Origin of the sequence: Actinokineospora fastidiosa (assembly GCF_014648415.1) — a bacterium.
GTDB lineage: Bacteria > Actinomycetota > Actinomycetes > Mycobacteriales > Pseudonocardiaceae > Actinokineospora > Actinokineospora fastidiosa.
The window spans coordinates 1,470,021-1,696,939 of record NZ_BMRB01000001.1; the positions used below are offsets into that span (position 1 = coordinate 1,470,021).

Here is a 226,919-nt window from a genome sequence, read left to right on the forward strand (position 1 = left end):
TACACCTCCGTCGAGGTGCGGACGGTGCTGGCTCCCGCGTGGACCACCGACTGGATCAGCGACGACGGCCTGCGCAAGCTGGCCGAGCACGGCATCGCGCCGCCGTCGCGGATCGGGCGGCGCGGGCCGGTGCCGCTGAACCTGGAGCCGCCCGCGGCGCGCGTGGCGTGCCCCCGGTGCGGGTCCCTCCGCACGCGCGAGCTGTCGCGGTTCGGCTCGACGGCGTGCAAGGCGCTGCGGGCCTGCGGGGACTGCAAGGAGCCGTTCGAGCACGTCAAGGAGATCTGAAGTGCGGCGCACGTTCCACGAGCTCCCGGTCGCCAGGGTCGACCGGCTCTGCGCCGACGCGGTGGCGGTCACCTTCGCCGTGCCGGAGGCGCTGCGGTCGGAGTTCGCGTTCCGGGCCGGGCAGTACCTGACGCTGCGGCAGGTGGTGGAGGGCCGCGAGGAGCGGCGCTCGTACTCCATCTGCGCGCCGGTCGGCGCGGCCCCGCGCATCGGCGTGCGGCGGGTCGACGGCGGGCTGTTCTCCGCGCACCTGGTGGACTCGCTGCGCCCCGGCGACGTGCTGGAGGTGCTGCCCCCGCTGGGGAACTTCAGCCCCGACCCGGCCTGTCCCGGGCACCACGCGCTGATCGCCGCGGGCTCGGGCATCACGCCGGTCCTGTCGATCGCGGCGACCCTGCTCGCCGAGCCTGACAACCGCGTGACGATCCTCTACGGGAACCGGCGCACGGACACGGTGATGTTCGCCGAGGAGCTGGCCGACCTGAAGGACCGCCACCCGGCGCGGCTGCAGCTGGTGCACGTCCTGTCCCGCGAGGCGGGCGACGTCGAGCTGTTCTCCGGGCGGCTCGACGCGGAGCGCCTGTCCGCGCTGCTGGACGCCGTGGTGCCGTCGGAGGACGTGGACCACTGGTGGCTGTGCGGCCCGTTCGGACTGGTGACGGACGCCACGGACGTGCTCGCCGCGCGCGGGGTGCCCGCCGACCGGATCCACCGTGAACTGTTCTATGTGGACGAACCGCCACCGGAGCCGAAGCGGGCAGACGAGACCCGCCCTGACGGTCCGACCGCGGCGGTGACCGTGCTGCTCGACGGGCGGGAGACGACGCTGTCGCTGCCCTTCGACGAGCCGATCCTCGACGCCGCCCAGCGCGTCCGCGCCGACCTGCCGTTCGCCTGCAAGGGCGGGGTGTGCGGGACGTGCCGGGCGAAGGTCGTCACCGGCGAGGTGAGCATGCGCCGCAACTACGCCCTCGAACAGCACGAGATCGACGCCGGGTTCGTGCTGACCTGCCAGGCGCTGCCCACCACCGACGCGGTCACCGTCGACTTCGACGCCTGAGCCCGAAACACCGCGGCCCCCTCGGGCGATGCCTGATCCGACAGGCCTGCGGGGGAGGGGGCGCCGTGACCGACGTGCCGACGCCGCCCATGGGCGTGGTCGCGCTGCCGACCGAGCGGGCGACCGGTCGCCCTAACCGGGGCGCGCGGATCGTGGCGTCGGGGTCGATCCTGCTCACCACGGCCGTCGCCGGGCTGGTGGCCTGGCAGTCGTGGGCGTCCTACCGGCTGGTCCGCGACGTCTACTCGGCCGCGCCCACCGTGACCGTCGAGCAGATCACCGCCGCCGAGCAGCGCTCGGTGTGGCTGTCGTGGGCGTGGGTGGTCGGCCTGGCGGTCTCCTGGCTCGCGTTCGCCGCGTGGCTGTGGCGGGCCCGGGTCACCGCGGCGCGGACCTGCGACGGCGCGCACCGCCACCGCGTGCGGTGGGCCGTGCTGTCCTGGCTGGTCCCGGTGGCCAACCTGTGGTGGCCGCAGATGGTCGTGGGCGACGTGCACCGCGCCAGCAGGCCGACCACCCCCGCCCGGAACGCCGACCTGGCGCGGCTCAAACCGAGCCTCCTGGTGACCGTGTGGTGGTCGGCGTTCCTGACCGCCCACGCCGTCGACCTGGTGACCGTGTTCCTGCTGGCCGACGACCAGACCGAGCGTGCGTTCCGCGACATCGCCGTCGCCACCACGCTCAGCGCGGGCCTGACCGGCGCCGCGGCGCTCGCCGCGATCGTCCTCATGGGACGGATCGACCGCTGGCAGGCCGCCCGGCCGCTCATCCGCTGACCGGCTACACCGCCTCGGTGGTGTCCGCGAAAGGCGCCTGCCGGGGCAGGGGCGCGTCGGAGCGCTGGGTGGCGCGCCACCAGGCCAGCACCGTGTCGGCGACGCCGGGGGCGGCGACCAGCAGGCCGTCGGCGGGCAGCGCGGCGTCGGCGCCCGTGCGGTCCAGGACGACAGCGCCCGCCTCCAGCGCGAACGCCAGCGAGCCCGCCACGTCCCACGCGTGGTAGCTGTGCAGGACCGCCGCGGCCGCGTGGCCCAGGGCCACCTGCGCGATCGTCAGCGCCGCCGAGCCCAGCACGCGCACCCCGGCGTGCGCGGCGGCGGCCTGCTCGATGAACGCGCCCATGCCCGGCCACGCCCCGGTGGCCGACAGTTCCGTGCACACGATCGCGCCCGCGACGTCCGAGCGGTCGGCCAGCGTGACCCGCTGGCCGTTGGCGCGGGCGCCCCGGCCGCGGGCGGCGGCGTAGATCTGGGCGCGGTACGGGTCGGCGACCACGCCGACGACCGGGCCCTCGTCGTCCACCAGCGCCAGGCTGTAGGCGCACCACGGCATGCCCGCCACGTAGTTGGCAGTCCCGTCCACCGGGTCGACGACCCAGTGGAACTCCGCGCCCCCGGCGTCGCCGCCGAACTCCTCGCCGATCACCGGGATGCCCGGGAACTCGGCGGTCAGCACGCGGCGGGTATGGCGCTCCAGCGTCCGGTCGGTGTCGGTCACCCAGTCGAACGGGTTGTCCTTGACGCCCGGCCGCGCGCCCCGCCCGGCGGTCGCGGTGATCACGTCGGTGGCGTCGTTGGCCAGTCTGCCCGCCACCTCCAGGGCACGGGAGAGCAGGCCCGGCTCGACCGGCCGGGAGGACAAGAGCGTCATGCCAACCTAGATTGACCACGGTCGGTGTCCACAGCCCAACCGGAAGGTGACCTCCCGTCCATCATCTGGCCAAGGTTGGCCACCGCTCCGCATGTTCGGGAGGCGTTCGCCGCACGGTCACGCTCCCGCCCACCCCAGGGTCAGCGCCGGGTGCGACGTTCCCCCCGTGCGCGTCGCCATCGTCACCGAGAGCTTCCTGCCGCAGGTGAACGGCGTGACCAACTCCGTGCTGCGGGTGCTGGAGCACCTCCACGCCCGCGGCCACCAGGCCATGGTCATCGCCCCGGGCACCACCGGGCCCGACGAGTACCTGCACGCGCGGGTGCACCGGGTCAAGGCCGTCGACCTGCCGGTCATCACCTCCCTGCCCATCGGGCTGCCCAGCCCCCGCATCCACACCGAGCTGGCCGGGTTCGCCCCCGACGTGGTGCACCTGGCGTCGCCGTTCGTGCTCGGCGCGGCCGGGCTGCGCGCGGCCAAGCGGCTCGGCGTGCCGACCGTCGCCGTCTACCAGACCGACGTGGCCGGGTTCGCCGCCGCGTACGGGCTCAGCCGGGGCGCGCGCGCCGCATGGCGCTGGATCAGGCGCCTGCACTGCGGCGCGGACCGCACCCTGGCGCCGTCCACCGCGTCGGTCGCCGATCTCGCCGCGCACGGCATCCCGCGCGTGCACCGGTGGGCGCGCGGCGTCGACGTCCGCCGCTTCCACCCCGACCACGTCGACCGGGAGCTGCGCCGCGAGCTCGCGCCCCACGGCGAGCTGCTGGTCGGCTACGTCGGCAGGCTCGCGCCGGAGAAGCAGGTCCGGCGGCTGGCCGCGCTGAACGACCGCCCGGGCGTGCGGGTCGTCGTCGTGGGCGACGGGCCGGACTCCGACGCGCTGCGCAGGGCCATGCCGGGCGCGGCGTTCCTCGGCTTCCGCGACGGGGCCGCGCTCGCCTCGGCGTACGCCAGCCTCGACGTGTTCGTCCACACCGGACCGCACGAGACGTTCTGCCAGGCCGTGCAGGAGGCGATGGCCTCCGGGCTGCCGGTGATCGCGCCGAACGCAGGCGGGCCGCGCGACCTCGTCGACCACGGCCGCACCGGCTACCTGCTCGACCCCGACGGCTTCGACGCCGAGCTGCCGCTGGCCGTCGACCGCCTCGCCGACGCGCTGCTGCGCAGGCGCATGGGCGCCGCGGCCAGGGCGCGGGTGCAGGGCCGCACGTGGAGCGCGGTGTGCGACGAGCTGGTCGACCACTACGGCGCGGTGACCGTGGGCCGGGTGCGGAAGGCCGCCTGATGCGGATCGCGCAGCTGGCCAACTTCTACGGCCCGCGCTCCGGCGGCCTGCGGACCGCGCTGCACCACCTCGGCGCGGGCTACACCGCGGCCGGGCACGAGGTCGTGCTGGTCGTCCCCGGCCCGCGCCGCCGCGACGACGTGCTGCCCGGCGGCGTGCGGCGCATCACCCTGCCCGCGCCCGGGATCCCGGGGACCGGCGGCTACCGCGCGGTGGACCCGCTGCGCGTGCAGGCGCTGCTGTCCGGGTTGCGGCCGGACCGGCTGGAGGTGTCCGACCGGCTGACCCTGCGCGGCATGGGCCGCTGGGCCCGGCAGCGCGGCGTCCCGTCCGTGGTGATCTCGCACGAGCGGCTGGACCGGCTGCTGGAGCAGTTCCTGCTGCCCGCGCCGCTGGCCCGCCGCGGCGCGGACTTCGCCAACCGGCGGATGGCCGACGCCTACGACACGGTGGTGTGCACCACCGAGTTCGCCCGCGCGGAGTTCGACCGCATCGGCGCGCGCAACGTCGCCCAGGTGCCGCTCGGCGTCGACCTGGCCACCTTCACCCCGGCCCGCCGCGACCGCGGCCTGCGCGCGGACCTGGCCATGGGCGCGGACGCGCTGCTGGTGCACTGCGGGCGGCTGTCGCCGGAGAAGCACGTCGAGCGCAGCGTCGACACCCTGGCCGCCCTGCACGACGCGGGCGTGCGGGCGCGGCTGGTCGTGGCGGGCGACGGGCCGAGGCGGGCCGCGCTGGAGCGGCGGGCGGCCGGGCTCCCGGTGACGTTCCTCGGGTTCGTCAGCGACCGCATGGCCGTGGCCGACCTGCTGGCCACCGCCGACGTCTCGCTCGCCCCCGGTCCGCACGAGACCTTCGGCCTGGCCGCGCTGGAGGCGCTGGCCTCGGGCACCCCGGTCGTGGTGTCGCGCTCGTCGGCGCTCGGCGAGCTGGTGCGCCCGGACTGCGGGGCGGCGGTGGCCGACGCCGCGCCCGCCTTCGCCGAGGCCGTGACCGGCCTGCTGGACGTCCCCGAACCGCACCGCAGGGCGGCGGCGCGGGCCCGCGCGGAGCAGTTCGACTGGCCGAGCTCGGTGCGCGGGATGCTGACCGCGCTGCGCCTCGACTGAGGTCGTACAGTTCGGCCCATGGGCCGCGCCGGGCTGGACAAGAACCCCGCCGACATCGCATCGATGTTCGACGGGGTGGCGAAGCGCTACGACCGCACCAACACGGTCATGACCATGGGGTTCGACCGGCGGTGGCGGGAGCTGACCCGCCGCGCGCTGGACGCCTCCCCCGGGGAGAGGGTGCTGGACCTGGCCGCCGGGACGGCGGTCTCCACTGTCGAGTACGCCCGCTCCGGAGCCTGGTGCGTTGCCGCGGACTTCTCCCTGGAGATGCTGCGCCACGGCGCGCACCGCGGCATGCCGAGGGTCGCGGCCGACGCCTTCCACCTGCCGTTCGCCGACGACGCGTTCGACGCGGTGACGGTGTCCTTCGGCCTGCGGAACATGGAGCCCGCGGTCGGCGCGCTGCGGGAGATGGCCCGCGTCACCCGCCCCGGCGGCAGGCTGGTGGTCTGCGAGGTCTCCCAGCCGCCGTGGCGGCCCATCCGCTGGCTCTACCGGAACGTGGTGCTGCGCGGCCTGCCGCTGCTCACCCGCCCGGTCTCGTCCAACCCCGATGCCTACCGGTACCTGGCCGAGTCCATGCGCGACTGGCCCGACCAGCGCGCGGTCGCCGAGCTGATCGCCGACGCGGGCTGGGGCGAGGTCGAGTGGCTGAACCTCACCTTCGGCGTCGTCGCCCTGCACCGGGCCGTCAAGCCCTAGGCCCACTCCCAGGCGATCCCGACCACGCCCGGCCGCACCTCCCGCTCCGCGACGTGCACCATGCGCCCCGCGGTCATGCCCAGCTCCTCGTCGCTGACCTGCGCGGTGTCCTCGCCGTGCTGCACGAAGCCCGAGCAGCGCACGGGCAGCCTGCCCGCGTGGAAGCGGACGCTGAGGACGTAGCTGTCGGCCGGGTAGCGGAACGCGCGCCGGTAGTCGGTGGCGGGCCGCCCGCCGGTGATGGCGACGTCGTACTCGAACAGGTGCGTCTGCCCGCTGCGCAGCGTCCGGTCGAACAGCAGCTCGGCGGCCACGACCGGGGCGCTCCGATGCCTGCGCACCCGGCCCAGCCTGCAGTTCTCCACCGCGGTGAACGCGATCCCGGCCGGGTCCTCGCCCGGCTCGCCGCAGTAGACCGCCAGGTGGCGGTCCGGGCCGTCGGCCACCGCGCGGGCCACCTGCCGGGCCCGCACCCGCCGCAGCGCGCCGCCTCGGCCCACCACGACCGCCTCGTCGAGCCACCACGGGCGCAGCTTGCCGTCGGAGGGCCCGGCCAGCGCCTCGACCGTCTCGGCGAGGGACTGGGCGGGCTCCAGCAGCGACCCGTAGCGCCTGCCCTGCGACTCCCGGCCCACCCAGCGCCCGCGCGGCCGGGGCGGGCCGAGCAGCGCCTCCAGGGAGTGCCGGGGCAGACCCAGGATGGCCTCGATGGCGACCACGGCGCGCAGCGAGTCCGGGCGCTCGGGGCGGCTGCGGCCCAGCCGCCAGTAGCTGAGGCTGGCCAGGCTCACGTGGATGCCGCGCCGGGCGAGCCGCTCGCGCAGCCGGTCCAGCGTCAGCCCGCTGCGGTCGATGGCCGCGCGCAGCGCCTCGTGGAACGGGCCGGTGCGCAGCAGCGCGTCGACGTCGTTCCCGGTGGTCGCCACGGGCCGCTCCTGTCCCGACTGTGGAATATCAGAGAGTAGGAGCGCGGCCGGTCAGCGAAAAGCCCTGACGGGGTGGGTATCGCTTCACAGTATTGCCGTTCCGCATCACAGACGACCGCGCGCGCCCCGGCGTGGTCTTGACCACCCCACGCGAGCGCCGCTGTCATCTGCGCGACGGCGTCCCCTGCACGCGCCGTCGACCCTGCGATATGTGGAGGGCACATGTCCCGAACATCGATCAAGGCCGTGCTCGCGGCCGTCGCCGTCGGCGGCGCGGTGGTCGTCGCGACCCCGGCCGCGACCGCGGCGCCCGACCTGCCCACGGTGGTCCGCGCGGCCATGATGGACCGGAGCGGGCCCGGCGCCCAGTCGGTCCGCGAACCGCTGTTCGAGCCGACCCGGACGTCCGGGAACTGGGTGTTCGGCAGCACGACGATCCCGCTGACGGCCACCGCAGAGCACCAGTCGCCGCAGACGGCGCTGTTCATCGCCCGCCGCGACCGCGGCCGCTGGCAGGTCGAGCTCGACGGCACCGAGGGCTTCGTGCGGCTGGCCGCCCAGGCGCCGGTGCTCAGCGAGGGCGAGAAGCGCACCTTCGCTGCCAACTACACCGCCTCCCAGGCCGCCGCGGCCACCGACACCGGCCTCGGCCTGCCCTGGGCCCAGGGCGTCGCCTGGTACATGGGCGGCGGCCCGCACGGCGACAGCGGCACCAGCAGGCCGTTCAACTCGATCGACTTCAGCGGCGGCGACGGCCGCGTGCTCTCCGCCGGACCCGGCCGCGTCTACAAGAGCTGCATCCGCAACGGCAGCGCGCTGGTGAAAGTCGTCCACGACAACGGGTGGACGACGACGTACTACCACATGTACAACCTGACGAACCTGAGCGACGGCAGCGCCGTGAACACCGGCACGTACCTGGGCCACATCGGCAACGAGCTGCCGTGCGGCGGGAGCAGCACGGGCGCCCACGTCCACTTCTCGCTGCTGCGCGGCACCACCCAGACCAGCGTCAACGGCAAGGTCTTCGGCGGCTGGACGTTCTACGAGGGCAGCTCAGCCTACGGCGGCTACGCCGAGCGCAACGGCACCCGCGTGTACCCGGGCAACGGCCGCGTGACCAACTACGGCCCCAGCGACGGCGACACCCCCGGCGACTACCCGACCGGCACGGTGGACGCGGGCTCGAACACCTACGTCAACCTGCGTTCGGGCCCCGGCCTCAACTACACGATCACCGGCCGCGCCAACGACGGCGAGGTGGTGTCGATCGTCTGCACCACCCGCGGCGGCTCCGTCCAAGGCCTCTGGGGCACAACCGACCTCTGGAACCGCCTCCCCAACGGCTCCTTCATCAGCGACGGCTTCGTCAACACCGGCTCGAACGAACCGGTCGCACCCGCCTGCTGAAACGACGAGGGTGCGCCCCGCGTGGCGGGGCGCACCCTCGGCACGTCAGCCGCCGACCCGGAAGGTGGTCACCTTCTGGTCGACCTTCTTGACCTGCTTCACCTCAGGGGCCCCCGCCGCCATCGCCGCGCTCGGCTGCGCGGGGTAGGGCTGCGCGAAGACCAAGTAGGCGTTGCCGACGTCGTCCTGGAAGAAGTAGCGGTTCTCCGCCCCGGCCAGGGCGATCACTGGGTCGGTGACGGCCGGGCGGTCGCTGCCCTCCCAGATCCGCCACGACGCCGAGCCCGGAGCGGTCTGCCCGGTGCGGTAGGCGTCTCCGTCCGTGGCCCGCGCCACCACCTCGATGATCCCGTACTGGTTGAGGACCGCGTGCGGGGACCCGGCGATGGTGAGCCCGCCGATGGCCAGCCAGCCCGGGAAGCCGGCCGCGCCTTCCCGCTGGGTGTAGACCAGGTTGTCCGCCGCACCGCGCGCGATGATCTGCAGCTTGCCGTCCGCGAACAGGACCGCGCTCGGGATGTCGCCGGTGACCAGACCGGTCGCGACCCGGGGCGCTTGCAGGGCGCCGCCCTGGAACCTGGCGGCCGCGACCGCCCCGTCCGCGCGCCGGTACACGACCTCGAACGCGTCGCCGTTGCGCACCACCGAGAAGTCCGTGGTCAGCGACTGGGCCTCGCCCGCAGCCTTCCGCCACGGTGACAGCCCACCCGAGGTGGTCAGTTGGCTCGCGTACCAGAGCGATCCGGCCTCGTCGACGGCGAACGCGGTGAGCAGGTTCCCCGCGCCGCTCGCCAGCACCGGGCTGGAGAGCATCGCGCCCTTCAGGTTGAGCGGGTTGGAGAAGCCCGACCCGCCGATCTGGTCCTGTGTGTGCGCTCGGATCTGCCCGTCCTGCCCGAGGCCGAGCAGCATGAGCCGCCCGTCGTCGCGGAAGCCCAGGGTCGCGTTCCCGGTGTAGGAGAAGTACTCGGCCATCCCCTTCGGGTCGACCGTCTCCACACCCTGGGTGCGCTGCACGGCCCGCATCAGCACGCCCTGGTCGGTGACGAACGCGATCTCCAGCACGTCGGTGCGCGGGTTGAGCATCATGTGCGCCCGCTCGTTGTCCGGCGGCCCCGGCTGCGGCGGCGTCACCGTCACCGGGTTGGTCAATTCACAGGTGTCGATGGCTGGCGCGATCTCCTGCACCGAGCTGAGCGTGGTGATGTTCTCCCGGACGTTGCCGCGCGCGCCGGGCACGAAGGTCCCCGCCTCGTGGTCGTAGTGGTACCAGGCCACCTGTCCGGTCGAGGTCAGGGCGTACACGATGCCGCCGCCGGGGGAGGCCAGCTGCTTGAAGCCCGCCCAGCCGGAGCCGATGCGCTTGCCGTGCTCGACCCAGCGGCGGTTCTGCCAGTCGTAGTGGAACCGGTAGAGCCCGCCGTCGAACACGCTCGGGTCGCGAGCGAAGAGCACGCCGTCACCGGCGGCGAAGACGTGGTTGAACCGGCCCCAGCCGGTGTCGATGACCTCGGTGGCCCAGGTACCCGCGGTCTCGTTGTAGACGCGGTGCTCGAGGCTTCCGTCACCGCGGACGGCGTAGAAATGGTTGTTCGAGTCGACGGTGATCCGGAACCTCGTCTCGGGAGAGGAGTAGCCGGTCCAGTCGCGGGCCAAGTACTCGCCGACGCCGTTGTTGGCCCACCCGGTGCCGGTCCACCGCTGGCGCGTCATCACGCCGTCGGCCCGCAACAGGTATCGATAGCCGTCGGGACCGGACATGACGCGGCCGTCCCACTTCGGCGCGGCGCTGCGGGTCCCGTCGGAGTTGCCGAGTCCGGTTTCGGGCTCATTGTGGTAGTAAATCCGGAATTCGTCCGTGGTCGTGGTGTAGAAGACCTCGGCGCGCGGTTGGCACTGCACCGACGCCCCGATGTCATCGAGGCGGCACCCGTCGGACGCGGGGGCGATCTCGTCCACATTGGACCAGGAAGTGATCGCGGCCTTCCACTGGCCCGCGTCGTTGTGCGCCCAGGTCTGCTCCGCGGGCAGGTACCGGTACCAGGTGATGTTCCCGGTGCTGTTCAGCGCGTAGATCACGTCGCCGCCGGGCGAGGAGAGCTGCTTGAAGCCCAGCCAGCCGGTGGCGATGTGGTGCTCGCGCTGCAGCCACGTCCGGGTCTGCGGGTCGTAGTGGAAGCGGTACAGGGTGCCGTCGCCGACGCTGGGGTTCCGGGCGTACAGCACGCCTGAACCGGAGGCGAAGACCTGGTCGAACCGGTCCCAGCCGGTGTCGATGACCTCACGCGTCCAGGTCTTGGAGGGGATGTCGTAGACGCGGCGCTGCAGGTCGCCGTTCGGCATGACAGCGTAGAAGTGGTTGTTGGCGTCCACTGTCAGCCGGTAGCGGTTCGCGGCGGTGTTCCAGTTCTGCCAGCCGGTGTCGATCGCCTCGGCGAGGGTGCCGTTGATGCTTTCCCAGCCTTGTCCCTCGACGTACTTGTAGCGGTGCAGGACGCCACTGCTGTTGATGTGGTAAACCGCGCCCTGCGGACCGGCGAGAAAACGTCCCGTCCATCCGTTGCCGATAGCCGAATCGCCGGTCCAGTTGTTGCGCCCTGTTCCGGGCTCATTGTGATTGCGGAATCGGAGACCGTTGTCGGTCAATCCGACGAACACATTCACCGACGAATCGCATCGGGTCGATTCGACCGCGGCCGCCGGATGGACGGCGCTGGTGAGAATGGGCAGCCCCACCACACCCACCAGTGCCGCTGTCGCGAAAGTGGCCGCACGTCTCGCCCGGCCGCGCCAAGATCGTCTCACGATACCCCAGCTTCCTGGATCGTTGCGCCGCCGGTGCCGCGGCGGCGCGGCGCACCACCTGCGATGCCCCTCCCGGTTTGTAACAGATATGCCTTGCGCCTTCCATCACGTCTTCAACCAGGTCTTCGGTCCCTCAGACGGCGTATTGACGACCCGTCGCGTTACGTGCTAAATCCGGCAAAGTGTGATTCATATCATGCTCCATTCGGTGGTGCTTCCGGTCGCCCTAGACTCCCGGCAGGGTCGAACTGGGGAGACTAATCCCGCTCGTTTTCCGAGCGGTCTGGGGAAGGAAACGCCATGGCCTCGGTCCGTCGTTTCGCGCGCTCGAAAAAGGCGGGCAAAGCCACGTCATCCATCGTTCTCCTTTTCGTCGCCACCCTGCTGGCCGGGACGATCAGCCCGGCGGGTTCGCCGTTCCGCGACCCGGAGCGGGTGCTGGCCGAGGCGCTGGCGCAGGCGCGCGGGCAAGCGCCCAAGCAGGAGTGGGGAAGCGCGGAGGGCAACCCGCACGAGGCGGGCCCGTTGCCCGAGGGGCAGCGCGCTGCCCGCTCCGAGCGGTCGCGCTACCCCCAGCCGGACTTCCCCGAGCCGGTCCCGCGCGCCAACAACGCCACCGTCGGCACCGCAACGACCGAGGTCACCGGGTATGACCCCGAGCGCAGCACGGAGCGCGACGAGCTGCGGGGCGAGTACAAGCGGACCTACGACAACCCCGACGGCACCCAGACCTCCGAATACAGCTCCCGGCCGCTGAACTACCGCGCGCCGGACGGCAGCTGGCAGCCCATCGATCCGGCCCTGGTGCGCGCCGGGACGGGCTGGTCCAACACCGCTGACCAGGTCGACGTGGGCATCGCCGGATCAGCGGGCGCGCGGCGGCTGGCGACGGTGCGGCTGCCGTCCGGGCAGGAGATCGCCTACGGCGTGCGCGGCGCGCGGGACGTCGCGGGGCGCGCGGACGGCTCGACCGTCACCTATCCCGGCATCGCCGACGGGGTCGACCTGACCCTCCGGTCGCAGCCCGGTGGTGTGAAGGAAGTCCTGGTTCTGCGCACCCCCGAGGCGCAGCGCCGCTGGGTGTTCCCGCTGCACCTGTCCGGCCTGACCGCGCGGACGGTCGACGGGCGCGTCGCGCTGCACGACGGCGCGGGCGCCGAGGTCGCGCAGATCCCGCCCGGGCACATGACCGACGCCGCCGGGCAGACCTCGGTCGGCGTCGCCTACCGGCTCATCGAGGGCGGGCGCGCCCTGGAGGTCACCCTCGACCAGGCGTGGCTGGACGCCCCCGAGCGCGCCTACCCCGTGTCGGTCGACCCCACCGTCAACGGCTACCCGTCCCGGCAGAGCATGTTCGTGCACGGCTCGACCCCGGTCAGCGGCACCGGCGAGCTGTGGATCGGCGCCATCGGTGGCGGCGACGCGACCGCCTACATCGGGTTCCCGAACCTGGAGAACGACCTCCGCAACCACCGGATCTTCAGCGCCAAGCTGCAACTGGTCAACTACGACTCGGTGTCGTGCAGGCCCGCGATGGTGCACGTCCACCCGGTCAAGGAGAGCTGGACCAGCGCCACCAGGCCCGCGCTCGACGCCGCCCTCGCGGGCAGCGCGTTCGCGCACGGCTACATCCGGCTCGGCCAGACCCACTCCGCCTGCCCGGCCGCGCCGGTCGGGATCGACCTCGGCGTGCCCGGCCAGCAACTCGTGCAGGCGTGGGTCAAGCACCAGCGGCCCAACCACGGCCTCGCCCTGCGCGCGCCGACGGGGGCGTGGAAGAAGTTCACCGCGAGCGGCACCGCCAACCCGCCCACGCTGTTCCTCACGCACACGCCCTACGACGCCCGGTACAAGATCGTCAACCCGGTGCCGGAGCCGCCGGTCACCACCGCGCAGAGCGGCCGGGTGAAGATCAGCGTCACCAACCTCGGGAAGGACCCGTGGCCGGTCGGCGCCTACACCCTCGGCTATCGCGCCTACCGCGACGGGGCGCTCAAGGTCACCAAGACCGCCGCCGGGGCCCTCCCGCAGGAGGTCTCCGTCGGCGAGACGGTCACGGTCGACGCCACGATCGCCGCCTTCAGCGAGACCGGCCGCTACACCCTCGACTTCTCGATGGTCCACGGCCAGCGGTTCTTCACCGACGAGCAGATCGCGCCCGCGCGGATCGTCGTCGACGTCTACGACCTGCCGCCCGCCATCGCCGAGCAGTACCCGCGCAGCGGGCAGAGCGTGGAGACGCTCACACCGCAGCTGTGGGCCAAGGGCGTCGACCACGAGAACGACACGCTGAGGTACCGCTTCGAGGTCTGCGAGAAGGACGGCGCGGGCAACCCGTACAACTGCTTCGGCTCCAGCACGCCGGAGCAGAAGTACCTGAGCAAGCCCTACTGGACCGTCCCGGCGGGCAAGCTGCGGTGGGGGCCGGTCTACTCCTGGCGGTCATTCGCCTTCGACGGCACCAGCGAGAGCAAGGCCGTGGAGTTCTCCGCGCTGCTGACCTCGGTGCCCCAGCCGCAGATCACCTCGCGCCTGGGCGCGGCGCCCTACACCGGCGGCGACTTCGAGTTCGACCCGTTGCTGGGCAACTACTCCACCGCGGCTATCGACGCCGCGGTCGCCACCGCGGGTCCCCGGCTGGCGGTCGCCCGCACGTACAACAGCCTCGACCCGCGTCGCGACCTCGCCTTCGGCAGCGGCTGGACCACCCAGTACGACGCCAGGATCTCCCCGGACGCCGACGGCTCGGGCAACCTCATCGTCACCTACCCGGACGGCCAGCAGGTCCGCTTCGGCCGCAACCCCGACGGCAGCTACACCGCGCCGCCGGGCCGCTTCGCCACCCTGACCGCCCGCCCGCCCGCGCAGAACGACGGCTGGACGCTCACCGACAAGGACCGCACGGTCTACACCTTCCTGTTCGACGGCAAACTCGCCTCGATCAAGGACAGCGCGGGCCGGGTCGTCGACCTCGTCTACAACATCCACGGCCACCTCTCCCAGGCCATCAGCCGCACCAGCGGCCGATCGCTGTGGTTCACCTGGACCACCGCGCCGGACTGGCCACGAGCGCACGTCACCGAGGTCCGCACCGACCCGGTGGACGGCGTCCCGTTGGCCTGGACCTACGGCTACAGCGGCGACCAGCTGCAGCGGGTGTGCGACCCCGACCAGAAGTGCACTCACTACCGGTACGCCGCGGGCTCGCACTACCGCTCCGCGGTCATGGACTCGCGGCCGGAGTCGTACTGGCGGCTGAACGAGACCGCGGGCCTGCCGCACGCGGCGAGCCAGGTGGCGGCGAAGGCGGGCAAGGACAACGCCGACTACGTCAACGTCAACAACGGATACGTCCCCGACGCCCTGGAGGGCGCGGACGACACCGCCGTGCAACTGCCCGGCAACGGCCACATCGACCTGCCCGACCGGTCCCTGTACCTGCACCGCGACGTCAGCGTCGAGCTGTGGTTCAAGACCACCAGCGCGGGTCCGCTGGTCGGCTACCAGAACAAGCCGATCACCGAGACCGCGACCTCGGGCGTCCCGCTGCTCTACGTCGGCTCCGACGGCAAGCTGCGCGGGCAGTTCTGGACGGGCACGGCCAACCCGATCACCACCGCGGCCGCGGTCAACGACGGCCAGTGGCACCACGTCGTGCTGTCCGGGTCGCTGGCCACGCAGGCGCTGTACCTCGACGGCGTGAAGGTCGGGACCCGCGAGGGCGTGATCGACCACAACGCCTTCGTCCACGCCCAGATCGGCGCGGCGTACACCACCGCGCCCGCGTCCTGGCCGGGCTACCCGGGGTCGACTCCGGGACGACACCACATCGCCGCCGAGATCGACGAGGCCGCCTACTACGCCCGTCCGCTCGGCGATCTGGCGGTCGCCGCCCACTACGCGGCCCGCACGGCAGCGGACCAGCTCACCGAGGTGGAACTGCCGGACCAGCGCTTCGCCGCCCGCGTGGCGTACGACCCAGTCAACGACCGCATGCGCGAGTACACCGACGCCAACGGCGGACGCTGGCAGCTGGCGACGCCGACCGTGGGCGGCACCGAGGACAACCTGGTTCGCACGGTCGGCGTGATCGACCCGTCGGGCAGGCCGCACTTCTACGACTACGACGCGCTCAACGGCCGAGTTCTGCGCCAGTCCGTCCCGGTCGGTACCGGCGTGCGCCCCGAGGACGTGCTCGACGGCGACTGTGTGACCGGCCCGGACGGCGTCATCCGCTGCCAGGACATCGTGCTCGCGTTGGGTGTGCGGCTCTTCGACTACGACGAGAACGGCTTCCCGAGCCGCATCGAGGACGAACTGGGCCACCGGGTCACGCTCGACCACGACGAGCGCGGGAACCTGACGGCCAAGACGACGTGCCGGACGCCGGGCGACTGCCAGACCACGCGGTACACCTACCAGCCGCCGACGTCCGACCCCACCGACCCGCGCACCGACCGATTGATCGAGGTGCGCGACCCGCGCTCCTCCGGCCCGGACGACGACCGGTACCTCACCAGCTCCACCTACACCGAGTTCGGCGACCTGGCCGTGGAGGTCAACCCCGACGGTGGCGACACCACGCACGCCTACACCGACGGGACCTCCGCCGCAGTCGGCGGCGGCGTCGAGCCCGCGCGGCTGCTGAGCGGCACGAAGGACCCGCGCGGCGCGGTGACCCGGTACCGGTACTACGCCAACGGCGACCTCGCGGAGATGACGACGCCCGCCGGGTTGCGCACCGCGTACCAGTACGACGCGCTCGGCAGGCTCATCGCCGAGACCGAGTACCCCGACGGCCACCCGGACGGCGTCACCACCCGCTATGGCTACGACAAGGTCGGCCGGATCACCGAGATCACCGAGCCGGGCACGACCAACGCGGTGACCGGGACCGTCCACATTCGACGGACGGTGACCGCGTACGACGCCAACGGCAACCCGGTCCGGATCGAGGAGCACGACAGCGCCGCCCCCGACGCCACCCGCGTCATCACCCACGAGTACGACGCGTTCAACCGGCTCGTGCGGACAGTAGGACCCGCTGGCGACGAACTGGCCTACGGGTACGACCACTTCGGCAACATGGTCTGGGCCGTCGACGCCCTGGGCGTGAAGACGGAGTACCGCTACACCGCGCGGCACAAGCTCGCCGAGGTCCGCCTCAAGGGGTGGCACGGCGCGCCGATCACCCCCGGCGACGAGACCGTCGAAGGCGACGGCTCTGCGGGCTCGGACCTCGTCCTGGAGTCCTACACCTACGACTACGCGGGCAAACTGCTCCGCCAGGTCGACGCGATGGGCCGCAAGACCGAGTTCACCTACTTCGGAGACGGCCTCACCGCCAGGATCATCGCCGCCGACGTCGCCGACCCGGTGACCGGCGGGACGCGCGACGTGGTGCTGCAGGACAACACCTACGACGCCGCGGGCAACCTCGTCCGCCAGGTCGGCGCGGGCGGCTCGGTCGTCGTGCACGAGCACGACGCCACCGGCCGCCTCACCGCGACCACGCTCGACCCCGACGGCCTGCGCAGGCGCACCGCGTACCGCTACGACCTCGGCGGCAACGTCATCGAGGTCGCCCGCACCGGCGCCCACTCCAACACCGGGCCGTTCGCCGCCGCCTTCGGCGAGATCGTCGAGTTCGGCTACGACATCCACGGCAGGCAGGTCAGCGAGACCATCCGCGGTTCGGCGGGCGTCAGCAAGACGACGATGGCCTACAACAACCGCGATCAGGTCATCCGGACGGTCTCCCCGCTGGGCAACGCCACCGGCGCGGACCCGGCCGCGCACACCACGGATTACCGCTACGACGAGATCGGCAGGCCGGTCGGCGTCACCGCGCCCCCGGTCGACGCCGAACAGGACGGCGGCCCCGCCCAGCGGGTGCGCCCGGAGCAGGTGACCGGCTACAACGCCTTCGGCGAGGCGACCGAGCAGCGCAACGCCCTCGGCGAGGTCGTGCGGATGACCTACGACCAGCGCGGCCACGTCGTGCGCACCGAATCCCCCGGCTACCTCCCGCCGGGGGCGAGCACGCCGAGCACCGCGGTCACGACCGTGCGGTACGACCCGTTCGGCAGGCCGCTGAGCACAACCGATCCGGCGGGCGCGGTGTCCGGCTTCCGCTACGACCAGCGCGGCCGGTTGGTCGAGCGGTACGAGCCGGACCCGGTCGACCCGACCGAGCCGGGCGGGCTCTGGCGTTACGAGTACACCCACAGCGACGAGCTCCTCGCGGTGGTCGACCCCAGCGGCGCGCGCGTCGAGTCGACCTACGACGACTTCGGCAGGCAGATCACCACCACGGTGCTGGAGCGCAAGCCCGCGCCCGCGGCGCTCACCGCGCGGATGTCCTACGACGACGCCGGCCGCCTGCTCACCAGCACCACGCCGACCGGCGCGGTCACCCGCTTCACCTACGACGCCCTGGGCCAGCGGATCAAGGCGACCGATCCGGCGGGCGTGGTGACCGAGTACGGCTACGACGGCTTCGGCAACCAGGTGTGGAGCAAGGACGGCAAGGGCAGGGCCCGCTACGCCAGCCTGGACCAGAGCGGCAACGTCCTCCGCGAGTCCGACTACAACCCGGCCGGGACCCGCATCGCCCGCCGGTCCTACAGCTACGACCTCGAGGGCAACGTCCTCACCGAGACCGACGCGATGGGCCGCGTCACGCGGTTCGCCTACGACCCGTCGGGCAGGCTCGTGTCCCGGGTCGAGCCGGTCAGCGCGGACGAGGCGATCACGACCACGTTCGGCTACGACGCGCTGGGCAGGCAGACCCGGGTCACCGACGGCCGCGGCAACAGCACGCACTACACCTACAACACCCTCGGCCTGCCCGAGTCGGTGATCGAGCCCGCCACCGACGCCCACCCCGCGCCCGCGGACCGCACGTGGACCGCGACCTACGACGCCGCGGGGCGGGCGACGCTGCTGACCGCGCCCGGCGGCGTCACCAGGAGCCGGGTCTACGACGGTCTCGGCAGGCTCACCCGCGAGACCGGCGCGGGCGCCGAGGCCGCGACCCTCGACCGGGTGCTGACCTACGACCAGGTCGGCCGGGTCACCACGCTGAGCGCGCCGGGCGGGACGAACCTCTACGAGTACAACGACCGCGGGATGCTGCTCTCGGCGAGCGGACCCTCCGGCAACGCGTCCTTCGGCTACGACGACGACGGCCGCATGATCTCCCGGACCGACGCCGCGGGCACGATGGGCTTCGGCTACCGCGACGGCCGCCTGGTGTCCATCCAGGACGGTGTGTCCGGCGCGAGCATGTCCGTGGCGTACACGGCCGCAGGCGAGGTCGACACCATCGACTACGGCGGCGGCGTCGCGCGGAAGTTCACCTACGACGACTTCGGCAGGACGACCGCGGACGTCACCCGGGACGCGGCGAACGCCGTCGTCGCGTCGGTGAGCTACAGCTACGACCTGAACCACCGGCTGACCGGGAAGGCCACCACGGGGACGGCCGACCCCGGCGAGCAGACCTACGGCTATGACCAGCTCGGCAGGCTCACCAGCTGGACGGCGGACGGCGTCACCAAGTCCTACGGCTGGGACGCCGCGGGCAACCGCGTGCGCAACGGCGACAAGACCGCGGCCTACGACCAGCGCAACCGCCTGCTCAGTGACGGCGACTACACCTACCAGTACACGGCGCGCGGCACGACAGCCGCACGGACGAGCTCCGGGCATGAGGAGCGGTTCGACTTCGACGCCTTCGACCGGCTCATCAAGGTCGGCGCGACGGAGCTGGCCCACGACGGCCTCGACCGGCCCGTCACGCGGGGCACGGTGGCGTTCAAGTACGCGGGCATGGAGATCGACACCGTCTCCGACGGCACGGCGGTGTACGGCCGAGGGGCGGGCGGCGAGCTGCTGTCGCTGTCCCAGGGCACGGAGAAGCGCCTGCTGCTGTCGGACCGCCACGGCGACGTCATCGGCGGCTTCGCGCCCGGCGCGGGCACCCTGAGCGACTCCACCTCCTACGACCCCTTCGGCGACCCGCGCACCACGACGGGCGCCGCGCGGAACGTGGGCTACCAGGGCGACTGGACCGACCCGGACACCGGCAGGGTCAACATGGGCGCGCGTTGGTACGACCCGGCCGCGGGCCGGTTCATGAGCCGCGACAGCATCGCCCAGGGCGGCCCCGGCTCAGCGGGCCTCAACCGCTACGGCTACAGCGGCGGATCGCCGCTGAACGGCTTCGACGCCAACGGCCACTGGTGGGACTGGATCGAGGAGACCGCCGACTGGGTCGGTGACAACCTCAGCACGGTCGGCCACGCCGCCCTGGACGTGGCGGGCATGATCCCGGTCATCGGCGAGGCCGCCGACGTCGCCAACGGCATCTGGTACGCCGCCGAGGGCAACTACACCGACGCGGCCCTGTCGTTCGCGGGCGCCATCCCGTTCGCGGGCTGGGCGGGCACCGGCACCAAGTGGGGCCGCCGCGTCGACGACATCGGCTCCGGCGGCAGGCACACCCCGGTCCCGTCCAAGTGGCAGCCCACGAAGCGCTACGACAAGGAGATCCCGGGCGGCCGCAAGGTCGGCAAGGGCAAGGGCGACGTGCCGTCGGGCGCGAAGGCCGCGCCCAACCCGCGCAAGGCGGCCGACGCCGCCGCGGCCGCGGCGGCCCGCCGGGCGGCCGCCGCCCGAGCCGCCTACCTGGCGGCGGTGGCACGGACGGCGAAGGCGAAGGCAGCGGTCGCGTACGCGGTGAAGCGCAACCCGATGCCGGTCCTGAAGTCGATGCTCAAGCCGACGATGGCCAACCCGAAGAACCTGGTCTCCGCCGTCGCGAACGCCCCGGCCAGGTACGTCCAGCAGGCCGTGTCGAACGTCCAGGACGTCAATCGTGTGTACGACAAGATCTACGACACGATGCTGGGCGTCGGTCATGAGGTGGTCAAGGAGGCCGCCGAGACCGCGGCCGCGGAGGTCATGGCGGGCAGCGGAATCCCGATGCTCGACGGCGTCGTGGACCTGCTGGACCGCCGGAAGAAGGGCCCATCCGAACAAGGCAAGACGGCCCGAGGAACCGCCACCAACGGCTCCTGCTCCGCGTCGTCCAAGGCCCAGCTGAACTCGAACAGCTTCACCGGTGACACCCCCGTCCTCCTGGCGGATGGGACACGGAAACCGATCAAGGACATGCGAGTCGGCGACGTGGTCCTCGCCACCGACCCCACCACCGGTGAATCCGGCCCCCGCGTGGTGACCGACGTCCGATCACACCAGTCGGAACGACTGCTGTACGAGATCACCGTCGACACCGCCGACGGCTCAGGCAAGATCACGGCCACGGACGAGCACCCGTTCTGGGTGGAGTCGCTGCAGAAGTGGGTCCACGCGGAGGGCCTGAAGCCGGGCTACACCTTCGAAACCGCCGATCACCGCCCGGCAACGGTCGCAGGCGTCAAGCCGCTGAGCGAGCGGCGGGAGGTTTACAACCTCACGGTTGACGACCTGCACACGTATTACGTAGTTGCGGGAAGCGCCGTTGTTCTCGTTCATAACGACGATCCTCGCAAGTATAGCGACGACGAATGTGATCGTAGCGGGTTTCTTTATCGCGGTTTGCCTGCAGATCACTGGAAAGCCGCAGATGCCTTGGAAGGCCGGGCGGTTCCTCTGGGTGGGCACCGAGACCTGAAAAGTCATGCAGGAGGTAACACGCGCAGCGAGTTTACCTCATGGAGTCATGACTACGAGAACGTGGCCTACGATGCGGCCACGGAACGAGGCGGCGAGTACCTTGTCCTAAGGCTGCCCTTCAGTGCGTTCCCTCCGGACACGCTGTTTCGCGTTCATGACACCGAGTACGAGTCCTATCCGGGTGAGCAGGAGCATGCTTTCCTTGGTACGATTGATGGTGCGGAGGTCAGTGTCAACGGTCGGCCATGGCGTCGTCCTGGCAGGAATAAGAAATGATTGACTCTGGGTCTGGCAAGGGAGAAGGAAGCGCTTCGCATGCATAAGGGGCGACTACTCGAACTATTCGCAGGCGAGGATGGTGCTGCCGCGCTCTGTTACGCAGCGCTCCTGCGTGGTGCGAGTCACGAGGTTTGGGAAGGCTCCGTGGGTCAGGCTCAGATAGCTAGTATTTACCGCAGGCGATTTCGTGGCGTGCAACGGGTAGGTCAGGGGTCCGTTGGTTTCGCGGAGGCGGTTCGGCGACTTGAGGAGTATCAGGGCGGAGACATTGTGCTCGGCTACGTCGATGACCGTCCGAGCGGTGGGTACTACTTTCAGTTGTTCCTCAATGTCGACTGCACGAGCGTTGTCGCCTGCTTAGGGGTGGAGCGACCAAGGAAAAGTGAAAAGAACGACAGTCGGAATTGAGGTGTGCGCCTCTGCGGCGGCACCGCACCCACCTCTAGACTCGCCGGGGTAGGCGGGTCTAGGAGGTCCAGTGAGCATGTCGATCAGCCGTCGCAAGGCGGGCGAGGACGCTGAGGTCATCGTCGTCGGGGCGGGACCGGCTGGCTCCACCGCGGCGACCTACCTCGCCCGGGCGGGGTTGGACGTCCTGTTGCTGGAGAAGTCCACCTTCCCGCGCGAGAAGGTCTGCGGCGACGGCCTGACCCCCCGGGGCGTCAAGCAGTTGATCGACCTCGGCATCGACACCCGGGAGCAGGCGGGCTGGCTGCACAACCGCGGTCTGCGCGTGGTCGGCGGCGGCGTCACCCTCGAACTCGACTGGCCCGACCTCGCCTCCTTCCCCCCGTACGGCGTCGTCCGGCCCCGGCAGGACTTCGACGAGATGCTCGCCCGCACCGCCCAGCGTGCGGGGGCCCGGCTGCTGGAGAACACCACCGTCAACTCCGCCATCACCGACGCCACCGGCCGCGTCATCGGGGTGAACGCCAAGGCGGGCCCGGACAAGGTCCCTGTCACCTACAAGGCCCCGCTGATCCTCGCCTGCGACGGCGTCTCCGCCCGGCTCGCGCTGAGCGTCGGACTTGAGAAGATCGACAAGCGGCCCATGGGCGTCGCCGTGCGCCGCTACTACGAGTCGCCGCGCAGCAAGGACGACTACCTGGAGTCGCACCTGGAGCTCTGGGACCGGTCCGACCCCGACAACCCCGTGCTCCTGCCCGGCTACGGGTGGATCTTCGGCATGGGCGACGGCACGATCAACGCGGGCCTGGGCATCCTGTCGACCTCCAAGGCCTTCGGCACCACCGACTACCGCAAGCTCATGCGCTCCTGGCTCGACGGCACCCCCGAGGAGTGGGGCCTGCGCGAGCACAACGCCAAGGGCAAGATCGGCGGGGCGGCCCTCCCGATGGGCTTCAACCGCACCCCCCACTACACGCCCGGCCTGCTCCTCGTCGGCGACGCGGGCGGGATGGTCAACCCGTTCAACGGCGAGGGCATCGGCTACGCCATGGAGTCCGCCCGCATCGCCGCGGAGATCGTCGTGCAGGCGATGGCGCGCGCGGAGGGACCGGCCCGCGAGCGCGCGCTGGAGGGGTACCCCGTGGCCATGCGGGAGGCCCTCGGCAGCTACTACCGATTGGGCAACATCTTCTCCAAACTGATCGGAAACCCCACCGTCATGCGCACCGCCACCAAGTACGGCCTGCCGCGCAAGACGCTCATGAAGCTGGTCCTGAAGTTGCTCGCGGGCCTCTACGACCAGCGCGACGGCGATGCCTTCGATCGGGTGATCACCGCGGCGACGCGCATGGCGCCGAGTGTCTGATTGCTCACGCAAGCATCGCGTTAGCGCAGGTGAGCGGCGCTCAGGGGGGCGCGAAAACGGCTGTGAGCCACGTCCTAGACTGGCCCCGGTGCTGTGAACGCTTTCACAAGTGAGCGGTCTCGCTTGTGAAGGTTTTCACAAGCATTGACCCGTCCGGTTAGGTCCGCCTAATGACCATTGGCGCGATCGCGGGCCCCTAGGGTTCGGCCGGAGGACGCCGGGGAAAGGACGCGAGGGTGTCGGTGCAGCTCGCCCAGGACGTGACGAACGACCTGGGCATCTATCTCCCCTTGGTGGTCATGTTCGCGCTGGCGGCGGCCTTCGCCGTCTTCTCGGCGCTGCTCGGGCCGCTGGTCGGGCCGTCCCGGTACAACCGGGCGAAGTTCGAGGCCTACGAGTGCGGGATCGAGCCGTCGCCGCAGCCGATCATCGGCGGCGGGCGCGTGCCGGTCGCCTACTACCTGACCGCCATGCTCTTCATCCTGTTCGACATCGAGATGGTGTTCCTCTACCCGTTCGCGGTGTCGGCGGACGTGCTGGGCCTGTTCGGCCTGGTCGAGATCTTCCTGTTCATCGCCACGGTCGGCTTCGCCTACGCCTACGTGTGGCGCCGCGGCGGCTTGGACTGGAACTGACGGGAGAAACCAATGGGTCTTGAGGAGAAGCTCCCGAACGGCATCTTGCTGGCCAGTCTGGAGAAGCTGGTCAACTGGGGCCGCAAGAACTCGCTGTGGCCCGCCACGTTCGGGCTGGCCTGCTGCGCCATCGAGATGATGACCACCGGCGGCCCGCGCTACGACATCGCCCGCTTCGGCATGGAGGCCTTCCGCGCCTCCCCCCGCCAGGCGGACCTGATGATCGTCGCGGGCCGGGTCACCAACAAGATGGCCCCGGTGCTGCGCCAGATCTACGACCAGATGGCGGAGCCGCGCTGGGTGCTGGCGATGGGCGTGTGCGCGTCCTCCGGCGGCATGTTCAACAACTACGCCGTGGTGCAGGGCGTCGACCACATCGTCCCGGTCGACATGTACCTGCCCGGCTGCCCGCCCCGCCCGGAGATGCTGCTCGACGCGATCCTGAAGCTGCACGCCAAGATCGCCGACGAGCCCATCAACGCCACCCGCGCCGCCATCCGCGCCGAGCAGGGGCTCCGTACCGAGCTGATCCCGTCCTCGGTGAAATTCGCGAAGAAGTGACCCATGGCTGACGAGAACCCCACCACCCCAGAGGCCCAGGCCTCCCCGCCGGTCGGCGCCGAGGGCTCCAGCGCCGCGCGCCCGGACACCGGCGTCGAGGCCGACACCGACCTCGCCCGCCCGGCCGAGCACCGGGAGCCGGTCGCCGCCGAGCCCGTCGTCGCAGGCCGCACCCGCAAGGGCATGTTCCAGGTCTCCGGCTCCGGCGACACCTCCGGCTTCGGCGGCCTGCAGCTGCCCGCCTACGTCCCGGTCCCGGCCGAGCGGCCCTACGGCGGCTGGTTCGACGAGTTCGCCGACGACCTGCACGCGGCCATGGCCACCCGCGACATCCCCGCCGCGGCGATCCAGCAGGTCACCGTCGACCGCGGCGAGATCACCCTCTACGTCGCCCGCGAGCACCTGGTCGCGCTGTGCTGGACGCTGCGCGACGAGCCCGCGCTGCGCTTCGAGCTGTGCAGCTCGGTGTCCGGTGTGGACTACGGCGTGGACATCCCGCAGCGCCTGCACTCGGTCTACCACCTGACCTCCATGACCTACCGGCGGCGCATCCGCCTGGAGGTCTCCGTCGACGTCGACGACCCGCACATCCCGTCGGTGGTCGAGGTCTACCCGACCGCCGACTGGCAGGAGCGGGAGGCGTGGGACATGTTCGGCATCGTCTACGACGGGCACCCCGCGCTCACCCGGATCCTCATGCCGGACGACTGGGACGGCCACCCGCAGCGCAAGGACTACCCGCTGGGCGGCATCCCGGTGGAGTACAAGGGCGCGGAGATCCCTCCGCCCGACCAGCGGAGGTCGTACTCGTGACCACGCACGACTACGCGGAAGCGCGCAACACCACCGAGGGCAAGGTCTACACCGTCACCGGTGGCGACTGGGACGAGGTGCTCGAGGACGCCCAGCACGACGAGCGCATCGTCATCAACATGGGCCCGCAGCACCCGTCCACCCACGGTGTGCTGCGCCTGGTGCTGGAGCTGGAGGGCGAGACCGTCACCCAGGCGCGCAGCGTCATCGGCTACCTGCACACCGGCATCGAGAAGAACTGCGAGTACCGCACCTGGACCCAGGGCGTCACGTTCGTGACGCGCATGGACTACCTCGCGCCGCTGCACAACGAGACCGCCTACTGCCTGGCGGTGGAGAAGCTGCTCGGCATCGAGGCCCCGCCGCGCGCGCAGACGATCCGGGTCATGCTGATGGAGATCAACCGCATCTCCTCGCACCTGGTCGCGCTGGCCACCGGCGGCATGGAGCTGGGCTCGCTGACCGCGATGACCTCCGGCTTCCGCGAGCGCGAGGAAGCGCTGCACCTGCTGGAGCACCTGACCGGCCTGCGCATGAACCACGCGTTCATCCGCCCCGGCGGCGTCGCCCAGGACCTGCCGGACGACTACCACCAGCAGGTCACCGGCTTCATCAAGGTGATGCGCAAGCGGCTGCCCGACTACGACAAGCTGCTCACCGGCCAGCCGATCTGGCGCAACCGCCTCAAGGACGTCGGCTACCTGCCCGTGGACGCCTGCCTCGCGCTGGGCATCACCGGCCCTGTGCTGCGCTCCGCGGGCCTGGCCTGGGACCTGCGCAAGACCGAGCCGTACCTGGGCTACGAGGACTACGACTTCGAGGTCCCGACCTCCACCGACGCCGACGCCTTCGCCCGGTACCTGCTGCGGCTGGAGGAGATCCACCAGTCGCTGCGGATCATCGAGCAGGCGCTGCGCAGGCTGGAGCCCGGCCCGGTGATGGTCGACGACGCCAAGGTCGCCTGGCCCGCCAAGCTGACCATCGGCTCCGACGGGCTCGGCAACTCCCTCGAGCACGTCCGCAAGATCATGGGCCAGTCGATGGAGTCGCTGATCCACCACTTCAAGCTGGTCACCGAGGGCTTCAAGGTCCCGGCGGGCCAGGTGTACGTGCCGGTCGAGTCCCCGCGCGGCGAACTGGGCTACCACCTGGTCTCCGACGGCGGCACCCGCCCGGTCCGCGTGCACGTGCGCGAGCCCAGCTTCGTGAACCTGCAGGCGATGCCCGCGATGAGCGAGGGCGGCATGGTCGCCGACGTGATCGCGGCCATCGCCTCGATCGATCCCGTGATGGGGGGGTGTGACCGGTGAGCGCGGAGTCCCTGAACACCGGCAAGACCTACGGCGGCTCCAGCGTCGGCGGCGGCCCGACCCACCAGGAGACCGTGCCGGACGTCGACGTGGTGAAGATCGCGCCCGTCCCGGCGGAGCACCTGGTCGAGGAGGGCACGCCGGACCTGAGCGTGTTCGACGCCAAGACCGTCGAGCGCGCCGAGGCGATCGTCGCCCGGTACCCGCAGTCGCGCTCGGCGCTGCTGCCGATGCTGCACCTGGTGCAGTCGGTGGAGGGCCGGGTCAGCCAGGCGGGCATCCACTTCTGCGCCGAGCAGCTGGGCCTGACGCCCGCCGAGGTCAGCGCGGTCGCCACGTTCTACACGATGTACAAGCGCAAGACCTGCGGCGAGCACCTGGTGTCGGTCTGCACCAACACCCTGTGCGCGGTGCTGGGCGGTGACGACATCTACCGCAGGCTCGGGGAGCACCTCGGCGCCGACGGGAAGCGCCTGGGCCACAACGAGACGGCGGGGGAGCCGGGCGCGCCCGGCTCGATCACGCTGGAGCACGCCGAGTGCCTGGCCGCCTGCGACCTCGGCCCGGTCATCCAGGTGAACTACGAGTACTTCGACAACCAAACCGTGGACTCCGCGGTCGAGCTGGTCGACAAGCTGCGCAACGGCGAGCGCCCCGCGCCCACCCGCGGCGCGCCGCTGCGCGACTTCCGCACCGCGGAGCTGGAGCTGGCCGGGTTCTTCCCGGAGGACGAGGCCGAGTACCAGGCCGGTGTGGACGGACCGTCCGCCGCGGTGGAGACGCTGCGCGGCGCGAAGCTGGCCCACGAGCGCGGCTGGGTCGCGCCCGCGATGCCCGACGAGGCCCCGCTTCCGGAGGTGCAGAAGAAGTGAGGCATGAGCCGCGTGGCTGCAGGCCGGACCCAAGGGGAACGGGACGCAATCTAGCCACTGACACCCACACGACGGGCGGTTCCAACGCCGACGTGACCACCATGGTCGATTCCGGGGAGGCGGACCGATGAGCACTCCCAACAAGCCCGCACCGGTCACCCCGGTGCTGACCAAGCGCTGGCTGTCGCCGAACTCGTGGTCCATCAGGACCTACGAGCAGCTGGAGGGCTACACCGCCATCCGCAAGGCGCTCAAGGGCACCCCGGAGCAGCTCGTCGAGCTGGTCAAGGCCTCCGGCCTGCGCGGCCGGGGCGGCGCGGGCTTCCCCGCGGGCGTCAAGTGGTCGTTCATGCCGCCCAACGAGGACAAGCCGCACTACCTGGTGATCAACGCCGACGAGGGCGAGCCGGGCACGTGCAAGGACATCCCGCTGATGATGGCCGACCCGCACTCGCTCATCGAGGGCTGCATCATCGCCTCGTACGCGATGCGCGCGCACCACTGCTTCATCTACGTGCGCGGTGAGGCACTGCACTGCATCCGCCGCCTCAACGCCGCCGTGCGCGAGGCCTACGACGCGGGCTACCTGGGCAAGGACATCCTCGGCTCGGGCTACGACCTCGACATCGTCGTGCACGCGGGCGCGGGCGCCTACATCTGCGGCGAGGAGACCGCGCTGCTGGACTCGCTGGAGGGCCGCCGCGGCCAGCCCCGGCTCAAGCCGCCGTTCCCCGCGGCCGCCGGTCTCTACGCCGCGCCGACCACGGTCAACAACGTCGAGACCATCGCCAGCGTGCCGTTCATCGTCAACGGCGGCAGCGACTGGTTCCGCACGATGGGCACCGAGAAGTCGCCCGGCCCGAAGATCTACTCGATCTCCGGGCACGTGACCAACCCCGGCCAGTACGAGGCGCCGCTGGGCACCACGCTGCGCGAGCTGCTGGACATGGCGGGCGGCATGAAGGACGGCGTCCCGCTGAAGTTCTGGACCCCGGGCGGCTCGTCCACGCCGATGTTCACCGCCGAGCACCTCGACGTCCCGCTGGACTTCGAGGGCGCGGCCGAGGCGGGCTCGATGCTGGGCACCACCGCGGTCATGGTCTTCAACGAGACCGTGTCCGTGCCGTGGGCGGTCATGAAGTGGACCCAGTTCTACGAGCACGAGTCCTGCGGCAAGTGCACGCCGTGCCGCGAGGGCACCTACTGGCTGACCGGCATCCTGGAGCGGATGGTCGCCGGTGAGGGCACCGAGTCCGACATCGACACGCTGCTCGACATCTGCGACAACATCCTCGGCCGCAGCTTCTGCGCCCTCGGCGACGGCGCGGTCAGCCCGATCACCAGCGGCATCAAGTACTTCCGCAACGAGTTCCTTGCGCTGTGCGAGAAGAACCGCAAGCGCAATCCGGAACTCGTAGGAGCCCAGCCCGGAGTCCAGTCATGACGATCGCCCCGGAGAACCCCAAGACCGACAGGCCCGTCCCGGAAGGCCACGTGCGGCTGACCATCGACGGGGTCGAGGTCGACGCGCCCAAGGGCGAGCTGGTCATCCGCACCGCGGAGCGGCTGGGGATCATGATCCCGCGGTTCTGCGACCACCCGCTGCTGGACCCGGCAGGCGCCTGCCGCCAGTGCCTGGTCGAGGTCGAGATGGGCGGTCGGCCGATGCCGAAGCCCCAGGCCAGCTGCACGATCACGGTCGCGGGCGGCATGGTCGTCAAGACCCAGCACACCTCGCCGGTCGCCGACAAGGCCCAGCAGGGCGTGATGGAGCTGCTGCTCATCAACCACCCGCTGGACTGCCCGATCTGCGACAAGGGCGGCGAGTGCCCGCTGCAGAACCAGGCGATGTCCAACGGCCGCGCGGACTCGCGCTTCCACGAGACCAAGCGGACCTTCGCCAAGCCGATCCCGATCAGCACCCAGGTGCTGCTCGACCGCGAGCGCTGCGTGCTCTGCCAGCGCTGCACGCGGTTCTCCAGCCAGATCGCGGGCGACCCGTTCATCGAGCTGCTGGAGCGCGGCGCGCAGCAGCAGATCGGCATCGCCGAGGAGAAGCCGTTCCAGAGCTACTTCTCCGGCAACACCATCCAGATCTGCCCGGTCGGCGCGCTCACCAGCGCCGCCTACCGGTTCCGGTCGCGGCCGTTCGACCTGGTCTCGACGCCGAGCGTGTGCGAGCACTGCTCGTCCGGCTGCGCCGAGCGCACGGACTGGCGGCGCGGCAAGGTCATGCGCAAGCTGGCGGGCGAGGACCCCGAGGTCAACGAGGAGTGGATCTGCGACAAGGGCCGCTTCGCCTTCCGCTACACCACCCAGCCCGACCGGATCACCCGGCCGATGGTGCGCGACGCCAAGACCGGTGAGCTCGTCGAGTCGAGCTGGACCGAGGCGCTGCGGGTGGCCGCGGACGGCCTGCTGGCCGCCCGGGACCAGGGCGTCGGCGTGCTGGCGGGCGGCAGGCTGACCGTCGAGGACGCCTACGCCTACGCCAAGTTCGCCCGCATCGCCCTGGGCACCAACGACGTGGACTTCCGCGCCCGGCCGCACTCGGCCGAGGAGCTAGACTTCCTCGCCGCCACCGTGGTGAACACCTCGCCGGACGACGGGGTCACCTTCGCCGGGATCGAGAACGCCCCCGCCGTGCTGTGCGTGGCGTTCGAGCCCGAGGAGGAGGCGCCGATCGTCTTCCTGCGGCTGCGCAAGGCGGCCCGCACGAAGCGCGCCAAGGTGTTCCACGTGGGGCAGTGGAGCAGCCCGAGCGTCACCAAGACCATGGGCACGCTGCTCGCCTGCGCCCCCGGCGCGGAGCCCAGGACGCTGGACGCGCTGGCCCAGCACGCGCCCGACGTCAACGCGGCGCTGGGCGCCGAGGGCGCGGTGATCCTGGTCGGCGAGCGCGCCGCGGCGATCCCCGGCCTGTTCAGCGCGGTCCTGCGGCTGGCGGCGAGCACGGGCGCGAAGGTCGCCTGGATCCCCCGCCGCGCGGGCGAGCGCGGCGCGCTCGACGCCGGCGCCGTCCCGACGCTGCTGCCGGGCGGGCGCCCGGTGGCCGACGCCGGGGCGCGGGCCGCCGTCGAGCAGGTCTGGGGCCTGGCCGAGGGCGCGCTGCCCGCGCTGCCGGGCCGCGACACCGACGCGATCCTGGCCGCCGCGGCGGCCGGACAGCTCGGCGGCCTGGTGGTCGGCGGCGTCGACCCGTACGACCTCGCCGACCCGGAGCTGGCGCTGCGCGCGCTGGCCGAGGTGGGCTTCGTGGTCAGCCTGGAGCTGCGGCACAGCGCGGTCACCGCGCTGGCCGACGTGGTGCTCCCGGTCGCGGCCGCGGTGGAGAAGTCGGGCAGCTTCCTCAACTGGGAGGGCCGCCGCAGGCCGTTCGGCACCACGCTGGAGACCAGCGGCGCGCTGCCGGACTGCCGGGTGCTCGACACGCTCGCCGTGGAGATGGACGCCGACCTGTTCACCCAGACCCCGGAGGCCGCCGCCGCCGACCTGGCCAAGCTGACCGGCGAGAACGCCGTCGCCCGCTCGGTGGGCGCGCCGGACGTCGCCGCCGCCCCGAGGACCGCAGGCGACGGCGAGGCCGTGCTGGCGTCCTGGCGGATGCTGCTGGACAACGGCTCGCTGCAGGACGGCGAGCCGCACCTGGCGGGCACCCGGCGCCCGGTCTACGCCCGCATGTCGCTGGACACCGCGACCCGGCTGGGCGTGGCCGTCACCGGGACCGCCCGGGTGTCGACCGCGCGCGGCACGGTCGACGTCCCGGTGCACGTGGCCGACCTGCCCGACGGCGTGGTCTGGCTGCCCGCGAACTCACCCGGCTCCGCGCTGCGCGCGACGCTGGGCGCTGGCCACGGCGACGTCGTGTCCGTGGCAGGCTCCGAGGGAGGCAACGCATGACCAGGGCTGAACTCCTGGCCGACGACCCGTTCTGGCTGATCCTGATCAAGTGCGTCGCCCTGCTCGCGCTGGGCGCCCTGATGACCATGTTCATGATCATCTGGGAGCGCAAGGTCGTCGCCCGCATGCAGCACCGCCCCGGCCCCAACCGGGTCGGCCCCGGCGGCTGGCTGCAGTCCCTCGCGGACGCGATCAAGCTGCCGTTCAAGGAGCAGATCATCCCGGACACGGCCGACCGGAAGGTCTACTTCCTGGCGCCGATCGTGTCCACGGTGCCCGCGTTCCTGGCCTTCTCGGTGATCCCGTTCGGACCCGAGGTGAGCATCTTCGGCGAGCGCACCGTGCTGCAGCTGGTCGACCTGCCGGTCGGCGTGCTGGTCGTGCTTGCCTGCTCGTCGCTGGGCGTCTACGGCATCGTGCTCGCAGGCTGGTCGTCCGGCTCGCCGTACCCGCTGCTCGGCGGCCTGCGCTCGGCGGCGCAGGTGATCTCCTACGAGATCGCGCTCGGCCTGTCCATCGTGGCGGTGATCCTGCACGCCGGGTCGCTGTCCACAGGGGACATCGTGGACGCGCAGACGGGCATCTGGTTCGCGGTCACCCTGGTGCCCAGCTTCCTGATCTTCTTCGTGTCGATGATCGGCGAGACCAACCGCGCCCCGTTCGACCTCCCCGAGGCCGAGTCGGAGCTGGTCGGCGGCTTCCACACCGAGTACAGTTCGATGAAGTTCGCGCTGTTCTTCCTCGCCGAGTACGTGAACATGGTCATCGTCTCGGCGATGTGCACCACGCTGTTCCTCGGCGGGTACATGGCGCCGTGGCCGATCTCGCTGATCAACGACAACATGTTCAACAGCGGCTGGTGGCCGCTGATCTGGTTCTTCGGCAAGACGCTGCTGCTGCTGTTCGTCTTCATCTGGCTGCGCGGCACGCTGCCCCGGCTGCGCTACGACCAGTTCATGCGGCTGGGCTGGAAGTTCCTGGTCCCGGCGAACCTGGTGTGGATCGTCGGCGTGACCGCCATCCGCGCCTTCCGCGCCGAGGGCGAGATCTCCTCGACCACGATCCTCGTCGCCGGCGGCGTGCTGCTGCTCCTGCTGATCGGGCTGAGCTTCCTGCTGCCGGAGAAGACCGTCCAGCAGGGCCCGAAGCCGGTCGAGCTGACCGGCGGCGGCTACCCGGTCCCGCCGCTGGACCTGCAGGTGCCGGACAAGAACAGCCCCAAGGCCGTGCGGGCCCGCAAGCGCCGCCAGCCCGCCGCGGTCGGCGGACCGGCCGAGAAGGAGACCGAGCAATGAGCATTTTCGATCCGCTCAAGGGCTTCGGGGTGACCTTCGGCACGATGTTCAAGAAGGTCGTGACCGAGGAGTACCCGGAGGACTGGCCGGGCGCCGCGCCCCGCTACCACGGCCGCCACCAGCTCAACCGGCACCCGGACGGGCTGGAGAAGTGCGTCGGCTGCGAGCTGTGCGCGTGGGCCTGCCCGGCCGACGCGATCTTCGTCGAGGGCGGCGACAACACCGACGAGGAGCGCTACTCCCCGGGCGAGCGCTACGGCGCCGACTACCAGATCAACTACCTGCGCTGCATCGGCTGCGGCCTGTGCGTCGAGGCCTGCCCGACCCGCTCGCTGACGATGATCACCGAGTTCGAGCTGGCCGACGACGACCGGCAGCGGCTGATCTACACCAAGGAGCAGCTGCTCGCGCCGCTGCTGCCGGGCATGGAGCAGCCGCCGCACCCGATGCGCCTCGGCGACACCGAGCAGGACTACTACGTCCGCGGCCCGGAGCTGGCGACGAATGGGGAGGGCAAGTGACGGACCTTCTGTCGACCGCGAGTCGCTGCCAACCGCACCTAAGGGGAACGGAACGCGAATCAGCCGCGGGCACCCGCCGAGCAGGCGTGTTCCAGCTCAACGCGACCACCGCGGTTGATTCCGGGGAGGCGGAGTGAGCGCGATGCTTCTGGCCCAGGAGGCCGCGGCGGTCTCCACCGGCGAGGCCGTGGCGTTCTGGATCCTCGGGCCGCTGGCCCTGGCTGGCGGGCTCGGCATGATCTTCGCCCGCAACGCCGTGCACTCGGCGCTGTTCCTGGTCATGACGATGCTCAGCCTGGGCGTGCTCTACATGGTCCAGCAGGCCCCGTTCCTCGGGTTCGTGCAGATCATCGTCTACACCGGCGCGATCATGATGCTGTTCCTGTTCGTGCTGATGCTCGTCGGCCGCGACTCATCGGACTCGGTGGTCGAGGTGCTGCGCGGGCAGCGGCTGTGGGCGACCGTCCTCGGCGTCGGCATGGCCGTGCTGGTCGTCGGCGCGCTGGCCCGCTCGCTCACCGAGGTCACCCCGCTGGGCCTGGACGAGCCCAACGCCAACGGCGGCAACGTCGAGAGCCTCGGCCGGGCGATCTTCACCGACTACCTGTTCCCGTTCGAGCTGACCTCGGCGCTGCTGATCACCGCTGCGGTCGGCGCGATGATCCTGGGTTACATCGACCGGTCGCGCTCGGGCAAGCGCACCCAGCGCGAGCTGGTCGTCGCCCGCTTCCGCGGCGAGCACGACCGCCCGTCGCCGCTGCCTGGCCCCGGCGTGTTCGCCACCGCCAACTCGGTGGCCACCCCGGCGCTGCTGCCCGACGGCTCGGTCGCCCCGGAGTCGCTGTCCCGGCTGATCGACGCCACCGTCGCCGAGACCCTCGACGACGACCGCAAGGCCGTCGCGGGCGAGGGAGCCGAGCCGGACGCGAAGGCGCTCACCGGCAAGGAGGACGGGAAATGACGCCCACCTACTACCTGCTGCTCTCGGCGCTGCTGTTCACGATCGGCGCCGTCGGCGTGCTGGTGCGGCGCAACGCGATCGTGGTGTTCATGTGCATCGAGCTGATGCTCAACGCCGTGAACCTGTCCCTGGTCACCTTCGCCCGGATCAACGGGTCGCTGGACGGCCAGGTGATGGCGTTCTTCGTGATGGTCGTGGCCGCGGCCGAGGTCGTGGTCGGCCTGGCGATCATCATGTCGATCTTCCGCACCCGCCGGACCGCGTCGGTCGACGACGCGAACCTGCTGAAGTACTAAGGGGAACTCGGTGAGCATCAACCTCGCTGCTGAGGTCGCCCCCGCGACCGGGGCCGCGTCGCAGGCCTGGCTCCTGCTGGCGCTCCCCGCGCTCGGCGCGGCCGTGCTGCTGCTGGCCGGGCGCAGGCGGGCGCAGGGCTGGGGGCACCTGCTGGGCAGCGCGACCGTGCTGGGCGCGTTCGTCTACGGCCTGGTGCTGTTCTTCGAGAGCACCGGGCTGAGCCCCGACCAGCGCACGCAGGACCTGCTGCTGTTCGAGTGGATCCCGGTCGGCTCCCTCGACGTCGACATCGCCCTGCGGATCGACCCGCTGTCGCTGACGTTCGTGCTGCTGATCACCGGTGTGGGCGCGCTGATCCACATCTACTCGATCGGCTACATGGGCCACGAGCGGGAGGACCGCAGCCGGTTCTTCGCCTACCTGAACCTGTTCATCGCCGCGATGCTGCTGCTGGTGCTGGGCAACGGGTTCGTGACGCTGTACTTCGGCTGGGAGGGTGTCGGCCTCGCCTCGTACCTGCTGATCGGCTGGTACCAGGGCCGCGGCTACGCGGCCACGGCCGCCAAGAAGGCGTTCCTGATGAACCGGGTCGGCGACGTCGGCCTCGCCCTGGCGATCTTCCTCATGTTCAAGACGATGGGCACCACCTCCTACGCGGGGGTGTTCGAGCAGATCGGCGGGCAGTCGACGGCGGTCGTGGTGGCCATCGGGCTGCTGCTCCTGCTGGGCGCGTGCGGCAAGTCGGGCCAGTTCCCGCTGCAGGCGTGGTTGCCCGACGCGATGGCCGGTCCGACCCCCGTCTCCGCCCTGATCCACGCGGCGACGATGGTGACCGCGGGCGTGTACCTGATCGCCCGGTCCAGCCCGATCTACTCGCTGCCGCAGGCTGCGGACGCGCGGCTGGTCGTGATGATCGTCGGCGCGTTCACGCTGCTGCTGGGCTGCGTCATCGGCTGCGCCTACGACGACTTCAAGAAGGTCCTGGCGTACTCGACGGTCAGCCAGATCGGCTACATGATGCTCGCCGTCGGCCTCGGCCCGGCAGGCTACGCCTTCGGCATCCTGCACCTGCTGACCCACGGCTTCTTCAAGGCCGGGCTGTTCCTCGGCGCGGGCTCGGTCATGCACGGCATGAACGACGAGGGCGACATCCGCCGCATGGGCGGGCTGTGGAAGAAGATGCCGATCACCTTCGCCACCTTCGCCCTCGGCTACCTCGCGCTGATCGGCTTCCCGTTCCTGTCCGGGTACTTCTCCAAGGACGAGATCATCTACGCCGCGTTCGGCGAGGAGGGGTGGCGCGGCTGGGTCTTCGGCGGCGCGGCCCTGCTGGGCGCGCTGCTGACCGCGTTCTACATGACCCGCCTGCTGGTCCTGGTCTTCCTGGGCAAGCCGCGCTGGGAAGGGCTCAAGAGCGAGGACGGCAAGGACTACCACCCGCACGAGTCGCCGTCGACGATGACCATCCCGATGATCATCCTGGCGTTCGGCTCGGTCGCCGCGGGCGGCATCCTGGCCACGATGCTCCCCGAGTGGCTGGAGCCCAGCGTCGGCGCGGTCGCCGAGCGCGAGGGCCTGGTCTCCCACGGCATGGTCGCCGTCATGGCCACCGTGGCGATGGTCATCGGCGCGGGCCTGGCGTACCTGCTGTTCGCCCGGGGTGAGCAGCCGGTCGAGCGGCCGCAGCGGGTGTCCTGGCCGGTCCGGGCCGCGCGCGCGGACCTCTACGGCAACCACCTGAACGAGGCGCTGTTCGCCAAGCCGGGCACGTGGCTGACCCGGGCGCTGGTCTTCGTCGACAACCGCGGCGTCGACGGCCTGGTCAACGGCATCGCGGCGGGCCTGGGCGGCAGCTCGGGCCGCCTGCGCCGCACGCAGACGGGCTTCGTGCGCTCCTACGCGCTGTCCATGCTCGGCGGGTCGATCCTCGTGATCGCCGCACTGCTGATGGTGAGGTTCGCATGACGTCAACGGCCGACTCCTGGGTGCTCTGGGCGCTGCTGGCCGTCCCGCTGGTGGGCGCGGCGGTCACCGTCGCCCTGCGCGGCAACGACAAGACGGCCAAGCTCGCGGCGCTGGCGTTCAGCGTCGTCGAGCTGGTGCTCGCCGGTGTCGCCTGGTCGCTCTACGACCCGGCGGGCGAGCGGCTGCAGCTGGGCACCACGCTGGACTGGATCCCCGCGTTCGGCGTGCACATCGCCTGGGGCGTGGACGGCATCGCGCTGGTGATGATCGCGGTCATCGCGCTGCTGGTGCCGATCGTGATCGGCGCGGGCTGGGCCGACCGGCTGCCGGAGGGCCGCACGAAGGGCGGGTTCTTCGCGCTGATCCTGCTGGAGCAGGCGCTGACCGTCGGCGTGTTCGCCGCGACCGACGTGTTCCTGTTCTACGTGCTGTTCGAGATCATGCTGATCCCGATGTACTTCCTGATCGGGTCATACGGCGGGGCGAACCGGCAGTACGCGGCGGTCAAGTTCTTCCTGTACTCCTTCCTCGGCGGCCTGATCATGCTGGCCTCGGTGATCGCGGCGTACTCGCTGGCCTCCGACACCCTCGGCCAGGGCACGTTCCTGTGGGAGGAACTGGTCCCGGTCGTCTCGGCGGCGCCGCTGACCACCCAGATCTGGATCTTCTTCGGCTTCTTCATCGCCTTCGCGGTGAAGGCGCCGCTGGTCCCGGTGCACACCTGGCTGCCGGACGCCACCGCGGAGGCGCCGATGGGCGTCGCGGTGCTGCTGGTCGGCATCCTGGACAAGGTCGGCACCTTCGGGTTCCTGCGCTTCCTGCTGCCGATGACCCCCGACGCCAGCAAGGAGCTGTCCTGGCTGGTGCTGCTGCTGGCCGCGGTCGGCGTCATCTACGGCTCGCTGCTGGCCGCGGGCCAGAGCGACATGAAGCGCTTCGTCGCCTACGTCTCGATCGCCCACTTCGGCTTCATCGCGCTGGGCATCTTCGCCTTCAGCACGCAGTCGCTGACCGGGTCGGTGACCTACATGGTCAACCACAGCATCGCCACCGGCATGCTGATCCTGGTGCTGGGCATGGTGATCTTCCGGGGCGGCTCGGCGCGGATCGCCGACTACGGCGGCATGGCCAAGCTGACCCCGGTGCTGGCGGGCATGCTGCTCATCGCCGGTCTGTCCAGCATGTCGCTGCCCGGCACCAACTCGTTCATCAGCGAGTTCCTGGTGCTGATCGGCTCGTTCCCGAACGCGCCCGTCCACACGATCATCGCCACGGTGGGCATGGTCCTGGCCGCGCTGTACGTGCTGTGGCTGTACCAGCGGATCATGCAGGGCCCGCTGCGCGGCGACGCCATCGTCGGCGCGGCGGGCGGCCCCGGCGCGGTCGTGGCCCCCGAGGTCGGGGCCAGGAAGGCCATCGCGGACCTGTCCGGGCGGGAGAAGCTCGTGCTCGCCCCGCTGGTCCTGCTGGTCGTCGCGCTCGGGATCTTCCCGAAGCCGGTGCTGGACACGGTGGAGCCGTCCGTGGCCGCCACCATGTGCGAGGCCGGTCTGGTCGACCCGGTCCAGTCCGATGAGGAGCAAGCGCAGTGCTGACGTACCTGGCCCAGGAGCCGCTGCCGGTGCCCGAGACCACCGCGATCGAGCCGCCGCCGGTCGGCGCGGTCTGGCCGATCCTGATCATCCTCGCGGCGGCGTGCGCTGGCGTGCTGGTGGAGGCGTTCCTGCCCAAGCACCAGCGCTGGTCGACGCAGGTCGTGCTGACCCTGCTGGCCATCGTCGGCGCGGGCGCGGCCCTGGCGGGCTACATCGTCGACGCGCCGGAGGCCGGTGAGCTGGCCATGTACGGCACGCTCGCCGTCGACGGCCCGGCGCTGTTCCTGTGGGGCACGCTGCTGGCCCTGTCGGTGGGCGCGGTCCTGTTGATCGCCGACCGCTCGGTGGAGCCCGGCGGCGCCTTCGTGGCGACCGCCGCCATCCGCCCCGGGACGGTGCAGGACCGGGCGCAGGTCCAGTCGACCGGCATGCAGACCGAGGTCTTCCCGCTGACGCTGTTCGCGCTCGGCGGCATGATGATCTTCTGCGCGGCCAACGACCTGCTGACGATGTTCATCGCGCTGGAAGTGCTGTCGCTGCCGCTGTACCTGATGTGCGGCCTCGCCCGGCGCCGCCGCCTGCTCTCCCAGGAGGCGGCGGTCAAGTACTTCCTGCTCGGCGCGTTCGCCTCGGCGTTCTTCCTCTACGGCATCGCGCTGCTGTACGGCTACTCCGGCTCGGTGCGCCTCGCCGACATCGGCGCGGCCGCCGCGGGCACCGACCGCTCGGACACGCTGCTGTTCGCCGGGCTCGGCCTGCTGGTCGTCGGCCTGCTGTTCAAGGCGTCCGTCGGCCCGTTCCACACCTGGACCCCGGACGTCTACCAGGGCGCGCCGACCCCCGTCACCGCGTTCATGGCCGCGTGCACCAAGGTCGCCGCGTTCGGCGGCATCCTGCGGGTCCTGCAGGTGGCCTTCGAGTCGACCAGCTGGGAGTGGCGCGGCGTCCTGTGGGGCATCGCGATCATCTCGATGGTCGTCGGCGCGGTGCTGGGCCTGACCCAGACCGACGTGAAGCGGATGCTGGCCTACTCCTCGGTGGCGCACGCGGGCTTCCTGCTCATCGGGGCCATCGCGCTGACCGAGAAGGGCCTGTCGAGCACGCTGTTCTACCTGCTTACCTACGCCTTCACCACGCTGGCCGCGTTCGGCGTCGTCAGCCTGGTCCGCGGCCCGGACGGCGAGGCGACGCACCTGTCGCAGTGGGCGGGCCTGGCGAAGCGGTCGCCGCTGGTGGCGGGCGTGTTCACCTTCCTGCTGCTGGCCATGGCGGGCGTCCCGCTGACCTCCGGCTTCGTCGGGAAGTTCGTGGTGTTCGAGGCCGCGCTCTCCGACGGGATGGCCCCGCTGGTCGTCATCGCCCTGGTCGCCTCGGCCGTGGCGGCGTTCTTCTACCTGCGGGTGATCGTGCTGATGTACTTCAGCGCCCCGGCGGAGGACGGCCCGACGGTCACCGTGCCCGGCGCCTTCACCACGGCGGCGATCACCCTCGGCGTCATCGTCACCCTGCTGCTGGGCGTCGCCCCGGCGTTCGCCCTGGACTGGGCGGCGGGCGGCGCTTTCGCCATCCGGTAGTTCCTGCGGTCGACGGACGGGCGCGGTCGGACATCGACCGCGCCCGTCCGTCGTGTCCGGCCATGACGCGCGCCACTCCCGTTGGCCTGAACCGGGTCAAGGCGGGCAAGTAGGCTCGCGGCTGTGTCTGCCACCGAGAACGTCCTGCCCGCGTCGTTGGGCTTGGAGAACGCGGACCCCGAGCTGACGGCCACCGTCGTCGACGGGCTCCGTCGGGTCGAGGACCTGCTGCGCAGCGCCGTGCACAGCGACGTCGAGTTCGTCGACGAGGCCGCGCTGCACCTGGTGCGGGCCGGTGGCAAGCGGTTCCGCCCGCTGTTCACGCTGGTGGCCGCGCAGTTCAACGCGGGCACCACCGACGAGGTCATCGCCGCGGCCGCGGCCGTGGAGCTCGTGCACCTGGCCACGCTGTACCACGACGACGTCATGGACGAGGCCACCATGCGCCGCGGGGACGCCAGCGCCAACGCGCGCTGGGACAACTCGGTGGCGATCCTGACCGGCGATTTCCTCTTCGCCCACGCGTCGATGCTGGTCGCCGACCTCGGGCCGCTGGCGACCCGGGTCATCGCCGAGACGATGCGCGAGCTGGTGACCGGGCAGATGCGCGAGACCGTCGGCCCGCGCGACGAGGACCCGATCGCGCACTACCTGTCGGTGATCGGGCAGAAGACCGGTTCGCTGATCGCGACCGCTGGCCGCTACGGCGCGATGTTCTCCGGCGCGGACGCCGCGCAGGTCGAGACCCTGCACCGGGTCGGCGAGATCATCGGCGCGGCGTTCCAGATCTCCGACGACGTCATCGACATCGCCTCGCCCGCCGCCGAGTCCGGCAAGACGCCGGGCACCGACCTGCGCGAGGGCGTCCGGACGCTGCCGATGCTGTACGCGCTGGCCGAGGACCCCGACCCGAGGCTGGCGAAGCTGCTCGCGGGCCCGATCACCGACGACGCCGCCGTCGAGGAGGCGCTGGGGCTGCTGCGCGTCTCGCCCGGCCTGGTCCGCGCCCGGCAGACCCTCGACGACTACACCGCGCGCGCCGACGCCGAACTGGCGACGCTGCCGGACTCCCCGGCCCGGGAAGCGCTGCACCTATTGACACGCTACGTGGTCGCACGAACGCACTGAGCGCTATAACGACGCTATCTCGGCGCGGTATCGGAATCCGTTCGCCGAAATGCGTGGCTCGCGCACGCCGGGAAAGGCGGCGCAGTAGCCTCTCCTAGTCGCTGAGCGGGCGGGCGCGCGGCTCGACCGGGAAGGAGAAGTGGCACGATGCCGTTCTTCGGGCAGGTGTGGCTGTGGAGCCTCGCCGGTTTCCTGGTCGGCGCGCTCCTGTGCTGGGCGCTGGTGGCCCGACCCGCCCGACGGCGCGTCATCGAGCTGGAGGACAGCCTCGCCGACGCGCGCAGCCGCCGTTCCGAGCCGGTGTCCACCGCCTACCAGGCCGAGCGGCCCTACGACGAGTTCGACCCGGACGACTACCCGGCGACCAAGACCGCCGCGCCCGCGCTGCTGCCCGGTTTCGACCGGGGCGAGGACTCCCCGGCCGAGCGGCACGACGACCTCGACCGCGACGAGCCCGATCTGCTCGCCCCCGCCGAGGCCGCCGACGAGCCGGACGAGCCGCCCGCCGTCGCCGCCGTCGAGTCGACCCAGCTGATCGACACCCCGCCGGTCGCCCCGCACCCGCCGGTCGAGGCGCCCGCCGAGGTCGAGCCGGAGTGGATCCCGGTCGCCGAGCGCTTCGACGTCTCCCGCCTCGACGCGGACAGCCCCGACGACGAGCACCTCGTCGACGACCTCCCCGAGCCCGGCACGGGCACGATCTTCACCCAGCACACCACCCCGATCTCCGGCAGCCTGATCCGCGACCTCGACCAGGACTCCTCCCTGGTCGACGACCTCGACGACGACATCGACCCCCACCGCGGCGCGCTCACCCCCGAGGACGAGCAGGAGTGGGCCGACCCCTCGACCCGCTATTTCCCCTCCGTGGGCGGCGAGGACGACCCCGACGACCACCGCGCTTCCCGGGACTCGCGACACCGGGCCGAGGACACCGAAGCCCAGCACCGCGCCCCGGACACAGAGCACCGAGCACCCGAGACCGAGGCGTTCCCCAAGCGCACTCCCGGCGATGCGCTCCCGAAGCGGACCACGGCCGACCCCCTCCCCAAGCGCGGCGCCGACGTCCACCCCACGCGCAGCACCCACGACGCCCTCCCGAAGCGCGCCGCTGCCGAGGCCGACTCCCTGCCCAAGCGCGCCGCTGCCGAGGCAGACGCCCTGCCCAAGCGCACCCCGGGCGATGCCGACGCGCTTCCCAAGCGCACCCCCGGCGACGCCGACGCCCTCCCGAAGCGGACCCCGGCAGGCGAGTCGACGACGTTCGCCCAGCGCCCGCCGATGTTCACCCCGGCCACCGAGCCCGAGCGGGCAGGCTTCCCCGAGGGCGCGACCGAGCAGACGATCTACAGCCCTCCCGTCCGCCCGGACACCGACCGCGAGCAGTTCCCCGCCCGCCCCGGCGCCGAGTCGGAACAGACCCAGTACAGCCCGGCCGCCCGCCCCGACAGCGAGCCGTTCAGCCCCCCGGCCCGCCCAGGCGCCGAGGCCGAGCAGACCCAGTACAGCCCGGCCGCCCGCCCCGACACCGACCACGACCCGTTCGGCCAGGCCCGCCCCGGCTCCGACCAGTCGCCCCACAGCCCCGCTGCCGAGCGTGACCGGTTCGGTCAGGCGCGTTCGGGTTCCGACCAGTCGTCCCACAGCGCCGCCGCGGAGCGCGACCCGTTCGGGCAAGCGCGTTCGGGTTCCGAGCAGGCGTCCCACAGCCTTGCCGCCGACCGTGACCCGTTCGGGCAGGCGCGCGCCGGGGCCGAGCAGGCCACCGCCGCCGAGCGGGAGGCGGGCGGACAGGGCCGTGCAGGCTCCGAGCCCACCGTCTACAGCCCCGCCGCCCGCCCCGACGGCGCGGCCGCGCACAGCCCGGAGGCGACCCGGCACAGCCCCGCCGCGCGCGTGGACGCCGAGCCGGAGCCCACCATGTTCGCCCCCGTCGTGCGGCCGGACGCCGAGGCGGACCCGAGGGCGGGCAGGCACCAGATGGAGCCCGAGCCCGCCGCCCAGCCCGCCGCGCCGCAGGCGGGCGCGCTGCCCAAGCGCGTGCCCAAGAAGCCCGGCGACCGGTTCCCGTTCGGCGTGCGCACCTCCACCCCGGAGCCCAAGCCCGCCCCGACGTCCGCGGCCACCGCCACCCGGGAGCCCGCCGCCGAGTCGGAGCCCGACCGCGTCCGCTCGCTGTTCGAGCCGGTCCGTCCGGCCGACGAGAGCGGGGCGGCCAAGGCGCCGGTGCCGCCGCCGAGCCGGGCGCGCCGCGGCCGGGCGTCGCAGGTGCTGCCCGGCGGCGTGGACACGTTCGTCCCGCCGGGCCCGTTCGGCCCCGGCTCGGCGATGCCGCTGCCCGGCGGCAACTCCCCGTCGAGCGAGTACCGGGTCAAGGCGAGCGTCACGGCGCTGCGGTACTGCTCCCCGGAATCGCCGAAATTCGACCGCACGGTCGCCGAGGTCTGGTTCCGCACGGTCGCCGACGCCGAGCGCGTCGGGTTCCGCCCGCTGGCTTGACCGGTCCGGCGCGTTCCCTCGGCTCGCGGTGATCGTTCCAGAGTGATAGAACGAGGACCGGGCTAGGAGGAATGTGGTGCGTCGACCCCTCGTGCTGTGTCTGCTGTCGTTCCTGCTCGGCGGCGTCGCCGTCTGGCTGTACCGGCGGCGCGGCTCCGCGGCCGACGCGCGCACCGTCGACGACCCGCCGACCGGCCGCATCCCCAGGGCGACCACCGAGGGCAGGCTCACCGGCACCCTCGACGACCTGCTGAACGACGACGTCCTGATCGACCACAACGCCTACGACGAGCGCTGGGCCGCCGTCGAGATCGCCCCCGGCCCGCACCCCGGCTCCGCCTTCCCGCTCCCCGACGGCGGCGCCCCCTCCGACGAGTACACCGTCAAGGGCGTGGCGGACCGCTTCCACACCACCGAGTCCCCGCACTACCCCCGCGTCCGGGCCCAGCTGTGGTTCCGCAACCCCGCCGACGCCGAACGCGCGGGCCTGAGCCGCTGGGACGCCTGAGCCGCCAGGCCACCCCCGAGAACGGAACCGGCCCCCATCCTCCACGAGGACGGGGGCCGGACGTTTCCCGTGGTCAGCCGACGACGGTCCAGGTGTCCTTGCCGCGCAGCAGGGACTGCAGGTCGGTCGGCTTGGCCTCGCGGGCCTCGGCGACCTGCGCGCGGGCCAGGTCGTCGTAGGTCTCGCGCCGCACCGAGCGGAAGACGCCGGTGACGGTGTGGCTGAGGTCCTGGGTGGACAGCCGCGACAGGGCGAAGGCGTAGGACGGGTCGGTGGCGTGCGCGTCGTGCACGACGAGCGCGTCCTCGCCGACCTCCTCGACCTTGGCGACCTCCAGCGCGCCGAAGCCGGAGCGGACGACGCCGTACTCGCCCTCGGCGCCGAAGCGGATCGGCTTGCCGTGCTCCAGCGGGATGAGCCGCTGCTCGGCCTGGCCGGGCTCCTTGAGCACGTCGAACGCGCCGTCGTTGAAGATCGGGCAGTTCTGGTAGATCTCCACCAGCGCCGACCCCCGGTGCTCGGCGGCCTGCCGCAGCACCTCGGTGAGGCCCTTGCGGTCGGAGTCGAGCGCGCGGCCGACGAAGGTGGCCTCCGCGCCGAGCGCCAGCGACACCGGGTTGAACGGGTAGTCCAGCGAGCCCATCGGGGTCGACTTGGTGACCTTGCCGGTCTCCGACGTCGGCGAGTACTGGCCCTTGGTGAGCCCGTAGATCCGGTTGTTGAACAGCAGGATCTTCAGGTTCACGTTGCGGCGCAGCGTGTGGATCAGGTGGTTGCCGCCGATGGAGAGCGCGTCGCCGTCACCGGTGACGACCCACACCGACAGGTCCGGCCGCGCGGTGGCCAGGCCGGTGGCGATGGCCGGGGCGCGCCCGTGGATCGAATGGATCCCGTAGGTGTTCATGTAGTACGGGAACCGCGACGAGCAGCCGATGCCGGAGACGAAGACGATGTTCTCCCGCTTGAGCCCGAGCGACGGGAGGAACGACTGCACGGCGTTGAGCACGACGTAGTCACCGCAGCCGGGGCACCAGCGCACTTCCTGGTCGGACTTGTAGTCCTTGGCCTTCTGCGGTTCGTCGGCTGCGGGCACGCCCGCAAGACCGGGCAGACCCAGGTCGATCGTGGTCACGCGGCATCGGCCCCTTTCGCGATGTCCAGCAGCACGCCCTGCAGTTCCTCCGCCTTGAACGGCAGCCCTGCCACCTTGGTGTAACTGATGGCGTCCACCAGGTATTTCGCCCGCAGCAGCAGCGCCAGCTGGCCGAGGTTCATCTCCGGCACCACGACCTTGTCGTAGCGGGAGAGGACCTCGCCCAGGTTGCGCGGGAACGGGTTCAGGTAGCGCAGGTGGGCCTGGGCGACGTCGTGCCCGAGCTTGCGCACCCGCCTGCACGCCGCGCCGATGGGCCCGTAGGAGGAGCCCCAGCCCAGCACCAGCGTCTTGGCCTTGCCGGACGGGTCGTCGACGGTCAGGTCGGGGACGGTGATGCCGTCGATCTTGGCCTGGCGCAGCCGGACCATGCGGTCGTGGTTGTCCGGGTCGTAGGAGATGTTGCCGGTGCCGTCGGCCTTCTCCAGGCCGCCGATGCGGTGCTGCAGGCCCGCGGTGCCCGGGACGGCCCACGCGCGGGCCAGGGTCTCGGGGTCGCGCAGGTACGGCAGGAACGCGCCGTCGGCGCCGTTGGGCTCGGTGGCGAACTCCACCGACAGGTCCGGCAGGTCCTCCACGTCGGGGATCAGCCACGGCTCGGAGCCGTTGGCGATCGCGCCGTCGGAGAGCAGGAACACCGGGGTGCGGTAGGTCAGCGCGATCCGCGCGGCCTCCAGCGCCATGGCGAAGCAGTCGGCGGGGGACTGCGGCGCGAGCACCGCGACCGGCGACTCGCCGTTGCGGCCGTAGAGCGCCTGCAGCAGGTCGGCCTGCTCGGTCTTGGTCGGCAGGCCCGTCGACGGGCCGCCGCGCTGCACGTCGATGATCACCAGCGGCAGCTCGGTCATCACCGCGAGGCCGATCGTCTCCGACTTCAGCGCCACGCCCGGGCCGGAGGTGCTCGTCACGCCGAGCGCGCCGCCGTAGGAGGCGCCCAGCGCCGCGCCGATGCCCGCGATCTCGTCCTCGGCCTGGAAGGTGGTGATGTTGTAGTGCTTGAGCTTGCTCAGCTCGTGCAGGATGTCCGAGGCCGGGGTGATCGGGTAGGTGCCCAGGAACACCGGCAGCCGCGACTGCTCGGCCGCGGCGACGACGCCGTAGGCGAGCGCGGTGTTGCCCGTGATCTGCCGGTAGGTGCCCGGGTTCAGCTTCGCGGGGGCGACCTCGTAGGTGACGGCGAACGCCTCGGTGGTCTCGCCGTAGTTCCAGCCCGCGCGGAAGGCCAGCACGTTGGCCTCGGCGATCTCGGGCTTGCGGGCGAACTTCTCGCGCAGGAACCGCTCGGTGCCCTCGGTGGGCCGGTGGTACATCCAGGAGAGCAGGCCGAGGGCGAACATGTTCTTGCAGCGCTCGGCGTCCTTCTTGCCCAGGCCGGTCTCGGCGAGCGCGCCCTGGGTCAGGGTGGCCATCGCCACCTCGTACACCTGGTACTGCGACAGCGACTCGTCTTCCAGCGGGCTGACGTCGTAGCCGACCTTGGAGAGGTTGCGCTTGACGAACTCGTCGGTGTTGACGATGAGGATGCCGCCCGCGGGCAGGTCGGCGATGTTGGCCTTGAGCGCGGCCGGGTTCATCGCCACCAGCACGTCCGGCCGGTCGCCCGGGGTGAGGATGTCGTAGTCGGCGAAGTGCACCTGGAAGCTGGAGACGCCCGGGATCGTGCCCTGCGGGGCGCGGATCTCGGCCGGGAAGTTGGGCATCGTGGACAGGTCGTTGCCGAAGGCCGCGGCCTCGGAGGTGAACCGGTCGCCGGTCAGCTGCATGCCGTCGCCGGAGTCGCCCGCGAAGCGGATCACCACCCGGTCCAGCTTGGTCACCCGGGTCGGCCTGGGCGTCGACCCGGCCGCCCCTTCGTCGAGACTCGTGCTCATCGATTCCTCTCCTGCCCGACGCTCCTGGCCTCCCGCCGCGCGCCCGAGGGTAGTCCTGCCCGCTGGACGGCCGGTCAAGCGTGGCCAGCGCCGCCCACTATCCCGGTCCCACCTGATATGTACCTGATTTTACTGTAACCCCGGGTTACAGTATCTCGGATGCCGGACGGTCCCATGTGTGGATTGTCTCAGCCCCGCTTGGTGATCCGCTCCTTCATGGCTGCCAGGAGTCGGGCGAATTCGGGGGTGTCCATGGACGCCACCTGCGCGATCAGCTCCGCGGCGATCGCGTCGTCGTGCGCGGACATCGCCGCGGTCGCGCGCAGCGTCCGCTTGGTGGACAGCACGAGATCGCGGGGCGCAGCGGCCGCCGCCTCCGCCGCGCCGACCGCGGCGGCCACCGGGTCGTCGGCGACCTCGTGCGCCAGGCCGATCCGCTTGGCCTCCTCGGCGTCGGGGATGTGCCTGAGCAGCGTCATCGCCGTCGCGGCCTGCGGTCCGACCAGGCGCTGCAGCATCCAGGTCATGCCGCCGCCGGGGTGGATGCCCAGCTGCAGGAAGCGGGCGTCGAAGCGGGCCATCGGCCCGGCGATGCGCACGTCGGCGGCCAGCGCCAGGTTCAGCCCGGCTCCCACGGCGGCCCCGTTGACCGCGGCGATGGTCGGCAGCGGCGACCGGGCGACGGCCAGGAAGCCCGCGTAGATGCGCTTGAGCCCCTCTTCCCTGGACTCGCCGAGCACGGTCAGGTCGGCGCCCGCGCAGAAGGCGGGCGGCGCGCCGGTGACCACGATTGCGTTGACAGCCGGGTCCTCGGCGCATCCGTCGACCAGGTCCGCCAGCTCCGCGGACATCGCCAGCGTCAGCGCGTTGCGCCGGTCGGGGTCGTCCAGGGTGATGACGGCCACGCCGTCGCGGCGCTCCATCCGTACGGTCTTTCCCGCTGATTCCGCCATGTCCGGTGAACCTACTGAGGTTCCGGCGCGGGCAGGCGTTCGAGGAGTGTGGAAAGCACCACGGTGGAGATGGTCCTGGACACCATGTCCACCGCGCGCAGCCGCTCCAGCGCGTCCTCGAGGTGGTGGATGTTCGCCGCGCGCAGGTGCACTATCGCGTCGGCCGCGCCGGAGACGGTGTAGGCGGCGACGACCTCGGGCAGCGGCTCCAGCCGCTGGCGGATGCGGTCGGGGGAGACGTTGCTGTCGCAGAACACCTCGACGAACGCCTCGGTGCCCCAGCCCAGCGCCTCCGGGTTGACCACCGCGGTGAACCCCTTCAGCACCCCGGCCTCCAGCAACCGGTCCACCCGCCGCTTCACGGCGGGCGCGGAGAGCGAGACCGCCTTGCCGATCTCGGCGTAGCTGGACCGCGCGTCCTTCACGAGCTGCGCAACGATCCGCTGATCAATGGCATCCATACGCAACATTATGTAGCTCTATCCGCAACGCAGCGACGTTGTTCGCGGGTATACCTCGCCCATACATTTCGATCCATGACCACTGCGTCCCCCCAGGTCGTCCTCTCGGTGGCCGAGCGCGTGCCCACCACCCGGCGCTACCTCATGTGCGAACCGCGGCACTTCACCGTCGAGTACGTGATCAACCCGTGGATGGACCCCAGCAAGCCGGTGGACACCGATCTGGCCATCGCGCAGTGGACAGCGCTCAAGTCGGTGTACGAGTCCCTCGGCCACACCGTCGAGACGATCGAGCCCGTGCCCGGCCTGCCCGACATGGTCTTCAGCGCCAACTCCGGCACCGTCATCGACGGCCGCGTGCTCGGCGCCCGCTTCCGCGCCGCCCAGCGCTCCGCCGAGGCCGACCACTACCGCCGCTGGTTCCTGGAGGCGGGCTACCGCGACGTGACCATGCCGTCGCGGATCAACGAGGCCGAGGGCGACTTCGCCTGGACCGGCTCGCTCCTGCTGGCGGGCACCGGCTACCGCACCGACCCGGCCGCGCACGCCGAGGCCCAGGAGGTCCTCGGCGTCCCCGTGGTGTCGCTGCAGCTGGTCGACCCCCGCTACTACCACCTCGACGTCGCCCTGGTCGTCCTCTCCGAGGCCACCGCCACCCGACCCGCCCACATCGCGTACTACCCGGAGGCGTTCTCCGCAGGGACCCAGCGCGTCCTCGCCCGCCTCTTCCCCGACGCCATCCGCGCCACCGAGGCCGACGCCGCCTGCCTGGGCCTCAACGCCGTCTCCGACGGCCGCAACGTGGTGATCGCCCAGGAGTCCACCCACCTGATCACCGAGCTCCAGGCCAACGGCTACACCGTCCTCCCCGTGGACATCTCGGAACTGCGCAAGTCCGGCGGCGGCCCCAAGTGCTGCACGATGGAACTGCGCGGCTGATCGACCCCGGACGGGAAAGCGGCTCCCGGTGATCGCCCTGGGAGCCGCTTTCCATCAACCCCCCGGTCACCCCATCGGCTGGACTCGACCCGCTCCGCCGGGCGTCTGCGCTGGTGGGACGGGGTGCGCGGCCAGAATCGGGGCTGTGCATAGGGACTGCGTGGCGACCGCGCTCATCGGGTACGGGCGGTTGAGCATCGGGCTCGTGGAGAAGTTCGCCAGGGACATCGAGAACCTCGTCGCCGCCTGCTTCTGCCCCCGGTGCGGCCGCGGCCCGCAGGGGGAGTGGGCGAGCGCGTCCATGGCCACCAGCGACGGCTGCATCGCGATCTGCGACGCCTGCGCCACCCAGGAGACGATCGTCGAGCTGTCCACCGGGGTGGTCCCGCCCCTGGCCACCTGGCCGACGCTCAACCGCAGGCGCTAGGCGGCCACGAGCAGGCGCAGCGCGTCCGCGACCGTCGTCGGGCCGGACGTCCCCGTGGCCAGGCGGCGCAGCTGCAGACCCGCGATCAGCGCCACCACGGGACCGGCCATTCGGGCCGGGTCCGGCACACCGAGCGCGGAGAGCACCGCGGTCGCCAGGGCGTCGTAGGCGGCGAAGCAGGTCGCGGCGGCCTCGCGCAGCGACGCGTCGCGGCCCGCGTGGATGTAGAGCTCCAGGGGCGCGATCTCCTCGCTGCCGAACGCCGTGCTCTCGACGATCCGCTCCACCAGCGCCGCGGCGTCGTCCACCGAGATCACCGACCGGTGCGCCTCGGCGACCGAGGCCAGCCGCGCGGTCTCCTCGGCGACGAACAGCAGCATCGTCTCCCGCAGCAGCGAGGTCTGCGTGTCGAAGTGGTAGGTGATCGACCCCAGCGACACCCCCGCCTCGCGGGCGATGCGGCGGTTGGTCACCCCGGCGACGCCCTCCGCGCCGATGACCCGGAGCGTCGCGCGGAGGATCTCGGTGCGGGTGTCGCCCATGCCGGTCATCGTATGGGCGGACGTGTCGCCGCCCAGTCCGACGCCGCCTCCAGCTGCGCGGCCAGCGAGATCAGCAGCGGCTCGCTGTCGGCGGGCCCGAGCAGCTGCGCCCCCACCGGCAGTCCCGACGGCGTGAACCCGGCGGGCACGTTCACCCCCGGCCAGCCCAGCACGTTCCACGGCCACGCGAACGGGCACGCCGTCACCACCCGCCGGTCGGTGCGCCAGCCGGGCAGGCCGTCGATGCTGCCGACGGGCAGCGGCGGCGTCGCCGTCGTCGGGGTCAGCACGACGTCGAACTCGGTGAAGACCGCCCCGATCCGGCGCGCGAAGAACCCGAGCGTGGCCCGGGAGGCGCCCAGGCCGTGGCCCAGGAGCCTGCCGACGCGGCCGTTGTGCCGGGTGCGCGCGTCCAGCAGCGCCGCGTCCGGCACCCGCCGCGTCCAGTCGTGGATGCCGCCGAAGGACCGCGGCAGGAAGCTGAGCCCGATCAGCCCGTACGCCGGGTCCGCGACCGACACCGAGTGCCCCAGCGACATCAGCGTCCGCGCCACCGCGTACACCGCCGCCCGCACGTCCGGGTCCACGCGCACGCGGAACGCCGTGAACGCGGGCCGCATGGACAGCGCGATGCGCAACGGCCGCACAGGCGCCGTCACCGCCGCCGAGTAGTCGCCGCCGGTCAGCACGTCCAGCAGCAGCGCGGCGTCGGCCACCGTCCGCGCCAGCGGGCCCGACGTCGTCAGGCCGTGGAACAGCTCCGGTTCCGGCGCGGTCGGCACCAGCCCCCGGGTCGGCTTGATGCCCACCAGGTTCGTCCACGCGGCCGGGATCCGGATGGAGCCCGCGCCGTCGGAGCCCACCGCCGCCGGGACGATCCCCGCCGCGACCGCCGCGGCCGAGCCGCCCGACGACCCGCCGGGGCTGTAGTCGGGGTTCCACGGGTTGCGGGTCGCGCCGAAGCTGCCCTCGGTCACCGGCCACTGGCCGAACTCCGGGGTGTTCGTCTTGCCGATGATCACCGCGCCCGCGGCCTTCACCCGCCGCACCAGCTCGCAGTCGGCCTCCGCGACCGGGAAGTCGCCAGCGCAGCCGAACGCCGTGGGCGCGCCCGCCAGGTCGACGTCGTCCTTGATGGCGATCGGCACGCCGAGCAGCGGCAGCCGCTCACCGGCCGCCAGGCGCTCGTCCGCGGCCTTCGCCTCGACCAGCGCCTCGGACGCGCGCAGCAGCCGGAAGGCGTTCAGGTCGCTGTCCGTCGCGGCCTTGAGGGCCTTGCCGACCAGGTCGGACGACGTCGTCAAGCCGTCGGAGAGCAGTTGCGCGGATTCGGCGAGACCGGCCATGTCCACTCCCTTGTTCGTACGAACGAACAGTACCCGGGTTTGGCCAGCCCGCAAGCCGCGCGCGACCATGAGAACCGATGAGCACAGACCACCCCCGCAGGCGTTCCCGCAGGCCCGAGCCCCGCCTCTGGCGGGTCCCCGTCGCGGCCGTGACCCGCGTCACGCCGAAGATGGCCAGGGTCACCGTCAAGCACGAGTCGCTCAAGGCGCTCGACGACGTCCGGACCGACCAGAACGTCATGCTCTACCTCTACCCCGAGGGCGCCGAGCTGCCCGACACGCTCGCCGACGCCCGCGCCCGCTGGTCCCAGGTCCGCCCGCTGACCAGGACATACACCCTGGCCAGGCACGACGGCGACGAGGTCGACTTCGACTTCGTCCTGCACGGCGACAGCGGCCCGGCGTCGGCGTGGGCAGCGCGCGTCCGGCCGGGCGACGAGATGATCTTCGTCGGCCCCTCGCCCGCCTACCGGCCCGACCCGGACGCCGACTGGTACCTGCTCGCAGGCGACGAGACCGCCCTGCCCGCCATCGCCGCCATCCTGCGCGAGGTGGACAAGCCCGTGCGCGCCTTCGTCGAGGTCGCCGACGCGGCCGAGGAACAGCCCGTCGACGGCGTCACCTGGCTGCACCGCGACGGCGTCCCGGCGGGGGAGAGCACCGTGCTCGTGGACGCCATCCGCGCCGCCGACCTGCCCCCCGGCCTGCCGGAGGTCTGGATGGCGGGCGAGCGCGCGGCGATGCTCGCCGTGCGCTCGCATCTGCTCGACGACCGCGGCTACCCGCGCGCCCGTGTGCGCCCCACCACCTACTGGCGGCGCGGCGAGAGCGGGAACTAGGCGCCGCCGCGATCCGTTGGTACACCGGACCGGGAGGAGGAATCGCATGCGGACCGCCTTGCTGCTCAGCGGGATCAGCGCGCTGCTCCTCCTCGTCGGCGCGCTGTTCGACGCCGTCTGGCTCGCGCTCGCCGCCGCGGCCCTCCTCGTCGCCTACGCGCTCGGCGCGGCCGACCGGATAGCCCTGCGCGCCATGCGGGCGCGGCCGGTGTCGCAGGCCGAGCACCCCCGGCTCTACGCCATCGTCCGCGAGCTGGCGACGACCTCCCGCAAGCCCATGCCCCGGCTCTACGTCAGCGCCACCGCCGCGCCGAACGCCTTCGCCGTCGGCCGCGGCCCCCGCAGCGCCGCCGTGTGCTGCACGACCGGGCTGCTGGAGCTGCTCGACGACCGCGAGCTCCGCGCCGTCCTGGCCCACGAGGTGGCGCACGTGCACCGCCGCGACACGCTGGTCGCCAGCGTCGCCGGGGCGCTCGCGGGCATCATCGCCGTGGTCGGGGGCGCGGCCGCGCTCGTCGGCGGCGACGATGACGACGACGGGCTGTGGGGCGCGCTCGCCGTCGCCGTGCTCGGCCCGGTCGCCGCGCTCGTCGTCCGGCTCGCCATCAGCCGCTCCCGCGAGTTCCGCGCCGACGCCGACGCCGTGAGGCTGACCGGCGACGCCGACGCCCTCGTGGCCGCCCTGCGCAAGCTGGACGCGGGCACCCGCGCCGCGCCGCTGGCGCCCGCTCCCGCGCTGGTCGCCCAGGCCCACCTGATGGTCGTGAACCCGTTCCCCGCCGACTCGGCGCTGGCCCGGCGCTTCGCCACGCACCCGCCGATCGACGAGCGGGTCAGCCGGTTGCGCCCGCGGCCCGCGCCACGCTCATGACGTACTCGCCGTAGCCGGACTTGGCCAGCTCCCGGCCCAGGGCCAGGCACTCGTCCGGGGTGATGAAGCCCTGTTCGAGGGCGATCTCCTCGATGCAGGCCACCCGCACGCCGGTCCGGTGCTCCAGGGTCTGCACGAACTGCCCGGCCTCCAGCAGCGAGTCGTGCGTGCCGGTGTCCAGCCAGGCGAACCCGCGGCCGAGGTCGACCAGCTTGGCCCGGCCCTGCCGCAGGTACTCCAGGTTGACGTCGGTGATCTCCAGCTCGCCCCGCGCCGACGGGGTCAGCCCCCTGGCGATCTTCACGACCTGGTTGTCGTAGAAGTAGAGCCCGGTGATGGCCCGGTTCGACCGGGGCGCTGCGGGCTTCTCCTCGATGGAGACCAGCCTGCCCTCGGCGTCGACCTCGCCCACGCCGTAGCGCTCGGGGTCCTTGACGCGGTAGCCGAACAGCGTGGCGCCGTCGAGGGTCGCCACGCACTCCTGCAGCTGCTCGGTGAAGCGGTGGCCGGAGAAGATGTTGTCCCCCAGCACCAGCGCGACGTCGTCGTCGCCGATGAAGTCCGCCCCGATGATGAACGCCTCGGCCAGCCCGTTCGGCTCGGGCTGCACCGCGTAGGAGAAGCGCATCCCCAGCCGCGCGCCGTCGCCCAGCAGCCGCTTGAAGTTCGGCAGGTCGACGGGCGTGGAGATGATCAGCACGTCCCGGATGCCCGCCAGCATCAGCACCGAGAGCGGGTAGTAGACCATCGGCTTGTCGTAGACGGGCAGGAGCTGCTTGGACACCGCCTGCGTGATCGGGTGCAATCGGGTGCCGCTGCCCCCGGCGAGGACGATGCCCTTCATCCCAACTCCCCTCGTAAGGTCACCAGATCGATTCTGGCTCCCCCGCCGCCTCCAGCCGCTCCCGTTCGGCCCGAAGTGTGAGCAAGTCGGCCCGCACGTCGCAGGCCCGGTGGAACCGGGCCCGGTCGCGCATCGCCAGCGCCAGGTCGATGGCCTGGTTGGCACACGCCAACCGCCGGTCGATCTCGGCCAGACCAAGGTGGCCCGCCCGCGCCACGGTGTCACGCATGGTGTCCTCCTCTCCTAGGAGGTCACCATGCGCCCGCGCCGACTGGGTTATCCGCTCTCAGCGTGCGGTGTTACCGGTAGTTGGTGAATTGCAGCGCGATCCCGAAGTCCGCTGCCTTCAGCAGGGCGATGACGTCCTGCAGGTGGTCCTTCTTCTTGCCCGAGACGCGCAGCTGGTCGCCCTGGATCTGGGCCTGGACGCCCTTGGGGCCCTCGTCGCGGATCTTCTTGGCGATCTCCTTGGCCTTCTCGCTGGAGATGCCCTGCACCAGCGTGCCGGTGACCTTGTGCACCTTGCCGGACAGCGCCGGGTCGCCGATGTCGAACGCCTTCTGCGAGATGCCGCGCTTGATCAGCTTCTCCTTGAAGACCTCGATCGCCGCCTTGCACCGCTCCTCGGTCTCGGCCTGGAACGAGATGGCCTCCTCCCCGGCCCAGGCCACCTCCGCCCCGGTGTTCCGGAAGTCGAACCGCGTCGCCAACTCCTTGGCCGCCTGGTTCAACGCGTTGTCGACCTCCTGCCGATCCACCTTGCTCACCACGTCGAACGACGGGTCCGCCACGTGCCTCGCACCTCCACGCCTGAAACCGAGTGGGTGGCCGATGCTACCGCCGCCCCCAGGGGTCCCCCGCTGGAACCCGCCCAGACCGATTGGGTATGGTTTCCCCCGTCCGGCACGCACCGGACCCCGGCGGGTTGCCCGAGCGGCCAATGGGAGCGGACTGTAAATCCGTCGCGAAAGCTACAGAGGTTCGAATCCTCTACCCGCCACACCAGCGCAGAAGCCCCTGTGACCAGCGGTCACGGGGGCTTCTCATGTCATACGGCTGGCGCCCGGGGGTGGCACGCACTGGGCGACCCTGTGGCCTGCCCTGGGGTGCCTAGCCCCTCTTGGCGCCGTCGGGGCTCTGCTCGTCGTCGGGATGCCGTCTCGTATGGGTGTCACGATGGTCATTACTCGGGCACCTGCGATTATCGAGTCTTCGGGCAGGTCAGACTATCCGTACGTAGAGTGCCGTCACCGATGACCCATTTGGCCGCCAGGGTGGGCTGATTGTGTGGAAATCGATCCAGAAAGTGTCGTGGGGAATTACGACGTGTTAGCCTTCGAAAGTCCTGCTGGGGTTCAACTTCACTGTTGGAGGGACTGTGCGCGCGAAGCGCAGGTTGAGTGGCAGAGCATTGGTCGTCGCGGCCTTGTTGGCGTTTGTGAACCTCCTGTCCATGACCGGCTCGGCTTCGGCTGATCCATATTGGCAGGTGTACTTGTTCACCTTGAAGTTCCATTGCACCGATCGGGACGAGGACTGGCACGACGTGGGTTACAACGCGGTGGGGCGCGCCTGCATCGTAGTCAATGGAAACAGCGTGCAAGCCGTGGCAACCGCGATCAACTACGAGAACGTGCCCCACGAGATCGAAGCGACCGACGTGAAGTTGTACGTGAACGGCCAGCTCATCTACGACCGTCACTGCTACCGGAGCAACCTCGCCGCCGGTGAGGGGGCGAATTGTTATGCCCCTACCAACTCCTACCCCTGCGGGACGTACGTGCAGGCTTTCGTGACGCTGTACCACGGTGTGACACCGAAGGAAATCTGGTCGCCGACGAAAACGGCCTGCGTCACCTGAGGCTGACTGCTCGAGAACACCCCTGCTTATGCCCCGTGACAGCTAGTCGGGAGGCGCGAGGTTGCCAGCAGGGCAAGGACGGCCGATTTCATTCTACATTCTGGGGTTCTGATGAGAATTATCGCATTCGCGGCTGCGCTGCTGTTCGCGAACGTGGTGGCTATGGCGGCGCCAGCGGCCGCTGATCCCTACTGGCAGGAGTTGTATTCTGACAACAAGTTTCACTGCGCCTCCCAATCCTGGCTGAACGACGGGTACAACGCCCGCGGCGAGGCGTGCGTCGTCGTCAACGGGAACAGTGTCCAAGCGGTCGCGCACGCATTCAACAACGAGCCGGTCGCGCACGTCATCGAGGCTCCGCACGTCATGCTTTACAAGGACGGAAGCCTCATCTACGACCGCTTCTGCTACGAAAGCGCGCTCGGCATCTACGACAGCGCGTCGTGTTTCGCGCCGACCCTGAATTACCCGTGCGGGACCTATGTCCAGGCGCGGGTGACCATGCGGCACGGCGGCTTCTCGCGGACCTGGTGGTCGCCCACGCGTCAGGTGTGCTCGACGTGAGGCCGTCGGACGGTAAGACCATCAGCGGGATGACCGTGAGAGATCGCGTGGCGGGTTCTTCGTCCCGGACGATGTGCACCTGATGCCGGTTCTCGTCACGCGGTGAAGTGAGGAGTCCCCGGTGGGCCGAGGCCCGCCGGGGACTTTCGTGTGCGCACGACCGATGCGGCGTCAGCCTTCATCAGCGACGAGATTGCGCAACCGATGGTTGCGCAACCGTGTCTCGATGTGCAACCCTTGGTTGCGTCGAGGGTGGGAGCGGGCGGCGTTCGCCGCGAAGTGGGACCGGCGGTGGCCAAGTGCGTCGTCGGGGTCGGTGAGACAAGCGATGGGGAGAAGAGATGCGCAGGACCGGAACACGTGCGGAATGGCTGGCCGCCCGGCTGGAGTTGCTGGCGGAGGAGAAGGAGTTAACCAGGCGCAGCGACGAGTTGGCGCGGCGCAGGCGGGAGTTGCCCTGGGTCAGGGTGGAGAAGGACTACCGCTTCGACACCGACGAGGGGGAGGCGTCACTGGCCGATCTCTTCCAGGGTCGTTCGCAGCTGTTGGTCTACCACTTCATGTTCGCCCCCGAGTACGCTGCGGGCTGTCCGTCGTGTTCGGCGGTGGCCGACGGGTTCGACGGGTCGGTCGTCCACCTGGCCAACCACGACGTCACGCTGTGCGCGGTGTCGCGGGCGCCGCTGCCCCGGCTGCGGGAGTACAAGAAGCGCATGGGCTGGTCGTTCCCGTGGGCCTCGTCCTTCGCCAGCGACTTCAACTACGACTTCCACGCCGCGCACACCGAGGAGGAGTGGCGGGCGGGTGAGGTCGAGTACAACTTCCGCAAGCGGGACTTCCGCGGGTTGGACCTGGAAATCGCCGCGACCGTCGGCACCGACTGGGAGACCTATCGGCGCGAGGGCCCGGGCGTGAGCGCGTTCGCCCTGGAGGACGGCGTGGTCTACCACACCTACTCCGCCTACGAGCGCGGCATCGATGGCCTGTGGGGCATGTACCAGTGGCTCGACCGGGCCCCGCTCGGCCGCAATGAGACCGGGCTGTGGTTCCGCAGGCACGACGAATACCGATCGGCCTGACCCGTGCGACAGGGGAAGTCCCCGGACCCGGTGGTCCGGGGACTTCCCCGTCCCGGTGGGCGGGACCCGGGCGCGCTCCCTGCAAGCGGCGCCCGGGCCCCTCGGACCCCCGCGCGCGTGAGGGCGGTGGCGGGGGAATTCTGGCTAAGCAACAGTGAAATCGGGATTCTTATTCACCGTATCCGAGCGTGATTCGACTGCTCTTTTCGGCGCTGCCCATTGGGCCGTTCGGCAGGTTCGTCAGGAGACGAAAAGAGCAGGTGGCGGCGTCGTCACCCGAAAGACGGGCGTTGAAATCGAGCGAGCTGGTTAAATTTCCCCAACGTCCGGGAATGATCTTGCGGGAGTCGATGGCCATGAGAGTCAAGCGGCGCTTACTGCCCATTCTGTGCAGCCTTATCGCGGTCATGTCAGTGGCTCCGGCCGCCCATGCCGATCCGCCGAACCGGCCGGGGAAGGAGCCCCCGATCGCGCCTCGGGTGGACGGTGGCCCAATCCCGGGAGCGCCGACATACGAGCTCCGCGAGGGGGAGGTCGTCGCCGCGGACGAGATGACCGTGCAAGGGGTGTACCTGCCCTTCAACTTCGGTTTCAGCTTCGCGTACAGCCTGTCCTCGCGGACGTTCTGGCCGTCCTACAGCGGACGCGCCTGCGTGAACCTGCGCGGGACCGGCAGCTCGGACCCGACCTGGTACGGCCGGGAAATCCGCGTCGAGATGTGGAACGCCTACGGCACCGACACCAAGGTCGGCCCGACCGTGCGCTACTCGGTCAACGGCAACTACTACGGGTACTGCTGGACCGGCCTCTACCCGTACCACGAGCACTACTTCCGGCTCACCAAGGACTGGGGCGGCAGCAACGGGGTCTGGGGCGACGGCTGGGCCTCGCAGTAGGGATGTCGACGGGTGGGTCACGGCAGGCCCACCCGCCATCCCGTGGCGGGCGCCGCTGCCGGGTCGGCCGCGCGGACCAGCCGCCATGCCGCGCCGTCGGGTGCCACGGTGCCGAGCGTGACGGTGACGTCCTCCCGCACGAGCACGACCCGGTTGTCCGGGTAGACGATCCCGTCGGGACGGAACTCGCCGTCGTCGGTCAGCGTGCCGACGACATTGTTGTAGGGGACGACCGCGGTTCCCCACTCGCCCAGCGCGCTCAGATCGGTGTCCAGCACGCCTGACGGGCCGACCACGCCCAGCGCGCCGTCGCGGGTCGCGATGAGGTCGCCCTCGCTCGCGCCGTCGGCGACCAGCCCCTGGTCGGTCCGGCGCAGCCCGACCCGCGACACCGGGTCGGCGGTCCCCGCCGCCGGGTCCACTGCGCCGAGCGCGCCCAGGTCGAGGCGGCTGTTCCAGGCGGCGACCGGCTGCGCCACCTGCGCCCAGAACGCGCCGTCGACGTGGTGGTTGCCGTCGCCGAGGGAGTAGTCCAGCGCCGATGACACCAGGTTGGGGGCCGACAGGGTGGGCGCGGCCAGCCCGAACGCGATGCCCGCCACCTCGTCGCGCGGGTCCGGCCGGGCGGCGATGAACCCGATCGCGGGCGCGCCCGCCTCCACGGGCGCCACCGCCCGCAGCAGCAGTGTCGACATATCGATCTGTCGGCCCGCGGGGGTGGTGACGAAGGCGACCGACCCCTCGGCGGACACCATCGCCACCACCGCGAAGTTCGCGGTCCCCGAGTACGGCGGAGACCCGGCGAACACCGCCCGCACCGCCCCCGACGGCCGGTGCGGGCTCTGCCGCCAGGTCTCCTCCGCCCTGGCGAGCAGGTCGCGGTCGCCCGCGAGGGAGCCGCGCAGCGGCCACTCGGCGATCGGCGCGGCCGCCAGCGGGGTCACCACGTCCTGGCCCCAGTCCCGGTTGACCAGCAACGCGCCTGCCACCGCGATCAGCACGACGCTCAGGGCCGCAAACGCTTGAATGCGGTGTTGCCGCTGCTCGCGGCGGCGCTCGTGCACCCGCCGCAGCACCGTGTCCACCCTGGGCGGGGCGACCACCACCGAACCCGACTCCCGGCGCAGTCGCACCACGGCGGGGTCCTGCTCGTCAACGGTCATGTCCCCCTCCTCCCCGACTCCCGGTCGACGCCCGGCCAACCCCCGACGACGGCCTCGTCCGCCGCCCACAGCTCCTTCATCCGCGCCACGCCCCGGCTGGTCAGCGACTTGACCGTGCCGACGGTGCAGCCCAGCTCGACGGCGGCCTGGGCCTCGGAGAGGTCCAGCACGAACCGGGCGACCACCGCTGCGCGCTGGCGCGGCGGCAGCTTCTGCAGCACCAGCAGCACGTGGTCGCGGCTGGCGACCGACCCGGCGACGTCGGTCAGGTCGAGCTGCTCCGCGATCTCCTCCGGCGCCACCGGGGTGGCCTTCTTGGCCGCGCGCAGGAACTCGTGGTAGATCGCTTTGCGGACGTAGGCGACGGCGTTCTCCGCTGGCACCCGCCGCCACCGCTTCAGGCAGCGCAGCAGGGCCTCCTGGACGACCTCCTCGGCGTCCCACTGCCTGCCGGTGAGCATGACGGCGTAGCGCAGGAGCTGGGGATAGCGCTCCCGCACGAACTCGTCGAACTCCGGCTCAGCGCGCACGCCGTCCCCACCTCCCCTCCGCTCACCCCCTAGACCGAGCGGCCCGGGAAAAGGTTGCCGCCCCCGGCCGCCGTTGCCCAGCCGTTACTGTCGGCGGTATGCGTCCCGCCTTCCACCTCGCCATCCCCGTCGACGACCTGGCCGCGGCGCGCGCGTTCTACGGCGGGCTGCTCGGCTGCCCGCAGGGCCGCGAGAGCGACAGCTGGATCGACTGGGACCTGCGCGGACACCAGCTCGTCACCCACCTCGCGCCCCGCGCGGACGAGGCGAGCAACCCCGTCGACGGCCACGGCGTGCCCGTCCCGCACTTCGGCCTGGTGCTCGACGTCCCCGCCTTCCACGAGCTGGCGGCCCGGCTGCGGGCGGCGGGGACCGCGTTCGTCATCGAGCCCTACGTCCGGTTCGAGGGGCAGCCGGGGGAGCAGTGGACGATGTTCCTGCGCGACCCGGCGGGCAACGCGCTGGAGTTCAAGGCCTTCGCCGATGAGTCCCGGCTGTTCGCCCGCTGAGCGGCGCAGGCACCGCACGGCCGCGCAGGGCCTGGCCGGCGAGCGGCCCGCCGACGCGGTCGCGGCGGTCCGTCGGGTCCTCGCCCTGCAGTCGCAGGACGTCCGCGCCGCCCGCCTCGCCATCCGCGCCCGCACGCACGGCCTGACGAGGCACGACGTCGACAAGGCGCACGCGGACGGCGACCTCGTGCGCACCTGGGCCATGCGCGGGACCCTGCACGTCCTCGCCCGCGAGGACGTCGCCTGGGTCGTGGGCCTGCTCGGCCCCCGCTTCGCCCACGCGGGCCGGGGCAGGCGGAAGGCCCTCGGCCTCACCGACGACCTCTGCGCCCGCGGCGTCGACGTCATCGCCGAGGCCGCAGCCACGCCGGTGACCCGCGCGCGGATCGTCGAGGTCCTGAGCGCAGCGGGCATCGACCTCGACCCCAAGACCCAGGCCCCGATCCACCTGATCGCCTACGCGGCCATGACCGGCGCGATCGTGCGCGGCCCCGATCGCACCGACCGCGAGCCCACCTACGTCCGGTTCCAACCCGACCCCGTCGACGAGGACACCGCGCTCGCCCGCCTCGCCCAGCGCTACCTCGACGGCCACGCGCACGCCACGGCCGAGGACCTCGCCGCGTGGTCCGGCCTGCCGCTGACCAAGGCCCGCGCCGGGTTCGCCCGGGCCACCGCTCCGGAGCCGCGCGATCCCGGCCCGTCGGTCCGCCTGCTCAGCCACTTCGACGACTACCTGCTCGGCCACGCCGACCGCGAGCTGATCGTCCCCCAGCGGCTCGCCGAGCTGATCACGCGAGGCGGCATGGTCATGCCCGTCGTCCTGGTCGACGGCGAGGTCGTCGGCACGTGGAAGCTGCTGAACGAGCACGTGATCGAGGTCGACGCCCCGGGCGACCGGGCGGTCTACCGGGACGAGGCCGCCGACCTCGGGCGGTTCCTCGGCGCCGAGGTCGCCGTCAGGCGATAGCGGGCCGCCGCGACCACATCGTCCACAGCGGACGGTAGCCGTGCCGGTACCAGAACGGCGTCGAGCGCGGGTTCGGCAGCGCGTGGTGCAGCACCGACAGCGGCGCGGCCGCGTCCAGGGCCGCGAGGGCGTGCCCGACCAGGGCGCCGCCGATCCCGGAGCCGCGCACGGCCTCGGCGACCGACATCGTCTCCAGGTACCCGACCGGCGACACCGACGTGCAGCCCTGCACCCACTCGGCGCTCGGCGGGAGCTGGACGGTCGCCAGGCCCACCGCCGCGCCGTCCCGCTCGGCCAGCCACGACAGCGTCGTCGGCGCGCTCAGCCCGTGCCGCAGGCTGTTGGTCAGCGCCTCCCTGGTGTCGGCGCGCGGGGTGATCTTCCCGAACTGCGCGTCGTACTCGACGACCTCCATGTTCAAGGCCACCATCGCGGCCAGGTCGTCGGGCGTGCACGCCCGCACCCCGGGGCCCGGGACGGCGGCCGGTCGGCCCGCCCGCCGCACGGCGGTCACCGAGACCGGCACGAAGCCGCGGCGGATGAGCGCGGGCAGGGCCGCGGTGTCGCGGCTGGGCAGTTCCACCTCGGCGGCGCAGTCCAGGTCGCCCGGCGTCACCGGGGCCAGGCCCGCCAGCCACCGGTCCAGGACCCGGCCGAGGTCGTCCACCGGGTCCGGGCCCGCCACCCGCACGTCCAGCCGGTGCCTGCGCGCCGGGAACCACGTGCGCATGGCGGTGCTCTCCGGCGACTCCTGGTACGACGCCGCGCCCACCGCGCCGCCGTGCGCGATGCGCCCGGACTCCCTGGGCGCGGCCTGCTCAGGCAGCAGCGGATCGAGCGCGGCGACCCGGGCCGCGTGCTCGGCAACGATCGCGTCGACATCCATGGCCCCATGTAACCCCGGGAGGGGATCATGAATAAACAGCCGGGCGAATCACGGCCGTCCACAAGCTGGACGATCACGGAGATGGTGTCCGCGGGTAATCACGACACGTGCCACCGTCGCCTGATCGGGGTACAGTTTCCCCGCCGTCGCCCACCACGCCGCCCGAGGAGGTCGCATGTCGGACCACCCTGGGCAGACCACCGCCGAACCGCAGGCCGAAGCCCAGAACTGGCAGGCCGAGGAAGCCCCGAACCGCTCGTTCCTGGCCTTCTCCGTGCTCGTCCTGGTGTCCGCCCTCGTCACCGCGGGGTTGCTCTCCTGGTGGCTGCCGCAGCCGGAGAACCAGACCGTCTGGGTCGGGTTGCTGCTGGCCCTGGGCTTCCTGCTGGCCGAGCAGCTGGCGATCAACGTCGACGTGCGCAGCGGCGTGTCGTGGTCGATCACGTTCTGTGAGATCCCGCTGGTCATCGGGCTCTTCGTTGCGCCATTCGAGGTAGTGCTCGCCGCGCACCTGCTCGCCGGGGTGGGCACGCTGCTGATCCGGCGCGTGCAGGACCGCATCCTCTACAACGCGGGCGCCATGATCTTCGAGATCTGCGCCGCGTTCGCCGTCGCCACCTGGCTCAACGACATGCTGAGCGGCGTCGCCCCGGCCTGGACCGGCGTCGTCGCGGGCGCGCTGGCCGCGCCGCTGTCGTCCACCGCGCTCGCGCTGGTCTGCGTGCGCATCCTCGGCCGCAGGATGCGCGTCGGCGCCGCGGCCCGGCTGTTCCTGCGCACTACCGTCCTCGGCCTGGTGAACGCCTCCGTCGGCGTCGTCGGCTACCAGGTCGCCGTGCACGCCGAGTGGGGCTGGCCGCTGCTGGTGCTGGCCCTGGCCGGTCTCAGCGCGCTCTACATCGCCTACTCCGGCCTGCTGCGCGAGCAGCGCGACCTGGAGGCGCTCTCCGAGGTCAGCCTCATGGTCGCCCGCTCCGGCCACCAGGCAGCCGCCCGCCCGTCGCTGGGCGTGGCCGACCCGACCGAGGGCGCCGACGTCACCGACGCCGACGAGTGGCAGGTCATCGCCGACCGGGTCAAGGACCAGCTCGGCGCCGCCCGGGTCGTGCTGCGGCTGCGGTTCGAGCCGCAGGCCCCGATGCACGTGATCGTCTCCGGCGACGACCTCCCGGCCGACACCGTCGACCTCGACGCCACCGGCCCGCGCGCCGACGCCCTGCTGCGGCTGCCCGGCTCGCACGTGCGCCACTTCCGCCGCGTCGACTCGGTCCCGGAGATCCGCCAGGGCCTGCTGCGCCGCGGCGTCGACGAGGCGCTGGTCGCCCCGCTGCGCAGCGCCAACCACCTGCTCGGCGTCGTCGAGGCGCACGACAAGCTCTCCCGCTGGCGCGGCTTCGGCCAGGCCGACGTCCGGATGATCGGCACCATGGCCAGCCACCTGGCCACCGCGCTGGACAACCGGCGGCTGCTGGCCACCCTGCGCCACGACGCCTACCACGACCCGCTGACCGGCCTGCTCAACCGGCCCGGCTTCCGCCGCACCGCGGGCGACCTGCTGCGCCGCAAGCCCGACTCCGTCGTCCTGCGCATCGACCTCGACGTGCTGCCCGCCGTCAGCGACGCCCTCGGCTACGCCTGGAGCGACCGGATGATCGTCGCCGCCGGGCGCCGACTGCGCGACGCGCTCGGCCCGGAGGTCCCGCTGGCCCGGCTGGAGGGCGGCGCGTTCGCCATCCTGCTCGCCGACTGCGACCTCGCCGGGGACGCCGAGCGCCTGCAGGAGTCCGCCGAGCGCCTGCGCCGCGACCTCACCGCGCCGTACCCGGTCGACCGGCTCACCGTCGAGGCGGGCTCGGTCGTCGGCTACGCCAGCCCGCACACCGCCGACGCCGAGGGCGCCGAGCTCGACATCGAGGCCCTGCTCCAGCGCGCCGACGTCGCCCTGCGCGCCGCCCGCTCCTCCGGCGAGGCCGTGCGCGAGTACCTGCCCACGATGGGCCAGATCTTCCTGCGCCGCTTCCAGCTGGTCACCCAGTTCCGGCAGGCGCTGGAGACCGGCCAGGTCAAGGTGCACTACCAGCCCAAGGTCGCCCTGCCGAGCCGCCAGGTGCTCGGTGTGGAGGCGCTCGTGCGCTGGCGGCACCCGGAGTTCGGCAAGCTCGACCCGGACGAGTTCGTCCCCGCGGTCGAGGCTGCCGGTCTCGTCGACGCGCTGACCGGGTTCGTCATGGACCAGGCGCTGTGCCGGGTCCGCAAGTGGCTCGACCGCGGCCTGCGGATCTCCGCCGCGGTGAACCTCTCGGTGCGCAGCCTCGACGACGCCACCTTCCCCGACCGCGTGGCCGACGCGCTGGCCCGCCACGACGTGCCGCCGGAGCTGCTGACGCTGGAGCTGACCGAGTCCGGCGTCATGGCCGACCCGCAGCGCGCGTTGCCGGTCCTGCGCGCCCTGCACGCGTTAGGCGTCGTGCTGGCCGTCGACGACTTCGGCACCGGCTACTCGTCGCTGGCGTACCTGCGCCAGCTCCCGGTCGACGAGGTCAAGATCGACAAGAGCTTCGTGCTCGGCATGGGCACCGACCTCGGCGACCACGCCGTGGTCCGCTCGATCGTCGAGCTCGGCCACTCGCTCGGCCTGACGGTCGTCGCCGAGGGCGTCGAGGACGACCTCGCGCGCGACCAGCTGACCGCCATGGGCTGCGACGTCGCGCAGGGCTACCTGATCTCCCGGCCGCTGTCGGAGAGCAGGCTGGAGGCCTGGCTGCAGGCGCGGACGACGCAGGCCAAGGGCATGCGCGACGAGATGGTGCTCACTCTCCTGACCTGAGGCCACCCCCGGTTTTGGAGCTTGAACCGGGTCTGTGTAAAGTACTCCTCGTCGCCAGGGACGGGTCCCGAACGACAACGCCCCTTTAGCTCAGTCGGCAGAGCGTCTCCATGGTAAGGAGAAGGTCTACGGTTCGATTCCGTAAAGGGGCTCGTGGATCAGGCCGCGATACTGGCTAGGCGTATCGTGGCCTAGTTCCGTGCCAGGCGGTGTAGCTCAGTTGGTAGAGCAAGCGGCTCATAATCGCTGTGTCGTCGGTTCAAGTCCGGCCACCGCTACGCGACGGCGGAAGTGCGTCGGCGAAAGCGCCGACAATCGCTTCCGCCACCACCCTGGGGCCCAGCCCCAGACCCCAGCCGGGGGCGAGCCCCCGGACCCGGCGAGAGCCGGGAAACCCGGGACGTTAGAAAGGTTTCGCTGTGGCTGCAACTGACGTGCGACCGAAGATCACGCTGGCGTGCGAGGTCTGCAAGCACCGCAACTACATCACCAAGAAGAACCGGCGCAACGACCCGGACCGCCTGGAGATGAAGAAGTTCTGCCCGAACTGCGGCAAGCACCAGGCGCACAAGGAAACGCGCTAAACACCGCTTCCGCGAAGGCCGTCCCACCACCGGTGGGGCGGCCTTCGCGCGTCCCGTAGCCTTCCGCGCGTGGCTTTGGATCCAGCGTTCGTCGGCCGGGAGTACCCCGCGTGTGCGGTGTACGAGGTGAGCCGGGAGAAGATTAGGGAGTTCGCCGTCGCGATCGGGGAGACCGACCCCGTGCACACCGACCCGGAGGCCGCCAAGGCCGCCGGGCACCCGGACGTGATCGCGCCGCCGACGTTCACCACGATCATCAACCTCGCCGCGATCAACACGATCGTCACCGACCCGGCGCTCGGGCTGGACTACGGCCGGATGGTCCACGGCGACCAGGCCTTCACCTACCACCGCCCGGTCGTGGCTGGCGACGAGCTGACCGCGTCGTCCACCATCGAGGCGATCTCGCGCCGGGCGGGCAACGATTTCATCACCCTGCGCGCGGACATCGCCGACGCGGCGGGCAGGCCGGTCGTCACCGCGCGCGCCCAGCTGGTCGTCCGGGATGCGGAGGAAGCATGAGCGAGACCACGGCTCCGCGCGTCGCCGTCGGCGACGAGCTGCCCGCGATCGAGGTCCGGATCACCCGCGCCGACCTCGTCCGCTACGCGGGCGCGTCGCTGGACTTCAACCCGATCCACCTCAGCGAGCGCTTCGCCAGGTCGGTCGGCCTGCCCGACGTCATCGCCCACGGCATGCTGACCATGGCCATCGCGGGCCGGGTCGTCACCGCGTGGGGCAGGGGCGAGCTGCTCGACTACAGCGCCCGCTTCACCCGCCCCGTGGTCGTCCCGGACGACGACGAGGGCGCCGCGCTGACCGTCGCGGGCAAGGTCGCCGCCATCGACGAGGAGGACGGCGCCCGGATCGCCAGGATCGCCCTGTCGGCGCACTTCGACGGCAAGACCGTGCTGGGCAAGCCGGTCGCCAGGGTGCGCCTGTCCGACTGAGCGGCCCGGGAGCCCCGACCGGGGCTCCCGCGCCCGGCAGTCGTAGATTCGACGCCGTGACGTCCGACCTCATCTCCTTCGCCCGCGGCGCCCCGTCCCTCGACATCGTCGACATCGACGGGCTCAAGGCCGCCGCGGACGCCGCCCTGACCACCGACCCCGGTGGCGCGACCGGATACGGCACCGCCATCGGCTACCCCCCGCTGCGCAAGTTCCTGGCGGAGAAGCACGGCGTCGCCGAGGAGCAGGTGCTGGTCACCAACGGCTCCATGCAGGCGGACGCCTTCCTGTTCGACGAGCTCGTCGAGCCGGGCCGCGCGGTCGTCGTCGAGCGCCCGACCTACGACCGCACGCTGCTCGGCCTGCGCCAGCGCGGCGCGGACGTGCGCGCGGTCACCCTCGACACCGACGGCATCGACACCGAGGAACTGGCCGCCCTGCTGGAGTCCGGGGTGCGCCCGACGTTCGCGCACGTCATCCCGAACTTCCAGAACCCGGCGGGCTACACCCTCAGCGCCGCGAAGCGGGCCCGGCTGGTGGAGCTGGCCGAGGCGCACGACTTCATCGTCTTCGAGGACGACCCGTACGTGCAGATCCGCTTCGCCGGTGAGCCGCTGCCCACCATGCTGGAGCTGGACGGCGGCCGGGGGCGCGTGGTGTACGCCAGCTCGTTCTCCAAGACCGTCGCCCCCGGCGTGCGGGTGGGCTACCTGGTCGGCCCCGCCGACCTCATCGCCCGCATCCGCGTGCGCGCGACCAACACCTACATCTCGCCCAACATGCTCGCCCAGGCGATCGTGTACCGGTTCTGCGTCGACGGCGGCCTGGAGCGCTCGGTGGCCACGGTCAACGCCGCCCTGCGCGAGCGTGCCGACGTGCTGTGCGACGCGCTGGCCAAGCACATCCCGGACGCGCGGTTCACCAAGCCCGACGGCGGCTACTTCATGTGGGTCGAGCTGCCCGATGGCGTGAACGTCGGCGAGCTGCTGACCGCGGCCGAGCAGCGCGGGGTCACCTTCGTCAAGGGCACGGACTTCCTGCTCGACGGCGGCGAGTCGACGCTGCGCATGGCCTACTCCGGCGTGCGGACGGACCAGATCGAGGAGGGCGTCGCGCGCATCGCCGACGCCCTGGGGTCGCTGCGGGTCAGCGCGGGCTGACCCGGCGCCACCGCGTGGCCGGGACCGGTTTCCGGCCACGCGGCGGCGTGCCGTAGAGTGGTCGGAGCGACTCGACGAGCCGCGACTGGCTGTGCCGCCCGCGGTGCGGCTAGGGTGGGGCACGTCGAACCAGGCGCGGTTCGCCAGTCCGCTGGCGGTTCGCGAAGGGGTGTAGCTCAATTGGCAGAGCAGCGGTCTCCAAAACCGCAGGTTGCAGGTTCAAGTCCTGTCGCCCCTGCGTTTGACGTCCGGTGCGGCTGACCGTCGCACCGGATGCGAGGTCAGCACACCGAGCGGAGGAACTGGCGTGGCCGACGAAGTGGAGCGGGAAGAGGGCGCCGAGCGTCCGGCTCGTCCCGCGGGCGCCGCGTCCCGGCGGGAGCGGCGCGGAGCCGCCCGCCCGGCGGGCCGCTCGGACGGCGACAAGGCCGCCGACAAGCCCACCGCGAAGGCGTCCGCCAAGTCGGTGGGCAAGGCCAAGCCCGGGAAGGCCGACGCAGACGCGGCGGACCGCAAGGGCAGGCCCACCCCCGCCCGGGACCGCAAGGACACCCGGGTGGGCTTCCTCGGCCGCATCGGGCGGTTCCTGCGCGAGGTCGTCGCCGAGCTGAAGAAGGTCATCTGGCCGACGCGCAAGCAGATGATCACCTACACCGCCGTGGTGCTGGTGTTCGTGGCGTTCATGATCGCGGTGATCTCCGGCCTGGACCTGGCGCTCGGCAAGGGCGTGCTCTGGCTCTTCGGCTAGACCGCGTGATGGACGAAAGGAAGCGGGACCAACAGTGACCTCCGAGAACGGCGCCGTCGGCGGCGAGCTGACCAGCCCGCCCGACGACGACCAGGTGTACGCCGACGAGCAGGCCGCGGACACCGAGCCGGAGCAGGCGCAGGAGTCCCCGGACGACGCCGCCGACGCGGCGGACGAGCAGGCCGATGACGAGCAGGCCGACGACGAGGTCGACCCGGCCGCCCAGATGCGCGAGGCGCTGCGCCGCGCGCCGGGCGAGTGGTACGTCGTGCACTCCTACGCGGGCTACGAGAACAAGGTCAAGACCAACCTCGAGACCCGGATCCAGACCCTGGACATGGAGGAGTACATCTTCCAGGTCGAGGTGCCGACCGAAGAGGTCACCGAGATCAAGAACGGCCAGCGCAAGCAGGTCCAGCGCAAGGTGCTGCCCGGCTACATCCTGGTCAGGATGGACCTCAACGACGGGTCGTGGTCCGCGGTGCGCAACACCCCGGGCGTGACCGGGTTCGTGGGCGCGACGAACAAGCCGTCGCCGCTGACCATCGACGAGGTGCTCAAGTTCCTGCTCCCGCAGGTCGAGCGCGAGAAGCCCGCCGCGGCGGGCAAGGCGGCCACCGCCACGGCGGCCCGGCCCACCGTCGAGGTCGACTTCGAGATCGGCGAGTCGGTCACCGTCATGGACGGCCCGTTCGCCACGCTGCCCGCGACGATCTCCGAGGTCAACGCCGACCAGCAGAAGCTCAAGGTCCTGGTGTCGATCTTCGGCCGGGAGACCCCGGTCGAGCTGTCGTTCACCCAGGTCTCCAAGATCTGACGCCCCGCCGGGGTGTCTTTCGTGGGAGGGCCAATGCGCGGCCCGCACCACAACTGATCCGCTAGGTAAGGAACAGCAATGGCAAAGCGCAGCAAGGCATACGCCGAGGCGGCCAAGCTCATCGACAAGGCCAAGCTCTACTCCCCGCTCGAGGCGGCGAAGCTGGCCAAGGAGACCTCCAAGGTCAAGCTGGACGCCACCGTCGAGGTCGCGATGCGGCTCGGCGTCGACCCCCGCAAGGCCGACCAGATGGTCCGCGGCACCGTCAACCTGCCGCACGGCACCGGCAAGACGGCCCGCGTGATCGTGTTCGCCGTCGGCGACAAGGCCGCCGAGGCCGAGGCCGCCGGCGCCGACGCGGTGGGCGCGGAGGACCTGATCGAGCGCATCCAGGGCGGCTGGCTGGACTTCGACGCCGCGATCGCCACCCCGGACCAGATGGCCAAGGTCGGCCGGATCGCCCGCATCCTCGGCCCGCGCGGCCTGATGCCGAACCCGAAGACCGGCACCGTGACCCCGGACGTCACCAAGGCCGTCAACGACATCAAGGGCGGCAAGATCAACTTCCGGGTGGACAAGCAGGCCAACCTGCACCTGGTGATCGGCAAGGCGTCGTTCGACCACGCCAAGCTGGTGGAGAACTACGCCGCCGCGCTCGACGAGATCCTGCGCGCCAAGCCCTCGGCGGCCAAGGGCCGCTACGTCAAGAAGGTGACCTTCACCACGACGATGGGCCCCGGCATCCCGGTCGACCCGACCCGGACCCGCAACCTGCTCGAAGAGGACGCCCAGGCCTGATCCTGGTTCTGTCGACGGGCCCCGCCGGTACTCCGGCGGGGCCCGTCGGTCTCTCACGCCCGGGACTTGCGGCTCTCGAGCAGTTCCAAGAGCGCGGCCGCGACCACGATCACGGCGACGGAGACGATCCACCAGTACGGCTCGGGCAGCCGGAGCGGGAGGGCGAGGACCGGATTCCAGTCGAACACCCGCGACACCAGCGGCACCACGCCCTCGTAGATCCCGACGACGAACACGACGGCCTGTAGCGCCTCGATCCCCCTGCGTTCCATGAGTCGAACCTAGCGCTGACCGGTGTCGCCGCGGTTCTTACTGGCGAACTAGGCCGCTTTACCGGCAATCGGCTGCTTCCTTCTGGTGATCGGTGATGATCCACTGGTCACCCTTCGACCTGGGGATGATCCGGAACGTGAACCGTCCCAGCGGCGGACCGCCCTCGATCTCGAGTTCACACGAGCTGATGACCACGTTGCCGTCGGGACCAGGCCTCAGTTTCTCCAACCAGGGCCGGTGGCGGGCGTACGAGGTGGTGTCGGTGACCTCATCCGACAGGCGCTGGACCGCGACCTCACAGCTCGGGGCGTTGAAATGGTCGGCGAACCGCTGCTCCAGCTCCGGCGTCTCGAATCGATGGCAGGCGTGCGTGCGTGTGGTGGGGTCCGTTCCGCCTCCGACCTCCTTGTAGAACAGCCGAAACGCCTCCGCGGCGCTGGAGGCGTGGATCACGCTGCGCGTCTCCTGGTGGCCGCCGGTGATGTGGGCAGGCAGATTCTCGTCGGGATCACCGAAGTAGTGGTTGAGCGCCCAAGAGGCAGCCACAAGCAACGCGAGCAGGAACGCGATCTTGCGGACCAGTTTGCTGAACAGGATCCTCCGCCACAGCGGACGCCGATACGGCGGGGGCAACGGTGGCAGCCTGCCTTCGCGCTGGGCTTCCTCCAACCGCTGGAACTCCTGGAAACGCTGGAATCTCTGCCACTGCTCGGCATCGAACCCCGTGTCCGGCACGGCGGGCGGCTGGCCGTCGGGAACTGCGGGGGGCGGACCCGGACGGTCGTGCGGGGGCTGCTGATCGTCGGCCACCGCCTCATCATGCCGGGGGCGATTTGGAAGGTACAGCCGGCGGCGCGTAGTCTTGTCGAGGTTTCACCGAAGACCGCTGGTTCCTCTTCGATCCCGGAGAGGTGAAATGCCCCGAGTGGGCGGCCCGCGCAGGGGGAACGGGTTGGTCTCTTCTCACGCCCCGTGCCGTCCTGCGCCGGGGCGTTCGTCGTCTCTGGGCTTCCGGCGTCAGCCCAACGAGAGGAGGCGACACCATGGCGAAGCCCGACAAGGTGGCCGCTGTCGACGAGATCGCGGACCGGTTCCGCAGCAGCTCGGCGGCCGTCGTCACCGAGTACAGCGGCCTCACCGTGTCGCAGCTGACCACGCTGCGTCGCGCTCTCGGCACCGGCGCGTCCTACCGCGTCGCGAAGAACACCCTGGTCAAGCGCGCTGCCGAGGAGGCGGGCGTCACCGGCCTGGAGAGCCTGTTCGTCGGTCCCACCGCCATCGCCTTCATCGAGGGCGAGCCGGTGGACGCGGCCAAGGCGCTGCGCGATTTCGCCAAGGACAACAAGGGTCTGGTCATCAAGGGCGGCTACATGGACGGCCGCCCGCTCACCGTCGAAGAGGTCACCCGCATCGCGGACCTCGAGACGCGTGAGGTGCTGCTCGCCAAGCTGGCGGGCGCGATGAAGGGCAACCTGAGCAAGGCCGCTGGCCTGTTCGCCGCCCCGGCGTCCCAGGTCGCCCGCCTGGCCGCCGCCCTGCGCGACAAGAAGGCCGAAGGCGCTCCCGCCGACGAGCCTGCCGAGAGCTGATCCACCACCCGGATAACCCGCGCCCGGAGCACCGGGTGTGCACGTGAAAGGAACGCCACCATGGCGAAGCTGAGCAACGACGACCTGCTCGACGCCTTCAAGGAGATGACCCTCCTGGAGCTGTCGGAGTTCGTGAAGCTGTTCGAGGAGACCTTCGAGGTCACCGCCGCCGCCCCGGTCGCCGTCGCGGCCGCCCCGGCGCAGGGTGGCGCCGCCGCCCCGGCCGAGGAGGAGAAGGACTCCTTCGACGTCATCCTCGAGGGCGCTGGCGACAAGAAGATCCAGGTCATCAAGGTCGTCCGCGAGGTCGTCACCGGCCTGGGCCTGAAGGAGGCCAAGGAGCTGGTCGAGGCCGCCCCGAAGCCCATCCTCGAGGGCGTCAAGAAGGACGTCGCCGACGCGGCCAAGGAGAAGCTGGAGGCCGCGGGCGCCAAGATCAGCCTCAAGTGATCTCGGCGTAGCGCCTCGCTCGAAGGCCCGGTCCCCGGTGGGGCGCCGGGCCTTCGGCTTGTCCGCACCGGCAAGGTGTTGCACCTTTGCGAAGAAGTGCGACACTTGGCCGGTGCCCACGGAGAACCCGCGCCACACGATCACCGAGGACGAGGTGGTCCGCGCCGCGCTGGACGAGGCCGCGCTGCGCTGGCCGGAGCTGCGGGACCGGCCGAGCAAGCTGCTGCGCAGGCTGGTCGCGGAGGGGCACCGCGCCATCCGCGAGTCCGCGGACGGCAGGCGCGCCGCCGTCATCGCCACCTCCGGCATCGCCACCGGCGCCTACGGCCCCGGCCACCTCGGCGAGCTGCGCGACGAGTGGCCGTCGTGATCGTCGTCGACGCGGGCGTGCTCATCGCGCACTTCGACCGCACCGAGGTCCACCACGAGCGGGCCACGCGGCTGCTGCTCGCCACCGGCGACGAGCCGCTGCGCATGGGCGCGCTGACCATGGCCGAGGTGCTGGTCGGCCCGTGCAAGACCGGCACGGAGGACACCGTGCGCCGCGCCATGGACCAGCTCGGCCTGCAGGTCGTGGGCCTGTCGTCGTCGCAGGTGGCGGCCCTGGCCGGACTGCGCGCCACCACCGGCCTCCCGATGCCGGACTGCTGCTCGCTGCTCACCGCGGAGACCTACGGCGCGAAGCTGGCGACCTTCGATGACCGATTGATGCGGATCGCCGCCGTCCGGGCGGTCCACGTCCTCTCCTGAGCCACCGAACGGGTGTGCGCGGTGCTGCGTTCTGCCCGCGACAGCACTCTGTGTGGTGCGCGTCATAGCCCCCTTGAACCAGGCAAGGGCCGAACAGGTACGTTCTGAACTCCGCAGTAACTTCAGCAGTAACCAGTGCCTGTCGCCGTCGTTGCACCTGGGTAGCAACGCCGAGCGGGCGGCGGGCGTTGACGGCGGGAAGTCGGGAGGGTCGCGGATGGGCGCCGAGGTGGTCATCGAGGGGCTGACGAAGTCCTTCGGCAGGCAGGCCATCTGGCGGGACGTCTCCCTGACGCTCCCGCCGGGCGAGGTCTCGGTCATGCTCGGGCCCTCCGGCACCGGCAAGTCCGTCTTCCTGAAGTCGATGATCGGCCTGCTCAAGCCCGACCGCGGCTCCTGCCTCATCAACGGCGTCGACATCGTCACCTGTTCCGAACAGCAGCTCTATGAGACCCGCAAGCTGTTCGGCGTGCTGTTCCAGGACGGCGCGCTGTTCGGCTCGATGAACCTGTTCGACAACGTCGCCTTCCCGCTGCGCGAGCACACCCGCAAGTCCGAGGCCGAGATCAAGCGGATCGTCCTCGAGAAGCTGGAGATGACGGGCCTGCAGGGCGCGGAGAAGAAGCTGCCCGGCGAGATCTCCGGCGGCATGCGCAAGCGCGCCGGGCTGGCCCGCGCGCTGGTGCTGGACCCGCAGATCATCCTCTGCGACGAGCCCGACTCCGGCCTCGACCCGGTCCGCACCGCGTACCTGAGCCAGCTCCTCATCGACCTCAATGCCCAGATCGACGCGACGATCCTCATCGTCACGCACAACATCAACCTCGCCCGCACGGTCCCGGACAACCTGGGCATGCTGTTCCGCAAGGAGCTGGTCATGTTCGGGCCCCGCGAGGTGCTGCTGACCAGCGACGAGCCCGTCGTCGAGCAGTTCCTCAACGGCAGGCGGCTCGGCCCCATCGGCATGTCGGAGGAGAAGGACGCCGCGACGATGGCCGCCGAGCAGGCGCACGCCGCGGCGGGCCACTCCGACGGGTCGCCGGAGGAGGACCTGCGCGGCATCGTCCCGCAGATCGAGCCGACGCCGGGGCTGCCCGAGCGCCAGGCCGTGCGCCGCCGCAAGGACCGCGTCATGCGGATCCTGCACGAGCTGCCGCCCGCCGCGCAGGAGGGCATCATCGCCTCCCTGACCCCCGAGGAGCAGCGCCGCTACGGCGTGCGCGCGGGCGCCCACGCCGCGGGGAGGCCGCGCGTCGCGGTGCCCAGCCCGACGCCGAGGACGGGGTTCAGCGGGTCGCTCGCCGACACGGACGTGGCGAACCTGCCGCGCACCGACTGGGGATCGCGATGACGGCGCGCACCGCGCGCCCGATGCCCGGCGCGGGGGCGCTGCGGGAGACCGGCAGGCTGTTCGCGCTCGGCCTCGACGTCGCGGTCAACATCTTCAAGCGGCCGTTCCAGTTCCGCGAGTTCATCCAGCAGTGCTGGTTCATCGCCAGCGTCACGATCCTGCCGACCGCGCTCGTCGCCATCCCGTTCGGCGCGATCGTCGCGCTGCAGCTGGGCACGCTGATCGTCCAGCTCGGCGCGCAGAGCTTCACCGGGGCGGCCAGCGTGCTGGCGATCATCCAGCAGGCCGCGCCGCTGGTGACCGCGCTGCTGGTGGCGGGCGCGGGCGGCAGCGCGATCTGCGCCGACATCGGCTCGCGCACCATCCGCGAGGAGATCGACGCGATGGAGGTGCTGGGCGTCTCGCCGATCCAGCGCCTGATCGTGCCCAGGGTGCTCGCCGCGATGCTGGTCGCCGTGCTGCTCAACGGCCTGGTCAGCGTGGTCGGCGTGATGGGCGGCTACTTCTTCAACGTCGTGCTGCAGGGCGGGACGCCGGGCGCGTACCTGGCCAGCTTCTCGGCCCTGGCGCAGCTGCCGGACCTGTGGATCAGCGAGCTCAAGGCGCTGATCTTCGGCTTCATCGCGGGCGTGGTCGCCGCCTACCGCGGCCTGAACCCGAAGGGCGGCCCCAAGGGCGTCGGCGACGCGGTGAACCAGTCCGTCGTCATCACGTTCCTGCTGCTGTTCTTCGTCAACTTCGTGCTGACCGCGGTGTACCTGCAGGTCGTCCCGGCGAAGGGGAGCTGAGATGACGCCACTGGACACCGCGCGCAAGGTCGTCGAGAAGCCGCTCGGCGCGCTCGACGACCTCGGCGACCAGCTCTCCTTCTACGTCCGCGCGCTCGCCTGGATCCCGAGGGCGCTGCGCCGGTACATGCGCGAGACGATGCGGCTGCTCGCCGAGGTGAGCTTCGGCTCCGGCGCGCTCGCCGTCATCGGCGGCACCGTCGGCGTCATGGTCGGGCTGACCGTGTTCACCGGCGTCGTGGTCGGCATGCAGGGCTACGCCGCGCTCGACCAGATCGGCACCGCGGCGTTCTCCGGGTTCGCCTCGGCCTACATCAACACCCGCGAGGTCGCGCCGCTGGTCGCCGGGCTCGCGCTGTCGGCGACCGTCGGCGCGGGCTTCACCGCCCAGCTCGGCGCGATGCGCATCTCCGAGGAGATCGACGCGCTGGAGGTCATGGCGGTCCCGAGCCTGCCGTTCCTGGTGACGACCCGGATCATCGCGGGCTTCATCGCGGTGATCCCGCTCTACATCATCGGGCTGCTGACGTCCTATCTGGCGTCGCGGACGATCATCGTGCACTTCTACCAGCAGTCGGCGGGCACCTACGACCACTACTTCAACCTGTTCCTCCCACCCGAGGACGTGTTCTGGTCGTTCGGCAAGGTGCTGATCTTCGCGGTGATCATCATCCTGTCGCACTGCTACTACGGCTACACCGCCAGCGGCGGCCCCGCTGGCGTGGGCGTGGCCGTGGGCCGCGCGGTCCGGATGACGATCGTGACCGTGGCGCTGGTCAACTTCTTCATCGGCTTCGCCATCTGGGGCACCACGACGACGGTGAGGATCGCGGGATGAGCGGCTTCGCGACGACCCTCAAGCGCAGGCTGTGGGGCCTGGCGTTCATCGCGGTGATCGCCGGGCTGGTCAGCCTCAGCATCGCGATGTACAACAAGGCGTTCACGCCGGTCGCCATGGTCACGCTGACCACGGACAAGGTCGGCAACCAGCTCGCCGTGCACTCCGACGTGAAGGTGCGCGGGCTCATCGTCGGCGAGGTCCGCCGGATCACCCCGACGGCGACCGGCGCGGAGCTGGACCTGGCCATCGACCCGGAGAAGATCGACGTCATCCCGGCGAACGTCTCCGCCCGGTTCCTGCCCAAGACCCTCTTCGGCGAGCGCTATGTCGCGCTGCAGATCCCCGACGAGCCGGTGTCCGCCCCGCTCGCCGCGGGCGCGGTCATCCCGCAGGACACCTCGGTGGAGGCCGTCGAGCTGGAGCAGGCGTTCGAGAGCCTGCTGCCGGTGCTGCAGGCCGTGCAGCCGCAGAAGCTCTCCAGCACCCTGACCGCGATCTCCACCGCCCTGGAGGGCCGCGGCGAGCAGCTGGGCGAGACGCTGTCCGAGCTGGGGGAGCTGGTCGGCGAGCTGAACCCGCACCTGCCCCAGCTGCGCGAGGACCTGGCCAAGCTGGCCGAGGTCAGCGACACCTACAGCGACGCGGCGCCGGACCTCATCCAGGCGCTGTCGGACATGACCGTCACCTCGCGGACCGTCGCCGAGCAGCGCGGCAACCTCGACGCGGTGTTCGCCACGGTGACCACGGCGGGCCGCGACCTCGACGCGTTCCTGCGCGCCAACCGGTCGAACCTGATCATGCTCGCGGACACCTCGCGGCCGACGCTGGAGACGCTGGCCCGGTACTCCCCGGAGTACCCGTGCCTGCTCAAGCTGATGGCCGAGAACGTCGACGCGCTCGACGTGGCCTTCGGCAAGGGCACCAACAAACCCGGCCTGCACGCCACCATCGAGGTCACCGTCAACCGCGGCCCGTACAAGCCCGGCGTCGACGAGCCGCGCTACGCCGAGGACCGCGGCCCGCGCTGCTACGACTTCGCGGAGTTCCCGAGCCCGTTCCCGCAGGCCCCGCCGGACGGCCCGCTCAACGACGGCTCGTCGTTCCCGCCGCCCGCCCGGCCCGCTGGCGACGGCCTGATCCCGCCGCAGAACACCGAGAAGACCACGCCCAGCGCCGCGGACGGCGGCGGGCTCGGCCTGCCGAACTCGCCGGAGGAGGTCGCCTTCGTGAACCAGCTGCTGGCGCCCGGCATGGGCGTCGAGGCCCACCAGGTGCCGACGTGGAGCACGCTGCTGCTCGGCCCGGCGCTGCGCGGCTCGGAGGTGAGCTTCGAGTGAGGAGCCTCGCCGCGCCGCTGGTCAAGCTGGCCCTGTTCATGGCGGTCACGGTCACCGCGACGGCCGTGCTGGCCATCAGCATCGCCAACGTCAACCTCAGCGAGACGACCACGTACAAGGCCCGGTTCACCGACGCCACGCTGCTGCTGCCCGGCGACGACGTGCGCATCGCCGGCGTGCGGGTCGGCCAGGTCGAGGAGGTGTCCATCGTGGACCGCAACCTCGCGATGGTCGAGTTCTCCGTGGCCGCCGAGCGCAGGCTGCCCGCGTCGGTCGGCGCGCAGATCAAGTTCCGCAACCTCGTCGGCCAGCGGTACGTCTCGCTGACCCAGGGCGCGGGGCACGACCCCAACGCCGTGCTGGAGCCGGGCGCGGAGATCCCGCTGGAGCGCACCCGGCCCGCGCTGGACCTGACCGAGCTGTTCAACGGGTTCAAGCCGCTGTTCCGGGCGCTCTCGCCCGAGCAGGTCAACCAGCTCAGCTACGAGATCATCCAGGTGCTGCAGGGCGAGGGCGGCACGGTCGAGTCGCTGTTGTCCCACACGGCGTCGCTGACCAGCACCATCGCCGCCAAGGACGAGGTCATCGGCCAGGTCATCGGCAACCTCAACGGCGTGCTCGACACCGTCAACGCCCGGGGCGAGCAGCTGTCGGAGGTGCTGGTGACGGTCCAGCAGCTGGTCAGCGGCCTGGCCGAGGACCGCGAGCCGATCGGCGACGCCATCGAGGCCATCGGCGGGCTCGCCGACACCACCTCGGGCCTGCTCGCCGACGCGCGCGCGCCGCTCAAGCAGGACATCGCCCACCTCGGCACGCTCGTCGACACCCTCAACGAGCACGAGCCGGTGGTCGAGCACTTCATCCGGTTCCTGCCGGAGAAGACCGCCGCGCTGACCCGCACGGCCAGCTACGGCTCCTGGTTCAACTTCTACCTCTGCGAAGCCTCCGGCGACATCGGCGTGCCCGGGCTGATCGAGCAGCCCATCAACCTGCCGCTGCTGCCCGCGAACCAGGCGAGGTGCACGGAATGAGGTCCTTCCGCTCCCGCAATCCCGTCCCCATCGGGATCGTCAGCCTCCTGGTGATCGGCCTGGTGCTGGTCGCCGCGGTCAACTCCGACGACCTGCCGGTCATCGGCGGCGGCACCACCTACAGCGCGGAGTTCCGCGAGGCGGCGGGCATCCAGGCCGACGACGAGGTGCGCATCGCGGGCATCAAGGTCGGCTCGGTCTCCGACGTCGAGCTCGACGGCGACCGCGTCGTGGTGTCGTTCAAGGTCAAGGACGCCTGGGTCGGCGACCGCAGCCGCGCCGACATCAAGATCAAGACGCTGCTGGGCCAGAAGTACCTCTCGCTCGACCCGGACGGCGACGCCGTGCTCGACCCCGGCACGCGCATCCCGCTGGAGCGCACGAGCGCGCCCTACGACGTGCTGGAGGCCTTCCGCGGGCTGGCCGACACCGTCAACGAGGTCGACACCGTCCAGCTCGCCAAGAGCTTCGAGGTCATCGCCGAGACCTTCGCCGACACCCCGGAGGAGGTCGGGGCCGCGCTGTCGGGCCTGCGGTCGCTGTCGGAGACGATCAGCTCCCGCGACCGCGAGCTGGCCAGGCTGCTGGCCAACACCCGCCAGGTCAGCCAGACCCTGGCCGACCGCGACGCCGAGCTGGTCCGGCTGCTGACCGACGGCAACCTGCTGCTCACCGAGATCAACAACCGGCGCAACGCGATCTCGACGCTGCTCAGCGGCACCCGCGCGCTGGCCAAGGAGCTGCAGGGCCTGGTCGCCGACAACTCCGAGCAGCTGGGGCCGGTGCTGGAGAGCCTCGACCAGCTGACCGCGATGCTGCAGCGCAACCAGGAGGCGCTGGGCGAGGGCATCCGGAAGTTCGCCCCGTTCGTGCGGCAGTTCAACAACGCGATCGGGAACGGCCGCTGGTTCGACAACTACATCTGCGGCCTGCTGCCGCCCGCCATCGGCGCGATCAACCAGCCGGGCTGTCTGGGGAGGCCGTCATGAGCAGGTTCGCGACCAAGGCGGGGCACGACCTGGCGCGCGCGGTCGCCATCGCCTGCGTGCTCGGCCTCGTGCTGGCCACCGCGCTCTGGTACTTCCTGCGCGAGGCCAACGAGCGCTCCTACACCGCGATGTTCGCGGGCACCGTCGGCCTCTACGAGGACAACGACGTGCGCGTGCTCGGGGTGAAGGTCGGCAGCATCGACGAGATCATCCCGCGCGGCGACGTCGTCGAGGTGCGGATGAGCGTGGACCGCGCGGTCGACATCCCGGCGAACGCACAGGCGGTCATCGTGGCGCCGTCGCTGGTCTCCGACCGCTACGTCCAGCTGACCCCCGCCTACACCGGCGGCGAGGTGCTGGCCGCGGGCACCGTCATCCCGCGCGAGCGCACCGCCACCCCGCTGGAGGTCGACGACCTCTACGCCAGCCTCTCCCGGGTCAGCGAGACCCTCGGCCCGAACGGCGCCAACAAGGACGGCGCGCTGTCGGACCTGCTGAGCACCATGGCCGCCAACCTGGAGGGCAACGGCAAGGCGCTCAACGACACGATCACCTCGCTCGGGCAGCTGTCCACCACGCTCTCGGGCAACTCCGACGACCTGTTCGCCACGGTGGAGAACCTGCAGAAGCTCACCACCACGCTCGCGGGGAGCGACCAGGCGGTCAACGACTTCAACGTCCAACTCGCCCAGGCGTCGGAGTTCCTGGCCAGCGAGCGCGGCAACCTCGCCGCCGCCGTCGACCAGCTCGGGATCGCCCTGGGCGTGGTGCAGAAGTTCATCGACGACAACCGCGGCGCGCTGAAGTCCAACGTGGACAAGCTGGCCTCGATCACCGGCGTGCTGGTCGAGCAGCGGGCGGCGCTGGCCGAGACCCTGGACATCGCCCCGTTGGCGCTGAGCAACATCGTCAACTCCTACAACGCGTCCTCCGGCACCCTGGACGCCCGGTCCAACATCAACGAGCTGACGAACCCGCCCATCGTCACCCTGTGCAACCTGGTCAAGCAGACCCCGCCGCAGGAGCTGCCGAACCCGCTGGCCGACGCGTGCGCGCAGCTCGCGCCGATCCTGCAGGGCGCGGTGCCGCTGCCCTCGCCCGCCCAGGTCATCGACGGCATGCGCAAGGGCCAGCTGCCCATGCTGCCGCTGCCGATCGCGGGCGACCCGCTGAGCTCGGGAGGCAACTGATGCCCGTGAAGCGCACGCTGATGGCCGTGCTCGGCTCGGCCGCCCTGGTCTCCGGGTGCGGGTTCACCGGCATCTACGACCTGCCGCTGCCCGGCGGCGCCGACCTCGGCGGCGAGCCGTACTCGGTGCGCGTGCAGTTCCGCGACGTGCTCGACCTGGTGCCGCAGTCCGCGGTGAAGGTCAACGAGGTCGCCGTGGGCCGGGTCGACACCGTCTCGCTGGCCCCCGACGGCTGGACGGCCGAGCTGACCCTGCTGGTCAACGGCGACGTCAAGCTGCCTGCCAACGCCCTGGCCAAGATCCGCCAGTCCAGCCTGCTCGGCGAGAAGTACGTCGAGCTGAGCCCGCCGTCGGACCCGCAGGGCTCCTTGGCGGACGGGGCGCTGATCCCGGTGGAGCGGACCAACCGCAACACCGAGGTCGAGGAGGTGCTCGGCGCCCTGTCGATGCTGCTCAACGGCGGCGGCGTCGAGCAGCTGCAGGACATCGCCAAAGAGGTGAACGCCGCCCTGGCAGGCAACGAGGACGACATCAAGGCCCTGCTCGACAACCTCAACACCGCCGTCGCCACGCTCGACGCGGGCAAGGACGACATCACCCGCGCCCTCGACGGCATCAACCGGCTCGCCGCGACGCTGAACGCCCAGCGCGACCAGATCGCGGGCGTCATCGACGACATCGGGCCCGGCCTGGCCGTGCTGCACGAGCAGCGCCGCCAGCTCGTGACCATGCTGCAGAGCCTGGAGTCGCTGGGCGAGGTCGCCGTCGACACGGTCAACCGCAGCCACGCCGACCTCGTGGCCGACCTGAAGGCGCTGGCCCCGACCCTGCAGAAGCTCGGTGAGGCGGGCGCGGACCTGCCCAAGTCGCTTGAGCTGCTGCTGACCTTCCCGTTCACCGACCAGGCGGCCAAGGGCGTCAAGGGCGACTACTTCAACCTCTACGCCAAGCTCGACCTCGACCTGACCAACGTGCTGGACAACCTGGGCCGCAGCAGGCAGAACCCGCTGCGGGACCTGGGCCTGCCCGACCAGCTCGGCGGTCTGGCGGGCGGGCAGGACGGGGTGCCGGAGAACGCGCCCGACCCGCTGCCGCTGCCCTCGGTGACCCCGCAGACGCCCGCCGCCCAGCCGCCGTCGGGCGGGACGCCCGGCGGCAGCATCTTCGACGTCCTGCTGGGAGGCGGCGCCTGATGCTGACCAGGACAGTGCGGCTGCAGCTCGTCGCCTTCTTCGTGATCGCCGTGGTCGCGGTCGTCTACGCGCTGTTCCGGTTCACCGAGATCGGCAGGGCGTTCGGCGCCAACGGCTACCGGGTGACCATGGAGCTGGCCGACTCCGGCGGGATCTTCACCAACGCCGAGGTCACCTACCGCGGGGTCAACGTCGGGCGGGTCGGCGACATCCGGCTCACCCGCGAGGGCATCGAGGTGGACCTGAACATCGAGCCCGAGGCCCCGCCGATCCCGGCCGACCTCGACGCCGTGGTCGCCAACCGCTCCGCCGTGGGCGAGCAGTACGTCGACCTGCGGCCGCGCCACGACGGCGGGGAGCTGCTGGCCGAGGGCGCGCGCATCACCGACGACCGCACCTCCGTCCCGGTCGGCACCGACAAGGTCATCCGCGACCTGGACGGCCTCGCCTCATCCGTGCCGGTCGACGACCTGCGCGTGGTGGTCGACGAGCTGCACCAGGCGTTCACCGGGACCGGCGACGACCTGCAGGCCCTGCTCGACAGCACCGGCGAGTTCACCGCCGCCGCCCGCGCCGCGCTGCCGGAGACGGTGAAGCTGATCGAGGACGGTGCGATCGTGCTCGACACCCAGCTGGCGCAGTCGGGCAACATCAAGAGCTTCGCCGAGGACCTGCGCCTGCTCGGCGAGCAGCTGCGCGGCTCCGACGCCGACATCCGCGAGCTGATCGCGGCCGCGCCGCCCGCCGCGGCGTCGGTCACCGGCCTGCTGCGCGAGAGCGGGCCGGGGCTGGGCGTGCTGGTGGCGAACCTGCTGACCACGTCCAACCTGATGGTGACCCGCCAGGACGGCCTCGAACTCGCGCTGGTCGCCTACCCGGTGGTGGCCGTCGGCCCGAAGACGGTCGTGCCCGGCGACGGCACCGCCCACCTGGGCCTGGCGCTGAACCTGTTCGACCCGCCGCCGTGCACCCGCGGCTACGAGGGCACCAAGCAGCGCGCGGGCAACGAGCTGGAGCCGGTGCCGGAGAACTCCCAGGCGTACTGCGCCGAGCCGGTGGGCAGCCCCATCAGCGTCCGCGGCTCGCAGAACGCGCCCTACGGGGGCAAGCCCGTGCAGCCGACCCCCGACCAGCTCGAGGACAACGCCGACCGGCCGAGCGAGCAGCTCGCCGAGCTGGCGGGCGTGCCGGGCGTGGTCACCCAACCCGGTATCGGCAACCCCATCGGGCTGGCCGGCCTGCTCGGCCTCGGCTGACCTACGTACTCTGGAGCGCCATGACCAACCCCGAGCCCGTCGATCCCGAGCCCGTCGCCGAGGTGCGGACGAGGCCGGTGGGGAGACACCCGCTCGTGCTCGCGGCGACGGCGCTGCTCGTGCTCTGCGCGGCCGCGGCGGTCTGGTTCGGCGTCGCCTGGCTGCGCGCGGGCACCGATGACGCCCTGGACGTCGCCCGCGCCCGCGACGACGCCGTGCGGGCGGGCGAGCAGGCCGTCATCACCTTCCACACGATGGACTACCGCGACGTCGACGCGAACCTGGACCGCTGGGTCGCCGCGTCGACCGGCGACATGCTCGCCCAGTTGGAGCGCGGCCGGGCCAGCGGCAAGTCGGTGATCGAGCAGAGCAAGCGCGTCTCGACGGCCACCGTCTACAGCACCGCGGTGATCGACCTCAACGACACGACCGGCACGGCCACGATCATCAGCGCCGTCCACCAGAAGATCACCGAAGAGGGCGCCGAGGCCCCCGTCGACAAGTACCTGCGTGTCCAAGCCGCCCTGCAGCGCGGGGAGGCGGGCTGGAAGCTGTCCGGCCTGACCTACATCGCGCCGACCCCGGCAGGCTGAGAGGAAAGCCCGTGCCCACGCCCCCGCGCCGCCGCCCGGCCGGACCCCCGACCCGCCGCCCCAAGGTCGCGGGCCTGCGCAAGCCCGCCCGCCCCGACGTCCCCGACGTCCCCGACGAGACCGACGCCGGGACCGAGCCGCCCGCCCGCGACGAGCGGCCCGCGACCGGCGGAGCCCACCCGCAGGCCCGTCCCGACGCCCCCGTCTCGGACACCGCCATCACCGCGCCCGCCCCGGCGCCGCCCGCCGACGAGCCCGAGCCGGACATCGCCGACGAGCCCGTCGACGAGCCCGACACTGATCCCCAAAACGAGCAGGCGCCCGCCGACCCGGATGTCGCCGACAGCGACGAGCCCGTCACCCCGACGGTCACCGACGGCGTCATCACCGCCAGCCCGGCCGAGAAGAGTGACGAAAGTCACACAATTGACTCCGCTGAAGATGATCTCCCCCCGCGGCCGTCCCCGACCGGCAAGCGCCGGGCTGGCGGGCGGGCCGCGCCGAGGGACCTGGCCGTCGCCGAACGGTCGACGGGCGGTCGGACCAGGCCAAAGGCGGTCATCGACCCGGGCAAGCGGGCGCTGAACGGGGCGATCGCGCTGGCCGTCGTCGCCCTGCTCCTGGCCGCGCTCGGGCTCTACTTCAAGGGCCAGGCCGACCGGCTGACCTCCGGGGCGGACAAGGCCAACACCGCATTCACCGACGCGGCCGCCACCGCCGAGGTCAAGACGCAGATCGTCGCGGGCCTGGAGCGCGCGCTGTCCTACGACTACCGCGACCTCGACCGCACCGCCGCTGCGGTCAAGGAGGTGCTCGCGGGCCGGGCCGTCTGCGAGTACGACGCCATGTTCGGCCAGCTCAGGGAGCTCGCGCCCGCCCAGAAGCTGGTCCACACGACGATCGTCCGCGAGCTCGGCGTGCGCCAGCTGAGCGCCGACCGGGCCGAGGCGCTGGTCTTCATCGACCAGACCTCCACGCGGGTCGAGGAGGACCAGACGACCGCCAGCGGGGCCCAGCTCGGGGTCACCGCGGAGCGCGTCGACGGGGCCTGGAAGATCACCGAGTTCGACACGTTCAACCAGCCGCTGCCCAACGGTCAACCACTGCCCCAGTGCTGACACTCCATCCGTGGGATTGCCAGGCCCGGCGGCGCTACCACGCGTGTTTGTGCTGGTCAAGACGTGATCGCCGAGCGGCAGATGACTGCTGCAAAAGTGGTTTCGTTGGCGTGGCATCTTGACTGCCGGGGGTGCTGGGTTCAGGCTGTATCCGAGCAGCGACCTCGATCAGGAGGGCCGATTGAGCGCGGGCCTCGACAGTCGCCCTGTCAGTGGCTAGACTGCCCCTTTGCGCTGCCCATTTTCCGCACGCCCTTTGCCGAGAGCTAGGATGTTGGGCACCACGGCACCCTTGACAGTCGCGTGAGCTGTGCTAATGCGGCTGTCGACCGCTCATAGTCCTGGAAGGACGCATCTTGGCAGTCTCCCGCGCGACCAAGGCCACGCTTGCGACCAACTCCACCCAGTCCGAGATCCCGGGAGCCCCGAAGCGGGTCTCGTTCGCGAAGATCCGTGAGCCCCTGGGTACCCCCGACCTGCTGGACCTGCAGATCCAGTCGTTCGAGTGGTTCACCGGAGCCGAGGCGTGGTTCCAGCGCCGCGTCGACGCAGGCGAGGAGAACCCCGTCGGTGGGCTGGAGGAAGTCCTCAACGAGATCTCCCCGATCGAGGACTTCTCCGGGTCGATGTCCCTCTCCTTCTCCGACCCGCGCTTCGACGAGGTCAAGGCCTCCGTCGAGGAGTGCAAGGACAAGGACATGACCTACGCGGCGCCGCTGTTCGTCACCGCGGAGTTCACCAACAACACCACCGGCGAGATCAAGAGCCAGACGGTGTTCATGGGCGACTTCCCCGTGATGACGGACAAGGGCACCTTCATCATCAACGGCACCGAGCGTGTCGTGGTCTCCCAGCTGGTCCGCTCGCCCGGCGTCTACTTCGACACCTCGATCGACAAGACGACCGACAAGGACGTCTTCAGCGTCAAGATCATCCCCAGCCGCGGCGCGTGGCTGGAGTTCGACGTCGACAAGCGCGACACCGTCGGCGTGCGCATCGACCGCAAGCGCCGCCAGCCGGTCACCGTCCTGCTGAAGGCCCTCGGCTGGACCACCGAGGCCATCCGCGAGCGGTTCCACTTCTCCGAGACGCTGCTGGCGACCCTGGAGAAGGACCACACCGCGGGCACCGACGAGGCGCTGCTGGACATCTACCGCAAGCTGCGCCCGGGCGAGCCGCCGACGAAGGAGAGCGCCCAGACCCTCCTGGAGAACCTGTTCTTCAAGGACAAGCGCTACGACCTGGCCAAGGTCGGCCGCTACAAGGTCAACAAGAAGCTGGGCCTGAGCACCCCGATGTCCACCGGCGTGCTCACCGAGGACGACATCGTCACCACGATCGAGTACCTGGTGCGCCTGCACGCGGGCGAGACCACCATGACCTCCGGCGAGGGCGAGAACGCCATCGAGGTGCCGGTCGAGATCGACGACATCGACCACTTCGGCAACCGGCGCCTGCGCACCGTGGGCGAGCTGATCCAGAACCAGATCCGGGTCGGCCTGTCCCGCATGGAGCGCGTCGTCCGCGAGCGGATGACCACCCAGGACGTCGAGGCGATCACCCCGCAGACCCTGATCAACATCCGGCCCGTCGTGGCCGCGATCAAGGAGTTCTTCGGCACGTCGCAGCTCTCGCAGTTCATGGACCAGACGAACCCCGTCGCCGGGCTGACCCACAAGCGCCGCCTGTCGGCGCTGGGTCCGGGCGGTCTGTCCCGTGAGCGCGCGGGCATGGAGGTCCGCGACGTCCACCACAGCCACTACGGCCGCATGTGCCCGATCGAGACGCCGGAAGGCCCGAACATCGGCCTGATCGGCTCGCTGTCGAGCTACGCGCGGGTCAACCCGTTCGGCTTCATCGAGACCCCGTACCGCAAGGTCGTGGAGGGCCAGGTCACCGACCAGGTCGACTACCTGACCGCGGACGAGGAGGACCGGCACGTCATCGCCCAGGCCAACGCGCCGCTCGACGACCAGGGCCACTTCCTGGAGGAGCGCGTCCTGGTCCGCAAGAAGGGCGGCGAGGTCGAGTTCATCGAGCCGTTCGACGTCGACTACATGGACGTCTCGCCGCGGCAGATGGTCTCCGTGGCCACCGCCATGATCCCGTTCCTCGAGCACGACGCTGCCAACCGCGCGCTCATGGGCGCGAACATGCAGCGCCAGGCGGTCCCGCTGCTGCGCAGCGAGTCCCCGCTGGTCGGCACCGGCATGGAGCTGCGCGCCGCGGTCGACGGCGGCGACCTGGTCACCGCCGAGAAGGCGGGCGTGGTCGAGGAGGTCTCCGCGGACTTCATCACGATCATGGCCGACGACGGCTCCCGCCGGACCTACGGCCTGCACAAGTTCCGCCGGTCCAACCAGGGCACCTGCATCAACCAGAAGCCCATCGTCGACGAGGGCCAGCGGGTCGAGGTCGGCCAGGTCATCGCCGACGGGCCGTGCATCGAAGAGGGCGAGATGGCCCTCGGCAAGAACCTGCTCGTGGCGATCATGCCGTGGGAGGGCCACAACTACGAGGACGCGATCATCCTGTCGCAGCGCCTCGTCCAGGACGACGTCCTGACCTCGATCCACATCGACGAGCACGAGATCGACGCCCGCGACACCAAGCTGGGCGCCGAGGAGATCACCCGGGACATCCCGAACGTCTCCGAGGAGGTGCTCGCCGACCTCGACGAGCGCGGCATCGTGCGGATCGGCGCCGAGGTGAGCGCGGGCGACATCCTGGTCGGCAAGGTCACCCCGAAGGGCGAGACCGAGCTGACCCCGGAGGAGCGCCTGCTGCGCGCGATCTTCGGCGAGAAGGCCCGCGAGGTGCGCGACACCTCGCTGAAGGTCCCGCACGGCGAGTCCGGCAAGGTCATCGGCATCCGGGTGTTCTCCCGCGAGGACGAGGACGAGCTGCCCCCGGGCGTCAACGAGCTGGTCCGGGTCTACGTCGCCCAGAAGCGCAAGATCCAGGACGGCGACAAGCTCGCGGGCCGCCACGGCAACAAGGGCGTCATCGGCAAGATCCTGCCCGTGGAGGACATGCCGTTCCTCCCGGACGGCACGCCGGTCGACATCATCCTCAACACCCACGGCGTGCCGCGCCGAATGAACATCGGCCAGATCCTGGAGCTGCACCTCGGCTGGTGCGCGATGCAGGGCTGGTCGATCGATCCGGACGCGGAGTGGGCCAAGCAGCTGCCCGAGGACCTCTACGAGGTGGAGCCGGACACGAACACCGCGACCCCGGTGTTCGACGGCGCCAAGGAGAACGAGCTGATGGGCCTGCTCGCCTCCACCCGCCCGAACCGCGACGGCGAGCGCATGGTGCAGCCCGACGGCAAGGCGCAGCTGTTCGACGGCCGCAGCGGGGAGCCGTTCCCGCACCCGGTCGCCGTGGGCTACATGTACATCCTGAAGCTGCTGCACCTGGTGGACGACAAGATCCACGCCCGGTCCACCGGCCCGTACTCGATGATCACCCAGCAGCCGCTCGGTGGTAAGGCGCAGTTCGGTGGTCAGCGCTTCGGCGAGATGGAGTGCTGGGCCATGCAGGCCTACGGCGCCGCCTACACGCTGCAGGAGCTGCTCACGATCAAGTCCGACGACGTGCTCGGCCGGGTCAAGGTCTACGAGGCGATCGTCAAGGGCGAGAACATCCCGGAGCCGGGCATCCCGGAGTCCTTCAAGGTGCTCCTCAAGGAGCTGCAGTCGCTCTGCCTGAACGTGGAGGTGCTGTCGAGCGACGGCGCCGCCATCGAGATGCGCGACAGCGACGACGAGGACCTCGAGCGCGCCGCGGCCAACCTGGGCATCAACCTCTCCCGCAACGAGTCGCCCTCGGTGGACGACGTCGTGAACTGACAACCTCGCCGGTCGGGGGCCATCCGGCCCCCGGCCAGGCGCCGATCCCCCTAGCCATGACCCAAGAAGGGGAGAAGGAACCGACGTGCTGGACGTCAACTTCTTCGACGAGCTCCGCATCGGCCTGGCGACCGCAGACGACATCCGTCAGTGGTCCTTCGGCGAGGTGAAGAAGCCCGAGACCATCAACTACCGGACGCTGAAGCCGGAGAAGGATGGTCTGTTCTGCGAGAAGATCTTCGGTCCCACCCGGGACTGGGAGTGCTACTGCGGCAAGTACAAGCGCGTGCGCTTCAAGGGCATCATCTGTGAGCGCTGTGGCGTCGAGGTCACCCGCGCCAAGGTGCGCCGCGAGCGGATGGGCCACATCGAGCTGGCCGCGCCGGTCACCCACATCTGGTACTTCAAGGGCGTGCCGTCCCGGCTGGGCTACCTGCTGGACCTGGCCCCGAAGGACCTCGAGAAGATCATCTACTTCGCGGCCTACGTGATCACCGGCGTGAACACCGAGCTGCGGCACAACGACCTGCCCACGCTGGAGTCCGAGATGGGCGTCGAGCGCAAGCAGGTCGAGAACAAGCGCGACGCCGACATCGAGGCCAGGGCCCAGAAGCTGGAGGGCGACCTGGCCCAGCTGGAGGCCGAGGGCGCCAAGTCCGACGTGCGCCGCAAGGTCAAGGAGGGCGGCGAGCGCGAGATGCGCCAGCTCCGCGACCGGGCCCAGCGCGAGCTGGACCGGCTCGAGGAGATCTGGAGCACCTTCACCAAGCTCGAGCCCAAGCAGCTCATCGCCGACGAACTGCTCTACCGCGAGCTGATCGACCGCTACGGCGACTACTTCACCGGCGCCATGGGCGCCGAGGCCATCCAGACGCTGCTGCGCGACTTCGACGTCGACGCCGAGGCGGACATCCTGCGCGAGGTCATCCGCTCGGGCAAGGGCCAGAAGAAGCTGCGCGCGCTCAAGCGGCTCAAGGTCGTGGCCGCCTTCCAGGCGACCCGCAACTCGCCGATGGGCATGGTGCTGGACTGCGTCCCGGTCATCCCGCCGGACCTGCGCCCGATGGTGCAGCTCGACGGTGGCCGCTTCGCGACCTCCGACCTCAACGACCTGTACCGCCGGGTGATCAACCGCAACAACCGGTTGAAGCGGCTGATCGACCTCGGCGCGCCCGAGATCATCGTCAACAACGAGAAGCGGATGCTGCAGGAGGCCGTCGACGCGCTGTTCGACAACGGCCGCCGCGGCAGGCCGGTGACCGGCCCGGGCAACCGCCCGCTCAAGTCGCTGTCCGACCTGCTCAAGGGCAAGCAGGGCCGGTTCCGCCAGAACCTGCTCGGCAAGCGCGTCGACTACTCCGGCCGTTCGGTCATCATCGTCGGCCCGCAGCTGAAGCTGCACCAGTGCGGCCTGCCCAAGGCGATGGCGCTGGAGCTGTTCAAGCCGTTCGTGATGAAGCGGCTCGTCGACCTCAACCACGCGCAGAACATCAAGTCCGCCAAGCGGATGGTGGAGCGCGCGCGGCCCGCGGTGTGGGACGTGCTGGAAGAGGTCATCAACGAGCACCCGGTGCTGCTCAACCGCGCCCCGACCCTGCACCGCCTGGGCATCCAGGCCTTCGAGCCGCAGCTGGTCGAGGGCAAGGCCATCCAGCTGCACCCGCTGGTGTGCGAGGCGTTCAACGCCGACTTCGACGGCGACCAGATGGCGGTGCACCTGCCGCTGTCGGCCGAGGCGCAGGCCGAGGCCCGCATCCTCATGCTGTCCAGCCACAACATCCTGTCCCCGGGCTCGGGTCGCCCGCTGGCCATGCCGCGTCTGGACATGGTCACCGGCATCTACTACCTGACCCGGCTCAAGGAGGACGGCGTCGGCGCCGGGCAGGCGTTCTCGTCCCCGGCCGAGGCGATCATGGCCTACGACCGGGGCGCGATCAGCCTGCAGTCGCCGGTCAAGATCCGCATCACCGACCGCACGCCCGGCCCGGGCATGGTCGGCGACGACTGGACCCCCGGCACGCCGTGGCTGGCCGAGACGACGCTGGGCCGGGTGCTGTTCAACGACCTGCTCCCGGCGGACTACCCGTTCATCAACGAGCTGCTGCCCAAGAAGCGCCAGGCGGCGATCGTGAACGACCTCGCCGAGCGCTACCCGATGGTGGCCGTGGCGCAGACGCTGGACAAGCTCAAGGACGCGGGCTTCTACTACGCGACCCGCTCCGGCGTCACCATCTCGATCTCGGACGTGCTCGTCCCGGAGGCCAAGCAGGGCATCCTCGACGACTACGAGAGCAAGGCCGACACGGTCGAGAAGCGCTACCAGCGCGGTCAGCTGTCGCTCTCCGAGCGCAACAGCGAGCTGGTGCAGGTCTGGGCGAAGGCCACCGACGAGGTCGCCCGGGTCATGGAGGAGAACTTCCCCGACGACAACCCGATCCCGATGATCGTCAAGTCGGGCGCGGCGGGCAACATGACCCAGATCCGTCAGCTCGCGGGCATGAACGGCCTGGTCACCAACCCGCGCGGTGAGTTCATCCCGCGGCCGATCAAGGCCAACTTCCGCGAGGGCCTGTCGGTGCTGGAGTACTTCATCGCCACGCACGGCGCCCGCAAGGGTCTGGCCGACACCGCGCTGCGCACCGCCGACTCGGGCTACCTGACCCGTCGTCTGGTGGACGTCTCGCAGGACGTCATCGTGCGCGAGGTCGACTGCGGCACGACCCGCGGCATCGTCATGCCGCTGGGCGTGCGCAACGCCGACGGCACGGCGGTGCGCCACCAGCACGTGGAGACCGGCGTGTACGCGCGCTGCGTCGCCGAGGACGTCACCGACGCCGACGGCAACGTGCTGATGAACCGCGCCGACGACCTCGGCGACCCGGCGATCGAGAAGCTGCTGTCCAGCGGCGTGCTCAAGGTGAAGGTCCGCTCGGTCCTGACCTGCGAGGCCGCGGTCGGCGTGTGCGCGACCTGCTACGGCCGCTCGATGGCGACCGGCCAGCTGGTCGACATCGGCGAGGCCGTCGGCATCGTCGCCGCCCAGTCCATCGGTGAGCCGGGCACGCAGCTGACGATGCGCACCTTCCACCAGGGTGGTGTGGCCGGAGACGACATCACCACCGGTCTGCCGCGTGTCCAGGAGCTGTTCGAGGCCCGCCAGCCCAAGGGCAAGGCCCCGATCGCCGACACCGACGGCCGCGTGCGGATCGAGGACGGCGACCGCTACTGGAAGATCACGATCATCCCGGACGACGGTTCCGAGGAGATCGTGATGGACAAGCTGTCCAAGCGCCAGCGCCTCGCGCTGACGCCGGACGGCCCGCTCGCCGACGGCGACCACGTGGCGGTCGGCCAGCAGCTGCTGGAGGGCACCCCGGACCCGCACGAGGTGCTGCGCGTGATGGGCCCGCGCGAGGCCCAGCTGCACCTGGTGGACGAGGTCCAGAAGGTGTACCGGGCGCAGGGCGTGTCGATCCACGACAAGCACATCGAGGTCATCGTCCGCCAGATGCTGCGCCGGGTGACCATCCTGGACAGCGGCGCCACCGAGTTCCTGCCCGGCGCGCTGATCGAGCGCGCCGAGTTCGAGTCGGAGAACCGCCGCGTGGTGGCGGCAGGCGGCGAGCCCGCCTCCGGCCGCCCGGTCCTGATGGGCATCACGAAGGCCTCGCTGGCCACGGACTCCTGGCTGTCGGCCGCCTCCTTCCAGGAGACGACCCGCGTGCTGACCGACGCGGCCATCAACGGCCGCAGCGACAAGCTCGTCGGCCTGAAGGAGAACGTGATCATCGGAAAGCTGATCCCGGCCGGTACCGGCATCAACAAGTACCGGAACATCCAGGTCCAGCCCACCGAGGAGGCCCGCGTGGCCGCCTACGCCATCCCGAGCTACGACGACGGGTACTACACCCCGGACGTCTTCGGCACGGGCACCGGCGCTGCCGTCCCGCTGGACGACTACGACTTCGGCCGCGACTACCGCTGACGGCCGCCAGTCGACGGAAAGGCCCCGCGAGCTTCGGCTCGCGGGGCCTTTCCCGTTTCCGGTCCTGTCTCGCTCAGCTCAGCTGAACGCCAGGTGCGCCCGCTGGTACGGCCACGGCAGCAAGGCGAGCTGTGCGGGCTTCCACAGGCTGTCGTTGACGGTCAGCTCGCCGTTCCGGCGCAGCAGCCACACCTCGTCGTGCTCGAAATGCAGCAGGGCGTCCCCGGGAATCGCGGCCAGCACGGCGACGACCAGGCGGAAGGCGTCGGTCTCCTGCGCCTCGAAATCACCGGTCTTGCTCAGCCCGAAGTAGGCCTCGATCGTCGGGGCGAAGCCGAACTGCTCCTCCACCGGGTCGGGCGGGTCGTACTCGGCGACGTCGACGTCGAACCAGCCGCCGCCGCGCAGCGTTCCCTTCGTGCCCTCGTGCCGGTCGACCGCCCCCGAGCCCGCGGCGACCATGGCGGACACGACGGCCTTCGGGGCGACCGGCGCGCCGAGTTCGAGTTTGTAGGTGATGGACACGGGTCACGTCCTGCCGTCACTGGGGGAAGGCATCGATGATGGTGCCGTTCTTGTCAATGATCTTGACCTCCTGCAGTCCCCTGACGTGCGGGAGGATCGCCTTCATCTCCTCCACCGTCATGGGGCTGCGCTCCATGTTGATGACGATACTGCCGGACTGCTTCTTGACCTTGTCCCGCAGTTCGCTGCGCAGGCTGTTGCGGTTGTCGCTGCTCGGCGCGTAGCAGTCCCACAGCCGACCCTCGATGTTGTAGTCGGGGTCGCTGGTGCCGTTCGCGCCCTTCTCGCCGGTGTTCTGGCTGATCCGGTACCCGGCCCTGGCGAGGATGGTCGCCGTGTCGTTCTCGATCCGGTGGCCCTCGCGCTGCTTCGGGCTGCCGGTGGAGGTGTCGGTCGGCGTCCCGCCGGGCTTGGCGTTCGGGTCGGGCTGCCCGGACGGCCTGGTGTGCGTCGACTGGCTAGGGGTGGTGGGGTTGGTCTGGCCCTGGCCGCTGCCCGGCTCACCGCGGGAGATGGTCGTCTCGGCGCTGGTGAGCGCGCTGTCGACGCCGTTGCCCGCGTTGACGCCGCCGCCGGTCTGCGGAGGCCGGTCGGGGGAGCCGGGGCTGCCGTTGCCGGGCGTCCTTGGTTTGGGTGTCACGGCCGCCCTACCCGTTGAGGAGCTTGGTCAGGTTGGTCAGGCTGGTGATCAGCGCCATCGTGTAGGTCAGGATGCGACCCGCCCACTTCACGACCGCGGCGGCGATCTGCGAGGCGATGACCGGGATGGTCACCACGAAGACCGCCTCCACCACCCAGACGATCACCCGGGCGACCAGGTCGGCGATCAGGTCGCGCACGATCTCCCTGGTCAGCTCCACCAGTCCGCCCGCGCCCTCGGTGGCCGCGGCCATCGCCGCGGAGATCGCGCCGAGCGCGGCCAGCCCGTCGACGTTGTTGACCATCAGGGCGCGGTAGGCGTCGGCGGCCGGGCCGGTCCAGCCGGGCAGGTCGCTGTTGAGGTGGTTGCCCAGTTCCTCGGACATGGCGTGCAGTTCGGTGGCCATGTTGTTCCACGTCGCCGCGTGCGAGGCCACGACGTCGGGCTTGCCGGTGAGCTCGTCGAGCATCTGGCGCAGGGGCTCGAAGTACTCCATCGCCCACCCGATCCCGTTGGCCAGCAGGGCGCTGATCGGGTCCATCACCGTCGCGGCGACCTCGACGCCCAGCTGGGCGCCCGCGAGCAGGTCGTCGACCCACCCGTCGCTCTTGATGGCGTCGACCAGGCCCTCGATGCTGTCGGCCAGGCCCGAGCCGGTCCAGACCTCGCGGCTGGACTCGACCGGCGCGACGAGCGAGTCGTCGGTCATCGCGGGCCGCCCTGGTACACCCCGTCGATCATCAGGGCGTTGGCGTCCTCGGTCGCCTCGTACTCAGCGGCGCTCGCCCGCAGTTCCGCCGCGACCAGCGACAGGTTGTTCTCCAGCCGCGCGATCAGCGCGTCCTGCCGGGCGTGCTTGTCCTCCAGGATCCCGGAGATCCACCCGCACAGCAGGCCGTAGGCGCTGTCGTCCCGCGCGATGTGCGAACTCGCCGCCTTCACCGCCTCGAACCGGGCCTTGACGGCCTCGACGTTGGCCGCGTGCGCCCGCAACTGCTCGATCTCGACGCCGAACCCGCCCGCCATGGCCTACCCCCGTCCGAGTTGGGACCCCAGGTCGAAATCCTCGTCATCGTCCGGACGCGCCGCCCGGGCGCGCGGTTCCCCGAGGGACCGGCCGACGCTGTCGGCGATCGCGCGTCCCGCCGCCGAGTCCGGGCCCATCGTCTCGGCGATGACCTCCCGGGACCGCTCGGCCAGCGTGGCCCTGGCCGCGCCGAGCGCGGTCATCACGGCCTGCGCGACGAGGTTCGGGGCCACCCGCTGGATGCGGTCGGTCAGGCGCAGGTCCACCAGCGCGCCGGTCGAGTCGACCACGACCTCGGCCAGCCCGCCCGGGTCGGCCGCGCTGATCCGCACCGCGCGCAGCCGCTCGCTCATGGCCTGCGTGTCCGCGGCCAGCTTGTCGATCCGGCCCTTCCAGGCCCGCAGGCGCTCGCGGGCGCCGTCCGGATCGAGGATCTCGCCGTCCATACGCGCCCAGACTCCCCTCGTCGGCCTCGGCTCGGAGTCTAGGACCGATCACGGCCGCGGGGGCGGCGGACAGCGCCGATCGGACCCGCAAAGTTGGGCCAAACCGTCGATACGGTCTGTGATTCATTGACGACGCCCGGTCCGTGAGTCACCCTCTTCCCCGGTGTCATCCGTCCCCATATGGGAGGTTTCGCGTGACTCGCCGCATTGCCCGCCTCTTATCCGTGGTCCCGGTGGTCATCGCCACCGTGCTCGCGACCATGGTCCTGACCTCGGCCCCGGCCACCGCCGACGGCTGCTACACCTGGGGCCGCACCCTGTCCCAGGGCATGTCCGGGGAGGACGTCCGCCAGCTGCAGATCCGGGTCTCCGGATACCCCGGCTACGGCGGCGTCCTGGCCCTCGACGGCGACTACGGCCCGGCCACCAAGGCCGCGGTCACCCGCTTCCAGCAGGCCTACGGGCTCGGCGCCGACGGCGTGGCGGGCCCCAACACCTTCAACAAGATCTACGCGCTGCAGGACAGCGACTGCACCCCGGTGAACTTCTCCTACGCGGAGCTGAACAACTGCAACTCCACCTGGTCCGGCGGCGCGGTCTCGGCGTCGACCGCGAAGTTCAACGCGCTGGTGTCGATGTGGAAGCTGCAGGCGATGCGGCACGCGCTCGGTGACGAGCCGATCCGGGTCACCAGCGGCTTCCGCAGCTACGCGTGCAACAGCGCCGTGGGCGGCGCGTCCAACAGCCGCCACCTCTACGGCGACGCCGTGGACCTCGGGTCCGGCCCGCACTCGCTGTGCACGCTGGCCAAGCGCGCCCGGTACCACGGGTTCAACGGGATCCTCGGCCCGGGCTACCCCGGCCACAACGACCACACCCACGTCGACCACCGGTCCAGCCGGTTCTGGGACGCCCCCAGCTGCGGGATCTGAAGCGGCGGCGGCCACCGGGAACCGCCGTCCGGTGGCCGCCGTCTCACCCGCACGGTCGACAGGGTGAAAGGTGGAAGCGGTGGGTCAGTTCAAAGTCGAACCGGACGAGCTGCGGGGCTATAGCGAGCTGATGACGCGCAACGCCCAGCACTTCCTGACGATCAAGCAGCACGCCGTGGCCAAGGGCGGCGACACCGCGGGCTTCACCGGCCTGCTGACCCTGCTGCACCCGGTCGTCACCGGCATCGCCAACCTCTACGGCGAGACCCTTGACTTCGCCAACCGCGTGATGACCAAGGACGCCGACAGCCTCGTGCAGGCCGCGGAGGCCTACCGCAGGACCGACACGAGCAGCGGCGAGCGGCTGAACCTGATCGAGCAGGGCCTGAACACCCTGCCCGGCGTGACCGTGGCGGGCGGTGGCCGATGACCTACGCCGACGTGGAGGACCCCGCCGCCGCGCTCAGCGCGGCCGCCGAGGACCGGCCGGGCAGGCAGTCCACCAAGGAGCTGATCGAGAAGGCGGGCTGGAAGATCCAGGGCGTCAACTGGATCTACGAGCAGGTCACCGGCGAGAACCTCCTCGACGCCCTGATCAAGCCGCTGCTCGGCGACTTCGAGAAGATCGACGCCAACGCCCACGCCTGGAACCAGGTCGGCAAGGCGCTCGACTCCGTGCGCCGCAACCTCGACGGCGGCGCCGACCAGCTCGGCCAGCACTGGGAGGGCGACGCCGCGGCCAGCTTCCGCCGCCGCATGGACACCATGTGGGCGATCGCCATCGAGGCGGACTCGCAGGTGGCGCGCATCATCGGCGACCGGTTCAAGTCGATGGCCAACACCTGCCGCACCGCGTGCGGCCTGGCGCTGACGCTGCTGGACAAGCTCGTCGGCAAGCTGATGGAAGCGATCATGACCGCCGCCATCCCGGTCGTCGGCTGGGGCCGCGCGGTGTGGATGGTTTACGACGCGATCGAGCTCGCCGACGCCATCCGCAAGATCATCATCTCGATCCAGACGCTCATCGAGGGCGTGCAGGGCATGGTCGACGGCATCGTCGCGATGGGCACGGCCCTGATGAAGCTCAAGGACGTCCGCGACGTCAACGACCTCCTGGACGTGGTCGACGGCTACCAGGAGGGCCAGGAGAAGTACAACGACGGCAAGGCGGCCGTCAAGTCCGGCGCCATCGGCGTCGGGATGAGCGCATGGGGGATCAGGGGCAAGTACAACAACGTGGCCAACGGCAGGCCCGCGCCCACCGCGCCCGCGCCGCCGCCCCCGCCCGCCCCCGCGCCGCCGCCCGCCCCGCCCGCGGGCGCGACCACCGGGGCGCGGCCATGACCTTCCCCTACGACAAGGCCAGGCTCGACGCCCTCGTGGCCGATGTGGACGCCCGCATCGCCAACGTCGAGCGCACCGCCGTCGAGGCGGCCGCGGTCGGCAACCGCGCCCCCGGACTGTCCGAGAAGGACATCGCCGAGATCGAGCGGCACGCCCTGGGTCCCAACGCCCCCAAGGAGATGCGCGAGATGGTGCAGCGCATCAAGGCGGGCGAGCTGTCCTGGGACGACGTCCTCTCCGGACGCGCGCTCGACGACGAGGGCGTGCAGAAGGCGATGGCCGCCAACCTCGACGGCCTGCGCCAGGCACACGACGCCATCCGCGAGGGCCAGGACCCGCAGGACGTGATCGACGCCCTCGGCGCGGCCCCCCGCCGCACCGACGACGACCCCGACGGCGGCGGCATCATGCGCGAGGCCTGGTAGGACCTGCGACGGCCCCGGTCGGACGCCCGACCGGGGCGAACGCCACGGCTGCGATCCGCCGCGCCTCGGGCGCGACCGGACGCCCGACGGGCGCGCCTACCGGTCGGCTACGCCTTGTTGCCCATGCCGGACACGACGGTGTACGCCAGTCCCGCCGCGATCGCCAGCAGCCGCGCGGGCCCCTGCGCCTCGGGCCGCGGCCAGAGCGTGTTGCGCCGCACCCGCTGCCCGTCCCGCTTGGCCACCTCGCCGTAGCGGAAGGCGGCGTGGTCGCCGAACGCACCCAGCGGGCGCCCGTCCGGATCGGCGAACTCGATCGACCCGGCCATGCGGCGCACCATGGTCCCGACCTCGCGCCCGTGCGGGTCGGCCACGCCCACCCGCCCCGCGCCGAGCCAGGTGAAACCCTTGCTGATCCGCAGCGCCTCCCGCCCGTCCGGCAGGGTGACGGCGAGGTCGTACGGGGTCGTCCCGGCCTCGCCCAGCATCCTGACCGCGCCGAGCAGCCCCGGGCCCTTGCGGTCGCGCACCCGGGCCAGCAGCCGCCCGCCCTCGTCGTAGGCGTCCACCGCGAACGAGGTGTTGAAGAACGACTTGCGCATGCCGATGTCCTGCTCGATCAGCAGCGCGGGCGCGGAGAAGAGATCCACGCCCGCACGGTACCGCCTCGGCCGCCGCCGATCCGGGGCGTTCGGCCGCAGGCCCGCACGTCCACGATCGTGGCGGGCAGACTGCTGTCACCCGACCCGGCGGAGCGCATGCTCCGCCAGCGGCTCGGGCTGCCTATCGTGGCGACGCGTTCCGATAACCTGACGCCTGACCTGCGTCGACGCCCTTCGTGCCAGTCCGTTTCGCCCGGAACGCCCTCAGCATGGCGTGCTATGTCCTTCGCCACACTCGGGCACGGTCTTCGGCGTGTCCCGCGTTGTACCCGCGGCGAGTAGCCCGGTTGGCGGTACCCCCGTTTTGACCCCGCCCGCGCGGGGACGGTATCTTTGCTACTCGTGCCCGACCTATGTCGGGTCGGTCCGTGTGCCTGTGCCGTGCGGTTCGCCTGCGAAGGCGGCCTCCTGCACCAGTCGCCGGAGGAACCTTCCGAACCCGTGGGGATCCGTTCTCCCTCGGGTGCTTCGGGGAAGGGCGGCGACACGCCCGACCTCGGGGTACGGGCGGACATGCAGGAACCCGCTAGCAAACAGGCGCCCAGCCAGGGCGCGACAGGAAGAAAGCCGGTCTATGCCCACGATCCAGCAGCTGGTCCGCAAGGGCCGCCAGGACAAGGTCGCCAAGCAGAAGACTGCGGCTCTCAAGGGGAGCCCGCAGCGTCGTGGTGTGTGCACGCGCGTCTACACCACTACCCCGAAGAAGCCGAACTCCGCGCTCCGCAAGGTCGCTCGCGTGAAGCTGACCAGCGGTATCGAGGTCACCGCCTACATCCCGGGTGAGGGTCACAACCTCCAGGAGCACTCGATGGTGCTCGTCCGCGGCGGGCGTGTGAAGGACCTCCCCGGCGTTCGCTACAAGATCATCCGTGGCTCGCTGGACACGCAGGGCGTGAAGAACCGCAAGCAGGCGCGCAGCCGCTACGGCGCGAAGAAGGAGAAGAGCTGACATGCCCCGCAAGGGACCGGCCCCGAAGCGGCCGCTCATCTCTGACCCGGTGTACAGCTCGCCGCTGGTCACCCAGTTGATCAACAAGGTCCTGGTCGACGGCAAGCGGTCCGTCGCCGAGCGGATCGTGTACGGCGCCCTCGAGGGCGCCCGCGACAAGACCGGCACCGACCCCGTCGTCACCCTCAAGCGCGCGCTGGACAACGTCCGGCCGACCATCGAGGTGAAGTCCCGCCGCGTCGGCGGCGCCACCTACCAGGTGCCGATCGAGGTCAAGCCCGGCCGCTCCACCACGCTGGCGCTGCGCTGGCTGGTGACGTTCTCCCGGGCCCGTCGCGAGAAGACCATGGTCGAGCGCCTGATGAACGAGCTGCTCGACGCCTCCAACGGGCTCGGCGCCAGCGTCAAGCGCCGCGAGGACACGCACAAGATGGCGGAGTCCAACAAGGCCTTCGCTCATTACCGCTGGTAAGACCAGTAGCTGATTTCAGATAGGACAGGGGAAACACCCGTGGCACTCGACGTGCTGACCGACCTGGCCAAGGTCCGCAACATCGGGATCATGGCCCACATCGATGCGGGCAAGACGACCACGACCGAGCGGATCCTGTTCTACACCGGGATCAGCTACAAGATCGGCGAGGTCCACGACGGCGCCGCGGTCATGGACTGGATGGAGCAGGAGCAGGAGCGGGGGATCACCATCACCTCCGCGGCCACCACCTGCTTCTGGAAAGACCACCAGATCAACATCATCGACACCCCCGGGCACGTCGACTTCACCGTCGAGGTCGAGCGCTCGCTGCGCGTCCTCGACGGCGCGGTCGCCGTGTTCGACGGCAAGGAGGGTGTCGAGCCCCAGTCCGAGCAGGTCTGGCGCCAGGCCACCAAGTACGACGTCCCGCGCATCTGCTTCGTCAACAAGATGGACAAGCTCGGCGCGGACTTCTACTTCACCGTGCGGACCATCTCCGAGCGCCTCGGCGCCAAGCCGCTGCCCATCCAGATCCCGATCGGGTCCGAGTCCGAGTTCATCGGCGTGGTCGACCTGGTCGAGATGCGGGCGCTGACCTGGCGCGGCGAGGTCCAGAAGGGCGAGGACTACACGGTCGAGGAGATCCCGGCCGACCTCGCCGAGAAGGCCGCGGAGTACCGCGAGGCCCTCGTCGAGGCCGTCGCCGAGACCGACGACGACCTGATGGAGCGCTACCTCGGCGGCGAGGAGCTGACGGTCGCCGAGATCAAGGCGGGCATCCGCAAGATCGTGACCGAGGGCTCGGCCTACCCGGTGCTGTGCGGCTCGGCGTTCAAGAACAAGGGCGTGCAGCCCATGCTCGACGCCGTGGTCGACTACCTGCCGTCGCCGCTGGACGTCCCGCCGGTCGAGGGCACGCTGCAGGACGGGGAGACCCCCGCCACCCGCGCCGCCTCCGCCGACGAGCCGTTCTCCGGCCTCGCCTTCAAGATCGCGGTCCACCCGTTCTTCGGCAAGCTGACCTACGTCCGGGTGTACTCGGGCAAGGTCGACTCCGGGTCCCAGGTCATCAACTCGACCAAGGACCGCAAGGAGCGCATCGGGAAGATGTTCCAGATGCACGCCAACAAGGAGAACCCGGTCACCGAGGCGCGCGCTGGCCACATCTACGCGGTCATCGGCCTGAAGGACACGACCACCGGCGACACGCTCTGCGACCCGCAGAACCCGATCGTGCTGGAGTCGATGACCTTCCCGGACCCGGTCATCCAGGTCGCCATCGAGCCCAAGACGAAGGCCGACCAGGAGAAGCTCTCCCTGGCGATCCAGAAGCTGGCCGAGGAGGACCCCACCTTCAAGGTCAACCTCGACGAGGAGACCGGCCAGACGATCATCGCGGGCATGGGCGAGCTCCACCTGGACATCCTGGTGGACCGCATGCGCCGCGAGTTCAAGGTCGAGGCCAACATCGGCCGCCCGCAGGTGGCCTACCGCGAGACGATCCGCCGCCCGGTCGAGAAGTTCGAGTACACCCACAAGAAGCAGACGGGTGGCTCGGGCCAGTTCGCCAAGGTGATCATCGCGCTGGAGCCGCTGAACACCGCGGACGGCGCGCTGTACGAGTTCGACAACAAGGTCACCGGTGGTCGCGTCCCGCGGGAGTACATCCCCTCGGTGGACGCGGGCGCGCAGGACGCCATGCAGTACGGCGTGCTGGCGGGCTACCCGCTGGTCGGCCTGAAGCTGACCCTGCTGGACGGGGCCTACCACGAGGTCGACTCGTCCGAAATGGCCTTCAAGGTCGCGGGTTCGATGGCGCTCAAGGAAGCCGCCCGCAAGGCGGACCCCGCGCTGCTCGAGCCGATGATGGCGGTCGAGGTGACCACGCCCGACGAGTACATGGGCACGGTCACCGGCGACCTGAACTCCCGCCGCGGCCAGATCCAGGCCATGGAGGAGCGCGGCGGCGCCCGCATCGTGAAGGCACTCGTTCCGCTGTCGGAGATGTTCGGCTACGTCGGCGACCTGCGGTCGAAGACCCAGGGCCGGGCGAACTACTCGATGGTGTTCGACTCCTACGCCGAGGTTCCCACGAACGTGGCGAAGGAGATCATCGCAAAGGCTACGGGGGAGTGACCCACCGGAGCTCCGCACAGTAAGTGCGGGCTCTCCGGGGAGCTCCCCGGGGTCCGCACATCGACCCTGATGGACCGCTGGTGGGCGTGGACGGATAGCGTCTGCGCCCACAGCGGACAAGCAACCCAGTCCAGGAGGACAGTCCAGTGGCTAAGGCCAAGTTCGAGCGGACCAAGCCGCACGTCAACATCGGCACCATTGGTCACATCGACCATGGCAAGACCACGCTGACCGCGGCGATCTCCAAGGTCCTGCACGACAAGTACCCGGACCTGAACCCCTTCACGCCGTTCGACGAGATCGACAAGGCGCCGGAGGAGAAGCAGCGCGGCATCACCATCTCGATCGCTCACATCGAGTACCAGACCGAGAAGCGCCACTACGCGCACGTCGACTGCCCGGGTCACGCTGACTACGTCAAGAACATGATCACCGGTGCGGCCCAGATGGACGGCGCGATCCTCGTGGTCGCCGCCACCGACGGCCCGATGCCGCAGACGCGTGAGCACGTGCTGCTCGCCCGTCAGGTCGGTGTGCCCTACATCGTCGTCGCCCTGAACAAGGCCGACATGGTCGACGACGAGGAGATCCTGGAGCTCGTCGAGCTCGAGGTGCGCGAGCTGCTGTCCGCGCAGGACTTCCCGGGCGACGACCTGCCGGTCGTGCGCGTCTCCGCGCTGAAGGCCCTCGAGGGCGACGCCGAGTGGGGCGCCCGCCTGCTGGAGCTCATGGACGCGGTCGACGAGAACATCCCGCAGCCCGAGCGCGAGACCGACAAGCCCTTCCTCATGCCCGTCGAGGACGTCTTCACGATCACCGGCCGCGGCACCGTCGCGACCGGCCGCATCGAGCGCGGCGTCATCAACGTCAACGAGGAGGTGGAGATCGTCGGCATCAAGGACAAGGCGCAGAAGACCACCGTCACCGGTGTCGAGATGTTCCGCAAGCTCCTCGACCAGGGCCAGGCGGGCGACAACGTCGGTCTGCTGCTGCGCGGCATCAAGCGCGAGGACATCGAGCGCGGCCAGGTCATCGTGAAGCCGGGCACCACGACCCCGCACACCGAGTTCGAGGCCCAGGTCGTCATCCTGAGCAAGGACGAGGGCGGCCGTCACACCCCGTTCTTCAACAACTACCGCCCGCAGTTCTACTTCCGCACCACCGACGTGACCGGCGTCGTGACCCTCCCCGAGGGCACCGAGATGGTCATGCCGGGCGACAACACCGCCATGTCGGTCAAGCTGATCCAGCCGATCGCCATGGACGAGGGTCTGCGCTTCGCCATCCGCGAGGGTGGCCGGACCGTCGGCGCGGGCCGCGTCACCAAGATCAACAAGTGACCTGGACCGGGGTGGCCGTTAGTTCGGCCACCCCGGTTTGGTCTGCCATGCGAGCGTGTGGCATCCTTTACGGGTTGCTGATTCTGCGGCCGTCCCGAATGGGGCGGCCGTGGAATGAGAAGCCGGGGCCTTCACGGCCCTTCGGAACCGAAAGCCAGGTCCTGAGGTTCGGCCAAGGGACCGCTCTGTAGAAGCTCCGCGACACGCCCGACCGCGTGGACCGGGACGAGCAGGGCAGACGGCTTCCGACACCATTGACTTGTGAACAGGGAAGCGGCGCGGCACAGGCCCGGGGAACCGGGCTCCCGCCGATGGATCGCAACGAAGAGGAACGGCAAGCCACCATGGCGGGACAAAAGATCCGCATCCGGCTCAAGGCGTACGACCACGAGGCCATTGACGCGTCCGCGCGCAAGATCGTGGAGACCGTGACGCGCACCGGCGCTCGGGTCGTCGGCCCCGTGCCGCTGCCCACCGAGAAGAACGTCTACTGCGTCATCCGCTCGCCGCACAAGTACAAGGACTCGCGCGAGCACTTCGAGATGCGCACGCACAAGCGGCTGATCGACATCCTCGACCCGACGCCCAAGACGGTGGACGCGCTCATGCGCATCGACCTGCCTGCCAGCGTCGACGTCAACATCCAGTAAGCGCGCGCGGCGAGGCGGAGAGTAACGAGAGCCATGTCTGACAGGCAGATGAAGGGAATCCTGGGCACCAAGCTCGGGATGACCCAGGTCTTCGACGAGAACAACCGGATCGTCCCGGTGACCGTCGTGAAGGCCGGACCCAACGTGGTCACCCAGGTCCGCAGCCAGGAGAAGGACGGCTACGCCGCGGTTCAGCTCGCGTTCGGCGCCATCGCGCCGCGCAAGGTGAACAAGCCCGAGCGGGGCCACTTCGACAAGGCCGGGGTCACCCCGCGCCGCTTCCTGGCCGAGCTGCGCACCGCCGACGCGGCCGACTACACCGTCGGCCAGGAGATCACCGCCGAGGTGTTCGAGCCGGGCGCCGTCATCGACGTGACCGGCACCACCAAGGGCAAGGGCACCGCAGGTGTCATGAAGCGCCACGGCTTCAAGGGCCTCGGCGCCTCCCACGGCACCCAGCGCAAGCACCGCTCCCCCGGTTCCATCGGCGGCTGCGCCACCCCCGGCCGCGTGTTCAAGGGCCTGCGCATGGCGGGCCGCATGGGCAACGCCAGGGTGACCACCCAGAACCTGACCGTGCACCAGGTCGACGCCGACTCCGGCCTGATCCTGCTCAAGGGCGCCGTTCCCGGCCCCAAGGGCGGCCTGGTGTTCCTCAAGACCGCTGCGAAGGGCGGTGCCTGAGTTGACCAGCGTCGACATCAAGACCCCCGCCGGTGACACGGACGGCTCGGTCGAGCTGCCCGCCGAGATCTTCGACGTGCAGGCGAACGTCGCCCTGATGCACCAGGTCGTCGTGGCCCAGCAGGCCGCGGCCCGCCAGGGCACGCACGCGACGAAGACCCGCGGCGAGGTGTCCGGCGGCGGCAAGAAGCCCTACCGCCAGAAGGGCACCGGCCGCGCCCGCCAGGGCTCGACCCGTGCGCCGCAGTTCGTCGGCGGCGGCGTCGTGCACGGCCCCCAGCCGCGCGACTACACCCAGCGCACCCCCAAGAAGATGAAGGCCGCCGCGCTGCGCGGCGCCCTCTCCGACCGGGCTCGCGCAGGCCAGCTGCACATCGTGTCGGCACTGGTCGACGGGGACACCCCCTCCACCAAGACCGCGCGCAAGCTGCTGGAGGCGGTGACCTCCGCGCGCCGCGTGCTGGTCGTGCTGACCCGCGACGAGGACGTCGCCTGGGTGTCGGTGCGCAACCTGCCGCACGTGCACGTCATCGCGCCTGACCAGCTGAACACCCTGGACGTCCTGGTGAACGACGACATCGTCTTCTCCAAGACCGCCTATGACGCCTTCCTCGCCGGTCCGGTCAAGGTCGCCAAGGCCAAGGCCACCTCAGCGGAAGCCCAGTCGGAGGAGGACAAGTGATCCCCGACCCCCGCGACATCGTGCTCGCGCCGGTGATCTCCGAGAAGTCGTACGGTCTCCTCGAGGAGAACAAGTACACCTTCCTGGTGAGCCCGGGCGCCAACAAGACCGAGATCAAGATCGCGATCGAGAAGATCTTCGCGGTCAAGGTGCTGAGCGTGAACACGCTCAACCGGAACGGCAAGCGCAAGCGCACCCGGACCGGATACGGCAAGCGCAAGGACACCAAGCGCGCGATCGTCACCCTGTCCCCGGAGAGCAAGCCGATCGAGATCTTCGGCGGCCCGGCCGCGTAAGGACTGAGTAGACAATGGGTATTCGCAAGTACAAGCCGACGACCCCGGGTCGTCGCGGCGCGAGCGTCTCGGACTTCGCCGAGATCACCCGCTCCACCCCGGAGAAGTCGCTGCTCCGCCCGCTGCACGGCCGCGGCGGCCGCAACGCGCACGGCAAGATCACCACCCGGCACAAGGGTGGCGGCCACAAGCGCGCGTACCGGCTGATCGACTTCCGCCGTCACGACAAGGACGGTGTGCCCGCCAAGGTGGCGCACATCGAGTACGACCCGAACCGCACGGCTCGGATCGCGCTGCTGCACTACGCCGACGGCGAGAAGCGCTACATCATCGCGCCGAGCAAGCTGCGCCAGGGCGACCCGATCGAGTCCGGCCCGCGGGCCGACATCAAGCCGGGCAACAACCTGCCGCTGCGCAACATCCCGGTCGGCACCGTGGTGCACGCCATCGAGCTGCGTCCGGGCGGCGGCGCGAAGATCGCCCGCTCGGCCGGTTCCAGCGTGCAGCTCGTCGCCAAGGACGGCCCCTACGCCCAGCTGCGGATGCCCTCGGGCGAGATCCGCAACGTGGACGTGCGCTGCCGCGCCACCGTCGGCGAGGTCGGCAACTCCGAGCACTCCAACATCAACTGGGGCAAGGCAGGCCGGATGCGGTGGAAGGGCAAGCGCCCGACCGTCCGCGGTGTCGCCATGAACCCGGTCGACCACCCGCACGGTGGTGGTGAGGGCAAGACCTCCGGTGGTCGCCACCCGGTGAACCCGGCGGGCAAGCCCGAGGGTCGCACCCGCCGCCGCAAGCCGAGCGACAAGCTGATCGTCCGCCGCCGCCGTACTGGCAAGAAGCGCTGAGCAGGGAGGTAGAAGCATATGCCACGCAGCCTGAAGAAGGGCCCGTTCGTGGACGACCACCTGCTCAAGAAGGTGGACGCGCTGAACGAGACCGGCAAGAAGACCGTGATCAAGACCTGGTCCCGTCGGTCGACGATCATCCCGGACATGCTGGGTCACACCATCGCGGTGCACGACGGCCGCAAGCACGTCCCGGTGTTCATCTCCGAGGCCATGGTGGGTCACAAGCTGGGCGAGTTCGCCCCGACCCGCACGTTCAAGGGCCACATCAAGGACGACCGCAAGTCGCGGCGCCGCTAGGCACGAGTGAAGAGCAAGGGGAACAGCGATGAACGCCCGTAACGACGCCGTGGCGACGGAAGAGCTTCCGCGCGCCGTGGCTCGGGCTCGCTACGTGCGGATGACGCCCATGAAGGTGCGCCGTGTCGTCGAGCTCATCAGGGGTCGCAGCGCCGGTGACGCCTTGGCCGTGCTGAGGTTCGCGCCGCAGGCCGCTTCCGAGCCGGTCGCCAAGGTCCTGGCCAGCGCGGTCGCCAACGCCGAGAACAACCTCGGCCTCGACCCGGACACCCTGTGGGTGTCCACGGTGTACGTGGACGAGGGCCCGACGCTGAAGCGGTTCCGGCCGCGTGCGCAGGGTCGCGCCTACCGCATCCGCAAGCGGACCAGCCACATCACCATCGAGGTCGAATCGCGTCCGGCGGTTGCCAAGCCCGCCAAGGGCGGCAAGAAGGGCGGTGCCCGCTAATGGGGCAGAAGATCAACCCGCATGGCTTCCGGCTCGGGATCACCACCGACTGGCGGTCCCGCTGGTACGCCGACAAGCAGTACGCGGAGTACGTCGCGGAGGACGTGAAGATCCGCCGCCTGCTGTCCAAGGGCATGGAGCGCGCAGGCATCTCCCGCGTGGAGATCGAGCGCACCCGTGACCGGGTCCGCGTCGACATCCACACCGCCCGGCCGGGCATCGTCATCGGCCGCCGCGGCGCCGAGGCCGACCGCATCCGGGGCGAGCTGGAGAAGCTGACCAAGAAGCAGGTCCAGCTCAACATCCTCGAGGTGAAGAACCCCGAGTCGGACGCCCAGCTGGTCGCCCAGGTGACCGCCGAGCAGCTGTCCAACCGCGTGTCCTTCCGGCGCGCGATGCGCAAGGCCATCCAGTCGGCCATGCGCTCGCCGCAGGTCAAGGGCATCCGCGTGCAGTGCTCCGGCCGCCTCGGCGGCGCGGAGATGTCCCGCTCCGAGCACTACCGCGAGGGCCGGGTCCCGCTGCACACGCTGCGCGCCGACATCGACTACGGCTTCTTCGAGGCCCGCACCACCTTCGGCCGCATCGGCGTCAAGGTGTGGATCTACAAGGGCGAGGTCGTCGGCGGCCGCCGCGAGGCGGACGTCCGCCAGGCGCAGGACACCCGGCGCGAGCCGCGCCGCGAGCGGCCCAGCCGCCCGCGCCGTTCCGGCTCCGCGGGCACCACGCCCACCAGCACCGAGGCGGGTCGCGCCGCCGCGTCCGACACCCCCGCGGCTCCGGCCGCCGAGGGCACTGGCAACGGGGAGGGCTGAGCAGTGCTCATCCCACGCAAGGTCAAGCACCGCAAGCAGCACCGTCCGGACCGCTCGGGCGCGTCCAAGGGTGGCAACCGCGTCACCTTCGGCGAGTTCGGCATCCAGGCGCTGGAGCCCGCTTACGTGACGAACCGGCAGATCGAGTCCGCGCGTATCGCCATCAACCGGCACATCCGCCGTGGCGGCAAGGTGTGGATCAACATCTTCCCGGACCGTCCGCTGACGAAGAAGCCCGCCGAGACCCGCATGGGCTCCGGCAAGGGCTCGCCGGAGCACTGGGTGGCCAACGTCAAGCCGGGCCGCGTGCTGTTCGAGATGACTTTCCCCAACGAGACGGTGGCGCGTGAGGCACTGCGCCGCGCGATCCACAAGCTGCCGATGAAGTGCCGCATCGTGACGCGTGAGGGTGGTGACTTCTGATGGCCGCCGGGACCACCGCGACGGATCTGCGCGAGCTGACCGACGACGAGCTGGTGCTGCGCCTGCGGGAGGCGAAGGAGGAGCTGTTCAACCTCCGCTTCCAGATGGCGACCGGCCAGCTCGACAACAACCGGCGCCTGCGCCTGGTCAAGCAGGACATCGCCCGGATCTACACCGTGATGCGCGAGCGCGAGCTCGGGCTGTCGGTGTCCCCCGACGAGGCGACCACCGGTGAGGGTGCCGCATGAGCGAGAACGTTGAGAGCACTGAGAACGTGAACGAGCAGAAGCGCACCAGCACCCGCAAGGTCCGCGAGGGCCTGGTCGTGTCCGACAAGATGGACAAGACCATCGTCGTGGCGCTGGAGGACCGCAAGAAGCACGCCCGCTACGCGAAGGTCATGCGCTCCACCACCAAGGTGAAGGCGCACGACGAGGAGAACACCGCCGGTGTCGGCGACCGTGTTCTGCTCATGGAGACCCGGCCGCTGTCGGCCACCAAGCGGTGGCGGCTGGTCGAGGTCATCGAGCGCGCCAAGTAAGCAGCATGTCTAGGCCGAGCCTGTCAGGTCGGCAATCTGGCAGGCCAGGAATGGTCAAGGAGTTGACGTGATCCAGCAGGAGTCGCGACTGCGCGTCGCCGACAACACCGGGGCGAAGGAGATCCTTTGCATCCGCGTGCTCGGCGGCTCCGGTCGGCGCTACGCGGGCATCGGCGACATCATCGTCGCCACCGTGAAGGACGCCATCCCGGGCGCGGGCGTGAAGAAGGGCGATGTCGTCAAGGCGGTCATCGTGCGCACCGTCAAGGAGCGCCGCCGCCCCGACGGCAGCTACATCCGGTTCGACGAGAACGCCGCCGTTCTGATCAAGAACGAGGGCGAGCCGCGCGGCACCCGCATCTTCGGCCCCGTGGGCCGCGAGCTGCGCGACAAGAAGTTCATGAAGATCATCTCGTTGGCGCCGGAGGTGCTCTGAGCATGAAGATCAAGAAGGGCGACACGGTCGTCGTGATCTCCGGCAAGGACAAGGGCGCGAAGGGCAAGGTCATCCAGGCCTACCCCGCGACCAACAAGGTCCTGGTGGAGGGCGTCAACCGGATCAAGAAGCACACCCGCGTGACGCAGAACCAGCGCGGCGCCCAGTCCGGCGGCATCGTGACGCAGGAAGCGCCGATCCACGTGAGCAACGTGATGCTGGTGGCCGACGGCAAGGCCGTCCGCGTGGGTTACAAGATCGCCGAGGACGGCCGCAAGGTCCGGATCGCCCGCGGCAAGGGCAACGGGAAGGAGATCTGATCATGACTAGCACGGAGAAGATCACTCCCCGCCTTAAGACCCGCTACCGCGGCGAGATCGCCCCGGCGATGCGGCAGGAGTTCGAGTACCCGAACCCCATGCTGATCCCCGGCGTCGTGAAGGTCGTCGTGAACATGGGCGTCGGCGACGCCGCCCGGGACGGCAAGCTGATCGAGGGCGCGGTCCGCGACCTGGCCACCATCACCGGCCAGAAGCCCGAGGTGCGCAAGGCCCGCAAGTCCATCGCGCAGTTCAAGCTGCGCGAGGGCATGCCGATCGGCGCCCGGGTCACGCTGCGCGGCGACCGGATGTGGGAGTTCCTGGACCGGTTGCTGACCATCGCGCTGCCCCGTATCCGCGACTTCCGCGGCCTCTCGGGCAAGCAGTTCGACGGCAACGGCAACTACACCTTCGGTCTCAACGAGCAGTCCATGTTCCACGAGATCGACCCGGACTCCATCGACCGCCAGCGCGGTATGGACATCACCGTGGTCACCACGGCGAGGACCGACGAGGAGGGCCGGGCGCTGCTCAAGCACCTGGGCTTCCCGTTCAAGGAGAACTGAGGGATATGGCGAAGAAGGCGCTGGTTCACAAGGCCGCCAAGAAGCCGAAGTTCAAGGTCCGGGCGTACACCCGCTGCAACCGGTGCGGGCGTCCGCACTCGGTGTTCCGCAAGTTCGGCCTCTGCCGGATCTGCCTGCGGGAGATGGCGCACCGGGGCGAGCTGCCCGGCGTGAGCAAGTCCAGCTGGTAGGACGCGAGTCCCCCCAGACCTCTAGATCGCCGAAGGCCCGGCCCGGGAACCACGGCGAGAAAGGTTGACAGGTCACCATGACGATGACCGACCCGATCGCAGACTTCTTGACCCGTCTGCGCAATGCCAACTCGGCATACCACGACGAGGTCGTGCTGCCGCACTCCAAGCTCAAGGCGAGCATCGCCGAGATCCTCAAGCGCGAGGGCTACATCTCCGGCTACCGCGACCAGGACGGCGAGAAGGGCAAGGACCTCGTCGTCGAGCTGAAGTACGGCCCGAACCGCGAGCGCAGCATCGCCGGTCTGCGCCGGGTGTCCAAGCCCGGTCTGCGGGTGTACGCGAAGTCGACCAACCTTCCCAAGGTGCTGGGCGGCCTGGGCGTGGCGATCATCTCCACGTCCGGCGGCCTGATGACCGACCGGCAGGCGACCAAGCAGGGTGTGGGCGGGGAAGTCCTCGCCTACGTCTGGTAAGGGGACTGACACATGTCTCGCATCGGAAGGCTTCCGATCGCCGTCCCGTCCGGCGTGGACGTGACCATCAACGGCCGCGACATCAGCGTCAAGGGGCCCAAGGGCACCCTGGCCATCACCGTCAGCGAGCCGATCACCGTCGAGCGCGCCGAGGACGGCACGCTGACCGTGACCCGGCCGAACGACGAGCGGCAGAACCGCGCGCTGCACGGCCTGACCCGCTCGCTGGTCAACAACATGGTCGTCGGCGTGACCGAGGGCTACGAGAAGAAGCTCGAGATCCACGGCGTCGGTTACCGCGTGCTGGCCAAGGGCTCCGACCTGGAGTTCGCGCTGGGCTTCAGCCACCCGGTCAAGATCTCGCCGCCGGAGGGCATCACCTTCAAGGTGGAAAGCGCCACCAAGTTCTCCGTCTCGGGCATCGACAAGCAGCGGGTGGGCGAGGTCGCCGCGAACATCCGCAAGCTGCGCAAGCCCGACCCGTACAAGGGCAAGGGCGTCCGGTACGCGGGCGAGAAGATCCGCCGCAAGGTCGGAAAGACGGGTAAGTGATATGGCAACCACGACTGTGACCAAGCGCAAGCCGGTGGGCAAGGACATCTCCACCACCCGGCGCGTCGCCAAGACCCGCAGGCACTTCCGGCTCCGCAAGAAGATCAGCGGCACCGCGGAGCGCCCCCGACTGGTCGTGCACCGGTCCTCCCGGCACATGTTCGCCCAGATCATCGACGACCTGAACGGCCACACGCTGGTCTCGGCGTCGACGATGGAGGCCGACGTGCGCGCTCTCGAGGGCGACAAGAAGGCCCGTTCGGCCAAGGTCGGCGAGCTGCTCGCCGCCCGGGCCAAGGACGCCGGGATCGCCAAGGTCGTCTTCGACCGCGGCGGCAACAAGTACACCGGCCGGATCGCGGCGCTGGCCGACTCGGCCCGCGATGCGGGGCTGGAGTTCTGATGATGATCTGCACTAACAAGGGAAGGAACGCCTGATGCCGGGACGTACGCGGCAGTTCGGCGGCGGCCACGGCGGACAGGGCGGTCAGGGCGGCGAGCGCGGCGAGCGCCGCGACCGTCGGGACCGTCGTGACGGCGGCGGTCGCGGCGGGGCGGCCCAGGAGAAGACCCCGCACCTCGAGCGCGTGGTGGCCATCAACCGCGTCGCCAAGGTCGTGAAGGGCGGTCGGCGCTTCAGCTTCACCGCGCTGGTCGTCGTCGGCGACGGCGACGGCATGGTGGGCGTCGGCTACGGCAAGGCCAAGGAGGTCCCCGCGGCCATCGCCAAGGGCGTCGAGGAGGCGAAGAAGAACTTCTTCCGCGTCCCGCGCATCGGCGGCACCATCCCGCACCCCGTGCAGGGTGAGAAGGCCGCGGGCGTCGTGCTGCTCCGCCCGGCCAGCGCCGGTACCGGTGTCATCGCCGGTGGCCCGGTCCGCGCCGTGCTGGAGTGCGCGGGCGTCCACGACGTGCTGTCGAAGTCGCTCGGCTCCGACAACGCCATCAACATCGTGCACGCCACCGTGCAGGCGCTGAAGAACCTGCAGCGGCCGGAAGAGGTCGCGGCGCGCCGCGGTCTCCCGCTGGAGGACGTGGCTCCCGCGGGCATGCTCCGCGCCCGCGCGGCGGCGGCCACCGCTGGATCGGGGAACTGACATGGCCAAGCTCAAGGTGACCCAGGTGCGCAGCAGCATCGGCACCAAGCGCAACCACCGTGAGTCCCTCCGCACCCTGGGTCTGCGCAAGATCCGCCAGTCCACGGTGCGCGAGGACACGCCAGAGGTGCGCGGCCTCATCCACACCGTCCGCCACCTCGTGACCGTCGAGGAGGTCGACTGATGGCGATCAAGCTGCACCACCTGCGCCCGGCCCCCGGCGCCAAGACCGAGAAGACCCGTGTGGGTCGCGGTGAGGGCTCCAAGGGCAAGACCGCCGGTCGCGGTACCAAGGGCACCAAGGCCCGCAAGAACGTCTCGCCCGCCTTCGAGGGCGGCCAGATGCCGATCCACATGCGGCTGCCGAAGCTCAAGGGCTTCAAGAACCGCTTCCGGGTCGAGTACCAGGTCGTCAACGTCGGCGACATCGCGGTGGCCTTCCCCGACGGCGGCGCCGTCGACAAGGCCGCCCTGGTCGAGGCGGGCCTGGTCCGCAAGAACCAGCTGGTGAAGGTGCTCGGCAACGGTGAGGTCAACGGCGTCAAGCTGGACATCACCGCCGACAAGTTCTCCGGCAGCGCGGTCGAGAAGCTGCAGGCCGCCGGTGGCACCGCCACCACGCTCTGAGCAATGACGCATCGGGCCGGGCACCGTCATCCAGGTGCCCGGCCCGTCGCGTTCGTGTGACGTCGGTCGCAGTCGGCCGGTGTTCGCGCCGGTCGCCTCGCGTTTTCCGCGGGCACTGCGTGCGGGCTTCGTCACTCGTGCTGTTAAAGTCGGGGTCACGCCCCAGGACGGCCGTCTTCGGGGTGGCTGTGGCCTGTCGGCGTTCCCGATAGGTTATGGTTCCCTGTTCCCTGCCGGCCAACCGCGTCGGCTACCGCAGTATCGCCTGCAGCGAAGTGCAGGCGACGCCGAGGAGGTTCCTGCGTGCTCAGCGCCTTCCGCTCGGCTCTTGCGACGCCAGACCTGCGCAAGAAGATCCTCTTCACCCTGGGGATCGTCGCGGTCTATCGTGTCGGAGCCGCCCTCCCGTCGCCTGGCGTCTCGTATCCGAACGTGCAGGAATGCATCGAGCTCAGCAAGGACGACAACCAGGGCGTCTTCCAGCTGCTCAACCTGTTCAGCGGCGGTGCGCTGCTGCAGCTGTCGGTATTCGCGCTGGGCATCATGCCCTACATCACCGCGAGCATCATCGTCCAGCTGCTCACCGTGGTCATCCCGCGCTTCGAGCAGCTGAAGAAGGAAGGCCAGGCGGGGCAGGGCAAGCTCACCCAGTACACCCGCTACCTGACGATCGCCCTCGCGGTGCTGCAGTCCACCGGCATCGTGGCGATGGCCGACCGCGGCGGTCTGCTGGGCAACTGCCCGAACCCGATCATCCCGGAGAGCAACGTCTTCACGTTGTCGGTCATCGTCATCACGATGACCGCGGGCACCGCGCTCATCATGTGGCTCGGCGAGCTGGTCACCGAGCGGGGCATCGGCAACGGCATGTCGCTGCTGATCTTCGTCAACATCGCCGCGCGCATCCCGATCGAGGGCAAGGCGATCTACGACAACCCGACCGGCGGCGGCCCGCTCGTCTTCACGATCGTCTGCGCGTTCGCGCTGCTCATCATCGCCTCCGTGGTGTTCGTCGAGCAGGGCCAGCGCCGCATCCCGGTGCAGTACGCCAAGCGCATGATCGGCCGCCGAATGTACGGCGGGACCTCGACCTACCTGCCGCTGAAGGTCAACCAGGCGGGCGTCATCCCGATCATCTTCGCCTCGTCGCTGCTGTACCTGCCGGACCTCATCGTCAACCTCATCGGCACCGACGACTCCTGGTTCCAGCGGTTCGTGCAGACCCACCTGACCGACCAGTCCAGCTGGGTGCACATCAGCGTGTACTTCGCGCTGATCATCTTCTTCACGTACTTCTACATCACCATCACGTTCAACGTCACCGAGCGTGCCGACGAGATGAAGAAGTACGGCGGGTTCATCCCCGGCATCCGCCCGGGCCGCCCGACGGCCGAGTACCTGAACTTCGTGTTGAGCCGCATCACGTTGCCGGGCTCCATCTACCTTGGCATCGTTGCCGTATTGCCGAACTTCTTCCTGGACCTGACCGGTCAGGGTCAGAACCAGAACTTCCCGTTCGGCGGCACCGCGGTGCTGATCATGGTTGGCGTCGGTCTCGACACCGTGAAGCAGATCGAGAGCCAGCTGATGCAGCGCAACTACGAAGGGTTCCTCAAGTGACGCGTGTTGTTCTCGTCGGTCCGCCCGGAGCGGGCAAGGGCACCCAGGCGGCGGCGCTGAGCGAGCGGCTCGGCGTGCCCCACATCTCCACGGGTGACCTGTTCCGGGCGCACATCGCGAACAACACCGAACTGGGACAGGACGTCAAGCGCTACCTCGACGCCGGGCAGCTGGTGCCGGACGCGGTGACCAACGAGATGGTCCGCGAGCGGCTGGCCCAGCCCGACGCCGAGCACGGCTTCCTGCTCGACGGCTTCCCGCGCAACGTGGGCCAGGCCGAGGTGCTGGGCAAGCTGCTGGCCGACGCCGACACCAGGCTCGACGCGGTGGTCGAGTTCCGCGTCGACGAGGAGGTCGTGGTCACCCGGCTGCTCGCCCGCGGCCGGGCCGACGACACCGAGCAGGTCATCCGCCACCGCCAGCAGGTCTACCGGGACGAGACCGCCCCGCTGCTGGAGTACTACGCGGGCATCCTGATCACCGTCGACGCCGTCGGCGAGGTCAGCGAGATCACCGGCCGCGTGCTGGACGCCCTGCGCTCCCGGACGTGAGCGGTGGAGGGCTGTTCAGCGGCCTGGCGAAGTGGCGCGGCCGGATGATCGAGATCAAGTCCCCGGCCGAGCTGGACGCGATGCGCGCTGCTGGCCTGGTCGTGCACCGGACCCTGTCGGCGCTGGCCGAGGCCGCCAAGGCCGGGGTCAGCACCCAGGACCTGGACGAGCTGGCCGAGCAGACCATCCGCGACGCCGGGGCCATCCCCAGCTTCAAGGGCTACCACGGCTTCCCGGCCAGCATCTGCGCCTCGGTGAACGACCAGATCGTGCACGGCATCCCCAGCCGCGACCAGGTCCTGGCCACCGGCGACCTGATCTCGATCGACTGCGGCGCCATCCTCGACGGCTGGCACGGCGACTCGGCGGTCACGCTGTTCATCGGCGACCCGTCGCCGGAGGACGCCCAGCTGTCGGAGGCGACCAGGGACGCCATGCTGGCGGGCATCGCCGCGGCGGTGCCCGGCGCCCGCCTGACCGACATCTCGCACGCCATCGAGCAATCGGCGATCGCGTCGAGCGCGGCCCACGGCCGCGAGTACGGCATCGTCCGCGAGTACGGCGGCCACGGCATCGGCACCGCCATGCACATGGACCCGTTCCTGCCGAACCACGGCAAGCCGGGCAAGGGCCCCCGCCTGCGCACCGGCATGGCCATCGCCATCGAGCCCATGCTGACCCTCGGCACCGAGGAGACGGTCGAGCTGGAGGACGGCTGGACGGTCGTCACCGCCGACGGCTCCCGGGCCGCCCACTGGGAGCACTCCGTCGCCATCACCGACGACGGCCCGCGCGTGCTCACCGCCCCCGAGGACTGATCCCTCACCCGTTCGCGTGACACGGCCCCCGGGTGTTCCCCGGGGGCCGTTCCCGTCGGCTAGCTGTATCCGGCGATGGCGTGCGGCACGTACGGCTCGGCGAGCCGGGCCAGCTCCTCCGGGGTCAGCTCCACGTCCACCGCGGCGGCCGCGTCCGTCAGGTGGTGGGGCTTGGTGGCGCCGATGATCGGGGCGGTGATGCCCGGCTGCTGGAGCACCCAGGCCAGCGCCACCTGCGCCCTCGGCAGCCCGCGCTCGGCGGCGATGTCGGCCACGACCTGGGCGACCCTGCGGTCGGCCTGTTCGGTGGCCGCGTAGAGCCCGGCCTGGATGGGGTCGCCCTCGGTGCGGGCGGAGGTGTCGTCCCAGTCGCGGGTCAGCTTGCCCCTGGCCAGGGGGCTCCACGGGGTGACGCCGATGCCCTCCTCGCGGCAGTAGGGCAGCATCTCCCGCTCTTCCTCGCGGTTGATGAGGTTGTAGTGGTTCTGCATGCTGATGAACCGGGTCCATCCGTGCAGGTCGGCGGTGTACTGCGCCTTCACGAACTGCCAGGTGTGCATCGACGACGCCCCGAGGTAGCGGACCTTGCCCGCCCGGACGACGTCGTGCAGGGCCTGCATCGTCTCCTCGATGGGCGTCTCGTAGTCCCACCGGTGGATGATGTAGAGGTCGATGTAGTCCGTCCCGAGCCGGGCCAGGGACGCGTCGACCTCGCGCAGGATCGCCTTGCGCGACAGCCCGCCGGTCAGCGGCGCGCCCATCGGGAAGTAGACCTTGGTGGCGATGACCACGTCGTCGCGGACGCCCAGCTTGCGCAGCGCCGAGCCGACGATCTCCTCGCTGGACCCCAGCGAGTACATGTTCGCCGTGTCGAGGAAGTTGATGCCCAGGTCCAGCGCCTGCGTCAGGAACGGGAGCGCCTCGGCCTCCGGCAGCGTCCAGGGGTGCGTGCCGCGCCCCGGGTCGCCGTAACTCATGCACCCGAGCGCGATCCGCGACACCTTCAGCCCGGACGAACCCAGTCGCGCGTACTGCACGTTCCCTCCCAGTCCCGACGAACTCAGGATGCCGACCTTACTGAGCCGCGGAGATCCGATCAGCCGATAATCCGATGAACCGGGTGAGCAGGCGGTTCGCCGCTTGCGGAGGCCGTCGGGTGTCGGGTATTGGACCCGATTTGGGTCACGGTCGGTGAGTGCGTACACTAGGCAGGTGGCGCTGTGCAAGCGCCGTCTCTGTCGTGCGTGTCGTCCAGGACAATGTAGTTGTTGCCCTGGCGCGCGGCGCGGCAGTGTCACCCGACACCGTCACGAAACGCGGAGGACATGGGCAAGAAGGACGGGGCCATCGAGGTCGAAGGCCGCGTGGTCGAGCCACTCCCCAACGCGATGTTCCGCGTCGAGTTGGAGAACGGCCACAAGGTGCTGGCACACATCAGCGGCAAGATGCGGCAGCACTACATCCGCATCCTGCCCGAGGACCGGGTCGTCGTAGAGCTGTCGCCCTACGACCTGTCCCGCGGCCGCATCGTCTACCGCTACAAGTGACCCCCGGTCCGTGCCGGACCGGGCCACTACTGCTGCCCCCGCGCACGCGGGGCTAGGCGGCCGAGCAGGAGAAACAAGGACGTGAAGGTCCAGCCGAGCGTCAAGAAGATCTGCGACAAGTGCAAGGTGATCCGCCGTCACGGGCGGGTCATGGTGATCTGCGAGAACCTGCGCCACAAGCAGCGCCAGGGCTGATCACGCAGCACTGACGAGGACCTCCCTCAACCTGCCGGGTCACACGGACCCGGTTCACGCCCGGACTTCAGGCCGGGTCCCCGACCTCGAGTCGGTCGGGGGTGGTGGGGGAGCAGACCTGGAGATACCGACAGGAGACAGAAGCCGCCATGGCACGACTCGTTGGCGTCGACCTCCCCCGCGAGAAGCGGATGGAGATCGCGCTCACCTACATCTTCGGCATCGGCCGCACGCGCTCGAAGGAGCTGCTTGCCGCCACCGAGATCTCGCCCGACCTGCGCGTCAAGGATCTCTCCGACGAGGAGCTGACCCGGCTGCGCGACTACATCGAGAACAACTTCAAGGTCGAGGGTGACCTCCGCCGCGAGGTGCAGGCCGACATTCGACGCAAGATCGAGATCGGCTGCTACGAGGGCCTGCGCTGGCGTCGTGGTCTGCCGGTCCGCGGTCAGCGGACCAAGACCAACGCCCGCACCCGCAAGGGCCCGAAGAAGACGGTTGCAGGCAAGAAGAAGGCCGGAAAGAAGTGAGCACGGGCCGCCAGACCGTGGTCGTCGCCCCGCAGCGGCGACGCAACCGGGCCTTCGTGGCTCTTGCCGTCGCGCCTCGGGACAGCCGTCCGGCTGCCCTGCGCGAGCTGTACACGGACGCCGGGACAGTCATCCGGCACGCGGCCCCCACCGTCACCACCTCGAAGCGTTCGAAGTAGGAGCACACCCAAGACATGCCCCCCAAGTCGCGCACCGGCGCCGGAGTCAAGAAAGTCCGGCGCAAGGAAAAGAAGAACATCTCGCACGGGCACGCCCACATCAAGAGCACGTTCAACAACACGATCGTCTCCATCACCGACCCGACCGGCGCCGTGATCTCGTGGGCGTCCTCCGGGCACGTCGGCTTCAAGGGCTCGCGCAAGTCGACCCCGTTCGCCGCGCAGATGGCCGCCGAGAACGCCGCCCGCAAGGCCGCGGAGCACGGCATGAAGAAGGTCGACGTGTTCGTGAAGGGCCCCGGCTCCGGCCGGGAGACCGCGATCCGGTCGCTGCAGGCCGCCGGTCTCGAGGTCGGCACGATCCAGGACGTGACCCCGCAGCCTCACAACGGCTGCCGCCCGCCCAAGCGGCGCCGGGTCTGAGGAACGGGGAGGAGTAGAAAACCATGGCACGCTACACCGGCCCCGCGACGCGCATCTCGCGTCGGCTCAAGGTCGACCTCGTCGGCGGCGACCAGGCCTTCGAGCGCCGCCCCTACCCGCCCGGCCAGCACGGCCGCGGCCGGGTCAAGGAGAGCGAGTACCTGCTCCAGCTGCAGGAGAAGCAGAAGGCGCGCTACACCTACGGCGTCCTCGAGCGGCAGTTCCGCCGCTACTACGAGGAGGCCGTGCGCCGCCAGGGCAAGACCGGCGAGGTCCTGCTCCAGCTGCTCGAGTCCCGCCTGGACAACGTGGTCTACCGCGCGGGCCTGGCCCGCACCCGCCGCCAGGCGCGGCAGCTGGTCAGCCACGGGCACTTCCTGGTCAACGGCAAGAAGGTCAACGTCCCCAGCTTCCAGGTGTCGAAGTTCGACATCATCGACGTGAAGCCGAAGTCGCTGCCCACGCTGCCGTTCGTGGCCGCCAAGGAGTCCGTCGGCGACCGCCCGATCCCGGGCTGGCTGCAGCTGGTCCCGTCGAACCTGCGCATCCTCGTGCACCAGCTGCCCGAGCGCGCCCAGATCGACGTCCCGGTGCAGGAGCAGCTGATCGTCGAGTTCTACTCGAAGTAGTCGTTTCCGGCGGCGGCCGGCCCGGCCGCCGCCTTCTTTCGCTGGGCGTCATATAGCGGGCGCCTTCGGAAAGGAACCACCAGAAGTGCTCATCTCACAGCGTCCCACCCTGACCGAGGAGCCGGTCAACGAGACCCGCTCCCGCTTCGTCATCGAGCCGCTCGAGCCCGGCTTCGGCTACACGCTCGGCAACTCGCTGCGCCGCACGCTGCTGTCCTCGATCCCCGGCGCGTCCGTGACTAGCATCCGCATCGACGGCGTGCTGCACGAGTTCACGACCGTTCCGGGTGTCAAGGAGGACGTCACCGACATCATCCTGAACCTCAAGGAGCTGGTGATCTCCTCCGAGGAGGACGAGCCGGTGACGATGTACCTGCGCAAGCAGGGCCCCGGTGAGGTCACCGCGGGCGACATCGTGCCGCCCGCGGGCGTCACGGTGCACAACCCGGATCTGCACATCGCCACGCTGAACGGCAAGGGCAAGCTGGAGATCGAGCTCGTCGTCGAGCGCGGTCGCGGCTACGTCCCGGCGATGCAGAACAAGCAGGCGGGCGCCGAGATCGGCCGGATCCCGGTCGACTCGATCTACTCGCCGGTGCTCAAGGTGACCTACAAGGTCGAGGCCACCCGTGTCGAGCAGCGCACCGACTTCGACAAGCTGGTGCTCGACGTGGAGACCAAGCCGTCGATCACGCCGCGCGACGCCGTCGCGTCGGCGGGCAAGACGCTGGTGGAGCTCTTCGGCCTGGCCCGCGAGCTCAACGTGGACGCCGAGGGCATCGAGATCGGCCCGTCGCCGCAGGAGGCGGACACCATCGCCGCCTACGCGATGCCGATCGAGGACCTCGACCTCACCGTGCGCTCGTACAACTGCCTCAAGCGCGAGGGCATCCACACCGTGGGCGAGCTGGTCTCGCGCAGCGAGGCGGACCTGCTGGACATCCGCAACTTCGGCGCGAAGTCCATCGACGAGGTCAAGATGAAGCTGGTCGGCCTCGGGCTCGCGCTCAAGGACAGCCCGCCCGGATTCGACCCGTCGGCCGCCGCTACCGACTACTCGGCCGACGCGGGCTGGTCCACCGGGGCGGACACGGGCAACGACGACGGCCAGGACTACGCGGAGACCGAGCAGCTCTAGGTCCTCGCGGGCCTCGCTGATCTTAATCAAGGAGCATCCAATGCCCACCCCAACCAAGGGCGCCCGGCTGGGCGCGGGCCCGGCCCACGAGCGGCTGCTGCTGGCCAACCTGGCCACGTCGCTGTTCCAGAACGGCCGCATCACCACCACCGAGGCCAAGGCCAAGCGCCTGCGGCCGTACGCGGAGCGGCTGATCACCAAGGCCAAGCGCGGCGACCTGCACAACCGCCGCGAGATCATGAAGGTCATCCGGGACAAGGACGTCGTCCAGCGCCTGATGACCGAGATCGGCCCGTTCTTCAGCGACCGCAACGGCGGTTACCTGCGGATCGTCAAGACCATGCCGCGCCGGGGCGACAACGCCGCCATGGCCGTCATCGAGCTCATCCAGGAGAAGACGGTGACCGCGGAGGCCGAGGCCGCCCGCAAGACCCGCTTCGCCGCGGACGAGAAGAAGGCCGACGAGAAGAAGGCCGACGAGACGACTGACGAGGCGACGGCGGCCGAGGAGACCACCGACGCCGCCGACGTGGTGGACCAGGACGCCGACGCGCCCGAGTCGGCCACCAAGGACGCCGCGGAGGAGCCCGCCGAGGGCGCCGACGACAAGGACAAGACGTCCTGACCGAGCACGTCCCGGACGAGCCCGTCATCCCGGTTGGGGATGGCGGGCTCGCCCGCTTCCGCATGGACATCGCCTACGACGGCGCGGGTTTCTCCGGCTGGGCCCGCCAGCCGTCGCGGCGCACGGTGTGCGGGGTGCTGGAGGAGGCGCTGGAGCGCGTGCTGCGCCGTCCCGTCCGGCTGACCGTGGCGGGCCGCACGGACGCCGGCGTGCACGCCAGCGGCCAGGTCGCGCACGCCGACCTCCCCGCCGACACAGACCCCGACCACCTGGTGTTCCGCCTCTCCCGGGCGTTGCCCGCCGACGTGCGGGTCACCGCGGCGCGGGTCGTCCCGGCCGCCTTCGACGCCCGCTTCGGCGCGCTCCGCAGGCACTACGCCTACCGCGTCACCGACGCCGCGTGGCGCGCCGACCCGCTGCGCCGCGGCTTCGTGGTGGCCTGGCCCCGCCCCCTGTCCCTCGACGCCCTGACCGCCGCGTCGACACAGCTGCTGGGCGAACACGACTTCGTCGCCTTCTGCAAGCGCCGCGAGGGCGCGACGACCATCCGCGAGCTGCAGCGCCTGGAGTGGGCGCGCGAGGACGACGAGCTGATCGCCTACGTCTCCGCCGACGCGTTCTGCCACTCGATGGTCCGCAGCCTCATGGGCGCCCTGCTCGCCGTCGGCGAGGGCCGCAAACCCGCCGACTGGCCCGCCTCGATGCTGACGGCGACGACCCGCCCGTCGGAGATCACCGTCGCCCCGGCCCACGGCCTCACCCTCATCGGCGTCGACTACCCCGCCGACGCCGACCTCGCCGCCCGCGCCGAGCTCACCCGCAACGTCCGCACCCGCTGAGCGCACGGCGGACGGCCCGCCGAGTCCGGGAACTCGGCGGGCCGTCCTGTGTGGTCACTCAGGCAGCACGACTCACAGGTCGAGCGTCCAGGTGTTGATGTAGCCGGTGTCGGCGCGGTACACGTCGCGAACGGAGAGGCGCCAGGTGCCGTTGGCGGTCTCGCCTGCCAGGTTGACGGTGTAGGTCGCGATGACGTTGTCGGCGCCGTCCGAGCCGCTGGAGTTCTTCAGGCGGTAGGAGGTGCCGTCCGGGGCGATCAGGTCGATGACCAGGTCACCGCGGTAGGTGTGGCGGATGTCCACCGAGACCGTGGAGGACGCGGAGCCGCCGTCGCAGTCGGCGATGGTGATCGAGCTGGTGACGGCCGAACCGGCGTCGGGGATGGTCACGTCGGTGCCGTTGGTCACCGGGTCGCAGCCGGTGGGCGGGGGCTCCTCGCCGCCGCCGTCGCCGGTGAACAGCAGGCGGTTCGGGGAGCCCGTCCCGGGGTTGCTGATCCTGCCGCTGGTGGCCGCGTTGATGATGGCCGAGTTCACCTGCGACGGGGTCGCCGACGGGTTGGCCGCCAGGTACAGCGCCGCGGCGCCCGCGACGTGCGGGGAGGCCATCGACGTGCCGCTGATGGTGTTGGTGGCGGTGCTGCCCGTGTGCCACGCGGACGTGATGCTCACGCCCGGCGCGAAGAGGTCGGTGCAGGTGCCGTAGTTGGAGAAGCTGGCACGCGCGTCGTTGCGGTCGCTGGCGTTGACCGTCAGCGCCTCGGTCACCCGGGCGGGCGAGGAGTTGCACGCGTTGGCGTTGGAGTTGCCCGACGCCAGCGCGTAGGTGACGCCCGCGGAGATCGAGCGGCGGACCGCGTCGTCCAGGGCGGAGGAGGCGCCGCCGCCGAGGCTCATGTTGGCGACCGCGGGCTTGACGTGGTTCTGGGTGACCCAGTCGACGCCCGCGATGACGCCCGCGTTGGTGCCGGAGCCGCTGCAGTTGAGCACCCGGACGCCGTAGAGCTTGACGCCCTTGGCCACGCCGTAGGCGCCGCCGCCGACGGTGCCCGCCACGTGCGTGCCGTGGCCGTTGCAGTCGGTGGCGTTGTTGTCGTTGTCGACGGTGTCGCGGCCGTGGACCGCGCGGCCGCCGAAGTCCTGGTGCGTGGTCAGGATTCCGGTGTCGATGATGTAGGCGTTGACGTTGGTGGCCCGCGTCGCGAACGAGTACTTGTTGTTCAGCGGCAGCGCGGCCTGGTCGATCCGGTCCAGGCCCCACGACGGCGGGTTGAGCTGGTCCTCGGCGATGGACACGACCTGGTCGGCCTCGACGTAGGCGACGGCGGGGTCGGCGGCGAGGCGCTTGGCCTGCCGCTCCGACATGGTCGCCGAGAAGCCCTTGATCGTGGCGCTGAACCGGTGCTTGATCTTGCCGCCGTGGCGGGCGGCGAGCGCGTCGGCGGACGCGCCCTGGGCCTGGGGCCCGTCCTTCATGACGACGATGTAGCTGCCCTCGATGGCGGTCGCACTGCCAGCGCCCAGAATCCGGCCCTCGGCGGCGCTGGCGGGCGTGACCAGGCCGACGCCCGCGGCGGCTGTGGCGGCGGCGGCGATGCCCACCCCGGCGAGTCGACGCAGCGACTCGGCGCGAGACTTACCCATCTGTCGATCTCCTTGATGCAGGGAGCATGCGGAACCGGACCCTTGGTGGTCAGGGCCGCGTGCTGGTGGGGAGATGTTGTGGTGCAGGGTGTCCGCGCGGACGTTTCACACAGTGGTTTAAAACCTTTAACTCTCGCAAGAGCGTTCCGTGTACGAAGCCGTCCACTTATGAACAGATGAGCAGCCCGTGGGAAACGTTTGCCCCCGGGGATGTATTCAATTGAGCCGGACGGCCTAGTCCCCGCGTCGGACCGGGCCCAGGATCTGCTGCTCCTTCTGGGTGGTGACCAGCCGCATGCGCTCCCACATGTTGCGGCCGAGGGCCACGACCTGGTCGTCGGCCAGCGAGCTCAGCTCCTGCACCATCGGCGGGGGCAGCCGCCAGATCCGGGCCGCGAGCTGGGCCTGGCCGACCGGGAGGCGCTGCATCAGCACCAGGTCGGCGGTGTTCGCCGTCGCCCCGGCCTGCGGGTGCATGTACGGCAGCACGTACACCGTGGTCTGCCACGGCGAGCGGGGCGGGAACAGCTCCTGCGGCGTCGGGCCGCCGTCGTGCACGACCAGCAGCGGGCCGTCCTCGGACGGCCGGGGCAGCTCGACCGGGCTGAGCCTGCGGATCTGCACCAGCGGCGCGGGCCGCCCGTCCGGGCCGGTGCCCGCGGCCTTCTGCAGCACCTGCCACGCCGCGGGCCGACCGGTCGCCACGACGACCCACGCGCCGACGGCCATCGCCCGCAGCGCCACCTGGCGGGCCAGGTACAGCCCGCCGACCAGCACGATCCGGGTGGGGGCTGGCCGCAGCGCGGAGACGAGCAGCGGCTCGCCGCGCGCGCTGGACCCCAGCACCATGCCGCCCCGGTCGCCCGACGGGCTGACCGCGCTCAGCATCTCCGGCGACACCAGGAACTCCGGCGCGACGCCCGCGCCGCCCTTGGTGTCCATCAGCCTGCTGCTCACGGCGCCTCCTCGCAGGCTCCGAGACGCCGTGGCATCAATGATTCGCTCGCAAGCTCACTCATACCTGTCCTCCCAGCGGCAGCGACGCGGCCAGGCCCGCGGCCTGCAGCCCGCGCAGCGGGGTGAGGGTGACGCCGATGCGGTCGGCGATGGCGGTCAGCCGCTCGTCGGCGTGCCCGAGCTCGTCGGGGTTGCGGGCGCTGACCCGCACCAGCCCGCGCAGCCCGACCGCGCCCTCGTCCGCGCCGGGCGAGATCGACATGGTCACGGTGGCCGACAGCGCGCGCACGCTGGTGAGCGTGTTGAGGCTCTGCGCGGCCTTGCCCTGCGGCCAGCCGGTGATGGCGTAGCTGGCGTGGCCGATGCCCGCCGCGGTCACGCCCGTCCAGCGCTCGCGCAGCGACACCCGCGCCTGCGACCCGGCGACGCCGGTCAGCTCGGCGGCGGAGATGCCCGCCTTCAGCAGCTCGTCGGGGTCCAGCGGCCGGGTCGGCACGCCCCGCGACTCCAGCGCGTTGCGCACGCGGGACAGCGCGCCGATCAGCGCGCGGTGGGCGCCGACGACGCCGCCGCCGCGCTCGCGCACCGCGGCCGGGCAGCGCCTCGGGTCCAGCCGCACCGCGACCCACGTGCTGCGCCGCGCCGCTGCCGACAGCCCGCCGAGGACCTCGAGGTAGGACGCCAGCGCGGGGGAGTTCGGCGGCAGCGCCGCGCTGCCGGGGTAGCAGTGCCAGATGACCTGGATCGCGTCGAGCACGACGCCGCGGTCCTCCAGACAGGGGGCCAGCGCGGCCAGCGGCAGGTTCGGCGTCGCGCCGACCTTGGTGATCAGCGCGGGCGCGGGGTCGACCAGCAGCACCGCCGTCCAGGTGCCCTCGTGCCACGCCAGGCCGACCGGCTTGCGCTCGTGGTCGACGCCGTGCGCCACCACCAGGTCGGGGACGGCCAGCCGGAGCAGGGCGACGCGCGGGTCGTCGGGGCCGGTGACCTCGGCCTCGCTGCCCGGGGCCATCTGCTCCATGGTCACCACGCCCGTGGGCTTGGTCACCCTGGTGTGGGAGCGGGCCAGATAGCGCGTGGTGACGGTGACCCACTGGGTGAACCAGCGGCCGCGCCAGCGCAGGAACGCCACCACCAGCGCGATGGCCGCGATGCCGATGGCGACGTAGATCAGCTTGAGGTTGATCGCCAGCAGGATCAGCCCGATCGCCAGGCCGACCTCCAGCACGACCAGGTTGGCCACCGGCAGCGGGCCGAGGCTGGCGCCGCGGGCGCGCCTGCGCGCGGAGACCCTGGTCGGCGGCGGCCCGGCCGGGCTCGCGCCCGCCGGTCCGCCCGGTCCCCCCGGCCTGCCCGGCCCACCGGGGCCGCCCGGCCCGCTCGGTCCGCCAGGTCCACCGGGGCCGCCAGGTCCACCCGGGCCGCCGGGCCCACCGGGACCACCCGGGCCGCCGGGACCGTTCGGCCCCCCTGGCCTGCCGGGTCCCCCCGGTCCGCCGGGTCCGCCCGGTCCGCCGGGTCCGCCCGGTCCGCCGGGTCCGCCTGGGCCACCCGGTCTGCCCGGACCCCCAGGTCCGCCCGGCCCGGGACGCGGCGGTTGTCCCGGCGGTGGTGTCCTGCCATGGCGCGGCGGAGTGGTCACGGACATCCGATCGATCATTCCCCTAGTGTCGGTGCCGGTTCTCGGGAACCGGCATACGGCGCACGGCCGTACGACTATCCTGCGGAACCGTACCGCGACGGGGAGAGCTGCAGGCCGAGAATGCCATCAACACCGACGACGAAGTCCCAGGTTCAGGCATACCGCTTCGTGCTGCGCAGAATGCAGTCGGCACTGGTCCGCAAGGACGCGGTGATGCTGCACGATCCGATGCGCACCCACACCAGAGCCACGGTCGTCGGCATCTGCCTGGGCGCGATCGGCCTGATCGGTTTCCTGATCGTCGGGCTGCTGAGCCCGTCGCCGAAGCCGCCGGACAAGGACGGCATCATCATCGCGCAGCCGTCCGGCGCGGTGTACGTGCTGTTGAACGGCACCCCCAAGGGACAGGTGCTGATCCCCACCTTCAACCTGACCTCGGCGCGCCTGCTGCTGCTGTCGCGCAGCTCGCCTGAGGCGCAGGGCGTGGGCAGCCAGGTCGAGGAGGGCGAGACGCCGGTCAGCGCCGTGCCCGCGCCGACCTTCGTCGCCGACGAGAAGCTGGAGGGCATCGCCCGCGAGCGGATGGCGGGCATCCCCGACGCGCCGCAGCTGCTGCCGGAGAAGGACGAGCAGCGCATCTCCGACCACTGGGCCGTGTGCGACGAGTACCAGCTCGACCGCAGCCTGAACGACCCGTCCAGTCAGGACAAGATCGAGACCACGGTGCTCGGCGGCATGCCCGAGCTCGGCCCCGAGCTCGGCGACAAGGCCGCGCTGCTGGTCGAGGCGCCGACCAAGAAGGTCTACCTCGTCTACCGCACGCCCAGCTCGGCCAACCGCCCCAACACCAGCACGGTGCGCGCGGAGGTCGACATGACCAACGACCGCGTGGTCGACGCGCTGAACCTCGACCGCAACAACGTCCGCAAGATCACCGTCGGCCTGCTGAACGCCATCCCGGAGGCCGCTGCCCTGCGCTCGCCGGAGATCCCCGGCCGCGGCGGCGAGAGCAGCGCGGGCATCGCGGGCCTCAAGGTCGGCGACGTGCTGGAGGTCGAGCGCGCGGGCGAGCTCGTCTACTACGTGGTCCTGCGCGACGGCGTGCAGCAGATCAAGAAGACCACCGCCGACCTGATCCGGTTCACCCAGTCCCGCCAGACCGACATCCCGCGCATCGCCCCGGACCAGCTGCCCGGCCAGGTCCTGCGCGACGCGGTCGAGGAGAAGGACTTCCCCGAGGTCGTGCCCGAGGTGCTGACCCCGACCAACTTCCCGGTCGTGTGCCTGGGCTGGGCGGTCGTCGGCGAGGGCCCCAACGCCCAGGGCCAGACCAAGGTGCACGTCGGCCAGACGCTGCCCGTCCCGGTCAACGCCACCGGCGAGCCCGGCGTCGTCGACATCACCTCGCCCAACGCCGACGGCGGGAAGATCGAGCACTTCTACATGCCGCCCGGCAAGGCGGCCGTGGTGCGCGGCTCGGTGTCCCCGGCCGACTTCACCACCGGCCCGATCTACCTGATCTCCGACCGCGGCGTGAAGTACGGCATCCCGGACGCCCGCACGGCCGGGGCGCTCGGACTGTCCAAACAGTCCCCCGCCCCGGACGCGATCGTCCGCCTGCTGCCCAACGGCGCGTCGCTGAACGCCCGCGACGTCCTGCAGACCTTCGACTCCGTCCCGGTGGGCGACGGCGTGTTCACCGAGCAGGCCAAGCCGCAGGAGCAACCCGTCCCCTAGGGGAACCGGGCAGAACGGCCTACCGTCGGACGGGTACCCGCCTGGCTAAGGAGGACCCGCGGATGGCCGTGATCAAGGTCGACCCCGACTGGGTCGGCGGCTACGCGAAGAAGGTCGCGTCCGCCGCCGCCGAACTGTCCGACGGCGCCGCGGTGCTCGACACCGCGCCGCTGGGGCCGGAGGCGTTCGGCTCGCTGGGGCGGACGGTGCGCATCGCCGACGCCTACCAGCGCGCGTCCTCGGCGCTGCGCGCGCAGCTCGACCGCGGCGCGGAGTCGCTGGCGGCCGCGGCCGAGAGCCTGACCGAGGTCGCCGGGAAGTACCGCACGTCCGACGACGACGGCGCGGTGGCGCTGCGCCGCAGCGGGGGTGAGTGACGTGGCCGTCGTCAGCGCGGTGGGCGCGCCCAGGGGCGGGCCGGACGGGTCCGACGTCGAGGCGGGCATCGGCCCGTACCTGGACTTCCTGTCCCGGCTGTGCGCCGAGCTCGGCGTGCCGGACCCGGTCGAGGAGTACTTCGCCCCGGTCGTCGGCCGCTGGAGCGACCTGCACGCCGAGGCCGACCGCTACCGGGCGGTGGGCGCGATAGCCGAGCAGGTCTCCACGGACCTGACGGCCCCGCTGGGCGGCCTGGACGCCGCGTGGCAGGGCGCGGACGCCGACTCGTTCATCGAGTACATGACCAAGATCGGGCTCGCTGGCAACGACATGTCCGACGCGATGACCACGATGGCCGACGTCCTCGACGAGACGGCGGACGGCCTGCGGGAGATCGTGGTCACCCTCGCCGACATGCTCGTGGACACCGCCGAGACCGCGGGCCACGGCCGCGGTCTCGGCGACGACCGCACCCGGTTCTACCTCGACCAGATGCGCAGGCCCGGCCAGGAGCTGTTCGACTCGGTGCGCCAGGTGCTCGAGGCGCTGGTGCGGCTGTGCGAGGGCATCGACGGCTCGGCCGCGTTCAAGGACGTGGCGATGGCCCACACGTTCCCCGAGGCGGACTGGGCGATCTCGGCCCCGACGGTCAAGCCGGTGGAGGCGGAGACGCCGTCGGTCGCGTCCGCGGGCGGCGCCGGGGGCGGCGGGGGTGTCGGCGGCGGGGGCGCGGGCATCGGCGGCGGCGCCGGAGTCGGCGGCGGGAGTTCGGTGTCCCCGCCCGCGCCCGGCGACTGGGTCGCCGCGGGCGAGGCGGGCCAGTCGAAGCAGCCAGCGGCGGGCGCGGCGGCCGCGGCCGCGGCGGGTGGCGCGGGCGCGGGCCGCGGCGGCATGGGCGCCATGGGCATGCCGATGATGGGCGGCATGGGGGCCATGGGCCAGCAGGGCGGGGCGAACGAGCACAAGCCGCGCAACCGCGTGCAGGGCAAGCCCGAGGACATCTTCGGCAAGCCCGCCAAGGCGTCCCCGTCGGTCATCGGCGACGACTGAGGTTCCGCCTGGTTCCCCGGCGCAGCCGGGGAACCAGGCGCTCCATCGGCGGCGGGCTCCGGGACGCGGTCGAGTCGGCGGCGTCGGTAGCCGCAGGGGTCCCGCCCGATCCCCACGGCGCGGGCCCGAGGGGATCAGGCGCTAGGCCTGGCCGCGGGCCTCGGAGCGCAGTTCCGGGCGGTTGCGGCGCACGGTGTGCACCACGAACAGGGTGATCAGCAGGAGCAGCAGCCCACCGCCCGCGCCGATCAGCGCGACGTGCATGGGCGTCCAGTCCTTGACGACCGCGGGCGGCATCTGCATCTGGACGTCGACGCCCTCCTCGGCGGGGATGCCCTGCTCCGCCGGGATCATCGCGGTCAGCGCGCCGATCGGGTTGATCATGCCGTGGCCGACCAGGTTGTCGTGCCCGCCGGGCGCGGCGGGGTGCGACGCGGTGAGCCGGATCCGCTCCATCACCTGGCGCGCGGACAGGTCGTCATAGCGCTCGCGGATCAGCGCGGCCAGCCCGGCCACGTAGGGCGCGGCGAAGCTCGTGCCCTGGATGGTGCTCTTCTCGCCTTCCTTCTTGATGTGCAGGTTGGCGAGGCCGTCACCGGAGGGGTCGAGGGAGATGATGTCGGTGCCCGGCGCGGAGACGCTGACCCACGGGCCCTGGACGGTGAACGGGGCCGGGTCGCCGTCGCGGTTGACCGCCGCCACCGAGAGCACGTCGTCACGGAACCACGGCGGGGTCACGATGTGCGTGGGGTTGTTGGGGTCGTAGCCGTTCTGGGAGTCCGGGCAGTTGTCGTCGTCGGTGTTGCCCGCGGACGTCACCAGCACGACGTCCTTCTGGTCGACGGCGTACCGCATGGCGGCCTGCAGTTCCCGCTCGCCGCTGTCGATCAGGTACTCCGCCGCCAGGCGGCAGCGGTTGACCGACATGTTGATGACGTCGGCGCCGGAGTTGGCGGCCAGCACGACCGCCTGCGCCAGCGTGTGCAGGTTGCCCGCGTTGACCTCGCGGCGCTGGCCGTTCTGCTCGATCTCGGCGGTGTAGTTCGCGCTGGACTGGCGGATGCTGAGGATCGTCGCGTCGGGCGCGATGCCCATGAACCCGATGTCGGAGCCCGCGGGCGGCTTGGCGGCGATGATGCCCGCCACCATCGTGCCGTGCCCGTCGCAGTCCTCCAGGCCGTCGTGCTCCTTCTTGACGTAGTCGCCGATGCCCTGCAGGCGGTCGCCGAGGTAGGGGTGGCGGGACACACCGGTGTCGATCACCGCGACCTTGACGCCCTTGCCGGTCGCGAACTTGTGCAGGGTGTCGAACTGCAGCTTCGACTGGCCCCACGGCTTGTTCTTGATGTCGATGTTGTCCTTGTGCCCGCGGATGCACTGGGTCTTCAGGTTGTACTGCAGGTTCGGGTCAGTCCCGCCGGGGATCGGCGTGCCGGGCGGCAGCGGCGGCGGCAGCGCGCCCGCGGTCGTGGGCTCCTGGGCCACCGCTGGCTGGACGGGCACGGCCAGCGCCAGCCCGGCGGCCAGCGCCAGGGCGGGGATGCGGGTGCGGCGGCGCATCAGATGTTGAAGTCGACGTGGCGCAGGACCGCGTACAGGTTCATGACCGCGAGCGCCAGCGGCAGGACCACGGCGATGCAGATCGCCTCGAACACCTCGACGCTGCGCCGCAGCGGCGGCGAGAACCGCTGGCGGGGGAACACCACGCCGAGCACCAGCGCGCCTGCTGCGACGACCACCAGCGCGCCGAACACCCACAGCAGGCGCTCGAACGGCGGCATCGCCATCATCCAGCCGATGAGGATGCCCGTCGCGCCGAGCATGCCGGTCGCCAGCAGCGCGATCGCCTGGCTGCCGTTGGCGTAGGTGCGCCCGCGCAGCAGCAGCACCAGCGTGGCCACCACGCCCAGGATGACGCCCCACGGCCCGGGCGCGGACGCCGTCACGATCGCGCCGATCGCGGTGACCACGCCGCAGCCGACGATCATGCCGGTCATGTACTCGTGGGCCAGGCCCGCCCGGCGCTCGATGGAGCGGTAGTCCGGGAAGCCGGTGTCCTCCTTGAGGTCCTCGGCGCTGCCCGGCACGTTCGGCAGCGGCAGCCTGGCCAGCTGGATGGTCAGCCGGGGCAGCAGCGACAGCGCGGCCAGCGCCACCGCGACCGCGCCCGCGGCGATGCCCGCGGCCGGGTGCGCGATCAGCGTGGCCACACCGAAGGCGAGCACGCCGAGACCGGCGGCGGTGCCCGCGGCGACGAAGGTGGTCACGCCCGCGCCGATCAGCATGATCGACGCCGATGCCACGATCAGCACCAGCGCGGAGGCCAGCAGCAGCGAGGCCCGCCCGGTCGCGCCCGGCACGATCGCCAGGCCGCTGACGAAGGCCATCGGCAGCGCGCCCGCGGCGGCGATCAGCACGCCGGTCGTCTTCTCCTGGTAGCCGCGGGCGATCACCGCGCCCAGCGCCACGAACACCACGGCGGCCACGCCCGCGGTGATCGCCGGGCCGAGGTTGCCCCCGCCCCACATCGGGCCGCCCATCCAGACCGCGGCCGCGCCGAGGACCAGCGCGAGCGCGCCCGCGATGTGGCCGATGCGCCGGGCGGTGTCCTTGGTCCACGGCCGGTAGCTGTCCGGCGCGGACTCGGCGATGGCGTCGACGACGTCGTCGTAGAGCGGGGGCGGCGGGTTCTCCGCGCGCTTGCGCAGCTGGAGCATGTCGCCGTCGACGATGCCGAGCGAGCCCAGCGTGCGGCTGGGGTCGAGCGGGACGTCGCCCATCTTGGCCAGGCACCAGCCGCCGTGCCGCGCGCCGCCGTCCGGGGTGGCCTCCTTGGCCATCTCCAGCAGCATCGACATCAGGTCGGCCACCGGCACGTCCGCGGGCAGCGCCACGTCGATGCGCGTTCTCGGGGCGAGTACCGTCACCCGGCTGAACACGGTCGTCCCCGTTGCCACCTCAGCTGCCCCCTAACCTGGCCGATCACGTCCCGGCTGCCCCGAGACGGCCCCTAGTATGGCCGCACCGATCCGCGCGGGTGAGCCGGTTGGCGCAGAAACCGGACGCGCGGGGAGCAACAGGGGGATAACGATGGCTGTTTCGCCTGCCCAGCGCGGCGTAGTCCACAAGGTCCTCCCGCTCGTGCTCGTGCTGGGCGCTCTCGGTTTCGGCGTGCTGACGGCGACCGGGACGCGGCCCGTCGCCGTGGTGCCCTCCCTCTGCTTCGCCGCGGCCGTCGTCGCGGCGCTCTCCCCGGCCGGACGCACGCTGCCCGGGCGGATCGCGCTTGGTGTGGTGCTGGTCACGGCCGCGGCGGCGATCACGGCCGTGTTCGTGACCACCCACGACAGCGACCTGACGGCCGTCCTCATCGGTCTGGCCCTCCTCGCCGTGGCGCTGGTGTGGCTGCTCTCCGGCGAGACGGACCGCGCCGCGTGGCCCGTCACCGCGTACGCGCCTGCCGTGGCCGCGGTGTGCGCCGCGCTGCTGATGGTGGTGCGGTTCGTCCAGACGTCCGCCGAGGTGTCGTCCCTGCTGCACGGCGGGCTCTCCCTGCTGATCGCCGTCCTGCTCGCGGTGGCGTCGGGCACGGCTGGCCCGGCCCGGTTCGCGCTCGGCGCGCTGGGCGTCGCCCTGTCGGCGGCACTGGTGTACTTCCTGGCCATCGGCGGTCCCGGCGTCCCCGCGATCGCGCTCGCCGCGGTGGCCGCCGTCGCCGCCGTGGCCGCGATCGGCCCGCTCGACAAGAGCCGTTCGGCCGAATCGTCGGACGCGCGCCTGCCCGTTCGGTAGGTTTCTCGCACAGCGTCAGGTCCCGCCCAGGAGAGAGGTGTCCTCCCGGTGAGCACGCTCCAGTTCAAGCGTTCGCCGCGCATGGCCGCGCCCCGCCAGCCCGGCGGCGAGGTGCACCTGGAGCCACCCCCGGAGGTGCCCAGGGTGATCCCGGGCAGCATCGTGATGAAGCTGCTGCCCGCGGTCATGATCGTCGCGTCCATCGGCATGATGGCGTTCATGTTCGTCGTCGGGAACAGGAACCCGATGTCGCTGATGTTCGGCGCCATGTTCCTGATGTCGACGATCGGCATGATGGCCGGTGGCGGCGGGCGCGGCGGCGGCCAGAAGAAGGCCGAGATGAACGAGGACCGCAAGGACTACCTGCGCTACCTCGGCCAGATGCGCGACCGGGCCCGCGAGGCCGCCCTCGACCAGCGCGCCGCCCTGGAGTGGACCCACCCGGACCCGCAGGCGCTGTGGTCGATCGCCACCAGCCGCCGGATGTGGGAGCGCCGCCAGGCCGACGCCGACTTCTGCCACCTGCGCGCGGGCCGCGGCTCGCAGCGGCTGGCCACCCGGCTCGTGCCGCCGCAGACCGGCCCGGTCGACGAGCTGGAGCCGATCGCCACGCTGGCGCTGCGCCGGTTCGTCCGCGCCCACTCGATCGTGCCGGACCTGCCGATCCAGGTCGCCATCCGCGGGTTCGCCGCCGTCGGCATCGCAGGCGACCGCGACCGCACCCGCGGCCTGGCCCGCGCGCTGCTGGCCCAGCTGGTCACCTTCCACAGCCCGGACGACGTGCTGATCGCCGTGGTGACCTCGGGCAAGGCCAAGCAGGAGTGGGAGTGGGCCAAGTGGCTGCCCCACGTGCAGCACCCGACGATGGTCGACGGCATCGGCCAGCTGCGGATGATGGCCGGGTCGCTGGCCCAGATCGAGCACTGGCTCGACGACGAGCTGCGCGACCGGCAGCGGTTCACCCGCAACGCCCCGCCGCAGCCCGACCAGCCGCACATCGTGATCGTCATCGATGACGGCGAGGTCACCCGCGAGGAGAACATCATCCTGGAGGAGGGCCAGGTCGGCGTCACGCTGCTGGACCTGTCCGACTCCCTCGGCGCGCTGACCGCCCGCCGCGGCCTGCGCCTGGTGGTCGAGGGCGACAAGCTCGGCGCGCGCAGCGCCAGCGGCGTGGAGTGGTTCGCCTCGCCGGACACGCTGACCGTCGCCGAGGCCGAGGCGCTGGCCCGCAAGCTCTCCCCCTACCGGCTCGGGCAGGGCCAGGCGGACTCCGGCGAGGAGGACGCGCTCGCCGCCAATCCGACGCTGCTGGAGCTGCTGGGCATCCCCGGCGACCCGATGACCTTCGACGTGCAGCAGGCGTGGCGGCCCCGGCCGGTCCGCGACCGCTACCGGGTGCCCTTCGGCATCGGCGAGTTCGGCCAGGCCGTCGAGCTGGACATCAAGGAAGCGGCGATGGAGGGCATGGGCCCGCACGGCCTGTGCATCGGCGCGACCGGTTCCGGCAAGTCCGAGTTCCTGCGCACGCTCGTGCTGGGCATGCTGGCCACGCACTCGTCGACGACGCTGAACTTCGTCCTGGTCGACTTCAAGGGCGGCGCGACGTTCCTCGGCCTCGACGGCGCCCCGCACGTCTCCGCGGTCATCACCAACCTGGCGGGCGAGATCACGCTCGTCGACCGCATGAAGGACGCGCTGGCGGGCGAGATGAACCGCCGCCAGGAGGCGCTGAAGAACGGCGGCAACTTCAAGAACGTGTGGGAGTACGAGAAGGCCCGCGAGAACGGCGCCGACCTCGACCCGCTGCCCGCGCTGTTCATCGTCGTCGACGAGTTCTCCGAGCTGCTGTCGGCCAAGCCGGACTTCATCGACCTGTTCGTCATGATCGGCCGTCTGGGCCGCTCGCTGCAGATGCACATGCTGCTCGCCTCGCAGCGACTGGAAGAGGGCAAGCTGCGCGGCCTCGACTCGCACCTGTCCTACCGGATCGGTCTGAAGACGTTCTCCGCGGCCGAGTCCCGCGCCGCGATCGGCGTGCCGGACGCCTTCGAGCTGCCGTCGATCCCGGGTTCGGGCTACCTCAAGTACGACACCAGCACGATGGTGCGGTTCAAGGCCGCCTACGTCTCCGGCCCGTACCGGCCCGCGGGCATGCAGGCCGCCGGACCGGTGGCCGCGGTGAGCGGCGACCGGCGGGCGAAGCTGTTCGTGCCCGACTACGTCGAGATCCCCAAGGAGCCGGAGAAGCCGGTCGTCCCGGTCAAGGAGGAGCCCAAGCCCGAGGGCGGCCACGAGCCCAGCGAGCTCGACGTCATCGTCGGGCGCCTGGTCGGCCAGGGCCCGCCCGCGCACGAGGTGTGGCTGCCGCCGCTGAACGAGCCGAACTCCCTCGACACGCTGTTCCCGCCGCTGCAGCCCACGGAGGACCGGGGCCTGTCCCCGGTCGGCTTCTACGGCAACGGCAGGCTGCAGATCCCGCTCGGCATCATCGACAAGCCCTACGAGCAGCGCCGCGACCTGCTGTGGGCGGACTTCTCCGGCGCCGCAGGCCACGCGGCCGTCGCGGGCGGCCCGCAGACCGGCAAGTCGATGCTGCTGCGCACGATGATCATGTCGATGTCGCTGACGCACACCCCGCAGGAGGTGCAGTTCTACTGCGTCGACCTCGGCGGTGGAACGCTGGCGTCGCTGGAGGGCCTGCCGCACGTCGGCGGCGTCGCCGGTCGTCTCGACCCGGACAAGGTCCGCCGCATGATCGCGGAGGTGAGCGGCCTGGTCACCGACCGCGAGGGCCGCTTCCGCGACATGGGCATCGACTCGATGACCGACTACCGCAACCGCAAGCGCCGCGGCGAGCTGGCCGACGACCCGTTCGGCGACGTGTTCCTGATCATCGACGGCTGGCTCAACTTCCGCCAGGAGTTCGAGAACCTGGAGATGCAGGTCGTCAACCTGGCCGCGCAGGGCCTGTCCTACGGCATCCACGTCGTCGTGGCCGCCAACCGCTGGGCGGAGATCCGCCCCGCGCTCAAGGACCTCATGGGCACCCGGTTCGAGTTGCGCCTCGGCGACCCGTCGGAGTCCGATGTGGACCGCCGGGTCGCGGTGAACGTCCCGGCCGGACGCCCCGGCCGCGGCCTCTCGCGCGACAAGCTGCACTTCCTCGTCGGCCTGCCCAGGGTGGACGGTTCCAGCAACGCCGAGGACGTCGCGAACGGCGTGCAGGACGCCGTGGCCAAGGTGTCCGCGGCGTGGCGCGGGCGGCCTGCGCCCAAGGTGCGCCTGCTGCCGGAGGTCATGCCGTACGAGGACCTGCTCGCGATGGACACCCGCCGCGACACGCACATGGTGCCGATCGGCGTGGACGAGGAAGACCTCGCGCCGGTGTACCTCGACTTCGACAACGAGCCGCACTTCATGGCCTTCGCCGAAGGCGAGTCGGGCAAGACGAACCTGCTGCGCACGATCGTGCGCGGCATCATGGACCGGTACACGCCCAAGGAAGCCGTCATCATCCTGGTCGACTACCGCCGGACGATGCTGGGCTTCATCAACACCGACCACCTGCTGTCCTACGCGGTGTCGTCCAACCAGCTCGGCGACATCGTCAAGGACGTCCGCGGCTCCATGCTCAAGCGGCTGCCCGGCCCGGACGTGACGCAGGAGCAGCTGAAGAACCGGTCCTGGTGGAAGGGCCCCGAGCTGTTCGTCATCGTCGACGACTACGACCTGGTGGCGCCGCAGGGCAACAACCCCCTGCAGCCGCTGGCCGAGTTCCTGCCGCAGGCCAAGGACGTCGGTCTGCACGTCGTGGCGGTCCGCCGCACCGGCGGCGCCGCGCGCGCGATGTTCGACCCGATCCTGGGCAAGCTGCGCGAGATCGCCAGCCCGGGCATCGTGATGTCGGGCAGCAAGGACGAGGGCGCCCTGCTGGGCACGGTGAAGCCGTCGGCCATGCCGCCCGGCCGAGGCACCCTCGTCAGCCGCAAGGCGGGCCAGGCCCTCATGCACGTGGCATGGATCCAGCCGGACTGAGCCCGAGCGCGACGGTTCCACGGCGGGAGGCCCCATCCGGGCCTCCCGCCGTTCGCGTCCGCAGGGCCCGCGCGGCGCCGGAACCGACGGCATGCCTGTTCGGGGAAGAAGGAACCCGATGGCCGGGGCCGCGCAGTAGGGTCGGCCCATGAACTCCGACTTCGCGGAGGCCGTCGCCCGGTTCCGCGCCGAACTCGCCACGGCCGTGACCCGCTCGCGGCGGGCGGCGGCGGAGGCGCGCGCGCACTCGGCAGCGCTGCGGCGGGAGGTCGACGAGGCCGACCGGCCGGAGCCCGCGCCCGCGCCACCGTCCGATCCGGACGACGACGACTTCTCCGAGCAGACCATCCTGTTCCGCCCCTGACCGGTGCGTTTGCACACGCTTCCCGGCGCTGACCTGCGGGTTTCCCGAAACGGCGTTTACGGGAGCAACTACCTGCGACCAACCGCGACCGGCATGGAACCGAACCTGGCAGGGTCGCAGTCGTAAGGGGCATACGGACGGAAACGTCCGAGCCAACCAGACGAATGTAGGGGGTCACTCCCGATGGCCGGATACGGTGTTTCGCAGGAAGAGATGGCCAAGGCGGCTGTTGACGTCGACAACGTCAACCAGCAGAGCCAGGACTCGCTCAACAGCCTGTACAACGCCCTGACGCCGCTCCAGGACAACTGGAAGGGCGCCGCCTCGCAGGCGTTCGCGACGCTGCTGCAGCGCTACCAGGACGACGCCAGGAAGCTGCACGACGCCCTGCAGGGCATCTCGGAGCAGCTGAAGGAGTCCAACGCGGCGTACGCCCAGATGGAGGAGGAGGCGTCCTCCTCGCTCAGCAACATCAGCAACGTCCTCGGCGGCTGATCTCGGCCTCTGACGCCGACAGCACCCACATCAGGCTTCAACTCACAGGGAGAGAACTCGAATGGACCAGATCAGCGTCAACTTCGCCGAGGTGGCCAACGCCTCCCAGGCGATCAACAGCACCTCCGGCACCCTCGACGGTCTGCTGAGCGACCTCAAGAGCAGGCTCGCCCCGATCGGCGCCAGCTACACCGGCGCGGCCTCCGAGGCGTGGCAGCAGAAGCAGGCCGAGTGGGACCGGGCCTACGACGACCTGCGCCAGGTGCTGTCCTCCATCGGTGCGGCCGTCGGCCAGGCAGGCGAGAACTACGAGGCCACCGAGCGGGCGAACGCCAACCGCTGGGGCTGATCCCCACCCATCGTGACGAGCCCCGCGGGTTCCCGTGGGGCTCGACGCGTGTCCGGGGTCACTCGCCGGGGACTTGGGGGGACCCGTTTTGACCCTCGGCGATGCCACCCGGTATCTTCTTTCTTTGTTGTGCGGCGCGGGGCGTGATGCCCGACCGGTTACTGCGGGTCGGGTGGCGTTGCGCGCTCCTGGTCGGTTCGCCGACCAGGGGTGATGCCCGCACAGGTACCCATGACGCAAGTTGACAATGAGGTAGACCCGTGCCCACGTACACCCCGAAGCCCGGCGAGATCGACCGCGCTTGGCACGTTGTCGACGCCGAGGACGTGGTGCTTGGCAGGCTCGCCACGCACGTCGCGAACCTGCTGCGCGGCAAGCACAAGCCCACCTACGCCCCGCACGTCGACACCGGCGATTTCGTCGTGATCGTCAACGCCGAGAAGGTGGCCCTGACCGGGAACAAGCGCGACACCGCGTTCGTCTACCGGCACAGCGGCTACCCCGGCGGTCTGCGGAAGCGCTCCTTCGGCGAGATGCTCGACACCCGGCCGGAGCGGCTGCTGGAGAAGGTCGTCAAGGGCATGCTGCCCAAGAACAAGCTGGGTCGCGCCCAGGCCAAGAAGCTGAAGGTCTACGCGGGTCCGAACCACCCGCACGAGGCGCAGCAGCCCAAGCCGTTCGAGATTGCGAAGGTCGCCAAGTGAGTGAAGACGCCGTGACCCCCGAGGTCGAGGAGACCCCGGAGGCCGTTGAGGCCCCCGTCGCCGACGAGGCTCCCGCCGTCGACGCGGCCCCCGCCGATGAGGCGCAGGTCGCCGACGAGGCGCAGGCCGACTCGTTCGAGGCCATCGAGGCCGACGACGACGAGCCCGCCGCCCCGGCGCTGCCCCGGCTGACCGCCGAGAGCGCGCAGACCGTCGGCCGCCGCAAGGAGGCCGTCGTGCGGGTGCGCATCACCCCCGGCTCGGGCAAGTTCCTGCTCAACGGGCGCACCCTGGAGGAGTACTTCCCGAACAAGGTCCACCAGCAGCTCATCCGCGAGCCCCTGGTGACCGTCGAGAAGAACGAGTCCTTCGACATCCGCGCGAACCTGCGCGGCGGCGGCATCACCGGGCAGGCTGGCGCGCTGCGCCTGGCCATCGCCCGGGCCCTGATCGAGCTCGACAGCGAGGACCGGCCGCCGCTGAAGAAGGCGGGCTTCCTCACCCGGGACGCGCGGGTGAAGGAGCGCAAGAAGTACGGCCTCAAGAAGGCCCGCAAGGCGCCGCAGTACAGCAAGCGCTGACGCGACGACAGCACGCTACCGTTCGGGAGCAGCACGCACCGTGCTGCTCCCGTTCTGGTTTTCACCAACGGAGGTTTCCCAGTCCATGGCCCGCCTGTTCGGCACCGACGGGGTGCGCGGTCTCGCCAACGCCGACCTGACCCCCGAGCTGGCCCTGTCGGTCGCCGCGTCGGCGGCCCGCGTGCTGGCCGCGCACGACCGCTCGCACCGGCCGGTGGCCGTCGTCGGGCGCGACCCCCGGGCCAGCGGCGAGATGCTGCAGGCGGCGGTGTGCGCGGGGCTGGCCGCGGCGGGCGCGGACGTCATGCAGGTCGGGGTGCTGCCGACGCCGGGCGTCGCGCACCTGGTGGGCGAGCTGAACGCGGACCTGGGCGTGATGATCTCCGCGTCGCACAACCCGATGCCCGACAACGGCGTCAAGCTGTTCGCCGCGGGCGGGCACAAGCTGCCCGACGCCATCGAGGACGAGATCGAGGCGGGCATCGGGGTCACCGACGGCCGCCCGACCGGCGCGGGCGTCGGCCGGGTCTACGACATCCCCGACGCCGCCGACCGCTACGTCGAGCACCTGCTCAAGGCGACGCCGAACCGGCTGGACGGCCTGCGCGTCGTGGTCGACTGCGCCAACGGCGCGGCGTGGTCGGTCGCCCCGCGCGCCTACCGCGAGGCGGGCGCCGAGGTGATCGCCCTGCACGCGCTGCCCGACGGCGAGAACATCAACGACGGCTGCGGCTCCACCCACCTCGACGACCTGCGCGCCGCCGTCGTCGCCGAGGGCGCCGACCTGGGCATCGCCCACGACGGCGACGCCGACCGCTGCCTCGCCGTGGACGCCACCGGCGCGGTCGTCGACGGCGACCAGATCATGGCCGTGCTGGCGCTGGCCATGAAGGACGCAGGCGAGCTGGTGGACGACACCCTCGTCATCACCGTGATGAGCAACCTCGGCCTGCACCTGGCGATGCGCGAGGCCGGGGTGGCCGTGCGCACGACCGCCGTCGGCGACCGGTACGTGCTGGAGGAGCTGCGCGGGTCCGGCCTGGCGCTGGGCGGCGAGCAGTCCGGGCACGTGATCATCCCCGGGTTCGCCACCACCGGCGACGGCCTGCTGACCGCCATGCGGCTGATGGCGCGCGTCGCGGCGACCGGGCGGCCGCTGGCCGACCTCGCCAGCGTGATGACGAAGCTGCCGCAGGTGCTGATCAACGTCAAGGTGGCAGACAAGGCCGCGGTGGCGGTCTCGCCCCGGGTCAGCGCGGCCGTCGCCGAGGTGGAGGCCGAGCTGGGCGACACCGGGCGGGTGCTGCTGCGCCCGTCGGGCACCGAGCAGCTCGTCCGGGTCATGGTCGAGGCCTCGACCCAGGAGCTGGCCCAGGCCGCTGCCGACCGGCTCGCGGCCGTGGTCGCCGACGCTCGCTAAAGCCCCGTCCGCCGGGCCGCCCGGGGGTAGATTCTCTTCGCGTACGCGACGGCACCGCGGGGCGTGCCCCGGCGTCAGAGCGTCGAACGGGCAACGGGAACGCGCCGCCGGGGGGTCGCCACAAGCATGTACGGCACGAGAACGCAGGACGGGGTCATCCCCGCACGGGACATCCACGCCCGGTACGAGGACGTCACCGTCCGGCACGGCGCGCGGGTCGACGAGATCGGCGACGAGTTCGCCCAGCGGCTCGCCGCCGCCGACACCGAGGCCGCCGAGCGCGCCCGGCTGGCCGCCGAGGCGCAGGCCCAGGCGAAGCTCGCTGCCGAGCAGGCCGAGCAGGCGCCCGAGGCGAAGCCCACCTGGGAGCGCAGGCAGCGCCCGACGGTCCTGTCGTTCGGCGCCGAGGACGAGACCCCGGCCGCGGCGGCCCCGCAGCCGGTGGTCCCACCGCCGCCGCCCCCCGTCGCGCCGCCACCGGCCCCGGAGCCGCCGCGGCGGCCCGTCCGCAGTCGGGTGCACTCCTTCGGCCCGGTCGATGACGAGGACCTGTCGGCGCAGAGGTGGATGCGGTGATGGCGCGGGGTGAGCTGCGGGTGGACACCGAGGCGGTGTCCGCGACCGTCGCCCGGTTCGCCGAGGTCACCGATGCCCTGGCGGCGATGGTCCGCTACGGCCGCGGTGACGCCTTCGCCCCGGCGCGGCTCGGCCCGCTCGGGGACGCCGCGGGCCGGGCGTACGCCGACCGCGCCGACGCGCTGCTGACGTCGCTGGAGCGCGCGGTCGCCGCGGTCGACGGGATCGGCGAGGCGCTGACCGCAGCCGACCGCGCGGTGATCGACGCGGACGAGGACGCGGCGGCGATGATCACCAGGGCCGGTGAGCGGTGAGCGAGGTGAGCGCCGCCCTGGTCGAGCCCGCGGTGGACCCGTCGGACACCTCGACCGCGCTGGTCGACGACCTTGCCGGGGTCGCGGAGCGGATGCGCGAGGCCGGTGCGTTGTACGCGCGCTGGCGGGCCCACCCGGCCGCGGCGCGGCGGTGGCCGGACGAGCCGTGGGGCACCGACCAGGACGCCCGGGCGCTGGACGACCTGCGGGGCATCGACTTCGGCGTCATGGACGCCACCTTCGCCAGGATGACCGCGCTGGCGACCGCGGCGGAGGCCGTGGGGCCGCTGGTCGCGGCCGCCCGCGCGGGCCTGGAGGAGCGGTGGGACAACCGGGCCGACCAGGCCGCCGCGCTGCGCCTGTCCGACTTCGCCTCGGCGCTGGGCGCCTGGCGCGACAGCGCGGGCCAGCTGGGCGCGGCGATGGAGGGCGCGCGGCGCACGGTCGCGTCGGTGCTGCGGCGCTGGGCCGACGAGGTCCGGGGCGCGGACGCGCGGGTGAGCGATCCGTCCCTGCGGCACGCCCAGATCGACCTGGTCGACGCCGCGCTGGACGCAGGCCACACCCCGCAGTCCCTGCGGACCATGGGCATCCCGCTGGGCGGCGACCCGGTCGTGCCGAGCCACGAGGTGCTGGGCTGGCTGGACGACTTCGCCGCCCGGCACAGCGCGGAGCTGGTCCGGCTGCGCCGCGGCGCGCTGGCCGCCCGCGACGCCGTCGAGCAGGTGTGGGGCGTCCTCGGGCAGGTGCTGGCCGAGGTCCCCGCCGACCCGTTCGCCGTGTTCGCCCCGCCCGAGCCCGCGCCGGACGAGACCAGGGTGACCATCCGCGACGGCGAGCACTCGATGGTGCTGACCGGTCCCGACGAGCACGGCCGCTACGAGCTGGCCCTGCCCGGCGGCACCCGGTCCCTGGACTTCTCGAACGGCCCGGTCCGCTTCACCGACGGCGACACCGCCGTCACCGCGACCCTGGTCGGCGATGGCAAGGTCGCGATCACCCTGGACGACGGCGACGGTCCGCCGGTGACCTACACGGTGGACGCCTCCGGCGACGAACAGCCCGAGCCGGTGCCCGCCGAGACGCCGGTGAAGCCCTCCGGCGACGACGCGGGCGCGGGCGGGCCGGGCGGCGGGGCCGGTGGCCCCGGCGGACCCGGCGGCGGCTCCGCGGCGATCGGCGGGGGCGGCGCGGCGGGCGCGGACGCCGGTGCGCCGACCCCGGTGGCCGAGGGCCCCTCGACCGGGGCCGAGGCGCCCGCTGGCGACCAGCACCGCGCTGCCGCCCCGGCGGCGGCCGCGGCGGGCGGCGCGTCCGGCGGGTCCGGCGGCGGCATGGGCGGCGGCATGCCGATGGGCGGCGGGATGGGCGCGGGCGCAGGCCAGGGCCAGGGCGGCGACAACGAGCGCAAGCAGAGCGCGTGGCGCATCGCGGGCAACATCTTCGACGACAAGGACCCGGCCTCGGGCTTCGACGGGATCATCGGCATCGATCCCGGCCGCAAGCAGGCCTGACCGTCCCTTCGCGTCCGCAACGAGGTGGGAACCGGCGGAATCCCGACGGCATCCCACTCGCTGCAAGCAGGTGTGATCAGCCGTTCGGACCGTCCGGGTCGGAACAGGCGAGTAGTCTGCGCAGCACGGGCCGGGTGACCGGGAGGGGAGAGCGGTGAGCGGTTTCGAGTACGACGCCGACGCGGTGCGGGGGTTCGCCGCGGTGTTCGCCGAGGCGCAGTCGCAGGTGTCGATGATCCAGTCGGACCTGGCGCAGAGCACGGCGAAGGCCGTCGACTTCGGCAAGCCGTGGGCGGGTCTGCAGGGCGCGGAGTTCGAGCAGTACTGGCAGGCCATCGCCAACGACCTGAAGAACCTGGCCACCCACCTCGGGGCGATCAGCGCCAGCCTCAACCAGGGCACCGACCTCGTCGTGGAGTCCGACACCTCCGGCTACAGCAACCTCAAGTCCATTGAGGACCGCATGGGGACCGGCACCGCCGACGGCGACGGCGCCGTCTACGTCTGAGCGCCGGGCGCGTTAGGGGGCAGAAGTGGAATTCGAGAAGCCGGACGCCTATCAGGCGTTGGTGAACAAGTCCGCGGCGGTCGGCACCCGCGGCGAGGCGTGGGACGAGATCGGCGACCCGATGGACTACGGCGTCGACCAGCTCCTCCCCGCCTACGACACCGCCCTTGAGCTCAATCTCAACCCGAAGCCGCCGGAGAAGCGGCAGGAGGTCAACGAGCTGCGCTGGGGGAAGATCAAGAAGGACGCGGTCCGGCTGGAGGGCCTCGCCGCGGCGATGGAGAACATCGCCCAGGTCGTCAAGAGCGGCAAGGACAAGCTCGCCCACGACTGGAAGGGCGAGTCGTTCGAGGCGTTCAAGACCGCCGTCGACCGGGTCGAGAAGACCCTCAACGACTTCGCGGGCGCGTGCAAGACGACCGCGGGCGGGCTCACCTCCGCGATGGACAGCGCCCAGCAGCTCTACTCGACCTACTCGGACAACTGCGTCAGCATCTTCGACTTCAGCTGCTTCACCAAGCCGGAGGACTGGAAGAAGGTCCAGCAGAGCGACCTCGACGCCTTCGCCGAGTCGTGCGGCGAGTGGCACCTGAGCGTCAACTGCGACAAGGACGACGACGACGCGGGCGCGATGCTCGGCAAGTTCGCCACCAAGGGCTGGTTGGAGTGGTTCGACTCCAACGACTGCGACGAGAGCGGCGACAAGGTCCGCGGCATGGCCTCCGACGTGGCGACCAAGTCCGAGGAGGAGCGGCAGTCGATCCGGGAAAAGATCCACGGCTTCTACACCGCGACCGACGACCTCAAGGACCAGGTCACCGAGCTGCACGACGCCGCGCTGGAGAACCTGCGCATCATGGCGGAGCTGAAGGTCTTCGCCCTGATGAAGGTGCCGGGCGCGCCGTCGGGCGACGGCGGCGGCAACGACGGCGGCGGCAATGACGACGGCGGCAATGACGACGGCGGCGGTGGCGGCAACGGCGGCGGCTCCGGGAACGGCGGCGGCTCCGGCAGCGGCGGCGGTTCGGGCAGCGGTGGCGGCGGCCAGGCGCAGATGCCGACCCCGCCCACCCCGCCGCCCCTGCCCGAGCCCGACACGGGCTCGCTGGAGAAGGACGGCAAGCCCGACCCGAACAACCCCCTCGACCCCGACAACCCCGGCGCGACCGACCCGAACGGGCCAGGGGCCGACGGCTCGCCCGGCGGCAGCGGCGCGCCGGAGACGGTGAAGATCGAGGAGGACGGCCGGACCATCGAGGTCACCAGCCCGGACAGCCAGGGCCAGGTCAAGGTGACCGTGGACGACGGCTCCGGCGAGCCCAAGACCTACACGGTCGACTTCGGCGCGGGCGGCCCGCAGCTGCCCGGCGGCGTCACCACCCTGCCCGCGCCCGCCCCGGGCTTCGGCCCGGACGGCTCGGGCGCAGGCGGCGGCGTGCCCGGCGCGGAGGGCGAGATGATCCAGCCGGGCGAGGACGGCAAGGCGGTGATCTCCGACCCGCCGATGACCATCACCGCGGAGCGGCCCGGTGGCGGCGACACCGTCGTGGTCACCGTCGACGACGGCAGCGGCGGCGAGCCGACCACCTACACCCTCGACTACTCCGACCCGGCCCAGTCGGCCACGCCGACCCCGGACGGGCCGGGCGACATCCAGGCCATGCCCGCTCCGTACGGGCCGGGCGACGTGCAGGCCATGCCCGCGCCCGCTCCGAGCGGCTTCACCGAGCCCTCGGGCGCGTGGGCCGAGCCCGCCGTGTGGTCCGAGCCGGGCGCGCCGAGCGAGCCGGTGGGCTCGGCCGTCGGCGGCCCCGGCGAGCCCGTGGGGGCCTCCGCGGGCGGGTCCGCGGGGTCCTCGGGCGAGCCCGCTGGCGTCGTGGCGGGCAGCCACGGGGAGCCGGTCGCGGTCGCCGAGTACCAGGCCACCACGCCCTCCGGCGACGGCGGCGCGTGGGGCGCGGCGGGCAGCGCGTTCGGCGACCCGATGCCGCAGGCCGCGGAGAACGCGATGGCGCAGTCCGTCACCGCCACGAGCGAGGCGGCGCTGGGCGCGGTCAGCGGCAACCCCGGCGGCGGCGACGGCAGCCAGGCAGGCGGTTCCGCGGGCATGGGCGCCATGGGCGGCGGCATGGGGGCCATGGGCGGTGCGGGCGGCGGTGGCCAGGGCGGCGACTCCGAGCGCCAGACCGGCCAGTGGCGCACCAGTGGCAACCTCTTCGACGACGACTTCGCCGATTCCCGCCTCGGCGGCTTCCTCGGCGACTTCCGCTGACCCAGGGGGCGGTCATGTACCTGATGGACCAGATGGACCCGTCGGCCACCCAGCGCCGCATCGACCAGGCCACCGAGGCCGGTCGCCGGGCGATGGACCGGGCCTTGGAGCGCTCGCAGGAGCTCGACAAGGCGGCGGCCGAGGCGAACAAGCGGCGCGAACAGCTCGTCCAGGAGGCCAAGGACGAGCACGAGCGCAAGGAAGCCGCCCGCATCGCCGCGCGCGAGGCGGCGGAGAAGAAGCCCCAGAACGCCTGGGGCGACCGTCCCCAGCGGCAGACCGTGCTGTCCTTCGGCGAGAGCGAGGAGGCGCCTGCCCCACGGCAGACCCCGCCGCCCCCGCCGCCGCGCCCGGTCCCCCCGCCGCAGCACGCGCCCCAGCCGTCCGCGGCGGCCCCCAACCGCTACCTGAGCTTCGGCGCGGAGGAGGAGGCCCAGCCCCCGCCCCCGCCGCAGCCCACCCGCCCCCCGGAGCCGCCGCGCCGCCCCGCCGCACCCCCGCGCAGGCAGGCCGAGGCCACCGACGACGAGGACGACGACTGGTCGGGCCGCAGCTGGATGCGCCGGTAGGCCGGGAGCCTGCTGGTCTCCGTCGAGGGGCGATGACGCCTGGACGGTCCCGGGTCCGCAGGTCCACTGCCTGCGACCCGGGCCCTGAGGCGGATTCACTGACCGCGGTGCAGCGGGCAGTGCCTCGGCGAAGCCAGATCCGGGCCCACGGCGCTCCGGCGTTCTAGGCGGCGGTGGGGAGGGTGCCCTTGATGGGCTCCTCCAGGAGCGCCGCGTAGTCCTTCACGCCCGCCAGGTGGTGCAGGAAGAACGCCGTCAGCAGGCCCCGCGCCAGTTTGCGGGCGGTGGAGTCGCCCTTGCCCTGGACGATGAGGTCGCTCCAGTGCCTGCCCTCGGTGAAGGCCATGTGGCTGGACTTGGGCAGCACGCACAGCCGGGACGGCCCGGCCCAGGTGCGGGCGATCAGCTCGGCGTGGGCGACCGGCGGGGCGACGATGTCGCGCCCGCCCGCCAGGTGCAGGGAGGGCATGGCGCAGGCGCGGGCCGCCTCGGAGGCGAACGGGCGGGTCTGGGACGCCGCCAGGGTGGCCACCGCGCGCACCCTGGGGTCCTCAGCGGCGGCCAGGACCGCGCAGCCCGCGCCGGTCGAGTGGCCCGCGAGGCCGAGCCTGGCCGGGTCGACGCTGATGTCGCCGTCGCCGAGCCGCACGCCGACGCACACGTCCAGCGCGGTGCGCAGGTCGGCGGCCAGCAGGCGGCTCGAGGCGAAGGGACCCGATTGGGTGGCGGGCGCCGCCGTCACGATGCCCCACGACGCCAGGTGCCGGAGCAGGCCGCGGTAGCGCTCGACCGGCTGGAGCCAGCCGTGGCCGAAGGCGATCGCGGGCAGGTTCAGGCCCGTGCGCGGGGTGAACACCGCGCCGGGCAGGCCGACGAGGGCGAGGTCGCCGCGCAGGACCTCGTACGGGCCCGGGCGGGACAGCTCGTCGAGCAGGCGTGCCATGCGGGAAGCCTATCCGGGGCCGCGCGGCGCACGTGGTTACCCTGGTCGCCGTGTGCGGAATCGTGGGTTACGTAGGACACCGGCAGGCGCTGGACGTCGTCCTCAACGGGCTGCGGCGGCTGGAGTACCGCGGGTACGACTCGGCGGGCGTGGCGGTGCTGACCGACGCGGGCCTCACCGTCGAGCGCAAGGCGGGCAGGCTGGCGAACCTGGAGGCGCGGCTGGCCGAGGTCGGCGTCGACAGCTTCGCGGGCACCGCGGGCATGGGCCACACCCGGTGGGCCACGCACGGCGCGCCGATCGACCGCAACTCCCACCCGCACCGCGACGCCACCGGGCGGGTCGCGGTCGTGCACAACGGCATCATCGAGAACTTCGCCGCGCTGCGGGCCGAGCTGGAGGCCGCGGGCGTCGAGCTGGCCAGCGACACCGACAGCGAGACCGCGGCGCATCTGATCGCCCGCGAGTACGGCGCGGCGAAGGAGCGCGGCGGCGGCCTCGCCGAGGCCGTGCGGACCGTGTGCCGCAGGCTGGAGGGCGCGTTCACCCTGGTCGTGTCGCACGCCGACGAGCCGGACCTGATCGTGGCGGCGCGCCGGTCGTCGCCGCTGGTGGTGGGCCTCGGCGACGGCGAGACGTTCGTCGCCTCCGACGTGGCGGCGTTCATCGAGCACACCCGCGAGGCCGTCGAGCTGGGCCAGGACCAGCTCGTGGAGATCACCCGCGACGGCTACCGGGTCACCGACTTCCACGGCGAGGACGCCCCGGTGAAGCCGTTCACCGTCGACTGGGACCTCTCCGCCGCCGAGAAGGGCGGCCACGAGTACTTCATGCTCAAGGAGATCGAGGAGCAGCCCGAGGCGCTGGCCAACACGCTGCGCGGGCACTTCGTCGACGGGCGGGTCGTGCTCGACGAGCAGCGGCTGTCCGACCAGGACCTGCGCGACGTCGACAAGGTCTTCGTCGTCGCCTGCGGCTCGGCCTACCACTCCGGGCTGGTGGCCAAGTACGCCATCGAGCACTGGACCCGGCTGCCCGTCGAGGTCGAGCTGGCCTCGGAGTTCCGCTACCGCGACCCCGTGCTGGACCGCGACACCCTGGTGGTGGCCGTGTCCCAGTCCGGCGAGACCGCGGACACGCTGGAGGCCGTGCGCCACGCGCGCGAGCAGAAGGCCCGCGTGCTGGCGGTGTGCAACACCAACGGCGCGCAGATCCCGCGCGAGTCCGACGCGGTGCTCTACACCCACGCCGGACCCGAGATCGGCGTCGCGTCCACCAAGGCGTTCCTCGCCCAGATCGCGGCGAACTACCTGGTCGGGCTGGCCCTGGCGCAGGCGAGGGGCACCAAGTACGCCGACGAGGTGGCCCGCGAGTTCCGCGAGCTGGAGGCCATGCCCAAGGCCGTGTCCCGGGTGCTGGAGACCGTCGAGCGGGTGCGCGCGCTCGGCCGCGAGCTGGCCGACTCCAAGGCGGTGCTGTTCCTCGGCCGCCACGTCGGATACCCGGTGGCGCTGGAGGGCGCGCTCAAGCTCAAGGAGCTGGCGTACATGCACGCCGAGGGCTTCGCCGCGGGCGAGCTCAAGCACGGCCCGATCGCGCTGATCGAGGAGGGCCTGCCGGTCGTCGTGGTGATGCCGTCGCCCAAGGGCCGCGCGGTGCTGCACGCCAAGCTGGTGTCCAACATCAGCGAGATCCAGGCCCGCGGCGCGCGCACGGTCGTCATCGCCGAGGAGGGCGACGAGACGGTGCGCCCGTTCGCCGACGAGCTGATCGAGGTGCCCGCGGTGCCGACGCTGCTGCAGCCGCTGGTGTCGACGGTGCCGCTGCAGGTGCTGGCCGCCGAGATCGCCCGCGCGCGGGGGTACGACGTGGACAAGCCCCGCAACCTCGCCAAGTCCGTCACGGTCGAGTAGTGCGCGGCGTCTGGGCCACCGGCCGGGTGCGCGAGGCCGAGCGGCTGGTGCTGGCCAGGACGGCCCCGGGCGCGCTCATGCGCCGCGCGGCCTACGGCGTCGCCCAGCACACGCTGCGGCTGCTGCGCCGGACGGGCGGGGTCGCCGGGCGCCACGTCGTGCTGCTGGTCGGCACCGGGGACAACGGCGGCGACGCGCTCTGGGCGGGCGCGTTCCTGCGCCGCCGGTCGGTCGGGGTGACGGCGGTGCTGCTCGACCCGTCCCGCGTGCACGCGGAGGGCCTGGCCGCGCTGCTGCGCGCGGGCGGGCGGATCGGGTCGGCCGTGGAGGCCGCGGATGTGGTCGTCGACGGGATCGTCGGGCTCTCGGCGCGCGGGCCGCTGCGGGCCCCGGCCGCCGAGCTGGTCTCCCGGGTGCGCGCGCCGATCGTGGCCGTGGACCTGCCCAGCGGCGTCGACCCGGACACCGGAGCGGTCGACGGTCCCGCGGTGACCGCCGAGGTGACGGTGACGTTCGGCGCGTACAAGCCCGCGCACTTCCTGGCCGCGGAGCGCTGCGGCGATGTGCGCCTGGTGGACCTCGGGCTCGCACTGTCCGATCCGGACTTCTCCGTGCTCGACCCGGTCGACGTGGCGCGGACCTGGCGCGTGCCGGGCCCGACCGACGACAAGTACACCCAGGGCGTCGTGGGCGTGGCCGCCGGGTCGGCCACCTACCCGGGCGCCGCGGTGCTGGCCGTCGGCGCGGCCGTCGCCGCCACGTCCGGGCTGACCCGGTACGCGGGCTCGGCGGCCGACGAGGTGCGGGCGCGCTGGCCGGAGGTCGTGGCCACCGGGACGGTCGGCGACGCCGGGCGGGTGCAGGCGTGGGTCGTCGGGCCCGGCCTCGGCACCGGGTCGGCCTCGCGGGCGGTGCTGCGCGACGTCCTCGCCGACGGCGTGGCCACCTGCGTGGACGCCGACGGGATCACGCTGCTGGGCGCGCACCCGGACCTGTGGGACGCCCGCGACCCGGACGCCCCGGTCGTGCTGACCCCGCACGACCGCGAGTTCGCCCGGATCGCCGAGCCGCTGGGGATCACGCTCGGAACGGACCGGGTGCAGGCCGCGCAAGCGCTTGCGTCCCGGTTGAACGTCACGGTCCTGCTCAAGGGCCACGCCACGGTGATCGCCGGGCCGGACGGCCGCACCCTGGTCAACCCGGCGCGCTCGCACTGGCTGGCCACCGCGGGGACGGGCGACATCCTGTCCGGCCTGGTCGGCGCGCTGCTGGCGAGCGGGGCCGACCCGGTCGCGGCGGCGGGCGCGGCGGCGTGGCTGCACGTGCGCGCGGCGGAGCTGGCCGCGCGCGGGGCGCCGGTGTCGGCCTCGCCGATCCTGGCCGCGGTGCCGGACGCGGTGCGGGAGGTGGTGTCGGGTGGCTAGCCCCCGGGCCGAGGTGCTCGTGCACCTCGACCACATCGAGGCGAACGTCGCGCTGCTCGCCGAGCGGGCCGGGCCCGCGGCGACGATGGCCGTGGTGAAGGCCGACGGGTACGGCCACGGCGCGGTCCCGGTGGCGCGGGCGGCGCTGCGCGGCGGGGCGAGCTGGCTGGGCACGGTGTCGCTGGCCGAGGCGCTTGCGCTGCGCGACGCGGGCATCGACGCGCCGATCCTGTGCTGGCTGGACCCGGTCGGCACCGACTACCGGCCCGCGGTGGCCGAGGGCATCGACGTCGCGGTGTCCAGTGTGGAGCAACTGCGCGCGGTGTCCGGCGCGCGGGTGCACCTGAAGATCGACACCGGGCTGACCCGGGGCGGGTGCCCGCCCGGGCTGTGGCCGGAACTCGTGCGCGCGGCGGCGGCGTCGGACAGCGAGGTCTACGCGGTCTGGTCGCACCTGGCGTGCGCGGACGACCCCGGCCACCCGTCGATCGACGCGCAGGCGCGGCGGTTCGCCGAGGCCTACGAGGTGGCGCTGGCCGCAGGGCTGCGCCCGCGCAGGCACCTGGCGAACTCCGCGGCGACGCTCACCCGGCCGGACCTGTGCTTCGACATGGTGCGCGTCGGGATCGCGATGTACGGGCTGAACCCCGTGCCTGGCGGCGAGAAGTTGGCGCCCGCCATGACGTTCCGCTCGTCGGTGGTGTCGGTGAAGGACATCGCCGCTGGCGAGTCCGTCTCCTATGGACACCTGTGGACCGCCGAGCGGGACACCCGGCTGGCGCTGGTGCCCGTCGGGTACGCCGACGGCGTTCCCCGGCTGCTGACCGGGCGGATGTCGGTGCTGGTCAACGACGTCCTGTGCCCGGTGCGCGGCCGGATATGCATGGACCAGTTCGTGGTCGAGTGCGACGCGCGCCCGGGCGACGAGGTGGTGCTGTTCGGACCCGGGACCCGGGGCGAGCCGACCGCGACGGACTGGGCGGAGGCGATCGGGACCATCGACTACGAGATCGTCACCGGCATGAACCGCCCGCGCGTGACGCGCACCTACCTGGGGGAGCGGTGAGGGTCGGCCGCGCGGTCGCGGCGGTGGGCGGCGCGGTGGGCCTGGCGGCGGCCGCGGCGGCGCTGACCATGCGGCGCAAGGCCGACGACCCGTACGCCGACGAGCCCTTCGGCGAACTGCCTGCCGACCGGGTGAGCACCATCGCCGCGGACGACGGGGTCGCGCTGTCGGTCGAGGAGATCGACCCGGCCGACGGCGGCGCTCCCGACCTGACCGCGATCCTGGTGCACGGCTTCGCGTTGAGCAGGCTGTGCTGGCACTTCCAGCGGCGGGACCTGGCGCGGCTGACCGGGCCCCGGGTGGCGCAGATCCTCTACGACCACCGCAGCCACGGCCGCTCCCAGCGCACCGACGCGGCGGGGAGCACGATCGAGCAGTTGGCGCGGGACCTGGAGGCCGTCATCCGGGTGGCCGCGCCCGACGGGCCGCTGGTCCTCATCGGACACTCGATGGGCGGCATGGTCGTCATCGCGCTGGCTGAGCTGTTCCCCGAGCTGTTCGCCGCCCGGGTGCGCGGGGTCGCGCTGATCGGGACGTCGGCGGGCGAGGTCGGCAAGCAGGGGCTGCCGCGGCCGCTGCTGTCGAAGTACAACCCGCTGACGCGCCTGCTGGGCCGCTTCGCCGACTGGCAGCCGGGCCTGGTCGAGCTGATCCGCGCCGCGGGCGGCCAGCTGACCCGCGCGGGCGTGCGCACGATCGGGTTCGGCTCGCGCGAGGTCAGCCCCCGGCTGGTCGACTTCATGGTGGCGATGCTCGACGTGACGCCGGTCCGGGTGCTCGCCGACTTCGTCGACACCCTGGGCAGCCACAACCGCTACGCGGCGCTGGCCGGTCTGCGCGAGTGCCGGGTGCTGGTGCTCGGCGGCGACGAGGACTGGATGACCCCGTGGTCGCACGCCGAGCGCATCGCCGAGGAACTGCCCCACTCGACCCTGGTCCGCGTGCGCGGCGCGGGCCACCTCGTCATGCTGGAGCGGCCCGATGTGGTCACCGGCCACCTCGCGGTCCTGCTGCGGGACTGCGCGGGTATCCCGTCATCGGAGTGAACATGGAGAGCGGCGTGGTTGAGCTGCGTACCCCGGAGGACACGCTGGACTTCGGCAGGCGCCTGGGCGCCCTGCTGACGGCGGGCGACCTCGTCCTGCTCGCGGGCCCCCTCGGCGCGGGCAAGACGGTGTTGGCCAAGGGCATCGCCGACGGCCTCGGCGTGCGCGGGCGGGTGAGCAGCCCGACGTTCATCATCGCCCGCGAACACCCCGCGGGCGAGCGCGGCGTCCCCATGGTCCACGTCGACGCCTACCGCCTCGGCGGCGACCTCGCCCAACTCGACGACCTCGACCTCGACACCGAACTCGTCGACGCCGCCGTCATCGTGGAGTGGGGCGAGGGCGCGGCCGAGCGGCTGTCGGCCGACCACCTGCTGATCCGCATCGACCGCAGGCCGGACGACACCCGCGAACTCACCCTGGAGCCGTCGGGCTCGTGGGAGACCCGGCTGACGGCCCTGACCGCCAACCACGCCTAACCGCCCCACCCGACCCGCACGGCGGTTCGCCGACGCTGCCGCTGGCCCACGCCTGCCCGGCCAGCGGTCCCGCTGCTCGCCCGCCCACGCTCGCACGAGTCGACTCCGGCAGACGCCGCCCGCTGTCGGCGGCGATGCGCCGCGGGCAGGTGGTCGCGTTTGTGCCTGTCCATGACCGAACCGTTGGCAGGCGGTGGGCGGCGCTGCGGCGTGGGCCGGTGGTTCCGTTGCCGCTTGCCGGTGGCTGAATTGGGCTGGGGAGGCGGTCGGTGCTGCTGTCGGTCGCGGTGCTGTGGGACGGTGGCCCCGGTTGTCGCGTGCTGGTGACCGACCGGCTGCGCAGGCGGTCGGCGGCGATGCGGCGCGGGCTGGCGGTTCCGTTGCCGTTTCCGTGACCGGATCGGCGTGCCGCGCGGCCCGACCGGCCCACGGGTCGCCTGTCGGTGGTTATCCAGGCTCGGGCGGGTGGTCGGCCCGCTAGCGGGTCGCGATGCCGCGGACGACGCCCAGTTCCAGGAGGTCTGTCGGGCGGAGGCGCAGCTGTTCGGCGGTCTCCCGCACGGCGTCCGGTGATCGTTTGAGGATGGCGGTGCTCAGTTCTGGGGCGATGACCGAGAAGTAGGCGTCCGGGGTGATCCACATGCGGTCGGGGGCCGCCAGGGCCAGTGCGCCGCCGGAGCCGCCCTCGCCGATGACCAGGGTGGTCACCGGGACGCGGGCGGCGGCGATCGTGCTGAACAGGTCGGCGATGGCCGGGCCGACGCCCGCGCGCTCGGCAGCGGCGTCGTTCGCGGCGCCGGGGGTGTCCACCAGGGTCAGCACCGGCAGGCCGAGCCGCTCGGCGATCCGGATCAGCCGGACCGCCGTGCGGAAGCCCGCGGGGGTGGTGGCCGTGCCCGTCTGGGCGGCGTACGCGACCGAGCGCCTGCCGCGCAGGCCGATCCCGCACAGCATCCCGGGGTCGACCCCGCCGCAGCGGTCGCCGGAGATGGCGCGGCGCAGGTCGAAGTAGTCGTCCAGGTACGCGTCCGCGCGCGGGCGGCCGGGGGAACGCGCGCCCAGCACCGTCGACCACCCGTCGGCGGCCGGGACGCCCGCGCCCAGCGCGCGCGGGACGTCCGCGGGCTCCGGGCTGGACGCGCTCAGCAGCGTCAACCACTCCGCCACGACGGACGGCAGGTCCTCCAGCTCGCACACCTCGTCCACGTGCCCGCCCGCGAACTGCCCCTCCGCGGTGTACGCCGGGTCGTCGCGGTCGGCCGAGGGGCGCACGCGCGAGCCCGCGAAGCCCACCTGCGCCCCCGCCACGCCCACGACGATGTCCGCGCCCGCGCCCAGCGACGCCCACAGGCCGCCGGTCGTCGGGTCGCGCAGGACCGACAGCTGGGGGACGCCCGCCTCGTGCAGCAGGGTCGACTGCCGGGCGATGCGCTGGAGCTGGCGCAGCGACAGCATCCCCTCCTGCATGCGGCTGCCGCCGGTGGCGATCAGCGACACCAGCGGTGTCCGCGTCCGCCGCGCGTGGGCGAAGGCGTGCTCGATGCGGTCGCCGGTGCCGGTGCCGACCGAGCCGCCCAGGAAGCGGAAGTCGAAGGCGATGAGCACCGCGCGCGTGCCGCCGACCCGGCCGACCCCGCACACCACGGACTCGGTCTCGCCGCTGCGCTCGGCTGCCGCCCTGCGCTGGGCGTCGTAGCCCGCCCAGGCCAGCGGGCCGTCCGCGCCGCGGTCCACGGCGGGCACGGCGAACTCGTCGAAGTCGGTGGCGACCAGGTCGATGACCCACCGCGCGCCGGGGTCAGCCATGCAGCGCCCGCTTCGTGACCTTGCCCATCTCGTTGCGCGGCAGGGCGTCGAGGTACCGCACGACGCGGGGGCGCTTGTGCGGGGCCAGCAGCGCGGCGACGTGGTCGGCCAGCTCGGCGGCCGACGGCGGCTCCCCGTCGGGCACCACCCACGCCACGATCCGCTCGCCGAGGTCGTCGTCCGGCTCGCCGGTCACCGCGGCCTCGGCGACCCCGGGGTGCTCCAGCAGCGCGTTCTCGATCTCGCCTGCGCCGATCTTGTAGCCGCCGCTCTTGATCAGGTCCGTGGCCCGCCGCCCGACGATCCGGAACGCGCCGTCGGCCTCGCGCACGGCCATGTCGCCGGTGCGGAACCAGCCGTCGACGAACGCCGCGGCCGTCGCGTCGGGGCGGTTGAGGTAGCCGAGGAACAGGTTCGGCCCGCGCACCTCGATCTCGCCCATGCCGTCGACCACGTCGGCCAGCCGGACCTCGACGCCGGGCAGCGCGGGCCCGACGATCCCCGGCCGCCGCTCGCCGTCGGCGCGCACCCCGCAGTTCATCAGCGTCTCGGTCATCCCGTAGCGCTCCACCACCCGCTGGCCGGTGGCCTCGGTGATGCGCGCGTGGTCGGTCGCGGGCAGCGCCGCCGACCCGGACACCAGCAGCCGCGCCCGGCCCACCGCGGCGGCGAGGTCGGCGTCGGTCGCGCAGTCCAGGCCCAGCCGGTGGTACATCGTGGGCACGCCGAACATCACCGTCGCCCCGTCGCGGAACGCCTGGCCGACAGCGGCGCTGGTGAAGCGGCCCAGGTGCCACATCGTCCCGCCGCGGCGCAGCGTGCCCAGCACGCCCACGATCAGCCCGTGCACGTGGAACAGCGGCAGCGCGTGCACCACGACGTCCTCGGGAGTCCACGCCCAGATCTCGGCCAGCGCGTCGAGGTTCGACGCCACCGCCCGCCGGGGCAGCAGCACGCCCTTGGGCGGCCCGGTGGTGCCGGAGGTGTAGACGACGAACGCCACGGACTCCCCGTCCGGCTCCGGCAGCGGCTCCCCGGACACCCGGGCCGCGACGTCCACCGCGTGGCGCGGCAGGTCGATCCCCGGGTCGTCGGCGGGGGCGTGCAGCAGCAGCTCCGGGGCGCTGTCGGCCAGGATGTGGGCCAGCTCCCGGGCGCCGACCTTGGGGTTCAGCGGAACGACCGCCACCCCAGCGGCCAAGCACCCGACCACAGCCAGCACCGTCTCCGGCGACGGGGTCGCCCACACCGCGACCCGCGAGCATCCGCGCACCTTCTCGGCGACGGCCCCGGCGGCCGAGGCCACCTCGCCGTGCGTCAGCGTCAGCCCGGGGAACCGGACGGCGACCCGCTCCGGGGCACTCTGCGGCAGCAGCACGAGGCCAACCTTAGTGGGGAGCACCGGCCGCCGAGGGCTGTGAGCAGGCTCTCTCGTACTCTTGACGACTGTGTTGGTTCTGGCTGTTGACACCGCCACCCCCGCCGTCACCGCAGGCGTCGTCCAGGTGGGTGACACCGTACGCGTGCTCGCCGAGCGGGTCACCGTGGACGCGAAGGCGCACGGCGAGCTGCTGACCCCGCACGTGCGCGACGCGCTCGCCGAGGCGGGCCGCACGCTCGCCGACGTCGACGCGATCGTCTGCGGGGTCGGCCCCGGGCCGTTCACCGGGCTGCGCGCGGGCATGGTCAGCGCGGGCGCGCTCGGCCACGCCCTGGGCAGGCCGGTCCACCCGGTGTGCTCGCTGGACGCGATCGCCGCAGCCGTGCCCGGCGAGCCGCTGCTGGTGGTCACCGACGCCCGCCGCCGCGAGGTGTACTGGGCGACCTACGACGCCATGGGCGTGCGCACCGACGGCCCGCACGTGTCGCCGCCCGCGGAGGTCAACGCGCCGCACGCCACGCGCGTGGCGGGCGCGGACCTGCACGACTTCGGCCTCCCGCTGATCGAGCCCGCGCACCCGACCCCGGCGGGCCTGGTCGCCGCGGCGCGCGCCGCGCTGCTCTCCGGCGCCGAGCCCGGCCCGCTGACCCCGCTGTACCTGCGCCGCCCGGACGCCGTCGTCCCCGGCGCCCGCAAGCGGGTGAGCCGGGCATGAGCGTGCGCACGGCACAGGTCCGCACGGCCCACCTGCGCCGCGAGGACCTGGCCCGGTGCGCGGAGCTGGAGCGCGTGCTGTTCGCAGGCGAGGACCCGTGGAGCGAGGCCGCGTTCGCCTCCGAGCTGGACTGGGGCCACTACTACCTCGGCGCCTACGCCGCCGACCGGCTCGTCGGGTACGCCGGGCTGGCCGTCGTCGGCCCGCCGGGCGACGTGGAGGCCAGCGTGCACACGCTCGGGGTGGACCCCGACTGGCAGCGCCGCGGCATCGGCCGACTCCTGCTGCGCGAGCTCCTCGCCGAGGCGGACCGGGTCGGGGCCACGGTGTTCCTGGAGGTCCGCACCGACAACGAGCCCGCCATCGCGCTGTACGCCGCGCACGGCTTCACCCGTGTCGGCCTGCGCAAGCGCTACTACCAGCCCTCCGGCGCCGACGCCTACACCATGATGCGCCCCGCCCCGGTCGAGGAGACGACGTGACGATCATCCTGGGCATCGAGACCTCCTGCGACGAGACCGGCGTCGGCCTGGTCCGCCTCGACGGCTCCGGCGCGGTCGAGCTGCTGGCCGACGAGGTGGCCTCCAGCGTCGAGCAGCACGCCCGCTTCGGCGGCGTGGTGCCCGAGGTGGCCAGCCGCGCGCACCTGGAGGCCATGGTCCCCACCATGCGCAGGGCGTTCGACGCCGCTGGCCTGAAGATGTCCGATGTGGACGCGATCACGGTGACCTGCGGGCCCGGCCTGGCGGGCGCGCTGCTGGTGGGCGTCTCCGCCGCGAAGGCGTACGCGCTGTCGCTGGGCGTGCCGCTGTACGGGGCCAACCACCTCGCAGGCCACGTCGCCGCGGACACCCTGGAGCACGGCCCGCTCCCGACGCCGTGCCTGGCGCTGCTGGTCTCCGGCGGCCACACCCAGCTGCTCAAGGTCGACGGCCTGGCGACCAGCATCACCGAGATCGGCTCCACCATCGACGACGCGGCGGGCGAGGCCTACGACAAGGTCGCCCGCGTGCTCGACCTGCCCTACCCCGGCGGCCCGCCGATCGACGCCGCCGCCCGCCGGGGGAACCCGAGGGCGATCGCGTTCCCGCGCGGGCTCACCGGCCCGCGCGACGCCCGCAACGACTTCTCCTTCTCCGGCCTCAAGACCGCGGTCGCCCGCTGGGTCGAGGCCCGCGAGCCCGAGCCGATCCCGGTCGACGACGTGGCCGCGTCGTTCCAGGAGGCCGTCGCCGACGTGCTCACCGCCAAGGCCGTGCGGGCCTGCGTGGACGAGGGCATCGGCACGATGGTGATCTCCGGCGGCGTGGCGGCCAACTCCCGGCTCAAGGAGCTGGCCGCCGAGCGCTGCGCTGCCGCGGGCATCACGCTGCGCGTCCCGCGGCCGCGGCTGTGCACCGACAACGGCGCCATGATGGCCGCCCTCGGCGCCCACCTGGTGGCTGCGGGCGTCGAGGCGTCCTCTTTGGACCTCTCGGCGGACCCGGCGCTGCCGGTGTCCACCATCTCGGTCTAGCGGCGCGGGCGGGTCGGCTCCGGCACCACGTAGTCGGTGCGCAGGGACACGTCCGAGGCCTTCACGAAGCCGAAGCGGTGGCCGAACTGGACCTGGATGTACCGCTCGCCGCGGACCACCGTGTGGTGGGCGGGGTCGAACGTGGTGGCCTTGAAGTACTCCGAGGCCACGTCCCCGCCCATGATGTACTTCTGGCCCGCCAGCATGCGGTACGGCAGCGCCTCCACCGGCTCCGGCGTGATGCCCGAGGGGTAGGCCGACGCCTGCGGGTACGCCCGGCCGTACACCGGCACCGCGGTCAGGCCCGGCTTCGGCCAGACCTGCACGCCGCGGCTCGGGACGGTCTGGCTGGTGCGCAGCCAGCCCTTCTGGCCCAGGTACCAGATCGCCGTCCAGTCCCCGGAGCGCTCGGCGACGGCGAACTTCTGCCCGGAGTCGACGCGGCTGCCGATGTCGGAGACGTGCATGGTCGACACCGCGCCGTTCGGGCGCAGGCCGATGTCCTTGAGCAGCGGCGCGTCATCGCGCGGGGCGCTGCGCAGGACGACGGAGGTGGAGCTGCGCGACGGGCACGCCGCGCTGGTCCCGTCGCAGCCGGTGAACCTCGGCTTGTTGGTCGCCCAGTCCGGCCGGATCGTCACGACGTTGGTGTACGGCGTGCCGTCGGCGGTGAAGGGCGCGCCGAGCAGGCCGAAGTAGTGCGTCCAGTTCCAGTACGGGCCCGGGTCCCAGTGCATCGCGGGGATCCGGCTGGCGATCGGGCCGGGCACGTTGTCGTGGCCGACGATGTGGTGGCGGTCCAGCGGCACGTTGTACTTGGCGGCCAGGTACTTCACCAGCTTGGCCGACGTGCGGTACATCGCCTCGGTGTACCAGGTGCCCTGCGCGGCGAAGCCCTCGTGCTCGAGGCCGATCGCCTTGGAGTTGACGTACCAGTTGCCCGCGTGCCAGCCGACGTCCTTGGTGGCCACGTGCTGGGCGATGTGGCCGTCGTTGCTGCGCAGCGTGTAGTGCCAGCTGGCGGGCCTGGTCAGCGTCTGCACCGAGGAGAGCGCGCCCGCGTAGGAGCCCTCGACGTCGTGGATGACGATGTAGTCGACCTTCTGGTTGGTCGGCCGGTTCGACTTGTCGTGGTTGCCATAGGTGGGATTGCCGTTGCTGTCGTTGAACTGCCCGTACGGCGCGCCGACCCACTGGCAGGCCACGTCGGACGGGCACTCGACGGCGGCCGCCGTGGCCGTCTGGGTGAGGCCCATCCGGTTCAGCACGGACTTGTCCGGCTCCACCGAGCGGGCCTTGAGCCGCATCTTCTGGCCGTCGTCGGTGGTGCGGGCGAAGCCCTGGCGCAGCACGCCGTACACCTCGTCGGCGAAGACCTCGGCGGTGCGGGTGTCGGTGGCGCCGCTGTAGCGGGCGACCGCGCCGTACCAGTCCGCGGGGTCGTCGCTCAGCGGGCCGAGTTCGCGCTGGTAGTGGGCCAGCAGCGCGGCGCCGCCGCGGATGTTGGCCGCCGGGTCGCTGCGCAGCGTCTCCGGCGCGATGCCGGTCAGCTCCGCTGCCCTGGGCAGCGTGTGCAGCGCGGGCGCGCTGATGTCGACGTCCTGGTGCGTGGGCTTGAGCTCGGGCCGGGCGGTGTCGCCGCGCGGGTCCTCGCCGTGGTCGTGGTGGGTGCCGCCCGCGGTGGCCGTGGCGGCGTCGGTCAGGTGCATCGGGCCGTAGCCCGCGGAAACGCTCGGCGCGCCCGCGTTGGCGTCCCAGCGGGACTCCAAATAGGACAGCGCCATGAGCAGGTCGGCGGGCACGTCGAACTCGTCGGCTGCCGCGGCGAAGGCGCGCTGCCGCTTCTCTTCTGCGGGCTGGGCGGTCGCGGGCGCGGTGATCGCCAGCGCGGCGAGCGCGACGACCGCGACGGCCAGCGTACGTCGGCGGTGCAAGGGAAAGGCCTTCCGGTCAGGGAACCCCAGTGGTGTGGCTGCCCACTCTGCTCGGAAAGGCCTTTCCCCGTCAATCGCACAAGGTGTGAAGGGCCTACACGCGGTGCAGCTCCGGCTGCCGGTCGGCGACGACGAACGTCGCGGCCGTGGTGGCGGGCGCGTCGGGCGTCCGCACGGCGGCGAGGGTGCGGAAGTCCGCGCGCATCTCGCTCGCGCTGAACCGCGTCCGCACGTAGCCGCGGCGGTTGCTGTAGAACTTCAGGTGCGGGTTCTCCGCCAGCACCGCGGCGTTGTCGGAGTCGTCGCCGTCGCCGCCGGAGGTCACCGAGGTGGCCACCAGCTCCGTCGCCACCCGGCGGGAGTCGGGGCGGTCCCAGGTCTCCAGCACCTCGCCCGCCCAGTGCCGGTGCACGTCGCCGGTCAGCACCACGGCGTTGCGGGTCTGGCCCAGCAGCCCGGCGACGCGGTCGCGGTTGGCCTTGTAGCCGTCCCACCCGTCCATGCTGAAGCCCTCGGCCGGGCCGACGCGCAGGTCGCGCTGGGCGAAGAACACCTGCTGGCCGAGCACGTCCCAGCGGGCGCGCGACCGGCGCAGCCCGTCGGCCAGCCACTGCTCCTGCTCCACGCCGGTGATCGTGCGGGTGGGGTCCAGGCGCTCCTCGCAGCCGACCCGGGTGCCGTCGCCGCAGGCCTGGTCGTCGCGGTACTGGCGGGTGTCGAGCATGTGGAAGTTCGCCAGCGCGCCCCAGCCGATCCGCCGGTACAGCCGCATGTCGATCCCGCGCGGGCGCGCGGTGCGGCGCAGCGGCATGTTCTCGTAGTACGCCTGGAACGCCGCGGCGCGCCGGTCGAGGAAGGCCGGGTCCGGCTGCTCGGGGACCTCGTCGGCCCAGTTGTTCTCGGTCTCGTGGTCGTCCCAGACGACCAGCCAGGGGGCGACCCGGTGGGCGAGCTGCAGGTCGGCGTCGGTCTTGTACTGGGCGTGCCGCAGGCGGTAGTCGGCCAGCGTGCGGGTCTCCGGGCCGACGATCTCGCGCACCTCGTTGGCGCGGGCGGCGTACTCGTACTGGTAGTCGCCCAGGTGCAGCACCAGGCCCGGGTCGTCCTCGGCGAGGCGGCGGTAGGCGGTGAAGTAGCCCGCGCCGAAGTGGGAGCAGGACGCGAAGCACATGGTCAGCGGCGCGCCCATGGTGCCGGGGGCCGGGGCGGTGCGGGTGCGGCCGGTCTCGGTGAGGTGGCCCTGCACGCGGAAGCGGTAGAAGTACTCCGCGTCCGGGCGCAGGCCCGCCACCTCCACGTGCACGCTGTGCGCGGACTCCGGCCGGGCGATCTCGACGCCCGAGCGCACGACGTGGCGGAACCGCTCGTCGGTGGCGACCTGCCAGAGCACCGGGACCGCCCGGTCGGGCATGCCGCCGCGCCCGTCGAGCGCCAGCGGCTCGGTGGCCAGCCGCGTCCACAGCACGAAGCCCTCCGGCGACGGGTCGCCGGAGGCCAGCCCCAGGGTGAACGGGTCGGCGAGCCTGCGGCTCGGCGCGGCCAGCGCGGGCGCGCCCAGCACGGTCAGACCGGCCGCGGCCGCGGCCCCGCCCAGCAGGACGCTGCGGCGGGATGGGTGGTGGGTCATCGGGCCTCCCCTTCGGTTCGGGTGTACCGGGAGGCCACGCTGGTCGGCGATGGTGGCCGTGATCCCACATCCGGGTGAGAGCCGAATGAGCGGTCGTTTACCGTCGCGGGGGTGCACGCAGTCCGCGAGATCCTGCTCGCCCGCCGCTCCGGCGCTGCCGACGACGCCCGTGTGGCCCTGGCCATCGAGGGCGGGGCGAGCCGGGGCGCGTACTCCGGCGGCATGGCGGCCGCCCTGGTCGAACTCGGCTTCGGGCACTGCTTCGACGCCGTCTACGGCGCCTCGGCGGGCGCGCTGAACGGCGCGTGGTTCCTCTCCGGCCAGGCCGTCACCGGCGTCCTGGGCTGGTCGGACCCGCTGATCATGCGCCGGGTGACCAACCCCTGGCGCGCCCTGACCGGCGGGCCGGTGGTCGACACCGAGCACCTGGTCGAGCGGATCTACCCGGCCGTCCCGATGGACTTCGCGGCCATCCTGGCCAACCCGACCACCTTCCACCCCCTGGCCACCGACATCGCCACCGGCGCGGCGGTCGACCTGGCCCCGACCATCACCGACGCCGCGTCCCTGCGCGCCGCCCTGCGCGCGTCCACGGCCCTCCCGATGCTCGCGGGCCGCCCGGTCCGCATCGGCGCCCACTCCTACATCGACGCGGGCATAGCCGAGTCCGTCCCGTTCCGCACCGCCGTCGCCCAGGGCGCCACCCACGTCCTGGTCCTGCGCACCCGTCCCGACGCCCCGCTGCCGGTCCCCTCACGCGTGGAGACCTCCGTGGTGACCCGCTACCTCCGCCGAGCCGCCCCCGGCGCGGTCGAGGCGTGGACGACCCGCCACACCCGGGTGACGGCGGACGAGGCCCACCTGGCGGACCACACCGAGATCCTCCAGATCCGCCCGCCGGAGGACGGCCCCGAGATCAGTCGCCTCACCCGCGACCCCTTCCTCCTCCGCCGCGCCGTCCGCATGGGCCACCACGCCGTCATCACCGCCCTGGGCTGACCGCCCGGCGCATGCAGACCCGCAGCCTCGGGTCCAGGCCGAGGCTGGCCTCCTTGGCGACCTCGTCAACCAGCGCACCCGTCGCGGGCACCTCGACGAACCCCAGTCGGCGGTAATACGGGGCGTTCCACGGGACGTCGCGGAAGGTGGTCAGGGTGAGAGCGGGGAAGTGGTGGCTGGACGCCCAGTGGCCCAGGTGGTCGATCAGCGCCCGCCCGAGCCCTCGGCCGCGGAACTGAGGGTCGGTGCTGACCTGGGCGATGTGGGCGCAGCCGTCCAGGACCTTGGCCAGCAGGTACGCCCCGACGACGTCCTCCTCGCTCACCCACGCCCGACCGCGGTCGGTGAAGTGGGTCAGCGTCTCCAGGGACGGCGGGTCGTGATCGGCGATCTCCGGCATGCCGACCTCGCGGAACGCCTGGCCCGCGGCGACCTCGAGCTGCTGGAGGCGGGGGAAGTCGGCCGGGGTCGCTGGTCGGATCACCGGCCCAGTGTCGTCCATCCGTGGATGATCCCGACAGCGCTTTCCACGGCGCGGAAGCCCTTCCTGGTCGGTTCCAGCGCCTGCCGCATGGGGACGCTCGCCGCCTCGACCGGGCGGAGCATGTCGAGGAACTCGGCGCACAGCTCGCCCATGTCGAGGAGGGGCTGGGCGTCGGAGCCGAGCTTCGCCAGGTCCGCGCTCAGCCGGGCGCGCTCGTCGGGCGTGCCGTGGGTCATCGTCAGGTCGCAGTACGCGCGCAGGTTGCCGTCGAGGTCGACCGACGCGGCCTCCAGCGCCATCCCGTACCGCTCCAGCCGGGCGCCGCCGGGGGCCAGCGCCGCCGCCACCTGGCCGACCCGGTCCCGGCGGCGGGCCGGGTCGGCCATCAGGTCGGCCGCCTTCTCCAGCTCGGGCAGGTACTCCTGCATCGCGCGGGTGAGCTCGACCAGGACGCCGACCATCCGCGTCGCGTCCGCCGACATGCGCTCGCCCAGCACGCGGCGGTCCGGACCGCCCGACGGCGTCAGCCGCTGCTCGGCGCGGGCCACGGCCGCGACCAGCTCGCCCGCCAGCCGGGTCATCGTCCGCCGCCATTCCGGCGTCCTCGACCCCGCGATGGCCGCCTCGCGGAAGTCGAACTGCTGGCGGTCGGCGATGATCCGCACCGCCATGTCCGGGCTGTCGGACGTGATCCGGGCGTGCCCCAGCACCACGACCGGCAGCAGCAGGTCGACGACGCCGCGGGTGTGCGCGGAGCTGTAGAACTGCAGCAGTTCCTCGCGGCACCACGGCCGCTCGAAGTAGGTCAGCGTCACCAGGGGCAGGAACACCAGCGCGCCCTCGATCGCCGTGCTGATGCCGGTGCGCCACTCATCGCCCCAGCCGAGGGACGCGCGGTCGTAGAAGACCTCGATCCGCCTGCCGTGGTCGGCGAAGCAGTAGAACTCCAGGTCCTTGCGGAACGCCTTGACGAACCCCAGGCCCTCGTCGTCGATCTGCGCGTAGCTCAGGAACACGGTGATGGGCGTGGACATGTCGTTCATCACAGGGGACAGCATCGACCACAAACCCGGCGGCGCCGCAAATCGGAAACGCCGAGGGGCTCGTTGCAGCCTTAGCAGTCGCATGGGTAGAGTGCCAAGTGCACGGCACCGGACACCGCCCCGGCACCCGCGACGGCGGGGTGGCAGGGAGCCGTTACCACCTGCCAACGCTTTCAAGACGACCCGTGGAGGTCACAGCGGTGAGCGTCAACATCAAGCCGCTCGAGGACAAGATCGTCGTCCAGGCGAGCGAGGCCGAGGCCACGACGGCTTCCGGCCTGGTGATCCCGGACACCGCCAAGGAGAAGCCCCAGGAGGGCAAGGTCCTGGCGGTCGGCCCGGGCCGCATCGACGACAAGGGCAACCGGGTCCCGGTGGACGTCCAGGTCGGCGACGTCGTCATCTACTCCAAGTACGGCGGCACCGAGGTCAAGTACAACGGCGAGGAGTACCTCATCCTCTCCGCCCGTGACGTGCTGGCCGTCATCAACTAGGACCCAGCCGATCGAGCGCCCCGGGCTCCCCAGTGGTCACACCGGGGACCGGGGCGCTTCGGCTTGTGAAGAGGGAATCCCATGCCCAAGCAGATTTCTTTCGACGAGGACGCTCGTCGGGCCCTCGAACGCGGCGTCAACAAGCTCGCCGACGCCGTCAAGGTCACGCTGGGCCCTCGCGGGCGGCACGTGGTCCTGGCCAAGAAGTTCGGCGGCCCCACCGTCACCAACGACGGTGTGACCATCGCCCGCGAGATCGAGCTGGAGGACCCGTTCGAGAACCTGGGCGCCCAGCTGGCCAAGAACGTGGCCACCAAGACCAACGACGTCGCCGGTGACGGCACCACGACCGCGACCGTGCTGGCCCAGGCGCTCGTGCGCGTCGGCCTGCGCAACGTGGCCGCGGGCGCCAACCCGACGGCGCTCGGCAAGGGCATCCAGGCCGCTGCCGACGCCGTCGTCGAGGCGCTCAAGGCCAAGGCAACCCCGGTCAAGGGCCGCGACAACATCGCCCAGGTCGGCACCGTCGCCTCCCGCGACGCCTCGATCGGCGCGCTGCTCGGCGAGGCCATCGAGAAGGTCGGCGAGGACGGCGTGATCACCGTGGAGGAGTCCTCCACGATGGCCACCGAGCTCGTCGTGACCGAGGGCGTGCAGTTCGACAAGGGCTTCGTCTCGGCGCACTTCGTCACCGACCCGGAGGCCCAGGAGGCCGTGCTGGAGGACGCCTACGTCCTGCTGCACCGGGAGAAGATCTCCGCGCTGGCCGACCTGCTGCCGCTGCTGGAGAAGATCGCGCAGTCCGGCAAGTCCGTGCTGATCGTGGCCGAGGACGTCGAGGGCGAGGCGCTGTCCACCCTGGTGGTCAACGCCCTGCGCAAGACGATCAAGGCCGTCGCGGTCAAGGCGCCGTACTTCGGCGACCGCCGCAAGGCGTTCCTCGACGACCTCGCCGTCGTCACCGGCGGCCAGGTCGTCTCGGCCGAGATCGGCGTGAAGCTGTCCGAGTCCGGCCTCGACGTGCTGGGCAGCGCCCGGCGCATCGTGGTCACCAAGGACGACACGGTGATCGTCGACGGCGGCGGCACCAAGGAGGCCGTCGCCGGTCGGGCCGAGCAGATCCGCAAGGAGATCGAGGCCACCGACTCCGACTGGGACCGGGAGAAGCTGCAGGAGCGCCTCGCCAAGCTCTCCGGCGGCATCGCCGTGGTCAAGGTCGGCGCGGCCACCGAGACCGAGCTGTCGGAGCGCAAGCACCGCATCGAGGACGCGGTCGCGGCCACCAAGGCCGCCGTCGAGGAGGGCATCGTGCCCGGCGGCGGGTCCGCGCTGGTGCACGTGGCCGCCGAGCTGGAGGGCAACCTCGGGCTCACCGGCGACGAGGCCACCGGTGTCGCGATCGTCCGCGAGGCGCTGTCGGCCCCGCTGTCCTGGATCGCCGTCAACGGCGGCCAGGAGGGCGCGGTCGTGGTCAGCAAGGTGCGCGAGCTGCCCTGGGGCCAGGGCTTCAACGCCGCCAAGCTGGAGTACGGCGACCTGCTCGCCGACGGCGTCATCGACCCGGTGAAGGTGACCCGCTCCGCGGTCGCCAACGCCGCGTCCATCGCCCGCATGGTGCTCACCACGGAGAGCGCCGTCGTGGAGAAGAAGGAAGACGAGCCCGCCGCCGGTCACGGCCACGGGCACGGTCACGGCCACGGCCACTGACCCGCGTCGAACGAGCGAGGGCCTGTCCGTTGTGGACAGGCCCTCGGTCTATTTGGCCACCGCCAGCGAGCGCTTCTCTGCCTTGATGATGGCCTCGCGTTCGGATTCCGACAGCCCGCCCCAGATGCCGTAGGGCTCGTGGACGGCCAGCGCGTGCTTGCGGCACAGCGACAGCACCGGACAGGCCTGGCAGATCGCCTTGGCCTTGGCCTCCCTCCGGGCCCGCGCAGGCCCGCGTTCGCCGTCGGGGTGGAAGAAGAACGCGCTGTCCATGCCCCGGCAAGAGCCTTCGAGCTGCCAGTCCCACACGTCAGCGTTGGGGCCGGGAAGCCTGCGAGTGTCCGCCATGGTGGCCGCCTCCACGTAGGTAGGACGTTCGGCTGGAGAGTCAATACTCCATTTGGTGCAGTGGATTACACGCTAGAAGCGCGCCAATGCTTGTTCAAGGGTGATCGACTCTTTCGTTCGCCGATTCAGCCGATCGGCATCACCCAGACGACGCAGCGTCATCAGAAGCCCGGGTTGCCGCCCGGCGCGTGTCACCCGACGATGTTGGCGTGGTGACCAGACCCGAGGCGGCCTGCGACTCCGAGCCCCGGCTCACCGTTGCCGCAGTCGCCCGCAGGCTCGGTATCGCGCCCGCCACGCTGCGCACCTGGGACCGCCGCTACGGCGTCGGGCCCACCGACCACACCACCGGACGGCACCGCCGCTACGCGCCCGCCGACGTCCACCGCCTCGAACTCATGCAGCGCGCGCTGCTGCAGGGCGCGTCTCCCGCCGAGGCGGCCGAGTACGCCCTGCGCGCCGCTACCGCGCCCCAGCCGGTCGCCCCGCCGATCCCCCCGGCGGGCGCGGGCCACGGCGGCGGGCGCCAGCTGCTGATGCCCGGCGCCCCCGGCCCCGCGCGGGGCCTCGGCCGGGCGGCGATGGCCATGGACGAGGTGTCCGTCCAGCGGATGCTGGTCGACGCGATCGACGCCGAGGGGGTCGCCGCGGTCTGGGACGACGTCATCCGGCCCGTGCTGGCCGCCGTCGGGGGCCGCTCCCTGTACGCGGGGGACTGCGTCGAGGTGGAGCACCTGGTCACCGAGTGCGCGATGGCCGCCATGATCCGGGCGACGCCGCTGGTCACGGCCCCGCGCAACCCGCGTCCGGTGCTGCTCGGCTGCACGCCGGACGAACTGCACAGCCTGCCGCTCTACGTGCTCCGCGCCGCCCTGGCCCGGCGCGGCCTGGGCACCCGGATGCTCGGGTCCGCGGTGCCGCTGCCCGCCCTGATCGCCGCCGTCCGCCGCACCGCGCCCGCGGCCGTCGCGCTCTACGCGCAGGTGCGCGCGCACGCGGACGTGACGACCCTGGTCCACCTGCCCAGGACCCGCCAGCGCGTGCGCCTCTTCGCCTGCGGGCCCGGCTGGCACGGGCTCGACCTGCCCGCGCGCGTCGAACGCCTGGACGACCTGGCGTGCGCGGTCGACCGCATCGAGTCCTTCGTCGCCGGTGAGGGTCAGGACCGCTTCGGCTCGTAGTGCAGGACGGTGATCCCGCACTCGAACGGCCGCGCGGCCACCAGCCGGAGGCGCCGCGCGCCCTCGGGGAACACCGGCAGCCCGGCGCCGATCGCGACCGGGTTGACGAACAGGTACAGCTCGTCGATCAGGTCCCGGGCGATCATGTCCCGCACCAGCGTGCTGCCGCCGCAGGTGATGATGTCCCCGCCCGGCTCCCGCCTGAGCCCGGCGATCGTCTCGCTCAGGTCGCCGCCAGCGACCACGGCGTTCTCCCACGGCGACTCGGTGAGCGAGCGGGACACGACGACCTTGGGCGTGGTGTTCATCTGGTCGATCGACTCCTGGGTCTCGCCCTCGGGGCCGGACGCCCACGCCGGGATGAACCCCTCGGCGAGCCTGCGGCCCAGGACGATGGTGCCCACCGGCTTCCAGATGGTGTCGGCGAAGGCGGTGAGGTCGTCCGACCACGGCATCGTCAGCCAGTCCAGCTCCCCGCCCGGCCCGCCCATGAAGCCGTCCACGGTGACCTGGAGCTGCAGCTTGACCTTCCGCATGACCGCTTCCCTCCGTCGGGCGACATCGCGCCCAGTGTGCCCGGGACCAGCGGGTGAGCGGACGTGTGCCCACGGATATAGCGGAGCGCGGGCCCGCGGACCGGCCGTGGTGGCCGCGGAAAAGCCGGGCCACCCGACAGCGGTCGTCGGTCGGTGGGGTCAAACTCCTCCAGATGAGGGATGTTTCTTCCGCCAGCGGTGAAGACCTGTGGTCGGCGGCCTTCGGGGACGCGCCCGATTCGCCCGTTCCTGCTGTGCGGGAGGGGTCGGTGGCGGCGTGGCTCGCGGCGGTCGCGCTGGGCGCGCGCGGGCACTACGCCGCCGCCGCGACGCACCTGGGCCCGCTCGCACGCTCGCCCGACCCGGTCCTCGCCGCCTTGGCGGCCGCCACCCGCGCGTCGCACCTGCGCCAGGTCGGCGGACACGCGGCCGCCCGATCATGGGACGCCCGCGGACTGCACCGCCTGACCGCGGCGGGCGCCGCCGACGCCGGACCGGACGGGGCGCCCGGGCTGGCCGCGGCTGCCCGGGCGGACGCGCGGCTCGACCTGGCCGCGGATGCCCGCGCGGAGGTGCCGCTCGCCCTGGCTGCGGATGCCCCGGCGGACGTGCGGCTCGGGTTGGCCGCCGACGCTCGGCGGAAGGAACCGCTCGGCCTGGCTGCCGACGTCCAGCGGGACGTCCCGCTGGACCCGGCTGCGGATGCGTGGCGGGACGTCCCGCTCGGGCTGACCGTCGGTAGCCGGTCAGATGTCCAGCTCGGGCTGGCCGCCGACGCCCGGTCGGACGTGTTGCTCGGGCTGGCCGCCGACGCCGTCGGGCTCGGGCGGGTCGGGGAGGCGCGCAGGCTGGTCGCGCTGGACACCGGGGACGTCAGCCCGCGCTGCCGCGTGCGGCGCTCGTGGCTGCGGGCGGAGATCGAGCTGGCCGCCGGGAACGCCCCCGCCGCCATCGCGCCCGCCCGGGCCGCGCTCGGGGTCGAGTTCGGCTCGATCCGGCATCGAGTCAAGAGCGCGATCGTGCTGGGCGCCGCGCTGGCGGCGACCGGCGAACGGGACGAAGCGGAGGAACTGCTTGTCGGCAACTTGCGCATCGCGGCCGACCGCGGCCTCCGCCCGCTCGTCTGGCCCGCCGCCCTCGTCCTTGACCAACTCGGGCATACCGAACGTAAGGAACAAGCTGTCGATGCGTTGCGCTGTGTGCTACGACACTCCGACCCGATCGCCCGCTGTCACGCCGAGGCGTCTCCCTGGGTTCCTACCTGGCTGTTCGCGTCTGCTCCGAACAGGTGACGCGGGGGCGGACGCCGATCGGCATCTTTGTTGACAGATTTACCACCGGATCGGGTCAAGGTTCGGCGCGCAGCGTCCGATAGGGGAATTGGAACGTCACTCGGCTGCAGGAAGGAGTCCCCGTGACGACGGTCTTGATCTGCGACGACCGACGCAGCGTCCGGGAGGGCTTGACCCGCGTCATGTCCGCGGTACCAGGGGTCAGTCGCATCGACTGCGTAGCGCACGGTGACGAGTTGCTCGCCCGTTTCTCCCGTCAGCCGGTGGACGTCGTACTGGTTGGGACCCAGCGCGCCGTGCCGACCGGGGTGGAGGCGACGAGGCGGCTCGTCTCGGCCAATCCGCAGGCCAACGTCATCGTGTTCGGCGCGCCGGACGACGCGGGCAGCATCGCGGCCGCGATCGCGGGCGGCGCCCGCGGTTATCTGCGCTGGGACGCGAGCAGGCCCGAACTCGTCGCCGCGCTCGCGCACACGCTGGCCAGCACCTCGGTGCCCGCGCCGCGCCAGCCCAGCGACCCCGGGGTCCAGCTCACCGACCGGGAGCTGCAGGTGCTGCGCGGCATGAGCCAGGGCAAGAGCAACGGGCAGATCGGCCGCGAGCTGTACCTGTCCGAGGACACGGTGAAGACGCACGCGCGCAGGCTGTTCCGCAAGCTGGGCGTGCGCGACCGCGCCCAGGCGGTCGCCCACGGCTTCCGGCGCGGCCTGGTCTCCTAGGCCGACCCGCGTCGGCGGCGAGCCGTGGGTGCCCGGGTGGGAGCGGGCTCCCACGGCTCGTCGTCTTGTCACCGGCAGTTTTGCCAACCCGAAACTTGCGGACGGCAAGCGGAGCGCTAATGTGTGTCGCTAGTCACGCCACACCGAGCGTGTCGCCCCGCCCGCTCCGACATCTTCACTCCGGCATCTCTGGAAAGACCGGTACGGTGGGCGGCGACAGTCGAGCGACACGCACGTGCGGTGTCTTCGAGTTGGCCACCTTCGTAACGCCAGGGCTGCATTCTGCGATGACCACAACGGGGGACGGACTGGACACCTGGGTAGGTGCCGCCGTCGAGGGCGAACCTCGCGCGGTCGAGCACGTGCTCGCCTCGGTCCGCCCCCTGGTCGTGCGCTATTGCCGAGCCCGGGTGGGCAGGCAGGAACGCTCGTTCGCCTCGGCGGACGACGTGGCCCAGGAGGTGTGTCTCGCGGTGTTGACGGCATTGCCGGGGTACCGCGACCAGGGACGCCCGTTTCTCGCCTTCGTCTACGGGATCGCGGCGCACAAGGTCGCCGACGCCCACCGGGCCGCGAAGCGCAACCGGTCGGAGCCGGTCGCCGAGGTGCCCGACGAGGCCGAGACCGACGCCGGGCCCGAGCAGATCGCCATGCAGGTCGAGCTCAGCAAGCGCATGGAAGACCTCCTGCAGATCTTGCCGGAGAAGCAGCGTGAGATCGTTGTGCTACGCGTGGTCGTGGGGCTCTCCGCGGAGGAGACCGCCGAGGCGGTGGGCTCGACGCCCGGAGCCGTCCGGGTCGCCCAGCACCGGGCCCTGGCAAGGTTGCGCAAGACGTTGTCCGCGGAGGAGGTGGTCTGACGGTGGCCGACAGAGGGTGGGACGACGGCCGTGATCCCTTTGACGACCTGCACGTCCTCGACGATCTCGACGCGGACGGCGAACTGATCGACTTCGCCAGGGTGCACGCGGACGACGCCTTCCTCGACGCGCTCGGCGCGTCGCTGCGCGGCGAGGGCGCGCCGGTCGACACCGACGACCTCGCCGACGCCGAGCTGGCCGTGCTGCTGACCTCCTGGCGCGACGAGGTGGACTCCGAGCCCATCGGCGAGCTGGTCGACCCGAGGCTGGCCGTCGACACCGTCGTCGCAGCCCGGGACCGCAAGCAGCGCAGACCCAGGCTGCTCGTGCCGGTCGCGGCCGCCGCCGCCGTGTTCGCCATCGCCATCACCGGCGCCGGGCTCGCCGCCCGCAACGCCCAGCCCGGCGACACCCTCTGGGGCCTGACCCAGGTCCTCTACTCCGAGCACGCCCGCTCCGTCGAGGCCGCCGCCGAGGTGCGCGAGGACCTGACGGGCGCGCAGACCGCCCTGGCCAAGGGCGACCTCACCGAGGCGCGGACCAAGCTGATGGAGGCCGGGGCGAACCTCTCCTCGGTCGCCGTCGAGGAGGGCCGCGACGAACTCGCCGCCCGCCACGCCGACCTGGAGTCGCAGCTGCCCGGCGCCCCCGCCGATGGCGTGCTGCCGCCGCCGTCGGCCAACCCGACCACGGCCGCGCCGTCCACGACGCCGTCGCAGACCTCGGACCCCACGGCGCCCACCACCACCGAGCCGACGACGCAGCCGACCACGACCTCGCCGAGCAGCCCGCCGCCCACGACCACGGAGACCCCGAGCTCCACGACGTCGGTCACCACCGGCGAGCCGAAGGTCGACCCGGGCACGGGAACGGCCGGGACGGGAACGGCGGGCACCGGGTCCGCTCCCGCCACCGGCGACGCGACGACTCCCTAGCGCCTAGCGCGCGTTCTCGCTGGCGGTGACCCCGTCGGCGTACCCGCGGCAGTACTCCCAGCTCACGTAGGACGCCGGGTCCGGGTCGTACGCGGGCTCGTGCGGGCGCATCCGGCCGTCGTGCAGCAGCTGCTCCAGGCTCGCCGCGAGCAGCGCCCAGTCGTGGTAGTGCGGCTCCTGGCAGTCGCCGCAGTCCACGACGATGCCGCGCACGCCGCGCGGCTCCAGCAGCGCCTGGTAGACCGCCAGGTCCGACAGGTCGCCCAGCAACTCGGCCCGCTCGGCGGCGCTCATCGGCTCGTCGTCGGCGACCTCGGGCTCGTCGAGGGCGCGGGCGGGGTCGTCCGGATCGCCCGCGAACGGGTCGGGCGGGAGCGCGCCGCCGTGGCCCCGCCCGGCTGGGCGGTCCCACGGGCCGTCGTCGAACGGGTTCGGGGGAACTGCGTCATGGGCCACGACCACGCACGCTACCGGCTGCCCCTGCCCGGTCCCAGATACGATGGGGCAACCGTGCCACCCGCGTGACCTCGGGTCCCGCCGCCACACCCCCGCAGGAAGGTCGCCCAGCCCCCATGACCAGCGAGCTCACCGCCGACGGTGTCCCGCACAAGTTCGCCCAACTCGGCCTCACCTTCGACGACGTGCTGCTCCAACCGGCCCAGTCGGATGTGATCCCGAGCACCGTCGACACCTCGACCCGGTTCTCGCGCAACGTGACCCTGCGCATCCCGCTCGCGTCGGCGGCCATGGACACCGTCACCGAGGCGCGCATGGCCATCGCCATGGCCCGCCAGGGCGGCATCGGCATCCTCCAGCGCAACCTCTCGATCGAGGAGCAGGCGCGGCAGGCCGAGACGGTCAAGCGCTCCGAGGCGGGCATGGTGACCGACCCGGTCACCTGCTCGCCGGACAACACCCTCGCCGAGGTCGACCGGATGTGCGCGCGCTACCGCATCTCCGGCCTGCCGGTCACCGACGGCGACGGCAAGCTCGTCGGCATCATCACCAACCGCGACATGCGCTTCGAGGTCGACCACGACCGGCCGGTGCGCGAGGTGATGACCAAGGGCCCGCTGATCACCGCCCAGGTGGGCGTGTCGGCCGAGGCCGCGCTGGGGCTGCTGCGCAGGCACAAGGTGGAGAAGCTGCCCATCGTCGACGGCGACGGGCGGCTGCGCGGGCTGATCACGGTCAAGGACTTCGTCAAGACCGAGCAGTTCCCCAACGCGACCAAGGACCCCGACGGCAGGCTGATCTGCGGCGCGGGCATCGGCGTCGGCGACCAGGGCTGGCAGCGCGCGATGACGCTGGTCGACGCCGGGGTGGACGTCGTGGTGGTGGACACCGCCCACGGCCACGCGCGCGACGTGCTCGACATCGTCGCCAAGCTCAAGCGCGAGGTCGGCGACGCCGTCGACGTCGTCGGCGGCAACGTGGGCACCCGGGCGGGCGCGCTGGCCATGGTCGACGCGGGCGCCGACGGCGTGAAGGTCGGCGTCGGGCCGGGCTCGATCTGCACCACCCGCGTGGTCGCGGGCGTGGGCGTGCCGCAGATCACCGCCATCTACGAGGCCGCGCAGGCGTGCCTGGCCGCCAACGTGCCGGTGATCGGCGACGGCGGCATCCAGTACTCCGGCGACATCGCCAAGGCCATCGCCGCGGGCGCCAGCACGGTCATGCTCGGCAGCCTGCTCGCGGGCACCGAGGAGGCGCCCGGCGACGTCGTGCTGGTCAACGGCAAGCAGTTCAAGGGCTACCGGGGCATGGGCTCGCTGGGCGCGATGCGCTCGCGCGGCGAGGCCAAGTCCTACGCGCGCGACCGCTACGCCCAGGACGACGTGCTCGCCGACGACAAGCTGGTCCCCGAGGGCATCGAGGGCAGGGTGCCCTACCGCGGCCCGCTGTCCCAGGTGGTCTTCCAGCTGGTCGGCGGCCTGCGCGCGGGCATGGGCTTCACCGGCTCGCGGACCATCGCCGAGCTCCAGCAGGCGCAGCTGATCCGCATCACGTCGGCGGGGCTCAAGGAGAGCCACCCGCACGACATCACGATGACGGTCGAAGCGCCGAACTACACGACTCGCTGAGCTCTTTCCCGAGAGGAACAACTACCAGTGCGGGATCTCGTCGACATCGGCATGGGCCGCACGGCCCGCCGCGCCTTCGGCCTGGACGACATCGAGATCGTCCCGTCCCGGCGGACGCGCTCGTCGAAGGACGTCTCCACGGCGTGGCAGATCGACGCCTACCGGTTCGACATCCCGCTGATCACCCACCCCAGCGACGCGATCGTCTCGCCGAGGACCGCGGTGGCCGTCGGGGAGCTGGGCGGGCTGGGCGTGCTCAACGCCGAGGGCCTGTGGGCGCGCCACGCCGACCCGGACGAGGTGCTGTTCCGGCTGGCCACGGCCGCCGAGGACGGCGCCGAGCCGATGGAGCTGGTCCGGCTCCTGCAGGAGGCCCACGCCGAGCCGGTCAGGATCGACCTGCTGACCGAGGCGATCAAGCAGGTGCGCGAGTCCGGGGTCACGGTCGCGGTGCGGGTCAGCCCGCAGCACGCCGCCGAGCTGACCCCGGACCTGCTGGCCGCGGGCGTGGAGGTGCTGGTCGTGCAGGGCACGATCATCTCCGCCGAGCACGTGGCCCGCGAGGCCGACGCCGAGCCGCTGAACCTCAAGCAGTTCATCGCCGACCTGGACATCCCGGTGATCGCGGGCGGCGTGCACGACTACCGCACGGCGATGCACCTGATGCGCACGGGCGCGGCGGGCGTGATCGTCGGCTACGGCCACTGCGCTGGCGTGACCACCACCGACTCGTCGCTGGGCATCGGGGTCCCGATGGCCACCGCGATCGTCGACGCGGCCGCGGCCCGCCGCGACTACCTCGACGAGACCGGCGGGCGGTACGTGCACGTGATCGCCGACGGCGGGGTGCACACCAGCGGCGACATCGCCAAGTCGATCGCCTGCGGCGCCGACGCGGTCATGCTCGGCGCCCCGCTGGCCGTCGCCGGGGAAGCGCCCGGTCAGGGCTTGTACTGGACGACCTCGGCCGCGCACCCGTCGCTGCCGCGCAGCCGGGTGCTGCCGGTGGCCGACGACGTCGAGGTGGACCTGCGCACGCTCCTGTTCGGCCCGTCGACCGACCCCGACGGCCTGGTGAACCTCTTCGGCGCGCTGCGTCGGGCGATGGCGAAGACGGGCTACAGCGACGTCAAGGAGTTCCAGAAGGTCGGCCTCACGGTCCGCGCGTAGAACCTGTTACTCAAAGTTCGGGATTTTGCGCCGATGGCCCTAGCTCCCGGCGGGCGCTGCGCTTAACCTCAGGCGCATGGCAACCGAACTCGTCGGTAACAAGGCGGACTACGACGTCGTGGTGGTCGGCTCGGGCTTCGGCGGCAGCGTGGCCGCGCTCCGGCTGACCGAGAAGGGCTACCGGGTCGCGGTCGTGGAGGCGGGCAGGCGCTTCGCCGACGACGAGTTCGCCAAGACGTCGTGGGAGCTGCGGAAGTACCTGTGGGCGCCCGCGCTGGGCTGCTTCGGCATCCAGCGCATCCACATGCTCAAGGACGTCGTCGTGCTCGCGGGCGCGGGCGTCGGCGGCGGGTCGCTGGTGTACGCCAACACGCTGTACCGGCCGCTCAAGGGCTTCTACGCGGACAAGCAGTGGTCGCACATCACCGACTGGGAAGCCGAGCTGGCCCCGCACTACGACCAGGCGTCGCGGATGCTGGGGGTGGTCACCAACCCGACGACGACGCCGTCCGACGAGGTCATGCTGAAGGTCGCGGCGGACATGGGGATCTCCGAGAGCTACCACCCGACGCCGGTCGGGGTGCTGTTCGACAAGCCCGGCCAGCCCGTGGCCGACCCGTACTTCGGCGGCGAGGGGCCCGCCCGGACCGGCTGCACCGAGTGCGGGTCGTGCATGACCGGCTGCCGGGTGGGCGCGAAGAACACGCTGGTCAAGAACTACCTGTACCTGGCGGAGAAGAAGGGCGCCGAGGTCATCCCGCTGACCACCGTGACCGACGTCCGGCCGGTCGGGGGCGGCTACGAGATCCTCGCCCACCGCACGGGCCGCAAGCGGCAGCGGCGGCGGATCACCGCGACGCAGGTCGTGCTGGCGGCGGGGACCTGGGGCACGCAGAACCTGCTGCACCGGATGAAGGACAACGGCGCGCTGCCCGCGCTGTCCCCGCGCCTGGGCGAGCTGACCCGCACGAACTCCGAGTCGATCATCGGAGCCGCGCGCACCAGGGTCGACCCGGAGAACAACTACTCGACCGGCGTGGCGATCACCTCCTCGATCCACCCGGACGAGAACACCCACATCGAGCCGGTGCGCTACGGCAAGGGCAGCAACGCGATGAGCCTGCTGCAGACGATCGCCACCGACGGCGGCTCGAAGGTGCCGCGCATCCTGCAGGCGCTGTGGTTCATGATCCGCCACCCGCTGAAGACGCTGTCGCTGCTGCAGGGCTACCGGTGGAGCGAGCGCACGGTGATCCTGCTGGTCATGCAGTGCCTGGACAACTCCATCACCACCTATCTGAAGCGCGGGCTGTTCGGGCGGCGGAAGTACACCTCCCGGCAGGGGCACGGCGTGCCGAACCCGTCGTACATCCCGGCGGGCCAGACGGCCAACGAGCTGACCGCCAAGCACATCGGCGGGACCGCGGGCGGCACCTGGGGCGAGGTGTTCAACATCCCGATGACCGCCCACTTCCTGGGCGGGTGCCCGATCGGCGCCTCCGAGGCCGACGGCGTCATCGACCCCTACCACCGCGTGTACGGCTACCCGGGCATCTCGGTGGTCGACGGGGCCGCGGTCACCGCGAACCTCGGCGTGAACCCGTCGCTGACGATCACCGCCCAGGCCGAGCGCGCGTTCTCGTTCTGGCCCAACAAGGGCGAGCCGGACACCCGGCCCGCGCAGGGCGAGGGCTACCGGCGGATCAGCCCGGTCGCCCCGGTCGCGCCCGCCGTCCCGGCCTCCGCGCCCGCGGCCCTGCGGCTGCCCGTCGTCGAGGTGAACGGCAAGCCCGCGCGGCGCTGACCTACTCCGCCCGGCAGACGTCGATGACGCGGGCGCGCAGCCAGCGGTGGACCGGGTCGGTGTCGAGGCGGGCGTGCCAGAGCAGGGACACGGTCACCTCCGGGGCGCGGAACGGCAGCTCCAGCGCGGCCATCCCCTGGCGCATGGCTGCGGTGTGGCGCGCGGGGACCGTGGCGACCAGGTCGGCCGCCCGCGCCAGGGCCAGCGCCGCGCCGAAACCGTCCACCGCGGCGACGACATGTCGGTGGTGGCCGGTCGGGCGCAGGGCCTCGTCCACCAGGCCGTCGACGAGGCCGCGGCGGGAGACGTGCACGTGCCGGGCGGCGGCGTAGCGGGCGGTCGTCAGCGGACCCTCGGCCAGCGGGTGCTCGGGGCGCACCACCGCGATGAAGCGGTCGGTGAACAGGGGGGCGTTGAGGACGTCCGGGGGCGGCGCGTCCTCGATGACGCCGGTCTCCAGGTCGACCGAGCCCTCGCGCAGCGGCGCGGTGTCCTTGTCGGCCTTGCGCAGGAACCACAGGCGCACGCCCGGCGCCTGCGCGCCGACGGCGGCCACCAGCGCGGGGCCGAACTGCTCCACGAAGCCGTCGGATGCGCGCAGGGCGAAGGCGCGGTCCACAGTGGCCAGATCGGGCCGGGCCGCGGGCCGCAGCACCTCCCGAGCCTCCTGGACGACGCCGCGCACGCGGTCCCGTAGTTCCAGGGCCCGCGGGGTGGGCACCAGGCCGCGGCCCGCGCGGACCAGCAGCGGGTGGCCGGTTGCCCGCCGCAACCGGGCGAGGGCGCGGCTCATCGCCGACGGGCTGAGCGCGAGCCGCTGGCCCGCGCGGGTGACGCTGCCCTCCTCCAGCAGCACGTCCAGGGTGATCAGCAGGTTCAGGTCGGGCTGGGCCATGCGCAGACGATCCCATGACCTGGCGTTGCATGCACAGGTCCGTTGCCATCTTTGCGTCTTCCGCCCGCTCTGACGCCGACTTACGTTCCGGTCGAACCCCTTTCCTCGCCAGGAGGCACCGGACGTGACCACGACACCCACCCGCAGATCCCCGGCCTGGGCGCTGACCGCGCTGTCGCTGGCGACGCTGCTGCCCTCGCTGAGCATCAGCGTCGCCACCGTCGGCCTGCCGACGATCGCCTCGGCCTTCGGCGCGGGCTTCACCGCGGTCCAGTGGGTCGTGATCGCCTTCCTCCTGGCCACGACGGCCCTGACCGTCGGCATCGGCAGGCTCGGCGACCTCGCCGGACGGCGGCGGCTGCTGACCGGCGGCACGGCGCTGTTCACGGGCGCGACGCTGCTGTGCGGACTGGCCCCGGACCTGCCCCTGCTGATCGCGGCCCGGGCGCTGCAGGGCGTCGGGGCCGCCGCGATGATCGCGCTGACCATCGCGTTCGTCGGCGAGACGGTGCCACCGGACCGGACCGGCAGCGCGATGGGGCTGCTGGGGACCATGTCGGCCGTCGGCACGGCGCTGGGGCCCTCGCTCGGCGGGGTCCTGATCGAGCTCGCCGGGTGGCGCGCGATCTTCCTCGCCGTCGCGCCGCTGGGCCTGCTCGCGCTGGTGCTCATCCGGGCGCTGCCCGCCGCCGCGCCGACCCCGGCGCGCGGGCGGTTCGACAGCGCGGGGACGGCGCTGCTGGCCGCCACCCTCGCCGCCTACGCGCTCGCCGTGACGGTGGACCCGCGACTGCTCGCCGTCGCGGCCGCGGGTCTGGCCGGGTTCGTCGCCGTCGAGCGCCGGGCCCGCGACCCGCTGCTCGCCCCCGCGCTGCTCCGCGACCGCGTCCTCGCCGCGGGCCTGACGACGAACACGCTGGTCTCGGCCGTCATGATGACCACCCTCGTGGTCGGGCCGTTCCACCTGACGCTGGCGCTCGGCCTCGACCCGGCGCTCGTGGGCCTGGCGATGTCGGCCGGTCCGGTCGTCTCCGCCGTCACCGGGGTCCCCGCGGGCCGCGTCACGGACCGCGTCGGTGCGCCTGCGATGGTGCTCGCAGGCCTCGCCGGCATCATCGCGGGCGCCGCGGTCCTGGCCGCGATGCCCGCGTCGGCCGGGGTCGCCGGGTACATCGGGCCGCTGGTCGTGATCACCGCGCTACGCGACCTTCCAGGCGGCCAACAACACCGCGGTCATGCGGGACGTCCCGGCACGCAGGCGCGGCGTGCTGTCCGGGGCGCTCACCCTGTCCCGGAACCTGGGGCTCATGACGGGCGCGTCGGTCATGGGGGCGGTGTTCGCCGCCGCGGCGGGGACCGGCGACCTGGCCGCCGCCCCCGCAGCGGACGTGGCCGCGGCGACCCGGTGGTGCTTCGCCGCGGCGGCGGTCCTGGTGGCCGTCGGCCTGGTCGTCGGGCGCCTGGTGCCGAGGACCTCCTTCCGGGGGCCGACAACCGGCGTCCGGGGTGGCAGGTTGGAGGGGTGAGCACCGACTTCGCGTCCAGCGGCGACCTCGGCCGCAAGGAGGAGACCTTCGTCGACCTCGGCGGCGGCGTGTACGCGCTGACCGCGGAGGGCGATCCGAACGTGGGGGCCGTGGAGGGCGAGGACTTCCTGGTCTGCATCGAGGCCAGGGCGACGCCGGTCGCGGCCCGCCGGTGGCTGGCGGCTCTGCGGGAGCGCACGGACAAGCCGGTCCGCCACCTCGTGTTGACCCACTACCACGCGGTGCGCGTGCTGGGCGCGAGCGCGTTCGACGCGGCCGAGGTGGTCACCCACACCGCGACGCGGGCGCTGATCGAGGAGCGCGGCGAGGCGGACTGGGCCAGCGAGCTGGGCCGGATGCCGCGGCTGTTCGAGGAGCCGTCGTCGATCCCGGGACTGACCAGGCCGACACTGACGTTCACCGACCGCATGGTGATCCCGCTGGGCGGCGACCGCGGCGACCTGGTGCTGGCCTACTGCGGGCGCGGGCACACCGCGGGCGACATCGTGGCCTGGCTGCCGTCGCGCGGCATCCTGTTCGCGGGCGACCTGGTCGAGTCGGCGGCCGCGCTCTACACCGGCGACGCCTTCCACGACGAGTGGGCGACGACCACTTTGGACACGGTGGCCTCCTTCGGCGCGACCACGCTGATCGGCGGCCGCGGTCCGGTGGCGACCGGCGCGGCCGCGGTGGGCGATGCCATCGCGCAGAGCCGCCACTTCCTCGACGAACTCCGCCGCACGGTCGGGGAGGCCCACCGCGCGGGCGGCTCGGTGGCCGACGCGTTCCGCGCGGCCCACGCGGCCCTGGCGCCGAGGTACGGCCGGTGGCCGATCTTCGAGCACTGCCTGCCCTTCGACGTCCAGCGCTACTGGGACGAGCTGTCCGGCGTCCAGTGGCCCCTGGTCTGGACGCCCGAGCGCGACCGCGAGGTGTGGGCGCAGCTGCGGGGCGGGTCGTGACCGAGCCCGTCCTCGTGGTCGGGGCCGGGCCGGTCGGCATGACCGCCGCGCTGCACCTGGCCCGCCACGGCGTGCCGTCGGTGCTGCTGGAGGCGGCCGCGACCCGCTCGGCGGTGGGGAGCCGCTCGATCTGCGTGCAGGGGGACGTCCTCGACATCCTGGACCGGGTCGGCGCGGGGTGGCCCGTCGTGGCGGCGGGGGTCACCTGGTACTCCGGGCGGATCCACTACCGCGAGCACGAGGTCGTGCGCCTGGCCCTGCCGGAGACCCCGCCGGGGCGGTTCCCGGCGTTCGTCAACACGCCGCAGACTGTGGTGGAGCGCATCCTCGCCGACCTCGTGGCGGCCTCGCCCCTGATCGACCTGCGCGTCGGGCGCCGCGTCACGGGGCTCACCCAGGACGAGGCGGGCGTGACCGCCACGACCGAGAACGGGATGACGGCGCGGGGCACGCACTGCATCGCCGCCGACGGCGCCCACTCGACGGTGCGCGGGCTGCTCGGCCTGCCGTTCGACGGCACGTCCTACGACGACAAGTTCCTGATCACCGACATCCGCGCCGAACTCGACCGCGCGCCCGAGCGCCGCTTCTACTTCGATCCGGAGTGGAACCCCGGCAGGCAGGTCCTCCTGCACCCGCAGCCGGACTCGGTGTGGCGCATCGACTGGCAGGTGCCGGAGGACTTCGACCTCGCCGCCGAACGCGCGGGCGGCGGCCTCGACCGGCGGGTCCGCCACGTAGTCGGCGAGGTCGACTACGAGGTCGTCTGGGCCTCCGTCTACCGGTTCCACCAGCGCAGGGTCCCCCGGATGACCGTGGGCCGCGTCCTGCTGGCAGGCGACGCCGCGCACGTCATGAGCCCGTTCGGCGCCCGAGGCATGAACTCCGGCATCGCCGACGCGGAGAACGCCGCCTGGAAGATCGCCGCGATCCGCACCGGCTGGGGCGCCCCGACGCTGCTGTCCACCTACGACACCGAACGCGGGGCGGCCGCCGCGGAGAACCTGCGGGTGACCGGGAAGACCATGCGCTTCCTCGTGCCCGCCACCCCCGAGGACCACGCCCGCCGCGTCGACGTCCTCACCCGCAGCGTCCACGACCCTCAAGCCCGCGCCCAGATCGACTCCGGCCGCCTCGCCGAGCCGTTCTGGTACCTCGACTCCCCGCTGACCACCCCCGCCCCGGCCGAGGCGCTGGCGAGGTTCCCCACGGCGCCGGGCGCGCCCCGCCCACCCGTGCCGGGCGTGCTCTGCCCCGACCTCCCGCTGGCCGACGGCCGCAGGCTCCGCCCCGCCCTCGGCCCCCGCCTCACCCTCCTCACCGCAGCCACGACCCCGCACGACTGGCCCCACGTCGAACCGGCCCCCTCCGCCCTGACCACCCTGGGCATGGGCCCGGAGGGCGTGGCCGTGCTCCGCCCCGACGGCTACCTCGCCGCGATCCTCCCGGACGGGAAGGGAGTCGCCGAGGCGATCGCCCGCACGACCGGCCACCACTAGCCCGACACGGCGACGCCGTGCTCCAGGTACCGGGTCTCCCCGGCGCGCGAGGCGACTAGGGCGGCGTGGACGCGGCGGACCAGCCGGGGCTCGCAGCGGGTGGCGACCTCTCGGCCACCTCCCACCTGCGCGCCTCCACCGGTGTCCGCATGACGATCACCATAAATCGGTTGTGGGCGTCGATAGCCTCGGGAACGTGGGTATGTACTTCATTCGCATCCGCCGCGCCTAAGCGGGCGCAGGCGAGGCCTGTGCGCCGCTTTCCGGCCCGTGCCGGTGCGGCCTGCGAGTGCTGCCCGGCTCCACCTGATGTCCACAGTGGAGCTTCCTCATGTTCGGCCCCCACGAACTCGGCCAGAACTTCCTCATCGACCGCGCGACCATCGACGCCGTGTTGCGGTGCGTCGCGGAGACCGACGGGCCCATCGTCGAGCTCGGGCCGGGCGACGGCGCGCTGACCGTCCCGCTCGGGCGCACCGGGCGGCCCGTTACCGCCGTCGAGCTCGACCCCCGGTGCGCCGCCGAGCTGCGACGGCGCACCGGGGCCACCGTCATCCACGGCGACTACCTGCGGTTCCGCTTCCCCCGGCACCCGCACACCGTCGTCGGCAACATCCCGTTCCACATCACCACCGCCACCCTGCGCCGCCTGCTGGCCGCGCCCGGGTGGGAGGCCGCCGTGCTGATCGTCCAGTGGGAGGTGGCGCGCAGGCGGGCCGGGATCGGCGGGGCGACGCTGCTCACCGCCAGCTGGTGGCCGTGGTTCGACTTCCGGGTCCGCGCCCGCGTCCCGGCCCGCGCCTTCCGGCCGGTGCCCGGGGTCGACGGCGCGATCCTCACCGCGACGCGCCGCCCGGACCCGCTGGTCGACGATCGGGCGGGCTACCAGCGGTTCGTCAAGCGGGTGTTCACCGGCCGGGGGCGCGGCCTGCGGGCGATCCTGGCCAAGGCGGGGTACCGGGAGGCCGCCGCGTGGGCGCCGCGGGACGCGCTGCCCCGCGACCTGAGCGCCGAGCAGTGGGCGCGGCTGTGGCGGTTGTCGTCGTAGTTCTGGCAACAGCGGTGGGTGGCCGCGCGGCCGCCCCGGTGGTGGAATCGCGGGCGTGGGACTCACCAGGCGGGCGTTTCTGCACGTGACCGGGGCCGCGGGGCTTGCGGCGGCCGTCCCGGCGTGTTCGGGTGACACGGTGCCGAAGCCCAGCCCCACCCCGGCGCCGCCGACCACCACCGCGACCACCACCGTCCGCCCGGACCTCGACGGCCTGCGCCGCGCCCTGGGCGGGGCGCTCGTGCGGCCGGGGGACCCCGACTACGACACGGCCCGCCGCTCGTACAACCCGCTGCTGGACGACCGCGCCCCGATCGCGGTGGCCACCGCGTCCACGCCCGACCACGTGCGCGCCTGCGTCGACGTGGCCCGCGCCTCCGGGCTGCCCATCGCCGCGCGCAGCGGCGGGCACAGCTACGCGGGGTACTCCGTGCCCGACGACGGGCTCGTGGTCGACCTCGGCGGGATGACCAGGGTCGACGTGCGCGACGACGGCACCGCGGTCGTCGGCGCGGGCGCGCGGCTGATCGACGTCTACGCCGCGCTCGCCGAGGCGGGCCGCTCGTTGCCCGCTGGCTCCTGCCCCACCGTCGGCATCGCCGGGCTCACCCTGGGCGGCGGGCTCGGCGTCCTGGCCCGCAAGTACGGCCTGACCTGCGACAAGCTGATCGCCGCCGAGCTGGTCACCGCCGACTCGCGGCTCCTGCGCGCCGACGCGGAGACCGAGCCGGACCTGTTCTGGGCGCTGCGCGGCGGCGGGGGCGGCAACTTCGGCATCGTCACCGACCTCACCTTCGCCACCGACCCCGCCCCCGACCTCACCGTCGTCCGCATGGACTTCGCCGAGGGCTCGATGCCCGACGTGGTCGGCGCGTGGCAGGAGTGGACGGCCGGGCTGCCGCCCGAGCTGTGGACCAACCTGATCGTCGAGGGCGGCTCGCCCCCGCGCGGCCGGTTGAACGGCTGCTACGTCGGGCCCCGCCACGAGGCCGTCGCGCTGCTGGCCGATCTGGACGTCCGCCCGGTCAACCGCATGGTCCGCGAGATGGGCTACCTCGAGGCCATGCTCCACTTCGCGGGCTGCGCCAGCGTCGCTGCCTGCGCCCCCGGCCGCTTCCCCCGCGAGGCGTTCGCGGCCAGCTCCCGCATCCTGTCCGAGCCGCTGGCCGACCCCGTGGCCCTGGTCGACCTGCTCGACGGCCGCGACGGCCTGAGCCTGCTGCTGGACGCCCTGGGCGGCGCGGTCGCCGAGGTCGCCCCGGACGACACCGCCTTCCCGCACCGCGAGGCCCTGGCCACCGTGCAGATCTACCAGGAGGCGAACCCGGCGGTCGGCGACAACCTGAGCAGGCCGGTCGCCGAGGTCCGCAACTCCCTGATCGGCCTGGGCGTGCGCGGCGGCTACGTCAACTACATCGAGGCGGCCATGCCGGACTGGGACGTCATGTACTACGGCCAGAACTTCAACCGCCTGCGCGACACCGCGCGCCGGTACGACCCGGACGGGGTGTTCGCGTTCCCGCAGGGCGTCACCCCGACCTAGAGCGTCAGGCCGGACAGCACGACCGTCTGGTCCTCGGTGAAGTCGTCCATCGCCGAGCGCACGCCCTCGCGGCCCGTCCCGGAGCCCTTCACCCCGCCGTACGGCATCTGGTCGGCCCGGTAGCTGGGCACGTCGCCCACCACGACGCCGCCCACCTCCAGCTCAGCCGCCGCGCGGAAGGCCAGCCGCACGTCCCGGGTGAACACGCCTGCCTGCAGCCCGTAGTCGGTGTCGTTGGCCTGGGCGAAGGCATCGTCCACGCTGTCCACGACGGACACCACCAGCACGGGCCCGAACACCTCCTCGCGGCACACCGACGCCGTCGACGGCACGTCGGCGAGCACGCACGGGGTGATCGAGTTCCCGGACCGCTGCCCGCCGGTCAGCACCCGCGCGCCCGCGGCGACCGCCTCGGCGATCCAGGACGCGACCCGCTCGGCGTTGTCCGCATCGATCAGCGGCCCGACGTCGACCGCCGGGTCGTGCGGGTCGCCGACGGTCAACGCCTCCACCGCGGACACCAGCTCCGGCACGAACGCGTCGGCGACGTCCCGGTGCACGATCACCCGCTGGACCGCGATGCACGACTGCCCGGCCTGGTAGTTGCCGAAGGTGGCGATCCGCTTGGCCGCGAACCCGAAGTCCGTCCAATCAGGACAGACGATGGCCGCGCTGTTGCTGCCCAGCTCCATCACCACATGCTTGCGCGGCGCGGCGTCCATCAGCCCCCAGCCGACCGAGGTGGAGCCGGTGAAGGAGATGACCGGCAGCCGCGGGTCCTCGACCAGCGCGGACATGTCCCGCCCGCGCACCGGCAGCACCGAGAACGCGCCCGGGGGCAGGTCGGTCTCGGCCAGGATCTCGCCCAGCAGCAGCGCCGACAGCGGCGTCGACGACGCGGGCTTGACGATCACCGGGGCGCCCACCGCCAGCGCGGGCGCGACCTTGTGGGCCACCAGGTTCAGCGGGAAGTTGAACGGGGCCACCGCCAGCACCGGCCCGCGCGGGCGGCGCAGGATCACGCCGAGCCGCCCGTCGCCGTTGGGATCGGTGTCCAGCCGCTGCAACTCGCCGACGAACCGCCGGGCCTCCTCGGCGGCGAAGCGGAACGTCGAGACCGCCCTGGCGACCTCGATCTCCGCCCACTTCAGCGGCTTGCCGTTCTCCGCGGTGATCGTCTCGGCGATCTCGTCGGCCCGCTCGGCCAGCCGCGCCGACACGTGCGCCAGGGCGGCGGCGCGCACGTGGGCGGGGGTGGAGCGGAACTCCCGGGCGATCCCCGCCGCCGCGGCCACGGCGTCCTCGACGTCGTCGGGGCCCGGCACGCACACCGTGGCCACGTCGGTGCCGTCGTAGGGGTGGTGCACGTCGAGTGTCGATTCGCTGGTCCGCGCGGCTCCCGCCACCCAGAACGGCCGCGGCTTGGTCTCGAACGTCATGCCCCAACCGTATGCCGCGAGGCGGCGTCGAGCCGCACGGAGTTACCATGGCAGCGGTCGACCGACGATGGTGGCTAGGGTTCCGCCGCATCCAGCGGGTCTGGTTCGAGCGCCACGGAAAACCCGCGTGACCGGCACGCGGGCAGGCATCTCCGGGAGAGAAACCCAGGGAGGGACCGGTCGGCACGCAGCAGGCCGCTGCGTGCCGATTCGCGCACGCCCGGCCCGTACCGGAAGGCTAGAACCCATGGACCGTCCAGTCCTGGTCGTCGACTTCGGGGCGCAGTACGCCCAGCTCATCGCCCGCCGCGTCCGCGAGGCGCAGGTGTACTCCGAGGTCGTCCCGCACACCACGCCCGTCGCCGAGCTGCTGGAGCGCGACCCGGCCGCGATCGTGCTCTCCGGCGGCCCGGCCAGCGTCTACGCCGCGGACGCGCCCGGCGTCGACCCGGCCCTGTTCGAGGCGGGCGTGCCCGTCTTCGGCATCTGCTACGGCTTCCAGGCCATGGCCCAGGCCCTCGGCGGCGTGGTGGAGCGCACCGGCACCCGCGAGTACGGCCGCACCGACCTCGCCGCGGACGGCGGCGTCCTGCACGACGCGCTGCCCGGCCGCCACCCGGTGTGGATGAGCCACGGCGACGCCGTCACCAAGGCCCCCGACGGGTTCGCCGTGACCGCCACCAGCCAGGGCGCGCCGGTCGCGGCGTTCGAGGACACCGGGCGCCGGTTCGCGGGCGTGCAGTACCACCCCGAGGTCGGCCACTCCCCGCACGGGCAGGAGGTGCTGCGCCGGTTCCTGCACGACGTCGCGGGCATCCGTCCGCAATGGACCACCGCGTCGATCGTCGATGAGCAGGTCGAGCGGATCAAGGCGCAGATCGGCGACGGCAAGGCCATCTGCGGGCTGTCCGGCGGCGTGGACTCCGCGGTCGCGGCCGCCCTGGTCCAGCGCGCCATCGGCGACCGGCTGACCTGCGTGTTCGTCGACCACGGCCTGCTGCGCGCGGGCGAGCGCGCCCAGGTCGAGCGCGACTATGTCTCCGCGACCGGCGTCAAGCTGGTCACCGTGGACGCGCGCGAGCGGTTCCTGTCCGCGCTGGCCGGGGTGACCGACCCCGAGCAGAAGCGCAAGATCATCGGCCGCGAGTTCATCCGGGTCTTCGAGCAGGCCGAGCTGGACCTGCAGGCCGCCGCGGGCGGGGAGAAGTTCCGGTTCCTGGTGCAGGGCACGCTCTACCCCGACGTCGTGGAGTCCGGCGGCGGCACGGGCACGGCCAACATCAAGAGCCACCACAACGTCGGCGGGCTGCCGGAGGACCTGGAGTTCGAGCTGGTCGAGCCGCTGCGCGCGCTGTTCAAGGACGAGGTGCGCCGGGTCGGCCTCGAGCTGGGGCTGCCGGAGACGATCGTGCACCGCCAGCCGTTCCCCGGCCCCGGCCTGGGCATCCGCATCATCGGCGAGGTCACCGCGGACCGGCTGGAGACGCTGCGCGCGGCCGACGCCATCGCCCGCGACGAGCTGACCGCCGCCGGTCTGGACCGCGACATCTGGCAGTGCCCGGTGGTGCTGCTCGCGGACGTGCGCAGCGTCGGCGTGCAGGGCGACGGGCGCACCTACGGTCACCCGATCGTGCTGCGCCCGGTCTCCAGCGAGGACGCCATGACCGCCGACTGGACGCGCCTGCCCTACGACGTGCTGGAGCGCATCTCCACCCGGATCACCAACGAGGTCGCGGAGGTCAACCGGGTCGTGCTGGACGTGACGAGCAAGCCGCCGGGCACCATCGAGTGGGAGTGACACGGAAGCGGCGGCCGCCCTCGGGGCGGCCGCCGCTCTCTCGTGAGTGGGGTGGGAGGTGTCAGTCCCGCTTGCGGCGGGTCGACATCGCCAGGAACAGCAGGCCCGCGAAGACCGCGCCACCGGCGACGATCCAGCGCAGGTCGAGCACCGGGAGCCACATCTCGCCGTCGGTGAGCACGTAGGCCGAGACGCCCATCGTGGCCAGCCCGCACAGCATCGTCAGGAAATCGGGACGGCGGTGCTTGGTGCACTCAGCCACGGGTCACCTCCACGCTGCCCGGGCCGGTGGCCTCGGCGTGCAGCTCGATCCTCAGGCCGCCCGGTCCGTCCGGGCCGTAGTCGGTCACGTCGACCATCGGGCTCGACCCGCCGCGGCCCTCGGTGAGGCACCGGACGTCGCCGAGCCCCGCCTCGCAGCGCACCACCACGTCGGCGGTGGCGGGCACGACGACCGTCACGTCGCCGACGTCGATCGCGGCGCGCGTCTTCACGGTCCCGGTCTTCTCCGTCAGCGCGGTCAGGTCGAGTTCGACCGAGCCGACGTTGCGCACGTACTCCGGCTGCACCTGGGCCAGCGTCGTGGGCTGGGCGCGCAGGTCGCCCATGCCCCCGCCCTCGAAGCCGTCCGGCCACACCACGGTCATCGCGATGCCCAGCGCGGCCAGCGGCGCGGCCAGGCCGATCAGCCCGCGGCCGCCGCGGCGGAACGAGCCGAGGAACATGCCGATGCCGACGATGCCCAGCACCACGCCGATCACGTGCGGCACGCTGACCCAGTCGCCGAGCGTGGGCCCGGCCAGCACCAGGCCGCCCACGGCCAGCAGCGAGACGCCGACGGTGACCAGACCGGCCTTGGACCGCTTGGCGGGCACGGGCCGCTCGGCCTCGGGCTCGGGGCGGCTGGGCTCGGGCAGGTCCCAGGCGAACGGGGCCGCGCCGAGCGGGTCCCACTCCGGGGGCGTCGTGCGCGGGGCCTGGTCGGCCAGCTCCGGCTGCACGGGGGACGACATGGGCGGCTCCGGGACGTAGACGGGGACGGTGTGGGCGGCGTAGTCGACGGCCGAGGGGTGCTCGGGGGCAGACTGCGCCGGCGGCTCCGGCACGCGGCCGAGGTGCGCCCGGCCCCGGTGCAGCGCGTACACCAGGACCGCGCAGGCGACCAGGCCGAAGAACCCGCCGAAGTCCTTGTCGAGGAACCAGGCGAACAGCGGGATCAGCGACGCGCACAGCACGACGGTGAAGAACGGTGACGTGGCGCTGCGGCCCTTGCCCGCCAGCGCCTCGACCGGCGAGACCTCGTCGTCCTCCTCGGGCAGCAGCAGCCAGCCCAGGACGTAGAACAGCAGGCCCGCGCCGCCGTAGAAGGTCAGAACGGCGAACAGGACGCGGGGGACGACCGGATCGATGCCGTAGCGCTGCCCGATCCCGGCCGCGACGCCCGCGACCTTGCGGCCGCGCCGCGGCCGCCGTGGGCGCGTGGCCCACATGTCCTTGACGGTGTCCTCCACCTGGGAGGACCTGGATGCTCCACTCACGCTACCGAGGATCGCGCCTCGCCAGGGCCGCGCGCATCGGGGAACGACCCTGAACCCGAAGTCAGGGTCGTTCCCCGATGTTGTCGCCACGCGCGCGTGTGAGCATGCTGGTGTGCAGACAGCCATGACCGAGCCGGAGGCCGAGATCGACCGCAGCGGGCCCACGTCGGTGGCGCTGCCCGGCGACGCCCGGCTGCAGCGCCGCCGGACCGGGCGCGCCCTGGGCGGCGTCGCGGGCGGCCTGGCCGATCACCTGGGCATGCCGGTGCTGTGGGTGCGGATGGCCTTCACCATCGGCGCGGCGCTGGGCGGCGCAGGCGTGCTGGCCTACGGCCTGTTCTGGATCTTCGCTCCGCAGCAGCCAGCCGACGCCCCGACCCGCGAGGTGTCCGGCCGCGAGCGCCAGCAGGCCATCGGCCTGCTCGCCCTCGGCCTCGGCCTGACGATCGGCGCGTGGGGGCTCTCCAGCGCGGTGAACGGCTGGGTCGCTGGCGGCATCGGCGTGACGCTGGTCGGCGCGGCGCTGGTCTGGCGCGAGGCCGACCAGTCGCAGCGGCGGCGGGCCAAGGGCGCGGTGCTCGGCGGCGGCGGCCCGGCCGCGGTCGTGCGGGTGCTCTCCGGCTCCGCGCTGGTCGCCGCGGGCATCGCGATCTTCCTGCTCACCAGCATGGGCCTCGGCCAGGTGCAGTTCACCCTGCTCGCGGTCGTCGCCGCGCTGGTCGGCGTGGCCCTGCTGACCGTGCCGTGGTGGCTGCGGCTGGTCCGCGACCTCGGCGAGGAGCGGCGCGCCCGCATCCGCACCGAGGAGCGCGCCGAGATCGCCGCCCACCTGCACGACTCGGTGCTGCAGACGCTGGCCCTCATCCAGAAGCAGGCCGAGTCCCCGCGCGAGGTGCTGCGGCTGGCCCGCGGCCAGGAGCGGCAGCTGCGGACCTGGCTCTACAGCCCGTCCGGCTACGGCAAGGTCGCCGAGGCAGAGGCCCTCTCCGACGTGCTGGCCAGGGCGGCAGGCGAGGTGGAGGACACCTTCGCGATCAGCGTGCAGAGCGTCGTCGTCGGCGACTGCCTGCTCGACGAGGGCCTGCACGCGGTGGTGTCCGCCGCCCGCGAGGCCATGGTCAACGCGGCCAAGCACGCCGGGGTCGGCGAGGTGTCGGTGTACGCGGAGGTGGAGCCCGAGCAGGTGACCGTGTTTGTGCGCGACCGGGGCAAGGGGTTCGACCCCGACACCGTGCCCGAGGACCGCCATGGCCTCGCCGACTCCATCCACGGCAGGATGGAGCGCAACGGCGGCCGGGTCCGACTGCGCACGACGCCGGGCGAGGGCACCGAGGTCGAACTGCAGATGCCGCGTGCGAAGGTGGTCACATGAGTGTCCGGGTGTTCCTCGTAGACGACCACAGCATGTTCCGCGCCGGGGTGCGCGCCGAACTCGACAGCGTCGACGGCGAGATCGAGGTGGTCGGCGAGGCCGGATCGGTCGGCGAGGCGGTGGCCGGGATCGGCCACCTGAAGCCGGACGTGGTGTTGCTGGACGTGCACATGCCCGATGGGGGCGGGGCCGAGGTCCTGCGTCAGGCCCGGCCGAAGTTCCCCGAGGTGGTGTTCCTGGCCCTGTCGGTGTCGGACGCGGCGGAGGACGTCATCGCGGTCATCCGGGCCGGGGCGCGGGGGTACGTGACGAAGACGATCTCGGCGGCGGAGCTGGGCAAGGCCATCATCCGCGTGTCTGAGGGCGACGCGGTGTTCTCGCCTCGGCTGGCGGGTTTCGTCCTGGACGCTTTCGCGGACCGCCCCGGCGCCGCCCCGATCAGCGACCCGGAACTGGACCTGCTGACGCCACGCGAGCGTGACGTGCTGCGCTTGTTGGCGCGGGGGTACGCGTACAAGGAGATCGCGTCGGAGTTGTTCATCTCGGTGAAGACCGTGGAGACGCACGTGTCGAGCGTGCTGCGGAAGACCCAGCTGTCGAACCGATACGAACTCTCCCGATGGGCTTCGGACCGGCGGTTGGTGTGATCCGGTTCGCCTAGTCCAGCCGTGCGGGGGCCCGTGGTTCGTCCTCGGCCGCGAGCACGGCGGGTGTCGTCGGTGGGCGGCGGGGGATTCGGGTCATGGCTACGCCTGCCAGGACGATGATCATGCCCGCGATGATGCGGAGGTTCAGGTCCTCGCCCAGGAAAATGGCGCCCAGGAGGACTGAGACCACCGGGAGCAGGTAGCCCACCACGGAGGCGTTGGTGGGGCCCTCGTCGGACAGCAGGCGGTAGAAGAGGGCGAAGGCGAAGCCGGTGCCGAAGACGCCCAGCACCGCGATGGCCAGGATGACCTGCCAGGTCAGCGACACCGGCTGGAGGCCGCCCACCGGCAGGGCCAGCGCCACCAGCCACGTCGCCGACACCAGCTGGGTCGCCGACATCGCGATCGGGGCGACGCCGCGGCCCTTCATCGTGCGGTCGATGTACGCGTAGGCCACCGCGTAGCTGATGGCGGCGGCGAGGATGACCAGGGCGCCCCAGCCCATGAGGCCCGCGTTCCACGGGGCGAAGATCAGCAGGGTGCCGCCGAAGCCGAGGAGGAGGCCGAGGAGGCGGATGCCGCCCATGCCGCGGTCGGTGCCCAGCATGAGCCCGATCACCAGCTGCCACAGCGGCGTCGTCGCGTTGATGACCCCGGCCACGCCCGAATCCACGGTCTGTTGGCCGACGGCGAACAGGGTGAACGGCAGGGCGTTGGCGAACACCGCCGCCAGCGTCATGTGCCCCCACGCCCGCCAGTCCCTCGGCAGCCGCTTGCCCGCCGCGTAGCACAGTCCGACGAGCACCAGCGCGCCGAGCACGCAGCGCGCGACCGAGATCTGGACCGGGCTCAGCCCGGTCAGGGCGATCTCGATCCAGAGAAAGCTCGATCCCCACATCAGGGCCAGCAGGCCCATTCGGATGAGGGTCCCCCGTCCGCCAACCATCACACGCTCCTTCCGCGCACACGCTGCCCGCGCGGTCCGCTCAGGACAAGTGAAAAGTGCTGGACCGACAATTAAGCTGCGCTACATGCTCGACGTCCGCCGCCTCCAGGTCCTGCGCGCGGTCGTGACCAGCGGCTCGGTGACCGCGGCCGCGACCAACCTCGGCTACACGCCCTCCGCCATCAGCCAGCAGATCGCCGCGCTGGAGAAGGAGGTCGGCATGGTGCTGCTGGAGCGCTTCGGCCGCGGCGTGCGGCCCACCCCGGCGGGGCTGCTGCTGACCGAGCACGCCGGGGCGATCGGCACCCGGGTGGCCGAGGCCGAGACCGCGCTGGCCGACCTGCGCGCGGGCGTCACCGGACGCGTCGTCGTGCGGTACTTCACCACCGCGGGCGCGTCGCTGGTGCCGCCCGCGCTGGCCCGCCTGCGCCGCGAGCACCCGGGCGTGCGGGTGGACCTGAAGCTGATCGACCCGGAGGACCCGCTGATCGAGGTGGAGCGCGGCCACGCCGACGTCGCGATCTTCATCCACCGCTCGAGCAGGCTGGTCTCGCCCGGCGTCCACACCGAACACCTGCTGGACGACCCCTATCAGGCCGTGCTGCCGCGCGGGCACCGGCTGGCCGCCAAGCGGGTGCTGGACCTGGCCGACCTCGCCGAGGAGCCGTGGGTGGGCAGCGAGTGGCCGCCGGGCCCGTGCCTGCGCATCCTGCTCGACGCGTGCGCCGCCGCGGGCTTCAGCCCCGACGTCGTGGTGGAGAGCGAGGACTACACCTCGGCGCAGGGTTTCGTCGCCGCTGGCCTCGGCGTCTCGGTGATCCCGAGGATGGGCCTGGGCAGCAGGCACCCCGGGGTCGTGGTGCGGCGGCTGCGCAAGCCCGAGCCGGTGCGCGTGATCCACGCCGCCGTGCGCGAGTCCGCTTTGGACCACCCCGCGGTGCGGGGGCTGCTCACCGCGCTGCGCGAGGCGGCGGCCGCCTAGCCGTCCTCGCCGCCGGTCTTGCGGAAGCTGTCGATGCGCATGACGCCCATGTCGTCGGCCACGACGACGAAGGCGTAGTGCTCGGTCGAGTCGTCGCCGTCCTTGGGCTCGAACTTGATCCGGGCGGTGACGCTGCCGTTCGCGGTGGCGTTCACCCGGCTCGCCTCGACCTTCTTCATGCCGCCGTAGAAGCTCTTGAACGACTCGTAGCCGCCGGAGAGCCGCTGCGCGTTGGGCGTGAGCAGGTTCCACGCCGCCTCGGTGTTCGCCGGGAGCAGGCCGTAGTACTGCTTGATGAAGGTCTCGTAGTCCCGCGGCGTCGGCTTGGGCGTGGTCGTCGTCGTGGTGGTGGTTGTCGTCGTCGTGGTGGTCGTGGTGGTGGTCGGCCGCGCGCTCGTGGTCGTGGTCTCCGCGGGCCGCTCCTGCGTCACAGTCGGCGGGTTCGGGTTCTCGTCGGCGCGCTTGCCGTCGCTCTTGGTGATGAGGCTGGCGACCAGGATGCCGACCAGGGCCGCGGCGACGATGGCCAGCACGGTCAGCACGATCGAGCGCACGTCCCGCTCCGGTCTGCGCTGCTGCTGCGGGGGCGCGGTGCGGACGCCGCCTGCGGGCGTGCGCGGGCCCATGGGGCGCGGCTGCTGCTGGGGCCGGGGCGGTTCGCTGAACGGGTGCATGTCCAGCCGGGTGCCCGGCGGCGGGGTGGCGGGCGGCCCGGCGACCGGCCGCGCTGGCGGCTTCGGGTACGGGTCGGTGAGCTGGTTGGCGACCGTGGCGGTGGGCAGCGGCTTGCCTGCGGCGATCGCGGCCAGGCCCTCCCGGGCCTGGGTCATGGTCGGGCGCTCGGCCGGGTTGGTCCGCAGCAGCTGCATGAGCAGCGCGGTCAGCGGCCCGGCCTGCTTCGGCGGGGTGATCTTGCCTGCGGCGACCGCGTACAGCAGGGCGAGGGTGTTCTCGCTCAGCCCGAACGGCGAATGGCCCTCGACGGCGGTGTAGAGCGTCGAGCCGAGGGAGAACACGTCCGACGACGGCGCTGGCGTCTCGCCCTTGGCCACCTCGGGCGCCAGGTAGGCGGGCGTGCCCGCCAGCATCCCGGTCGCGGTCACGGTGATGTCGCCGGTCGCCCGGGAGATGCCGAAGTCGGTGATCTTGACCGTGCCGTCGTCGCCGAGCAGCACGTTCGCGGGCTTGATGTCGCGGTGCACGATCCCGGCCGCGTGCGCGGCGACCAGGGCGGCGGCCACCTGCGAGCCGATGCGCGCCGCCTCGGCGGGCGGGATCGTCTCCCGCTCGGACAGCACCGCGGCCAGGCTCCGCGACGGCAGGTACTCCATGATCAGCCACGGCTGGCCGTCGTGCTCGGCCACGTCGTAGACGGTGATCGCGTTCGGGTGCGACAGCCGGGCGGCGATGCGGCCCTCGCGCATCGCGCGCTGCCGGGCCTCCTCGGCCTGGTCGGCGCTCAACCCGGGCTGGGAGAGCAGCTGCTTGACGGCGACCGTGCGGTGCAGGCGCTCGTCGCGCGCCTGCCACACCACGCCCATCGCCCCGCTGCCGATCTTGGTCAGCAGCCGGTAACGGCCCGCGACCAGGGTCTGCTCGCTCGACATCGGCGCTCCGGTTAGTTGGTGTCGGGCTTCTGCTGACCCGCCGTCGTGGTGGGCTGGCCGTTCGAGGTCGGGTTGGGCGTGGTCGGCTCGGCGGTCGGGTCCGTCTCGCTCGTCGTCGGCTCGGTGCTCGTCGTCGGCTGGGTGGTCGTCGTGGGCTCCGTGGTCGTGGGAACCGCCGTCGTCGTGGTGGTCGGCTCCGCCGTCGTGGTCGGAGCGACCGTAGTGGTCGGCTCGCGCGCGTCCGTAGTCGCCTCCGTGGTCGTCACGACCTCCGTCGTCGCGACCGGGGCCTGCGGCGGCGGCGTGGTCCCGTTGGTCGGGTCGTCGGCGCCGGTGCTGCGCACCAGCAGCCACGCGCCCAGCGCGATGACGATGGCCACGCCCGCGCTGGCGAACATCAGCGGGCGGTGCGACCGGGCGGGCGGCGGGCCGACCGGGCGGCCGGTCCCGGTGCCCAGCGCGCGCACGCCGGTGCCGGTCCCGAGCGCAGCCGGGCTCGCCACCAGCCGGGTGGACTCGTCGCCCGCGGGGACCGGCGCGACCAGCGCGGTCGCGGGCAGGTCGGGCTCCTCGCCCCTGGCCACCGCGCCCAGCATCTCCCGCACCCGCGACGCGCTCGGGCGGGCCTCGGGGTCGGCGGCCAGCAGCGCGACGAGCACCGGGGTCAGCGCCCCGGAGCGCTGCGGCGGGTTGATCTTGCCAGCGGCCACGGCGTGCAGCAGGCCGAGGGTGTTCTCGGTCAGCCCGAACGGCGGCTCGCCCTCGATCGCGGCGTAGAGCGTCGAGCCGAGGGAGTAGACGTCGGAGGCGGGCGACGGGTCGCGGCCGACGGCGACCTCCGGCGACAGGTACGCGGGCGTGCCCGCGATCAGGCCCGTCTTGGTGACGGTCACGTCGTCGGTCGCCCGGGAGATGCCGAAGTCGGTGATCTTCACCGTGCCGTCGTGGCCGAGCAGGATGTTGCCCGGCTTGACGTCGCGGTGCACGATCCCGGCCGCGTGCGCCGCGGCCAGGGCGGCGGCGATCTGCTGGCCGATGCGGGCCACCTCGGCCACCGGCAGCGTGCCGTGCTCGGCCAGCTCGCTGGCCAGGCTCACCGACGGCAGGTACTCCATGACCAGCCATGGCGTGCCGTCGGCGTCGACCACGTCGAACACGCCGATGGCGTTCGGGTGGTGCAGCTTGGCGGCGATGCGGCCCTCGCGCAGGCAGCGCGCGACCGCCTCCTCGGCCTCGTCGGCGGGCAGCAGCGGGGACAGGATGAGCTGCTTGATCGCGACCTCGCGGTTGAGGCGCTCGTCGACCCCGCGCCAGACCACGCCCATCGCGCCGTTGCCGATGCGCTCAGCCAGCCGGTAGCGCCCGGCGACCAGCCGGCCCTCGTCGCTCATCCGACCGGAACCTCCCTTGCCCGCGCGCTCCGTGCACGGGCTGCTCGTCCATGGCGTCCTGGGCCCGGTGGGCGACCCACACGGCGACGTTGGCCCCAGGCCGACTTATCCAGGCTAGGCGTTCACGCAGCGCGGTCGAACGCAGTCCCGGATCGCCGAGGCCGCTCCAGTGGCCGTTACATGGTGTCACAATCCGGGCGAACAGGTCGCCCGAACGTGTGATTGGCTGGTCAGCCGACCTGCGCCGACAGCAGCGTGACGTTGGCGATCCGGCGGGGTGTGTCGTCTGTCACGTGGAACAGCTGGCGCACCCACAGCGTCTGGCCGGTCACCAAATGCATGCGCACATCCGCCACCACGCCCTCCGCGGTCGTCTCGATGTCCATGACCCGCACGTCGGTCACCGCCGACCACGCGGTGAGGAACTGGCCGAGGTCCGCGCCGAACTCGGCGCCGGAGAGCAGGGTGAACGCGTTGCCCGGGTCGCTGCGCACCAGCCGGTAGTACTCGGCGACGAGTTCGCCGTCGGAGAGCCCGGAGGTCGAGACCGGGCTGGTGCTGCCGTCGGCGGGCGAGGTGCCCTGGTCGGTCGCGGGCCGGGAGGTGCGGGCGACGATCGCGGTGGAGGCCGCCGTCGTCGGCGCGGCGAAGGTCGTGCTCGCGACGGAGGAGGCATGGGAGACCGCGGCGGTGAGGTCGTCGGGCAGCAGCGCGCGTCTGCCGGTGATCGGGCCGGGTGCGTCCGCGCCGACGGCGTCGCCGCGCTCGCGGGACACCACGGCGGCCGTGCCGACCGTGCCGCACAGCGTCAGCGCGGCCAGGACGAGGCCCGCCAGCTTGGCCGCCCGCATCCGGCGCGACGGCGGGTCGACCGAGGGCGCCGCCGACGGCTCCTCGGCAGGCGCCGCCCGCCGCGACGGCGGCTGTGAGCGGGGGAAACGGCGTCCCGCGCGGTCGATGAGCTCGGTGGCGCGGACGGCCCCAGAGCGCACCCGACGCCTGCCGGGACCCGGTCGTTCCACTGCCATTGTCCTTCGTCCGCCGTCCACTACGGGGCCACTCGTACCCTGCTCCGCGCCCTCACACCACCCTTTCTCGGCGCTTCACCCGATCGAGGCGAGAGGCAACCGGCAAATATCACTCGAATGGAGTAATAGTGACTCGGAGCACACCTGTTTACCGGCATCCGGCCGACGATCGGGGTAGCGGAGATTGCGTACTCCGCCGCCCTGGTCGCCCCGGACGGCGCAACGGTTCATGATGCGGCGCTGTCCGCGCTGATCTTGGGGTCCGAGCCGTAGGTGAAGGTCAGCTCGCGCTCCATGGAGGTCACCGTGCCGTCCTCGCGGACCACGAGCAGCTCCGAGCGCGTCGTCCCCCGGTTGGCGTCGATGGTGATGCTCTTGACCTCGACCCGCTCGATGCCCGCGTACCGCCGCCCGATGGAGTCCGGCCCCTCGTCGTGCAGCTCCCCGGCGGTCATCGCGTGCGCGGCCTCCGGGTCCTCGGTCACCTGCCGGTAGTACACCTCGGTCTGGTCGCCCATCGCCTCGGTGTCGGTCGCCGGGCCGACCAGCACGGGCGTGGACACCGTGACCCGGGTCGGGTGCGTCGACGGCGCGGCCGCCTGCGACTCGGTGGCGGGCGCTGCCTGCCGCGTCGGCATGAGCGCGGTCCTCGGCTCGCGCGCGCTGGTGGTGGTGCGCGTCGTGGTGCTCGGCGGGGCCGAGCGCGTCGGCGTCGCCGCCGACGTCGTCGTCACCACTGGCTCGGCGTAGGGCTGCGGCACCGTCGGCAGGCCGGGGAGGGCGTCGACGACGTCCGGCCTGCGCGGGCCGGTGACCAGCGCCGCTGCGGCGTACACCAGGCCGACGATGACCAGCGCGGAGGAGGTCACCGCGAACCAGGCCGCCCGCCGCGTGCTGCGCGGCGGCGTGACCGACGCCGGGATGCTGCCCAGGTTGAACTTCGCCAGCCCGGCGGCGGGCAGGTCGGGGTACTCGTCGATGATCGGGATGATGTCGGTGTCGGCCTCGGCGAGGGCGTGCGCCCGGTCCCGCCGGTCCCGCGTGCGCGGCGTCCACGCCAGGGGGCTCCGGCCCCGCCGGTGTCTGCCGCTGTGGTGCCCCCCTGTCATCTGTGGCGACTCCTGTCCGTTCAGCTCGTGTCGACGACCTGGAACTCCTCGGCCAGTCCGGTGATGCCGTGGCGCGCGGCCACTGCGGAGAAGTGTGCGCGAAGTTGGGCCTCAAGCCCGGAATTGCCGCCTGTCTGGGTGACATGGCTGCGCAAGGCGGCCAGCTTGCGGTCGAAGTGCGCGGTGATGTCCACCGCGTGGTTGCGCAGCCGGGCCGGGGCGTCGGCCAGCCACAGCTCGGGCACCGTCCACGGCCGCAGGCCCTCGGCCAGCAGCTCGGGGTGCGCGTGCGCGTTGCGGGCGTCGGGGTAGACCGCGGCGAACGCCGCCTCGCCCATGGCCCGGTGGTCGGGGTGGGCGGTGACGACGTGGTCCCAGTTGATCTCCGGGCTCCAGGCGAGCACCCGGTCCGGCCGGAACCGCCGGATCTGCCGGGCGATGTCGCGGCGCAGGTCGAGGGACGCGGTGAGCCGCCCGTCGGGGTAGCCGAGGAAGACGACGTCGCTGACCCCGACCTCGGCGGCGGCCGCGCGCTGCTCGGCCTCGCGCACCGCGCCCGGGTGCGACCCGGCCTCGCCGGAGGTGCCGACGCAGTAGGCCACCTCGACGCCCGCCGACGTCCACGCCGCGACCGTGCCCGCGGCGCCGAAGTCGACGTCGTCGGGGTGGGCGAAGACGACCAAGGCCCGGCTCATTCCGGCAAGCCTAGGTCGTCGCGCAGCGTTCGCGCGGCTGCCCGCGTCTCACCCGATCGTGTCAACGGCCGATCTGGTAGCGCTGCTGGGCGGCGACCTGGGCCGACCCGGCGATCGCCGCCGACCCGGCCGCCAGCAGGATCGCCAGGACGTCGGCGAAGCCGGAGCCCGACGAGATCAGCCCGGCCAGCAGCGCGCCCGCCGCGGTGGCCCCCGCCACCGGCAGCCTGGCGCGCACGTCCCGGGCGACCTGCGACCCCGCCGCGCCCTTCTTCTTCGCCGCCGCGTTCAGCAGCCCGAGATAAGCCGCGTGGCCGAGGGTCACGACAAGCGCGACGACGACCACGATCAGCGCGATGAGTCCCATGATCCCAGTGTGCCGCAGCGCGGCCCGCCCGGAATGGGGGAGATTCCCTGATTATCGGCCGAGCTTGCCCCGGCCGAGGTCCAACAGGGCCATCGCCAGCATCCGGCCCGCCGTGCCGAGCTCGCGGTAGCGGGCGAGCACGTCCATCTCCCGGTTGACGACGATGCGCGGCCCGCCCGCCGCCATCCGCGCCGCGCCGATGCGCTGGGAGACCTCCGCGCGGCGCTTCACCAGCCGCAGGATCTCCCGGTCCAGCTCATCGATCTCCTTGCGCAGCTCGGCGACCTCGGCGGGCTGCGGCAACTCCACGCTCTTGTCCGACTTCGGTTCCTGGGACACGGTGCTCATCATCGTCCTCTGCGGGTCCTGGGGAGTTCCGGCCCTGGCGCACGAAAGCCCCGGGGTCCGAGGACTCCGGGGCTTTCGTGTGGGTTTGTGGTGCCTACGCCATCACGGGAGCCGGAGTCCGGGTCCCGTAGAAAAAGAAGTAACGGCGATGCACGTCGCCGATTCTCGCACACCGACCGCCGCCGGGTCGAGGCGGGATCTTCGCGATCGTCGGCACGCCCGGGTACCGTGACCGGCAAATGGAAGCGCTATTCGACCTCCCCAGCCCCACTCCCGCGCCGCGCCCGGCCGCGCACAGCCTCGACGACCTCAACGAGCAGCAGCGCCGGGCCGTCGAGCACGCCGGATCGCCGCTGCTGGTGGTCGCGGGCGCTGGCTCGGGCAAGACCAGGGTGCTCACCCGCCGCATCGCCCACCTGCTCGCCGAGCGGCACGCGCACCCCGGCGAGATCATGGCGATCACGTTCACCAACAAGGCCGCCGCGGAGATGAAGGAGCGCGTGGTCGACCTGGTCGGGCGCCGCGCCAACGCCATGTGGGTGTCGACGTTCCACTCCATGTGCGTGCGCATCCTGCGCCGCGAGGCCAAGACGCTGGGGCTGACCTCCGGGTTCTCCATCTACGACGCCGACGACTCGCGCAGGCTCATCACCCTGGTCGCGCGCGACCTGGACCTCGACCCCAAGCGCTATTCGGCACGCACCCTGTCGGTGCACCTGTCGAACCTCAAGAACGAGCTGATCGACGCCGAGACGGCTGCGGCCAACGCAGCCAACGACCTGGAGCGCCGGGTCGCCGAGGTGTACGCCGAGTACCAGCGGCGGCTCTCGCAGGCCAACGCGATGGACTTCGACGACCTGATCATGCGCACGGTCGAGATGCTCCAGCTGTTCCCGGACGTCGCCGAGTACTACCACCGCCGCTTCCGGCACATCCTGGTCGACGAGTACCAGGACACCAACCACGCCCAGTACGTGCTGGTGCGCGAGCTGGTCGGCAAGGGCACCGGGGACCTGCCGCCCGCGGAGCTGTGCGTCGTCGGCGACGCCGACCAGTCCATCTACGCCTTCCGCGGCGCCACGATCCGCAACATCGTCGAGTTCGAGCGGGACTATCCCAACGCGACGACGGTGATGCTGGAGCAGAACTACCGCTCCACGCAGACGATCCTCGACGCCGCCAACGCCGTCATCTCCCGCAACCCCAACCGCCGCGACAAGCGCCTGTGGACCGCGCTGGGCAAGGGCGACAAGATCGTCGGCTACGTCGGCGACAACGAGCACGACGAGGCCGCGTTCGTCGCCCACGAGATCGACCGGCTGGTCGACGCGGGCGAGGCGAACAACAACGACATCGCGGTGTTCTACCGGACCAACAACCAGTCCCGCGTGTTCGAGGAGATCTTCATCCGGCTGGGCCTGCCCTACCGGGTCGTCGGCGGCGTCCGCTTCTACGAGCGCCGCGAGGTCCGCGACATGCTGGCGTACCTGCGGGTGCTGGCCAACCCCGAGGACACCGTCTCGCTGCGGCGGATCCTGAACGTGCCCAAGCGGGGCATCGGCGACCGCGCCGAGGCGTGCGTGTCGACCCACGCCGAGCGGGAGCGGATCTCCTTCGCCGCCGCGCTGCGCGACGCGGCCGACGGCCGGGTGGCCATGCTCAACCCGCGCTCGCAGCGGGCGATCGCCGGGTTCGTCGAGCTGATCGACGGCCTGCGCCGGTTCGTCGACGACGGGCAGGACGTCGCCGAGGTCCTCGACGCCGTGCTCGACCAGACCGGCTACCGCGCCGAGCTGGAGGCCAGCGACGACCCGCAGGACGGCACCCGGCTGGAGAACCTGACGGAGCTGGTGACGGTGGCCAGGGAGTTCGCCGAGGGCCCCGGCGTCGTCCCCGACGACGCCCCGCCGGACACCGCCCCGGTCCCGCTGCCGGAGTCCGGCTCGCTCGCGGCGTTCCTGGAGCGGGTGTCCCTGGTCGCCGACGCCGACTCCATCCCCGACGGCGACGAGGAGTCCAGCGGCGTGGTCACGCTGATGACCCTGCACACCGCGAAGGGCCTGGAGTACCCGGTCGTGTTCAGCACGGGCTGGGAGGACGGCGTCTTCCCGCACCTGCGCGCGCTCAGCGACCCGGTCGAGCTGGCCGAGGAGCGGCGGCTGGCGTATGTGGGGATCACCCGGGCCCGGCAGAAGCTGTACCTGTCCCGGGCGATCGTGCGCGCCGCCTGGGGCCAGCCGATGAGCAACCCGGCGTCGCGGTTCTTCGCCGAGATCCCGGCCGACCTGATCGACTGGCGGCGCACCGGCCCCGAGCGGGCCGCGCCGACCCGCGCGACGACGTGGGGCGGGCGCTCCGGCGGCGGTCTCGGCGCGACGAGCAGGCCCGCGCCCACGGCCCGCTGGAAGGACACCCCGGCGCTGTCGCTGAACGTGGGCGACCGCGTCAACCACGACAAGTACGGGCTGGGCACGGTGGTGGCGACGGACGGCGTCGGTCCCCGCGCGACGGCCACGATCGACTTCGGCTCGGCGGGCACGATCCGGCTGATGCTGATCGGCAGCGTGCCGCTGGTGAAGCTCTAGAACGTACGTTCGAGAATTGTCGGTGCCCTGCGGTTGACTCCTCCTCGTCGGATCGACGAGGGGGTAGACCGTGGTCAAGGACGACCGGGAATGGGGCTCAGTAGCCGATGCCGTGGCGGTTGAGCCAGCTGGACGGGTTCATCTTGTAGCCGTCCTGCCAGATCTCGAAGTGCAGGTGCGGGCCGGTCGACTGGCCGCGGTTGCCCATGTGGGCGATCAGCTCGCCCGCCTTGACCCGGTCGCCCTCGTTGACGACGTAGTCGTTGATGTGGCCGTAGACGGCGATGGTGCCGTCGTCGTGCTGGACGCGCAGCCAGAGCCCGAAGCCGCCCGCGGGCCCTGCCTCGATGACGCGGCCGTCGGCCACGGAGACGATCGGCGTGCCGATGCGGTTGGCGATGTCGATGCCGTAGTGGGTGCGGCCCCAGCGGGCGCCGAACCCGGAGGTGAAGATCCCGGTCGTCGGGCGGACGTACTTGGGCCGGGCGGCCTCGCGCCTGCGGGCCTCCTCCTCGGCGAGCCGCTCTTCCTTCTCCTGGACGACCCGCTCGGTGGTGGCCATCTTCTCGGCCTCGATGGCGCCGTCCGAGGTCGCGGCCAGCGCCAGCAGCTCCGGCGCGCCCGCGGTGTCGCCGCCGATACCCATGGAAGCGGCGGCGTCGCCCGGGTTGGCCAGCGGCATGATCTCGTCGGCGCTGGCGGCCTGCTCGCCCACCGCGCCCTGCAGCGTCTGCCCGGCAGCGGCGGCGGCGAAGGCGCCCACCGCGACGGCGGCGACCACAACCCGCCCACGCAACGCCGACGACGGCGGAGCGATCCGGTGTACCCCGCGACCGCGGGTATTCCTCGTGCGTTCCAGCGCCTGATCGTCGACGGCGAACTCGAGTTCACCGCCGGACGAGCGATGTCGGGACAAGACCTGGCCTTCCGCCTTCGGGGAGTCAGACCTCGTCCGCCGAGACCCGCGGGGGACGGGCCGTGCTCGGCGGGGGCGGTTTCACCGGGCGGGGGACCCAGTTCGGACGGCTTCCCGGGGGAGGTTGCCGCCCAGCCCTAACCGTGATCTGACCGTGACAACGGACGCGGGGACAGTAACGGGGAGATACCGCGATGGGCAACAGCGCCCACCTGAATCCGTAAAGCCCCGCCAACCCCCCAAGGTCATGTCCTGCGAGAACTACACAAAGTTAAGCCGAACTCACGTCTTTAGTGTGACGTGGGTCTCGTTTCAATCGGCCGTTCGGGTGGCACCCCAAAGCAACAAGACCGACCGACACGGACACCCAAGGGCAGGGGTTCACGGGGGACCCCAGCCCACCCAAACGCATACGCAACACACCCACCCAAACCAGGGCTTGCCTGCCATCCCGTCGACCTGGCGCAGCCTTACCACACCCAGGGTGGGGGCGCGGCCCCCAAACAAAACAGGAACTTGCCAGGCCGAGGCCCCCAGGGCCTCGGCCAGCGACAACGCAAGCTCCGCGCCCCCACCCTGGGTGTGGTAACCCTCCGGGAGGTCGACGGGATGGCAGGCAAGCCCGACCATCCCGGAGACCAGCCCGTCCGGCGAGGACGCTCTTAAACCACGAGCAACGCCGGGAACCGGCGAGCCGCCCGCGCCCGCCCAAGGCTGACGAGGTCGCCCGCGCCCGCCCGAGGGTTGACGGGGTCGCCCGCGCCCACCTGCGGCTGACCGCGGTCCCAAACCCGCCAAGACCCGCCCGAGGCTGACGGAACTGACCGCCCGCCCAAGGCTGACGGGTCCGACCGCGCCCACCTGCGCCTGACCGCGCCCCCAAACCGGGCAAGGCCCCAAGAAACACCCCCACCCCCCGTGGTGTTGATCGGTCGACAGCCCGCCACCTTGCTAGCGTTGCCTGCGATGACTGCGCGGACCCACAAGCCGCTGGACCGGACCGGTCCTGATGCCCTGTCCGCTGAGCGGATCGGGTGGGTTGACGTTCCCGTTCGGCTCAAGGCAGGGCTTGGTGTCGCTCTCGCCGGTGCCGTGCTCACCGCCGCTGGCCCGGTGGTAGGGGTCATGGCCGACGCCCCGCCGCCCGGGTACGCGTCCACCGCGCTTCTCGTGGTTCTCGCGCTTCTCCCGGCGGCCATCGCCATCGCGTTCGCCGTGACCGGCAGGGCGGTGACCGGCGCGGGTGTCCTCGTCGGCGCCGCGCTGCTCGCCCCGGGGCGTGCCCTCGTCGACCTCCAGCTGGCCGTTGACGTCCTGCGGGCCTCCCGGCCCGAGATCCTGGTCCCGACCAGCCTCGCGCCCCTGGAGCCCGCCGCCGGGCTCTGGCTGCTCGTCGCTGGCCACGTGCTCGCCGCCGTGGCCGGGGCGCTCGCGCTCGCCAGGGCGGGCGCGGAGCCCGGCTCGGTCTACGCCGCCGAGTTCGACGACCCCTCCGCCGACCGCCCCACCCGGGCGCGCTCGGTGTTCACGCGGTCCGCGCTCCTCGCCGGGACCATCGCCGCCGTCGGGCTGCTGGTCGTCCCCTTCGCCTCCGACAACGCCTTCGTCCTCGCGCTCGGCGTCGTCGACTCGCCCGCCCCCGCCCGGTACGGGCTGCTCGCCCTCGCCCTGGGCGCCGCGGGTGCCGCCGTCTTCGCGGGCAGCGCCGCCAACCTGGCCGTCGCCCGCGGCATGGTCCTCGGCCTGCTCGCCGCCGTCGCCGCCGTCACCGTCCCGCAGATCACGGCGGGACTGTTCACCGAGCTGCTGCACCCGGCCTTCGGCCCGTTCCTGGCCCTCGCCGCCACCGCCGCCCTCGCCGCCGCGCTGTGGTCGGTCAGCCCCGCCGCCAGCGCCAAGGACGCCGACGTCCGGCTCGACCTCCGCAGCCTGCACCGCGTCGCGGGCGTCCTCGGCGTGCTCACCTCGGCCGCCGCCGTCATCGCGGGCACCAGCAGCCTGATCGTCGCCGACGGCATCGACACCCCGCCCGCCTACGCCAGCAGGCTGTTCCTCCCCGTCGCCGTCGCCGTGCTGCTGCTGTCGGCGCCGATGCTCGCCTCGGGGTCGGCCGCCGCGACCCGGCCCGCGTTCATCGTCGTGCTCGCCGGGGTCGGCCTCGCCGCCGCGGGAAGCCTGGACGCGGCGTTCACCGCGACCGGGGCCAGCGGCGCGGTCACCGTCGGCGCGGGCGTCTGGTTCGCTGGCCTCGCGCTGGTCCTCGCCTGCGCCGCCGCGGTCACCGCCGCCATCGCGGGCGGCGCGGAGCGCGACGACGTCGACCTGACCGAGCGCAGCTACGCCCTCCCGGTCGCCGCGCCCGCCGCCGTGGCCGCGCTGCTGGCCGTCGGCGCCTACGGGCTGCCCGTCCTCAAGGCCCCCGACCTGGTCGCCCCCGGCATCTGGGCGGAGTTCCGCTTCGCGTCCTGGGGCCTGCTGATCGCCCTGGGCGCGGTGGTCGCCGCCGCCGCGCTCGCCCCGGCAGCCCGGCCGCCGCGCGCGGGCGCGCTGCTGCTCGGCGCCGCCGCCCTCGTCGGCTTCCGCGCCCTGGAGTACCCGCTCACCGCCGCCCGCGCCGCCGACGGCCGCCCCGGCCAGGGCCTGTGGCTGGCCATCGCGGCGGTCGTCGCGCTGGTGATCGCCGCCGCGACCGCGGTGAGCGCGCGCCGATGATCCGCGTCGTGCTCGTCGGGGACCTGCCCGCGCTCGCCAGGGAACTGCGCGACCGCGGCGTCGAGGTCGTCTACACCGGACCGCTCGCGCCCGGTCCGGCCGCGGCCGTCGCCGCCCAGGAGGACCCGGACGCCGTGGCCGTCGCCGATCACGCCGACGCCGTCGCCGCCCTGGTCGACGACATCCCGGTGGTACCCGCCGCGGACGTCCTGGCCTGGGTGGACACTGCCGGTGACCGAACTCACCACCCAAGGTGAGCTACCTCACCGGGTGCGAAGTGTCAACCGAAAACCCTGCTCGCTAGGGTCTTGACGTCCGACAGCAATCGTGTCGACACCGTAGTCAGGAGACTGTCGCGTGGACCTGTACGAGTACCAGGCGAAGGACCTCTTCGCCGCCCACGACGTCCCGGTCCTGCCGGGCGACGTGGCCGACACCCCCGAGAAAGCCCGCGAGATCGCGGCGCGGCTCGGCCAGACCGTCGTCATCAAGGCGCAGGTCAAGACCGGTGGCCGCGGCAAGGCCGGTGGCGTGAAGCTGGCCGACACCCCGGATGACGCGCAGGCGAAGGCCGAGAACATCCTGGGCCTGGACATCAAGGGCCACATCACGCGGCGCGTGCTGGTGACCCCAGCCTCCGACATCGCCGAGGAGTACTACTTCTCGTTCCTGCTCGACCGGGCCAACCGCACCTTCCTGGCGATGGCCTCCGCCGAGGGCGGCATGGACATCGAGCAGCTGGCCGTCGAGCGCCCCGACGCGCTGGCCAAGGTCCCGGTGGACGCGATCGCCGGTGTCGACATCGCCAAGGCGCGCGAGATCGCCGTCGCGGCCAGGATCCCCGCCGAGGTCGCCGAGAAGGCGGCCGAGGTCATCGTGAAGCTGTGGGACACCTTCGTCGGCGAGGACGCCACGCTGGTCGAGGTGAACCCGCTGGTCCGCGACCCGCAGGACAACATCATCGCCCTCGACGGCAAGGTCACCCTCGACGGCAACGCCGACTTCCGCCACCCGGCGCACGCCGACCTGGTGGACAAGGACGCGGAGAACCCGCTCGAGGCCGCCGCCAAGGAGAAGGACCTCAACTACGTCAAGCTCGACGGCGAGGTCGGCATCATCGGCAACGGCGCAGGCCTGGTCATGTCCACCCTGGACGTGGTGGCCTACGCGGGCGAGAAGCACGGCGGCGTCAAGCCCGCCAACTTCCTCGACATCGGCGGCGGCGCCTCGGCCGAGGTGATGGCCAACGGCCTGCACATCATCCTGGGCGACGCGGACGTCAAGTCCGTGTTCGTCAACGTCTTCGGCGGCATCACCGCCTGCGACGCGGTCGCCAACGGCATCGTCAAGGCGCTGGAGATCCTCGGCGACGAGGCCACCAAGCCGCTGGTCGTCCGCCTGGACGGCAACAACGTCGACGAGGGTCGGCGCATCCTGGCCGAGGCCAACCACCCGCTGGTGACCGTGGTCGACACGATGGACAACGCCGCCGACAAGGCCGCCGAACTCGCCGCTGCTGGAGCCTGACCCATGGCAATCTTCCTGACCGAGAACAGCAAGGTCATCGTCCAGGGCATGACCGGCGCCGAGGGCACCAAGCACACCTCGCGCATGCTCAAGTCCGGCACCCAGATCGTCGGCGGCGTGAACCCGCGCAAGGCGGGCACCACCGCCGACATCGACGGCACCTCGCTCCCGGTGTTCGGCACCGTGGCCGAGGCGATGGCGGAGACCGGCGCGGACGTGACCGTGATCTTCGTCCCGCCGAAGTTCGCCAAGGACGCCGTCATCGAGGCCATCGACGCGGGCATCGGCCTCGCGGTGGTCATCACCGAGGGCATCCCGGTGCACGACACCGCCTACTTCTGGGCGCACGCGGTGGCCACGGGCAACAAGACCCGGATCATCGGCCCGAACTGCCCCGGCCTGATCAGCCCCGGCAAGTCGAACGCGGGCATCATCCCCGCCGACATCACCGGCCCCGGCAAGATCGGCCTGGTGTCGAAGTCGGGCACGCTGACCTACCAGATGATGTACGAGCTGCGGGACATCGGCTTCTCCTCGGCCGTGGGCATCGGCGGCGACCCGATCATCGGGACCACGCACATCGACGCGCTCGCCGCGTTCGAGGCCGACCCGGAGACCGAGCTGATCGTGATGATCGGCGAGATCGGCGGCGACGCCGAGGAGCGGGCCGCCGCCTACATCAAGGAGAACGTGACCAAGCCGGTCGTCGGCTACGTCGCGGGCTTCACCGCCCCCGAGGGCAAGACCATGGGCCACGCTGGCGCCATCGTCTCCGGCTCGGCGGGCACGGCCCAGGCCAAGAAGGAGGCCCTCGAGGCCGCCGGGGTCAAGGTCGGCAAGACGCCGTCGGAGACCGCGGCCCTGGCCCGCGAGCTGTTCGCCGCGCGGTAATAAGACCAGGTGAAAGACCCGCCATCCACCGGGTGGCGGGTTTTTCGTCCGTCAGCCTGGGGAACCAACGCGTGCCGGTGACCATCGAACCGGCCGGATGAGCTAGCGTTCGCGCCAGGCTCGGCGTAACACAGGCCCAAGCGAGGAGAGCACGCGATGTCCTACCCAGGCGGTGCACCGGGTGGCTACCCGGGCCCCGGGCAGCAGCCCACCCAGGCTTACGGTCCGCCGCCGTCGGCGGGTCCGAAGTTCACCGTCGCGCAGATGCTGCATCTGGGCGTCGCCGGCCTCGGCCTGCTCAACTTCTTCCTCGGCTTCGCCGAGGTCGGCCCCGGCTCGAACTACTTCGAGATCGCCTCGGTGGTGCCCGCGCTGTTCCTGATCGCAGGCGTGCTCTCGCTGAAGGTCATCCTGCCCGGCGAGGACAAGAAGCCCGGCATCCTGGTGCCCGCGATCGCGGTGGCCTCGGCGCTGACGGTCCTGTTCGGCCTGTTCGGCGGCCTCGACGGCACGGGCGCGATCCTGCTGCTGATCTTCGGCCTGATCCAGGCAGCGGCCGCGGTGGCCGCGTTCCTGATGGACGCGGGCATCATCAAGCCCCCGGCGCCGCAGCACCACGCGCCCTACGCGCAGCCGGGCGGCTACAACCCGCCGTCGGGCCAGTTCGGCCAGCAGCAGATGCCGGGCCAGCCGGGTCAGCCGGGCCAGCCGATGCCGCAGCAGCCGGGCCAGTTCGGCCAGCCGCCGGTGTCGAGCCAGCAGACGACGTTCGCCCCGCAGCAGGGCCAGTTCGGGCAGCAGGCCCCTGGCACGCCGCCGGGCGGGTACCCGCAGCAGCAGCCGTAGCCGACGTACCTCGAATGGGCGATGCCGGACCCCGGCATCGCCCATTCGCGTGTCGGCGTGGCTGACCCGTTCGGAGCAACGCCGATGCCACAGTGGACACATGGCGCTGCTCGATGAGTCCCCGCTGCGGACGCCAGCGCGCCCGCGGGTCCGCACGCTGGCGGCCGCCGCGCTGCTGCCGCTCCTCCTCGGACACGCCGCGATAGCCGCGGTGTTCGCGCTGGTCACCGCGTTCGCGCCGCGGGCGTCGTTCAGCGTCGACGGGGTGCTCGGCGCCGCGGTGCCCGGCTGGCTGGCCGCCTACCAGGTGCCGCTGGTGATCTCCGACCGCGCGCTCGGCGCGCTGCCGCTGCTGCCGACCCTGCTGCTCGCGCTGCTCGTCGGGTGGGTCGTCGCGGTCGCGGCCCGGCGGGCGGACGCGCGGGGGCCTCAGCAGACCGGGTGCATCGCGGGCGTCGTCGCGCTCGCGCACGCCGCCGCGGGCCTGACCGCCGCGCTGCTGCTCGACGGACCGCTGCGGGTCGACCCGCTGGCGGGCTTCTACTACCCGGCGCTGATCAGCGGCGCGGCGTGCGTCGTCGCGCTGGCGCGGCGCTCGGAGGTGCTGACCGGGCTCAGCGGCCGGATCGACCCGCTGGCGGTGCGCGGGCTGCGGGCGGGCGTGCTCGCCTGCGTCGCGCTGGTCGCCGTCGGCGCCGTCGTGGTCGTCATCGGGCTGGTCACGGCGTTCGGGCGGGTGACCTCGCTGTTCACCGGCGGCGCCGGGGAGAGCGCCGGGCTGTTCCTGCTGTCGCTGGGATACCTGCCGAACGCGGTCATCGCCGGGCTGGGGTTCGCGGCCGGGCCGGGGTTCGGCATCGGCGAGGTGTCGGTGGCGCCGCTGGGGTTCAGCGGTGGCGCGGTGCCCGCGGTGCCGCTGCTGGGCGCGTTGCCGAGCGGGCCGCAGCCCTGGTGGCCCGCGCTGTTCGTCCTGCCGCTCGCCGTGGGCCTGCTGGTGGGCTGGGCGCTGCGGGACGCGGACGAGTCGCCGGTGGCGCGGCTGCGGGCGGTGTCGGTGGCCTCGATCCTGGTCGCCGCGGTCGTCGCCGTGCTGGCCGGGTCGGCGGGCGGCGCGCTCGGCGGCGGGCCGTTCGACCCGCTCGACCTGCGCGCTGCCGCGTTGTCGCTGGCCATGGTCGGCTGGATCGGCGTGCCCGCCGGGGTGCTCGCCTGGTTCGCCGGGCCGCACCCGGTCGCCGCCGGGCTCATCGAGCCGGAGGCCGACGCCGACGAGGACGAGCCCGGGGAGCCGGACGGGACCGACGAGCCGGACAGCCCCGAGGAGTCCGATGAGGACGATGCGGCGGTCGAGGCGGCCGACGACACTGCCGACGACACCGCCGACGACACGGCCGACCCTGCGGCCGACGGTGTGGCGTCGGACACCGACGCCGCCGACGAAGATCGTTAACGGACGCCTTACGCTGGACACACCCCGTTCCGGCGTCCGCAGGAGACCACGCTGAGCGTTCACCGCCCGCCCATGCCCGATGCCCGGGTCGTCGTCCTGGTGTCGGGTTCGGGCACCCTCCTGCAGGCCCTGCTCGACGCCGACCTGCCCGCCCGGATCGTCGCCGTCGGCGCGGACCGCGCGGGCATCGCCGGGCTGGAGCGCGCCGAGCGCGCGGGCCTGCCGACCTTCGCCGTGCGGCTGCGCGACCACGCCGACCGCGCCGCGTGGGACGCCGCGCTCGCCGACGCCGTCGCCGCGCACGAGCCGGACCTGATCGTGTCCGCGGGCTTCATGAAGATCCTCGGCCCGGCGTTCCTTGCCCGCTTCGGCGGCCGGATCGTCAACACCCATCCCGCGCTGCTGCCCGCGTTCCCCGGCGCGCACGCGGTCGCCGACGCGCTGGCCCACGGGGTCCGGGTCACCGGCAGCACGGTGCACCTGGTCGACGGCGGCGTCGACACCGGCCCGATCATCGCCCAGGAGGCCGTCCCGGTCGATCCCGGCGACGACGAGGCCGCCCTGCACGAACGCATCAAGGTGGTGGAGCGGCGGCTCCTGGTCGACGTGGTCGCCCGGATGGCCCGCGACGGCTACACCGTGGACGGACGGAAGGTGAGCATCCCGTGACCGAGTCCCGCAAGGCCGTGCGCCGTGCGCTGATCGGCGTGTCCGACAAGTCCGGTCTCCTGGAACTGGCGACCGGCCTGCACGCGGCCGGTGTGGAGATCGTCTCGACCGGCGGCACGGCGCGGACGCTGGCCGACGCGGGGGTGCCGGTGACGCCGGTGGAGCAGGTGACCGGCTTCCCGGAGTCCTTCGACGGGCGGGTGAAGACCCTGCACCCCCGGGTGCACGCCGGGCTGCTGGCCGACACGACCAACCCCGCGCACGTCGCCCAGCTCGGCGAGCTGGACATCGCGCCGTTCGACCTGCTGGTGGTGAACCTCTACCCGTTCGTGAAGACGGTCGCCTCGGGCGCGTCGGCGGCGGAGTGCGTCGAGCAGATCGACATCGGCGGGCCCGCGATGGTGCGCGCGGCGGCGAAGAACCACGCCAGCGTGGCCGTCGTCGTGGACCCGGCGCGGTACCCGTGGGTGCTGTCCGAGGTCGCCGCGGGCGGCTTCACCCTGGCCGACCGGCGCGGGCTGGCCGTGGACGCCTACCGGCACACCGCGTCGTACGACATCGCGGTGGCGTCGTGGATGGGCGCGGAGTTCGGGGCCGAGGAGTTCCCCGCGTGGGCGGGGGCGTCGTGGAGCCGCCAGTCGGTGCTGCGGTACGGGGAGAACCCGCACCAGAAGGCGGCGCTGTACGCGCGCAATGACGGCGCGGTGGGGCTGGCGACGGCCAAGCAGTTGCACGGCAAGGAGATGTCGTACAACAACTACATCGACGCCGACGCCGCCTGGCGCGCCGCCTTCGACCACGACGACGCGTGCGTGGCGATCATCAAGCACGCCAACCCCTGCGGGATCGCGGTGTCCTCTGTGGACATCGCGGACGCGCACCGCAAGGCCAACGCGTGCGACCCGACCAGCGCCTTCGGCGGGATCGTCGCGGCCAACCGCGAGGTGAGCCTGGCGATGGCCGAGCAGGTGGCCGACATCTTCACCGAGGTCGTGGTGGCCCCGGCGTACGCCGACGGCGCGGTCGAGGTGCTCTCCCGGAAGAAGAACCTGCGCATCCTGCTCGCCGAGCCGCCCGCGCGCGGCGGCGTGGAGCTGCGCCCGGTGTCCGGCGGCCTGCTGCTGCAGACCCTCGACACCATCGCCGCCGAGGGCGACGACCCGGCCAAGTGGACCCTGGCCACCGGCACCCCGCTCGACGAGGCTGGCCTGGCCGACCTGGCGTTCGCGTGGCGCGCGTGCCGGGCGGTGAAGTCGAACGCCATCCTGCTGGCCTCCGGCGGCGCTACCGTCGGGGTGGGCATGGGCCAGGTCAACCGCGTGGACGCGGCCCGGCTGGCGGTGTCCAGGGCGGGCGCGCGGGCGGCGGGCTCGGTGGCCGCGTCGGACGCGTTCTTCCCGTTCCCGGACGGCCTCGAGGTGCTGCTGGATGCCGGCGTCCGCGCTGTCGTCCAGCCGGGCGGCTCGGTCCGCGACGCCGAGGTGATCGCCGCTGCCGAGGCGGCGGGCGTGACGATGTACCTGACCGGGACGCGGCACTTCGCGCACTGAGTCTCACAAAGCGACTGACCCGTCCGGGTCAGTCGCTTTGCCCTTTCCGGGTTGACACCGGCCGGTGGCCGGGTAATGTCGTGGGTGTCGAACACGTGTTCGACCCAACGGGGCCGACGGAGTCGAGGCCGGACGCCCCGGACGCCGGCTCCCCACGGCGGACGCGTATGAGCGGTACGCGGACGACGTGAGGAAGGTGTCGCCATGGGGCAAGCCGATCGCCTTCGAGCGCGGGGAAGTATTCGAGGGCGGTCGGCGCCCCTTTTCTGCGCGCAACAAAACTGAGTGATCCTCGACAAAGATCGCTGAACTGGGGTGTTCGGCAAGTGGGTGGTGCTCGACATGGGTAGGTGATCGACATGGGCAATCCGCGGCGGCCCCGTCCCGCCACGCCCAACCGCTCCCGCCAGGCGGACGGCCTGTGGGAAGCCTCCGAGCCGCAGCCGGGTGGTGTTGCGGGGCCAGGGGAGCAGGCAGAGGCCTCGGCGGTGCCCGAGGTCGTGAGGTTGGCGGGCGCGCGGCTCATCCACGACGTTTCCGGGTCCGGGGAGCGCGGCCCGGATGCCCCTGCCGTGGTGCCGCTGGCGGGCGACCGCCGGCCCGCCGGAGGGCGGGCGGATGGCCCCGAGGCGGCGCGGTCAGCCGGTGGGCGGCGGCTTGGCGGCGTTCCCGGAGTTGAGGACCGGCGCGTCGCGGACGCGTCCGGCGGGGGGCTGCGGCGGGCCAGTGGGGATGGGATCGCCGCCTTGCGGGCCGCGGTCGCCGAGCGGGTGGGGGGTGGGGATGGGCCGGAGGTGTTGCCGGTCTGGCCGGATCTCGCGCCGCTGTTCCCCTGGGGCGGGCTGCGCCGGGGCGCGACGGTGGGGGTGCGGGGGTCGCGGGCGCTGTTGGTGGCGTTGATGGCCGGGGCGGTGGCCGACGGGGCGTGGGCGGCTGTGGTCGGGCTGCCCGACCTCGGCGTGCTGGCCGCGACCGAGAGCGGGGTGCCCGCGGAGCGGTTGGCGCTGGTGCCGAGGCCGGGGCTGGAGCTGGTGCGGGTCGTGGCCGCGTTGTTGGACGGGTTCGCCGTGGTCGCCGTCGCGGGCGGGTTGCGGGAAGCCGACGCGCGCAGGCTGTCGGCGCGGGCGCGCAGCCGCGGGTCGGTGCTGCTGGCGTTCGGGTCGTGGCCCGGGGTCGAGGTGGAGTTGAGCTGCGCCCGCGCCCGCTGGAGCGGGCCCGGCCGGGGCGACGGCGTCCTGCGCGAGCGCCAGGTGGAGATCCGCGCCCGAGGCCGGGGCGCGGCGGCGCGGCCGGTCCGCGTGGGGGTGGCGCTGCCCGGCCGATCTAGGTTGATCGCATGACGTACTCGATCGTGGCGCGGGATGAGGAGACCGGCTGCCTCGGCGTGGCGGTGCAGAGCGGCGTGCTGGCCATCGGCACCCGGGTCGCCGACGCGCGGGCGGGCGTCGGGGCGGTGGTCGCGCAGGCGGGCTCGGAGCTGACCTGGCGGACGATGCTGCTGGACCTGATGGCCTCCGGCATGACCGCCGCGCAGGCCGTCGCGGCCGTGGCCACGCTGCCGGGCGCCGAGGAGTCCCAGTTCGCCGCGGTCGGCGTCGACGGCGACGCGGCCGCCCACACCGGCCCGGGCTGCATCCCCGAGGCCGGGCACGCCACGCGCGGGCCGGTGAGCGCGCAGGCCAACATGATGGCCGCGCCGACCGTCTGGCAGGCGATGCTGGCCGCGTCGTCCCCCGCCCCGTTCGCCGAGCGCCTGGTCGCGGCCCTGGCGGCGGCCGAGCGGGAGGGCGGGGACGTCCGCGGCCCGCAGTCGGCCGCACTGCTGGTCGTCGGCCCGACCCCCGGCGCCCATCCGACCGGCTACCCCGACGACCCGGTGGTCGACCTGCGGGTGGACGACTCCCGCGACCCCGTCGGCGACCTCGCCCGCCTGCTGCGCACCGCCCGGGCCCACCGCCACCTCATCCGCGCCCACATGACCGACGACCCCGACGAGCTCCGCGCCGCCGTCGCCCTGGCCCCGGACGACCCGACGGCCCTGCGCGCGGCGGGCATCACCCTGGCCCTGCGCGGCTTCACCGCCGAGGCCCGGCCGCTGCTGGCCCGCGCGCTCGACCTGGAGCCGAGGATCGCCCGCTGGGCGCGGGTGTCCGCGGAGCGCGCCATGGCCGAGGGCAACCCGCACGCCGCGACCCTGCTCGGCTGGTTGTGAGCATCACCCGTCCGTGAGCTTGACTCCCGTTCGGACTCGAACGTATGTTCGACCCTGTTGTCCGACGGCTCCCCACGGCGGACCCGGCCCCAGCTGGGAGATGTCGTGCTGCTCGTCGTGTGGTGTCCTGATTGGCCGGTCGTGGCCGCGAGTGCCGCGGCCGGGGTCGGCATCGACACGCCCGCGGCCGTGGTGGCGGCCAACCGGGTCGTGGCGTGCAACGGGCCCGCGCGGGCCGAGGGGATCGCCGTCGGGCTGCGGCGGCGGGAGGCGCAGGGGCGCTGCCCCGAGCTCGTCGTGCTGCCCGACGACCCCGACCGCGACGCGCGGCGGTTCGAGCCGGTCGTCGCGGCCGTCGAGGAGCTGGCGGTCGGGGTCGAGGTGGTGCGCCCGGGCGTGGTCGCCGTGCCCGCCAGGGGCCCGGTCGGGTACTTCGGGTCAGCCGAGGCCGCCGCCGAGCGGCTGATCGACCACGTCGGCGCGCGGGCCGACGCCGAGTGCCTGGTCGGGATGGCCGACGGCCTCTTCGCCGCGACCCTGGCCGCCCGCAGGGGACTGCTGGTCGCGGACACGCCAGCGTTCCTGGCCCCGCTGGGCGTGCACGAGCTGGACTCGCCCGAGCTGGTCGACCTGCTGCGCCGCCTGGGCATCCGCACGCTCGGCGCGTTCGCCGCGCTGGACCAGCGCGACGTGGCCACCCGCTTCGGCGCCGCCGCCGCGTACGCCCACCAGCTGGCCGCTGGCCGCGAGCAGCGCCCGGCCGCGCGCCGCACCCCGCCTGCCGACCTGGCCGTCACCGCGCACCCCGACCCGCCGGTCGACCGGGTCGACGCCGCCGCGTTCCTCGCCCGCACCCTCGCCGAGCGCCTGCACGCCGGGCTGGCCGCGCACGGGCTGGCCTGCACCCGGCTGGCCATCCACGCCGCCACCGCCACCGGGGCCGAGCTGGCCAGGGTGTGGCGCTGCGCGGAGCCGCTCACCCCGGCGGGCATCGCCGACCGGCTGCGCTGGCAGCTCGACGGCTGGCTCAGCGGCCCCCACCGGCCCGACGCCCCGATCACCGCGCTGCGGCTGGACCCGGTCGAGGTGGTCGACGGCCGGGCGCTGCAGCTGGGCCTGTGGCAGGGCGCGCACGACGAGCACGCCGAGCGGGCGGCCCGGGCGATGGTGCACGTCCAGGGCCTGCTGGGCCCCGACGGCGTGCTCATCCCGGTGATGACGGGGGGACGCGGCCCCGCCGACCGGGTCCACCTGGTCCCCTGGGGCGACGACCGCACCCCGCCCGCCCCGCCGGACCGGCCGTGGCCCGGCGCGCTCCCGGCCCCGTCGCCGACCACCGTCCCGCCCCGCCCGCTGCCCGTCGTCGTCCGCGACGCGGAGGGGGAGGAGGTCGCGGTGACCGGCCGCTTCCGGCTCACCGCCGACCCGGCCGAGGTCGTCGTCGGCCGCCACCCGCCGCGCCGCGTGCTGGCCTGGTCGGGCCCGTGGCCGGTCGACGAGCGCTGGTGGGACCCGCGGGGCAGACGCCGGGCGCGGCTGCAGGTCGTGCTCGCCGAGGCGTCCGAAGAGGACAACCAGGCAGCGCTGCTGCTGAGCAGGGAGGACGAGAAATGGACCGTGGAGGGGATTTACGGGTGAGCGACGACGACGACTGGATCGACCTGATCGACCTCACCGAGCTGATCCCGCACCCGCGCGGGCCGCTCCCGGAGTCCTGATCCCCGCCCGGGCGGCCCGCCCCACGGGCCGCCCGGGCCCTCACCAGCGGAGGACGGCGATGGGCTGGAACAACCCGCCGGTGCGGTGGTCGGAGCTGGAGCGCATCCTCTCCGGCCGCGCGCCGGAGGTCGGCGACGGCGGGGACAGCCCCGCCTGGACCCGCAGGCGCGAGCGCTACCTGCCCACCGGCGGCACCGCGCACCCGGGTCCCACCGACCACCCCGACGGCGACTCCCGCGTCCCCTACGCCGAGCTGCACTGCCACTCCAACTTCAGCTTCCTCGACGGCGCCAGCCACCCCGAGGAACTGGTCGAGGCCGCCGCCCTGCTCGGTCTGGACGCCATCGCCATCACCGACCACGACGGCATGTACGGCGTCGTCCGCTTCGCCGAGGCCGCGCGGGAGCTGGGCGTGCGGACGGTCTTCGGCGCCGAGCTCAGCCTCGGCCTCACCGAGCCGCAGGCGGGCAGGCCCGACCCCGGTGGCGAGCACCTGCTGCTGCTCGCCGACGGCCAGGACGGCTACCACCGGCTCTCCCGCGTGCTCACCACAGCCCACCTCGCGGGCGAGGAGAAGGGCAAGCCGCAGTACGACCTGCCCTACGTCGTCGAGCAGACCCGCGACCACTGCGTCGTGCTCACCGGCTGCCGCAAGGGCGCGGTGCGGCAAGCGCTTGCGCGACAAGGTCCCCAGGCCGCGTTCGAGCAGCTGCGCCACCTCGTCACCGCCTACGGCAAGGACCGCGTCTTCGTCGAGCTGACCGACCACGGCTATCCCGACGACTCCACGCGCAACGACCTGCTGGCGGGGATGGCCAAGGACCTCGGCCTGCCCACCGTCGCCACCAATGCCGTGCACTACGCCCACCCGCAGCGCGGCCGCCTCGCCGCCGCGGTCGCCGCCGTGCGCGCCCGGCGCAGCCTGGACGACCTCGCGGGCTGGCTGCCCCCGGCGCCCACCGCGCACCTGCGCACCGGCGACGAGATGCTGGCCCGCTTCGCCCGCTACCCCGGCGCGGTGCAGCGCGCGGCCGTGATCGGGGTGCAGCTGTCCTTCGACCTGCGGCTGCTGGCGCCCAAGCTGCCGCCGTTCGACGTCCCGAGTGGACACACCGAGGCCAGCTACCTCGCCGAGCTGACCTACCGCGGCGCCGCGCGCGTCTACGGCTCCGCCGCCGAGCGCCCGCGCGCCTACGCCCAGCTCGCCCACGAGCTGCGGGTGATCACCGAGCTGGGCTTCCCCGGCTACTTCCTCGTCGTGCACGACATCGTGCGGTTCTGCCGGGACAACGACATCCTCTGCCAGGGCCGCGGCTCGGCTGCCAACTCCGCGGTGTGCTTCGCCCTCGGCATCACCCGGGTGGACGCCGTGCGCTGGGAGCTGCTGTTCGAGCGGTTCCTCGCCCCGGCCCGCGACGGGCCGCCGGACATCGACATCGACATCGAGTCCGACCGGCGCGAGGAGGTCATCCAGTACGTCTACCGCAAGCACGGCCGCCGCCACGCCGCCCAGGTCGCCAACGTCATCACCTACCGCGCCAAGTCCGCGGTGCGCGACATGGCCAAGGCGCTGGGCCACTCGCCGGGCCAGCAGGACGCGTGGAGCAAGCAGATCGACCGGTGGGGCCCGCTGACCGACACCGTCGGCGACACCCACCACGACATCCCGCAGCCGGTGCTGGAGCTGGCCGGGCAGCTGGAGAACTTCCCCCGGCACCTGGGCATCCACTCCGGCGGCATGGTCATCTGCGACCGCCCGGTCAGCGAGGTCTGCCCGGTCGAGCCCGCGCGCATGAAGGACCGCACGGTCCTGCAGTGGGACAAGGACGACTGCGCCGCCATCGACCTGGTCAAGTTCGACCTGCTCGGGCTGGGCATGCTCTCCGCGCTGCACTACGCCATCGACCTCGTCGCCGAGCACCACGGCGTCGACGTCGACATGGGTGAGCTGGACCTCGCCGACCAGAACGTCTACGACATGCTCTGCCGCGCCGACTCCGTCGGGGTCTTCCAGGTGGAGAGCCGCGCGCAGATGGCGACGCTGCCCCGGCTGCGCCCGCGCGAGTTCTACGATTTGGTCGTCGAGGTCGCGCTGATCCGGCCCGGCCCGATCCAGGGCGGCTCCGTGCACCCGTACATCCGGCGCAAGAACGGCAAGGAGCCCGTCACCTTCGACCACCCGCTGCTGGAGAAGTCGCTGCGCAAGACCCTGGGCGTGCCGCTGTTCCAGGAGCAGCTGATGCAGGTCGCAGTGGACGTGGCCGACTTCACCCCGGCCGAGGCGGATGAGCTGCGCCGCGCGATGGGCGCCAAGCGCTCCACCGCGCGGATGGAGCGGCTGCGCGAGCGCTTCCACGCGGGCGCCGCGCGCAACGGCGTCGGGCCCGAGCTGGCCGCCCGGATCTACGAGAAGCTGTTGGCCTTCGCCAACTTCGGCTTCCCGGAGAGCCACGCGCTCAGCTTCGCGTACCTGGTCTTCGCCAGCGCGTGGTTCAAGCTGTACTACCCCGCCGCGTTCTGCGCCGCGCTGCTGCGCGCGCAGCCGATGGGCTTCTACTCGCCGCAGTCGCTCGTCGCCGACGCGCGCAGGCACGGCGTGGAGGTGCGCGGCCCGGACATCAACGCCAGCCTCGCCCACGCGACGCTGGAGGACGCGGGCAAGGCAGTGCGGATGGGCCTGGGCTCGGTGCGCGGCATCGGCGACGAGCTGGCCGAGCGGATCGCCGCGGGCCGCCCGTACGCCGACATGGTCGACCTGGCCCGGCGCGTCGGGCTGACCCGCGCGCAGATGGAGGCCCTGGCCACCGCGGGCGCGTTCGGCTGCTTCGGCCTGGCCAGGCGGGAGGCGCTGTGGGCGGCGGGCGCGGCTGCGGCCGAGCGCCCGGAGTTCCTGCCCGGCACCGCGGTCGGCGTGGCCGCGCCCGCGCTGCCCGGCATGGACGCCCTCGAACTGGCCGTGGCCGACGTCTGGGCGACCGGGCTGTCCCCGGACAGCTTTCCGACCGAGTTCCTGCGCGCCCGGCTGGACCGCCTCGGCGCGCTCACCACCGCGGCGCTGTCCGAAGTGGAGAGTGGGACCCGGGTGCTGGTCGGCGGCGCGGTGACCCACCGGCAGCGGCCGCAGACCGCTGGCGGGGTGACGTTCCTCAACCTGGAGGACGAGACTGGCATGATCAACATAGTGTGCTCCCCGGGCCTGTGGGCCCGGTATCGTCGAATCGCGCGCACGAGTTCGGCGCTGTTGGTGCGCGGGGTGGTGGAGAACGTCGACGGGGTGGTCAGCCTCAACGCCGACCGGCTCCAGCACCTGGACATGCGAATCCCGGCCACGTCCCGGGATTTCCGCTGAGGGGGGATGGATGGAAGGCGTGATCTTCGACTGGCGCGGCACCCTGGTGACCACCCTGGACGGGGTCGCCTGGGTGCGCGAGGCGCTGTGCCTGATCGGCCGGGACGCCTCCGCCGAGGAGATCTGGCAGCGCGTCTCCGTCTTCGAGGACCTGCTGGACGCACCCGGCGTCGACACCTCCCGGGCCATCCACCACGCCGCCTACTACCGGGTGTTCTCCCAAGCGGGGCTGGACAAGGAGCTGGCGGACGCGCTGTACGCGGTGGAGTCCGACCCGGCGCACAACCCGTTCGCCGTGGACGCCGCCGACACCCTGCGCGCGGTCTCCGCCGCGGGCTGCCGCGTCGCCGTGCTGAGCGACATCCACTTCGACCTGCGGCCGGTGTTCGCCAAGGCCGGGCTGGCCGACGTCGTGGACGTCTACGCGCTGTCCTACGAGCTGGGCGTGCAGAAGCCGTCCCCGGAGATCTTCCGCCACGCGCTCGCCGCGCTGGGCACGTCGCCGTCGTCGACGCTGATGGTGGGCGACCGGGCGCGGCCGGACGGCGGGGCGGTCGAACTCGGCCTGCCGGTGCTGCTGGTGCCCCCGCTGCGGTCGGTTGCCGAGCGGCGGCTGCACTTGGTGACGGCGCTTGTCGGGGCGGCATGACAGGGTGGGCGGCGTGCACGAGGAAGACATCGACCACACCGACGCCGACTTCCACGGCCAGACCTGGACCGGCCGCCACTTCACCCGCTGCGACTTCACCGAGGCCGACCTGCGCGGGCTGACGACGGAGACGTGCGTGTTCACCGAGTGCGTCTTCACCAGGGCCGACCTGGGCGAGTCGACGCACCGCGGCACGGCGTTCCGGTCGTGCACGTTCGACCGCACGACGCTGACCGAGAGCACGTTCACCGGATGCAGCCTGATCGGCTCGGCGTTCCTCGACGTGCGCTTCCGGCCCGTCACCATCCGCGACTGCGACCTGACCCTGGTCAGCCTGGCCGGGGCGGCGCTGCGCAAGACCGACCTGTCGGCCCTGCGGCTGCGCGAGGCGAACCTCAACGGCGCCGACCTGCGCGAGACCGACCTGCGCGGCGCGGACCTGACCGGGGCCCGGCTGTTCGAGACCGACCTCGGCGACGCCGACCTGCGCGGCGCCCGCGTGGACGCCGACGGCTGGGTCCAGGCCAAGCTGCGCGGCGCGCGCATCGACCTCGACGCCGCTGTCGTGTTCGCCGCCGCCCACGGGCTGCGGATCGGGTGAGTCAGACCGGGGGGACGATGCCCGCCAGGGTGCCCTGCTCGCAGAACGGGCAGGGCCGCGACGTCTGCACGGTGCGCCCCACACCGCCGACGACCGCGTGGACGGTCTGCACGGTGTAGCGGGATCCGTGGCAGTTGTGGCACAGGGTCTGGACCAGCGGGGGAACGTCCGGCTCGTCCTCGGTCTCGTCGGTCATCCGCGCCTCCGGTTGCCCACCGTACGCCCCTTGCGGCGCGCCGGGAACCGCCGATCACCCGGCGGGTACCGTGGGGCGGCAGGTGTTTTGCGTGGATAGGTCGGTGATGAGGGAAGAAGAGTTCGGCACGGTGCCGTCGGAGCTGCAGACGATCTGCCCGCTGTGCGGCGGGTCCGGCATGGTCGCCGACCCCAAACTGGCCATCATCGGCGGCGTCCCCCGCACGGTGGACAATGGCCGCCCCTGCCCCACGTGCCGCAAGGACGGCCATTTCCCCGGGCTGATCCCGCCCGTCTGACCCTCAGGCCCTAGCAGGCGGCTGCCGGTCGGGGATCTCCTCCAGCACGCCGTTGCTGACGAGCTCGGCGATGGACTGCGGGAGCACGTACGCGGTGCCGCCCCCGGGCTGGTCGAACCACGGAATCGCCGCGCCGGTCAGCGCCTCGGTCGCCCGCACGACGCGGTATGCCCGGTAGGGGCGGTTTATCCAGTCGGGAACCAGAGACCGCCGGTCGAACGGCGTGCCCACCGCGTAGGTGAGGTTGCCGGAGGGGTCGCCGTAGCGGTCCAGCTCGGTGCCTTCGGGGAGCTGGATCAGCTGCTTGCCCCGGAACAGGGTCAGCGGCGGCTCACCCCGCAACGGCTGGATCGGCCAGTCCTGCGGCCTGCGCGGCCGCCCACCTTCTCCGGCCTGCTGCGCCATCTGCTCAGCCGACTGCGCCCGCTCCGGCCCCCGAGGCACGAACTGCCCCGGCCCACCCTCGCCGAACGCCCTGCCCTGCTCCTCCCGCCGCCCCTGCTGAGCACCCAACTCCTGCTGCCCAGCCCCGAACGGCTGCCCACCAGCGGTGGCGAACTGCCCCACAGCCTCACCAGCCTGCGCGAACTGCCCCACCGGCTCCCCCGAGGGCGCAAACTGCCCACCACGCTCACCTGGCTGCCCGAACTGCCCTCCGTGGTCACCCGGCTGCCCGAACTGTCCGCCGTGCTCGCCCGGCTGCCCGAACTGTCCGCCGTGGTCACCTGGCTGCCCGAACTGCCCGCCGTGCTCGCCCGGCTGTGCGAACTGTCCGCCATGCTCGCCCGCCTGCGCGAACTGCCCCATGGGCTCGCCTGGCTGCGCGAACTGCCCCATGGGCTCGCCTGGCTGCGCGAACTGTCCGCCTGCCTGCGCGAATTGCCCCACGGGCTCGCCGGGCTGGGCGAACTGTCCGCCCGGCTCGCCCGCTTGGGCGAACTGCCCCACCGGCTCGCCCGCCTGCGCGAACTGGCCAACAGACTCGCCAGCTGGCGCCGCCTGCCCACCGGGCTCAGCAGGCTGGGCGAAGTGGCCTGCCTCACCTGGGTGCCCGAACTGACGGCCAGGCTCGCCTGCCTGCCCGTGCGCAGCGGCCTCGCCCGCGTGCCCGAACTGACGTCCGGATTCGCCTGCCTGACCGAACTGGCCCACGGGCTCACCCGGCTGCCCGAATTGAGCTCCCGGCTCGCCCGGGTGCCCGAACTGGCGCCCGGGTTCCTGGCCGAACGGGCCGACCGGCTCACCCGGCTGCCCGAACGGCCCCACGGGCTCGCCAGGTCGCCCGAACTGCCCTGAGGGCTCTCCAGCCTGGTTGAACTGCCCGCCGGCCTCGCCCGGGTGACCAAACTGCCCGCCAGGCTCGCCTGCCTGCCCGAACTGCCCGCCGGCCTCGCCCGGGTGACCGAACTGCCTGTCGGCCTCGCCTGGGTGGCCGAACTGAGCGCCAGGCTCGCCTGCCTGCCCGAACTGACCCACGGGCTCGCCCTGGTGCCCGAACTGCCTGCCGGGTTCTCCTGTCTGACCGAACTGGCCGACCGGCTCGCCCGCTTGACCGAACTGACCTGCGGGCTCGCCCGCCTGACCGAACTGGCCTGCAGGCTCGCCCGCTTGACCGAATGGGCCTGCGGGTTCGCCTGGCTGGTTGAAGTGGCCTGCCGGCTGGCCGAACGGGCCTGCACCCTCGCCTGCCTGGTTGAACGGGCCGCCAGGCTCGCCCGGGCGGCCGAACTGGCCCCCAGGTCCACCGTGCCCGAACTGGCCCCCGGGCTCGCCTGCCTGCGCAAACTGCCCCACCGGCTCGCCCTGCCCGAACTGGCCGGGCTCGGCCTGGTTGAAGTGGCCGGGTTCGCCCTGCCTGAACTGGCCGGGCTCGGCCTGGCCGAACTGTGCGGGCTCGGCCTGGCCGAATTGGCCGGGCTCGGCCTGGCCGAACTGACCGGGCTCGCCCTGCCTGGGCTGGCTGGGCTCGTCCTGCCCGAGCCGACCGGGCTCCGCCTGCCCGAACTGAGCGGGCTCGGCCTGCCCGAACTGACCGCGCCCCGCTTGGTCGAACTGGCCGGGCACCTGGTCGAACTGGCTGGGCTCGGGCTGGTGGAACTGGCCGGGCTCGGCCTTCCCGAACTGGCCGGGCTCGGCGTGGTCGAAGTGGCCGGGCTCGGGCTGGTCGAACTGGCCCCCGGACTCGGGAGCCTGCCCGAACTGCCCACCCGGTTCCCCACCCGCGAACGGCGGCTGGGAGCTCAGCTGCTCCTGCCCCTCCTGGTCACCCGGCGCAAAACGGTGGTCTGCTGCGTCGCTGGCATGCGGCGGGGCGAACTGGTTCTCGGCTTCGCCGAACCGCTGTCCGCCCGCGTCGGCAGGAGGAACGAACTGGGCGTGATCGTCGGGGCCGATCGGCTGTCCGGGGGCGCCGCTGGCGGCGAAGTCGTGTTCGCCCGGTTGGCCGGTGGGAGCGAAGGCGTCGTCCTCGGCTTGCTGGCGGGGAGCGAAGAGGCTGTCCTCGCCGGACTGTCCGGGTGCGAGTTGGTCTTGGCCCTCGTGCTCGCCTGGCTGGGCGGGGGCGGACTGGTCGTGCGCTTCGGATTCGCCCGGCCCGGTGGGAGTGTCCTGCTCGCCCGATCCGGCCGACCGGCTGGCGGCGAAGGGCTCGTCGAACTGGGCGCCCCCGTCGAATCGCTCGTCGGCGGCGAGTTCGTCCTCGCGGGCGAACTCGGGCGAGTCGGGGGGCGGGAGCTGACGTTCGTCCGACTGCGGGGTGGCCGCGTCCGCCTCCTCGGCGGAGGCCTCCGGCGCCGTGAACGTCTGGGGAGCCGCGCCGCCGTGGGTGAAGAGTTGTTCGTGCGGCGGGGGCTCGGTGGGCGGGGTGAACGGCTCGTCCTGGGCGCGGGAGTGCTTCGCGGCGCCGGGTTCCGGGGTCTCGGAGTCACGGCGGGCGAACTGGCCGAAGCGGCCCGGGCGGTACTCCTCGTCGTCGTCATCGAACTGGCGGGGCTCGAACAGCCCGTCGCCCACCGGCCGGGCCGGGCGGAACAGGTCGTCGCCGGACGGGCTCGACTGGAGCGGGCGGCTC

At 72.1% G+C, this 226,919-nt stretch carries 218 protein-coding genes, 4 tRNA genes and 1 pseudogene (2 of these 223 cut by a window edge); 167 read left to right on the forward strand and 56 right to left on the reverse strand.

Features of this window, described 5'->3' with window-relative positions:
- The 3 genes from paaD to IEY98_RS07075 all read left to right on the forward strand — a co-directional run.
- Positions 1-288, forward strand: the 3' portion of a protein-coding gene (gene paaD, locus IEY98_RS07065) for a 1,2-phenylacetyl-CoA epoxidase subunit PaaD (RefSeq protein WP_189210115.1). It extends 198 nt beyond the left edge of the window; only the last 288 of its 486 coding nucleotides appear in the window; its start codon lies off the left edge, out of view; the stop codon is at positions 286-288.
- 1 nt (position 289) lies between these two features.
- Positions 290-1,348 (forward strand): 1,2-phenylacetyl-CoA epoxidase subunit PaaE, encoded by a 1,059-nt coding sequence (gene paaE / locus IEY98_RS07070; protein WP_189209412.1) that lies wholly within the window; start codon positions 290-292, stop codon positions 1,346-1,348.
- A 65-nt stretch (positions 1,349-1,413) separates the two neighbouring features.
- The gene (locus tag IEY98_RS07075; protein ID WP_189209413.1) at positions 1,414-2,124 is read left to right on the forward strand and encodes a DUF4328 domain-containing protein; all 711 of its coding nucleotides are present in this window, start codon (positions 1,414-1,416) and stop codon (positions 2,122-2,124) included.
- 4 nt (positions 2,125-2,128) lie between these two features.
- Here the strand turns inward: IEY98_RS07075 and IEY98_RS07080 are convergent, their stop codons facing one another.
- Positions 2,129-2,998, reverse strand: coding sequence for an inositol monophosphatase family protein (locus tag IEY98_RS07080; RefSeq protein WP_189209414.1), 870 nt, complete (start codon positions 2,996-2,998; stop codon positions 2,129-2,131).
- Between the two features lie 166 nt (positions 2,999-3,164).
- On the opposite strand from IEY98_RS07080, the gene IEY98_RS07085 reads away from it, so the two are divergent.
- Genes IEY98_RS07085 through IEY98_RS07095 form a run of 3 tightly spaced genes read left to right on the forward strand, consistent with a single transcriptional unit; the run spans position 3,165 to position 6,097 of the window.
- A complete protein-coding gene (locus tag IEY98_RS07085; protein ID WP_229786653.1) occupies positions 3,165-4,283 on the forward strand; it encodes a glycosyltransferase family 4 protein in 1,119 nt (372 codons plus the stop codon).
- Positions 4,283-5,392, forward strand: coding sequence for a glycosyltransferase (locus tag IEY98_RS07090; protein WP_189209416.1), 1,110 nt, complete (start codon positions 4,283-4,285; stop codon positions 5,390-5,392). The genes IEY98_RS07085 and IEY98_RS07090 overlap by 1 nt, the downstream gene beginning before the upstream one ends.
- A gap of 18 nt (positions 5,393-5,410) precedes the next feature.
- The gene (locus IEY98_RS07095; RefSeq protein WP_189209417.1) at positions 5,411-6,097 is read left to right on the forward strand and encodes a demethylmenaquinone methyltransferase; all 687 of its coding nucleotides are present in this window, start codon (positions 5,411-5,413) and stop codon (positions 6,095-6,097) included.
- On the opposite strand, the gene IEY98_RS07100 is transcribed toward IEY98_RS07095, so the two are convergent.
- Entirely contained in the window at positions 6,094-7,023 is a 930-nt protein-coding gene (locus IEY98_RS07100) for a hypothetical protein (RefSeq protein ID WP_189209418.1), read from the reverse strand. The two genes, IEY98_RS07095 and IEY98_RS07100, sit on opposite strands and share 4 nt — an antisense overlap.
- Positions 7,024-7,245: 222 nt before the next feature.
- Here IEY98_RS07100 and IEY98_RS07105 point away from each other — a divergent pair, with 222 nt between their 5' ends.
- Entirely contained in the window at positions 7,246-8,433 is a 1,188-nt protein-coding gene (locus IEY98_RS07105) for a M23 family metallopeptidase (protein WP_229786654.1), read from the forward strand.
- A gap of 45 nt (positions 8,434-8,478) precedes the next feature.
- Here IEY98_RS07105 and IEY98_RS07110 read toward each other — a convergent pair whose 3' ends face one another.
- A complete protein-coding gene (locus IEY98_RS07110; RefSeq protein ID WP_189209419.1) occupies positions 8,479-11,097 on the reverse strand; it encodes a tachylectin-related carbohydrate-binding protein in 2,619 nt (872 codons plus the stop codon).
- A gap of 441 nt (positions 11,098-11,538) precedes the next feature.
- Between IEY98_RS07110 and IEY98_RS07115 the strand changes: the two genes are divergently transcribed.
- The 19 genes from IEY98_RS07115 (at position 11,539) to IEY98_RS07205 (ending at position 43,406) form a co-directional block, all read left to right on the forward strand.
- A complete protein-coding gene (locus IEY98_RS07115; RefSeq protein WP_189209420.1) occupies positions 11,539-21,195 on the forward strand; it encodes a polymorphic toxin-type HINT domain-containing protein in 9,657 nt (3,218 codons plus the stop codon).
- A gap of 487 nt (positions 21,196-21,682) precedes the next feature.
- Positions 21,683-22,972: a geranylgeranyl reductase family protein gene (locus tag IEY98_RS07120; protein ID WP_189209421.1), complete on the forward strand. Its 1,290-nt coding sequence runs from the start codon at positions 21,683-21,685 to the stop codon at positions 22,970-22,972.
- Positions 22,973-23,208: 236 nt separating this feature from the next.
- Entirely contained in the window at positions 23,209-23,607 is a 399-nt protein-coding gene (locus tag IEY98_RS07125) for an NADH-quinone oxidoreductase subunit A (RefSeq protein WP_258905100.1), read from the forward strand.
- Between the two features lie 12 nt (positions 23,608-23,619).
- Positions 23,620-24,168 carry a NuoB/complex I 20 kDa subunit family protein gene (locus IEY98_RS07130; protein WP_189209422.1) on the forward strand — a complete coding sequence of 183 codons (549 nt, stop codon included), beginning with the start codon at positions 23,620-23,622 and terminating at the stop codon, positions 24,166-24,168.
- A 3-nt stretch (positions 24,169-24,171) separates the two neighbouring features.
- Positions 24,172-24,981: an NADH-quinone oxidoreductase subunit C gene (locus tag IEY98_RS07135; RefSeq protein ID WP_189209423.1), complete on the forward strand. Its 810-nt coding sequence runs from the start codon at positions 24,172-24,174 to the stop codon at positions 24,979-24,981.
- Positions 24,978-26,291, forward strand: a complete 1,314-nt coding sequence (locus IEY98_RS07140; RefSeq protein WP_189209424.1) for an NADH-quinone oxidoreductase subunit D — start codon at positions 24,978-24,980, stop codon at positions 26,289-26,291. The genes IEY98_RS07135 and IEY98_RS07140 overlap by 4 nt, the downstream gene beginning before the upstream one ends.
- A gap of 92 nt (positions 26,292-26,383) precedes the next feature.
- The gene (nuoE, locus tag IEY98_RS07145; RefSeq protein ID WP_373292355.1) at positions 26,384-27,163 is read left to right on the forward strand and encodes an NADH-quinone oxidoreductase subunit NuoE; all 780 of its coding nucleotides are present in this window, start codon (positions 26,384-26,386) and stop codon (positions 27,161-27,163) included.
- Between the two features lie 127 nt (positions 27,164-27,290).
- Positions 27,291-28,607 carry an NADH-quinone oxidoreductase subunit NuoF gene (gene nuoF / locus IEY98_RS07150; RefSeq protein ID WP_189209425.1) on the forward strand — a complete coding sequence of 439 codons (1,317 nt, stop codon included), beginning with the start codon at positions 27,291-27,293 and terminating at the stop codon, positions 28,605-28,607.
- Complete coding sequence (locus IEY98_RS07155; protein ID WP_189209426.1) at positions 28,604-31,063, forward strand: NADH-quinone oxidoreductase subunit G; 2,460 nt, start codon at positions 28,604-28,606, stop codon at positions 31,061-31,063. Before nuoF ends, IEY98_RS07155 begins: the two co-directional genes overlap by 4 nt.
- Positions 31,060-32,358, forward strand: a complete 1,299-nt coding sequence (nuoH, locus tag IEY98_RS07160; protein ID WP_189209427.1) for an NADH-quinone oxidoreductase subunit NuoH — start codon at positions 31,060-31,062, stop codon at positions 32,356-32,358. The genes IEY98_RS07155 and nuoH overlap by 4 nt, the downstream gene beginning before the upstream one ends.
- Positions 32,355-32,879, forward strand: coding sequence for an NADH-quinone oxidoreductase subunit NuoI (gene nuoI / locus IEY98_RS07165; protein WP_189209428.1), 525 nt, complete (start codon positions 32,355-32,357; stop codon positions 32,877-32,879). The genes nuoH and nuoI overlap by 4 nt, the downstream gene beginning before the upstream one ends.
- A gap of 142 nt (positions 32,880-33,021) precedes the next feature.
- Entirely contained in the window at positions 33,022-33,840 is an 819-nt protein-coding gene (locus IEY98_RS07170; RefSeq protein WP_189210119.1) for an NADH-quinone oxidoreductase subunit J, read from the forward strand.
- The gene (gene nuoK / locus IEY98_RS07175; protein WP_189209429.1) at positions 33,837-34,136 is read left to right on the forward strand and encodes an NADH-quinone oxidoreductase subunit NuoK; all 300 of its coding nucleotides are present in this window, start codon (positions 33,837-33,839) and stop codon (positions 34,134-34,136) included. The genes IEY98_RS07170 and nuoK overlap by 4 nt, the downstream gene beginning before the upstream one ends.
- A gap of 16 nt (positions 34,137-34,152) precedes the next feature.
- A complete protein-coding gene (nuoL, locus tag IEY98_RS07180) occupies positions 34,153-36,102 on the forward strand; it encodes an NADH-quinone oxidoreductase subunit L (protein ID WP_189210120.1) in 1,950 nt (649 codons plus the stop codon).
- Positions 36,099-37,697: an NADH-quinone oxidoreductase subunit M gene (locus tag IEY98_RS07185; protein ID WP_189209430.1), complete on the forward strand. Its 1,599-nt coding sequence runs from the start codon at positions 36,099-36,101 to the stop codon at positions 37,695-37,697. Before nuoL ends, IEY98_RS07185 begins: the two co-directional genes overlap by 4 nt.
- Positions 37,698-37,741: 44 nt before the next feature.
- Positions 37,742-39,271: an NADH-quinone oxidoreductase subunit NuoN gene (gene nuoN, locus IEY98_RS07190; protein WP_373292356.1), complete on the forward strand. Its 1,530-nt coding sequence runs from the start codon at positions 37,742-37,744 to the stop codon at positions 39,269-39,271.
- Positions 39,272-39,394: 123 nt separating this feature from the next.
- Entirely contained in the window at positions 39,395-40,399 is a 1,005-nt protein-coding gene (locus IEY98_RS07195; protein WP_189209432.1) for a polyprenyl synthetase family protein, read from the forward strand.
- A gap of 147 nt (positions 40,400-40,546) precedes the next feature.
- A complete protein-coding gene (locus IEY98_RS32440) occupies positions 40,547-42,898 on the forward strand; it encodes a sunset domain-containing protein (protein WP_229786655.1) in 2,352 nt (783 codons plus the stop codon).
- A 76-nt stretch (positions 42,899-42,974) separates the two neighbouring features.
- Positions 42,975-43,406, forward strand: coding sequence for a sunset domain-containing protein (locus IEY98_RS07205; protein WP_189209433.1), 432 nt, complete (start codon positions 42,975-42,977; stop codon positions 43,404-43,406).
- Between the two features lie 73 nt (positions 43,407-43,479).
- Here the strand turns inward: IEY98_RS07205 and IEY98_RS07210 are convergent, their stop codons facing one another.
- The 4 genes from IEY98_RS07210 to IEY98_RS07225 form a co-directional block, all read right to left on the reverse strand.
- On the reverse strand, positions 43,480-44,538 hold the full coding sequence (locus IEY98_RS07210) for a 2-oxoacid:ferredoxin oxidoreductase subunit beta (RefSeq protein ID WP_189209434.1): 1,059 nt from the start codon (positions 44,536-44,538) through the stop codon (positions 43,480-43,482).
- Positions 44,535-46,430, reverse strand: coding sequence for a 2-oxoacid:acceptor oxidoreductase subunit alpha (locus IEY98_RS07215; RefSeq protein ID WP_189209435.1), 1,896 nt, complete (start codon positions 46,428-46,430; stop codon positions 44,535-44,537). The genes IEY98_RS07210 and IEY98_RS07215 overlap by 4 nt, the downstream gene beginning before the upstream one ends.
- A 188-nt stretch (positions 46,431-46,618) precedes the next feature.
- Positions 46,619-47,353 carry an enoyl-CoA hydratase gene (locus IEY98_RS07220; protein ID WP_229786656.1) on the reverse strand — a complete coding sequence of 245 codons (735 nt, stop codon included), beginning with the start codon at positions 47,351-47,353 and terminating at the stop codon, positions 46,619-46,621.
- 41 nt (positions 47,354-47,394) lie between these two features.
- On the reverse strand, positions 47,395-47,844 hold the full coding sequence (locus IEY98_RS07225; RefSeq protein WP_189209437.1) for an Lrp/AsnC family transcriptional regulator: 450 nt from the start codon (positions 47,842-47,844) through the stop codon (positions 47,395-47,397).
- A gap of 75 nt (positions 47,845-47,919) precedes the next feature.
- Between IEY98_RS07225 and ddaH the strand changes: the two genes are divergently transcribed.
- Positions 47,920-48,783, forward strand: a complete 864-nt coding sequence (ddaH, locus tag IEY98_RS07230; RefSeq protein WP_373292336.1) for a dimethylargininase — start codon at positions 47,920-47,922, stop codon at positions 48,781-48,783.
- Between the two features lie 145 nt (positions 48,784-48,928).
- A complete protein-coding gene (locus IEY98_RS07235) occupies positions 48,929-49,210 on the forward strand; it encodes a hypothetical protein (RefSeq protein WP_189209438.1) in 282 nt (93 codons plus the stop codon).
- Here the strand turns inward: IEY98_RS07235 and IEY98_RS07240 are convergent.
- Together IEY98_RS07240 and IEY98_RS07245 are read right to left on the reverse strand one after the other, a co-directional pair.
- Positions 49,207-49,752 carry a TetR/AcrR family transcriptional regulator gene (locus tag IEY98_RS07240; protein WP_229786657.1) on the reverse strand — a complete coding sequence of 182 codons (546 nt, stop codon included), beginning with the start codon at positions 49,750-49,752 and terminating at the stop codon, positions 49,207-49,209. The genes IEY98_RS07235 and IEY98_RS07240 overlap by 4 nt on opposite strands.
- Before the next feature lie 5 nt (positions 49,753-49,757).
- Positions 49,758-51,167 (reverse strand): amidase, encoded by a 1,410-nt coding sequence (locus IEY98_RS07245; protein ID WP_373292338.1) that lies wholly within the window; start codon positions 51,165-51,167, stop codon positions 49,758-49,760.
- 8 nt (positions 51,168-51,175) lie between these two features.
- On the opposite strand from IEY98_RS07245, the gene IEY98_RS07250 reads away from it, so the two are divergent.
- Both IEY98_RS07250 and IEY98_RS07255 read left to right on the forward strand, forming a co-directional pair.
- Positions 51,176-51,937: a siderophore-interacting protein gene (locus tag IEY98_RS07250; protein WP_189209441.1), complete on the forward strand. Its 762-nt coding sequence runs from the start codon at positions 51,176-51,178 to the stop codon at positions 51,935-51,937.
- A gap of 46 nt (positions 51,938-51,983) precedes the next feature.
- A complete protein-coding gene (locus IEY98_RS07255; RefSeq protein ID WP_189209442.1) occupies positions 51,984-52,808 on the forward strand; it encodes a M48 family metalloprotease in 825 nt (274 codons plus the stop codon).
- On the opposite strand, the gene rfbA is transcribed toward IEY98_RS07255, so the two are convergent.
- The 3 genes from rfbA to IEY98_RS07270 all read right to left on the reverse strand — a co-directional run bounded on the left by rfbA (position 52,771) and on the right by IEY98_RS07270 (position 54,443).
- The gene (gene rfbA, locus IEY98_RS07260; RefSeq protein ID WP_189209443.1) at positions 52,771-53,652 is read right to left on the reverse strand and encodes a glucose-1-phosphate thymidylyltransferase RfbA; all 882 of its coding nucleotides are present in this window, start codon (positions 53,650-53,652) and stop codon (positions 52,771-52,773) included. The two genes, IEY98_RS07255 and rfbA, sit on opposite strands and share 38 nt — an antisense overlap.
- Positions 53,653-53,671: 19 nt before the next feature.
- Positions 53,672-53,881 carry a hypothetical protein gene (locus IEY98_RS07265; protein WP_189209444.1) on the reverse strand — a complete coding sequence of 70 codons (210 nt, stop codon included), beginning with the start codon at positions 53,879-53,881 and terminating at the stop codon, positions 53,672-53,674.
- 70 nt (positions 53,882-53,951) lie between these two features.
- A complete protein-coding gene (locus tag IEY98_RS07270) occupies positions 53,952-54,443 on the reverse strand; it encodes a YajQ family cyclic di-GMP-binding protein (RefSeq protein ID WP_189209445.1) in 492 nt (163 codons plus the stop codon).
- A gap of 128 nt (positions 54,444-54,571) precedes the next feature.
- Here IEY98_RS07270 and IEY98_RS07275 point away from each other — a divergent pair.
- From IEY98_RS07275 to IEY98_RS07290, 4 genes are all read left to right on the forward strand, one after another.
- A tRNA-Tyr gene (locus IEY98_RS07275) sits at positions 54,572-54,652 on the forward strand.
- Between the two features lie 378 nt (positions 54,653-55,030).
- On the forward strand, positions 55,031-55,513 hold the full coding sequence (locus IEY98_RS07280; protein ID WP_189209446.1) for a hypothetical protein: 483 nt from the start codon (positions 55,031-55,033) through the stop codon (positions 55,511-55,513).
- Positions 55,514-55,624: 111 nt separating this feature from the next.
- Positions 55,625-56,077, forward strand: coding sequence for a hypothetical protein (locus tag IEY98_RS07285; protein ID WP_189209447.1), 453 nt, complete (start codon positions 55,625-55,627; stop codon positions 56,075-56,077).
- A 341-nt stretch (positions 56,078-56,418) separates the two neighbouring features.
- A complete protein-coding gene (locus tag IEY98_RS07290) occupies positions 56,419-57,156 on the forward strand; it encodes a DUF899 domain-containing protein (protein ID WP_189209448.1) in 738 nt (245 codons plus the stop codon).
- 169 nt (positions 57,157-57,325) lie between these two features.
- On the opposite strand, the gene IEY98_RS07295 is transcribed toward IEY98_RS07290, so the two are convergent.
- Positions 57,326-57,541, reverse strand: coding sequence for a hypothetical protein (locus IEY98_RS07295; RefSeq protein ID WP_189209449.1), 216 nt, complete (start codon positions 57,539-57,541; stop codon positions 57,326-57,328).
- A gap of 94 nt (positions 57,542-57,635) precedes the next feature.
- Here IEY98_RS07295 and IEY98_RS07300 point away from each other — a divergent pair, with 94 nt between their 5' ends.
- Entirely contained in the window at positions 57,636-58,052 is a 417-nt protein-coding gene (locus tag IEY98_RS07300; protein ID WP_189209450.1) for a hypothetical protein, read from the forward strand.
- 17 nt (positions 58,053-58,069) lie between these two features.
- Here IEY98_RS07300 and IEY98_RS07305 read toward each other — a convergent pair whose 3' ends face one another.
- Entirely contained in the window at positions 58,070-59,215 is a 1,146-nt protein-coding gene (locus tag IEY98_RS07305) for a hypothetical protein (RefSeq protein WP_189209451.1), read from the reverse strand.
- Positions 59,212-59,745, reverse strand: coding sequence for a SigE family RNA polymerase sigma factor (locus tag IEY98_RS07310; protein ID WP_189209452.1), 534 nt, complete (start codon positions 59,743-59,745; stop codon positions 59,212-59,214). Before IEY98_RS07310 ends, IEY98_RS07305 begins: the two co-directional genes overlap by 4 nt.
- A 98-nt stretch (positions 59,746-59,843) precedes the next feature.
- Here IEY98_RS07310 and IEY98_RS07315 point away from each other — a divergent pair, with 98 nt between their 5' ends.
- Positions 59,844-60,254, forward strand: a complete 411-nt coding sequence (locus tag IEY98_RS07315) for a VOC family protein (RefSeq protein WP_189209453.1) — start codon at positions 59,844-59,846, stop codon at positions 60,252-60,254.
- The gene (locus IEY98_RS07320) at positions 60,229-61,224 is read left to right on the forward strand and encodes a winged helix DNA-binding domain-containing protein (protein WP_189209454.1); all 996 of its coding nucleotides are present in this window, start codon (positions 60,229-60,231) and stop codon (positions 61,222-61,224) included. The genes IEY98_RS07315 and IEY98_RS07320 overlap by 26 nt, the downstream gene beginning before the upstream one ends.
- Here IEY98_RS07320 and IEY98_RS07325 read toward each other — a convergent pair.
- Entirely contained in the window at positions 61,214-62,110 is an 897-nt protein-coding gene (locus IEY98_RS07325) for a GNAT family N-acetyltransferase (protein ID WP_189209455.1), read from the reverse strand. The genes IEY98_RS07320 and IEY98_RS07325 overlap by 11 nt on opposite strands.
- 175 nt (positions 62,111-62,285) lie before the next feature.
- Between IEY98_RS07325 and IEY98_RS07330 the strand changes: the two genes are divergently transcribed.
- The 11 genes from IEY98_RS07330 (at position 62,286) to rplA (ending at position 69,994) form a co-directional block, all read left to right on the forward strand.
- Positions 62,286-64,937, forward strand: a complete 2,652-nt coding sequence (locus IEY98_RS07330; protein ID WP_189209456.1) for a putative bifunctional diguanylate cyclase/phosphodiesterase — start codon at positions 62,286-62,288, stop codon at positions 64,935-64,937.
- 79 nt (positions 64,938-65,016) lie between these two features.
- Positions 65,017-65,089, forward strand: a tRNA-Thr gene (locus IEY98_RS07335).
- A 53-nt stretch (positions 65,090-65,142) separates the two neighbouring features.
- Positions 65,143-65,215, forward strand: a tRNA-Met gene (locus tag IEY98_RS07340).
- A gap of 141 nt (positions 65,216-65,356) precedes the next feature.
- Positions 65,357-65,521: a 50S ribosomal protein L33 gene (gene rpmG, locus IEY98_RS07345; protein WP_189209457.1), complete on the forward strand. Its 165-nt coding sequence runs from the start codon at positions 65,357-65,359 to the stop codon at positions 65,519-65,521.
- Positions 65,522-65,590: 69 nt separating this feature from the next.
- A complete protein-coding gene (locus IEY98_RS07350) occupies positions 65,591-66,043 on the forward strand; it encodes a MaoC family dehydratase N-terminal domain-containing protein (RefSeq protein WP_189209458.1) in 453 nt (150 codons plus the stop codon).
- Positions 66,040-66,471: a MaoC/PaaZ C-terminal domain-containing protein gene (locus IEY98_RS07355; protein WP_189209459.1), complete on the forward strand. Its 432-nt coding sequence runs from the start codon at positions 66,040-66,042 to the stop codon at positions 66,469-66,471. Before IEY98_RS07350 ends, IEY98_RS07355 begins: the two co-directional genes overlap by 4 nt.
- A gap of 56 nt (positions 66,472-66,527) precedes the next feature.
- Positions 66,528-67,631, forward strand: a complete 1,104-nt coding sequence (locus IEY98_RS07360) for an aminotransferase-like domain-containing protein (protein ID WP_189209460.1) — start codon at positions 66,528-66,530, stop codon at positions 67,629-67,631.
- A 165-nt stretch (positions 67,632-67,796) separates the two neighbouring features.
- Positions 67,797-67,869: transfer RNA gene (locus tag IEY98_RS07365), tRNA-Trp, on the forward strand.
- Positions 67,870-67,938: 69 nt separating this feature from the next.
- Positions 67,939-68,379: a preprotein translocase subunit SecE gene (secE, locus tag IEY98_RS07370; RefSeq protein ID WP_189209461.1), complete on the forward strand. Its 441-nt coding sequence runs from the start codon at positions 67,939-67,941 to the stop codon at positions 68,377-68,379.
- A gap of 34 nt (positions 68,380-68,413) precedes the next feature.
- The gene (nusG, locus tag IEY98_RS07375) at positions 68,414-69,196 is read left to right on the forward strand and encodes a transcription termination/antitermination protein NusG (RefSeq protein ID WP_189209462.1); all 783 of its coding nucleotides are present in this window, start codon (positions 68,414-68,416) and stop codon (positions 69,194-69,196) included.
- Positions 69,197-69,274: 78 nt separating this feature from the next.
- Positions 69,275-69,994: a 50S ribosomal protein L1 gene (gene rplA / locus IEY98_RS07380; protein WP_189209463.1), complete on the forward strand. Its 720-nt coding sequence runs from the start codon at positions 69,275-69,277 to the stop codon at positions 69,992-69,994.
- A 53-nt stretch (positions 69,995-70,047) separates the two neighbouring features.
- Here rplA and IEY98_RS07385 read toward each other — a convergent pair whose 3' ends face one another.
- Positions 70,048-70,266: a hypothetical protein gene (locus IEY98_RS07385; RefSeq protein WP_189209464.1), complete on the reverse strand. Its 219-nt coding sequence runs from the start codon at positions 70,264-70,266 to the stop codon at positions 70,048-70,050.
- 58 nt (positions 70,267-70,324) lie between these two features.
- On the reverse strand, positions 70,325-71,077 hold the full coding sequence (locus IEY98_RS07390) for a hypothetical protein (RefSeq protein WP_189209465.1): 753 nt from the start codon (positions 71,075-71,077) through the stop codon (positions 70,325-70,327).
- A 233-nt stretch (positions 71,078-71,310) separates the two neighbouring features.
- On the opposite strand from IEY98_RS07390, the gene rplJ reads away from it, so the two are divergent.
- The 17 genes from rplJ (at position 71,311) to IEY98_RS07475 (ending at position 92,582) form a co-directional block, all read left to right on the forward strand.
- On the forward strand, positions 71,311-71,856 hold the full coding sequence (gene rplJ, locus IEY98_RS07395; RefSeq protein ID WP_189209466.1) for a 50S ribosomal protein L10: 546 nt from the start codon (positions 71,311-71,313) through the stop codon (positions 71,854-71,856).
- Positions 71,857-71,916: 60 nt separating this feature from the next.
- Positions 71,917-72,306 carry a 50S ribosomal protein L7/L12 gene (gene rplL / locus IEY98_RS07400; protein WP_189209467.1) on the forward strand — a complete coding sequence of 130 codons (390 nt, stop codon included), beginning with the start codon at positions 71,917-71,919 and terminating at the stop codon, positions 72,304-72,306.
- 112 nt (positions 72,307-72,418) lie between these two features.
- On the forward strand, positions 72,419-72,676 hold the full coding sequence (locus IEY98_RS07405) for a hypothetical protein (RefSeq protein WP_189209468.1): 258 nt from the start codon (positions 72,419-72,421) through the stop codon (positions 72,674-72,676).
- Positions 72,664-73,056 (forward strand): type II toxin-antitoxin system VapC family toxin, encoded by a 393-nt coding sequence (locus IEY98_RS07410; RefSeq protein WP_189209469.1) that lies wholly within the window; start codon positions 72,664-72,666, stop codon positions 73,054-73,056. The genes IEY98_RS07405 and IEY98_RS07410 overlap by 13 nt, the downstream gene beginning before the upstream one ends.
- Before the next feature lie 217 nt (positions 73,057-73,273).
- A complete protein-coding gene (locus tag IEY98_RS07415) occupies positions 73,274-74,407 on the forward strand; it encodes an ABC transporter ATP-binding protein (RefSeq protein WP_189209470.1) in 1,134 nt (377 codons plus the stop codon).
- Positions 74,404-75,195: an MlaE family ABC transporter permease gene (locus IEY98_RS07420; protein ID WP_189209471.1), complete on the forward strand. Its 792-nt coding sequence runs from the start codon at positions 74,404-74,406 to the stop codon at positions 75,193-75,195. Before IEY98_RS07415 ends, IEY98_RS07420 begins: the two co-directional genes overlap by 4 nt.
- 1 nt (position 75,196) lies before the next feature.
- Positions 75,197-76,033 carry an MlaE family ABC transporter permease gene (locus IEY98_RS07425; protein ID WP_189209472.1) on the forward strand — a complete coding sequence of 279 codons (837 nt, stop codon included), beginning with the start codon at positions 75,197-75,199 and terminating at the stop codon, positions 76,031-76,033.
- On the forward strand, positions 76,030-77,373 hold the full coding sequence (locus tag IEY98_RS07430) for an MCE family protein (protein WP_189209473.1): 1,344 nt from the start codon (positions 76,030-76,032) through the stop codon (positions 77,371-77,373). The genes IEY98_RS07425 and IEY98_RS07430 overlap by 4 nt, the downstream gene beginning before the upstream one ends.
- The gene (locus IEY98_RS07435; protein ID WP_189209474.1) at positions 77,370-78,404 is read left to right on the forward strand and encodes an MCE family protein; all 1,035 of its coding nucleotides are present in this window, start codon (positions 77,370-77,372) and stop codon (positions 78,402-78,404) included. Before IEY98_RS07430 ends, IEY98_RS07435 begins: the two co-directional genes overlap by 4 nt.
- Positions 78,401-79,393, forward strand: a complete 993-nt coding sequence (locus IEY98_RS07440) for an MCE family protein (protein WP_189209475.1) — start codon at positions 78,401-78,403, stop codon at positions 79,391-79,393. Before IEY98_RS07435 ends, IEY98_RS07440 begins: the two co-directional genes overlap by 4 nt.
- Positions 79,390-80,583 carry an MCE family protein gene (locus tag IEY98_RS07445; protein WP_189209476.1) on the forward strand — a complete coding sequence of 398 codons (1,194 nt, stop codon included), beginning with the start codon at positions 79,390-79,392 and terminating at the stop codon, positions 80,581-80,583. The genes IEY98_RS07440 and IEY98_RS07445 overlap by 4 nt, the downstream gene beginning before the upstream one ends.
- Positions 80,583-81,776, forward strand: coding sequence for an MCE family protein (locus IEY98_RS07450; RefSeq protein ID WP_189209477.1), 1,194 nt, complete (start codon positions 80,583-80,585; stop codon positions 81,774-81,776). The genes IEY98_RS07445 and IEY98_RS07450 overlap by 1 nt, the downstream gene beginning before the upstream one ends.
- On the forward strand, positions 81,776-83,032 hold the full coding sequence (locus IEY98_RS07455; protein WP_189209478.1) for an MCE family protein: 1,257 nt from the start codon (positions 81,776-81,778) through the stop codon (positions 83,030-83,032). The genes IEY98_RS07450 and IEY98_RS07455 overlap by 1 nt, the downstream gene beginning before the upstream one ends.
- A gap of 20 nt (positions 83,033-83,052) precedes the next feature.
- The gene (locus IEY98_RS07460; RefSeq protein WP_189209479.1) at positions 83,053-83,625 is read left to right on the forward strand and encodes an Rv1363c family protein; all 573 of its coding nucleotides are present in this window, start codon (positions 83,053-83,055) and stop codon (positions 83,623-83,625) included.
- 11 nt (positions 83,626-83,636) lie between these two features.
- Positions 83,637-84,743 carry a hypothetical protein gene (locus IEY98_RS07465; RefSeq protein ID WP_189209480.1) on the forward strand — a complete coding sequence of 369 codons (1,107 nt, stop codon included), beginning with the start codon at positions 83,637-83,639 and terminating at the stop codon, positions 84,741-84,743.
- Positions 84,744-85,099: 356 nt separating this feature from the next.
- The gene (rpoB, locus tag IEY98_RS07470) at positions 85,100-88,597 is read left to right on the forward strand and encodes a DNA-directed RNA polymerase subunit beta (RefSeq protein WP_189209481.1); all 3,498 of its coding nucleotides are present in this window, start codon (positions 85,100-85,102) and stop codon (positions 88,595-88,597) included.
- Positions 88,598-88,682: 85 nt separating this feature from the next.
- The gene (locus tag IEY98_RS07475; RefSeq protein WP_189209482.1) at positions 88,683-92,582 is read left to right on the forward strand and encodes a DNA-directed RNA polymerase subunit beta'; all 3,900 of its coding nucleotides are present in this window, start codon (positions 88,683-88,685) and stop codon (positions 92,580-92,582) included.
- Positions 92,583-92,660: 78 nt separating this feature from the next.
- Here the strand turns inward: IEY98_RS07475 and IEY98_RS07480 are convergent, their stop codons facing one another.
- From IEY98_RS07480 to IEY98_RS07500, 5 genes are read right to left on the reverse strand one after another with little or no spacing between them, the layout of a single operon-like run.
- The gene (locus IEY98_RS07480; RefSeq protein ID WP_189209483.1) at positions 92,661-93,107 is read right to left on the reverse strand and encodes a SitI3 family protein; all 447 of its coding nucleotides are present in this window, start codon (positions 93,105-93,107) and stop codon (positions 92,661-92,663) included.
- 16 nt (positions 93,108-93,123) lie between these two features.
- Positions 93,124-93,747 carry a CdiA C-terminal domain-containing protein gene (locus IEY98_RS07485; RefSeq protein ID WP_189209484.1) on the reverse strand — a complete coding sequence of 208 codons (624 nt, stop codon included), beginning with the start codon at positions 93,745-93,747 and terminating at the stop codon, positions 93,124-93,126.
- A gap of 7 nt (positions 93,748-93,754) precedes the next feature.
- On the reverse strand, positions 93,755-94,456 hold the full coding sequence (locus IEY98_RS07490) for a WXG100 family type VII secretion target (RefSeq protein WP_189209485.1): 702 nt from the start codon (positions 94,454-94,456) through the stop codon (positions 93,755-93,757).
- Positions 94,453-94,773 (reverse strand): type VII secretion target, encoded by a 321-nt coding sequence (locus tag IEY98_RS07495; RefSeq protein ID WP_189209486.1) that lies wholly within the window; start codon positions 94,771-94,773, stop codon positions 94,453-94,455. Before IEY98_RS07495 ends, IEY98_RS07490 begins: the two co-directional genes overlap by 4 nt.
- A gap of 3 nt (positions 94,774-94,776) precedes the next feature.
- Positions 94,777-95,220 carry a YbaB/EbfC family nucleoid-associated protein gene (locus IEY98_RS07500; RefSeq protein WP_189209487.1) on the reverse strand — a complete coding sequence of 148 codons (444 nt, stop codon included), beginning with the start codon at positions 95,218-95,220 and terminating at the stop codon, positions 94,777-94,779.
- A 194-nt stretch (positions 95,221-95,414) separates the two neighbouring features.
- Between IEY98_RS07500 and IEY98_RS07505 the strand changes: the two genes are divergently transcribed.
- From IEY98_RS07505 to IEY98_RS07520, 4 genes are all read left to right on the forward strand, one after another.
- Positions 95,415-96,152: a D-Ala-D-Ala carboxypeptidase family metallohydrolase gene (locus IEY98_RS07505; RefSeq protein WP_229786658.1), complete on the forward strand. Its 738-nt coding sequence runs from the start codon at positions 95,415-95,417 to the stop codon at positions 96,150-96,152.
- Between the two features lie 79 nt (positions 96,153-96,231).
- Entirely contained in the window at positions 96,232-96,582 is a 351-nt protein-coding gene (locus IEY98_RS07510; protein ID WP_229786659.1) for a type VII secretion target, read from the forward strand.
- Positions 96,579-97,496 (forward strand): WXG100 family type VII secretion target, encoded by a 918-nt coding sequence (locus IEY98_RS07515; RefSeq protein WP_189209488.1) that lies wholly within the window; start codon positions 96,579-96,581, stop codon positions 97,494-97,496. Before IEY98_RS07510 ends, IEY98_RS07515 begins: the two co-directional genes overlap by 4 nt.
- Entirely contained in the window at positions 97,493-97,921 is a 429-nt protein-coding gene (locus IEY98_RS07520; RefSeq protein ID WP_189209489.1) for a hypothetical protein, read from the forward strand. The genes IEY98_RS07515 and IEY98_RS07520 overlap by 4 nt, the downstream gene beginning before the upstream one ends.
- A 107-nt stretch (positions 97,922-98,028) precedes the next feature.
- Here the strand turns inward: IEY98_RS07520 and IEY98_RS07525 are convergent, their stop codons facing one another.
- Positions 98,029-98,571, reverse strand: a complete 543-nt coding sequence (locus tag IEY98_RS07525) for a hypothetical protein (protein WP_189209490.1) — start codon at positions 98,569-98,571, stop codon at positions 98,029-98,031.
- A gap of 586 nt (positions 98,572-99,157) precedes the next feature.
- Between IEY98_RS07525 and rpsL the strand changes: the two genes are divergently transcribed.
- From rpsL to map, 28 genes are all read left to right on the forward strand, one after another.
- A complete protein-coding gene (gene rpsL, locus IEY98_RS07530) occupies positions 99,158-99,532 on the forward strand; it encodes a 30S ribosomal protein S12 (RefSeq protein ID WP_030473471.1) in 375 nt (124 codons plus the stop codon).
- A gap of 1 nt (position 99,533) precedes the next feature.
- Positions 99,534-100,004, forward strand: coding sequence for a 30S ribosomal protein S7 (gene rpsG, locus IEY98_RS07535; protein ID WP_189209491.1), 471 nt, complete (start codon positions 99,534-99,536; stop codon positions 100,002-100,004).
- Positions 100,005-100,043: 39 nt separating this feature from the next.
- A complete protein-coding gene (gene fusA, locus IEY98_RS07540) occupies positions 100,044-102,143 on the forward strand; it encodes an elongation factor G (protein ID WP_189209492.1) in 2,100 nt (699 codons plus the stop codon).
- Between the two features lie 146 nt (positions 102,144-102,289).
- Complete coding sequence (gene tuf / locus IEY98_RS07545) at positions 102,290-103,483, forward strand: elongation factor Tu (protein WP_189209493.1); 1,194 nt, start codon at positions 102,290-102,292, stop codon at positions 103,481-103,483.
- 344 nt (positions 103,484-103,827) lie between these two features.
- Positions 103,828-104,133: a 30S ribosomal protein S10 gene (gene rpsJ, locus IEY98_RS07550; protein WP_003938093.1), complete on the forward strand. Its 306-nt coding sequence runs from the start codon at positions 103,828-103,830 to the stop codon at positions 104,131-104,133.
- Between the two features lie 33 nt (positions 104,134-104,166).
- Entirely contained in the window at positions 104,167-104,817 is a 651-nt protein-coding gene (gene rplC / locus IEY98_RS07555) for a 50S ribosomal protein L3 (RefSeq protein WP_189209494.1), read from the forward strand.
- Between the two features lies 1 nt (position 104,818).
- Positions 104,819-105,499, forward strand: a complete 681-nt coding sequence (gene rplD / locus IEY98_RS07560) for a 50S ribosomal protein L4 (protein ID WP_189209495.1) — start codon at positions 104,819-104,821, stop codon at positions 105,497-105,499.
- Positions 105,496-105,795 carry a 50S ribosomal protein L23 gene (rplW, locus tag IEY98_RS07565; RefSeq protein WP_189209496.1) on the forward strand — a complete coding sequence of 100 codons (300 nt, stop codon included), beginning with the start codon at positions 105,496-105,498 and terminating at the stop codon, positions 105,793-105,795. Before rplD ends, rplW begins: the two co-directional genes overlap by 4 nt.
- A gap of 14 nt (positions 105,796-105,809) precedes the next feature.
- Positions 105,810-106,643 carry a 50S ribosomal protein L2 gene (gene rplB, locus IEY98_RS07570; protein WP_189209497.1) on the forward strand — a complete coding sequence of 278 codons (834 nt, stop codon included), beginning with the start codon at positions 105,810-105,812 and terminating at the stop codon, positions 106,641-106,643.
- Positions 106,644-106,661: 18 nt separating this feature from the next.
- Entirely contained in the window at positions 106,662-106,943 is a 282-nt protein-coding gene (gene rpsS / locus IEY98_RS07575; protein ID WP_189209498.1) for a 30S ribosomal protein S19, read from the forward strand.
- A gap of 28 nt (positions 106,944-106,971) precedes the next feature.
- A complete protein-coding gene (gene rplV / locus IEY98_RS07580; protein WP_189209499.1) occupies positions 106,972-107,391 on the forward strand; it encodes a 50S ribosomal protein L22 in 420 nt (139 codons plus the stop codon).
- Positions 107,391-108,206 carry a 30S ribosomal protein S3 gene (rpsC, locus tag IEY98_RS07585; RefSeq protein WP_189209500.1) on the forward strand — a complete coding sequence of 272 codons (816 nt, stop codon included), beginning with the start codon at positions 107,391-107,393 and terminating at the stop codon, positions 108,204-108,206. Before rplV ends, rpsC begins: the two co-directional genes overlap by 1 nt.
- A gap of 3 nt (positions 108,207-108,209) precedes the next feature.
- The gene (rplP, locus tag IEY98_RS07590; RefSeq protein WP_189209501.1) at positions 108,210-108,629 is read left to right on the forward strand and encodes a 50S ribosomal protein L16; all 420 of its coding nucleotides are present in this window, start codon (positions 108,210-108,212) and stop codon (positions 108,627-108,629) included.
- On the forward strand, positions 108,629-108,877 hold the full coding sequence (rpmC, locus tag IEY98_RS07595; protein ID WP_189209502.1) for a 50S ribosomal protein L29: 249 nt from the start codon (positions 108,629-108,631) through the stop codon (positions 108,875-108,877). Before rplP ends, rpmC begins: the two co-directional genes overlap by 1 nt.
- The gene (gene rpsQ, locus IEY98_RS07600; RefSeq protein ID WP_189209503.1) at positions 108,874-109,170 is read left to right on the forward strand and encodes a 30S ribosomal protein S17; all 297 of its coding nucleotides are present in this window, start codon (positions 108,874-108,876) and stop codon (positions 109,168-109,170) included. Before rpmC ends, rpsQ begins: the two co-directional genes overlap by 4 nt.
- 67 nt (positions 109,171-109,237) lie before the next feature.
- Complete coding sequence (gene rplN / locus IEY98_RS07605; protein WP_018682823.1) at positions 109,238-109,606, forward strand: 50S ribosomal protein L14; 369 nt, start codon at positions 109,238-109,240, stop codon at positions 109,604-109,606.
- Between the two features lie 2 nt (positions 109,607-109,608).
- Positions 109,609-109,926: a 50S ribosomal protein L24 gene (gene rplX / locus IEY98_RS07610; RefSeq protein ID WP_189209504.1), complete on the forward strand. Its 318-nt coding sequence runs from the start codon at positions 109,609-109,611 to the stop codon at positions 109,924-109,926.
- 2 nt (positions 109,927-109,928) lie between these two features.
- The gene (gene rplE / locus IEY98_RS07615; protein WP_189209505.1) at positions 109,929-110,492 is read left to right on the forward strand and encodes a 50S ribosomal protein L5; all 564 of its coding nucleotides are present in this window, start codon (positions 109,929-109,931) and stop codon (positions 110,490-110,492) included.
- A gap of 5 nt (positions 110,493-110,497) precedes the next feature.
- Entirely contained in the window at positions 110,498-110,683 is a 186-nt protein-coding gene (locus IEY98_RS07620; RefSeq protein WP_189209506.1) for a type Z 30S ribosomal protein S14, read from the forward strand.
- Positions 110,684-110,760: 77 nt separating this feature from the next.
- Complete coding sequence (rpsH, locus tag IEY98_RS07625; protein ID WP_189209507.1) at positions 110,761-111,159, forward strand: 30S ribosomal protein S8; 399 nt, start codon at positions 110,761-110,763, stop codon at positions 111,157-111,159.
- A gap of 12 nt (positions 111,160-111,171) precedes the next feature.
- Positions 111,172-111,711, forward strand: coding sequence for a 50S ribosomal protein L6 (gene rplF / locus IEY98_RS07630; protein WP_189209508.1), 540 nt, complete (start codon positions 111,172-111,174; stop codon positions 111,709-111,711).
- A 1-nt stretch (position 111,712) separates the two neighbouring features.
- Positions 111,713-112,114 carry a 50S ribosomal protein L18 gene (gene rplR, locus IEY98_RS07635; RefSeq protein WP_189209509.1) on the forward strand — a complete coding sequence of 134 codons (402 nt, stop codon included), beginning with the start codon at positions 111,713-111,715 and terminating at the stop codon, positions 112,112-112,114.
- Positions 112,115-112,148: 34 nt separating this feature from the next.
- Positions 112,149-112,808, forward strand: coding sequence for a 30S ribosomal protein S5 (rpsE, locus tag IEY98_RS07640; protein ID WP_189209510.1), 660 nt, complete (start codon positions 112,149-112,151; stop codon positions 112,806-112,808).
- Between the two features lies 1 nt (position 112,809).
- A complete protein-coding gene (gene rpmD, locus IEY98_RS07645; RefSeq protein ID WP_189209511.1) occupies positions 112,810-112,992 on the forward strand; it encodes a 50S ribosomal protein L30 in 183 nt (60 codons plus the stop codon).
- Positions 112,989-113,435 (forward strand): 50S ribosomal protein L15, encoded by a 447-nt coding sequence (gene rplO / locus IEY98_RS07650; RefSeq protein ID WP_189210124.1) that lies wholly within the window; start codon positions 112,989-112,991, stop codon positions 113,433-113,435. The genes rpmD and rplO overlap by 4 nt, the downstream gene beginning before the upstream one ends.
- A 303-nt stretch (positions 113,436-113,738) precedes the next feature.
- Entirely contained in the window at positions 113,739-115,055 is a 1,317-nt protein-coding gene (gene secY, locus IEY98_RS07655; RefSeq protein ID WP_189209512.1) for a preprotein translocase subunit SecY, read from the forward strand.
- Entirely contained in the window at positions 115,052-115,606 is a 555-nt protein-coding gene (locus IEY98_RS07660) for an adenylate kinase (protein WP_189209513.1), read from the forward strand. Before secY ends, IEY98_RS07660 begins: the two co-directional genes overlap by 4 nt.
- A 44-nt stretch (positions 115,607-115,650) precedes the next feature.
- Positions 115,651-116,424 carry a type I methionyl aminopeptidase gene (gene map / locus IEY98_RS07665; protein ID WP_189210125.1) on the forward strand — a complete coding sequence of 258 codons (774 nt, stop codon included), beginning with the start codon at positions 115,651-115,653 and terminating at the stop codon, positions 116,422-116,424.
- A gap of 59 nt (positions 116,425-116,483) precedes the next feature.
- On the opposite strand, the gene IEY98_RS07670 is transcribed toward map, so the two are convergent.
- Positions 116,484-117,461 (reverse strand): aldo/keto reductase, encoded by a 978-nt coding sequence (locus IEY98_RS07670; RefSeq protein WP_189209514.1) that lies wholly within the window; start codon positions 117,459-117,461, stop codon positions 116,484-116,486.
- Between the two features lie 288 nt (positions 117,462-117,749).
- On the opposite strand from IEY98_RS07670, the gene infA reads away from it, so the two are divergent.
- The 8 genes from infA to truA all read left to right on the forward strand — a co-directional run bounded on the left by infA (position 117,750) and on the right by truA (position 122,529).
- Positions 117,750-117,971, forward strand: a complete 222-nt coding sequence (infA, locus tag IEY98_RS07675; protein WP_005166804.1) for a translation initiation factor IF-1 — start codon at positions 117,750-117,752, stop codon at positions 117,969-117,971.
- An 81-nt stretch (positions 117,972-118,052) separates the two neighbouring features.
- On the forward strand, positions 118,053-118,166 hold the full coding sequence (gene rpmJ, locus IEY98_RS07680) for a 50S ribosomal protein L36 (RefSeq protein WP_010148647.1): 114 nt from the start codon (positions 118,053-118,055) through the stop codon (positions 118,164-118,166).
- Between the two features lie 149 nt (positions 118,167-118,315).
- Entirely contained in the window at positions 118,316-118,696 is a 381-nt protein-coding gene (gene rpsM / locus IEY98_RS07685; RefSeq protein ID WP_189209515.1) for a 30S ribosomal protein S13, read from the forward strand.
- A 194-nt stretch (positions 118,697-118,890) separates the two neighbouring features.
- Positions 118,891-119,298 (forward strand): 30S ribosomal protein S11, encoded by a 408-nt coding sequence (gene rpsK / locus IEY98_RS07690; protein ID WP_189209516.1) that lies wholly within the window; start codon positions 118,891-118,893, stop codon positions 119,296-119,298.
- Between the two features lie 23 nt (positions 119,299-119,321).
- Positions 119,322-119,927 (forward strand): 30S ribosomal protein S4, encoded by a 606-nt coding sequence (gene rpsD / locus IEY98_RS07695; protein WP_189209517.1) that lies wholly within the window; start codon positions 119,322-119,324, stop codon positions 119,925-119,927.
- 85 nt (positions 119,928-120,012) lie between these two features.
- Positions 120,013-121,065 (forward strand): DNA-directed RNA polymerase subunit alpha, encoded by a 1,053-nt coding sequence (locus tag IEY98_RS07700; protein WP_189209518.1) that lies wholly within the window; start codon positions 120,013-120,015, stop codon positions 121,063-121,065.
- A 40-nt stretch (positions 121,066-121,105) separates the two neighbouring features.
- Entirely contained in the window at positions 121,106-121,690 is a 585-nt protein-coding gene (rplQ, locus tag IEY98_RS07705) for a 50S ribosomal protein L17 (RefSeq protein WP_189209519.1), read from the forward strand.
- A gap of 62 nt (positions 121,691-121,752) precedes the next feature.
- A complete protein-coding gene (gene truA, locus IEY98_RS07710; protein WP_189209520.1) occupies positions 121,753-122,529 on the forward strand; it encodes a tRNA pseudouridine(38-40) synthase TruA in 777 nt (258 codons plus the stop codon).
- Positions 122,530-122,601: 72 nt separating this feature from the next.
- On the opposite strand, the gene IEY98_RS07715 is transcribed toward truA, so the two are convergent.
- The 3 genes from IEY98_RS07715 to eccE all read right to left on the reverse strand — a co-directional run bounded on the left by IEY98_RS07715 (position 122,602) and on the right by eccE (position 126,373).
- Positions 122,602-124,173 carry a S8 family peptidase gene (locus tag IEY98_RS07715; RefSeq protein WP_189209521.1) on the reverse strand — a complete coding sequence of 524 codons (1,572 nt, stop codon included), beginning with the start codon at positions 124,171-124,173 and terminating at the stop codon, positions 122,602-122,604.
- Between the two features lie 234 nt (positions 124,174-124,407).
- The gene (locus IEY98_RS07720) at positions 124,408-125,115 is read right to left on the reverse strand and encodes a hypothetical protein (protein WP_373292357.1); all 708 of its coding nucleotides are present in this window, start codon (positions 125,113-125,115) and stop codon (positions 124,408-124,410) included.
- Between the two features lie 73 nt (positions 125,116-125,188).
- Positions 125,189-126,373, reverse strand: a complete 1,185-nt coding sequence (gene eccE / locus IEY98_RS07725) for a type VII secretion protein EccE (protein WP_189209523.1) — start codon at positions 126,371-126,373, stop codon at positions 125,189-125,191.
- 519 nt (positions 126,374-126,892) lie between these two features.
- On the opposite strand from eccE, the gene eccB reads away from it, so the two are divergent.
- From eccB to IEY98_RS07745, 3 genes are all read left to right on the forward strand, one after another.
- Positions 126,893-128,509, forward strand: coding sequence for a type VII secretion protein EccB (gene eccB, locus IEY98_RS07735; RefSeq protein WP_189209524.1), 1,617 nt, complete (start codon positions 126,893-126,895; stop codon positions 128,507-128,509).
- A gap of 62 nt (positions 128,510-128,571) precedes the next feature.
- Entirely contained in the window at positions 128,572-128,886 is a 315-nt protein-coding gene (locus tag IEY98_RS07740) for a DUF2563 family protein (RefSeq protein ID WP_189209525.1), read from the forward strand.
- A gap of 1 nt (position 128,887) precedes the next feature.
- Positions 128,888-129,937, forward strand: coding sequence for a WXG100 family type VII secretion target (locus IEY98_RS07745; RefSeq protein ID WP_229786661.1), 1,050 nt, complete (start codon positions 128,888-128,890; stop codon positions 129,935-129,937).
- Between the two features lie 141 nt (positions 129,938-130,078).
- Here the strand turns inward: IEY98_RS07745 and mycP are convergent, their stop codons facing one another.
- Together mycP and eccD are read right to left on the reverse strand one after the other, a co-directional pair.
- Positions 130,079-131,497 (reverse strand): type VII secretion-associated serine protease mycosin, encoded by a 1,419-nt coding sequence (gene mycP, locus IEY98_RS07750; protein ID WP_189209526.1) that lies wholly within the window; start codon positions 131,495-131,497, stop codon positions 130,079-130,081.
- Positions 131,497-132,894 carry a type VII secretion integral membrane protein EccD gene (eccD, locus tag IEY98_RS07755; RefSeq protein ID WP_229786662.1) on the reverse strand — a complete coding sequence of 466 codons (1,398 nt, stop codon included), beginning with the start codon at positions 132,892-132,894 and terminating at the stop codon, positions 131,497-131,499. The genes mycP and eccD overlap by 1 nt, the downstream gene beginning before the upstream one ends.
- Before the next feature lie 133 nt (positions 132,895-133,027).
- On the opposite strand from eccD, the gene IEY98_RS07760 reads away from it, so the two are divergent.
- The 14 genes from IEY98_RS07760 to IEY98_RS33040 all read left to right on the forward strand — a co-directional run bounded on the left by IEY98_RS07760 (position 133,028) and on the right by IEY98_RS33040 (position 147,433).
- Positions 133,028-133,729, forward strand: a complete 702-nt coding sequence (locus tag IEY98_RS07760; RefSeq protein WP_189209527.1) for a hypothetical protein — start codon at positions 133,028-133,030, stop codon at positions 133,727-133,729.
- A 48-nt stretch (positions 133,730-133,777) separates the two neighbouring features.
- The gene (gene eccCa / locus IEY98_RS07765) at positions 133,778-137,767 is read left to right on the forward strand and encodes a type VII secretion protein EccCa (protein ID WP_189209528.1); all 3,990 of its coding nucleotides are present in this window, start codon (positions 133,778-133,780) and stop codon (positions 137,765-137,767) included.
- 148 nt (positions 137,768-137,915) lie between these two features.
- A complete protein-coding gene (locus IEY98_RS07770) occupies positions 137,916-138,131 on the forward strand; it encodes a hypothetical protein (RefSeq protein WP_189209529.1) in 216 nt (71 codons plus the stop codon).
- Between the two features lie 183 nt (positions 138,132-138,314).
- Complete coding sequence (locus IEY98_RS07775) at positions 138,315-138,626, forward strand: WXG100 family type VII secretion target (RefSeq protein ID WP_258905053.1); 312 nt, start codon at positions 138,315-138,317, stop codon at positions 138,624-138,626.
- 61 nt (positions 138,627-138,687) lie between these two features.
- The gene (locus IEY98_RS07780) at positions 138,688-138,975 is read left to right on the forward strand and encodes a WXG100 family type VII secretion target (RefSeq protein WP_189209531.1); all 288 of its coding nucleotides are present in this window, start codon (positions 138,688-138,690) and stop codon (positions 138,973-138,975) included.
- A gap of 260 nt (positions 138,976-139,235) precedes the next feature.
- Positions 139,236-139,679, forward strand: coding sequence for a 50S ribosomal protein L13 (gene rplM, locus IEY98_RS07785; RefSeq protein WP_189209532.1), 444 nt, complete (start codon positions 139,236-139,238; stop codon positions 139,677-139,679).
- Between the two features lie 143 nt (positions 139,680-139,822).
- Positions 139,823-140,260, forward strand: coding sequence for a 30S ribosomal protein S9 (rpsI, locus tag IEY98_RS07790; protein WP_189210129.1), 438 nt, complete (start codon positions 139,823-139,825; stop codon positions 140,258-140,260).
- A gap of 85 nt (positions 140,261-140,345) precedes the next feature.
- Positions 140,346-141,680 (forward strand): phosphoglucosamine mutase, encoded by a 1,335-nt coding sequence (gene glmM / locus IEY98_RS07795; RefSeq protein WP_189209533.1) that lies wholly within the window; start codon positions 140,346-140,348, stop codon positions 141,678-141,680.
- Between the two features lie 126 nt (positions 141,681-141,806).
- Complete coding sequence (locus tag IEY98_RS07800) at positions 141,807-142,256, forward strand: hypothetical protein (RefSeq protein WP_189209534.1); 450 nt, start codon at positions 141,807-141,809, stop codon at positions 142,254-142,256.
- The gene (locus IEY98_RS07805; protein ID WP_189209535.1) at positions 142,256-142,570 is read left to right on the forward strand and encodes a hypothetical protein; all 315 of its coding nucleotides are present in this window, start codon (positions 142,256-142,258) and stop codon (positions 142,568-142,570) included. The genes IEY98_RS07800 and IEY98_RS07805 overlap by 1 nt, the downstream gene beginning before the upstream one ends.
- Positions 142,567-144,084 (forward strand): hypothetical protein, encoded by a 1,518-nt coding sequence (locus IEY98_RS07810; RefSeq protein WP_189209536.1) that lies wholly within the window; start codon positions 142,567-142,569, stop codon positions 144,082-144,084. Before IEY98_RS07805 ends, IEY98_RS07810 begins: the two co-directional genes overlap by 4 nt.
- Positions 144,085-144,238: 154 nt before the next feature.
- On the forward strand, positions 144,239-144,592 hold the full coding sequence (locus IEY98_RS07815; RefSeq protein ID WP_189209537.1) for a WXG100 family type VII secretion target: 354 nt from the start codon (positions 144,239-144,241) through the stop codon (positions 144,590-144,592).
- A 25-nt stretch (positions 144,593-144,617) separates the two neighbouring features.
- Positions 144,618-146,864 carry a WXG100 family type VII secretion target gene (locus IEY98_RS07820; RefSeq protein ID WP_189209538.1) on the forward strand — a complete coding sequence of 749 codons (2,247 nt, stop codon included), beginning with the start codon at positions 144,618-144,620 and terminating at the stop codon, positions 146,862-146,864.
- A gap of 14 nt (positions 146,865-146,878) precedes the next feature.
- On the forward strand, positions 146,879-147,433 hold the full coding sequence (locus IEY98_RS33040) for a hypothetical protein (protein WP_189209539.1): 555 nt from the start codon (positions 146,879-146,881) through the stop codon (positions 147,431-147,433).
- Between the two features lie 163 nt (positions 147,434-147,596).
- On the opposite strand, the gene IEY98_RS07830 is transcribed toward IEY98_RS33040, so the two are convergent.
- Entirely contained in the window at positions 147,597-148,376 is a 780-nt protein-coding gene (locus IEY98_RS07830; protein ID WP_189209540.1) for a dienelactone hydrolase family protein, read from the reverse strand.
- 50 nt (positions 148,377-148,426) lie between these two features.
- On the opposite strand from IEY98_RS07830, the gene glmS reads away from it, so the two are divergent.
- From glmS to IEY98_RS33045, 6 genes are all read left to right on the forward strand, one after another.
- Entirely contained in the window at positions 148,427-150,289 is a 1,863-nt protein-coding gene (gene glmS / locus IEY98_RS07835) for a glutamine--fructose-6-phosphate transaminase (isomerizing) (protein WP_189209541.1), read from the forward strand.
- Positions 150,289-151,713: an NAD(P)H-hydrate dehydratase gene (locus IEY98_RS07840; RefSeq protein ID WP_189209542.1), complete on the forward strand. Its 1,425-nt coding sequence runs from the start codon at positions 150,289-150,291 to the stop codon at positions 151,711-151,713. The genes glmS and IEY98_RS07840 overlap by 1 nt, the downstream gene beginning before the upstream one ends.
- Entirely contained in the window at positions 151,706-152,779 is a 1,074-nt protein-coding gene (gene alr, locus IEY98_RS07845) for an alanine racemase (RefSeq protein ID WP_189209543.1), read from the forward strand. Before IEY98_RS07840 ends, alr begins: the two co-directional genes overlap by 8 nt.
- A gap of 68 nt (positions 152,780-152,847) precedes the next feature.
- Entirely contained in the window at positions 152,848-153,825 is a 978-nt protein-coding gene (locus IEY98_RS07850; protein WP_229786769.1) for an alpha/beta fold hydrolase, read from the forward strand.
- A 14-nt stretch (positions 153,826-153,839) separates the two neighbouring features.
- Entirely contained in the window at positions 153,840-154,304 is a 465-nt protein-coding gene (gene tsaE, locus IEY98_RS07855) for a tRNA (adenosine(37)-N6)-threonylcarbamoyltransferase complex ATPase subunit type 1 TsaE (RefSeq protein WP_229786663.1), read from the forward strand.
- A 269-nt stretch (positions 154,305-154,573) separates the two neighbouring features.
- Positions 154,574-154,699: a hypothetical protein gene (locus IEY98_RS33045; RefSeq protein WP_268244561.1), complete on the forward strand. Its 126-nt coding sequence runs from the start codon at positions 154,574-154,576 to the stop codon at positions 154,697-154,699.
- 82 nt (positions 154,700-154,781) lie between these two features.
- Here IEY98_RS33045 and IEY98_RS07860 read toward each other — a convergent pair whose 3' ends face one another.
- Together IEY98_RS07860 and IEY98_RS07865 are read right to left on the reverse strand one after the other, a co-directional pair.
- Positions 154,782-156,110: a carboxyl transferase domain-containing protein gene (locus IEY98_RS07860; RefSeq protein ID WP_189209545.1), complete on the reverse strand. Its 1,329-nt coding sequence runs from the start codon at positions 156,108-156,110 to the stop codon at positions 154,782-154,784.
- The gene (locus IEY98_RS07865) at positions 156,103-157,488 is read right to left on the reverse strand and encodes an acyl-CoA synthetase (RefSeq protein WP_189209546.1); all 1,386 of its coding nucleotides are present in this window, start codon (positions 157,486-157,488) and stop codon (positions 156,103-156,105) included. Before IEY98_RS07865 ends, IEY98_RS07860 begins: the two co-directional genes overlap by 8 nt.
- A gap of 70 nt (positions 157,489-157,558) precedes the next feature.
- Here IEY98_RS07865 and tsaB point away from each other — a divergent pair, with 70 nt between their 5' ends.
- Genes tsaB through tsaD form a run of 3 tightly spaced genes read left to right on the forward strand, consistent with a single transcriptional unit; the run spans position 157,559 to position 159,722 of the window.
- A complete protein-coding gene (gene tsaB, locus IEY98_RS07870; protein WP_189209547.1) occupies positions 157,559-158,206 on the forward strand; it encodes a tRNA (adenosine(37)-N6)-threonylcarbamoyltransferase complex dimerization subunit type 1 TsaB in 648 nt (215 codons plus the stop codon).
- Positions 158,203-158,688 (forward strand): ribosomal protein S18-alanine N-acetyltransferase, encoded by a 486-nt coding sequence (gene rimI, locus IEY98_RS07875; protein ID WP_189209548.1) that lies wholly within the window; start codon positions 158,203-158,205, stop codon positions 158,686-158,688. Before tsaB ends, rimI begins: the two co-directional genes overlap by 4 nt.
- Entirely contained in the window at positions 158,685-159,722 is a 1,038-nt protein-coding gene (gene tsaD, locus IEY98_RS07880; RefSeq protein ID WP_189209549.1) for a tRNA (adenosine(37)-N6)-threonylcarbamoyltransferase complex transferase subunit TsaD, read from the forward strand. The genes rimI and tsaD overlap by 4 nt, the downstream gene beginning before the upstream one ends.
- On the opposite strand, the gene IEY98_RS07885 is transcribed toward tsaD, so the two are convergent.
- Both IEY98_RS07885 and IEY98_RS07890 read right to left on the reverse strand, forming a co-directional pair.
- Positions 159,719-161,656, reverse strand: a complete 1,938-nt coding sequence (locus IEY98_RS07885) for a peptidoglycan recognition protein family protein (RefSeq protein ID WP_229786664.1) — start codon at positions 161,654-161,656, stop codon at positions 159,719-159,721. The genes tsaD and IEY98_RS07885 overlap by 4 nt on opposite strands.
- 94 nt (positions 161,657-161,750) lie before the next feature.
- Positions 161,751-163,283, reverse strand: coding sequence for an alkaline phosphatase D family protein (locus IEY98_RS07890; RefSeq protein ID WP_189209550.1), 1,533 nt, complete (start codon positions 163,281-163,283; stop codon positions 161,751-161,753).
- 111 nt (positions 163,284-163,394) lie between these two features.
- Here IEY98_RS07890 and IEY98_RS07895 point away from each other — a divergent pair, with 111 nt between their 5' ends.
- Positions 163,395-164,282, forward strand: a complete 888-nt coding sequence (locus IEY98_RS07895; RefSeq protein WP_189209551.1) for a patatin-like phospholipase family protein — start codon at positions 163,395-163,397, stop codon at positions 164,280-164,282.
- Here the strand turns inward: IEY98_RS07895 and IEY98_RS07900 are convergent.
- On the reverse strand, positions 164,266-164,766 hold the full coding sequence (locus IEY98_RS07900; protein WP_189209552.1) for a GNAT family N-acetyltransferase: 501 nt from the start codon (positions 164,764-164,766) through the stop codon (positions 164,266-164,268). The genes IEY98_RS07895 and IEY98_RS07900 overlap by 17 nt on opposite strands.
- Positions 164,763-165,800 carry a toll/interleukin-1 receptor domain-containing protein gene (locus IEY98_RS07905; RefSeq protein WP_189209553.1) on the reverse strand — a complete coding sequence of 346 codons (1,038 nt, stop codon included), beginning with the start codon at positions 165,798-165,800 and terminating at the stop codon, positions 164,763-164,765. The genes IEY98_RS07900 and IEY98_RS07905 overlap by 4 nt, the downstream gene beginning before the upstream one ends.
- Positions 165,801-166,009: 209 nt before the next feature.
- On the opposite strand from IEY98_RS07905, the gene groES reads away from it, so the two are divergent.
- The gene (gene groES, locus IEY98_RS07910; protein ID WP_189209554.1) at positions 166,010-166,303 is read left to right on the forward strand and encodes a co-chaperone GroES; all 294 of its coding nucleotides are present in this window, start codon (positions 166,010-166,012) and stop codon (positions 166,301-166,303) included.
- A gap of 81 nt (positions 166,304-166,384) precedes the next feature.
- Positions 166,385-168,010: a chaperonin GroEL gene (gene groL, locus IEY98_RS07915; RefSeq protein WP_189209555.1), complete on the forward strand. Its 1,626-nt coding sequence runs from the start codon at positions 166,385-166,387 to the stop codon at positions 168,008-168,010.
- Positions 168,011-168,058: 48 nt separating this feature from the next.
- On the opposite strand, the gene IEY98_RS07920 is transcribed toward groL, so the two are convergent.
- On the reverse strand, positions 168,059-168,358 hold the full coding sequence (locus tag IEY98_RS07920; RefSeq protein ID WP_189209556.1) for a WhiB family transcriptional regulator: 300 nt from the start codon (positions 168,356-168,358) through the stop codon (positions 168,059-168,061).
- Positions 168,359-168,570: 212 nt separating this feature from the next.
- On the opposite strand from IEY98_RS07920, the gene IEY98_RS07925 reads away from it, so the two are divergent.
- Complete coding sequence (locus IEY98_RS07925; protein ID WP_189209557.1) at positions 168,571-169,539, forward strand: MerR family transcriptional regulator; 969 nt, start codon at positions 168,571-168,573, stop codon at positions 169,537-169,539.
- Here the strand turns inward: IEY98_RS07925 and IEY98_RS07930 are convergent.
- Positions 169,518-170,075, reverse strand: coding sequence for a dihydrofolate reductase family protein (locus IEY98_RS07930; RefSeq protein WP_189209558.1), 558 nt, complete (start codon positions 170,073-170,075; stop codon positions 169,518-169,520). The genes IEY98_RS07925 and IEY98_RS07930 overlap by 22 nt on opposite strands.
- 269 nt (positions 170,076-170,344) lie before the next feature.
- Here IEY98_RS07930 and IEY98_RS07935 point away from each other — a divergent pair, with 269 nt between their 5' ends.
- The 4 genes from IEY98_RS07935 (at position 170,345) to IEY98_RS07950 (ending at position 173,881) form a co-directional block, all read left to right on the forward strand.
- Complete coding sequence (locus IEY98_RS07935) at positions 170,345-171,367, forward strand: hypothetical protein (RefSeq protein WP_189209559.1); 1,023 nt, start codon at positions 170,345-170,347, stop codon at positions 171,365-171,367.
- Positions 171,368-171,489: 122 nt separating this feature from the next.
- Positions 171,490-172,086, forward strand: coding sequence for a response regulator transcription factor (locus tag IEY98_RS07940; protein WP_018682728.1), 597 nt, complete (start codon positions 171,490-171,492; stop codon positions 172,084-172,086).
- A gap of 287 nt (positions 172,087-172,373) precedes the next feature.
- Entirely contained in the window at positions 172,374-172,946 is a 573-nt protein-coding gene (locus IEY98_RS07945) for a sigma-70 family RNA polymerase sigma factor (RefSeq protein WP_189209560.1), read from the forward strand.
- A 2-nt stretch (positions 172,947-172,948) separates the two neighbouring features.
- Complete coding sequence (locus IEY98_RS07950; protein WP_189209561.1) at positions 172,949-173,881, forward strand: anti-sigma-D factor RsdA; 933 nt, start codon at positions 172,949-172,951, stop codon at positions 173,879-173,881.
- 3 nt (positions 173,882-173,884) lie between these two features.
- Here the strand turns inward: IEY98_RS07950 and IEY98_RS07955 are convergent, their stop codons facing one another.
- The gene (locus IEY98_RS07955; RefSeq protein WP_189209562.1) at positions 173,885-174,343 is read right to left on the reverse strand and encodes a DUF5319 domain-containing protein; all 459 of its coding nucleotides are present in this window, start codon (positions 174,341-174,343) and stop codon (positions 173,885-173,887) included.
- A gap of 110 nt (positions 174,344-174,453) precedes the next feature.
- On the opposite strand from IEY98_RS07955, the gene guaB reads away from it, so the two are divergent.
- The 3 genes from guaB to IEY98_RS07970 all read left to right on the forward strand — a co-directional run bounded on the left by guaB (position 174,454) and on the right by IEY98_RS07970 (position 178,939).
- Positions 174,454-175,965, forward strand: coding sequence for an IMP dehydrogenase (guaB, locus tag IEY98_RS07960; protein WP_189209563.1), 1,512 nt, complete (start codon positions 174,454-174,456; stop codon positions 175,963-175,965).
- Positions 175,966-175,992: 27 nt separating this feature from the next.
- A complete protein-coding gene (locus IEY98_RS07965) occupies positions 175,993-177,135 on the forward strand; it encodes a GuaB3 family IMP dehydrogenase-related protein (RefSeq protein WP_189209564.1) in 1,143 nt (380 codons plus the stop codon).
- Between the two features lie 76 nt (positions 177,136-177,211).
- Positions 177,212-178,939: a GMC family oxidoreductase gene (locus tag IEY98_RS07970; protein WP_189209565.1), complete on the forward strand. Its 1,728-nt coding sequence runs from the start codon at positions 177,212-177,214 to the stop codon at positions 178,937-178,939.
- Between the two features lies 1 nt (position 178,940).
- Here IEY98_RS07970 and IEY98_RS07975 read toward each other — a convergent pair whose 3' ends face one another.
- Positions 178,941-179,834: a LysR family transcriptional regulator gene (locus IEY98_RS07975; protein WP_189209566.1), complete on the reverse strand. Its 894-nt coding sequence runs from the start codon at positions 179,832-179,834 to the stop codon at positions 178,941-178,943.
- 124 nt (positions 179,835-179,958) lie between these two features.
- Between IEY98_RS07975 and IEY98_RS07980 the strand changes: the two are divergent.
- From IEY98_RS07980 to IEY98_RS07990, 3 genes and pseudogenes are all read left to right on the forward strand, one after another.
- Positions 179,959-180,963: pseudogene (locus IEY98_RS07980) on the forward strand (MFS transporter); the annotation flags it as partial.
- Positions 180,964-181,356: 393 nt separating this feature from the next.
- Positions 181,357-182,322 carry an MBL fold metallo-hydrolase gene (locus tag IEY98_RS07985; protein ID WP_189209567.1) on the forward strand — a complete coding sequence of 322 codons (966 nt, stop codon included), beginning with the start codon at positions 181,357-181,359 and terminating at the stop codon, positions 182,320-182,322.
- Positions 182,319-183,821, forward strand: a complete 1,503-nt coding sequence (locus IEY98_RS07990) for an FAD-dependent monooxygenase (protein WP_229786665.1) — start codon at positions 182,319-182,321, stop codon at positions 183,819-183,821. Before IEY98_RS07985 ends, IEY98_RS07990 begins: the two co-directional genes overlap by 4 nt.
- Here the strand turns inward: IEY98_RS07990 and IEY98_RS33050 are convergent.
- A complete protein-coding gene (locus IEY98_RS33050) occupies positions 183,818-183,946 on the reverse strand; it encodes a hypothetical protein (RefSeq protein WP_268244562.1) in 129 nt (42 codons plus the stop codon). The genes IEY98_RS07990 and IEY98_RS33050 overlap by 4 nt on opposite strands.
- A gap of 206 nt (positions 183,947-184,152) precedes the next feature.
- Here IEY98_RS33050 and erm point away from each other — a divergent pair, with 206 nt between their 5' ends.
- Both erm and IEY98_RS08000 read left to right on the forward strand, forming a co-directional pair.
- A complete protein-coding gene (gene erm / locus IEY98_RS07995) occupies positions 184,153-184,869 on the forward strand; it encodes a 23S ribosomal RNA methyltransferase Erm (RefSeq protein ID WP_189209569.1) in 717 nt (238 codons plus the stop codon).
- 139 nt (positions 184,870-185,008) lie between these two features.
- Positions 185,009-186,412: an FAD-binding oxidoreductase gene (locus IEY98_RS08000; protein WP_229786666.1), complete on the forward strand. Its 1,404-nt coding sequence runs from the start codon at positions 185,009-185,011 to the stop codon at positions 186,410-186,412.
- Here IEY98_RS08000 and IEY98_RS08005 read toward each other — a convergent pair.
- A complete protein-coding gene (locus IEY98_RS08005) occupies positions 186,409-187,851 on the reverse strand; it encodes an aldehyde dehydrogenase family protein (RefSeq protein ID WP_189209571.1) in 1,443 nt (480 codons plus the stop codon). The genes IEY98_RS08000 and IEY98_RS08005 overlap by 4 nt on opposite strands.
- A 247-nt stretch (positions 187,852-188,098) precedes the next feature.
- On the opposite strand from IEY98_RS08005, the gene guaA reads away from it, so the two are divergent.
- Positions 188,099-189,649, forward strand: a complete 1,551-nt coding sequence (gene guaA / locus IEY98_RS08010) for a glutamine-hydrolyzing GMP synthase (RefSeq protein ID WP_189209572.1) — start codon at positions 188,099-188,101, stop codon at positions 189,647-189,649.
- 61 nt (positions 189,650-189,710) lie between these two features.
- Here the strand turns inward: guaA and IEY98_RS08015 are convergent, their stop codons facing one another.
- Both IEY98_RS08015 and IEY98_RS08020 read right to left on the reverse strand, forming a co-directional pair.
- Positions 189,711-189,911: a hypothetical protein gene (locus tag IEY98_RS08015; RefSeq protein ID WP_189209573.1), complete on the reverse strand. Its 201-nt coding sequence runs from the start codon at positions 189,909-189,911 to the stop codon at positions 189,711-189,713.
- Positions 189,904-191,187 carry a PspC domain-containing protein gene (locus IEY98_RS08020; RefSeq protein ID WP_229786667.1) on the reverse strand — a complete coding sequence of 428 codons (1,284 nt, stop codon included), beginning with the start codon at positions 191,185-191,187 and terminating at the stop codon, positions 189,904-189,906. The genes IEY98_RS08015 and IEY98_RS08020 overlap by 8 nt, the downstream gene beginning before the upstream one ends.
- A 124-nt stretch (positions 191,188-191,311) precedes the next feature.
- Between IEY98_RS08020 and IEY98_RS08025 the strand changes: the two genes are divergently transcribed.
- Together IEY98_RS08025 and IEY98_RS08030 are read left to right on the forward strand one after the other, a co-directional pair.
- Complete coding sequence (locus IEY98_RS08025; RefSeq protein WP_229786668.1) at positions 191,312-192,559, forward strand: ATP-binding protein; 1,248 nt, start codon at positions 191,312-191,314, stop codon at positions 192,557-192,559.
- Positions 192,556-193,206, forward strand: coding sequence for a response regulator (locus tag IEY98_RS08030; RefSeq protein ID WP_189209576.1), 651 nt, complete (start codon positions 192,556-192,558; stop codon positions 193,204-193,206). Before IEY98_RS08025 ends, IEY98_RS08030 begins: the two co-directional genes overlap by 4 nt.
- Before the next feature lie 10 nt (positions 193,207-193,216).
- Here IEY98_RS08030 and IEY98_RS08035 read toward each other — a convergent pair whose 3' ends face one another.
- A complete protein-coding gene (locus IEY98_RS08035) occupies positions 193,217-194,122 on the reverse strand; it encodes a DMT family transporter (RefSeq protein ID WP_229786669.1) in 906 nt (301 codons plus the stop codon).
- A 115-nt stretch (positions 194,123-194,237) separates the two neighbouring features.
- Here IEY98_RS08035 and IEY98_RS08040 point away from each other — a divergent pair, with 115 nt between their 5' ends.
- The gene (locus IEY98_RS08040) at positions 194,238-195,134 is read left to right on the forward strand and encodes a LysR family transcriptional regulator (RefSeq protein WP_189209578.1); all 897 of its coding nucleotides are present in this window, start codon (positions 194,238-194,240) and stop codon (positions 195,132-195,134) included.
- Here the strand turns inward: IEY98_RS08040 and IEY98_RS08045 are convergent.
- From IEY98_RS08045 to IEY98_RS08075, 7 genes are all read right to left on the reverse strand, one after another.
- The gene (locus IEY98_RS08045) at positions 195,131-196,741 is read right to left on the reverse strand and encodes a serine/threonine-protein kinase (protein WP_189209579.1); all 1,611 of its coding nucleotides are present in this window, start codon (positions 196,739-196,741) and stop codon (positions 195,131-195,133) included. The genes IEY98_RS08040 and IEY98_RS08045 overlap by 4 nt on opposite strands.
- An 11-nt stretch (positions 196,742-196,752) precedes the next feature.
- The gene (locus IEY98_RS08050) at positions 196,753-198,132 is read right to left on the reverse strand and encodes a serine/threonine-protein kinase (protein WP_189209580.1); all 1,380 of its coding nucleotides are present in this window, start codon (positions 198,130-198,132) and stop codon (positions 196,753-196,755) included.
- Between the two features lie 230 nt (positions 198,133-198,362).
- On the reverse strand, positions 198,363-199,154 hold the full coding sequence (locus IEY98_RS08055; RefSeq protein WP_189209581.1) for a hypothetical protein: 792 nt from the start codon (positions 199,152-199,154) through the stop codon (positions 198,363-198,365).
- Between the two features lie 233 nt (positions 199,155-199,387).
- The gene (locus tag IEY98_RS08060) at positions 199,388-200,269 is read right to left on the reverse strand and encodes a hypothetical protein (protein WP_189209582.1); all 882 of its coding nucleotides are present in this window, start codon (positions 200,267-200,269) and stop codon (positions 199,388-199,390) included.
- Between the two features lie 20 nt (positions 200,270-200,289).
- Positions 200,290-200,964: a PIG-L deacetylase family protein gene (locus tag IEY98_RS08065; protein WP_189209583.1), complete on the reverse strand. Its 675-nt coding sequence runs from the start codon at positions 200,962-200,964 to the stop codon at positions 200,290-200,292.
- Positions 200,965-201,025: 61 nt separating this feature from the next.
- The gene (locus tag IEY98_RS08070; protein WP_229786670.1) at positions 201,026-201,331 is read right to left on the reverse strand and encodes a hypothetical protein; all 306 of its coding nucleotides are present in this window, start codon (positions 201,329-201,331) and stop codon (positions 201,026-201,028) included.
- Positions 201,332-201,382: 51 nt separating this feature from the next.
- Entirely contained in the window at positions 201,383-201,679 is a 297-nt protein-coding gene (locus IEY98_RS08075) for a chorismate mutase (protein WP_189209584.1), read from the reverse strand.
- 239 nt (positions 201,680-201,918) lie between these two features.
- On the opposite strand from IEY98_RS08075, the gene pcrA reads away from it, so the two are divergent.
- Positions 201,919-204,264, forward strand: a complete 2,346-nt coding sequence (gene pcrA, locus IEY98_RS08080; protein ID WP_189209585.1) for a DNA helicase PcrA — start codon at positions 201,919-201,921, stop codon at positions 204,262-204,264.
- Between the two features lie 97 nt (positions 204,265-204,361).
- On the opposite strand, the gene IEY98_RS08085 is transcribed toward pcrA, so the two are convergent.
- Positions 204,362-205,060, reverse strand: a complete 699-nt coding sequence (locus IEY98_RS08085; RefSeq protein WP_229786671.1) for a M23 family metallopeptidase — start codon at positions 205,058-205,060, stop codon at positions 204,362-204,364.
- A 1,086-nt stretch (positions 205,061-206,146) separates the two neighbouring features.
- Here IEY98_RS08085 and IEY98_RS08090 point away from each other — a divergent pair.
- The 14 genes from IEY98_RS08090 (at position 206,147) to IEY98_RS08155 (ending at position 223,355) form a co-directional block, all read left to right on the forward strand.
- On the forward strand, positions 206,147-207,892 hold the full coding sequence (locus IEY98_RS08090) for a hypothetical protein (protein WP_189209587.1): 1,746 nt from the start codon (positions 206,147-206,149) through the stop codon (positions 207,890-207,892).
- Complete coding sequence (locus IEY98_RS08095; RefSeq protein ID WP_189209588.1) at positions 207,889-208,149, forward strand: hypothetical protein; 261 nt, start codon at positions 207,889-207,891, stop codon at positions 208,147-208,149. Before IEY98_RS08090 ends, IEY98_RS08095 begins: the two co-directional genes overlap by 4 nt.
- Positions 208,150-208,249: 100 nt before the next feature.
- Positions 208,250-209,419, forward strand: a complete 1,170-nt coding sequence (gene sucC, locus IEY98_RS08100; RefSeq protein ID WP_189209589.1) for an ADP-forming succinate--CoA ligase subunit beta — start codon at positions 208,250-208,252, stop codon at positions 209,417-209,419.
- A 3-nt stretch (positions 209,420-209,422) separates the two neighbouring features.
- The gene (gene sucD, locus IEY98_RS08105) at positions 209,423-210,310 is read left to right on the forward strand and encodes a succinate--CoA ligase subunit alpha (RefSeq protein WP_189209590.1); all 888 of its coding nucleotides are present in this window, start codon (positions 209,423-209,425) and stop codon (positions 210,308-210,310) included.
- A 264-nt stretch (positions 210,311-210,574) separates the two neighbouring features.
- On the forward strand, positions 210,575-211,156 hold the full coding sequence (locus tag IEY98_RS08110) for a DUF5336 domain-containing protein (protein WP_229786672.1): 582 nt from the start codon (positions 210,575-210,577) through the stop codon (positions 211,154-211,156).
- A 100-nt stretch (positions 211,157-211,256) separates the two neighbouring features.
- Positions 211,257-212,606 carry a cell division protein PerM gene (locus IEY98_RS08115; RefSeq protein ID WP_189209592.1) on the forward strand — a complete coding sequence of 450 codons (1,350 nt, stop codon included), beginning with the start codon at positions 211,257-211,259 and terminating at the stop codon, positions 212,604-212,606.
- A 72-nt stretch (positions 212,607-212,678) separates the two neighbouring features.
- Positions 212,679-213,275 (forward strand): phosphoribosylglycinamide formyltransferase, encoded by a 597-nt coding sequence (purN, locus tag IEY98_RS08120; protein WP_189209593.1) that lies wholly within the window; start codon positions 212,679-212,681, stop codon positions 213,273-213,275.
- Complete coding sequence (gene purH / locus IEY98_RS08125; protein WP_189209594.1) at positions 213,272-214,825, forward strand: bifunctional phosphoribosylaminoimidazolecarboxamide formyltransferase/IMP cyclohydrolase; 1,554 nt, start codon at positions 213,272-213,274, stop codon at positions 214,823-214,825. Before purN ends, purH begins: the two co-directional genes overlap by 4 nt.
- Before the next feature lie 746 nt (positions 214,826-215,571).
- The gene (imuA', locus tag IEY98_RS08130) at positions 215,572-216,165 is read left to right on the forward strand and encodes a DnaE2-dependent mutagenesis accessory factor ImuA' (RefSeq protein WP_308425858.1); all 594 of its coding nucleotides are present in this window, start codon (positions 215,572-215,574) and stop codon (positions 216,163-216,165) included.
- Positions 216,162-217,037 carry a DUF1028 domain-containing protein gene (locus tag IEY98_RS08135; protein ID WP_189209595.1) on the forward strand — a complete coding sequence of 292 codons (876 nt, stop codon included), beginning with the start codon at positions 216,162-216,164 and terminating at the stop codon, positions 217,035-217,037. The genes imuA' and IEY98_RS08135 overlap by 4 nt, the downstream gene beginning before the upstream one ends.
- A 108-nt stretch (positions 217,038-217,145) precedes the next feature.
- On the forward strand, positions 217,146-218,675 hold the full coding sequence (locus IEY98_RS08140) for a DNA polymerase Y family protein (RefSeq protein WP_189210133.1): 1,530 nt from the start codon (positions 217,146-217,148) through the stop codon (positions 218,673-218,675).
- A 139-nt stretch (positions 218,676-218,814) separates the two neighbouring features.
- The gene (locus IEY98_RS08145; protein WP_189209596.1) at positions 218,815-222,105 is read left to right on the forward strand and encodes an error-prone DNA polymerase; all 3,291 of its coding nucleotides are present in this window, start codon (positions 218,815-218,817) and stop codon (positions 222,103-222,105) included.
- Positions 222,106-222,115: 10 nt separating this feature from the next.
- Positions 222,116-222,754, forward strand: coding sequence for an HAD family hydrolase (locus tag IEY98_RS08150; RefSeq protein ID WP_189209597.1), 639 nt, complete (start codon positions 222,116-222,118; stop codon positions 222,752-222,754).
- A gap of 13 nt (positions 222,755-222,767) precedes the next feature.
- A complete protein-coding gene (locus tag IEY98_RS08155) occupies positions 222,768-223,355 on the forward strand; it encodes a pentapeptide repeat-containing protein (protein WP_189209598.1) in 588 nt (195 codons plus the stop codon).
- A gap of 1 nt (position 223,356) precedes the next feature.
- Here IEY98_RS08155 and IEY98_RS08160 read toward each other — a convergent pair whose 3' ends face one another.
- A complete protein-coding gene (locus IEY98_RS08160) occupies positions 223,357-223,551 on the reverse strand; it encodes a hypothetical protein (RefSeq protein WP_189209599.1) in 195 nt (64 codons plus the stop codon).
- Positions 223,552-223,657: 106 nt separating this feature from the next.
- On the opposite strand from IEY98_RS08160, the gene IEY98_RS08165 reads away from it, so the two are divergent.
- Positions 223,658-223,849 carry a hypothetical protein gene (locus IEY98_RS08165; protein ID WP_189209600.1) on the forward strand — a complete coding sequence of 64 codons (192 nt, stop codon included), beginning with the start codon at positions 223,658-223,660 and terminating at the stop codon, positions 223,847-223,849.
- A gap of 3 nt (positions 223,850-223,852) precedes the next feature.
- On the opposite strand, the gene IEY98_RS33265 is transcribed toward IEY98_RS08165, so the two are convergent.
- Positions 223,853-226,919 carry the 3' portion of a glycohydrolase toxin TNT-related protein gene (locus IEY98_RS33265; protein WP_308425859.1) on the reverse strand. It continues 1,295 nt past the right edge of the window, so 3,067 of the gene's 4,362 nt are visible here — the last part of the coding sequence; the start codon falls outside the window, past its right edge; its stop codon occupies positions 223,853-223,855.

Excerpts from the sequence above, each read along its gene's own strand:
- IEY98_RS07080 (WP_189209414.1), bottom strand. The coding sequence starts at position 2,998 with ATGACGCTCTTGTCCTCCCGGCCGGTCGAGCCGGGCCTGCTCTCCCGT.
- IEY98_RS07090 (WP_189209416.1), top strand. The coding sequence starts at position 4,283 with ATGCGGATCGCGCAGCTGGCCAACTTCTACGGCCCGCGCTCCGGCGGC.
- IEY98_RS07095 (WP_189209417.1), top strand. The coding sequence starts at position 5,411 with ATGGGCCGCGCCGGGCTGGACAAGAACCCCGCCGACATCGCATCGATG.
- IEY98_RS07105 (WP_229786654.1), top strand. The coding sequence starts at position 7,246 with ATGTCCCGAACATCGATCAAGGCCGTGCTCGCGGCCGTCGCCGTCGGC.
- IEY98_RS07115 (WP_189209420.1), top strand. The coding sequence starts at position 11,539 with ATGGCCTCGGTCCGTCGTTTCGCGCGCTCGAAAAAGGCGGGCAAAGCC.
- IEY98_RS07120 (WP_189209421.1), top strand. The coding sequence starts at position 21,683 with ATGTCGATCAGCCGTCGCAAGGCGGGCGAGGACGCTGAGGTCATCGTC.
- IEY98_RS07130 (WP_189209422.1), top strand. The coding sequence starts at position 23,620 with ATGGGTCTTGAGGAGAAGCTCCCGAACGGCATCTTGCTGGCCAGTCTG.
- IEY98_RS07135 (WP_189209423.1), top strand. The coding sequence starts at position 24,172 with ATGGCTGACGAGAACCCCACCACCCCAGAGGCCCAGGCCTCCCCGCCG.
- nuoF (WP_189209425.1), top strand. The coding sequence starts at position 27,291 with ATGAGCACTCCCAACAAGCCCGCACCGGTCACCCCGGTGCTGACCAAG.
- IEY98_RS07155 (WP_189209426.1), top strand. The coding sequence starts at position 28,604 with ATGACGATCGCCCCGGAGAACCCCAAGACCGACAGGCCCGTCCCGGAA.
- nuoH (WP_189209427.1), top strand. The coding sequence starts at position 31,060 with ATGACCAGGGCTGAACTCCTGGCCGACGACCCGTTCTGGCTGATCCTG.
- nuoI (WP_189209428.1), top strand. The coding sequence starts at position 32,355 with ATGAGCATTTTCGATCCGCTCAAGGGCTTCGGGGTGACCTTCGGCACG.
- IEY98_RS07170 (WP_189210119.1), top strand. The coding sequence starts at position 33,022 with ATGCTTCTGGCCCAGGAGGCCGCGGCGGTCTCCACCGGCGAGGCCGTG.
- nuoK (WP_189209429.1), top strand. The coding sequence starts at position 33,837 with ATGACGCCCACCTACTACCTGCTGCTCTCGGCGCTGCTGTTCACGATC.
- IEY98_RS07185 (WP_189209430.1), top strand. The coding sequence starts at position 36,099 with ATGACGTCAACGGCCGACTCCTGGGTGCTCTGGGCGCTGCTGGCCGTC.
- IEY98_RS32440 (WP_229786655.1), top strand. The coding sequence starts at position 40,547 with ATGCCGTTCTTCGGGCAGGTGTGGCTGTGGAGCCTCGCCGGTTTCCTG.
- IEY98_RS07215 (WP_189209435.1), bottom strand. The coding sequence starts at position 46,430 with ATGAGCACGAGTCTCGACGAAGGGGCGGCCGGGTCGACGCCCAGGCCG.
- IEY98_RS07220 (WP_229786656.1), bottom strand. The coding sequence starts at position 47,353 with ATGGAGCGCCGCGACGGCGTGGCCGTCATCACCCTGGACGACCCCGAC.
- IEY98_RS07225 (WP_189209437.1), bottom strand. The coding sequence starts at position 47,844 with ATGGATGCCATTGATCAGCGGATCGTTGCGCAGCTCGTGAAGGACGCG.
- ddaH (WP_373292336.1), top strand. The coding sequence starts at position 47,920 with ATGACCACTGCGTCCCCCCAGGTCGTCCTCTCGGTGGCCGAGCGCGTG.
- IEY98_RS07240 (WP_229786657.1), bottom strand. The coding sequence starts at position 49,752 with ATGGGCGACACCCGCACCGAGATCCTCCGCGCGACGCTCCGGGTCATC.
- IEY98_RS07245 (WP_373292338.1), bottom strand. The coding sequence starts at position 51,167 with ATGGTCGCGCGCGGCTTGCGGGCTGGCCAAACCCGGGTACTGTTCGTT.
- IEY98_RS07250 (WP_189209441.1), top strand. The coding sequence starts at position 51,176 with ATGAGCACAGACCACCCCCGCAGGCGTTCCCGCAGGCCCGAGCCCCGC.
- IEY98_RS07255 (WP_189209442.1), top strand. The coding sequence starts at position 51,984 with ATGCGGACCGCCTTGCTGCTCAGCGGGATCAGCGCGCTGCTCCTCCTC.
- rfbA (WP_189209443.1), bottom strand. The coding sequence starts at position 53,652 with ATGAAGGGCATCGTCCTCGCCGGGGGCAGCGGCACCCGATTGCACCCG.
- IEY98_RS07265 (WP_189209444.1), bottom strand. The coding sequence starts at position 53,881 with ATGCGTGACACCGTGGCGCGGGCGGGCCACCTTGGTCTGGCCGAGATC.
- IEY98_RS07285 (WP_189209447.1), top strand. The coding sequence starts at position 55,625 with ATGAGAATTATCGCATTCGCGGCTGCGCTGCTGTTCGCGAACGTGGTG.
- IEY98_RS07290 (WP_189209448.1), top strand. The coding sequence starts at position 56,419 with ATGCGCAGGACCGGAACACGTGCGGAATGGCTGGCCGCCCGGCTGGAG.
- IEY98_RS07295 (WP_189209449.1), bottom strand. The coding sequence starts at position 57,541 with ATGGGCAGTAAGCGCCGCTTGACTCTCATGGCCATCGACTCCCGCAAG.
- IEY98_RS07305 (WP_189209451.1), bottom strand. The coding sequence starts at position 59,215 with ATGACCGTTGACGAGCAGGACCCCGCCGTGGTGCGACTGCGCCGGGAG.
- IEY98_RS07315 (WP_189209453.1), top strand. The coding sequence starts at position 59,844 with ATGCGTCCCGCCTTCCACCTCGCCATCCCCGTCGACGACCTGGCCGCG.
- IEY98_RS07320 (WP_189209454.1), top strand. The coding sequence starts at position 60,229 with ATGAGTCCCGGCTGTTCGCCCGCTGAGCGGCGCAGGCACCGCACGGCC.
- IEY98_RS07325 (WP_189209455.1), bottom strand. The coding sequence starts at position 62,110 with ATGGATGTCGACGCGATCGTTGCCGAGCACGCGGCCCGGGTCGCCGCG.
- IEY98_RS07330 (WP_189209456.1), top strand. The coding sequence starts at position 62,286 with ATGTCGGACCACCCTGGGCAGACCACCGCCGAACCGCAGGCCGAAGCC.
- IEY98_RS07355 (WP_189209459.1), top strand. The coding sequence starts at position 66,040 with ATGAGCGAGACCACGGCTCCGCGCGTCGCCGTCGGCGACGAGCTGCCC.
- rplA (WP_189209463.1), top strand. The coding sequence starts at position 69,275 with ATGGCAAAGCGCAGCAAGGCATACGCCGAGGCGGCCAAGCTCATCGAC.
- IEY98_RS07385 (WP_189209464.1), bottom strand. The coding sequence starts at position 70,266 with ATGGAACGCAGGGGGATCGAGGCGCTACAGGCCGTCGTGTTCGTCGTC.
- rplJ (WP_189209466.1), top strand. The coding sequence starts at position 71,311 with ATGGCGAAGCCCGACAAGGTGGCCGCTGTCGACGAGATCGCGGACCGG.
- rplL (WP_189209467.1), top strand. The coding sequence starts at position 71,917 with ATGGCGAAGCTGAGCAACGACGACCTGCTCGACGCCTTCAAGGAGATG.
- IEY98_RS07415 (WP_189209470.1), top strand. The coding sequence starts at position 73,274 with ATGGGCGCCGAGGTGGTCATCGAGGGGCTGACGAAGTCCTTCGGCAGG.
- IEY98_RS07420 (WP_189209471.1), top strand. The coding sequence starts at position 74,404 with ATGACGGCGCGCACCGCGCGCCCGATGCCCGGCGCGGGGGCGCTGCGG.
- IEY98_RS07425 (WP_189209472.1), top strand. The coding sequence starts at position 75,197 with ATGACGCCACTGGACACCGCGCGCAAGGTCGTCGAGAAGCCGCTCGGC.
- IEY98_RS07430 (WP_189209473.1), top strand. The coding sequence starts at position 76,030 with ATGAGCGGCTTCGCGACGACCCTCAAGCGCAGGCTGTGGGGCCTGGCG.
- IEY98_RS07440 (WP_189209475.1), top strand. The coding sequence starts at position 78,401 with ATGAGGTCCTTCCGCTCCCGCAATCCCGTCCCCATCGGGATCGTCAGC.
- IEY98_RS07445 (WP_189209476.1), top strand. The coding sequence starts at position 79,390 with ATGAGCAGGTTCGCGACCAAGGCGGGGCACGACCTGGCGCGCGCGGTC.
- IEY98_RS07450 (WP_189209477.1), top strand. The coding sequence starts at position 80,583 with ATGCCCGTGAAGCGCACGCTGATGGCCGTGCTCGGCTCGGCCGCCCTG.
- IEY98_RS07455 (WP_189209478.1), top strand. The coding sequence starts at position 81,776 with ATGCTGACCAGGACAGTGCGGCTGCAGCTCGTCGCCTTCTTCGTGATC.
- IEY98_RS07460 (WP_189209479.1), top strand. The coding sequence starts at position 83,053 with ATGACCAACCCCGAGCCCGTCGATCCCGAGCCCGTCGCCGAGGTGCGG.
- IEY98_RS07490 (WP_189209485.1), bottom strand. The coding sequence starts at position 94,456 with ATGACCGACGACTCGCTCGTCGCGCCGGTCGAGTCCAGCCGCGAGGTC.
- IEY98_RS07495 (WP_189209486.1), bottom strand. The coding sequence starts at position 94,773 with ATGGCGGGCGGGTTCGGCGTCGAGATCGAGCAGTTGCGGGCGCACGCG.
- IEY98_RS07500 (WP_189209487.1), bottom strand. The coding sequence starts at position 95,220 with ATGGACGGCGAGATCCTCGATCCGGACGGCGCCCGCGAGCGCCTGCGG.
- IEY98_RS07515 (WP_189209488.1), top strand. The coding sequence starts at position 96,579 with ATGACCTACGCCGACGTGGAGGACCCCGCCGCCGCGCTCAGCGCGGCC.
- IEY98_RS07520 (WP_189209489.1), top strand. The coding sequence starts at position 97,493 with ATGACCTTCCCCTACGACAAGGCCAGGCTCGACGCCCTCGTGGCCGAT.
- rpsL (WP_030473471.1), top strand. The coding sequence starts at position 99,158 with ATGCCCACGATCCAGCAGCTGGTCCGCAAGGGCCGCCAGGACAAGGTC.
- rpsG (WP_189209491.1), top strand. The coding sequence starts at position 99,534 with ATGCCCCGCAAGGGACCGGCCCCGAAGCGGCCGCTCATCTCTGACCCG.
- rpsJ (WP_003938093.1), top strand. The coding sequence starts at position 103,828 with ATGGCGGGACAAAAGATCCGCATCCGGCTCAAGGCGTACGACCACGAG.
- rplC (WP_189209494.1), top strand. The coding sequence starts at position 104,167 with ATGTCTGACAGGCAGATGAAGGGAATCCTGGGCACCAAGCTCGGGATG.
- rplB (WP_189209497.1), top strand. The coding sequence starts at position 105,810 with ATGGGTATTCGCAAGTACAAGCCGACGACCCCGGGTCGTCGCGGCGCG.
- rpsS (WP_189209498.1), top strand. The coding sequence starts at position 106,662 with ATGCCACGCAGCCTGAAGAAGGGCCCGTTCGTGGACGACCACCTGCTC.
- rplV (WP_189209499.1), top strand. The coding sequence starts at position 106,972 with ATGAACGCCCGTAACGACGCCGTGGCGACGGAAGAGCTTCCGCGCGCC.
- rpsC (WP_189209500.1), top strand. The coding sequence starts at position 107,391 with ATGGGGCAGAAGATCAACCCGCATGGCTTCCGGCTCGGGATCACCACC.
- rpmC (WP_189209502.1), top strand. The coding sequence starts at position 108,629 with ATGGCCGCCGGGACCACCGCGACGGATCTGCGCGAGCTGACCGACGAC.
- rpsQ (WP_189209503.1), top strand. The coding sequence starts at position 108,874 with ATGAGCGAGAACGTTGAGAGCACTGAGAACGTGAACGAGCAGAAGCGC.
- rplX (WP_189209504.1), top strand. The coding sequence starts at position 109,609 with ATGAAGATCAAGAAGGGCGACACGGTCGTCGTGATCTCCGGCAAGGAC.
- rplE (WP_189209505.1), top strand. The coding sequence starts at position 109,929 with ATGACTAGCACGGAGAAGATCACTCCCCGCCTTAAGACCCGCTACCGC.
- IEY98_RS07620 (WP_189209506.1), top strand. The coding sequence starts at position 110,498 with ATGGCGAAGAAGGCGCTGGTTCACAAGGCCGCCAAGAAGCCGAAGTTC.
- rpsH (WP_189209507.1), top strand. The coding sequence starts at position 110,761 with ATGACGATGACCGACCCGATCGCAGACTTCTTGACCCGTCTGCGCAAT.
- rplF (WP_189209508.1), top strand. The coding sequence starts at position 111,172 with ATGTCTCGCATCGGAAGGCTTCCGATCGCCGTCCCGTCCGGCGTGGAC.
- rplR (WP_189209509.1), top strand. The coding sequence starts at position 111,713 with ATGGCAACCACGACTGTGACCAAGCGCAAGCCGGTGGGCAAGGACATC.
- rpsE (WP_189209510.1), top strand. The coding sequence starts at position 112,149 with ATGCCGGGACGTACGCGGCAGTTCGGCGGCGGCCACGGCGGACAGGGC.
- rpmD (WP_189209511.1), top strand. The coding sequence starts at position 112,810 with ATGGCCAAGCTCAAGGTGACCCAGGTGCGCAGCAGCATCGGCACCAAG.
- map (WP_189210125.1), top strand. The coding sequence starts at position 115,651 with ATGATCGAGATCAAGTCCCCGGCCGAGCTGGACGCGATGCGCGCTGCT.
- infA (WP_005166804.1), top strand. The coding sequence starts at position 117,750 with ATGGGCAAGAAGGACGGGGCCATCGAGGTCGAAGGCCGCGTGGTCGAG.
- rpsM (WP_189209515.1), top strand. The coding sequence starts at position 118,316 with ATGGCACGACTCGTTGGCGTCGACCTCCCCCGCGAGAAGCGGATGGAG.
- rpsK (WP_189209516.1), top strand. The coding sequence starts at position 118,891 with ATGCCCCCCAAGTCGCGCACCGGCGCCGGAGTCAAGAAAGTCCGGCGC.
- rpsD (WP_189209517.1), top strand. The coding sequence starts at position 119,322 with ATGGCACGCTACACCGGCCCCGCGACGCGCATCTCGCGTCGGCTCAAG.
- rplQ (WP_189209519.1), top strand. The coding sequence starts at position 121,106 with ATGCCCACCCCAACCAAGGGCGCCCGGCTGGGCGCGGGCCCGGCCCAC.
- truA (WP_189209520.1), top strand. The coding sequence starts at position 121,753 with ATGGACATCGCCTACGACGGCGCGGGTTTCTCCGGCTGGGCCCGCCAG.
- IEY98_RS07715 (WP_189209521.1), bottom strand. The coding sequence starts at position 124,173 with ATGGGTAAGTCTCGCGCCGAGTCGCTGCGTCGACTCGCCGGGGTGGGC.
- IEY98_RS07720 (WP_373292357.1), bottom strand. The coding sequence starts at position 125,115 with ATGGACACCAAGGGCGGCGCGGGCGTCGCGCCGGAGTTCCTGGTGTCG.
- eccB (WP_189209524.1), top strand. The coding sequence starts at position 126,893 with ATGCCATCAACACCGACGACGAAGTCCCAGGTTCAGGCATACCGCTTC.
- IEY98_RS07740 (WP_189209525.1), top strand. The coding sequence starts at position 128,572 with ATGGCCGTGATCAAGGTCGACCCCGACTGGGTCGGCGGCTACGCGAAG.
- mycP (WP_189209526.1), bottom strand. The coding sequence starts at position 131,497 with ATGCGCCGCCGCACCCGCATCCCCGCCCTGGCGCTGGCCGCCGGGCTG.
- IEY98_RS07760 (WP_189209527.1), top strand. The coding sequence starts at position 133,028 with ATGGCTGTTTCGCCTGCCCAGCGCGGCGTAGTCCACAAGGTCCTCCCG.
- IEY98_RS07770 (WP_189209529.1), top strand. The coding sequence starts at position 137,916 with ATGAACTCCGACTTCGCGGAGGCCGTCGCCCGGTTCCGCGCCGAACTC.
- IEY98_RS07775 (WP_258905053.1), top strand. The coding sequence starts at position 138,315 with ATGGCCGGATACGGTGTTTCGCAGGAAGAGATGGCCAAGGCGGCTGTT.
- IEY98_RS07780 (WP_189209531.1), top strand. The coding sequence starts at position 138,688 with ATGGACCAGATCAGCGTCAACTTCGCCGAGGTGGCCAACGCCTCCCAG.
- glmM (WP_189209533.1), top strand. The coding sequence starts at position 140,346 with ATGGCCCGCCTGTTCGGCACCGACGGGGTGCGCGGTCTCGCCAACGCC.
- IEY98_RS07800 (WP_189209534.1), top strand. The coding sequence starts at position 141,807 with ATGTACGGCACGAGAACGCAGGACGGGGTCATCCCCGCACGGGACATC.
- IEY98_RS07805 (WP_189209535.1), top strand. The coding sequence starts at position 142,256 with ATGGCGCGGGGTGAGCTGCGGGTGGACACCGAGGCGGTGTCCGCGACC.
- IEY98_RS33040 (WP_189209539.1), top strand. The coding sequence starts at position 146,879 with ATGTACCTGATGGACCAGATGGACCCGTCGGCCACCCAGCGCCGCATC.
- IEY98_RS07830 (WP_189209540.1), bottom strand. The coding sequence starts at position 148,376 with ATGGCACGCCTGCTCGACGAGCTGTCCCGCCCGGGCCCGTACGAGGTC.
- IEY98_RS07850 (WP_229786769.1), top strand. The coding sequence starts at position 152,848 with ATGCGGCGCAAGGCCGACGACCCGTACGCCGACGAGCCCTTCGGCGAA.
- IEY98_RS07860 (WP_189209545.1), bottom strand. The coding sequence starts at position 156,110 with ATGGCTGACCCCGGCGCGCGGTGGGTCATCGACCTGGTCGCCACCGAC.
- rimI (WP_189209548.1), top strand. The coding sequence starts at position 158,203 with ATGAGCGTGCGCACGGCACAGGTCCGCACGGCCCACCTGCGCCGCGAG.
- IEY98_RS07890 (WP_189209550.1), bottom strand. The coding sequence starts at position 163,283 with ATGACCCACCACCCATCCCGCCGCAGCGTCCTGCTGGGCGGGGCCGCG.
- IEY98_RS07905 (WP_189209553.1), bottom strand. The coding sequence starts at position 165,800 with ATGTCCACGCCCATCACCGTGTTCCTGAGCTACGCGCAGATCGACGAC.
- groL (WP_189209555.1), top strand. The coding sequence starts at position 166,385 with ATGCCCAAGCAGATTTCTTTCGACGAGGACGCTCGTCGGGCCCTCGAA.
- IEY98_RS07920 (WP_189209556.1), bottom strand. The coding sequence starts at position 168,358 with ATGGCGGACACTCGCAGGCTTCCCGGCCCCAACGCTGACGTGTGGGAC.
- IEY98_RS07930 (WP_189209558.1), bottom strand. The coding sequence starts at position 170,075 with ATGCGGAAGGTCAAGCTGCAGCTCCAGGTCACCGTGGACGGCTTCATG.
- IEY98_RS07945 (WP_189209560.1), top strand. The coding sequence starts at position 172,374 with ATGACCACAACGGGGGACGGACTGGACACCTGGGTAGGTGCCGCCGTC.
- guaB (WP_189209563.1), top strand. The coding sequence starts at position 174,454 with ATGACCAGCGAGCTCACCGCCGACGGTGTCCCGCACAAGTTCGCCCAA.
- IEY98_RS07970 (WP_189209565.1), top strand. The coding sequence starts at position 177,212 with ATGGCAACCGAACTCGTCGGTAACAAGGCGGACTACGACGTCGTGGTG.
- IEY98_RS07975 (WP_189209566.1), bottom strand. The coding sequence starts at position 179,834 with ATGGCCCAGCCCGACCTGAACCTGCTGATCACCCTGGACGTGCTGCTG.
- erm (WP_189209569.1), top strand. The coding sequence starts at position 184,153 with ATGTTCGGCCCCCACGAACTCGGCCAGAACTTCCTCATCGACCGCGCG.
- IEY98_RS08005 (WP_189209571.1), bottom strand. The coding sequence starts at position 187,851 with ATGACGTTCGAGACCAAGCCGCGGCCGTTCTGGGTGGCGGGAGCCGCG.
- guaA (WP_189209572.1), top strand. The coding sequence starts at position 188,099 with ATGGACCGTCCAGTCCTGGTCGTCGACTTCGGGGCGCAGTACGCCCAG.
- IEY98_RS08025 (WP_229786668.1), top strand. The coding sequence starts at position 191,312 with ATGACCGAGCCGGAGGCCGAGATCGACCGCAGCGGGCCCACGTCGGTG.
- IEY98_RS08030 (WP_189209576.1), top strand. The coding sequence starts at position 192,556 with ATGAGTGTCCGGGTGTTCCTCGTAGACGACCACAGCATGTTCCGCGCC.
- IEY98_RS08035 (WP_229786669.1), bottom strand. The coding sequence starts at position 194,122 with ATGGGCCTGCTGGCCCTGATGTGGGGATCGAGCTTTCTCTGGATCGAG.
- IEY98_RS08040 (WP_189209578.1), top strand. The coding sequence starts at position 194,238 with ATGCTCGACGTCCGCCGCCTCCAGGTCCTGCGCGCGGTCGTGACCAGC.
- IEY98_RS08045 (WP_189209579.1), bottom strand. The coding sequence starts at position 196,741 with ATGTCGAGCGAGCAGACCCTGGTCGCGGGCCGTTACCGGCTGCTGACC.
- IEY98_RS08050 (WP_189209580.1), bottom strand. The coding sequence starts at position 198,132 with ATGAGCGACGAGGGCCGGCTGGTCGCCGGGCGCTACCGGCTGGCTGAG.
- IEY98_RS08060 (WP_189209582.1), bottom strand. The coding sequence starts at position 200,269 with ATGACAGGGGGGCACCACAGCGGCAGACACCGGCGGGGCCGGAGCCCC.
- IEY98_RS08065 (WP_189209583.1), bottom strand. The coding sequence starts at position 200,964 with ATGAGCCGGGCCTTGGTCGTCTTCGCCCACCCCGACGACGTCGACTTC.
- IEY98_RS08070 (WP_229786670.1), bottom strand. The coding sequence starts at position 201,331 with ATGGGACTCATCGCGCTGATCGTGGTCGTCGTCGCGCTTGTCGTGACC.
- IEY98_RS08075 (WP_189209584.1), bottom strand. The coding sequence starts at position 201,679 with ATGAGCACCGTGTCCCAGGAACCGAAGTCGGACAAGAGCGTGGAGTTG.
- pcrA (WP_189209585.1), top strand. The coding sequence starts at position 201,919 with ATGGAAGCGCTATTCGACCTCCCCAGCCCCACTCCCGCGCCGCGCCCG.
- IEY98_RS08090 (WP_189209587.1), top strand. The coding sequence starts at position 206,147 with ATGACTGCGCGGACCCACAAGCCGCTGGACCGGACCGGTCCTGATGCC.
- IEY98_RS08095 (WP_189209588.1), top strand. The coding sequence starts at position 207,889 with ATGATCCGCGTCGTGCTCGTCGGGGACCTGCCCGCGCTCGCCAGGGAA.
- sucD (WP_189209590.1), top strand. The coding sequence starts at position 209,423 with ATGGCAATCTTCCTGACCGAGAACAGCAAGGTCATCGTCCAGGGCATG.
- IEY98_RS08110 (WP_229786672.1), top strand. The coding sequence starts at position 210,575 with ATGCTGCATCTGGGCGTCGCCGGCCTCGGCCTGCTCAACTTCTTCCTC.
- IEY98_RS08115 (WP_189209592.1), top strand. The coding sequence starts at position 211,257 with ATGGCGCTGCTCGATGAGTCCCCGCTGCGGACGCCAGCGCGCCCGCGG.
- purN (WP_189209593.1), top strand. The coding sequence starts at position 212,679 with ATGCCCGATGCCCGGGTCGTCGTCCTGGTGTCGGGTTCGGGCACCCTC.
- IEY98_RS08135 (WP_189209595.1), top strand. The coding sequence starts at position 216,162 with ATGACGTACTCGATCGTGGCGCGGGATGAGGAGACCGGCTGCCTCGGC.
- IEY98_RS08145 (WP_189209596.1), top strand. The coding sequence starts at position 218,815 with ATGGGCTGGAACAACCCGCCGGTGCGGTGGTCGGAGCTGGAGCGCATC.
- IEY98_RS08150 (WP_189209597.1), top strand. The coding sequence starts at position 222,116 with ATGGAAGGCGTGATCTTCGACTGGCGCGGCACCCTGGTGACCACCCTG.
- IEY98_RS08160 (WP_189209599.1), bottom strand. The coding sequence starts at position 223,551 with ATGACCGACGAGACCGAGGACGAGCCGGACGTTCCCCCGCTGGTCCAG.
- IEY98_RS08165 (WP_189209600.1), top strand. The coding sequence starts at position 223,658 with ATGAGGGAAGAAGAGTTCGGCACGGTGCCGTCGGAGCTGCAGACGATC.